A 230,686-nucleotide genomic window follows, 5' to 3' on the forward strand; every position below is an offset into this window, starting at 1 on the left:
ACCTCCACTGCTTTTAATGTGAGCAGCTCTGGATCTCCCGGCCCTACACCAACACCGTAAAAAATTCCTGCCATAATGGCCTCCTTAACTATAAATTGTGGTACAACATATACAAGTACATATAACGATAACTGAGTAAAACGAGAATTTGCACTCTTAATTTTACCATTATCCAATAATCTTGACCAGCACTGGTGAAAAATTAGAAAATTGGCATGAAAGGCCAATTCAACTACAATCCTACTGGATAATCATCGTTACTAGCGCAAAAAATCTTCCGTCACACAAAACGGAAGATTTCAATAAATACAATTATAGTAGCCTGCCATCATATAAACACATCACTATCATGTGTAATATACCACAGTATAACTGTACGAATCTCCTCCCCATCTCTCGCAGGTTTTAACGGTGATTGCTGTATAGGCAGTTCTCCTGACTTTGAATCATTGCTTCCCCAAGCCTTCCCAAGTTTCATCTCAGTGACATAATTATGGGGTTACTCCTCATTACAGTGGCGGGACCGCGCCGGAATTTAACCGGACTTCCCTATTAAGCCCAAAAGGGCACCTATACCATCCATATTAAATTTTGCTGTCCACTCTTAATTAGAGTATAATAAATACTTTTCCTTGTCAAGGACATACTGGGTAATCTTCTATGCCCTTCGTTTTATTTTAGCCCTCTATATGATATCAATACCAATTTAACACGCAGTTAAACCGCCATCCACCGTCCACACTGCGCCGTTAACGAAGGATGCATGATCCGATGCCAGAAAGCAGATTACATGAGCTACCTCATGAACTTTGGCAATTCGCCCTATTGGATACATCGATGCCATGTCCCGTAAATATTCCTCCGGATTGTCTGCCTCTGCTAACTGCTGTGTAAGCATAGGCGTATCCACATCACCAGGGCATATGCAGTTAGCACGAACACCATAGTGAATACTTTCTAAAGACAATGCCTTTGTAAAAGTCGTTACCGCTCCCTTTGAGGCGCAATAGGCAGTACATAAACAATTACCATTAATCCCTGCATCAGAGGACACGTTAATAATAGCTCCACCACCCCTCTGCCGCAAATAAGGCAAAGCAGATTTACAAATAAAATAGGTACCTTTTATATTGATATTCATGATGTGATCAAACTCATCTTCCGTAACTTCACCAATGATTTTTTCCATGTATATACCAGCAGCATTGATAACAATATCCAGACCGCCGAACTGGGCTGCAGTTTTTTCTACTACTTCCTGGCATTGATTCACAGAACTGACATCCCCTTGTATAAAACATACATGATCAGCATAGGATGCTAATTCAAGTAAGGCCATTTGCCCCTTTTCCTTTTGACGTCCAATTAAGGCCGTCTTAGCCCCTTGGGCCAGCAACTGGCGAGCAGCCTCCAAACCAATACCAGAAGTACCGCCAGTAATCATCGCTACTTTTCCCGCAAATTGGTAATTCATGATTCAACTCCTACTACATTATCCTAAACTAGCTTCTTACTTATAATACTATATCACAAATCGAATGATTGAGTACCCCGCTTTTCTACTGATTTCTACCTACTTAAAACGAAAAGTGACTGGCATGTTTGTATAGCACATAATACTGGCGCCGCTCTCTGGGTCCTTAGCTGGTACAAATCTCCATTTTCGAACTGCTGCTACCACTGCAGCATCTAATATATCATGTCCTGATGTCGCACTAATGGTTACATCGCCAGGTAATCCATTCACCAAAATTTGAATTTTTACCACTACGGTACCCGTCAAACCAGCTGTCCTCGCTCCTTCAGGATAATCAGGATCTACCTTAGATAATATCTGCGGCCGAACAATCTTACCTTTTCGTCCGCCATTTCCCCCACTGTTAGAGCCAGTATTAGTGCCACTGCTGCCGCTCCCATTATTCCCAACTGCGTCATTGCCAGAAGAAAGATTTCCAGTCGACTCATTACTACTTGCAGACTGGGATGAAGCTACTGCTTCAACTGCTTCCATCGCCAGCTCATTGGCCACAGCCACTACCTGAGGGGTAACAGGTGAAACAGCTGTCTTCTCCCGGACTTGCATCGTCTGGACAGGAGCAGCACTAGATGCACTCTGTGAATTTGGCAATGGTTCATCTAATCCTGAATCCTCTATAGACGCATCGGTAAGTAATTCTAATTCAATGTAAGGTTCTGCTTCTATGGATGTAACAGCCTTACCAGCCAGCCAACCGATAACACCCAAAAATAATATATGAAAAATTATAGAAATGCCAATGGCCTTACGCCAACGTGGTCGGTATGTCATGCGCTCTATCTTCCTTTCCGGTCGGTAGCCACAGCCACCCTATGTGCCCCTGACATTTTGAGTTCATCCAATACTGCCACTACCTGACCATACTCTGCTTGTTTATCTGCCCGTACAACAAATATATTTTCTGAGTGTTTTGCCAGCTCGATACTAATTCGTTTTTCCAACAGGTAAAAAGGAATTTCCTCTTGATCAAACATGATATTACCATTTTGTAAAATCGTAATATTAATATTCTGGGACAGTTCCTTCTGTACTGCTGCGGCTTGCGGCAAATTGATAGGAATAGTATGCTGCTCTACCATATATAAGGTACTCATCATAAAAAATATTAATAAAAAAAAGATAATATCAATCATGGGAATAATCATTAATTCTGGCTGCTTCTCAATGCGCAAGCTACGCAATTTCATGATTTTCCCTCCGAGTTTTTTTATTGCCCGTCAGTCGAGTTATGATGAGAGTATAGACTTGTTCCATATCCGTAACCAATTGATCTAATCGATGAGTAAAATAGGTGTGGACAACCAACGCCATAATCGCTACCATTAAACCAGTAGCGGTTGCCACTAAGGCTTCGCCAATTCCGCCAGTGATAGCCATAGGCTGACCATTTTTCACATTGAAAACGCTAAAGGAATTAATCATACCGATTACGGTTCCTAATAATCCTAACAAAGGGGATAAGGTAACAATGGAACTTAGATAATTCAAGTATTCTCTTAATCTGGCTGCTAATAAAGCGGCTGCTCCTTCCATAATTACTTCTAAGTTACTCTCCTTTTGGTAAGCCTCTAACCCTTCTGCTGCTAAACGCCCGATTACCGCTGGCGTATGTTCACATAATTGCTGCGCCTCAGCAATTTTCTTTCTTTCTAATAAAGGCTGCAGCTTATTAATAAACAGCTGGGCATCTGTAGACATCTGCCGGAAATAAATAAACCGCTCCACTGCAATTGCCACAACAGCCAAAGAACACCCTGCAATCACATACATGACCGGGCCGCCCTGATGGAATAAATTAATGCATTGTGATAAAAATTCCATTCTTTATCAATCCTTTCTTCATTTCATACCATTTACAATGTGAATAATATTTTCAGCTGACAAGTCATCCAGCTTGTAATACGAACCACCTAATGCATGAGCAATAGTAAAAGCAATCCCCAGCTTAATAAAATCTTGTTCAGTGTCAATCACTAAACTGTTGACTCCGGTCTCACCAATTAGGCGAGCTGCCTGCAAAGCCTCACTGACAGCATCTTGTCCTGCTCTTCCCCCGGCATTGGCGCGGCCATCTGTCACTAGTACCATGACAGGCTCTATACCCTTTTCTAGTCGGCACATGGTGCTAAGCATCCCAAGAGCTGTATACAATCCTTCTGCCAAAGGCGTTTTGCCCCCTGTAGGCAAATGCTGCAAAGACTTTTCTGCCAACTCTACACTGCGGGTAACAGGCAAAAGAATTTCAGCGGTCTGCCTGCGAAAAGCAATCATACCGACTTTGTCTCGTTTCTGATACGCATCTTGGAGCATGGATAAGATAGCTCCCTTAACCGCTTTCATGCGTTGTCTGGCTCCCATAGAACCACTGGCATCCACTACAAATAAGAAAGTACTGCCAATTCGCTTCTCACGTACCTTTTGCCGCAAATCTCCCCGGCAAATATTGATACAACACATACTTTTAGCTCGCGTCAACTGATAGGGTGCAGCCGCACGCAAGGTAGCATCAAATGCAAGATCTGTTACTGGTTTGGTGGGTATACAAGAGCGCACATACCGCCCCTGCCTCGTATTGGTCTTAGCCAAAGTACGTTTGCCGCTGCTCTGCCTCACTTGGCGTTTCTGTAAATCCAGCGCCATATTCCCTATGGGCAGCAGATCAGCCATGGTTGTATCTTCCTGCCTTTTCCCCTTCTCCAGTTCCCCTTCACTCTTCACTTCTGGCGCTTCATCCCTATCCTGGGATGGTTCGTTAGCATTAGACTGCTCTTCATCAGGCAACTGGGATTGCTCTTTATTGAAGGAATCCTGCGCTGGCTGATCATGCTGTTGCTTTTTTTGAGAATGCTGTTCTCTTGACTCTTCAGGCGGCTGGCGCATGCGATGAGGCAGCACAAAGGCTGCAGCTTCTTGCATATCCATGGGCAAGAGATCATGACGTCCCGCTAGTGAAGCAATGGCTTTTGCTGTTTCCAGCAAGAAAATTTCTGCCCGATGACCGGCACAATTTCCTTGGGAAGAAATCTGTGCTGCTAATTGCATCATCGCATCTGAGATCAGTATCTGCTTTACTTTCTTGCGGGCTGCTGCGATCTGTTGACAGATATCTTCTCCCGCTCTTTTATATTTCTGATAAAAAGCTATGGGATTCTGTTCGTAAGCTAAAATACGTCGTAATATCTCGACGCGGTCTTTTATATTTTTTTCACCTGCTACGGTTACATATAAGCCAAAACGATCTAAGAACTGGGGCGGCAAATCGCCCTCTTCCGGATTCATCGTACCTATCATGGTAAACTGCGCTTCATATGAATTGGAAACTCCCTCTCGCTCTACTACATGAATACCAGAAACCGCAACATCCAAAATAGCATTACTTAGCTCTCGCTGGAGCAAGTTTACTTCGTCAATATATAATATGTGATTATGAGCCTTCGCTAAAATTCCGTGAGAAAACTGTCTCTTGCCGGTAATGATAGCCTGCTCCATATCCATACTGCCAAAGACCATATCTTCCGTAGCATTTAACGGCAGTTCGATCAACTTCCTATTAGGAATGACCTGGGAAAGTCCTCGTACTAAAGTGGATTTAGCAGAACCTTTTTCTCCGGCAATCAAAACACCACCCACCTTAGGGTTGACCACAGCAATCAATAGTGCCTTTTTAATTTGATCTTGTCCCACCACAGCAGCAAAGGGAAATACTGTTTTAGCTGTCACTCGTTATACCTCCTGCACTGCTTATTGATCACCAAATAATGCCTCTACTTTTTTCCAATCTAATATTCCCTCTTCAAAAGGACGGCGTCTCATACGATGAGGCAGCGCGAACCGAGCTGCTTCTTGAATATCACTAGAAGTAACCGTAATACGTCCAGCAAAGGCGGCTAGGGTTAAGGCCGTTTTAATTACAGCTATGTCGGCACGATGACCATCCACCTCTAAGGCAATTGCGATTTTTGCTACCAATGTAAGCAATTCATCTTCAATCGATACAGTCGGAAATAGCTGACGTGCCTGAATGATTTGCTGGGCTAACGTTTCCTGTTCTTCCTGATACAGCTGCAGGAATTTGTCCGGATTTGCTTCATAGGCCAAACGGCGTTTAATTACTTCTACCCTCTTATCTGGATCATGTTCACCAGACACGATCACGGATAATCCAAAACGATCTAATAATTGAGGCCTGATATCTCCTTCTTCCGGATTCATCGTTCCCACCAAAACAAATCTGGCAGGATGAACGTAGGAAACGCCTTCCCGCTCTACCCGATTCACTCCCATAGCAGCTGCATCCAACAGCACATCTACTACATGATCGTCCAGTAGATTGATTTCATCTACATATAAAATATTGCGGTTTGCCTGAGCTAAAATGCCAGGCTCAAACTTCTTTTCGCCATGTTTAATTGCATATTCAATATCTAATGTCCCTACTACTCGATCTTCTGTAGCACTCACAGGCAATTCCACAACTCGCATTTTAGCAGCCTGCACCACTAACTGCTTATGAGATGCAAGGCTCTCCTGGCAAATTCCACATAATTGATTATTATCTTGAGGATCACAATGAAATTTACAATCTTTCACTGTTTCCATCGCTGGCAGTAAATCGGCTAATGCTCTTACAGCCGTTGACTTTGCCGTACCTTTCTCCCCTTTGATTAGTACCCCACCCAAAGATGGATTAATCACATTTAAAATCAATGCCAACTTCATATCCTCTTGTCCCACAATAGCGGTAAAGGGATAAATAGCAGAATGTCTCAATTTTCTTCCTCTCTTTCTACAGCGAATCATGTCATCTATGAACTGCTGGCAACTGTATTTTCCCGCTAATTTTCAATTTTTCTCCAGTGATGTAATAAACTGTGGAAATGTCATCACCGTAACTTGGGGCATTTCTACTAATTTTGCATATAATTCAATGGCTTGCCCCTCAAGGAAATCCCGTTTTTCAATTGGTGTATCCTCAATCACAATTAATTTTTTAGCCATAAAAGCAGCTTGTAAATTATCAATATTTTGTTCCCCATAGGTTAAATCTGACAATACCACCCAATCCGCCGCACTGATTTTTTTGCGATTTTCTTGTGCTGACAGTTCATCAATGCTTGAAAAAGGCTGCCCCAGCAGGCAAGGCAGATGAAAGGCTTCTGCTGCATTAGCATCCGCATCACCTGGCTGTATTACACCAAGGGTCAGACGATAGCCCCTTTCATAAAGCAAACGAATAATTTTTTCCCCTGATCCCCCACCGCAAATAATATGAACATTCGTATCTTTATTGGGATTATAATCAGCAGCAGCATAGGTGTGGATATCTAAATTACCAGTTATTTTATTCATAAATACAGCAGCATGCAAACCATAAGCAGCTTGTAAATTTTCTTTGGTAATCACCTTCTCTGGAGGGCCGTCCGCAATCATTGTGTTCTCTGCCAATAGCAGCAGCCGGGAGCAGAATTTAGCTGCTAATTTTAAATCATGCGCTACTATCAATACCGTTTTCCCTTGCTTTGAGATCAATTGACAATAACGAAATATTTCTTCCTGGTAGACCAAATCCAGACTAGCCGTTGGCTCATCTAAAAAAATAAGCGGCGTTTCTTGTGCCAGAACTTTGGCCAATAAAACACGCTGTTTCTCACCGCCTGACATCAAATGGACCGGTTTATCCGCTAATGCTTCTACTCCTGTAAACTCCATATATCGATGGGCTATTGCTTTATCCTCAGCCTGCTCATGCTGCCACCATTTTAGATATGGATAACGCCCAGTTAAAACCACTTCTAAGGCCGTAAAACCAAAACCTACATTTACTTCCTGCTGCATATAGGCAACATGACGAGCCAGTTCCTTATCAGACAAGGTTGTAATGGGGCGGCCTGCTAACTGTACCTCACCTGCAGCTAAAGGCACAAAACCACGCAGAGCAAGGAGCAAGGTACTTTTGCCTGCTCCATTGGGACCAATAATCCCCACAAATTCTCCAGCACTTATACTGCAGGTAATATTCTCCAAAATTGTCTTTCCACCAAGCACAATACTAGTATTACGGGCGGTTATGATTTCCTGTGTCATGAGATTCCTCCAGACTGCTGGGTTTTACGCAGCAGATATAAGAAGTAAGGGGCTCCCAGCAACGCTGTCATAATACCTACACGAATTTCATTAGGAGGAAAAATCATTCGTCCTAAGGTATCACAGAACACTAAGAACAAAGCACCTGCTAAAGCACTGCTTGGCAGCAGCCAGCGATGCTCCGGTCCCACTATAATTCGCATAATATGAGGTACAATTAAACCGACAAAGCCAATGGTACCGCTCACACATACGGCCATCGCCGTCGTAGCAGCAGCCACAAATAATAAAAGCAGGCGTAATGCAACTACAGGCACTCCTACGGATCGAGCTTCTTGCTCGCCTAGTACAAGAACATTCAAATGCCGTGCCAGCAAGCATAAAACAATCAGGCCGATAAGAATTGGACCGACTGCCAGATAAACATGTTCCCAGCGTCGATAGTCCAAGCCCCCTACCACCCAAAACAAATATTCTCGTACCCGATATTCATTCATTAAAGTCAAAATTCCGGATGTTAAAGCCCCCATTAACATACTGACGGCTACTCCTGACAACAATAAGGTCATCACAGGAATTTTTCCCCGTGACATGGATAAAAAAACCGTTGCGCTCACTGCTGCAAGGGCTCCCACTAACGCAAACATCGGCATAATAAATATACTAAAAGACGTAAGACCAAGAGCAATGGCTGAAACAGCTCCAAAAGATGCTCCACTGGAAACACCAATAATTCCCGGATCAGCCAGAGGGTTACCAAATACCCCCTGCATAACAGCTCCCGATACACCTAATGCGGCTCCCACTAACACCCCTACGAGTACCCGGGGCAAACGGATATTCCACACGACAGCCTGAAATTCAGCATTAACCGAGGGGAAATATCCGCTAATCACGGGTACATGCTGTCCAATAATTGCTAGTGTATCTTCCCATGGCACCGTTATGGTCCCCCAAGATATAGAAAACACGATCATACCAAGTAATACGATACTAAGTACCACCATAATCTTCCATGCCTTTTTAGCCCGATTCCCTTGTGTCTTCTTTAGTATTGTTTCTCTCATGGGTTATATTGAGGATAAGCTGCCTTAGCAACGTCCACTACTCCTTGTACAATATATTGTGATGAAGAGCTTAAATGACGATCGGGAACCATAAATAGCTGCTCTTCTTTGATTGCTCTCAGACTTTGAAATGCGGGATCATCTCGTACCCCCGCTTTAAAGTCCTCTACGTTGGTTTTACCATTATAATTCCAAGTTGGCATAATAAAAACATCGGGATTGGCAGCTATAATTTGTTCTTTAGACATCATTTCATTCTTACCAACGCCTACTTTACTTGCCCCATTCACGACACCTGCATATCGGCAGATATCATCAAATAAGCTGCCTTGTCCTCCGATTCCTCCCATTAAGGAGAAAAGGACTACCGTTTTCCGCTCCTCAGAACTGACTTTCTCCAATGATTTTTGGATCGTTCCTAATTGATTCTCCATTTGGGTTACCATTTGCTGTCCCATCTCTTCTTCTCCAACAACATGGGCAATTTCTCCAATCACATGTTTTACGTCCTCAATTGTGCTCGGTGTTCTATATACATAGACAGGAACTCCTGCGTCACGAATGGTTTGAATCAATTCTATAGGCTGCCAGTCAGCAATAAATAATACGTCTGGCTGTAATGCGATAATGGTCTCCGGATTGGCCTTCACCTTTTTTGATACCAATTTAGCCTGTTCACTTACATTGGATATTTCCGGGTCATCTGCCAAATAGGTTAAAGCTAAAATGCGCTCCAAAGGAACCAAGTCCACCAGTATCTCATCTGTCCCCAAAGACAAGGACACAATTCGGCTGGGTTTATGAGGAAGTTTTATTACATGACCTTGAAAATCCTGTACTTCATAGCCTCCTGTTTTAGGTGCATCCTGCTGTTGGTTAGAACTGCAGCCAACAACTAGCAGAAGGCAGCAACTTAAGAGTAAAGCAATAAACGATAATTTTTTCATCCATTAACGCTCCTTATATTGCAAGGCCTGCTGCTGAATCCTGATTTTTTCAGACCAATCATTGATCGATGTATACATAAACTCATGTACTACGTATGTAGGTTGCACACTATTTATAATCTTCTTCACGCAGGGAGAACTAAAGGGTAAATGCTCGTCGATGCGCAGCACATGACTCATGGCAGCTGCCAAAATATCCTCTTGGGGCATAGCTGTGCCTCTACTCTGTTTGATATAATTCCCAGACAAGGAATGATGCAAATGCACACCATGAATATAATGTTTATATTCTTCAAGGTTATCAACTATTTTCAGTACATAATCTACACCATCATCCTGATCCTTTAGTTCTGGATTCGTATTCATCAAATGACCGATATCCAGCATAATCCCTGCCTTGGGATGTTTTACACTATCAAGTAACAACGCTGTAAGTTCTTTATCCTTCAAAGTTAACCCTGGCCACCACAAATTTTCAAATAATAATTCCATATCCCCTGGTATGCTCTGGGCCAGCTCATTAATCACCTCAATCGTAGCTTCAATGATTTGTCGGTCAGAGAAGCTAAACTGCCAATGAAACAACTCTGGAATTCGTGTCTGGCTGACATGAAAGACGACATACTTGGCACCTGCCATTTTAGCAATACGAAGATTCTCACGATAGACATTTAGCCAGCCTTCACGGGTCAAAGCACCGTAACAAGCTTCAATTTGTGCATCACTGCCAAATTGTCTAAGCAGTTCCTCCCTGTCTCCTCGCCAGAAATCCAGCCAGTTCGGCCAAAAACGCAGATGCACCCCCTGTATCCACTGCTTCTTATGGACACGTGGATTCCAAGAATCACAAAACATCATTTCTAAACCATCTAAATGATGATGATTCAAAAAAGCTTCTAAGCATACAGGGTTATTATGAATGAGTTCCAGATCAGATGCATAATTGGATAAATTCACAAGTTGTAACATAGTATAAGTCCTTTACTAAAAGTATAATCATTTTACGAAGGAATTGCTTCTCTTTACTCCCTAACTACAATATAACTATTTTATGTGTAAATGTTTAAAGAGATTATACACTTTTTACACCTTTGCCCCTTGCCCCAAACTGCTAAAATATCGTTTTTAAACCAATCATATAATTTCGTCCGCCACAAGGCTTACCAGCAGCTGTATCATAGTACTTATCAAGTATATTATTTACCGTTAAAAAAGCAGTATTACTCTTATCTAATTTATAATTAAGATTTGCATCCCATAGCCAATAGCTTTTTTCAATAAATTCACTATTGGTTCGTCCCATAACAGCCGTGCCCCTTATATCGGCATTTATTTTCTTAGAGCTATAAGACATACCAATGTTCCATGTTTCATCTGCTATATTTTTATCTCTTACAAAATCACTATCATATTGGGTTTTGTTCCTAACATGTAAATAATTATAACCAATAGAGGTTTTTATTTTAGAGGTAAGTTGCTTAGTTAACTGTAGTTCAAAGCCATCAGCCTTCTGCTTATCAACATTAGAAGGCGTCCAATACTCTATTGCAGGATTTGTACTAACGTTTTTCCAGGCAATTGCATCATTTAGCCTACGAGTAAAAGCTGAAAAATTTCCTTCTAGTGTATTATCAAACTTGTGATTCACACCAATCTCAGCACTCCATCCAGTTTCCGGTTTTAAAGCAGGATTCCCATCATAATGGGTCTCTGGTGATCCTGGATAGTAAGAGTCTGCAGGATCAACTGATGACGGCCAGTATAAATCATCAAAGCGTGGTGTTTGAAAGACCTTGCCCCATGATGCATAATAAGTAGTACGATCACTTTGTTTATAATTTGCTCCTAACTGTGGCGTTGTTTTATTTCCGTATGTATCGCTATTATCATAACGAAGTCCTGGAAGAATACTAAATTTATTTGTTATATTCCATCGATCCTGTAAATAAATCGCTTTTACGGTACTATCTTTACTCTTATAATCACTACTTTCAATCTCATCTTTTCGCCAGTCAATTCCTGCTGTCAACATATTTTGCTCATCAATCTTAGAGTTCAATTGATAATTAAATCCCTTGGTTCTGACATCATGGTCATATCTCTCCCAAGTATTATCCCCTAATCCAACACGATGGTTGGCATTTTGATAAAATTTAATTTGATAATCAGTTTTAGTAGAAAGATTTTCTGTATAAGTGAAATCCCAATTGTGCTGGTTCGTATTTTCATATTTATTCTTTACTTTAGCTTCATTTTGATGATCAAAATTTTCATAAGTAAAACTTAGATTACCATTATTGATCTTCTGATCCAACCGCAGCGTATAAGCTTCTTGGTCACTACCTGTGTACCTATATAATTTATTATTTCCATCTGAATAATCACCCATTTGTCTTTTATCTGCAGTAAAAAACCAACTTAAATTACCTTCTTTGCCCTCATTAATTAATGTATAATTATCACCATTCCAATTCCCGCCTGCTATTTTTACCGTTGTTTGGTTCTTCTCTCCTTTTTTAGTAATAATATTGATTACACCACCAACAGCATCGGCACCATATAAGGCTGATCGGCCGCTTTTTACTATTTCAATACGTTCAATATTTTCGATGCCGATTAAACCTGTTAAATTAGAAGTAGCCATACCAAATCCGCCTATACCATTCGGTAGGTTCATACGTCTACCATCAATCATAACAACCACTTGTTCACTTCCATTAATAAACGCGGCACTAATACTCCCAGGAGTACCGTTAGATCCTATCTGTACTCCCGGGATATGCTGTAGAACTTCTCCTACATTATGATAATTCCCTTTTTCAATCTGCCCTTTTGTGATTACCGTTACATTAGCTGCGACTTCAGATAGTTTTGTAGGTACCCGATTAGCTGTTACCACCAGTTGATCAAAGGAATAACTTTCTGTTTCTTCACTCTCAGTCGCATACGCTCCTGATACTGGCAGCGAGATAAAACCACTTACTATACAGGCATATATCATAGCCTTTTTTTTAATTCCTATGTGTTTATCCACTACTTTCCTCCTACTTATTTTTGTTCTGTCGTTACGTTGCCACTACTTTTTTACATATTTCTATCTTTTTCTGTCCTTGTATATACTGGTTCCATAAGCTCGCAACCATATGACTGGTTCCTTGCAACCCCATAAATGGCCGATTTTTAAGGATCATTTCGTCGTATACAGGTGAAGAGATATGCTGATATGCCACATCTTTCACTGCTTTTTGATGCAGAATCGCTTTTTCTCTACTGCTTGCCATCAGCAATCCGCCTCGTAAGCCGGCCAAGTGTTGTTCTATTTTCTGCTGATCCTTATATGCATCCAACACAATACCAATATATTCAGGATAACTCTGCTTAAAGGGAACGCCATTTTGCAATACGGTTATGATTTTCTTTGCATTCATCCACTCCCCTCGTACTGCCTGAGATATAGAAAAGGCTACGGAGGCAGGGGCAGCAATGAAAATGCTGTCGAACCAGATATTCCCCCAAATCTCTTGCTGCTCTTTATTCATAATGTCATGTTTTTGTTCTAGACCATTCGCTTCTTGTTGAAGAGCTTTTAGTCCAGTACTTTCCCCCGACAGATAATAATCAATCGCTTTTAGCCAGCTCAAGGAACCTTGTATGCCATAAGGGGGCAATAAGGAGACATAGGGCATATCATACTGCTCTTCCAGCAGCTCTGCCAGCTCACGTCCTAGTTCATCATGAACTACAATATTCAGCTGCGCCTGAGTCATATTGGTAATTTCCTGCATCGTACTTCCTGCCCCCGGGCAAGCAATTACCTCATAACCAGCTAAGGTCAGCATACGCCGCAGCTCCTGCAGGTCATGGGCTGCATTATAATAACCAACACTGCATCCTAAAAGATTAACCGTCCTCGGCTTTATAGCAGTACGCAACTGCAGGGGCACCTCACGAAAATAGGCTTTGGCAGCTGCCTGATATCCGGCCCAAAATCCCTCTTCCAAATCATGACGATCCAGGCAAATCACAGGACAATTCAGATCTGCCTGCTTGGCAATCTGCAAAAGATTCTCATTCCGAGTACTGTCAGTACAGCTGTTCGCCAGCAGCACTACAGATGGCTGAGCCGTCTGTTTTATTGATTGTAAAATATGCAGCAAATACTGCTCTGTACCAGAAAATATAGCATCTTTATTCCTTTGGGAACAAAAGAAGCGCATTCTTGCTGTTGGACATTGTTTTTCGATATACTCATGAGCTGAAAAATAACACCACAAGGAACTGTTAAGCACCATTACAGCATCTGGAATACCTGCAAAAAAGGTTGATGCACCTGTCAATCCACAACTATTGCCCTCTTTGCACATATAGGTTGAAAGACTCGTAACCATACACAGTACCTCCCTTTTTTTGCAGTTCTCCAACAATACCCATAAAAAAATCTCTTAACCCAAAAAGGCCAAGAGATTTTACAATAGCATAAAGCAAATAGTAATCCCGACGTATATATACGTCGGGGAAAAATAAGCACAATAAAAAAACTATCGTACAAATCCCCTCCCCATCTCTCGCAGGTTCTAACGGTGATTGCTATATAGGCAGTTCTCCTGACTTAGAATCATTGCTTCCCCATACCTTCCCAAGACCGTTGTCTCAGTGGCATAATCATGGGTTCACTCCTCATTACAGTGGCGGGACCGTGCCGGAATGAAACCGGACTTCCCTATTAAGCCCCAAAGGGCACCTATACCATCCATATGAATTTTTATACGTTATAAGATTCACTTTATAATATCTTTAAAGAATTGTCAAGCAATTCACTGGTAACAAATTCTTTTAAAATTCTATCCCTTTTTGAGCCTTTATGCCCTTTTTATAAGGATGTTTAATCTCTTTCATTTCTGTTACTAAATCCGCTTTATCAATAATCTCAGGGCGGACATCCCGCCCTGTCAGCACAAGATGCAAAGCAGAGGGCTTGTCCTCCAATAATTTTAATACTGCTTCTAGAGATATAACGTCAAACTTAATCGCATAGTTAATTTCATCTAAAATAATCATATCCCACTGGTTTGATACAATTTCTTTTCGAGCCATCGCCAAAGCTTCTTCAGCTGCATGACGATGATCAGCCATAGCATCTTCATTCGCATTGCGAACAAAACCTTCCCCCATCTGACGCATTACAAAATTAGGTCCCAAAGCCTCTGCCGTTTTTAATTCCCCATACTTCCAGCTGCCTTTAATAAACTGTATGATCAGCACTTTGAACCCCTGTCCCCAAGCCCTTAGTCCAAGACCTAAAGCTGCTGTTGTTTTCCCTTTGCCATTTCCTGTATTAACAAGAATTAAGCCATGTCTGTTTTCCATATAAATCCCCCCTCTTTTCTTACTATATCATGTTATTAGCAGTCAATATATACCTTTTTCACTTCAACTGTCGTGAGTTCCGATTAATGCGTTTGTTATTCTTATTTCCATAATGTTAAGTAATAATTTTTGCCACGCACTAAAGCATCCTTCCAGGTCTGGTTGAGTGCAATAAAAACGATTCCCCGCACTTGGACATGCTCTTTCTCTAAATCAACGGCTAAAGTGTCAATCCCCACATGTGACTTTACTCTTCCTCCCCAATAAAACGCAAAGGGAGGAAGCAGGTACCTGCTGAATTGTGCGCCACAGCATTCCACACGCCAGACATACTGCAGCTGTAGCTTCTTTTCATTGTAATGACATTCTTTTTACTGATTGCCATAAGTAAACACCAACTCCTCTAAATCACCTGCACATCCTTTCTTTATTCTTATCAAATACAGATAAAATTTATAGAATAGCTAGATATTTACAAGAAACATCTAGCTATTACTGTTATTTATCTATGCAATTATCTTATTTATTAATGCTTGCACATACCATGTCCGGCTTTTTGACTCATAGCGTCCTTAAGATGCTGCACATACAGATCTTGAATCTTCGTATTTTCTCCTAAGCCATGGAGATAGACATCCACTGTGAAACCTGCCTTTACTAGCTGAGATTTCGCAGAATCTTCCTCATCGCCAGCCATGTCATTATTGACATGATCACCGGCAACCAGCATAAATGGCATCAATGTTACTTTCTTGATATTCCGTTTTTTTAACTTTGCAATCACACTTTCCAGCGGAGGGAACCCTTCTACGGTATATACAAATACATGATTCAGCCCGGCTTCTTCCATCTTCATTTGTAATGCAGCATAAGCTGTATTAGCAGGATGTACGCCTCCATGTCCCATAAACACAATGGCTTCTTGACTTTCCACATTAGGCAATTGTGCCGTCAAAGCCTCAATTGCTTCAACATAATCATCTGGTCTGTCTTCCTGTCCGGTATAATACAGCAAAGGACGGCCGATTACAAGCTTGTCAAATGCTTTTTGGTGCCCATGAATGTACTGTATGACGATTTTTTTGATCTTGTCGAATTCTTCGCCGCCAACCACATGTAAGGGCTGAACATATACTTCTTTGTATCCTTCATCCTCCAGCCTTTGGATTGCTTCTGTTTCTGTATCAATGTGAATACCGTCTCTGGCTGCTAACCTTTTGATAACGATTCGGGATGTAAAGGCTCTGCGTACTTCATATTCGGGAAAATTCGCTTTGATCTTATTCTCCACGCTTTCAATATTGAGTCGTAACCCTTCCTGATAGGTTGTACCAAAACTCACAACTACAATAGCCTTTTTCATCATTAGCCACTCCTTATTTCTTCTTCTCTGCTAGTGAATACATATAAAAAATCTCCTAACCAATTGGTTAAGAGATTGAAGCTTATCATTAAGTAATCTGACTCATTCTATAAAAATTCCAGCCTATGTGCCAGAAAAAATACAACTAACATCTGTACTTAATCCCCTCCCCATCACTCGCAGGTCAATTGGTGATTGTTATATAGGCAGTTCTCCTGACTTAGAATCATCGCTTCCTCAAACCTTCCCAAGATTTTATCTCAGTGGTAAAACTAGGGGAAGCTCCTCATTACAGTGGCGGGACCGCGTCGGCATGTAACCGAACTTCCCTATTAAGCCCTAACGGGCACCTATACCATCCATATGTACTTTTTATCATACCGCTTGTATCGTATAACAAGCGGTATGATTTGTCAATGCAAGAGATTCATTACTGAAATAGCTGTGGATAAAAAGCTTTGGCTAACCATTGAACCGTTTTACCGCTTCTAATTCCTCCATTCATATCATTGAAAGAAAAAATAACAAATCGTCGCTTCTTGATTGCTTCTACCTCCGATAATGCCGGATTCTTTACAAGCATTTGTATTGTCTCTTGGGCTGATGATGCAGCATGTTCATTAATCACAATCACCTCTGGATTGCGTCTTATGATCTCCTGCCAGTCTGTTTTTCCCCAGCTTTTTTCTAAATTTCCAAAAACATTATCACCGCCCGCCAAACGTATTAAATCACTTTCCAGCGATCTTCCTGCAATTAAAACTTGATTCCCTGCCGCTGCATCAATTACCATAAATTTGACCCGTTTATCGATAATATCAGTTTTTTCTTTAACTAGCTGAATCTCATTTTTTATATTTTTAATGAGATCCTGTGCTTTTGCTTCAACATGAAAAATTTTTCCGATATTGTTAATATCATTATACACTTCCTGAACCGTTGCATGCTCCTTAAGTCCCCCTTGGGTGATATAGGACTTAATATTTTGCTTTTCCAGAACATCCACAGTACCAATCCACTTATCCTCAAAGGCATCATTATAGCCATAAATAAAATCCGGTTTTACTGCTAATAAGGTATCCTTTGAAGGATACCTATCCGATAGGACTTGAATTTTGTTATATTGTTCCTTGTATTCAGCCTGAATTTCACCGTCCATATGGGCTGCTCCTACTATTTTGTCCGAAAGACCCAGAGCCAGCATAATCTCAGTGGCATGCTGGTTCAAAGTAACTACTCGCTGAGGAACAGTTACAAATTCAATCACACGTTTATGATTGTTTATCATAACCCTCCCTTGTTGTTCTTTAGAACCATCATTCGTAACTTGTTTATTTATGCAGCCGATTAATAAAAATGATACCAGCACTAGCATCGCCAAAAACAGATACTGTTTTTTTGTTATACTCATCATTTCCTCCTAAAACAAATTTAATTTGGTATTCATAACTCCACTTTTAAATATAAAGGCTTACTGTCCTTAAATGAAAATCCTCCAGCAACAAGAGCCGGAGGATTCACCAAACATTTCCTCACAATCTTTAGCCCAGGCTAGTACTATATGCTTACTTTTAAGACAAAACAGCCATGTCCCAGAACCATTGTGTCTTTGTAATATCCTTCGTTCGTATTTCCTTTTTAGTCTTTTGATTGTCTTGTTTAATTGCAAAACCTTTCTTATATTGCTGCTGTATCCCCATAAGTTCTCTTGCCATTTCACTTGTTAATTCCATTTTATATACCTCCAAAGGATTTATGATTTTTTCATTTTTTCAATGTAAAAATGGATCTCTCTTATAATCATCTTTAGCCATAAAGAGATGATTATAAGAGAAATCCATTATGCTTAACTATTTTAAGTAAAAGACAACCCAAAATAGCCTATAAAGTAGACGCCTCAAATAATCCCCTTCCTATTTCCTCGTAGGTCAAACGGTGATTGTCAAATAGGCAGTTCTCCTGGCTCTGGATCATCGCGCACTCAAACCTTCCCAGGAAATTCATCCCAGTGGCATATCTTGAGGTTGCTCACCAATACAGTGGCGGGACCGCGCCGGCTTTTAACCGGACTTCCCTATTAAGCCCTTGCGGGCACCTATCTCTTTCTATTCTTTTTTTAGTAGAAACCACTGGAGTAAAATTTAATTTGACTCTAAAAGAAGCAAATCCCTATATTACACCACCTTTTAAGAATCGTAATTTCTTCAGTTCGACTTTTGACAAAATAAAAAATAGATTTCTCAACTAGTCAAACCTAACTCTTCCCTGGAAGAATTGACTATTTGAGAAACCTATTTTTTTCACTGGTTTCAGTTGAATGACAACCTGAAACGAACCTATCAAATAGATGCCTCGAATAATCTCCTCCCTGTTTCCTCGCAGGTCAAACGGCGATTGTCAAATAGGCAGTTCTCCTGGCTCTGGATCATCGCTCCTTCAAACCTTCCCAGGATTTCCATCCCAGTGGCATAAACTTGAAGTCACTCACCAATACAGTGGCGGGACCGCGCCGGCATTCAACCGAACTTCCCTATTAAGCCCTTGCGGGCACCTATCTCTTCTTATTAGATTGTACCTTTTGTAACTTACCTGTTTAAAATACCATACTCAAGTCCTACTGTCAACTTATAATGAAAGAACGCCTCATCATATTCTACTAACTGCCTTCATATATTTATCATGTCTATATATAATAAACTACGATGGAATTATCTGGCAAGGAGGACAATCGTGCAACAAGGAAAACCCAGTCTGCATACTACTTCCTGGCAGTTAATCACCTCTTATTGGTTTTCAAGAAAAGCGCTGCTGGCCTGGGGATTGCTCCTTATAACTATAACACTAAACATAGGTATTGTTCTGATTAATTTATATTTAAATCACTGGCAGGGAAACTTCTATCATCAACTCCAGTATTACAATTATGCCGGTTTTATTAGTGCTTTACTTGATTTTAGCCTTATAGGCAGTGTTTATATTATTATTTCCGGGTTTCAGGTTTTTTTTCAGATGATGCTGCAAATGCACTGGCGGCAATGGATGACTCATCATTATCTGCAGCGCTGGCTTCATGACAAAACTTATTATTATATGAATCATTTACTCCATAATGCAGATAATCCTGATCAGCGTATTAGTGAAGATGTTCATTTACTTGCCACTAACACACTCAGCCTTTTTTTAGGATTATTAAAACAAATTGCTACCCTCATTACCTTCATTACCGTTCTGTGGCAGTTATCGGGAAATCTTAGCCTTACCGTTAACCAAACTCCCATAACCATCTATGGCTATCTAGTCTGGGCGGCATTAGGATATTCCATCATAGGCACCTGCCTGATCACCCGGATAGGCCGCCCCTTGGTAAGGCTAAATGTCTTGCAACAGGGCTATGAAGCTGATTTTCGCTACGCTCTTGTCCGTTTCCGGGAAAATGACGAAAGTATCGCATTATATAATGGAGAAACAGCCGAAAAAAATAAATTCATGCGTATTTTTCACAATATTTATGCCAACTATGGAAAAATTACAATCACCAGTAAAAATATAACTTGGCTTACTGTAATTTATTCTCAAGTATCCATTATTTTTGCTTTTCTCATGGCCTCCCCCCGTTATTTCAACAATGAAATACAACTGGGTCAACTCTTTGAAATATCAGGAGCCTATTGGTATGTCCACTCAGCTCTTTCTTACATCATTGATAGTTTTAGCAAAATTGCGGAATGGCAATCCATCCTGATTCGCCTTACGCAATTTACTCAAAATATGCGCAAAGCCCAACTATTACTAAAAGCAACACAAGATCTTACGATACATCCTCCTGTAAACGATTCCTTTATCGCAAAAGACCTTTCTATACAATGTCCCCGCAAAGAGTTCTTATTAAAAAACTTGTCTCTGCGGGTAACTGCCAAAGATAATATCCTCATTACAGGTCCATCTGGCTGTGGAAAAAGCACGCTGCTAAAGACCTTAACCGGTATTTGGCCTTTCTCCCAAGGAACGCTTGCACATCCACCTAAGGAAAAATTAATTCTAGTGCCGCAGAAATCTTATATTCCCATCCACACATTGTACAATGTACTCCTCTATCCTAACCTTCACACCCCCATCACCAGACTCGCTATGCAGGAAACGTTAAAACTGTGCCAGCTATCCTTCCTAACAGAACAATTAGATCAAGAAAATAATTGGGGGGAAATTTTATCCTTAGGTGAACAACAAAAATTAGCAATTGCCAGGGCCATACTGCATCAGCCGGACTGGCTGCTGCTTGACGAAGCAACATCTTCCCTTGATACAGAAACGGAGCTATATATGTATGCTCTCTTAAAAAGAATGCTGCCTAAAACCGTACTTATCAGTGTCGGACATCAAGACGCTTTAAAGAAATTTCATACATTAAAACTGGAACTAGACGGACTGGGAAGCTGGCAATTATCAAAGCTGCCAGCAACATGATTATCTTGTATTTTCTCTTTCTTGATAATTTTATTCATTACAGCAGGAATAAAAAATAAGACCAGCTAACCAAATTAGCTGGTCCTAGCTTTTATAAGTTATACCCTTAAAAGGCTAAAATACGAGCCGGATTTTCTATCATTATCTTTTTGATATCATTGTCAGACACACCGCATTTTTTCAATGATGGTACAACAAAATCTGCGAGACGCGTATAACCTTCACCCCCACCCCGACGTGTAGCCAGTTTAGTAAATACATCATTCCCGATAACGATTTGTCCTGCATAGCCCTCTCGGATCAACGACACTAACCCCGATAAAATATACCAGTCAGGATAATGAGCAATCCCCAAAGGCTCATCATCGGCCTCAAAACCAAAAGGAGTGAAAGAAAGTATAAAGCCCATATCAAGCAACTCTCTGTGCAGGCTGATATCAAAAGGTACATGCCCAGGATTATTCACAAGTTGTTCAATAGAAAGAACGCCCATCAGCAGCTGGACATGACACAAGATTGTCCTTTCAGGAATACACCCACCTCGAGATAGGGGCTGCAGTACATTCTGCCTCACCTCGTCCTTTGTGAGATCAGGTCCTAGGTGAACCTGCAGCGACAAGCCTGTTTCGCCGGAGACGAAGGCTGCCGCGCGCAAATAGTCTTCTAATTGTTTAGTGTACACCTCATAAGCCGCCTTGATATGGCCGGGAAAAATACCAGTTTTGCCAACGCCTTGATCAATTTCGCGGCGCAAGAATGAGCAAAACTGTTTAAATGACATATCACGGTAATAAGCTGGCCATGTGTATTCTGCATATAAACCTGTAGAAGCCACAATATGAACACCTGTACGTTCGGCTATCTGCCGAATGGCAAGAAGGTCATTGGGCGAACTGCGAATGCCAGGTGCGCTAACTTCAACAATTGAATTACCACCACGATCTTTAAATTCGCCTACTTCGGCAGTCATCATCTGTTTGTCATCTAACCTCATATTGTCCAAAGATAAAACTATGTTATGACGCAGGGCTGAACGATTCTCCAGCACTAGCTTATCTTCCAGCTTCAGGTTGCGATGACTCGGGATAAAGCAGGATTTGCGAATTCGGCTGCGAAACATGGAGCAGTCCGAAAGGACATGTTCATGCATAGAGGTGAAACCAAGCTGTTCTGGTGCGATCGGACCGCAAACCGTCATAATCTTTTGCGACATACTATCATCCTTTCCTTTGCATTAGCGTGTCTTCAAGAACGCTTGATAGAGTCGCGCCGAGAATTAAAAATTATTTTAACTGAAATGTTGTATGTTCTGGCAGACACGACTATCCGTAATATCATATGCCCATGCAAATGCCAGAGGAACATTTTTTTACGATAATCCCTTGATCCTGATACTGACTTATATTCCACTGTTGCTTTTTCTCTTGATTTCTTGCCACAACTTTCACCTTTTAATCTATTTTTATCACCTCTTATTTCCTGAAACAACATCCCTGTCCCCTTGTTTTTTTTACTTAAAAGGATTTTAAGCAATGCATCCAGAAAGAATAAAAGAACCACCCTAAAATATTCTATTTACAACATTCAGGAGGAATTAACATGATTTCACAAAATATTTACAATAAGATTAATAAATCTTCGTGGATACGTGCTATGTTTGAGGAAGGAGCAAAACTTCGAAAAATTCATGGTGCAGAAAATGTATACGATTTTAGTTTGGGTAATCCTGACTATGAACCACCAGTAGAAGTAAAAAATGCCATTAAGAAATATACATCAGACGACAGTGCTGGTCTTCATCGTTATATGAGCAACGCTGGACACCCAGAAGTCCGGGAGAAAATCGCAAAAAAAACTTCTGAGGAAAGCGGATTGCCTGTAACACAAAATCATATCATCATGACCTGTGGAGCTGCTGGTGGACTGAATGTTGTCTTAAAAAGCATCTTAAATCCCGAAGATGAAGTAATCGTTTTTTCTCCGTATTTTGTTGAATATCTATTTTATATTGAAAACTGTAATGGGAAACCTGTAGTTGTCCCGGCAGATACCAAGACCTTTGAACCTTCTCTAGATCTTCTCGCCAGAAGTATCACATCTAAATGTAAAGCAATCATCATCAATTCACCCAATAATCCGACAGGCGTAGTATACAGCGAAGAAACATTAAAAAAGATTGCTGCTCTATTAGTAACTAAAGAAACAGAGTTCAACTCCAAAATACTTGTAATATCTGATGAACCTTACAGCAAAATAGTCTATGATCAAGTGGAAGTACCCAGCATTCTGAAGATATTCAAGCATTCTGCCATTGTAAACTCCTACAGTAAATCTTTAGCCATCCCAGGCGAACGCGTTGGCTATATTGCAGTAAATCCAAGTATTGCTGATGTGGATTTATTAATCAACGGCATGATTTTTTGCAATCGAACACTAGGTTTCGTAAATGCCCCATCCCTTTTCCAAAAAGTAATCGCCGATTCGTTAGACACGGTTGTAAATACTGATGAATATAAAAGAAGACGTGATTTCTTATACAATAATCTGATTGAGTTAGGATATTCCTGCGTAAAACCCCAGGGAGCATTTTATCTTTTTCCTCAATCCCTTATTCCCGACGACATCGAATTTGCAAAACGCGCACTGAAATACAATCTCCTCATTGTACCTGGCAGCGGATTTGGTTGCCCTGGATACTTTAGATTGGCTTATTGCGTTGATTTCAATAGTATTAAGAATTCTATTCCTGCTTTTAAAGCACTGGCAGAAGAATTTAAAGGGCAAAAATAACGATACCAAAAAGAGACAGTCATTTCATGATGATACCGATAAATCGGCAAGCATCATGAAATGACTGTTTTTTGATCCTTAAAACAAAAGGACAGGGATCTGTTATTGAATCAACTGCGCCGCTGATTCTTCTTTACACACATTTTCCGCTCCTTCCAACCAAGGATATTGCTCTAACTAAACTTATACATCCCCTTGTCCCAATGGATCATAGGTTCTGAAATCATATGGATACCCTTCATACAAATCCACATGTTTTAATTGGCGTTTATCTTTATTAAGGATTTCCAGATAATTTATCTGTTTTGTTGTCGGCGTAAATGTAGGTGTGATGGTGACCTCTTTTTCAATACCATCTTTGTTACGTAAAGTAAACACAACTGGATTTCCAGCATACTCTGTTTCCATCAAGGTTTGATAAAAATACATCGCATCAGTTGCTTTCCCATTTATTGCAACAAGCTGATCGCCTGCAGATATATCACGCAATTCTTTAAAATCATCCCCATCAACAGATGTAATAAAGTAAGGAGCTGTACTCCAATTATCCCGTCTTTCTTGCTCCGTTGAATTTTTTTTAGGAATCATATCCCATTTTAATCCGTAAGAATACATTCCATATAAATCGGTATATATATTTCTTAAATAATACGCCCACATATTTAGTTCATATTGACCCTGACTATGTAATTTATCCGAAGGTTTCATCAATTCATAATTTATAGAACTGAGTCTTGTGAAACTTACACCAGTAAACTTATCCGTTACTTTACTATAATGGTATATCTTTTTAAACAAATTCAAACTTACACGCGTACCATCTTTTTCTTCTTTTAATTCAGACCATATATACGGAAACATATAGGTCTCATAGATATAATCTGTATCTTCAAACGATCCCGTTGTCCAATCATTTGAAAACTTTGCTTGATAATAATCGCTATTGTTGAATTTTCCTAAAGGGTAATAATTTGCTTGATAAATTAAAGCTGGTGCAATATCTGCCGGCTTTTTATTCGGTATAAAAATTCTAAATTCTGTCGCCTTATCGATACTTTTTACATATGCCTTGGCATCATCTATTGTATGTACAGAAGCAATAAATTTTAATGACTGTAATGCAGTACGCTTAATATCTTTGTTATCGCTTTTTCCATTGCTCAAATGCATACGAACAGATATAGTTTGCACCTTTTGCAACTGTTCTTCCAATTCGTTTGACACCTTGTACCATTTTTGCTGCAACTTCGGAGGTAATGGATCTTTTCTCGCATCCTCCATGATTGATAATGGATAACTGATTCCATCCAAAATTAAATCTACATTCATATTTTCACTATTTGCTCGGCTGGTAGCTATGCGCAGAGCACTATATTGCTCCCCATCTGCTTTAAAAATCCGATTGAATTCAACTGCAGGATCTTCGCTAACTTTCCCCGCATAAAGAATAACAGTCCCATCATTTTGCACATACTCAAAGACCTCAGGTAAATATTCCTTGGCAAACCCAATTTGTAAAATTGAGCATAAAGTTAAACATAAGACCAAACGCACACATTTTTTTAGCATAACACACCCCTTTCCATATTTTATTATATTTCTCTATAAAAAATAAAAAACCTACCCTATAAATACATTTTTTGCTAAGTTTTGATGAAAAAGGCATAACTAGCAGATACACAATATTAGTTATGCTTCTTCTAGCATATCGAAGATCGAGTAGCCAAACATACCCACATACAATATAGCTAGCAATTTTCTTTATAAGATTGTAAATATCCTATAAACCTTTCTCGAACTTCATCATCCTCAAATATGACTGTTTATTGATCTCTTATAATAATGTGATAGATACCACTTTCGCTCCTTTGAAGCGCTTTTATGGACATTTTTACCACTTCATTGACATTCTATCACTTTTTTAAAACTCACAGGAACCGTCCCCTTGAGTTTGTTTTTCAGTTTGAATTGCTTTCTCCACTGCATTGTTCTCCCTGTCCCCTTGTTTTCACCAGCAACACGAGAAAGAGGATACACACCGATTAAGGTAGTATCCTCTTTTATCGATTTCATCACAATCTATCTATAATCACCAAAGATTTGCCCTTATAAACCACACCTTTACCCTAACTACTTGGTTTCACTCGTAAATTGTTTTTGTTTATCTTTGCCATACTCCACGATTTGATTGGCTTCTACCCACTTAACCGCCACTGGATAGTTATCTTGTATTTTCTCTTTCTTGATAATTTTGTCCATTACGTCAATAATGGTTTTACCGATGGCGTAGGAATCTTGGTCTACTATACCTGTAATTAATCCTTCTTTAATTCCATTTTCCCAAGTAGGGGTATAATCAAAGCCAAAGTGATATATTTTCCCAGCCTTGCCTTGTGATTTAATAGCTTCCATAACCCCGGTATCAGGCCCCTCGGAACCTAGAGAAAATACTGCAATTAAATCTGGATTAGAGGTTATCTGCCCTTCTAACTGTCTTTTAGATTCAGAAGCTTGATCATTATCCTGGATGGGTTCTAACCAGGAAAAACTTTGCGCATCCGCCCCCATTACACTCTCAAACCCTTTTCTTATTCCGTCTTGCCGATATGTCATAGTTGTTTGCGTAAGATTTACTGCTGCCAAAGCAATCTTACCCTTTTTAATTCCTTTTCCTTTTAAATATTCTGCAGCTTTTTTCCCCAACTCTTCACCAGCCAACTTGTTATCGGTTCCCACATAAGCCGCTCGGTTGTCCTTTGTTTTGACATCTGCATCAAAAGTAACGATGGATACTCCTGCATCCCTTGCTTCTTTCACCTTCCGATCAAACATATCCGGGTCCATGGGCGCAATCGCAATTCCTACAGCGTTACTCGTTATAGCTTCCTGGAGAAATCCAATATGTTTTTCATTTTTTTGTGATTCACTAGGAGGTGAAGTCTTAAATACCAAATGATAGCCAAGTTCCTTAGCCCGCTCTTCAGCCGCTTTTTTCATCGGTGACCAGTATGCTCCTGTATCTACAATCGGGATGAAGTATAACGTCTTTTTATCTGAGCCGGACACATTACTAGTAGCTTTAGAATCGGAGCCCGAGCAGCCGGTCAATACTCCCATCATGATTCCAATGAGCAGTAATGCCAGTATCTTCTTTTTCATTTACATCTCCCCCAACATATTACTTATTGATACTCCTGCCGCTAGCAGCTATCATGCTGCTTTAAAAGGATCTGCCAAATTACACCTCCTAATAATGTTTGATTGTGTTTTATGTATTACCTTTATCTATTGCGGCGATAGTAATCTACAACTACGGCAATAACGATAATACCACCCGTAACAGCCTGTTGTATAAAAGAATTTAAACCCAAAATAGCCAGTCCATTACGAAATATTTCTAAAGTAAAAATACCAACAACTGCTCCGGGGATATTCCCGACACCACCACTGAAAGCTGCACCTCCAATGATTGCAGCAGCCATAGCAAATAAGCCGACGCCAGCGGCTTCGCTTGGCGCTCCGACATTTAGATTGGACATTAAAAGTACACCCGCCAGTGCCGCTAAAGCTCCTTCCAGCATATATACTTTTACGATGTGTTTTTGAATATTAATTCCTGATAATCTGGCAGCTTCCTGATTAGAACCTACCGCATAACAATAGCGGCCAAAACGAGTATGGTTCATCACATAGGTCAAAGCGATTACCACTGCTGCAAAAACAAGGGTATTTGTGAAAATAAAATTTACACCCACTTTCGTATTGGATAACAAATAAAACCAATCGGGAACACCTTTCACATAGATACCATTGGTTATAAACAGAATAATACCCCGAATCATATAGTCAGTACCTAACGTCAAGATAAAGGAATCTAACTTAAATCTTACAATAAAGAAACCATTGACAAATCCCCAAAACATTCCTATCACAATTGCTGCTAAAATGACCACAGGAGGTGAAAAACCTTTTACAGCCAGAAAAACAGCAGCTGTTCCTGCAAAAGCTGCGATACTTCCTGCTGACAGATCGACTCTTCCGGTTATTAACAACATTGTTATCCCAACAGTAGCGATTCCAACCGTTGGAACTTGCCGAAAGAAATTGCCAATATTGGCCTGGCTTAGGAACAACGGACTAATCAATGAAAAAGCAATTATTAACACAACCAAGACGATATACACGGAATACTTCAGAAATAAATCCTTACTATCTATTTTCCTAAATATAGATGAACCGTCATTAAGCTTTGGGTTCAACATGATGCCCCCCTACGGTAGCAAACGCCATAATCTTCCCTTGCGTTGCATCCTGTTTCAATATTTCTCCCGTTAATTTTCCCTCACACATGACATAAATTCGGTCTGCCATGCCCAAAAGTTCGGGAAGTTCAGAAGATATCATAATTACAGTCTTGTTTTCTTTCACTAATTGATTCATAATTTGATATATTTCAGCCTTAGCCCCCACATCAATTCCTTTCGTGGGCTCATCGAAAATAAATACTTCTGAGGCAGTATTCAGCCATTTTGCCAAAACGACCTTTTGCTGATTTCCGCCTGATAAATTACCGACCGCAGTATCTACGGATGCCGTTTTAATTCGCAGACTTACTCTGAATTTTTCAGCAATTGCCTTAAGCTTGCTATGCTTTAAAATAGCATCTTGCATATTGGGCATATTGATGTTTTCCGCTACCGACATAATCAATGATAATCCTTGGCCTTTTCTATCTTCGGTAAGCAAACAAATCCCTTGATTTATCGCATCTTTAGGCGTATTTATCGTGACTTTTTGTCCCCTGACTTTAATAGTTCCTTGGGATATGGGATCTGCGCCAAACAGCATTCTTACGATTTCCGTTCTGCCTGATCCTACCAGACCTGCAAAGCCAACAATTTCACCTCTCTTAGCATAAAACGAGACACTTTTGACCCTGCCTGCATAGTCCGATAATTCCTGTATTTCCAAGATAATTTCCCCGATATGACCATATTCTTTAGGAAATAACTCTGTAATATCTCGACCAACCATCATCGTAATTAAGGCATTCTGGGACACACTTTTCACATCAACCGTCCCTATATACTGACCATCCCGCAATACGGTGGCATGGTCACAGATCTCGAAGACTTCTTTTAATCGATGTGATATATAGATGATGGCGACCCCATCTTGTTTCAATGTAGTAATGATGTTAAACAATGCGGCTACATCATCATTACCTAATGAAGTCGTTGGTTCATCAAATATAACGATTTTTGCATCCAAGCTAATCGCTCTACCAATCTCTAACAGCTGTTTTTGCGCTGTAGGGAGCGTTCCTACTATATCAGTAGGCTTTACTTTAGAACCAAGTTTTTTTAGAATGGCTTGCGTATTCCTATACAATTCCTGATAATCAATAATTCCTAACAGTTTATTTTTATAGGGCATTCTTCCCATGAAAATGTTTTCCGCCACATTTAAGGCTTCTGCAAGATTCAGTTCTTGATGAACAAAACCGACTCCCAATGCTTGTGCTCTTTCTGGTGTCATAAGGGTACAATCAACATCATTAATGAATATCTCCCCTTTATCCTGAGGATAAATTCCGCCTAGAATCTTCATAAGTGTTGACTTTCCTGCACCATTTTCACCTAAGAGTCCATGTACCTCTCCCGCGTTAACTTCAAGATTTACACCCCTTAGAGCATATACACCCGGAAAACGTTTTTCAATTCCTGCCATTCTCAGTCTCTTTTGCATCAAACGTTATCCCCCTTATATCCTCAATAGCAAAACCTATTAATACTCTAATTCTATAGCTTCTCCGACAACTTCTAATAGGATTTTTTCCATCACCTTGCCAGTCAGCAGCTGAAGACTCCTGGCATCTGGCTGACAGCCGCCTACATATATTTCAAATATACCAGGCTCCAATATGCAATTACCTTTTTCATTAATCAGTGCTAATTGTCTTGAAGTTAAGGTAAAGGATATTTCTTGTTCAGCGCCAGGCAGCAAATGGATTTTTTGTATGCCTTGTAATGCCCAAATAGGAACTTCTACACTCGCTTTCACATCTTTTATATACAACTGTACTGTTTCATCAGATGCAAAATTCCCAGTATTCTTAACCAATATAGAGCATTGAACGTTTTCCCCAGCACAAATTTTTGTACGATTCAGCTGCAGCTGCCGATATGCAAAAGTAGTATAACCAAGTCCGTAGCCAAAAGGATATAAGGCTTCCTTTGTCATGTATCTGTAAGTTCGATTTTTCATGGAGTAATCTGTAAACTCAGGAAGTTCTTCTGTGGTACGATAAAAGGTAATTGGCAGTTTACCTACAGGACTATATTCACCAAAAATCGCCGAAGCCAACGCTTTTCCCCCTTCTGCTCCTGGATACCAAGCCTGGATAATTGCAGGCACCTTCTCAGCAGCCCAGGTAACAGCCAAAGCACTTCCAGCAAGAAGCACCAAAATGATCGGTTTCCCTGTTTTATAAATCACTTCCAACAGTTCTTGCTGCAATCCAGGCAAATTTAGCCCCAATTTGTCCCCACTGGCATATTCGTTGGAAACATCGCCTTCTTCCCCTTCAATACTCGCATCCAGTCCCATGCACATGACGACAAGATCCGCTCGCTCTGCAGTAGAAACAGCTTCAGCAAATCGATCCCGCTCTTCTCCCAAGTTCTCTGCCTTATCTCTATACAAATGGCAGCCTTGGGCGTAAGAAACCATCGTATCTTTTCCTACTGCTTCACGAATTCCTTCCAATACGGTAATATAATTCGAAGCTGTACCGAAATAATTACCAGTAAGCGCCTCTCTGCTATTAGCGTTAGGTCCAATAACCGCAATGGATGATATTGTATTGCGGTCTAAGGGCAGTAAATGGTTTTCATTTTTTAATAGTACTAAGGTTTTTTTTGATACTTCTAAGGCAAACTCTCGATGCTCTTGACAATCATTTTGGTGAAAGCCAATATTGGTATATGGAACATTCTCAGCAGCATCAAACAAGCCTAGCTTCATTCTGGTAAGCATCAATCTTGTTACTGCCGTGTTTATGGCTTCCTCGGTAACTAACCCCTCCTGATATGCAATCAATAAATTAAGATACATATTGCCACAGTTTAAATCACAGCCGTTATTTAAAGCCAGTGCTACTGACTCCGGAGCGCTGCTGGTTACTCTATGGTTTTCATGAAAATCTTTTATCGCCCAACAGTCAGAAACCACATGTCCAGTAAAGCCCCATTCTTGTCTTAATGTTTCTTTTAAAAGTATGTTACTGCCACAGCAAGGTTCACCATTCACCCTGTTATATGCCCCCATTACCGCTTCCACATTTGCTTCTTTCACACATTCTTTAAAAGCAGGCAGATATGTTTCTCGCAAATCTTTCGGTGAAACCACAGCATCAAAACGATGCCGCTCGCTTTCCGGGCCACTATGGACGGCAAAATGTTTCGCACAGGCGGCCGCCCTTAAATATTTTTTATCCTGACCTTGTAGTCCTTTTATAAAGGACACGCCTAATCGTCCTGTCAAATAGGGATCTTCCCCAAAAGTCTCCTGCCCGCGTCCCCATCGGGGATCTCGAAAAATATTGACATTCGGAGACCAAAATGTTAACCCCTTGTATATACCATGATCTCCTTTTCTCTGAAATTCGTGAAATTTAGCTCTGGCTTCAATTGATATTATTTCGGCCACATCATAAATCAGCTTCTCATCAAAAGTAGCTGCCAACCCTATTGCTTGTGGAAATACGGTAGCAACACCTGCTCGCGCAACACCATGCAGTGCTTCACTCCACCAATTGTAAGCAGGAATGCCTAACCTAGAAATAGCTGGTGAACTGTATACCATTTGGGTTACTTTTTCTTCTATTGTCATCCTTGAAACTAAATCTTTTGCACGTTGTTCAAAACTCAATGTCTCATCTTGATAATCAAATATTTCCATTCTCTCATCCCCCTTGTAAGCCATTCCTTAAACCATTGCGATTTGCTTCATATTCATCAAAAAATATACGATCTCTGTTCTAAATAATGCAACACTAACAGAAACTTTTAGTTTATAATCTATAGTATAATACTTTTAATTTTTTAAATATTCTCATTTTTTGCTGCAATATCATCACTTCTTGCTTGATGTTATTTACATAGGATACCATTACATCTTCTAATGAAATTAAGCTATATTTTTGATAATCCATTTTTACTCTTATAATTCATCTTGGATAAAATTAATTATAAGTTAGGAGTGCATTTATGATCATAGAAGGCTTACAAGAAAAAGATATATATACCGAAACCTATCCCTTTCGTATTGAATTAAATACGTTTGATAACTTTGATTGGCCTTTGCATTGGCATCATGCTGCTGAATTGGTATACCCAGTCGAAAACGATTATGTGGCTACGGTAAATGGTCAAGAATATACAATGTGTGAAAAAGATATTCTATTTATTGCTGGTGGGGATATTCATAGTTTTCATACCCGTAATAACAAAGGAAATCGTTTTTTTATTCAATTTGAAATCTCCACACTGGATGTGTTTGGCCAATCACATCAGCTTACTCCTTTCTTATCTATGACAAAATTCATCTCTGCCAAAGAAGACCCCTTATTGCACACCGAATTAGAAAAAAACATTATTGCCCTGATTAATGAATACCAGCATCGAGCATTGGGATATACCTTATATCTAAATGCCCGAATATTTGACATTCTGGTGTTATTATCCCGCAGTGTTTGTAACAATATCAATGCTGAAATATCAAGCAGCAGCAATAAAAAATTTCATATTTTAGAGAAATTAAATTTAGCATTTCAATATATTGAAGAACAATATCAAAATGACATCTCCCTTAAAGATGTTTCTTCTGCCGCAGGCTTTAGCGAATACCATTTTTCAAGAATTTTTAAGGAAATGACCGGTAATCATTTTTTGAGCTATTTAAATGAACGCCGTATAAAAAAAGCAATTAGATTATTAATTGCTCATAACATGTCCATTACCGAAATTGCCCTTTCCTCTGGCTTTAACAGCATTGCTACCTTTAACAGAACTTTTAAGAAACTAAAAGGCTGTACACCCGTAGAGTACAAAAAAATGCAGTTTTAGAACTCTGCCTAAAACCGTGCTCATCAGTGTCAGACATTAAGATGCTTTAAAGAAATTTCATACATTAAAACTGGAACTAGACAGACTGGGAAGCTGGCAATTATCAAAATTGTCAGCAACGTGATAGCAATACTCCTCCTATGGTAATTACCTATTTTTACCTGAATAATGTAGTATTTTTTGCTCAATACTACACATGTATTATATCTATAGAAGGGGGTGTTATCTTTGGCCCAATTAAATCAAATGGAACTACAGCATTTACGTCACATGATTGGTGGTCATGAAACTGTAGCCAACAAACTTGAAGCGTATGGTCAGCAGTGCAATGATGCACAACTAAAGCAAATGTTTATTCAAGATGCATCGGCTGCTAGAAGCTCCAAACAGAAACTCATATCATTTTTACAATAGGAGGAAGTTAATATGAATGATAAAGATATGTTAAATGATTATCTATCAATGATAAAAGGCAGTTTAGCTACATACGCCAATGTAATCGCTGAAACAAATGACTCTCAATTACGCTCAACCTTTCAGCAAATGAGAAATCAGGATGAGCAGAGGCAATATCAAATTGCGCAAACAGCTATGCAAAAAGGATATTACAAGCCAGCTGCCCCTGCTCAGCAAAACGAAATACAGCAAGTAAAAACCGATTTGACTAATCCAACAATGTAAGGAAAATAAATCACAAAAGTAAAATCCCATGACTTTTTACCTAGTCATGGGACTTTACTTTTGCTTTAAAAAGACTCAATGTCCTTCAAAGATCTCGATTAAGCTTTTCACTGCCATGGTGGCGGAAATGCGCCCTTCTATCACATCTTGTTCGATTATCGGCTTTTTCTGAATTACTTCGGGATGATTCATAAATAAGGTTTGTAAATATTCTTGCACCATTGATTGTACCCAGCTTAACATTTGCGTCCGACGTCGTCTTTCAAAGATTCCAGATGCTGCAGTTACTTCTTGGAACTTTTCAATCATCCGCCAAACATCTTCCACTCCCTCACCAGTATACGCGGAACAAGTATGCCCTTTGGTAACCCATCCCTCTGTAGCGGGACGCAAAAAATGCAAGATGCGGTCATAGTCTACTTTCGCCATCAAAGCCTTTTGCTTGTTATCACCATCTGCCTTATTGATTACAATGGCATCCGCTAATTCAATGACTCCTTTTTTCATACCTTGCAGTTCATCTCCTGCTCCAGTGATCATCAGCAAGAGGAAAAAATCAACCATAGAGCGAACTGTTACTTCGCTTTGCCCTACACCGACGGTTTCAATTAACAGTACATCATAGCCGCCAGCTTCGCATAGCAGAATCGTTTCCCGGCTTTTACGAGTTACCCCTCCCAATGTTCCGCTGGAAGGAGAAGGTCTGATAAAAGCTCTCGGGTCACGAGAGAGCTGCTCCATGCGAGTCTTATCTCCTAAAATACTGCCCTTCGTTACCGTACTGCTAGGATCAACTGCCAGCACTGCTACTTTATGCCCTTTATTACACAATTGGCACCCCAGAGCCTCAATAAAAGTACTTTTCCCGGCTCCCGGGACACCAGTAATTCCTACGCGGACGGATTTACCTGTATGAGGCAGCAATTGTTTTAATATTTCCTGGGTCAGCTCCATGTGAGCTGGCAAATTACTTTCAATGAGTGTGATCGCTCTGGACAGCATAACCCGATTGCCACTCAATACACCTTGAACATATTCATCTACGGAAGGCTGGCGACGAACGGCTCGGGGCTGAAAAGACATATCTGTTTTTTCCTGGTTCTGCATACCATCATGCCGACTCTGAATTCCGCCCATAACTTCTGTAGTAAACGCCTCTCCTGCATTGGCTGGAATCCATTCCGGCTTCCACCGATCCTTCTTCTCTTCATGGTTCATATCATTTCACTTCCTGTGAATAACGTCCTAACTCTTTTAATATTTTCTCTGCTGCTACCGGAATAATGGTTCCAGGCCCAAAAATGGCTGCGGCTCCATTTTCTCGCAAGAACTCATAATCTTGGGCCGGAATAACCCCACCGATGACAACCATAATATCCTCTCGTCCAAGCTTCTTAAGTTCTTCAATTAGCTGTGGCAGCAGCGTTTTATGTCCAGCTGCCAATGAACTCATACCTACTACGTGAACATCATTATCAACCGCTTGCTGTGCGGTTTCTTCTGCGGTTTGGAACAAAGGTCCGATATCTACGTCAAATCCCATATCGGCAAAGGCGGTTGATATTACTTTTGCTCCTCGATCATGACCATCCTGCCCCATTTTGGCAATCATAATTCTTGGGCGGCGGCCTTCTGTTTTTTCAAACTCATCAGCCATGGCCCTTACTTTATTGATCGTTTCTTCTTCGGCAAACTCACTGCTATACACCCCGGAAATCGAACGGATAATCGCCTTATGCCGTCCGGCGACGTGCTCAATGGCATCGGAAATTTCACCTAAACTCGCTCTGGCTCTTGTTGCTTCAATGGCCAGTGCCAATACATTTCCTTCTCCAGTTTCCATGGATTTTGTAATGGCCTCCAAGGAACGTCTAACCCTATCATTATCCCGGTTGCTGCGCAGTTTTTCCAACCGCTGAATTTGAGACAGACGAACGGCAGTATTATCTACGGACAAAATATCAAGAGGATCTTCTTTTTCCAGCCGGTACCGATTGACTCCTACAATCGTTTCCCTGCCTGAGTCAATATGTGCCTGGCGTCTTGCTGCTGCTTCCTCAATTCTCATTTTAGGAAGTCCTGTGTCAATCGCCTTGGACATGCCTCCTAATCGTTCTACTTCCTGAATATGACTCCATGCTCTTTTAACCAACTCATTTGTCAAGGCTTCTACATAATAAGAGCCGCCCCATGGATCGAGAACTTTACAAACCATGGTCTCATCTTGAATATAAAGCTGCGTATTACGAGCGATTCGGGCAGAGAAGTCTGTAGGCAAAGCAATGGCCTCATCCAGTGCATTAGTATGCAATGATTGTGTATGACCAAGGGCAGCTCCCATAGCTTCCATGCAAGTGCGTCCTACATTGTTAAAAGGATCTTGCTCAGTCAGGCTCCAGCCTGAAGTTTGGGAGTGAGTTCTAAGGGCCATGGATTTTGGGTTTTTAGGATTAAATTGTTTAATAATCTTAGCCCATAGCAAACGTCCTGCCCGCATTTTGGCTACTTCCATAAAATAATTCTTACCAATCGCCCAGAAAAAGGATAGCCGCGGAGCAAAGGCATCCACATCCATGCCTGCCTTAATTCCTGTTTTAATATACTCCAAACCATCGGCCAAGGTATAACCAAGTTCAATATCCGCAGTAGCTCCTGCTTCTTGCATATGGTAACCGGAAATACTAATACTATTAAACTTCGGCATAAATTGTGAGGTATAAGAGAATATATCTGCAATGATGCGCATGGATGGCTCAGGTGGGTAGATATAGGTATTACGCACCATAAATTCTTTCAAGATATCATTCTGAATGGTACCTGTTAGTAACTCCTGTTTTACCCCCTGCTCTTCTGCTGCCACAATATAGAAAGCCAATATGGGCAGCACAGCACCATTCATTGTCATAGATACTGACATCTTATCCAAAGGGATACCTGAGAATAAAATTTCCATATCCAAGATGGAATCAACAGCAACACCAGCTTTTCCTACATCCCCCACAACACGGGGATGATCAGAATCATAACCTCTATGGGTCGCCAAATCAAAAGCAATGGACAGACCTTTTTGCCCGGCAGCCAAGTTCCGCCGATAAAAGGCATTACTTTCCTCAGCAGTGGAAAACCCTGCATATTGACGCACTGTCCATGGCCTCAGCACATACATATTAGCATAAGGTCCCCGCAAGAAAGGCGCGATTCCAGCTACATAAGGCAAATGATCAATTCCCTCAAGATCAGCTTTGGTATATAAAGGTTTCAGATTGATTTGTTCCATCGTCTTAAATTCCAGTTCATCGAGCAACTTACCACTATTACGTTCCACTTCTTTCTGCCAGGCAGATACATCGGAAGATTCAAAGTCTTTTCGGCAAGAGATTTTAGTAAAATCCGGTTTTATTAACATTACACAATACCTCTATCTTTCTGAAGTTTGGCAAGCATTTTATAACAATTAGCTCTAACATGGATAAAATCGTCGACCCCAGCTTCTTTGTACACCAGCTGCAAATCGTCCGGCGGTAAACCTGCTAAAAATAAGGTAATATTAGGATTGCCTTCCTTAATCAGTTTAGCCAAAGGTGATACTAATTCCGGATAGGTGGCATCTGTTGAGCAAATAACAGCAATTGTTGCCCCTGATTCCAAAGCAGCCTTAGCCGCTTCTTCTACCGTAGCAAAACCATTGTTTTTCAGCATGGTAAAAGCGCCTACCTCTAAAAATCCGCTGACAAAATCGGCTCGTGCCTTATGCTGAGGAATTTCTCCCATATTAACAAGGAATACCTCTACATTCTTGCCTGTTCTTTCAATATAGGATTCAGTACGCTGACGTAGCTGCCTATATTGTTCGTCAGCTGAATGAATATTCAAGGGGTTAAATGATGTTACATTCTGATTTTTACGAATCACATGTGTAATATCCCCCAATGTAGCTCCGCTAAGAACAGCAGTAATAGCTGCCTCTAAAAGAGATTTTTCTGCAGTCCCCTTCAAAGATGACTGCTCCACTTCTTCTAATCTGCTTTTACATTCTACATCGTCAATATCCAGGCGATAGTCATTAATTTGGTTCTTACGCTGCTCTTTGAAGATACGAGCATCAAAGACAGGAACTTCTAATGGTTTTTCCAGCAGATTGGGATACATATTGGTACCTAAAATGACATCTTTACGCTTGGCCAGACCATCTGCCTTACTTTTTGCTGTAATTCCTACCTGTTCTTGAGGCAAGTTTTGTTGCAAGGCTTCCACAATACCTCCGGCCGCTTCTACCTCTTGAAACAAACTCCAAGTCTTTTCGGCTACCTCACTGGTTAATTTTTCGATATACCAAGATCCGCCTGCCGGATCAACTGGCTGCGTCAAATTACATTCCTGCTGCAGCATGATTTGTGTATTGCGGGCAATGCGATGAGAAAAATCATCCGCTGGCCGCACGGCTTCATCAAAATAACCTACATGCAAACTATCTACACCGCCTACAATAGCAGAAAAGGCTTCTGTGGTTGTCCTAAGCATATTTACATAAGGATCATAGACACTTTTTGTAAAAGCAGAAGTTCGTGCATGAATGTACATCTTTTGCGCTTCTTGGGTTCCGCCGAAGGCCTCTACAATCTGCGCCCACAACATACGCCCAGCTCTGAGTTTAGCAATTTCCATAAAGAAATTAGTACCTACCGAGAAGGAAAAAACGATCTGTTTAGCAGCGACATCGATAGCGGCGCCCCGCTGCTGCATCTTCTGCAAATATTCCACACCAGTGGCTAATACAAAAGCTAATTCCTGTACTGCATTTGCACCACTATTATGATAAGGATGCCCCTGTACCAGTATCGTTCTTAATTGTTTTGTATTATCGTGAGCCCAATTAGCCGTTGCTGCCATTTCATCATAGTAGGTATCTAAAGAATATGCTAATTCACCTACTGTAGCCAAATATCCAATTGGATCTACACCAATGCAGCCTTTTAACTGATGATAATCGCTGCCGTTGGCTTTCATTAAAGCTGCAAATAAACTGAGCAGCTGCATACCAGAAGTACCCGCAAAAATCAATAAAGGAGTTTTTTCTAAATCAAAACTATGAAAGGTCTGCTGCACATCATCTAAGGTTGACAAAGATATGCCTTTGCCTAGATAAGCATCATCGGCTTTGTCACCATCTATGCCATTCAAGGTCGCTTTATCGGCAACTACATGGATGGTCGTTCCACCTTTATTTAACTCATTCTGCAGAACTTCATGCATTTTCACAGCAAAAGGTTCGGCGCACTCTTGACTGATCTCCCATGGTTTGTCTAAGTATCCCATAGCATTGGACCCTCGTACAAAAGGAAAGCTGCCAGGCAAGGATTCACAATGAGTTAATCCTTCCAAATCTTCTATCCGATACATTGGCTGCAAATTAATACCTTCATAGGTTTTGGTGATTAGCTTTTTCTCCCAATTCGCTCCTTTTAGTGCTTTTTCTGACTCAGCCCGCCATTCTTCATAGGTGGGATAGGGAAACTCAGCAAAGAACCGTGCTGGCGGCTCTTCATGACCTGTTTCTTTATTCTCTACATTCTGATTTGACATACTTTCACCATCCATTTCATTGTCATTCTCTAGCTTTTCATTCAATGGTCCATTAAGGCTGACTGATAATTTGTACTCGATCCACACCAAAGCTGGAACGAATCAGCGGCACGAACCGGCTCTCGATTATAGATCGATACATTTCCTTCTTCGTAATAAGCAGTAACATGCCATTGCCTTTCCTTATACGAATCAAGGAATTAATATATTTTTCAAATTCTGCAGGCAGCATCTGTTCTTTTAATACATGCAATCCTGCCAATAGCTCCGGAGATTCTTGTTCCATTCGTTCTACCAAAGGCGTAAATGGTTCCCATTTCAGCATATCCACTGATGACCTCTACTTTCTTTTCCAGATTTTACAGCTAAAATCTCACTGATAGCAATGTATTTTATCACCCCTTTTCGAAATAAAAAAACTCCCAGCATAGGCCGAGAGCTTAAACGCAAGTATAGAAATAGTATTAATAAAGCCTGGCTATCATAAAACAGCCAGGACGAAAAAAACGCGAATCTTGCGCGTAAATCCCCTCCCCATCTCTCGCAGGTCAATCGGTGATTGCTATATAGGCAGTTCTCCTGACTTTGAATCATTGCTTACCCATACCTTCCCAGAATATTACTCCAGTGGCATAAAAATGGGTTTGCTCCTCATTACAGTGGCGGGACCGCGCCGGAATTGAACCGGACTTCCCTATTAAGCCCCAAAGGGCACCTATACCATCCATATGAAATTTTTGATACGTTATAATATTCACTTTATAATATCTTTAATAAATTGTCAAGTTTTATGTGCTATGATCGGATTGCATACGAGTCTTAAATCTGTTAAATAAAAAAATGGATGGAACCAGCTATGAGCGAAGATGTTCCAATCCCCATCGCCAAAAACACAGCTATGTAAATTGCGATAATAGCATTTGTGATGCCAACGGCCGACACTTCGTGCAAACCAATTTTAGATACAAAAAGAGTGTCAACAAACCCTACGATCGTAATTAAAAAGTTCTCAATTACAGTCGGTACCGCAAGTGTTAATACAACTTTTACTTTTTTCTTTATATTTGGATTCAGAACATTATTAAGCATATTTAGACTCCTGCATGAGACGAATAGTAGAAAAGTCACATTATATTGGGCTTAATCCTGCCTGCTATTAAAGAAAGAATTGATTTTCTTTAATAGCTTAAGAACTGGATTGATTAGAAACGGTATAAAGGCCAACGCAATCGGAACATAGTTTGCTAAAGTTCTAACCAAGGTGCCAGAATGGGCATATGCGATTGCCGGTATAACAAGCATTACTATCATCAGTCGAATTACTCTCATCTTTCTACCTCCTTCTAGCTATGAAAATCAATATGAAAACTGCCTAATGTACCTTTTCTCAAAGCATATCTTTCAATAAAATAGTTAATTTTGGTAGGATCTCTTTTATTTATCTTATCCCCCCAGGGGGATATTGCAAGATTTTTATTTTTTTGTGCACTCCTTTGTGTGCCGCGACAGCGGCATTGTGCCTTTGTGGTTCATAATTTCTTATATTTTTCATTTACTAAAACTTATAAATTCTAGCGCATAAACGTTAAAAAGGTCTGCAAAACTTCTCGTTTGTGCAGACCTTTTTAACGTTTATACACTATTTACTTAGATACAACTGATTTTTCCATATGCACAATTTGAGCATCGCCCTCTTCTTCCACTACAATGCGAAAACCCTGCTTCTCCCAGAAATGAAATCCGCCTGGCAAGAATCGGTGTGTGTGCAGATATATGATTTCATACTCTTTTTCATAACAAAAGGCTTCGACTTCTTTTAGCAGTCTCGATCCAATCCCTTGTCTTCTCAGTGTTTTTTCAATATAACAGCGTCCAATTTCCGCAGTAGTCTTTCCGGGATAGCGTCCTTTCAGAACGGCAATCCGGTCATTATACTCACAAATCGCAATTGTCCCGATAACAGCGCCTTCAAGAGAGAAGGCAGCCCACATTTGATTGCGGTCAGGCTCAATATATAACTTCGCCAGTCCCCAGACATCATCGGTAATAGCACTTTGTCCAGCCTGGGAAAAGAGGTCCTGCAGCTGTCCTAACAAGAAATTTTGCACACTGGCAATATCATTATTGTCAATCTTGCGAATCACTATATTTGGGGCGTCCATCGTAACCTTCCTTTCATGTCCTGCTAAATGTCGTTTTTCCCTGATTACAGCTTTAATAAATGGCAGGCGGCACTGTGCCCTGGCCAAAGCTCCTCGAGCACCGGCTTTTCTCTTCCGCATCTTTCTATGCTCTCCGGACACCTGCTCTGAAACGGGCACCCTGGCGGCAAGTCAAGAGGGCTTGGTATCTCTCCCTCCAGCGACCGGACCACTGTGCCCTCTTTTTTCTTTACAGGAAAAACCGCCTGCAGCAACGCCTTCGTATAAGGATGCTTCGCTTCATTCAGTACGTCGCCCGCAAGCACCTCTACGATATTACCGAGATACATTACGGCAATACGATGGCTTATCTGAGATACCAATGCCAAATCATGACAGATAAAAATCATGGATAGATTCTTTTCCCGCTGTATTCTGACCAGAAGCTCTATAATCTTTTTCTGCACCGATACATCCAGTGCACTGGTCGCCTCATCACAAACCAGGATCTCTGGTTCAAGCGCCAGCGCTCGGGCAATCCCGACACGCTGACGCTGCCCACCACTCATGTTGCCGGGATAGCGGTCGGCAAACTCTTCCGGCAGTTCAACCATACGCAAAAGTTCTTCAGCCTTTTTTTCCGCCTCACGGTCTTTTATCAGCTTAAAGTTGCGCAGCGGCTCACAAAGGATATCTTTTATTTTCATCTTTGGATTAAAGGCCTGCGAGGGATCCTGAAACACCATCTGGATATGCCGACGACTTTGCCGCATACGCTCTCCCGTAAGCCGGGTCAGATCCTCGCCCCGGTGGCAGATAGCCCCACTTGTCGTTGTATGGAGCTGCATGATCAGTTTTACCAGCGTGCTTTTACCGCAGCCGCTTTCGCCAACAACGCCGAGGGTTTCTCCCTGATAAAGGGATAGCGAAACATCATCACAGGCTGTCAGTATGCACCCATCAGCTATTGGAAAACGCTTTATGACATGCTCAATTGTTAAAATCGTCTCCTTGTCAGCTGACATAGCTTTTCCCTCCAACCTGCGGTACCGCATCTAACAGTTCTTTTGTATAGATCGACTGTGGCCGGGCGATAATCTCATCCGTTCTACCGGATTCTACGATCTCGCCTGCTTGCATAACGATCAGCTTATCCGACATATAAGCTGCTACACCGATATTATGCGTAACAATAATGATTGCCGTTTTATCTTGTTGGCAAATCTCCATCATTTCTTTTACTACCTGCGCCTGGGTTGTCACATCCAGAGCCGAGGTCGGCTCATCCGCCAGCAGAAGCCGCGGTTTAAAAACCATCGCCATTGCCACGCCAACACGCTGACGCATACCGCCGCTCAGTTCAAACGGATAGCTGTTCATAATATTTTCCGTATTAGGCAAGTGCATTTTTCTGAGCATATCTTCTGCTGCCCTGGCTGCTTCCTTTTTTGTCAACGGCGAGTGTTCACGTATATACTCTATGAATTGGCTGCCGATACGGGCGATAGGGTCCAGTATGCTGCCGCTGTCTTGAAAAACCATAGTTGCCTTTGTTCCACAGAGGCGACACCACTCAGCAGTGGTATTCTCCAATAGATTTTTTCCTTCAAAGAGAATTTTCCCGCCGCTTACACGCCCCTCATGCGGCAGGCAGCCAAGAATCGCGCGGATAACCGTTGTTTTGCCACTACCGCTTTCGCCTACAATTGCAAGGACCTCGCCCTCATCAAGCGATACATTAACATTCCGGACAATTTCACGTTCCCCATAGGATACTGAAAGGTCCGATACTTCTAGCAACATTTCAGTTCTCCTTTATGTGATATTATTTTTTAGCGGGTTTAATCTTATTGGTCAGCCAATAATAATCGGACGGATACATCTGGGCACCTTCAATCAAGGTTGAACTAATAATGTTTGTTTCCGGATAGCCCAGAAACAAAGCGGCCCCGTCGTTCATAATGATCTGCTGACAATCGATAATTAGCTGGCGGCGCTGTTGACGGTCAAACGTTGTGGAAAGTTCAGCAAACTTCGCATCCAGTGCAGGATTGCTGTAACCGGAGCCGTTCTGCGGATTATCGCCGTTTGTATTTGTTTTCCAGTACCAATTTAAGAAGATCTCCGGATCGCCGGTATTGGCAGTCGTAATGTTTGAAATTAAAAGGCCATATTCGCCGTTAATCCCCATTTTATCGATTAAGTTATAGTCCACCGTCTTGATTTTTACATCGAAACCAACCTTCTTCGCATCAGACTGCACAGCCTCAGCATAAATGGGCAGTTCAGCGCGGCTGTTGTATACTACAAAATCCACCGTAAGCTTCTTACCATCTTTTTCCAATACACCATCACCGTCAGCATCTTTCCAGCCCGCTTCGGCCAACAACTGCTTGGCACGTTCGATATTATAGCTGTTCGGATCCTTGAGCTGATCAAAACCGTAATCCATTGACGGCGGGACTGGCGCCTTGCCTTCAATAAAGGTTCCCTTCAGAATAACCTCATTGTACACTTTTCTATCACAGGCACTGATAAATGCCGCACGAACCTTCGGATCGCCCAAAACGCCTTGTTGATTAATCCGAGCTAATACGGTGCGCAGCGAGGCAATTCTGTCAACATGGAACTTCGCCGCATCATTAAAAAGACCAATGTCACCTGCTGCAATATTGACCGCCATGTCCACCTCGCCAGACTGCAAAGCCATTGCCCGTGTATTCGGATCATCTATGGATGGAATTTCAACCGTCTCATAAGGCACTACGCCGTCCCAGTAATAAGGGTTTTTCACCATAACTGCTTTATCCTTGACAAAAGTCTTGCACATATACGGACCGGTACCAATGGGTCCTTCCTTTGCAAAATTACGTGCCGGTTCAGCCGATACATCCACAATTAAAAAGAGCGGGTCAGCTAAAAATCCCGGCATATTAGGTTCCGGTTTTTCCGTAAAGATGGTAAGCGTTTGGCCCTCAGCCTTCATTTCTTTATACTTAAAAAACGTTACTGCCCGTTTATTCTTGGCAAAAGCTCTTTCTAGCGATGCCTTAACAGCAGCCGCATCCAACGGTTTACCGTTCGAGAATTTCACACCATCCCTAATTTTAAATGTCCAGGTCATGTGGTCGCCACTGATCTGCCAGCTTTCAGCCAGCCACGGCTGTACATTCATCTTTTCATCAAATTTCGCCAGGCTTTCCCCGATGCCATAGCGCATGACAACCCAGCCAAAATAATTTTCTGTCGGCTCCAGTGAATCGGCAAAGTTGGTTACACCAATTTTCAGAGTCTTTGTGTCGGCTTCCTTTTTACCGCTGCCGCCGCACCCCGCTATAAAGACCGCCGCCAAACACACTATCATAAGTACCCAGGTTAACTTTCCTAATCTTTTCAAGAAATCTCATCCTTTCTCATCTGTATTTATTCAATTTGCCCGCTGCGGGTCCATGATATCGCGCAGGCTGTCTCCCCATAGATTAAAAATTGTTACTACCATCAGAATTGCTGCCCCCGGATAAAGCATCAGCCAAGGAGCTGTTTGGATATGCTGTCTTCCCTCATTGAGCATAAGACCCCATTCCGGCGTCGGCGGCTGCGCGCCAAAACCCAAAAAGGACAACCCGGACAATTCCATGATCATTGTACCGATGTCCATCGCGGCCGTCACAACAATTGTCGGCAGGATATTGGGTAAAATATGGCGCCATAGAATATGGAGCGGTCTTGACCCGCTTGTTACAGCCGCGGCAATAAAGTCACGCTGACGCAGCTTTAGCGTAAGGCTGCGCCCCAAACGAGCGTACTTAGTCCAGCTGACCGCCGCCAACGCCAAAATTGCATTGATGATATTGCCGCCCAGCATGCCGGCAATAGCAATAGCCAGCACGATTCCTGGAAAAGCCAGCATCATATCGACAATGCGCATAAGTACGGTATCTACCTTTCCCCCCATGTAGCCCGCCAACACGCCAATAAAAGTTCCCACCACCGTTATCACGGCGACCAGCGACAGCGTCATCATCAGCGAAGTGCGTGCCCCATAAATAATACGTGACAAACAATCCCGCCCTAGCTTGTCCGTCCCAAACAAGTGCTCATCAGAGGGTGCCTGCAGGGAATGCCGCATCACCGCATCATACGGATCGTAAGGAGCCAACCATGGCGCAAAAATTGCAAAGCCGAGAATCAAAAGGACAAAAAATGTATAAAGCCAGAACAAGAACTTATCCTTTGTCAAATTTCCCATTCAGCATCCCCCTTTCTTCAGCCGCGGGTCAAGATACGTATAGGAAATATCGACCAACAAATTGATCCCCATATACAAAACTGCAATCCAGAGAACAAACCCCTGTACCAAAGGATAGTCACGCATCTCAATGGCATGTACTGCCATTTTGCCAAGTCCGGGCCAGGAAAAGACCATCTCAATGACAGCCACGCCGCCCAGAAGCCAGCCAATTTGCAGGCCTAAAAGCGTAATAAGCGGCAAGCATGCATTTGGCAGCACATGGCGCCAGAGAATTTTGTGCATAGGAAATCCTCGTATCCGTGCTCCGGTGATATATTCCTGTCCCAGTTCCTCTAAAACCGCTGTACGCACCTGCCGCGTATATTTAGCTGCCATCGCAATGGCCAGCGTCAACGTGGGAAGAATCATCCTGTCGAATGATACCTCTCCGCCCGCTATCGGAAACAATCTCAGCTTCAGCCCCAAAACATACAACAAAATGAGTCCTACCCAAAAGCTCGGCATGGATACGCCCAAAAACGAAGTGCCGCGAATAAGATAATCCAGCGGGCGGTTTCGATATACAGCCGATAGTATCCCGCACGGAACCGAGATCAGAAGCATTGTCACCGTCGCCGAGGCAGCAAGCACCATAGTTCCCGGCAGGCTTTGCCAGAGTCGGTCAGCTACGGGCATTTTTGCCGAATACGACATGCCCATGTCTCCCTGTAAGACACCTGCGAGCCAGCGGAAATACTGTACATGAAATGGTTTGTCCAATCCAAGCTGTGCCCGCGTCTCGGCAATTGTATCCTCTGAAACAATTGTGTCAGCTACCTCCAACAGCATCTCTACCGGATCACCCGGTGACAGATACATCAGAGAAAATGTCAGCAGACTCACACCGAAAAGAGTAATAAGCATCTGCATTAAACGATGTACGAGTTCTTTTCCCTTCAAATCACCCTCTCCTCTCTATAAAATAAAAAAACTCTCGGCATAAACCGAGAGTAAAACGCAAGCAGAAAACAATACGACAATTCGCATAAATCCCATCCCCATCTCTCGCAGGTCATATCGGTGATTTGTTATATAGGCAGTTCTCCTGACTCTGGATCATCACTCCCCCAAACCTTCCCAAGATATCATCTCAGTGGCACAACATGGGTTTGCTCCTCATTACAGTGGCGGGACCGTGTCGGCATTGAACCAAACTTCCCTATTAAGCCCCGAAGGGCACCTATACCAGCAATATATAATTGTAATAGCCATTCTCATCGATACTTTACAATAGAATCCGCTCTTTGTCAACTGTTGGAGTTTTTTGCAATAAATAGATAAACGGAGGAAATCCCCTTTAAAATCTCATGTTATTAAGCAAGATGTCATTCCATCCGACATGAATTAAATGGCTAATTTCCCTTTTTCATCTTCAATAATCAATTCTCCGCCATGCTTTAGCATCTTTTCACGCACATATTGAAAAACATGGATACCATCATGATCAAGATGTCCGATATTATTAATATTAACCACAATACGCCGATACCCATACTGCAAATGCTTCAGCATATTTTGCTCCAGAAAATTAAGATGCTCTACAAATACATCACCGCTTACATTCATATATACTTGTCGGTTATCAGTTGTTACCCATACAGACATCCATCTTCCTCCTTTTAAACCTTAAATAAACAAATTCACTTCATGTTTATATGTTTTATGAGCATAACCATCTTATTTTTCTTTTAATTATTGATAATCATTATCATTTTAACAATAATTAAAACATCTGTCAAATATTTATATTATTAATCAAGTGAATGCAAGTAACCAAATCTTTTGCTGTTCATATACTAAATTAGATTCCCTTACTTATATGTTAGCCGCGGCTAACCATATTTTTTCCTATAAATGTTAGCCATGGCTAATATGAAACCATTTTGCCAAAGGAGGATTTATAATGAATACTGCATTAACAACAATTCCATTATCAACACTGGGCATAGGATCTGTATGCCAGATCGTATCCCTTAATTTACAAGGCTTACTGCGCCGCCGCATTCTAGACTTAGGTATGGTACCAGGAACGCCTGTCCAATGCATTCGCAAAAGCCCAGCAGGTGACCCTGTAGCCTATATGGTACGTGATACTCTCATTGCTTTGCGCAGTGAAGACGCCAGTCAAATTCATGTGAATCCGATGTAATCCTGGTTATAACTGTAGCCAACAAATTTAGGAGGAGAATGAGAATGAGCAATTCTACGATTGAAGAACATCAGAAATTTCTGAGTGAGCATTTTGGAATTTCAACGACTCCTGGGCAATTTACGGTAGCTTTAGCTGGTAATCCTAACGTAGGAAAAAGCACTGTTTTTAATGCGCTAACCGGCTTACATCAGCACACAGGAAATTGGCCTGGAAAAACCGTTGATAATGCTCAAGGAAGTTTTACGTATCTCGATCGCTCTTTTTTAATGATCGACTTACCTGGCACTTATTCGATCTTAGCCCATACAGTAGAAGAGCAAGTTGCCAGAGACTTTATTTGTTTTGGCAAACCGGATGCAACACTAGTAGTATTAGATGCTACCTGCCTTGAACGCAATCTTAATTTGGCATTGCAAGTCATGGAAATCACACCGAAGATTATTGTTTGCGTCAATCTGATTGATGAAGCAGAAAAGAAAAATATTAAGATCGATATCTCTGCTTTACAAAAAGATTTAGGTGTACCAGTTGTTGCCACTGCTGCCCGTAATGGAAAAGGTCTCGACACCCTGCGTCAAAAGTTATATGAAATGTCTACAGGGCTTTGCACCCCAGCTCCCAGACAGATTAACTATTCTTCTGAAGTGGAAAATGCTATTCAACAACTTCTGCCAAAAGTATCAAGATTAATCGGCTCGAATCTCAACCCTCGCTGGGTAGCGCTGCGATTATTAGATGGAGATAAAGCTTTTATCAACAGCATCAGTCAATATCTTGATTTTGATCTGCATTCAACACGCTTACAGGAGGTTGCTGTATGAGCGCTGCAATAAAACCTATGATCACCCTGGAGGAAATATGCACTGAGGCGGAAAAAATCCGCCTCAGTAATCCCGACTTAGGTGATAAAATTGTATCTGATATTTATCAAAACGCTGAAATGATAGCAGGGCCAGCCGTAAGTAAAAATTCCACTGATTCACGCAGTTGGGATCATAAGCTAGACGACGTTTTAACCTCCCGATTATTTGGTTATCCTATCATGTTTGCTTTACTTAGCGTCATCTTCTGGATTACGATTGCAGGGGCAAATGTTCCCTCTCAAATGATTGCTGACACGCTTTTTGCATTTCAGGATCAGCTTTTAATCTGGTTTGAATTAGCAGGAGCTCCCTCCTGGTTAACTGGTATATTAGTCTTAGGTATGTTTCGCGGCCTCGCCTGGGTTATCGCGGTTATGCTGCCGCCTATGGCAATCTTCTTTCCCTTGTTCACACTGCTGGAAGATTTAGGATACTTACCAAGAGTAGCCTTTAATCTCGATAATATGTTTAAGAAATGCCGTGCTTGCGGCAAGCAAATACTCACCATGTGCATGGGGTTTGGCTGTAATGCTGCTGGCGTCGTTTCCTGCCGTATCATTGATTCTCCTCGTGAACGATTAATTGCTGTGCTGACTAACAACTTTGTACCATGCAATGGACGATTTCCTACCTTGATTGCGATCGCCACTATTTTTATGGGCGGTATGGTGGTATCAGAATTACAAATTGCAGTAGCCTCACTAGTAGTAACGAGCTTAGTTGTGTTAGGAATTTTTGTAACCTTTGCTGTATCTTGGGCTTTATCACACACACTGCTAAAGGGAGAAGCTTCTTCGATGGTCTTAGAGCTGCCTCCTTACCGCAAACCCCAATTAGGCGCTATTTTTTATCGTTCTCTCATTGACCGCACAATCTTCGTCCTAAAACGGGCCATTATCATGGCAGCACCAGCAGGTGCCATTACGTGGATGCTTGCCAATATCTACATAGAAGAGATAAGTATCATTGGTTATTTAGCAGCTTGGCTGCAGCCCTTTGCTTACGCCATTGGCCTGGACGGTTTTATTCTTTTAGCCTTTATCCTAGGTCTTCCTGCTAATGAAATCGTTATGCCAATTCTTCTCATGTGCTATTTATCAACTGGTCAAATGATGGAGTTTGGTACTTTAGAAGAACTGCGGGATATTCTCATCAATAATAACTGGACTTGGTTAACCGCTGTCTGCACAATGCTCTTTTGCCTGCTTCACTGGCCTTGCACCACAGCCTTGCTATCCGCTTATAAAGAAACAGGCAGCAAGAAATGGACCTTTTTGACATTTCTGATTCCTACTGTCATTGCGTTCATAGTATGCTTTATAGTAGCCCAGTCAGCACGATTACTCAATTTAGTATAGACGGATGATGATTATTGATAAGAAAAGCTCTACGCATCCTTAAAAACATATAAAACAATCGAACCACAAAGAAGTGCAGATGAATGCTTTTTTGGTGTATCATAAAAATAAGTGGCTTAATGATTCCATGAAAGCGTTTATGACTCTTGTCCGCAAAGAAAAAAATGATCTATGCGAACTTGAAATAAGAGAATGGGGTTGTCATAAAAAAATATCCCTATTCTCAAATTTGCTAAGAATAGGGATATTGTACATCATTTTTCTTCCTTCTTTTCTTGATTCATTACGTGCTCTAAAAAAATATTATAATATTCCGTATGATCTTGCATAAATTTTACGAGCAATTGAATTGATTTGATCGTTTCTTTGGAAAGATAATGCTCCATAGCTTCTGCCTCTGCTGCTATATCACAATCAGCACAAATCAAAGTGAGAAATTCCTGCAATATCTTATTTCTCTCGACTAAGAAATTTCCGGTCTTTTTCCCTTTATCAGTTAGATCAATAATGCCGTAGCGTTGATAATTTATATATTGTCCAGCTTTTAATTTACGTAACGCTTTACTTACAGAGGGTAGCGATACATTCAATTTTCGGCTTATATCTGTAACCCGAACAATATCATTATATAAAGAAAAGCGATATAATTCTTCTAAATAATCTTCCAAACTGGGTGATAGCATAACAGCCGCCTCCCGTACGTTAGAAACCCACTATTTACTTCTATGATGATATCGTAAAAAATATACCAATCTCTACATAAAACCCTTAGCAATAAATTATTTTTTATTTTTCTTCAAAATATGACATAATTCGCCCTTTTTATATGGTATCATTTTGTTTTAATACTACAATTATTTTTATTTTCTTAAATTATATATTGGCAAACTTACTGAAAGGTAAGGACGCAAAGCTATAGGGTCTAAGGATTTATAATCTATGATCGCCACGCTGCATATGATGAAAAGCTTAACTGCCTCATATCTGCGGTTAAGTTTTTTTGTGTGATTTCTCTTCATCGTATATACTAACAGGCATGTATTGCTGATTTTTTTGAAAATAAAGGAGCTCTCATTTTGCGACAGATTAGGTTAACGGAAGTACACCCAGGTATGATATTAGCACGAAACCTTTACAGCAGAAAAGGACATATCCTGCTTGCTTCAGGAGTCAGGCTAACGGAAGTCTACCTTCACAAGTTACGAAGGTTGAAAGTAAAAACTCTCTTTATTCACGACGAAAGATATGAAGATATAGCGATTCCAGAATATTTATCTGTAGAAACTCAGCAACGGGCCTTCTCTATATTAAGTTCCACTATGGAAAAAATTCATAATAAAGAAGCCTTTGCCATAGACGATATCAGTTCTATTGCCTCTGATATCGTTGAAGAATTAATTATTCAACCCGCCATAAGCATCCAATTAACTGGAATTGCAACTCATGATGACTACACCTTAGATCACTCCTTAAATTGTGCTATTTATGCTGCTCTATTGGCTCATTCTTGTAGTTTTTCCATTCCCCAAATCAAAGAAATCACCTGTGGTGCCCTGCTTCACGATGTCGGTAAAATGAACGTCGATAAAAAAATTATCAATAAACCGGATCGCTTAACAGAAAAAGAATTTGGCATCATTAAGCAGCATCCACAATCTGGATTTAATTTATTGGTGAAAAAACGCTGGGAGCTGTCAAGCCTTGTTGCTCACATGGCATGGCAGCATCACGAAAAAATAGATGGCACAGGATACCCGCGAGGACTCCAGGGTGAAGAAATTCTAAATTATGCTCGTTTATTGGCAATTACCGACGTATATGAAGCGATTACAGGGTGCCGCCCATACCGTAAAGCTATGAATTTGGAAGAGGCATATGATATTATTCGCTCTGGTTTAGGAACTGCTTTTGACGAGCATTTCGGCAAAATATTCTTATCTAAAATGGCCTTATATTTTCCAGGAATGGAGGTCCTGCTAAATACAGGAGAAAAGGCTATTGTCGTCTCCTTATTGGAGCATACCCCTCGTCAGCCGATAATCCGTCTTATTGCCTACCCTGATGGAACCGCCTATTCCCCGCCTATCGAAATTAACCTGGCAGAAAATTCTCATCTTTCCATTGTAAGCACATCGATATAAAAAATAGAGGAAATCCTTGTATACATCAAGGATTTCCTCTATTTTTCTATCATTCTTTCCCATTCTACCCTAATGGCTTGACTAAACAAGCCAAGGCAATGGAATTCATCTTTCCCTCTGGTGTCTCAGATCGTGAAGTCATGACTATGGGGTGTGTTGCCCCTAGGACAATACCTGCCATTTTACTTTTAGCAAAATAAATCAGAGACTTTCCTAAGGCATTGCCAGTCTCAATATTAGGTACCATGATTAGATCAACATTACCTGCTATTTTGCTGTCAATCCCTTTGTGCTGCGCTGCTTTTTGACTAACTGCCACATCAAGGGCAATCGGTCCTTCTATCAGACTAGCAGGTAAATCCCCATTGCTTCTCATCTCTACTAAAATCTTAGCATCTAAAGTGGCGGGCATTTTTTCATTAACTATTTCATTGGCCGTAAGCAATGCTACATTAGGAATCATGATTCCCATTCCATGCAGTGCCAATATTGCATTCACCAAGATCTGCTTCTTTTCAAATAAGGTAGGAGCAATATTCATACCTCCATCAGTAATAAATAAAAGTTTTTTCTGACCTGGAATCTCAAAAGCACCTAAATGACTTAATAGCCTTCCAGTACGCAGCCCTTCCCCTTTATGCAATACTGCTCGTAAAAAATCACTACTATTTACTAATCCCTTCATCAGCACTTGAGCTTGACCGTTCTTTACTAAGGAAACAGCCTGCACTACTGCCTTCCCACTGTTTGCTTCATGCAAAATTGGCGTATCAGCAGATAAGCCAACCTCTTCCATTAAAGGCTTAATAAGAGCAGTATCTCCTACTAAAACAGCCTCAGCAATCCCTTCCTCTTGAGCTAGTTTGACAGCCGCCAAGACTCCTTTATCCTGTGCTACAGCAACACTAATCCTGATTAAAGAACGATTTTTAATTTCAGCTATGATTTCATGATAATTAGAATACAAACGACAACCTCCTAAAAGATCTGCCAATATCAGAACTGTTTATTCATTTTATACTGAATACATCTGCGCTTCTTCTTCGCCTCGAATTACTCTTAAAGTTCCAAATGCCAATGCTTCTAGCTCTTCTTCTCCTGGTATTACAATTACAGGAGCAATAAACTGCACTCGGCTTTTAATAGCGTTAACAATAGGTTCTGAATGAGCAATTCCCCCAGTTAGAATAATACACTCCACTTGACCTGACAATACAGCAGCCATTCCCCCAATTTCTTTTGCTACTTGGTAGGAAAGAGCTTCCAATACCAAGCTAGCCTCCTCATTTCCATGAGCGGCCATAGAAAAAGCTTTCCGAATATCGGCAGTACCAAGATAAGCATACATTCCACCTTTATGATTGAGTATCTCTTTTAATTCATCAAAGGTGTAAGTACCAGAAAAAGCAAGTCTTAAAAACTGTCCTACCGGCAGCCCCCCACAACGATCAGGAGAAAGAGGTCCCTCCTCTTTCGGATTATTGACGTCAATCATTCTTCCCAGCTTGTGAGGTGTTACAGAAATTCCTGTCCCTAAATGAGCCACAATCAGATTCATCTCTTCATATTTTTTCCCAAGCTGCTTTGCTACTTTACGAGCTACAGCCTTCGTATTTAATGCATGGGACAAGCTAATCCTTGGCAAATCAGGCAGACCGGATATCCTTGCCACAGGTTCCATCTCATCCACGGAAACAGGATCTACAATATAGGAAGGAATTTTTAAAAATTCGGCTAACCCATAAGCCATGACAGCCCCTAAATTAGAAGCATGTTCACCTCTTTTAGCTTCTCTTAAATCATTCACCATCTCTTGAGTAATTTCATAGGTTCCGCCTTTAAGAGGCTTTAATATCCCCCCACGGGCTGCAACTGCATTAAATGTAGAAAGGTCAATCTTTTCTACTGCTAATTGTTCTAAAATAATTCGTAAACGATACTCATACTGATCTAACAATTTCACAAATGGGCTGGTGTCGGCAGCAAAATGTTCCACAGTCCTTTTGATAAGCAGCGTTTCTCCATCATATACAGCAAATTTTGTAGAAGTTGCTCCAGGGTTAATCACTAAGATTCTCTCTTTTAACAGGCAATTATCAACCATAATCCCCCTCCAGATACTAGTACCTTGTCAGCCATTATCCTACTGTTTTAAAGCTGACAAGGTATTAGGTAACATTCACAATAAATATCTCAACATTCAGACTTCTTTCTCACTATTTATTTCCTTATTCTTTCAGAATATCCTGCTTACTAACTATATTCTCTCTATATACTTTTTAGAAAACAGAAAAACGCTGCTCGCCCTTTAAAAATAAGACCTTTTGAACCGCGAAGACGCGAAGAATAGGAAGAACACGAAGTTAGTGTATGCTAAAATAAAGAGCAGACAGGTATACCTGTCTGCTCTAAACATCATTCTTTATTTTTTAGTTGCCGCAGCCAAATTCATTTCACATTTTTCAAAATCCAAAGTCGTAAAGTAATCTTCAATTGTTTCTGCACGACGAATCATCTTAACTGCTCCATCAGCTGTTAACAGCAATTCAGCAGAACGTAATTTACCATTATAATTAAAACCCATTGCATGTCCATGAGCACCTGCGTCATGCATCACAACAATGTCACCAATGTCAATACGCGGCAAGTTGCGGTCAATGGCAAATTTATCATTATTCTCACATAAAGAACCTGTCACATCATACACATGATCAAGGGGCAGGGCTTCTTTTCCTGCAACCGTAATATGATGATAGGAGCCATACAAGCCAGGACGCATCAAATTTGCCATACATGCATCAAGACCTACATAATTTTTATAAATCTCTTTTTTATGAAGCACAGTAGAAACCAAATATCCATAAGGACCTGTAATCATTCTGCCACATTCCATGGTGATTTTTAATGGATGCAGTCCATTAGCCACAATCTTTTCTTCATAGGCTTTACGTACACCTTGACTGACAGCATCCAGATCTACAGCCTGCTGTTCAGGACGATAAGGAATGCCAATACCGCCACCCAAATCAATCATCTCAATGCGAATCCCTAGTTTTTGATACACTTCAACGACCAAATCAAACATCATTGCTGCTGTAGCCACAAAACTGTCAGGATTTAACTCGTTGGAAATTACCATGGTATGCAAAGCAAAGCGTTTTACTCCTTTACTTTGGATGATCTTATATGCCTCAAAAATTTGTTTTCTGGTTAAGCCATATTTGGCTTCTTCCGGATAACCGATAATATCGTTGCCGCCTTCCAGCAAAGGACCTGGATTATAGCGAAAGGAAATTAATTCAGGTAAGCCTACATGTTTTTCTAAATATTCAATATGGCTAATATCATCAAGATTAATAATAGCTCCTAAGTCTTTGGCTGCCTGATACTCTTCGGCAGGAGTATCATTAGACGAAAAAATAATGTCTTCTCCCACAATTCCAGATTGTTTGGATAAAATGAGTTCGGGTAAAGAACTGCAATCAGCACCAACGCCTTCTTCCTGCAGTATTTTTAAGATATGTGGATTAGGAGTAGCCTTTACAGCAAAATACTCTTTAAATCCTGGTGCCCAGGAAAAAGCCGCTAATAATTTGCGGACATTATTCCGAATCGCCTGCTCATCATAAATATGAAAAGGAGTCGGATAATGCGCAATAATTTCCTCAAGCTCAAGCTTAGTAAATGGTAATGTTTTTTCTGCCATAGTAATGTTGTACCTCCTGAATTGTTATTATAGATTCTAAAACTTCTCCTCATTCGTTATGAAGCAAGCCTCTAGTAAAAAAGTAAAAGCGGTCTGCGGAAAACTATTCCGCAAACCGCCATAAGAATTCAAATGATCTCACAACCAGCAATGCAGATAGCACTCCATCCAACTTGGATGACAGTCTTGCACTTATTCAATACAAAACCAATAAACGGGTCTTGCCAAACCCTTCTACTTCGGCGGATATTCCTTTTTGCATCTTTCATCGCTGGCAACTCCAGATACATATTCTTAATATACCGCGCCTCTATCTTATCTTTATTTATTTTGTTATTTTTATAAGTATAGACTAATCTAGTTTGTCATGTCAACTCTTATTCTATTCTTTTATTCATTTTCTACCTTGGTTTGACTAAAATAGCTGGATTCATATATAAATCATATTGTTCTGCACTGACTTCTCCAGTAGCCAAAGCAGATTCTTTCAGTGTAATACCTTCTTTTGCAGCTCTTTTTGCAATCTGTGCTGCTTTATCATAGCCAACAAGGGGTACTAAACCAGTGATGAGAATTAATGATTGGTGTAAATAAAAATCAATCACATCCTCCCTTGGCTGTATGCCTATCGCACAATTTTCATTAAAGGAATGTATGCCATCAGCTAATAAGTTAATGGATTGCAGTAAATTATACACAAGTACAGGCATAAATACATTCAATTGAAAATTCCCCTGACTTGCAGCAAACGAAATCGTTGTATCATTGCCAAACACTTGCGCTACAACCATGGTCAAAGCCTCTGATTGAGTAGGATTTACTTTTGCCGGCATGATAGAGCTGCCCGGTTCATTCTCAGGTATTTTAATCTCACCTATACCGCAGCGTGGGCCACTTGCCAGCCAGCGAACATCATTGGCAATTTTCATCAAGTCTGCCGCTAAGGCTTTGATGATGCCATGAACTGCCACGACTTCATCCTTACTCGTCAAAGCATGAAATTTATTTGGTGCAGTATGAAACTGCTTTTCTGTTAGCTTAGTGATTTCTGCAGCAATTAATTCACCAAACCCAACTGGAGAATTAATACCTGTACCGACAGCAGTCCCTCCCATTGCCAAATCGCGCATGAAATTAATACCGATAGTCAGCATTTCTTCATTTCTTTCGAGCATCCGTACCCAGCCGCTTATCTCTTGCCCAAAAGTAAGGGGAGTCGCATCCATCAGATGGGTTCGGCCAATTTTAATGATATGATTATATTCCTCTGACTTTTGCTGTAAGGTTTGTTTCAATGCTGCAATCGCCGGCAGCAATTTATCAATCACTAAACTAACACCAGCAACATGAATGGCGGCAGGGAAAATATCATTAGAACTTTGGGATTTATTTACGTGATCATTGGGATGAACAACCACTGTTTTCCCATTTTCCGTTAATAATTGATTTGCCCGATGAGCAATGACTTCATTCATATTCATATTAAACTGTGTACCACTGCCTGTCTGCCATACAGACAAAGGGAAATTTCCATCCAATTTTCCTGCCAGCACTTCATCGCACGCCGCTACAATAGCATGAGTTCGCTCCTCATCCAATATATTCAGCCTATGATTTACTATAGCAGCTGCTTTCTTCAAAGTAGCAAATACACCAACTAATTCATAAGGAATCTTTTCTATGCCGATACGAAAATTTTCAAAGCTACGTTGGGTTTGTGCTCCCCACAACTTATCCTTTGGTACACGTATTTCCCCCATTGAATCCTTCTCAATACGATATTCCATACAAAAACCCTCCTCATTCAATTGAATCTGCTTTTACTGTAGTTCAGACTAATACGTAAGAGATAATAAACCATTACTCTATCTCTTCCCCATTAGCAGCAACAATCCTGCTGCTATACTAGCTTTTAAAAAGAAAACATTTTGAACCGCGAAGATACTAAGAATATAAAAACACGAAGATTTTTTTAACCGCAGAGGCGCAGAGACACAGAGAAATAAAACTCTCTCTGTGTCTCTGCGCCTCTGCGGTTACATTATTTTTTCGTATCAAATACTTTCGATTGGTACTGTGTTGGCTCCATGAGCCATGACGGTGATCGTGTATTCTGTCTTATTTATTATTTTTTCAGCCATGGTGATCGCCTCATCCAAGCTACTAGCAGTCAGCATTCCTGCTTTTTCAAAAAACTCTTTATTCTGAGGCAATGAAACAACAATATGAGGAACTTCTTTTGCCATATATCCCAGTTTTAATGCAATGAAGCCTGGAACGGTAAAACCTTTTCGCAAAGCCAATTCTCGCTCATACAGAGAATCGTAGTTAAACCAGCCGCTAAAATCAGGCGGCTCCATGATATCACGGCATTCCAGCAGTAAAATCACTACACCTGTGGATTTTACCGCCATGAAGGAATTTCCAATGGTTTTGGAGCCTTGATACAGATTGATGTCTTTCGGGAATCCTCCAGCAGAAGCAATGACCAAATCAGTTTTTCCGCTTATGGGAACACCAAATATCTCATTAGCTGTTTTGCATCCTTGGAGCCAAGCTTCATGCCAGTGACCGGCAACAAAAGAGGCAAACTGACCTTCTGGTGTAAACACTGCATTTAATAAAAAGGCTGGTTTCAGTAATTCTGCCATTTCCAGCATATCCGCATGCATAGGGTTATTTTCCAATTTACCAACAGTACATTCTGGACTTACCCCCTGTCCAACTACTGTATGAAGACATAGACTATGATTTTCCTGAATCGTGCTATAAGAGGAGATCCCTGGCATGATGGCTTTACGTCCGCCACCAAAGCCAGCCATTAGATGATGAACAATTCCGCCCGTTAAAATGACTTTATCGGCATTAACTACATGCTTATTCATATGGACATCTTTTCCCCGTGAAGTTTGACCCACATAAACAAATTCATCCGTTTCTGGCGCATGACTTTGTAGGATCGCTATGCGTTCCACAATTTCCTGACCAAAAGTCAGTACATTTTCCTCATGAGTATGATGGCGATGGGCGCCCAGTGCAACAATAAGGGAAATATCTTCATCAGGTATACCAGCTTTATTCAGTTCATTCAGCAAAGTAGGTAAAAACAAATCATGACGCACCCATTGACGAGTTATATCACTAGCAACGATGACCACTTTATCACCTTGCTGTATTACATTCTTTAGAGGTGGAGTACCAATTGGATTGTTCAGTACCTCACGAACAGCAGCTTCTACATCTGAAACTGCTTTCGCTGGTTTACCTTCCACAACATTTACAACGCGTTCTTCCGGCAAAGCTACTTTAATTTCACTATCACCAAAACCAAATGAAAATTCTTTTAACATCTAGCATCTCTCCTACGCAATCTTTTCAAGATTATTATTTTCCTTTAGTACTAAAGGCTTATCGGGCTTGACAGCCAACCATGCAACAATGCCAATCACGGCTGAAGCTGCAGTTGTCAGAATAGCTGCCTGCCAGCCATAATTCGTTGCAACCCATGCTGTAGCAACCGGAGCAGCAATGCCGCCCATATTCCCCCAGAAATTCATCCAGCCAGTTATCGATCCAGCAAATTTACCTCCAATATCAAGACAGGCGGCCCATGAAGCATTAAAAGTAAATCCAAGAGATCCCAAGGATATCGTTAGCCATAATACATTCAGCCAAGGTACAGTTGCCACTGCTCCCAGGTAAAGAGTTATACAACAGATAATTAGTCCTAGAATGCCAAATAAAGTGCGGGATTTATGCCTTGACACACCGGAAGCGACTAATTTATCACTGATATAGCCGCATGTAGCCGTTACTATACACAATGCCGCCCAAGGAAAAGAAGCAGCAATCCCCATTTTCTGCAAAGAAAAATTTTGAGCCTCTATTAAGTATAATGGCAACCAAGCTAAAAATACATACATAATATAATCCGTTATAAAATATTGAATCCCAATAGCCCAAAACTGAGAAGATCCCAAAAAAGCACGCCAAGGTGCCAGTTCTTTTTTATCACTATCTACCATTAGACCTTCTTCTATGTAACTTGCTTCTGCAGCATTGGTAAATTTACTATCCTGAGGAGTATCCTTGGCTAAATAATACCAAAGTCCTGCCAATAGTAAACCTACTCCACCAAAAATAACAAATACGGAACGCCAGCCAAAATTCATCATCAATACGATCGTAAGTGTTGGACCAACAACCGGTCCAAAAAATACACCGCTTAACATAAATGAAGAAGCACGCCCCTTTTCATTATTATTAAACCAACGGTAAATAAATCTTCCAAAGGCAGGTGCCATAGGACCTTCTCCGATGCCAAACAGACTTCTCGCCAGAATAAATGAGGTAAAGTTACTGCATGCTCCTGTTAATACTGTAAAGGCTGACCACCAAGTAGCTGCTAGTGCCAGAACCCTCCGATGTCCCCAAAATTCAGACATGATTCCACCTGGTATTTGCATAAAAGCATAGCCAACAAAAAAAGCCGTCTGAATAAATCCCATATCCATTTTGCTAAAGCCTAATTCTTGCATAATAGTGGGAGTGGCTACTGATAAATTGACTCGATCCATGTAAGAAATAAAACTAATAAAAAACATAAGTCCTGCTAATTTCCATCGAAAACTTGTTTTTGTCTGCCCCATACGATAATCCTCCTCAATTATGAATATAAGTATTTTTGCAATGGACTTTTATTCATATTATCATATTATACTTTTGTTAAGTTTACATGTCAATTGACGAGAGATACGATTTTCTCAATTCTCCTTGACACCAGGTAGGAACTCATGCTACTATTACTTTCATCAACTACATACATTCATCAAGAGTTAGCCGAGGGGATTGGCCCGATGAAGCTACGGCAACCACCGCGCAATGCGAACGGTGCCAATTCCAACAGGAATTTCCTGGGAGATGAGGATCATTTTGGAAAAATAAAATCTTCTTCATCTTATGAAGAAGATTTTTTTATTATCAATCAAAGGAGTCAATATGATGAATCAAAATGCACAAGCTCAAACTCTGCGTAACTATGCCTCGGAAAAAGCTGGTCGTTTTACAGAATCCGTAATTAGAGAAATGTCTCGTATTGCTGCCGCTCATAAAGCCATTAATCTTGCACAAGGCTTTCCTGATTTTCCGGCATCGGATGAAATAAAAGAGGCCGCAGTTAAGGCAATTTTAGAAGATCACAATCAATATGCAATTACCTGGGGGACGAAGTCACTTAGAGATGCCATTGCTTTGAAAAACAAAAGAGACTATAACATTGATATTGACCCGGAAACGCAAATCACCGTATGCTGCGGTTCAACAGAAGGCATGGTAGCAACCCTCTTAGCCACTATTAATCCTGGGGATGAAGTCATTATATTTCAGCCTTTTTATGAAAACTATGGTCCTGATGCCGTATTATGTGGTGCTACCCCCAAATACGTCCAACTGCATCCACCAGAATTCAGCTTTATCAAGGAAGAATTAACGGCGGCATTTTCAGAACGTACCAGGGCCATTATTATTAATACTCCAAATAACCCTACTGGTAAAGTTTTTAACCGCGAAGAGCTGGATCTCATTGCCAAACTATGTATTCAATATGATGTCTTGGCAATTACAGACGAAATCTATGAACACATCATCTATGATGAAATAAAACACATTCCTCTGGCTACCTTGCCCGGCATGGCAGAACGAACCATAACTATCAATAGTATTTCAAAAACCTACAGCGTAACAGGCTGGCGCATTGGTTATGTGATTGCTTCCGGCGAAATCAGCCGTTCCATACGTAAAATGCATGACTTCTTGACGGTAGGAGCAGCCGCTCCCCTGCAAGTAGCCGCCGCCCAGGCCCTAAATTTTCCTACCACTTATTATGAAAAATTAGGGGATTTTTACAGTAAGCGTCGCGACTTTATGTTAAAGGAATTGACTGCCATCGGCTTTACTTGCATTCGCCCGGCCGGCGCCTATTATATTATGGCAGACATAGCGCCTTTTGGCTGGAAGAATGATGTAGACTTTGCCCGTCACTTAGCTGAAAAAGTAGGGGTTGCAGTCGTACCGGGATCTAGTTTTTATCAGGACGATGCCAATGACAAACATCGTTTTATCCGTTTTTGTTTCTGCAAACAATTTGCAACATTAGAAGCAGCAATCGAAAGACTGCAAAAATTGAAATAAAACATTATATTTTTTAGGAGGCATATTTAAATGAAAAAATCACTAAAATCCATTTCCCTTTTCCTATCTCTTGTCTTTATTCTAGGTTTAGCAACTGGCTGCGGTCAGCAAAGTACTGCAAAAGTAGAACAGAAAACATTAAAAGTTGGTGTTACAGCTGGTCCTCACGCTGAAGTAATGGATGTAGTCAAGAAAATTGCCGAAAAGGATGGCTTAAAAATCGAAGTCGTTGAATTTAATGATTATATTCAACCTAATGTAGCATTAAACCAAGGTGATATTGACGTCAATAGTTTTCAACATAAACCTTACCTTGACAATATTATTAAAGACCGCAATTATGATATCGTCTCAGTGGGCAACACAGTCATTTTTCCAATGGGCATTTATTCAAGCAAGCTGAAAAATATAGCCGATTTACAAGCAGGAGCCATCGTTGCCATTCCTAATGATCCAACTAACGGAGGACGAGCTCTATTATTGCTAGAGAAAATTGGTCTTATTAAATTAAAACCGGAAATCGGACTAAAAGCCGCTGTTACTGATATTATTGAGAATCCTAAAAAAATTGTTATCAAAGAATTAGATGCAGCACAAATCCCCCGTTCCCTAGCTGACATGGACGTTGCTGCCATTAACACCAATTATGCAATTACCGCTGGATTAGTACCGACTAAAGATGCAATTGCTATTGAAGATATCAACTCCCCTTATGCTAATATTATTGCTGTCCGTTCTAAAGATAAAGAAAATCCAGCTGTACAAAAATTCATTAAAGCCTATCACTCTGATGAAGTAAAATCCTTCATTAATGAACACTTTAAAGGTTCTGTTGCAGCAGCCTGGTAAAACTGGCACATAAAAAATAAAACATTTTGAAACGCGAAGGCGCGAAGGCTATGAAGCACACGAAGAGACCTGTAATCTCCTTCGTGTGCTTCGTATTTCTTCGCGTCTTCGCGTTTCGATTCATTTTTTTACAGAAGCAGAACACTATACATTTTGTATATCCCCATATTTACGCTGCACTCTCATGAGTCTTGCCGATAAACAAGTTGCACCAAAGGCTAGACCTACAATCAAACCGATCCAATAACCAAAGGCTCCTAACCCGGAATGATGAGATAACACATACCCTAGGGGCAATCCAAGAACCCAGTAAGAAATCATTGCCAAAATAAATGTAACCCGAACATCTTTATAGCCCCGCAAACAGCCTTGGACCGGTGTTGCGATAGCATCTGATAATTGGAAGAAAATCGCATATAACAAGAATTGCTCCGCAAGATGCCTAATATCCATATCTGCTGTATATAAACTGGATATCTGCTCGTTGCCAAAATATAATACGATGGCAGCCATTACAGCCATAAGCAATGCAATTCCAATACCCAGATAGCCATATTGTTTAGCATCTTGATACCGCTTAGCCCCTGCTTCAAAGCCTACCACTATTGTTAAAGCCATAGAAATACTAAGTGGCATCATATAAATCAGGGCTGCCACATTAATAGCTACTTGATAGGCTGCAATTGTAACTTCACTAAACTCACTCATTAGCAAAGTAATCACTGCAAATATACTCGTTTCACAAAAAATCGCTATACCAATGGGTATACCGATCTTTAACTGCTCTTTCCAGGCTGCGAAAGAAAAGCGATACCAGAAGCTAAATATCTGATGGGATTTAAAAGGTTCTCTGCTTTGAATAACGCATACACTAATAATGGCAATACACCAATAGGTAATCGCAGAGGCCCATCCTGCTCCCACACCACCCAACTGGGGAAAACCGAAATTACCAAAAACCAATACATAATTAAGCAGTATATTGATCGGTAATGCTACCATAGAAATTAGCATCGTTACCCGTGTATAACCTAAGGTATCAATAAAACAGCGAAGAACTGTGGAAATAAACAATGGAATAATCCCAAAAGAAATTGCTGCTAGAAAATCATGAGCAATTTGATAGGATAAAGCATTGAGTTCCATTTTATCCAATATCGGATGTATCACATAAAAGCCGCAAATTATAACTACAATGGATATTGCTATGGCTAAATATACGGCTTGAATGACCGCAAAGGGCACCTTTTCTTTTTTTTGCGCTCCCAAAAAGTGGGCAACAATAGGAACTATAGCAAAAAGAATCCCATTTAGCCCCGTAAAAACAGGCATCCATATACTAGATCCAATGGCAACACCAACTAGATCATTGGGACTGACACGTCCCGACATCATCGTATCAAAAAAAGTCATAGCACACATACATACTTGTGTTACTAAAATCGGTAGTAAAATAATTAAAAATTGATTTACTTTTTCCCGTAAGGAATATGTTTGTTCCATATCTCACACCTATTTATCTAGAATCTTAAACCTAAACTTTCGACTCTACTCTATTTTCCCCTAATCAAAGTACACCACTTCATTGAGTTACTAAAGATGAATAAGTGAGGCGGGAGTTTCTTTCTCCTGCCTCACTTATTTTAGTAATCTTACAAATAAACTACTTTGTACAGGACGGGATAAACGCCAATGATTCCATTCGGACCAGGAAAGCATTGCGAAAAGAATACTCATCCCAAAAATCACGATATATTCCATTACAATAAAAATTGTATTAACTGCCACTAAAGAAAAAGCATTCTCCATCATAATTTGATGCCCCTTCCACCAGGCTGCTGCTGTAATAAAAGGCTGCAATACATATAATAAGAAAGCCCAGGCTGCAATGTATAATATTGATTTCACACCATCAAATACTGCTTTCCTGCCAATTGCCAATTGCTTGTTTTTACGGTCTCTTCTTGACTGAGTAACCGCTATATCCGTCATGCTTTCCCCCTTCCTTGGCACTTGATACAAACTACTGAATCACTTCCTGAACTCTGCCTACTATGCCATTTACCAAACGAACTTTTATACCCCGATGATGAATCGCACTATTGGTGAGCAGATCTTTTACCACACCTTCCGTCAGCTGTCCGGTGCCTTGATGCTGCTTTTGTACAATTTTCACCCTGCTGCCTGCTTTAATATTTTTACGCTCTGTCCCACTCAACATAGCTTCCTCCTATCCTTTGAACCCTGCCCATAAAGAAATGAGCAGGGTTCATTTTAATACCACTCACAGAATTCTTCTTGATCCAAGTAAATCCAATCATGGCCAACTTTTTGAAACACTTTTAAACAACGATCATTATCTGAAATCATAATCGTGATCCCGTCAGTCGCCAATGGATTTTTCTCGACATTTTTTTCCACTTGTACTAAAAGCTTTTTTAATTGATCACGATATAAGGTAAAGGATCTTGTCATTTTATATTCTTCCTCTCTGCAATTCTTGGCTTGCTTATATTAATTCCACATTCTCCTAGCTAATTCCTGTATGTTACTCTGCATTCTTCATATTTTTTCCATATTTAATGCGCCACCAAGACATGGCTCTTCTCGCATCAATATCTTTTTGTATAAAATTCACGTCTAAAGCAGAGGTCATTTTTATTCCCTCCATATTTTCTTTACTATCGCTGCCAATTTTCCCGATAGAATCATGAGTAACCCAAAAACCGTAATTAAAACCAATCCCATTCCCCCGTGTCATACTTTCACCTAGTGAATAATAAACAAATCCTGGAGGAGACAGTAATTCTAGGATGGTAGGAGACACATTAATATGACTGCCTGCCACTTCTTTAGAAAACACATTCTTATCGATTCCCTTTCCATAGACAATGAAGGGAATCCCATAGCGTTCATATAAGCTAGGATTCAATTGGATATTGAGTCGGTCTGCATGATCACCAACAATAATGAATAGACTGTCGGGGTACTGCTGGCGCATATCCTTAATGAACTCAGCCATAACCTTATCAGCATACCAAAAATGCCCTAGTTTTTTTATAAGCTCCTGATCTTCTTTTACATTATCAGGTAATCCACTAATTACACTATCCCTATCAAATCCCTCTTCTTCTAAATCCACTGTATAAGGAGCATGATTCGAGATATTCATAATCACATCAAAAGTCGGCGTAGGATGATCTACACCAGAAGCAACTGCCTGGAATAAATATTTATCGTCACAGCCCCAAACATTGCCAGACTGGCTTGCTATATCCCCCATGCCATAAAATTCCTCAAATCCTTGAGCCAAGGTAAAGTCCTTTACTCGCTCCCAAGATGTGGGTCCCGCATACCAGAATCGAGGCTTATAGCCAAGTTTTTTCATTTGAGGAGCAAGAGATGTAGAATAAGGTTCCTTGTAAGACTCTGGTAAATACGTAAGATACAGATTCGCCTCTGCCAGACCTGTTACAATGCCCATGATGCCTGAAATGGTGCTCATGCCATTGGGCAGAAAAGCAGGAACATAGGCTGCATCCTCTTGCGCTATAATATTTCGCATGCCATTAGCAATGTTCAGATCTTTATACTGAGGCAGCAACGGCCAATTGGCATAGCTTTCCCCAATGATCAAAAATACATGCTGCGGTTTCTGAATCGTTCCTCCCTGGGCTTCTTTTTTCAAGAAATCGTCTACCTTTTGGGAGTCTACTGGATGACCAGCCACATATGTCCCATACTCTATCATCCTCTGTGGGTCCAAATCTAGCCCTGTTGATGCCATTACCCGCTCATGAAGTGTATAAGCCCGATATAAGGCTTGAACATCATCTAAGATAGCTTCATTTAAAAATTCATCTTTAGTGACACCTGAATTTTCCCAGTCAATATTATAGGCATAGGTCATGCTGCCGCCAAAGCGAATAAAGATAACAAGATAATATGCAATGATTAGCAGCGAAGTACGAAAAGCAATATTGCCATACCACTTGGAAAAACGAGGCAGATGGTATGTCTTCGTTCTCAGCCATGCTTTCAATAAACGGCATAATGCCAGTGCTGTCACTCCAGTCATTAACAAACGTACAGGCAATTTATATTGCTCTACCAAGGTATAAAATAGTGCATGAACATCATCATTAAACGTATTAAACAACAATTGATTAAACCCCATATGAAATTGTTCATAGTAAGGAATCCTAGCGTAAAATAATAAGCTAAGAAGGCTAATATACATACAACCCAGAATATAACGCAGATTAATTATTATTGCGTCTTTCATAAAGGCCTTGAGTAAGGTACACAGTATAAAAGAAGCTGCAACCACCAAACCTGTACTCTTTAAACTAATCCGTATTCCATAATAAAGCGCCATAGCAATATCCTGAAAGGTTGCAGCCTCGCTAATATAAGAATTTAATACAATAATAAACCCAATACGAAATAAGCAAAATACTCCCAGGACAAACACAAATAGTTTTATATCCTGCTGAATATTGTTAAATAATTCTTCCCACCTTGACACGCAGAAAAACATCCTCTCATATGTATATTTCTTTTGTATTTCTACTTTTTTCATCATTTTCCTGCATTTTTCTACTTTTTCATCCTTTATAGAGTATCTATAGACATTAAAGTTTGCTTGATTTTAGAACTTTCTCTCGCCAATTCTTATATTTTGTTATATGATTTTATATAGAATTAGTTTCACTCTAGAAAAAAGAACTACAGAGCAGACACTCTTACTGATTTTTTAACTTAGGAGGATATATAAATATGTTAAAAGTCAAAATAAATGAACTTAAAAAGGGAGATGTCATCGCCGAACATATCTTAAATTCCGAAGGACAGGTCTTACTAGCAGCTGGCACCAGCCTTACTGATAAAACCATCGGTTTATTAAAACTATGGGAGATACATGAAATCAGAGTACGAGAAGAAAAAGATACAGATGATGATATTCGTCTATCCTTACAATTCGATGAAATCGTCTCCAAAAATTCTCAGCTTTTTGATAAAATTAAAAAAATAGCTGACAGTGATTCTCCTCCTGTGGAAGAGCTGCCTACCATCTTTAATAAAAAATCCACTCAGCAGTATCATGATATTTCTGATAAATTCTCAAAAATACTCTTTGATCTGCCCCAAACAAAAAATATTATGCCTCTTACCGTAATGGCGAATATCATTTGCCATTATGCAGCAACGACTGTCGGAGTACTTGCTTATACGCTCAAAAGAGAAATCACCCCTTCCATGCAGGAAAATTTGGCAAATCACAGTATATCGGTGGCCATTATTTCTGCAAAAATAGCTAAATTATTAGGACATCCTGAGGAAGTAATACATACTATTGCTTTAGGGGCATTACTCCATGACATCGGAAAAATAAAACTGCCAGAAACCATCTTTCATAAGAGTGACTGTCAGTCAGCAGAAGAAGAATTACAATATCAAAGTCATGTACAAGCTGGCTATGATATCATTAAAAGTTTAGGACTGCCTAGAGAAGCCAATCTGATTTTACTGCAGCACCACGAATATCAAGACAGCAGCGGTTTTCCTCTGCATTTACCAGCTGCCAAGATTCATCCATACGCCCAAATTGTTGCATTTGCCAACTTTTTTGATTCTTTGCTTCATGAAAAGGATACCCCGCCTAATTTCTTTGCAATTCGCAAAAAATTAACCCAAGAAGGTGCCACTAAGTTTGACACTGCTATTATTGATGCTTTTGATCATTATTTAGAAAGCTTTGTATTCAATGTAAATGTAGAACTAAATGATGGGCGTACAGCAGAAGTCGTTTATAATCATCCTTTTTATATGTCTCTTGTTGTACGTACTGCGAATGGCGAATTTATTGACCTCAGCAAAAATAAAGATCTCTTTATAGCAAAATTGGTGGTATAAGAAAAAAAAAGGGGACATTATTGTTAAGATCTAACAATAATGTCCCCTTTTTTTGACTATATGTTTATCGCTCTGGCATAATCTCCAGCCAGTAGCCGTCTGGATCTTGAATGAAATAAAGATTCATCGCCTTATTTTCATAACAGATACAATTCATTTCTTTATGTAAAGCATGTGCCTTTTCCATATCATCTGTGATAAAGGCCAGATGAAACTCATTTTCACCTAAATCATAAGCAGTTTTGCGATCTTTCATCCATGTTAATTCCAGTTTATGAGGAGTCTGTCTATCCCCCAGGTAAACCAAGGTAAATCCATCCATATCCTTCCTGGATGTCTCCACCAACCCAAGAGCCTTACTGTAAAAATTTATGCTCCGCTCTAGATCCAAAACATTAATATTATTATGTGCTAATTTAAAATTCACAATTCTACCTCCTTTATTGTTATCTACATTATATAAGAAAAGAGTGCATAATTGTCAAGGTATTATACAATTACCACTCTTTTCGATTGCCTTTATCTATTTTTTCTTTTTTCTCTTCCTGGCTGAGCCTGCTGTTCACCTTTTTCATTTTCTTTTGGCTTGCGGCGGCTTCTTGAATTTGCTCCGCTGTGGTTTCCCGTTTTTTTCTTATCGGTTTTCCCAAAAACAAAGGCTCTTTTTTTCTCTTTCTTTTCTACTGCTGTTTTTCCCTCTTCAACTTTTGCCTTGAATAGTCTTCTTTTATCGGTACTAACTACTTTCTGATCATTGACTTTATGCTTTTCGATTGCTGCGCGAATACCTTGCTCGATTAATCTTACATAAGGCTGCTCATGAGGATCAATCAATGTAATGGCCATACCGGCTTGCCCTGCACGCCCCGTACGTCCGATACGATGAATGTAGCTGTCTACATCATGAGGTATATCGTAGTTAAATATATGAGTAACACCTTCTACATCCAGACCCCTGGCAGCAATATCAGTAGCCACTAAAATTTGTATTTTAGCTTCACGAAAACGCTTCATGACCTGTTCCCGTTTTGGTTGGGACAATTCTCCATGAAGTTCATCCGTTTCATAACCCTTTTGACTAAGAGCCATATTTACAGCTATTGCACGCTTTTTGGTGTGACAAAAAACAATTGCTAAATAGGGTCGATATTCATCAATCATACTACTTAGCTTTACAATTTTTTCAGACTCAGGTACTTCTACCATAATCTGTTTGATTTCATCTAGTGTAATATTTTTTGTTTGTATGCGTATATCCAATGGTTTTCGCATATAGCGGTCAGCTAATCCGCGAATTTTAGAAGGCATAGTTGCTGAAAACAGCATCGTTTGGCGTTTATTCGAAGTTTGTCGAACTAACTCCTCCACATCCTCCAAAAAACCCATATGCAGCATTTGATCTGCTTCATCCAGCACAAGTTTCGTAACATTTTCAAGTTGGATGGTTCCTCGACGCAGATGATCCATTAATCGTCCAGGAGTACCAATGACGATTTGAGCTCCTCCTTTTAACTTCTTAATTTGTCGATCTACATCTTGCCCACCATATACAGATAACACCTGTATTCCTAATTGATCAGCTAACTTTGCCACTTCTCGGGTAATCTGAAGGGCTAATTCCCGGGTTGGAGTAATAATTAAAGCTTGTACGATGGGTTTGCTGATTTCAATTTTCTCTAAAATCGGCAGTATAAAGGCTAATGTTTTGCCTGTTCCTGTCTGAGACTGCCCGACAACATCCTTGCCGGACATGATGGCAGGAATAGCCTGAGCTTGTATTTCGGTGGGCTTTGTAATACCATTCTCAGCTAGAATTGCACCTATTTCCCGTCGAATACCTAGGGCTGTAAAATCCTTATGCATATAAACACCTCTTTTTATCCGTATAAACGTTATGTTTCACTAAACAGCAAATCCGATTCCAAATATATACGATACAATGTATTTTAAAAATGAATATTGATGGTTCACAAAAAATCTTCGCTATATTTCCTGGAAATATTACAATACCCTTTTAGAAAAAGAGTGTTAGTCCATGGCCTAACACTCCTTTTCCTAATGGCTAAAAAAGCCCAACTGTATAAAGAACAATATGGCGAATATATATAAGATCGGGTGAACGGTTCTGCCTTTACCTCTTAGCACTTTTAAAATAGGATATACAATAAAGCCAACACCAATCCCTGTAGCAATACTATATGTCAAAGGCATAGCAATTACAATTAAAAATGCGGGAAAAGCTTCCTCCAGATCGTTCCAATCAATACTGCGCAAACCGCTCATCATAAAGAAACCGACAATAATCAAAGCGGGTGCCGTAACTGCAGGAATGCTAGCCAGCATTTTGGCAATAGGAGCAAAAAACAAAGTAATTAATAACAGTATGGCAGTGACTACAGCCGTCAGACCGGTTCGTCCGCCCACAGCAACTCCTGAACTTGACTCAACATATGCGGAAGTAGGACTCGTACCAAGAGCAGCACCAACGGTAGTACCAACAGCATCTGCCAGCAGTGCTCCCCGCACGCGAGGAAACTTGCCATCCTTTAACAATCCTGCTTGCTCTGCCACACCAAGCATCGTTCCTGTAGTATCAAACAAAGTAATTAGTAAAAAGGTAAATACGACTGCATAGAGTCCTTGTTCAAAAACTCCAGATACATTCATTTGCCAGGCAGTTTTCTCTAAGCCATGGGGCAGCATAAATAAACTTTCTGGCAATACCAACATTCCTTTATAATAAGCAATAACAGAAGTAATCAGCATACCGGCAAATAAGGCCCCCTGCACACGATAGACCATTAATACCAAAGAGATCACAAGACCGATAATTGTCATTAAGGTAATCGGTTCTGCCAAATTTCCCAGAGTAACTAGTGTCGCGGGCGATGCAATAACGATCTTTGCATTTTGTAATCCAATGAAAGATATAAATAAGCCAATACCTGCGGTAATCGCATGTTTTAAACTTGTCGGAATCGAATCAATCAAAATATAACGAAATTTGGTTAAGGAAAGAAGCAAAAAAATACTTCCGGTTAGAAATACTGCTCCTAATGCGACCTGCCATGAATGTCCCCCTGCTAATACAACACTATAAGAAAAATATGCATTCATTCCCATTCCTGGTGCTATAGCAATCGGATAGTTGGCGAATACTCCCATAATCAGAGTAGCCAATGCACTTGCTAAGATGGTAGCCATAAAAACACCATCAAAATCCATACCAGCAATATGTAAAACTGCAGGATTGACAATAACGATATATACCATTGTCAAAAAAGTCGTAATACCTGCCATTATCTCTGTAGATACCTTTGTCCCTCGCTCTTCTAATTTAAACCATGAATCCACGTATGAAACACCTCTATTCTATCTTCTTGCTTTCATTATCTTCTCCAAAAGACCAAAATTTATTTTATCACATTGACGTACCCTTGTATACAAAGAATTTTTGTGAAAGCCAGAAAAACGTTACGCATCCTAAAAAAATAAGACCTTTTGAACCGCGAAGACACGAAGAATAGGAAGAACACGAAGAAAACATACTTTCTCCACTATTTACCACTATTTAAAAAAGGTAACCATTTAGATAATTGTATCTAAGTGATTACCTTACAAACAAACGGATCTGATAGCGATAGACAAGATATCTAATTTTTATTTTTTCTCTTTATGTACAATACCGCCTGTTGCCTGATGGGTAGGAGTGACGGTTACTTCGCATATTTGAACATGAGCTGGCGCGCTGGCTGCATAAACAACAATATCAGCAATATCTTCTGCTACTAGTGGCTCAATACCATCATATACATTATCTGCCTGCTGCTGGTTGCCATGGAAGCGAATTACACTAAAATTAGTTTCTACCATACCTGGCTGAATATTAGTTACTCGTATTGGAGTATCTACGACATCCATTCTAAGTCCATCGCTAATGAACTTAACGGCTGCTTTCGTAGCACAATATACCGTTCCCCCAGGATAAGCCATAATCCCTGCAGTAGAACCAATATTAATAACATGACCATTTAAATTGTGTTCTAACATCTGAGGAACAATTTTTCTGGTAAGATACAATAATCCTTTTACATTTGTATCAATCATAGCTTCCCAATCTTCTGGATCTCCTTCGTGAAGTTTGTCCAATCCTCGGGCTAAGCCGGCATTATTGACGAGTATATCAATTTTTTGCCAATCCAAAGGCAATGTATCGATGAGTTCATTGACAGCCTTCTTATCTTGCACATCCAATTGCAGCGCCAATACTTCTGTTTGATATTTCTCTTTTATTTCATTAGCTACTTCTTGGACCTTTTCCACAGTTCTTGCAGATATAATTAGTTTTGCCCCTGCTTTTGCAAACAACTCAGCGCAAGCTTTGCCGATACCACCGCTGGCACCACTAATAAAGACAATTTTATTTTTCAATGTTTTCATTCGACAAATCTCCTTCTACTTATATATCATTACATCTATCTTGTTGGTTATCTTTCTACATAATTGCATAATTTCCTGCTATACCCAGAAAGTGAAATAAAGATCAAACGCGATACAAATCGATTTTTAAAAATAAACTTTTTACTATGAATCATTCACGCTATAATATAAGTAAAAAGATTAAATAATTGAGGTATGACTATGGATACATGCACAACTTCTCAAGAACATATCTGCGCGAGTATTGTTCCTATCTTCAAGATGCTGCATCTTACGGAGTTACAAAAAATTAATACCTTGATCAAAAAGAAAAGCTATGAAAAGGGCAAAATTCTTTTTACAAAGGGAGATCTAGCTAAGCATCTTTATATTGTGCGCTTTGGTCGGGTAAAAGTCTATGAAATGTCAGAGGATGGGCGACAGCAAATCGTGCGTCTACTAGAACCTGGAGATTTTTTTGGTGAACTCGCTTTATTTATGGATGAACAACACTATTTTTTAAATGCAGAAACATTAGATGAGGCTGGAATTTGTCTTCTGTCTCGCGATGATTTGAAAATGCTTATGCACCAAAATCCAGAGATTTCAACCCGTATTATGCAGGCCTTGACCGAAAGACTCGCTTATGCAGAGAAATTCATCAGCAATCTTACCTTACAAACTATCGAGCAGCGCCTGATTACCTGGCTGCTCATGATGGGAGAAAAAGAAGGAGTTGTCACGCCTCAAGGTATCCGACTCACCATTAACTTGCCAAGACATGAACTGGCTAACTTATTTGGTACTACAAGAGAAACATTAAGCCGTAAGTTTTCCAAACTACAAACAGAAGGTTTCATAACAATTACCAGCCCCAAACAACTGCTAATTCTCGATAAACTAAAGCATCATTCTACACTAGGTAATTAATATATATTATGTGATCTTTACATTCTTTAAAACATGTAAAACAGCAAGAAACCACAAAGATGCAAAGAATATAGAGAAAAGATGGAAAAGAAACAATAATGCTTTCTAAAACATAGCCGTTTGAACCACAAAGACGCAAAGGACACAAAGGGGTTATTTATATTTTTTGTGTACTCCTTTGTGTGCTGCAACAGCGGCATTGTGCCTTTGTGGTTCATAAAATCTCATCTTTCTCCTAATCTTATAAAAAAACAGCCAAGCTATCAATAATGCATCAGAGATAGCTTGGCTATTTTTCAATGATTTAAAAGTCCAATTTGTATAAAGAACAGTACCATGAATAAATATAAAATGGGATGAACCTCACGTCCCTTACCTCTCATTAATTTCAGCAAAGGATATACAATAAACCCGATACCAATACCGGTGGCAATACTATAGGTTAATGGCATGGATGCCACAACAAGAAAAGCTGGAAAAGCCTCTTCAATGTTTTGCCAATCGATATCACGTAAGCCATTCATCATGAAGAAACCAACAATAATAAGAGCTGGCGCCGTAACAGCTGGAACGCTCGACAACATTTTAGCAACAGGCGAGAAAAATAATGTTACTAAGAATAAACCCGCAACAACAACAGCGGTCAATCCACTGCGTCCTCCTACTGCTACACCTGCGCTCGACTCAATACAGGTAGCAGTGGGACTTGTCCCTAGCACAGCACCAGCAACTGTCCCTGCAGCATCAGCCAAAAAGGCCCCTCTCGCATTTGGAAACTTTCCATTTACAAGAAGCCCAGCTTGCTCCGCCATCCCCAGCAGCGTACCCGTTGTATCAAATAAAGTAATTAAAAAGAAGGTGAAAATTACAGAATAAAGACCAGAATCTAAGACTCCCTGTACATCCAATTTCAGTAATGTATGCTCTAGACCGCTAGGCATTACCACAAACTGAGACGGTAAGGACATAAAGCCCATGGAATAAGCAGCCGCTGCCGTTACTAACATACCAATAAATAACGCTGCCTTTATACGATAAGTAAGTAATACTAAAGATACAGCTAAGCCAATAATTGTCAATAAAGCAATAGGCTCAGACAAATTGCCAAGAGTGACTAACGTGGCAGGAGAATCAACAACTATTTTTGCACTCTGCAAACCAATAAAACAGACAAAAAAACCAATACCTGCAGTAATAGCGTGCTTTAAACTTGCGGGAATGGCATCAATCAAAATGGAGCGAAATTTTGTCAGAGATACTAATAAAAACATGATTCCCGATATAAACACAGCCCCAAGTGCCACTTCCCAGGAATATCCTCCACCCTTTACTACACTAAAAGCAAAATAAGCATTCAGCCCAAGTCCAGGTCCAATCACAATCGGATAATTAGCAAATAACCCCATAATCAACGTACCAATTACACTACTTAAAATAACTGCCATAAAAACTCCATTAAAGTCCATGCCAGTCAAACTTAAAACAGAAGGAATAACAATAACCGAATATGCTAATGTTAAAAAAGTTGTTATTCCTGCCAAAACTTCCGTGGATATGCTTGTCCCTCGTTCTCGCAGTTTAAATAATGATTCCATTTACAACACCTCTAAATTATATACGTAAGGCGACATTATAACATAGATTAGCGTATTATGTATACATCGAAATCAGCATTTTATTCTCCTCATTTTTAAGTATTCTCATGAATTCTACCAATAGCAGTCTCTTTACAAAAACAAAGACGCTATTTTATGATGATAGCCTTTATCAGCAGGACATTTATTGAAGAATAAAAAAATAACAGATTAACGTTGCTTTTATTTTTTTATAAATTCTATAAAAAAAGATCTCCATTCATCTAGTTACTAGAAGAGTGGAGATCTTTTACAATGCTATATAGAAGAATTTTTCTCTAAACTTAAGAATAACTTGTCAGCAGGTTTTATTCCCTTTTTAATAAAACACTGCGATTATGACTATATTGAAATTCCAGGTTCATAATCATAGCAGAAATACGTTCCATTTCTGTTGATAGAGCTGGGTCACTTGTTCTTGCGTTATTAATTTGTCTCCACATACTATCCAAAAGCTGAATCCCTGATTGTAGGCCATATAGATAAAATGGCTTTTTAAAGACAAAATTCATAAAGAAATTTTCGATTAAGATGTCAGGTGTACAATGATTGACTTCTTCCATAACATCGTCTTTTTGATCTAAAGAATCATAATTAGCATAAATAATTTTATTCAAATTCTGGCTAAAAGTATCATCTTGCGGCAAATGAATAATTTTCTCAATTGTTTCCTTTAAGAGTTGAATACGTTCATCAATTGTTATCTTTCTATACTGCAGTAAATCGATAAAGTGATGCTCCATCTCAAAATAATAGCGCAAAGGATGATAAGAAGATCGCTGCTCTGGATATACATGAACGACTTCCTGATTTGCATGCAAAATGATGGGTTCTGTCTTAGAGCGAAGGATTTCTAAAGGTCTAACACGACTGGCTAACTTGACTACTGCAGGACAGCTAAAGCTTAAAGTCAGCTCTCTCCCGCGAGAAGTATTCATCGGATAACGGGGAAAAGTCTGGCAGACTGTATCCAAATGGCTATGCCCAGCCTCTTCTTGTAATCGGCAAAGATGATTGTCCTCTAAAAACCAGCATCCGCCCTTGGCTTTTTTACGAATGTAAGCATATTCACCTAATTCCTGCTTCCCTGCAATCGGAATAAAAATCTTTGAAAATTCCTCTTCCTTCCCATTTTTCAAAAATAGCTGATAATTCCGAGTATAACTTTCTTCATCCATGGTTACCTGCCAATCATTCTGACAGCATTGCCCACACATTTCACAAGAAAACTCATTTATAATATCCATATAGATATACATCCTGCAGCTCCATCCTACGATTATGATTATGAGTGTATTCTTCTTGATGCTCCAATAAATTCCTGCTATGTCTGCTGAAATAAATAGTATAGTAATCATAAGAAAAATATCTCGCATTCTTTTAAAACATAAAAAAAATCGAACCACAAAGACGCAAAGGGCACAAAGGGGTTTATTGTGCCTTTGTGGTTCATAACATCCTATATTCTTCCACCTGCAAAACTTATAACTTCTATAGAAAAGGGCCGCCAGCTGCAGCAAGCCAAGCGCTGTAACTGATGACCCTTAGTAATAAATATATGGAATTACTTATTTAAAAATCCCAAAAGGTTTACCTGTAGGTAAAAAAGCTCTGCCAAAGTGATGATTCAATACGACTGCAGCGGAACCATAGAAAGAAACCAAGGATATCGCAAGCTCCGTATAACCAGCCACAGCATGCGCCCAATGAGCAGCGCCAAAGGCATCTAATGCTAACATTGCTAATAAAACATCAATTAATACAAAGATAATAAATAGTACTTTATTGGTTTCCATAGAACCAATCGTCATAAACAGGGAAAAAATTAAATAACCAATAAATCCAAAACCAAGCTGTCCCATATCAATGCCATTCATGAGAGCTTGTCCGAAAACGCCTAGCTTTATTAACCAGCACGCTGCAACGGAAAACCAGAAGAAAGCATACCCAGCAAAAGCAGTTGCACCAAAAATGTTATTGTGCTTAAAATCCAGAGAAGCTGCCATTAATTGTGCAAAAGCCCCCAGAAATATAGCCCATGGAATCACAAAAGATAAACCGGTTGTAATTCCAAGTTTCTGGGTTGACGCGACAAAAGTCACCATTGCCAAACCAAATAATCCCAAACTAGACGGGTCTGCCACTACGATTTTTACATGTTGCGTGTTATTCATAAAAACCTCCTTCAATTCATACTATGCTAAGGTACCACATAACCAAAATTCGTGTCAATATGCTAAATTATTACATAATTTTCAAACAATTTATAACTAGCCAGTTCTATTGCAAAAATGACAAAAAAAGTTAGGGAATGCGCTGCATTCCCTAACTTCCTATTGCTTTATATGATTTCTTTATCTCCTACTAATTCCAGCACTTTATCAACTTTAAAATATACTAGATAATAGTCTTCTTTTGCCGCACATTCTTCATGTTTGCAATGGCTAAGAAGAGAGAAGAGTAACTCACTATTCTTTTCTTCCTTGACCCTAGTAAGATAGACTCGCTTACCTTCCAGCTTACCAGTTTCAATAAACAGGTAGCATGCACTAGGATTTACAACGATATTTTCATGTGTCTTACGTGCTTTCATAATAAATCCAAACAAATCGTTTTCTAAAGGATAAGGAGTAGCATAGATCGCAGAATTGACTACCCCTTTATCATCAGCAGTAGATAAAACTCCGCTCCCCTTTACAGATCCAAAATACTCTTTTAAAGCCATGATGAAACCCTCCCCCATTTATGTATTACTTTAGATTATATTCATATTCTTTCTCCCTTTCTTAAATTCCTTCTTACTTAAGAAAAGTTATCTCTTATTTATTGATTATTTTTTGTTGTTTTTAATATATAATAAGGAAAGAAAAATCGAATTGGCAAAATAAGTACTTTATGCTACTATAAAGTATGTCCTTCTTAAAAAGTTATTTGTGTCTTTAGGAAGAATAGTATATTATATTAACAGTATTAAGTGCAGTGGGGAGGATGAAAATGGCTCTAATTGTAAAAAAGTTCGGTGGAAGCTCTGTTGCTACCCCTGAAAAAATTATGGCAGTAGCCCAAAGAGTTCTACGTGAAAAAGGTTCTGAAGATAAAATGGTTGTAGTAGTGTCGGCAATGGGAGATACTACAGATAATTTAATTACCCTAGCCAATACCTTAGTTGGACAACCATATACATACGCGCGCGAGATGGATATGTTATTATCAACTGGCGAGCAGGTAACCATTGCTTTACTGGCAATGACCTTCAATAAATTGGGACATCCAGCCATATCATTGACAGGTCCTCAAGCCGGGATTAAAACAAATAGTGCTTATACAAAAGGTAAAATTAACAATGTCAATCCAGTAAGGGTATTAGAGCAATTAGATAAAGGGAATATTGTTGTTGTCGCCGGTTTTCAAGGATCGAATGGCGACGGCGATATTCTGACCTTAGGACGAGGTGGCTCTGATACGTCTGCTGTTGCTTTAGCAGGAGCGCTAAAGGCTGATGTTTGTGAAATCTTCACTGATGTTGACGGTATCTATTCTGCTGATCCAAGGGTTGTACAAGATGCTCGTCGTATGAAAGAAATAACCTGTGACGAGATGCTGGAAATGGCTAGACTAGGAGCAGGAGTCATGCAGCCCCGCTCTGTAGAAATGGGTAAACATTATAGTATCCCGATTCATGTACGCTCAACTTTCACCCAAGATTTGGGTACTTTTATCAGGGAGGTATGTACAATGGAAGAAAAAGAATTTATCATTAAAGGGGTCGCTCATGACACCAATGTAGCCAAAATTGGAATATTGGGTGTACCAAATCGTCCTGGCATTGCTTTCAAAATCTTTTCAACCTTAGCAAAAGCGAATATTGATGTGGATATGATTGTGCAAAGTATACGTAATACGGACAAAGATATTATCGATATGATCTTCACCATTGCACAACCTGATTTGCCACAAACAAAGAAAATAGTTGAAGAGTTAGGCAAAGAAATGCAGGTTCTTGGAATTCTCATTGATGATAAGGTCGCCAAGGTATCAATCGTGGGCGCAGGAATGCTCGGCAGCCCCGGCATCGCTGCCAATATGTTCGGCGCTTTATCTGATGCTGAAGTAAATATCGAGGTTATTAGCACCTCAGAAATCAGCATCTCCTGCATCATTCAAGCTGATCGCGTAAAAGAAGCCGTAAACGCAATTCATGCCCGTTTCTTTCCTAAGAATCCTGAATAATACAAGAAAAATGCTAACGTGGTAAAATAAATTAACCGCAGAGGCGCAGAGAACACAGAGAAGGTAAGATTGAAAAATCCCTCTCAGTGTTCTCTGCGCCTCTGCGGTTCCGTCACTCTTTTCTTTCCAAGCTATACTTTAAACTGCATCACCAGATTTTCTAGTTTGTATGACATCTCCTGCAATTTTTCTGTAGAAGATGTAATATCTTGAGCAGAAGCTGCCTGCTGCTCACATACTGCGGCAATTTCCTGAGCACCACTAGTATTATGAGCAGCCAAGTTACTAATATTAGCAACAGCCTGCATTGCCTCCCGACATAGATCAACCTGATTCTCTGTTTCTATAATAATGGTATTCGCCTGTTTTTGTACATGCTCAATCCCTGCAACAATTTTTTCAAATGCATCACCGCTTGTTTTTGCAATTTCAACTCCCTGCTCTACATTGGTAAAACTTTGCTGCATCGCCGTAAAAGCACCACTACTTTCTAACTGAATTCGATTAATAATTGCTGAAATATTTTTGGTGGCTTTTGCAGACTGCTCGGCTAACTTACGTACCTCGTCTGCCACTACTGCAAAGCCTCGACCTGCTTCTCCCGCCCGAGCAGCTTCAATCGCCGCATTCAAGGCCAGTAAGTTTGTCTGTTTTGCGATTTCGGTAATTACACCGGTAATTGTGCCAATTTCTTTCGTACTTTCTCTCAGCACCTCAACTGTTTTAGCCGTATCGGCAACAAGGCTTTTGATATTTTGCATCTTCACTACGGTCTCATTGATGACCTGCTGCCCTTGAGCAGACACTGTTGAGCATTCATTAGCAGAAGCTGCCGTCTGCTGAATACTTTCTGAGACATTCACACTAATATTCACTAATTTTTGCAGCAGTTCTTCGGTGGTTTTCGTATCTTTGCCCTGATGCCCAATTTTTTCAGCAATATCCGCAACGGACTGTGACACCTGGACGCTTCCCACACGAGATTGCTCCGTGGTAGCGGCAACTGTATTGGTAGACTCTAATACAAGTGTAGAAGATTGTTTTACAGATTGCACAATATTTCGCAAACTGAGAGTCATACTATTAAAAGCCATTGCAACGTGCCCTAATTCATCATGTCTATAATGCCCCATAGTATGGGTTAAATCACCTTGGGCTACCATATCAGCCCCTTCCGCTAATTCTTGCAAGGGAGCAAGGGATTTGCGAATCACAAACAAACCGCTCATAAGTAAAATGATAATCATAAGAAAGATAATTTTGGTACTATTTTCTACCATAGTAAAGGCCGACTGCAATGCCTCTTTCTTAGGATAGGTAGAAACAGCAATCCAATCCGTATTCGCAATGGGGCGATAAGAAATAAAATATTCTTGATTCCGAAATATTCCCATGGTATTACCGGATTCTTTCTCCACAGCTTCTTTATAATATTCTTCATCTAATTGTTTAGATTCGGTAACTGCTGATGAATCACTTTGATAAAATATTGGTACTCGATTTTTATTCAGAATGGTAATGGAATAGCCTGGATTTTGTGATAATATCTGCTCCACCAGATTATTTACATTCTGCATAGATAAATTAGCTCCCAGTATCCCCTGCACTTTATTATCTGCACCTACAATAGGAACTGACGCAATGATCGTCATTTCATTGGTTACCTTGCTATGTACTGGATCTGAAAAATTTACAGTTCCTTGCAATGCCTTCTGAAAATAATCCCGATCAACAATATTTACTAATGCTTTATTATCTGTACGAAGAATTTGATTTCCATCTGTACCAGCCACAAAAAGAGCCTCATTACCACCATAATAAGGCTTAACTTGTGTAAGATAATTTTCCAATCCGTCTTTTTGCATTCCGCGAATGCTGCTCGTGGAACTGGTTATCATCAAAAAATTCTTTTTGGATTGAATATTCGCACCAATATCACTGGCAATCCGGTCAACAACTTTATTATTTTTATCAATAGCAGCCTGAGTTAGACTTTCCATTGTCTGATTCGTAAAGTACCAGCCAATGATACTCAAAGGCATAATGCAGATAAGAGCCATGGTAATGGTTGCCTGGGTTGCAAGAGATGACCAAGATATTTTGAAGGTAAGATTACGTAAAAAATCCAGCTTGAAAAACCTTAAAAAATGTATCCTATAATTACTCTTTCCGGAAAATTTAGGTAAATTATTTCTGTATTGCTTCAATTCTCTTAAGCATATCATCGGATTACTTTTGAATTTAGGCATAAACCTAACTTTTATATTCTTTATAAAACTTATCAGTTTTTTTAGCATGCTTCTTTCCCCCAAGCATTATTACTATGCATGTAATAAATGTTATGCTCATACAATAACTTCTTATCAATTAAACAGAAAAGGTCATGATATGTACATGACCTTTTCTGTTTATTCATATTTATCCGCTAGATTATTTTTTTAATTTTGTAACAGGTACAAATCCATTTTTCTCAGCATATGTTTCTTGGAACTCTTTGCTAGTCACATAATCAATAAAGGCTTTTACTGCACCAGTAGGTTCCCCTTTTGTAAACATACGACCAAAGGTATATACTGGGTAGCTGCCGTTAACAACGTTCTCAATGGAATATTTCGCACCATTATAAGACAAGCCTTTTACACTTTGATCCACATAAGCAGCATCTACATAACCAATGGAACCAGGAGTGCTTGCAATCGCAGATCTTACAGCACCATTTGAATCTTGAATAACAGCATTATCAGTGAAATCAGCATTTTTAAGTACTACTTGGGCAATCGTTGCACGGGAGCCAGATGACTTTGCACGATGAACTAACGTAATTTTTTGATCTTTACCGCCTACATCTTTCCAGTTGGTAATTTTACCAGTCATAATGTCCACATATTGTTGTTGAGATAAATTGTCTACGGTTACGTCACTATTCACAATGAATACAAATGGAATTCCAACCAGTTGATGCTCAACAAGCCCTTTATCTTTCAAGCTGTCTTGTAAGGCAACATCAGAATTACCAATATTAACTGATCCTGCAGCAACTTGATTCTGTCCGGTAAAAGAGCCGCCGCCTGCGATATTCACCGTTACTTTGTCATATTTCTTTTGGAATTCTTCCTGTCCAGGTTTTAATAAAGGAAGCAACGCTGTCGAACCAGATGCAGTTACTGTTCCTTGTACATCCGCAGCCGCCTTAGGAGCTGCTTCTTTTGTACCGCCACAGCCAGCCAGCAAACTAACACCCAGCATTAAAGACATCGCCGCTACAAGTATTTTAGACTTTTTTACTAATTTCATTATTTAATGACCCCCTGTAAAATTTACTATAGTTAAATTGTAAGGCAATATGAATGGAAATGTGTTAAGACATTGTTACGTTTATGTTAAATCGCTTATGTACTTAATCAATGCAGTAGCAACTCCGCCAAACTAATTTACACTTTTTTTTCACTGCACCAGCGGCTTCACCTAAATCAGCCGGCGTTTTGAATTTACATCCACAGCTTGTCACAACTGCGATGGATAAGGAAACAATAGGGTATTTTTCTTCTATCCCATGGCGGTTCTTAGCAACGATATATTCTATCTTTTGGTCCTTCTCGGTATAAAAGCCTCTAATCCGAACATCAAAGTAATCAATAATTGTCTGGCATAATGGCGCAACATTAACGCCATGTACAATGGCAATGAAGTCATCACCACCAATATGCCCTACAAAGAATTCTGCAATAGCAGCACTTTTTAATTGCAATTGAATTAGCTGGGCTGTCATACATAAGATTTTATCACCGTTATCAAAACCATACGTATCATTGTATGCCTTAAAATTATCCAAATCAAAGTATAATACGGAATAAGGTTCTTTTGATTCAATAATCTGCTGCAGTTTTTCTTCGATCAAAACATTCCCGGGCAAACCACTTAAGGGATTGCTATGTTTAGCCCGATTGATTTCTAACTGCGTCGTTTTCTCCAATAGCTGCCGCACTGTAGTGATGCCATAATATTTTCCATATTGAGTCACCACGATATAGTCATACAGACTATCTTCATATCTGGCAACTGCCAATTTTGATACCTGCTCTAAAGGCATATCATAGTCCACAATTAATGCCTGATTATCCATCAGAGAGCCTACGGATCGCTTCATATAGACAGCGACTCCATATTGAGTTGCCAAATGCACTAGAAATTTATTCTTCATTAACAATCCTACTGGCACCTCTCCTTGAAGCAAGGTAATGCCCATAAGGTGAGGATTTTCATTAAAATATTCCAGGGCCTGACTACCAGTAATTCCTTCTGGAAAGCCTGGATCACGCCTGCTAATCTCTCCAATAGGCATAGTCAAAGGAGAGTGAAAAGCCTCTTGTTTCTTCTGCTTGTTTTTTAAAATGATATTTTCTTTCACCAAAGAATGAATCGTTAAGAACTCCGCAGCCGGTCTTTGCAGCAAATACCCTTGACCATAGGGTATACCAATCTGAATTAAAGTATTCAATTCATCAATGGTTTCAATACCTTCTGCAATAATTTTCATATTCATTACAACGGAAAATTCATAAAACGCCTTTATTAATGCCTGTTTTAAAGTATCTTTATCAATATCCCGCACCAAATCCATATCAATTTTTATAAACTGCGGTCTTGTCTCTGCTAGAAGCCGTAAGCCTGAATACCCTGCTCCAGTATCATCAATCGCAATTTTATACCCTTGGCTGGTATAATGATCTAGAACCTTGCGAAAGTTTTTGTAGTCAGCGATAGAATTTTTTTCTGTAATTTCAAAAATAATATTACTCAGGTCAAAATCCTGAGCTGCTACCATTTCCAGCGTGGCCCCTTTTTGAAAACGCTCATCGTTTATAATATTAGGATCAACATTAATAAATAGCATCATATCTCTGGGTAATTCTTTAACCCTGGCCAACGCTTTACTTCTGCAAAGAAACTCTAACTCCCACAATTTATTAAACTTCTCTGCAGCTGCAAATAAATCATCTGGCCGCTCTAAAGCTGAACCTTGTGGTCCACGACTCAAAGCCTCGTAACCAATAACATTCCCATCCAGCAGAGAAACAATTGGCTGAAAAACAGCCTTAATGTCTTTGTTATTTAGAATTTTTTCCAATTCACTGCAGCCACTCTCTCCCCATTGTGTGTATTGGTGTTCTTGAACTAGCTGATTATATAGCACAGCTGGCATAACAGTGTTCCTCCATATTCAAATGATCTTATTTCCACCTTATTTATATAGTAAAGAACTGGAGCTTTATTTATGTTATGCAATGGTTATTTTTATGTTAAACTTGGGCCTTTCTTATTTTTTTTTCATAGTCAATCTATCTCTTTTATTGTATGATTTTTCTAGAATACATTTGTCAGGAGGCAACTATGTTTAAATGGGGTATAAAACTACGATTGACCATTAGCTACCTCTTATTAATCTTATTTACCATGCCAGCATTAAGCGGCTATCTTCTTTGGTATTTCTATCAGCATAATCTAGAAATTTTAACCTCCAGCTTATTAACCCATGCTCATGTTACCGAACATTTTTTAGAAAACTATATGGCAGGTCCCAATGAAAAATTCCAGATTGACCAACGCATCAAAGAATTGGCTACAAAAACAGATTTGCGTGTTACTGTCATTAATCATACTGGCGATGTACTTGCTGATTCTTGGGAAAATCCAGCTACTATGGAAAATCATCTGGAACGGCCAGAAATAGCTTCTTCACTCACTGGACAGGAAGGATCATCCATTCGTTATAGCAGCACCTTAGGGCAAAACATGTTATACGTTGCCATTCCCATACGAAATGGCAACGAGATTGTAGGTGCCGTCCGCATCTCCAGTACTCTGGCAGCCATTGACGCTGGATTTAATCAGATTAAGTCCACACTTCTTATCGCCATCTTATTAACTTCTTTATTAGCCATTCTGCTCAGTATTTGGTTAGCCAGAAAATATACTGCACCTTTGGAAGAAATCACCGCTGCTGCCTGTGATATTGCAAATGGCAATTTAGATCGCCGCCTCCATGTACGAACCGGCGATGAGTTAGAACTGCTGGCTCACACTCTTAATAATCTAACCTCAAATTTAGATGATAAAATCAACGAAACCATTGCTGAAACAAAAAAACTGGATCTCATCTTACAACATATGGACAATGCTGTTATTCTCCTTGACCGCTATGGAAAAATAACCACAGCCAATAAAATGGCCAGAGATATTTTTGACATTAAAGATGCTATGCTCAATCAGCATAATATGCAGGTTCTTGGTTACAGCCAACTTGACCGCGGGGTACAGCAAACTGCTAAACAAGGAAAAAGTATGCTGATCTATCTCAAAACCAATATTCATAGCAGCATAAGGGTCTTTCAAATATTTATTGCCCCCATTACTACTACAGAAAATGAAATTACTAGTATATTAAGTGTGTTCCACGATATTACCGCTCTGCAGGATATGCATGACCGTCAATCTGATTTTGTTGCTAATGCTTCTCATGAGCTGGCAACACCACTTACAACGATCAAAGGATTTGCAGAAACATTATTAGATGGCGCCTTAGAAGATAGCAAGCTGAGCTTTAAATTTCTTACAATTATCCATACAGAAGCGGAAAGAATGCAGCGCTTGGTGAACGAACTCTTACAATTGGCAAAACTGAACTCTCATGAATACCGGCAGCAAGTCAAGCTAAAAGCGACCCATGTAACGCCTCTTCTCTACACAGTAAAAGATGATCTTAGAACCAATGCAGAAGAGAAAAAAATCACTGTAGATATTCAGGCGGATGCTGATCCTATTGTTATGGCCAACCCTGACTGGCTAAAGCAGATCTTAATTAATCTTTTGGATAACAGCATCAAATATACACCACCTCTAGGCAAAGTACTGCTAACGTGTCTTCAGGAAGACCATGAAGCGATACTTATCGTTGAAGATACGGGTATCGGTATTCCAGCTACTGATGTACCGTTAATCTTTGATCGCTTTTATCGCGTTGACCGGGCACGATCTCGTAATGCAGGCGGCACAGGCCTAGGACTGGCGATAGTAAAATTTATTGTTGAAATGCATGGCGGTAAGATTGAAGTAAAAAGTTCCGTCAACATCGGCACAACCTTTACCATTCGCCTACCACTAGCCTAAGACAATTACACCTACTTTTGATCAAATGGGAATAAAATAGCGAAACGCGAAGACGCGAAGAAATACAAAGAGCACGAAGAACATCATGTTTATTCTTCGTGTTCTTTGTATCTTCGCGTTTCAAATATTTTTTTTACAAACAGATTAGCAATTTCTGCTTAGCAAAAATTTAATCTATTCTTAATATATTCCTAACGTAGTGTTATTTTGTAAACTTTATAATGAGAGAGAGAATACTTTTCTCAATAAAGGGGGATTACGTTGAAGAAATATTATGTCTTAGACACTAATGTTCTATTACACTCTCCAAATGCCCTGTACGCTTTTAATGAGCATACGATTGTAATTCCTGAAGTCGTGATTGAAGAACTGGATAAGTTTAAAAAGGAATCAACAGAACGTGGCACCAACAGTCGCAGTGTCAGTCGCATTATCGATAGTCTGCGCACACAAGGCAATTTACTAAAAGGAGTCCCCATCAATAACAGTGGTGGAATTCTCATCTTAGAATCCAATCATACTGCCACTGCCATGCCGCTTCACTGGGAAGGCGATAAAGCCGATAATCGTATTTTGCAAGTTTGCAAAGGACTGGCAGAAAGCGGTCACCAAACTATTTTAGTGAGCCGCGATACGAATATGCGTGTTAAATCTTCCATTTTAAACATTCAAGCCGAAGACTTTCGCAATGATAAAGTTTCAAATATAGACCAGCAATACACGGGACGTATAGTTGCCTATACCTCTAGTGAAGTAATCAATCGCTTCCACGAAAGTACAAATCATTCTATTGACCCTGATTCTCTTTATGTTTTTGACGATCTGGCAGGTATCTTAATTCCTGCAGCCCTGGTTACTAATCAATTCCTGCTAATACGGTCAACGGACAATGATCGTCATACCGCATTAGGCCGTTTTGATGGAAAGAAAGTCATTCACTTGCAATATCAAAATCGCAATCCCTTTGGAGTCACCCCTCGAAATGTCGGCCAGATTTTCATGCAAGAATGCCTTATGATGAGTGCTGAAGAAGCACCTTTAGTCATATTAAAAGGTATGTCTGGAACTGCTAAAACCTTTTATGCCTTAGCAGTCGGACTTTACAACTATATGGAGTGCCGCCCGAGGGAATATCACCACATTCTGATATGTCGCCCAAATTCAATGCTGGATGAGGGAATTGGCTTTCTCCCTGGAACAGAAGCCGAAAAAATCGAACCCTATATGCGGGCTATAAAGGACAATTTATTTACATTAATGTCAGGTAACGCATCAATGGAAGATAAAGATGTACTGCAAACGGAAGATACGGTGAATATGCTATTTGAAAAGCGTGTTATTCAAACAGAAGCATTGGCGTATCAAAGAGGCCGGTCACTGCAAAAATACTGGGTTATTTTTGATGAAATGCAAAATGCTACCCCACGTCAAGCAAAGGCTGTATTAACCCGCCCTGGCCTGGGTACTAAAATCATACTCATTGGTGATCCAGCCCAAATTGATAATCCACTGCTGGACAGCCAGTCAAACGGCTTAAGCTATGCCAGCGAAAAAATGATTGGATCGGAACTATGCTTTCAGGTAACCATGCTGCCTGAAGAATGCGAGAGATCTCCTTTGGCAGCAGAAGCGGCTATGAGACTGTAATCTTTAACTGGATTATATAAAAATAGGCTCGTACATTTTTCGTACGAGCCTATTTTTTATTTCATACAAAGTACTCGATGGCTGCATGAGGAAAATACGTATGTATTCCTTTATGCATATCCTCTTTCATTTCATCCATCGTTTCTTTTTGATATAGATACTTTCCATAACCAAACTGCCCATACTTAAATTTACGTTCCTCTTCTTCCATAGGTAATTTTGTTTCCGGAAATATTGCAAGAATGTTATTTTTAGCTCTTTTAGTGAAGCGATGAGCAATTAACTCAAAAGTTATATCATTACGATTCTTTTTCGGAAGCTGTTTATCTAATTCCTGCAGTAACTTTAAATACTCCTCTTCCCAGCCAGGATAATAAAAAACGGGAGCAATAATAAAACCAACGGGATATCCCTTCTCTGCTACTTTAGCAGCCGCCTCTACCCTTTGGATTAAAGTCGGTGTTTTATGCTCATACTGGTCAATAATTGATGCCGCATTGATGCTAAAACGAAACCGGGTATGTCCATTATGTTTAGCTGTTAATAAAGAGTCCACCCGATCATGCTTGGTAACAAAGCGAAATCTGCCGAATGGCTGTCTGCCAAAAAATTCAATCGTGTTATATAAAAGCCCTGTCAAATATTCTGTAGGAATTGGATCTGAAGTAGCGGCCCCTTCAAACCAGGTGATTTCTGGTGCTCTCGCCCTGATGTAACGACTAGCCTGTTCCAATATTTCATTCACATTCACATACACCCTTAAATAGGGCTTCTTCCCTAAGGTAGTAGCGAGATAACAATATTCACACATACTCGAACAGCTAGTGGTCAACGGCAGCTGGTAGTGAGCCGACGGCTTGCATCCTGCAAAGTCTAAACTCTTTCGAATGCCTACCACTAAGGTGTTTTTGGCTTCTTGATAGGCCTCTTGCGGAGTATCTCCCGGTATACCTGTAATTCGATTATGAGACCCTGTTAAGGTTATCGGTACTTTCATTTCTTGTAACTGCTCATACACCTTTTGTCCAATGGGATATTCTAGAGCTTTCGGCTCAAAAAAAGCTCTTTTAGGAATAAATTGATGACTCATCATACTCCCCCTATTCATGTATTCTTTCGCCAAAAGAACCATCTATAGCGTTATGCTCATCCTTTGCCGTCCTAAATAAAACTTCTTGAGAGACTACTTTATGATTTATCCTTTCTTAGTGTGAGCATAATAAGACAAATTCTATGCAAATCTTAAGTAAAATAAAATAAAAGCCTCTGTTAGGTTGCTTTTTTAAGTATTTTGTTGTAAATTATTCAATAGATTGAGAAAGGTAGTTGATAAGAATATGAATGCTAAAGTGATCGATCATCCGCTAATTCAACACAAATTATCCCTAATACGCAATATACATACAGGAACCAAAGAATTTCGTGAATTATTAGAAGAGATCTCCATGTTAATGGCTTTTGAAATCACTCGTGATCTCCCTTTAGAAGATGTAGAAATCGAGACTCCTGTTGCAAAATGTACTTGCAAAATGCTGTCAGGTAAAAAATTAGGCATTGTTCCCATTTTGCGGGCTGGTTTAGGTATGACCAATGGTGTTGTCAAACTCATTCCTGCTGTTAAAGTGGGCCATATCGGCTTATACCGTGATCCTAAAACCTTAATGCCAGTAGAGTACTACTGTAAATTACCAAGCGATGTAGCAGAAAGAGACTTTATTCTAATTGATCCTATGCTTGCAACAGGCAACTCTTTAGCTGCTTCCATTGACATCCTCAAAAGAAAAGGTGCTAAAAATATTAAGTGCATGTGTCTGGTTGCCTCACCAGAAGGCATACAATTAATTAATAATTTCCATCCTGACGTAGATATTTTCGTAGCTGCCATTGATGAAAAATTAAATGATCACGGCTACATTGTCCCAGGTTTGGGAGATGCCGGCGATCGAATCTTTGGTACCAAGTAATCTTAACAGCAATTTCAGGTGTGCAGTTTTTGTCTAAATGGACAAGGCTGTATACCTTTTTTTTATTATTATCGTCCCATCAAGAAAAACAAACTGTACTATTAATAAAAATTACCAATAAATTTTTCATTAAATTTACATATAAATAACACATTTTTTTTGAAAATGGTGTATAATGTACTTAAAAAATAATGAAACCGAAAGGCTGGGATACAGTATGGCGATTTGGCAAGTTGAATTAGACAGTAGAGATGTGAGTCAATATCGCAAGAAGTTGAAAAATCGCGGTTTTATCTCGGCGAGCTATTTTTCTTATAATGGCTTTGATCTCGATAAAATGAGAAAATTGGCCAAAGAAGGAAAAATTGATGCTATGCGCTGCATTATTGGAAAATCTATACGATGGTATTACTTAGAGCAACAAGCAGAAAATGCTCGGCTCAAGGGTGAGCTATACTAAAATCGAATATAGTCCTTCATATAGGAGAAATAGAGTCAGTGTTTCCTTGAAACAAAAGGAAGCACTGACTCTATTTCTCTTTTTTGTAGAACTAAAATTTATAAGTTTAAGGGAATGTTGAACGCAGAGGACGCAGAGGACACAGAGTTCGCAGAGAACACAGAGGGTTTTAACCCTAATTATCTTTTCTCAGCGTTCTCTGCGCCTCTGCGGTTCCGTTTACTTTATATGTTTTAAAAAACGCCCAGCGTTTTTCTTATTATTTTGTCGCTTTTCTAAAGGGTTTCGCCTAACTTTCGCGAAGTCATTGTCATATAAAGGCAAATAATACTCTGGAGGATAATATGACGAAAAAACGATATTATACTTGTCTCTTTGCTGGTGAGGCTGGCTACGGTGTTATGAGTGCCGGTTCTATCATTGCCAAGGGAGCCAATCGTAATGGTTTATGGTCTTTCTTAGTAAATGAATACCCTTCCCTGATTCAGGGTGGGCTGAATTCTTGTCTGGTACGTCTGGCAGATCAACCTCTTTCCTCTTATGAAGAAACTCTTGATTTCTTAGGGCTCTTCTCCCAACAAGGCTTTGATTATTATGCTGATAAGCTGAATCCAGGTGCGATTGTACTATATGACCCTGCGACTACTCAAGTGGATGAAAGTAAAGTCCCTGAAGGTACTTTACTGTATCCTGTGTCTTTAGCAAGTTTCGTTCCTAAGGGTGGAGCTAAGATCATGATCAACAGTGCCATGTTAGGAAGTTTTTGTGCTCTTACAGGCTATCCTAAGAGTGTGGTCATTGATGTAATTAAAAATGAATTCCATAATGCTAAAATACAGCAGGAAAATATTAAGATTTTAGAAGAAGTATATGAACACGTAGTATCATCTTTACCTTCCCAGAACGTTTTTCCCTTCACGTTTCATAAACATGCGGAACCCAAAATTCTCATTAACGGCAATGAGGCCATTTCCATTGCAGCGATTCAAGCAGGCTGCAAATTTTCTGCTGGTTACCCCATGACACCAGGCTCAAGTGTTTTAAGCTATTTAGCTGATCATGGCAGAGACTATGGTCTAGTTTTTAAGCAGGCCGAAGATGAAATTGCCGCTATTAATATGCTCATTGGCGCTTCCTTCACGGGGATACGTTCTATTGGTTCTACCAGCGGCGGCGGCTTTGCCTTAATGGTTGAAGCCTTAGGTTTTGCTGCAATAGCCGAAGTGCCCTTGGTTATAGTCAATGCCCAAAGAGGAGGTCCTAGTACTGGACTGCCAACACGAACTGCACAGGCTGACTTAAATTTTGTCGTCTATGCCTCTCAGGGAGAGTTCCCAAGGATTGTGATGGCTCCCGGCGATATCGAAGAATGTTTTTATGAAACATTTCGGGTTTTTAATCTCGCAGATAAATACCAAGTGCCATGCATTATTTTAACTGATAAATATTTGGCTGATTCCTCTGTTTCTCATCCCCTCTTTGCTACTGATCATTTAACAATTGATCGCGGCAAACGGTTTGAAAAAAACGCCGATCGCCAAGAACCTTATTTGCGTTATCAAAATACCCCTGATGGCATTTCAACAAGGGCCTTTCCGGGGCAAATCGGCGGCCGCCATATTGCTACCAGTTACACTCATGGCGAAGACGGTTTTTATAGCTCGGGAAATAAGGAATACGCCCTTAACGAACCAACTGTAACAAAAGAGAGCATGGATAAATTATATAATAAATTACCCGCTATGGAAAAAGAGATCCCTGCTATTAAATTCTATGGTCCATCGGAAGCTGATGTAACGATTATTGCCTGGGGCTCAACGAAAGGAGCCATCTTAGAAGCCATGGAGCAAGCAGCGAGCCAAGGAATTTGCGTAAACTTTTTGCAGGTTCTCTATATTTCTCCATTTCCAGCCACCGCTGTTGAACCACTTTTGCAAAAAGCCAAGAAAACTCTCCTCATTGAAGGCAATAAGACAGGGCAGCTTGGCGGCATTATTGCTGCTCATACGGGGTACAAAGCGAACCATTCCTTCTTCAAATATAACTCTCGTGCTTTTGTGCCTTCAGAAATTCTTGCAAAGATCAAGGAGGTGCTTGTCTAATGAGTGCTCATGATATTAATTTATCCTATGTTCCCACCTGGTGTGCTGGCTGTGGCAATTATGGCATCATTAATTCACTAAAAAAAGCCCTGACCTCCCTTAACTTGGATTTAGAACAAACGGTACTAGCTACAGGGATTGGCTGCGCCAGTAAAATCAGCCAATATGTGAATACCTATCGCATTGAAACCTTGCACGGCCGTTCTCTGCCTGTAGCCACAGGAATCAAATTAGCGAATCACAATCTGACTGTAATTGCCGAAGGCGGCGATGGAGATGGAATGGGGCTCGGAATGGGGCATTTCATCCATACGGCAAGACGCAATTTGGATATTACTTATTTTATTCATAATAACCAGATTTACGGTTTAACCAAAGGACAAACCTCACCGACTAGCGATTTAGGAGCTGTCACAAAGTTTACCCCTGCCCCCCTTGGCAATGTGGAACAGCCTATTAATATAGTAAAAATGGCATTAAATGCAGGAGCTACCTTTGTAGCACGAGGCTTTGTCGGCAATAGCGCTCAGTTGGTTTCTCTCATGGCTGAGGCTATTAAGCATCCCGGATTTGCCGTAGTTGATATTCTCCAGCCTTGTGTTACTTTTAACCATGTGAATACATACCCATGGTATCAGCAGCGTGTTAAAGTCATTGAAAATATGGAAGGCTATGACCCCACCAGCCTAGACAAGGCTCTGTCTTTTGCTGGCTTATGGGGGGAACAAATCCCTATAGGCTTATATTATCGTACAATACGTCCTACCTTTCATGAATCTCTGCCCCAGCTTTCTGAGCAATCTCTGATGCAGCAGAAGATCGATAATGTGGATATAACAGGACTGATGAAGGAGCTCTATTAATAACCTAGACGAACACACGTAGCACATCCCATTGGCAAAAGCATATTTCTTTAACGATAAAAGCACGCCGGAAGGCGTGCTTTTCCTTTATTCTTATACGTTATCCCATTATCTGACTAAATCATAAGTTACGCAGACAGGACGACCTGTCCTTGGTTCCTTAACGATCTGTGCATCAATTTGAAAGACTTCTTTTAATACATGAGGTACCATGACCTCATCAGGCGTCCCATGGCAGATGATGTTCCCGCCCTTGATTGCAATCATATAATCGGCAAAGCGAGCCGCTAAATTTAAATCATGTAGGACCATCACAATGGTATAACCCTGCTTTTTGTTAAGATCACTTAAAAGCTCCAGTACCTCCAACTGATGAGATAAATCAAGGTAAGTAGTAGGCTCATCAAGCAGAATAAGATCTGTCTGCTGCGCCAGTGCCATAGCAATCCACACACGCTGACGCTGTCCGCCGGAAAGGGTATCCACAGAACGATGTTCCAATTCTGAAAGCTTTGTCACTTCCAGGGACCAGGCGATAATCTTTCTGTCATTCAAGGCGAGCTTGCCGAAGCCCCGCTGATAAGGGAAGCGTCCATATGCTACTAATTCTCCCACGGTCACCCCATGAGGAGCGGTAGGACTTTGTGGCAGAATCGCCATTTTTTTAGCAATTTCCTTAGTCGCGAGGGTTGTAATATCCTCTTCATTTAAATAGACCGCTCCCGCTTTAAAGCGCAGAATACGCCCCACTGCCTTAAGAACACTCGATTTTCCACAACCATTAGGACCGATGATGGTGGTAATTTTCCCATAGGGGATTTTCATATTTAAAGCTTCTACAACGGTACTTTCATCATAGGCGATTGCTAAATTTTTTGTTGTGATACTATTCATGGATTACACCTGCTTTTTTAAATGAATGTCGACACTCTATCTTCCACTTTTCGCTAGCAGATATAGAAAATAAGGTGCGCCCACAACTGCAACAACAATACCTGTCGGTATCTCCGAGGGCTGCACAAGAGTTCGGGCCAGTATATCCGATATGGACACCAGCAAGGCACCTGTCAATGCACAACACGGCAATAAAATCTGATGCCCTAGTCCCACGAGGCGGCGTGCTAAATGGGGAGCTATCAGTCCGACAAAACTGATATTACCGCTAACGGCGACACAAGATGCCGCCAATGCCACTGCAGCCGCCAATAACATCCTTCGCTCCCGTTCTACAGATACACCCAGACCCCATGCAATTTCCTCACCAACACCTAGTACATCAAGAACCCGTGCCTTGAAAAAAACATAAGGAACCAGTACTAGCAACCATGGCAGCAGTGCTATGACAAACTTCCAACTAGCGCCCCAAATGCGCCCTGCCTGCCATACTGTAACAAAATTAAACTGACTCTCGTCCAGAAGAATAACCAAAACAATCATAGCAGCACTGATTCCTACCTGCATACCTACTCCCGTTAAAATCAGGCGCAAAGGCGATAATCCCTCTAGATTTTTGTAAGCTAATAGGTAAATCAGCACTGCCGCAACACCGGCGCCAATCAGTGCCAGAAAGGGCAGCGTGAATACAGAAAGGGCCGTTTTGGTCGGAAAAAGCAGGACAAATAGTACAACCATCAATCCAGCACCAGCGTTAATTCCTAACAGTCCAGGGTCAGCCAGCGCATTTCTGGCTATTCCCTGAATGATGCATCCTGAGAGGGCAAGTCCCGCACCGACCAGCATAGCAATGATGATACGAGGCATTCTAAAAGTAAACAAGACCAGATTCTCTTTGTCACTGCCACCTCCAAGGAGGATGCGTAGAAGATCATGAAACGTTAAGTGGGTATAGCCGGATTTCATGCTGAAGATGATTGAAAGAACTAGTAAAATCCCTAGTACAAGCAGCACAGCAATAAATTTTGAGCTTTTTTTCTTCTTTTGCTGGCCCGTAGAACCCATCTATGCCTCCCTCCTTTGTTTACGTGCTAAGTACAGGAAAAAGGGGACACCGATGAGGGCAATGATAGCACCGATTGGTGTTTCATGCAGAGGATTAAGCATCCGTGCACCCAGATCTGCCAACACCAGCAGCAAGCTCCCCAGCACTGCCGAGGAAGGAATGATCCATCTGTAGTCTACCCCTACCAAATAACGAGCAATATGGGGAATAATAAGACCGACTAAGCCCACAGGCCCTACCACTGATACGGAGGCTCCTGCCAGTACTAAGACAACAAGAGCAGCGGCGAACTTTACACTGTTCACCCTCAGTCCCAGCCCCTGAGCGATTTCCTCTCCTAAGCTGAGCAGCGAAATGGAGCGGGAAAGCAGGATCGCTGCAAATAATGTCACTACTATACACGGAAACAGGATGCGAAGCTGCTGCCACGTCGTACCCGCAACACCACCTGCCGTCCAAAAGGCTATATCCTGTGCGACACCAAAATAAATAGCAATGCCATGGCCGATTGCTGCCAGCAGCGCACTAACAGCAATTCCTGCCAACACCAGCCTCATAGGAGTAGCTCCTCCCCGCTGCAGGGAGCTAATTCCATACACCATTCCGGCACTAATCGAAGCACCGAGAAAAGAATATAAAATGATGTAGCTGTAAGATAGACCGGGCACAAAGGCAAAACAGAGAGACAGCATAAAACTTGCTCCTGCATTAAGACCCATTAGGCCGGAATCCGCCATGGGGTTCTGCGTGATTCCCTGCATCACTGCACCTGCCACAGCTAAAGCAGCCCCTACTAACGCACTTGCCAACACACGAGGCAGACGTAAATCCTGTATAATTAAATGCTGCATTGAACCGGGAGTAAAATGCATTAGTGCGTCCCATGCAGCAGACAGAGGCATCTGCACCACGCCCTGTGTAAGGGAGAATGCCATGGATATCACCAGCACACAAAGTCCAACTACAATTACTAACAGTGCTCTCCAAGAACGATCTGTTTTTTTTACAAAGAGATCTGAACGAACAGCGTCATTTGTTGAAACTTTCATCTATACCATCACCTCCTACCGTTTATTCAGCGCTTAGTAATCCTTATTAAGTACTGAATTGAGCGTGATGAAGACGGCTGTATATTCCTTTTTCAGCTAGCAGTTTTTGATGGCTGCCTTGCTCTGCAATACCTTCTGCTGTAACTACGATGATACGATCCGCATTCTTAATTGTCGCCAGCCGATGAGCAATAACGAGAGTTGTCCGTCCTTTGGACAGCTCTGCCAGCGCTTTTTGAATTGCCGTTTCTGTTTCCGTATCCAAAGCAGAGGTGGCCTCATCCAGTATAAGAATCGCAGGATTCTTGAGAAACATGCGGGCAATAGAAAGCCTCTGTTTCTGTCCACCGGAAAGTTTCACGCCACGCTCGCCGATAACGGCATCCAGACCGTCCGTTTGAGCACGGATAAATTCATCCATTTGAGACCGTACTACCGCTTCCCATATTTCGTCCTCTGTTGCATCCATTTTACCGTACAGGATATTTTCCCGAATGGTTCCAGCAAATAGAAATACATCCTGCTGCACAATACCAATTTGCTGTCGGAGAGATTGGAGTTTAATTTTATTAATATCGATTCCATCAATGGTGATACTTCCGGATAATACCTCATAAAAGCGAGGCAGCAGGCTGCACAGAGTAGTCTTTCCTCCGCCGGAGGGTCCTACAAAAGCCACCGTTTCGCCTGAAGGTATGAAAAGGTCTACATTCTCCAGCACAGGGCATTCTTCCTCATAGGCAAAGCTCACGTTGTTGTAGCGAATATTTCCTTGCAGATGCGGTGCATCAACAGCGTCGGGTGCATCAACAATATCTGGATGGATATCCATAATTTCTACAAAATTTTTAAATCCGGCAACGCCTTTGGGGATTCTCTCAACCAGAGTGCTAATCATTTGAATAGGGCGGATGATGACATTGATGAGTAGAATAAAACTGAACATTTGCCCACTAGTCAACTCTCCTTGTAAATAGAACCAGCTTCCTCCTGCTAACGCGAATAAAGATAGAAATCGCATAAGCAGGTAGCTAATCGCTGTGCTGGTGGTGAAGATCTTAAATCCTTCCATCTTGACCTTGTGGAACCATTGATTATCTGAAATGAACAGCTTTTTTTGATGCTCCTCATTCGTGAAAGCCTGCACCACACGGATGCCTCCCAGAGCGTCCTGCAGCCGGGCATAAAAACACCCTACGCTAGCAAACATCTGCCTAAAAGCACGGGTCATCTTTTTAGCAAAAACAAAGATAACCACCATTAAAAGCAGCAATAACAACAGCGTTATCAGTGACAGCTTCCAGCTGATGGTAAACATCACTCCTAATGCACCAATCAGTGTGATGATGATGATAAACACATGTTCTGGTCCATTATGAGCCATGCTCCCCACATCCATTAGATCATTGGAGATACGTGACATCAACTGACCAGTCCTATGGGTGTCAAAAAAACGGAAAGATAATTTCTGCATATGACTAAACAGCTCATTGCGCATGTCGGTCTCTATATTGAGTCCTAGCATATTCCCCCAGTAATTGATTACAATATTAAGTCCCGTATTGATGACATAGACGCTTAACAGACCTATGCATGCTAAAAGTACCCAGTGCCAGTTGCCGCTAGGCAACAATTTGTCCACTACTTGCGCGACCGCCAAGGGAAAAACCAATTCCAAAGCAGACATGATTACCGTACAGGAAAAATCTAATAAGAATAGCCCCTTGTAGGGACGATAATAACTAAAAAACCGACGAACCATTAAAATATTCTCGCTCCTTTTTCAAAAATAGCGCAACCATTATAATGTGATTTGTCGTCAGATCTATAAGGTTGCTAATGACTTACTTTGTCAGAGTTTTGACAACGCTTTTAACTCCATACTCTGTCGCAACGATTCCCACTGTAAAGCCCGATCGATCTACAAAATAGACATGCCCCCCTTTCACTGCCTGCAAGGCACTCCATATGGAGTTGCCCTTCAAATCCTCAAGTTTTTTTTCAATACCCGGAACTTTCATTAAAAAGATGTGATCAGGATTCAGTTCTGCCAGTCTTTCCAGGGAAATCCTCCCTGTCCTTTCAGGATAGCCATTCGGGGCGTGCAATCCCAAACCACTTTGATCATCAAAATACGCGGGATAATTCTGCTTGCCAAAAACACCAAACGAACCTTTATCAGCCAATGCTAAGAATGCAAATGTTTCCTCTTGGTAGGGTAAAAGTTTATCTCGTGATTGAACAATCAGCCACTCAAGCTGCGCGATACGCGCCTCTGCATCCTGTTCTTTGCCAATCACTTTTGCAATTTCCCGGGGCACACTTCTCCAATCAAGGGAAAGCGGCTGTGTATCTAACAAGACAACAGGAGCAATCTTGGATAATTCATCATATATCTCTTCGTTATATCTTGTACCAATGATTAACTCAGGTTCAACATCAAGCAATTTTTCAAGATTAATACTGGTTTGGCTTCCCAAGTCAATTAGAGAATTCGCTGCCAGATACGGTTTTAGTGAATCCCATTGTGACATAACAGTAACTTGAGGTGCTGCAACAGGTGGTGCATTCAGTGCAAACATCGTTTCTACAAGCGGGAAAGCCACCATGGCAATTCGCTGGGGCTGCTTTTCAATACTAATTTTATTACCTTTTGAATCTATGTAAGTCCGAGGGAAAGCTGCTTCTTTTCCCGGCATTTCACTACTGTCAGATGATGGTTTGGAGGCAATATTTGTTTTCGGCTGGTAGCTGCATCCTACTAATCCTCCCGTAACTATCCCTAATGACAGAAGTATTACAACTATTCTTTTCATATGCCTCCTCCGTTTATTTGCCGTCACATTTCTAGCATTGATAATGAAATTCGACATCACTACAGTACTATACCAAGTTAAAAAAAAAGTAGGAATAGACATATTCCTAAATTACCCCGTATTTTTTTCTAAAAAGTTTCGCAACGTACTAGGTGAGGTACCTGTACGCTTTTTAAAAAGCTTGCTAAAATAATAAGAATCAGAATAACCGACATAATCAGAGATTTCTGATACGGAGCAAGTTGTAGTGCATAGTAATTCTTTGGCGCGTTTCATCCGCTGTGATATTAAATATTCATTTGGACTCATCTTCACGTGTTTTTGGAACAAATAAGCAAATTGCTTACTGCTCAAACCATACTGCCCAGCTAATTTTGGAATGGTCAGCTGTTCCATGTAGTGATTGTCCATATATTCAATTGACTGCTCGACTAGCGACCGTCCACTTTCCTTTCCCCGATTTGTCGAACATGTCAAAACTTCATCCATGACACTTAAGAATAATGATTTCGCCCGCAGAGCCTGCAGGTTACTCGGCATTCTGCAGGTGTGGCAAAGTCTTTGCAGCATATCATTAATCCGCGGACTGTAGCCCGAGTCTAGTTCATAATGGGATAATGCGTAAGGAAATGTGTACTTTTCACTGTCAGGAATTTTATAGTGTATCAGCACAAATTCCCACGTTGACTCCCCAAGAACCTCTTTGTCCAACGTCATTCTAGGTCCTGCATGAAAAAATCTGCCGGGTTCCATTTCATAAGTCACACCCTCGAAAGTCATTCTTGCCTTTCCTCGCAAGGGAAAAATAATTCCTGAGGCTGCTGCAGTATAGGTTGCAAAACTTTTTCTGCCTGGTTCTATCACAAATCTACCCGCGTCGACAATATTAAATGATATCCGGGAAAAACCGTCTGCCATATCATCAATGTTAACCTTCATTGTACATGCTCCTCTTCATTAGAAATAAAATAATTACAGAATTATTTTTTATTGTTATCTATAAGAAACGAATTAACTCTATGCTTACAATGTTCGAAATATAATTATGACAATGAATATCATTATCATAATTGAATAAGCCCCAATTTGTCAATCAATCTCCCTTAAGAATACTGGGTTCAATGTTCATTTTTTAATATAAAATAGTATTCTCAATTAAAAACCACTGGAAAAAACACATGCTAACTTTGAAATATCTCCATTTACTTCAACTTTTTTACTTGGTATGATGGTAAATACATTGATTAATTTTCGATATTATGAAAGCATATCGCAGAAAGAAGGTTTGTTATTGAAAAAAATTGCTATCTATGGGAAAGGCGGTATTGGGAAATCCACGACAGTGTCCAATGTAGCAGCGGCTATGGCCTGTATGGGGCTCCGTGTGATGCAAATCGGCTGCGACCCTAAGGCTGACTCTACCCGCAACTTAACAGGTGGACAGTCCATTCCAACAGTGCTGGATGTTTTGCGACAAAAAGGTGACGCCATGTTGAGCGATTTCTTAGTAGAAGGAGCTTGCGGCGTTTTTTGTGTGGAAGCCGGTGGACCAGTTCCGGGGGTAGGCTGCGCGGGGCGCGGTATTATCACTGCCTTTGAAAAACTAGCGGAATTAAACGCATTTGAACACTATAAGCCAGATATTGTACTTTATGATGTACTAGGAGATGTTGTTTGCGGTGGTTTCGCCATGCCGATCCGCGGGGGCTATGCCGATGAAGTCTGCATCGTCACCTCCGGAGAAATGATGTCGCTGTATGCTGCTGCCAATATCACTCAAGCGGTCAAAAGCTTTGGAAAACGTGGATATGCCACACTCCGCGGGCTAATCCTCAATGCTAAAAACATTGACAACGAAGAATCTTTAGTCGCACAGGCTGCAAGTGAAATGGATACGCAAATTCTGTATCATCTCCCACGCGACCCACTGGTCCAGCAGGCAGAAGCACAGGGTAAAACTGTGACGGAGGCTTTTTCATCTAGCCCTATGGCCGTGCATTATCAAACCCTAGCGGCTCTTTTATTGGAGGATTAGCTAATTAATTTCAGTCCGATTTGAAAGGAGCAAGAATTGTGCCCGTTTTACATGACAACAGGTTGACCCACCTAAAAAAATTATCTACCGTCCAGTCAAATAAGGGCGTTCATTTTCTAACCCCCGCTGCTTTTCCGGGCAGCCACTGTCCAATGAACGCTGCAGCTCGTTTAGCTGGCTCAATACAAGGGCTGTCCTCCCTAGTAATAGGCACACAAGAATGTGCCTATTACAGTCGATTGGTTCTTCGAGACTCCTATGGCAAAGCTGGCGAGCTGCATTGGATGTATGTTCTCGATGCCAATGAAGTGGTATTCGGCTGCCGAGAAGGTCTGAGCCAGGCACTGGCTGAGATGGATCAAGCAGGTGCAAAAGCCCTATTGCTGATCGTCACTTGCCTGCCAGACTTAATCGGCGAGGACATGGAAGCGATGATCCATGAGCTCCAGCCTAAACTAGCAGCGCGCCTTATTTCTATATCTGCGCCTCATTTTGCCTGTAACGGTCACCCTTCTGGTGTTTGGCGCACCTTAGAAGCGATGGCTGGCATTATGCAGCAATGCACTATGATTCCCCATAGTGCGAACCTCCTGGGTTTACACGCCGCATCTGCGTCAGAAATACCTCTGCTAAATTCCTTGTCTACTGCCGGCGTGAAGCTGCGAGGCTTAGGTCCAGACAGCATGCTGGATGAGTTTCTCAGTGCACCGGATGCAGCTATGAATATTGTTCTGTCCCCTTATATGGCTCCCTTAGCAAGGCGTATGGCCAATGACTTTAATACCCCTTTTGTTTCTTTGCACGATACGTACGGCATAAAAGACATTGATACAGCCTATACGCGCATTGGGGAACTTTTAGGTTTGGACTTGGGCGATGCTTTCACTAAGGGGCGAAACGCATTGAAGAAAGCAGAGGAAAGAGCTGATGCCAAGCTCAGAGGGCTAAGCTTTTTTGCAACTGATATATCCCTTGACCCCATTCCATTATCTGCTTACCTGTCCACCCAAGGCATGAAACCTTTGCTGCTGCATATTGAAGAATTTTATCAGGAAGACAGGCAGTGGGCACAAGCCATGCAAACCCAGGGACACGACCCCTTAGTGTGCCACCGAGTCAATAATTTAGCTGAAATATCCGCTTTTAAAATACTAAAACCTGCTTTTAACCTAGGACCTGTACCGCCCTCACTGAAACAGATGATACCTCATGTTGGCCAGCTGCACAAAATGAACGGCACCTTTGGCTATGAACGCACCACATGGCTGCTGGATAAAATACTACAAGCTCTAAACACACCTGCATCAGATGTATTGAAGGAGATGATTTAATAAATGGGATTGCACCGTTTTCATCCTACGCCATCTGGACGCATGGGTACCTTGTGGACGCTTTCTACTATACGCAATGCAGCACTAGTAGAGTTTGGCTCTATGGGGCATATGCTTTATGGACGGGCAACATTAAAAAGAATGGGGAAAAATCCAGATTGCAAGCTGTATTCTACCCATATTAATGAAAGTGATATTGCTATGGGTGAAACCAAGCGGCTGACCCAAGCAATTGCTGATATTGTTCTCAGAGATCAGCCCCGGGTAATTTTTGTACTCCCCTCCACTATACCGGAAATGATTGGTACTGATTTATCTGCCCTGTGCAGGGAACTACAAACCAGTTATCCCCATGTACGGCTGCTGCCCTTTGGTGCCGGTGGTTTCAATGTCGAACTGCATCGTGGTGTGCAGGAGACTTTGCTTTTGCTGGCAACAACACTTCCCCAGGCTGTACCGCCCACGCCAAATCCCACTTTTAACCTTATCGGGTCCTGCACTGACCTATTCCAGTTTAACGCAGACGCCCAGGAAATTGTAAGAATAATGGAGGGGGCTTTCGGAATAAAGCCTTTATGTATAATGACTTCGGACACATCCGTTGAAGATATAGAGCACATGGGCGGTGCCCATATCAATCTGGTAATTCGCCGGGAAGGCCTGTCCGCTGCCTGCCATTTACAACAGAAGTTTGGTACCCCTTTAGTAGAGGGCCGCCCTTATGGCATGCAGGGTACATACTCCTGGCTAGAGCAAATCGCTCAACTACTGGATAAGCCCATCAATCAAAGTTTTATTTTGCAAGAACAAGCTGAAGCACAACCCATTATGGAAATCGCCCCTGGCTTTTTCTCTCATCAAAAAAAACCAGTGGAATTGTCCATCGGCGGCCATGCCGATGTAGTTACAGGAATCCTTACTTATGCCTGCAGCGAACTCGGACTTACCCCAGGTCTGTGCTGGTGTGATAGTCCTGCCATGGCGACAGAAGATCTGCCCTATTGGCAGGAAGCACAATGGTCACAAGCAGTAACTGACACACATCAGGGTCTGCTCATGGCCAGCGGAGAAGTACTGACCTGGGCCGGGCGCAACAATTTGGCGATGCAAATTGCCAATCCTAGCCGTGGATGGCAAATGTACCCCTATTCTCCACCGTATGTGGGATTTCGCGGTGCAATGAATTTGGCGACCATGTGGATGAATGAAGTCGTACGAATGCTCTAAATTCAATAACACCCCTTTACCACATTGGTAAAGGGGTGTTATTGTTTACTTCTTATTAGCGCTAAGCAGCGAACTTGCGCCCTGATCTAAAAACCAAAATAGTTCACCGTTTTCGGGTGCAATCATTTGAGATGGCAATCTCAAATGATCCTGAGGCCCCTCTAGCACTTCACGCACAATTTGAGCTTTACTATCCCCTGTCACTAAAAATGCAATCGTCCTGGCCTGATTAATAAGGGGGGCTGTCAAGGTCACACGATGACTGTCAAGTTCTGGTAAATACACATGACCAGTCCAATGTTTTTTTTCTCGCAATACAGAAGTGTTAGGAAATAAAGACGCTGTATGCCCATCAGATCCTAAACCAAGAAAAATAAAATCAAACTGAGGCTCCGCTTCTGCAAAGGTCGATGCAATTACTTCTTCGTATTCCTTGGCTGCTTGCTCAGGAGTTGAATTGCACACAATGGGATAAATTTGTTCTTGAGGGATTGGCACATGATCTAAAAATGCCTTTCTGGCCATAAGCTGATTGCTGCGAATATCATCTGCAGGCACATATCGTTCATCCCCCCAATAGATATGTATCCCTTCCCAAGGTATCTGATGGGAGTAAGGAGGCTTTGCTAACATTTCATATATTCTTTGCGGTGTTTGCCCGCCGGCTAAGGATACAGTAAACCGACCTCTTTCTGCTACTGCCAAACATGCCTTTTCTAAGAATAATTCAGCAACTGCGCTCCCCAGAGCATCTACATTCTCATATATTGTAATCATGTTTTTCTTCCTTCTTTTCTATCGAATTCCAAGCAGGCAGGAACCAACCATGTTCTTCCATCCTGGGTAATCAACTCTTCAGCAGATTTAGGCCCCCACTCACCAGGTGCATAATTGGGGAAATCTGCAGGAGAAGTCTCTTCCCAATGTTCTAATACGGACTCTAATACAGACCAAGCTGTTTCTACCTGATCATTTCTCATAAACAGTCCAGGATCGCCACGCACGACGTCTAACAGCAATGTTTCATACGCCTCGGGAGAAGAGGACTGAAATACTTCCTGATAGGTATAATGCATTTCCACAGGTTTAATCTTCATTCCCGGTCCCGGCTCTTTTGCCTGTGTTCGCAGCATAATACCTTCCTTAGGCTCAATTTGAATCGCCAGACGATTGGACTGCATAACCTTATCAGTAAAAGGATGATGTGGTACCGGTCTAAACTGCAGGGAGATCTCAGAAACACGACCCGGTAAATGCTTACCTGTACGCAAATAAAAAGGCACTCCCTGCCAACGCCAATTATCAATAAATAACTTCATTGCTACAAAGGTTTCTTTGCCTGAATCAGCAGCTACATTTTCTTCTTCTCGATAAGCAGGTACTGAAAGACCGTCTACCACGCCCTTGCTATATTGACCCCGAACAGCAAACTTTTCTACTTCATCTTTGCCTATCGGACGAATCGCATTGAGTACATCCACTCTCTTGTTACGAACTTCATCAGCCTGAAAGGAAGTAGGAGGCTCCATCGCCACCAGGCACATGACCTGTAATAGATGGTTCTGCAGCATATCACGTAAAGCTCCAGCTCCCTCATAATAGCCCCCGCGCTTGCCGACACCGACTTTTTCTGCCACTGTAATCTGAACATGGTCAATAAAGCTGCGGTTCCAAATCGGTTCCCACATGGCATTAGCAAAACGAAATGCCAAAATATTTTGTACGGTTTCTTTCCCTAAATAATGGTCAATGCGATAGATCTGCCCTTCATCAAAGACCCCTGTTAATACCTGGTTCACCATTCGGGCAGATTCCAAGTCTCTGCCAAAAGGTTTTTCTATGACAATGCGATAGCTTGTTTTTCCGCGAAAAACCTCCTGCTGTCCTAACTGCTCCACAATTTCTGTAAATAAAGTAGGAGGAGTCGCAAGGTACAATACCTTATTAGCAGACTTATACCAGCCTTTATTTAACTCTTCCAAAAGAGATTTATAGGTTTTTTCATCATGATAATCAGCTGCCGTATAGGATATATTAGCTGCAAATTTTGACCAATCTTCTTCCTTGCTTTTACCCCTGCGAGAAAATGCATCCACACCTTTACGCAATTGCTGACGAAACATTTCATCGTCGGACGCAGTACGTGCAATGCCAATAATGCAGAAAGGATCAGGCAATAATCCATCAATAAATAAGTTGTAGATAGCAGGTATAATCTTACGCTGCGTTAAATCCCCGGATGCACCAAAAATAACAATTACAGTTGGTTCAATTTTCATATCACGCATCATCTATTTCATTCCTCCATTCCTTTATACAGATTATGAAGTTATCCTTCATCTAACCTATTCATTACAGCATTTTTTTTCGAATACTCTTCCAATACTATAACAATTCTTTATATTATTATTAAACTCCTTGTTCTTCAGTATCTTACCCAATTTATTTTAATACCAGCCTTTAGTCCCTGTTTGAAAAAGCAAATGCATTTCAAAGGATTATCCGCTAAAATAATACATATCTATATATTTCTCGATAAATTTTTTATCCATTAAAATAAGGAGCTTTTATGAAACTATTGCTGATTGAAGACGAACAACGGCTTGTTGAAGCCCTCTCTTATTTATTGAAAAAAAATGGCTATGTCACAGATATCGCTATGGATGGAGAAAGTGGCGTAGAAATGGCGCTAACCGGCATTTATGATGTCATAATCTTAGATCGAATGCTCCCCAAGCTAGATGGTATTTCCATTCTACAAGAATTTCGTCACCGGGGCTTTGATACTCCAGTCTTATTCCTGACTGCCAAAGATTCCCTTAAAGACCGAATTGAGGGATTAGACGCAGGTGCTGATGATTATCTGGTTAAGCCTTTCTCATCCGAAGAACTGTTAGCACGGCTAAGAGCTTTAGCTAGAAGAAAGACGAAAGAGCTTATCAATCAAACTATCACCGCCTCAGGAATGACCTTTGATCCGTTGCGGGGTGAAGTTACCAAGGGTTCCCAAATTATTCAACTTAGTGTGAAGGAGTCCCTGCTGCTCGAACTGCTTATGTATAATCAAGGGCAGGTCATTACAAAAGAACGCATTTTCGAAAAGATTTGGGGCTATTATTCAGGAACTGATATCGCAAATGTAGATCTTTATATTCACTATTTGAGAAAAAAACTAAGTACATCCGCCATTAAAACAGTACGTGGCGTTGGTTATTTATTCGAGGAGAACTAACATGTTTCACAAACTACGTTTACAGCTTGCGATTATTAACTTAATTATCATTGCTGCACTTTTTTTAATTTTAACAGTAGGTACCTATCTTTTTGCTGAAAACCAAATGAGAAATCGTGCCTTCGGCATGGGAATCAATTTTATATCCGACATACAAGCGGGCTTAATTAACGACATGCCGGATCGCGACCCTCGGGATCAAGGCAGACATCCTCCTCATGACGAATCTCCTCAATCACCAAGGCAGCCACTAGGCCAACCACCAGAACATCCTCTTGTTTTTTTCGTCAAAACAGGCGCTGACAATCAGATTTTTTTTACCTCCTCTACCCAACCCCTGGATTCTGCTTCTTTATCCACTCTTGTGCAAGAAAGCCTACGCCAAAAAGAAACAACTGGAACGATTTCTTTACAGGAAAGCTATTATTATTATGTAAAAACGCCTTTGCAAGACCAGTCAGGAATGATTGTCCTCTTTCGGAATTTTGATCATGAAAAGAACTTGCTTCACAGTCTCATCACGGCTTTAATCATCGTTGGCATCCTTTGCTTACTCTTATCCCTTGTCGCAAGCCTTTACATGGCGAATCGTGCTATGATTCCCATTTCCAATGCCTGGGAGCAGCAAAAAGATTTTCTAGCAGACGTCTCCCATGAATTACGTACCCCATTAACCGTCATGCAGACGAATTTAGAAATCGTCCTCGATAATCCAGATGGAACCATCGCCAACCAAAGTAAATGGCTGCATAACATTAAAGAAGAAACCGACTCTATGGCTAAATTAATAACCTCCTTACTCTTTTTAGCACGTGCGGATTCGCAGCAGCCATTACTAGAAAAAAAGCTTTTTTCCCTAAATCAAACGATTCTTCGTTCAACAGAGGCACTCGCTCCTTTAGCTGCTGCCAAAGGGATTACTCTTGAGCTTTCCATTGCCCCAGAAATCCAGTTTCATGGTGATGAAGGCTCTATGAAACAGCTTGTCAGTATCTTCTTTGATAATTCAATTCGCCATACCCCTTCTGGTGGGAAGATCTTTATATCCCTATCTCAATCAAAAAAAGAAATCCTCTTCACTTTTACTGATACGGGAGAAGGAATTGAAAATATCCATTTAGAGAAAATATTTGATCGATTTTATCAAGTAGACAAATCCCGCTTTAAAGGAGGTACAGGATTGGGACTTTCCATCGCCAAGCTAATCGTGGAAACTCATGGAGGTTCGATTAAAGTTTCCAGCCAGCTTACATTAGGAACAAAATTCTGCATAAAATTCCCCATATAAAGCAATCGTTTACTTTGTTCTTTTAACCATAGATTACAGCAAAAAAACAGTACCCAAGCGGCACTGTTTTTTATTTTTTATGCAAATAGAATTTCTGGCAGCTAAAACACCATTTTTTACCTCGAATAACAATGTCCGTATCGCAAAAACTACAACCGAAAAGTATAGGTAGCGATATGGAAGGATGACAATCGTTCTGATGGATCTTAGTATCATAATTCCTACTTTTAATGAAAGAAATAACGTTAAGATCATTGCTGAGAAAATAACTACTCTATTACAAGGAAGTAATTCTTCCTTCGAAATCATTTTTGTCGATGATAGCCTTGATGACACACCTGTCCTTTTAGAAGAACTCTGTCAGCAATATAAGGAAGTAAAATATATTCACCGCCGCAATGAAAAAGGCTTAGCATCTGCAGTTGTTAAGGGGTTCTTACATTCTCAAGGCAATCAGATCATCGTTATGGACGCTGATCTTCAGCATCCTCCTGAATTACTCCCTTTGATGATCAAACGACTGGCACGCTATGATGTTGTCATTCCTAGCCGCTTTGTTGCTGGTGGCTCAGATGGCGGCTTAAATATAGTACGCAAATTAATCTCAGGGGTTGCCAGGGGAATTGGCTATATTTTTATCAAAAAGCTGCGCTGTATCTCTGATTCTACCAGCGGTTATTTTGGTTTTAAGCGAAGTGTCATTGAACAAGTGCAGTTAAATCCCATAGGCTGGAAAATACTTATTGAAATTCTGGTAAAGGGAAGATATCAAACTGTACATGAAATACCTTATTCTTTTGTGGCGCGGACAGCAGGAACATCAAAAATGAATTTAAATGAGCAATTCAATTATCTAAAACACATCGGACAACTTATGATGTATCACCCTGAACACCGTAAATTTTATTATTTTTGCATGATTGGAACCTTGGGAGTCTTTGTCAACTTATCATGTTTACATTTTTTTCTGCATTTCTTGGGAATGGAAGAATTAACAGCTTCAGTTTATGCATCCTCCATTGCCATGCTTCATAACTTTATGTGGAATCACAAAGTAACCTGGAAAGAATGTAAACAACAAACTTTATGGAAGCAAATGATGCAATTTCCCCAGTTTGTATTAATCTGTAGTCTGGGGATCGCCATTACCACCTTATTTACCCAAGCATTTCTCTTTCTAGGGTGGAATATCTATGCCGGTCAGCTAACAGGTATTGCCGTATCTATCCTCTGGAATTTTTCTGCTAACAGCAAATGGACATGGTCTGCTACGTATTCACAAATCAATGCTGATAAAGAAAAATTAATTGTAACCCAGGAATTGCCTAGTAAAGAAAACTGTATGCAAGTAGAATTTTAAAACAGAAAGGGTTCCATTACATGAAGTTTCCGTCAAAAACCGTATGGTTTGCTTTTTTGATCCACACACTCATCATTTTTATCTCCTACCGATTAGCTGATTACTTACCTTCTCACCCTCCAATAGGATTTGTAGATCAATCCTTATATCCTATGCCTCCCTTTATCGAAAAATTGATCCGCTGGGATGCCCATTGGTATACCTATGCCGCTGGACATGGATATGATGCAAAATCGATAGTCTTTTTCCCTATGCTCATTATATTGATAAAAGGCTTGTCTTACTTAGGTTTACCCATCCCCTTTGCTGGTTTATTACTTTGCAATGTATTTGCATTCATCAGTTTCTGGATTATGGATATAACCTTCCGTTTAGATTTTTCTCCAGAACAAGTTCACTATTCTCTCTTATCTTATGCTCTAATGCCGACTTCTTTTTTTCTAAATAGTATCTATACAGAATCTCTATTTATCACCTTTTCCCTTTTTTGCATCTATTTTTCTAGAAAAGGTCTGTGGTGGTATTCGGGAGTAGCGGGTGCACTAGCCACTTTAACCAGAAATTTGGGGATCTTTCTTTTTATTTTTTTACTTTATGAGTTCTTTAAAAAGAAGTCTCTTCCTACTAACTCATTACCTGCTATGATTCCACTTTTCCTGCCGCCAATTGCTCTATCCTGTTTTATGCTGTACAACTTCTATCTATTGGATAATCCGATTGCTTTTATAACTACCCAACAAGACTGGGGAAGACATTTTGAACTGCCCTGGCACAATATTGCAGCTAATATCCCTATGACTTTTTTCAATGATCCTTATAGTCAGCCTGGACTTGCTTTAGATACATTCCTCACGGTCAGCAGCCTCATTGGTCTATGTTTGCTCACATTTCTGCCACAGTTTAAAATTCCTACCTCCTACCTCTTAATCGGCTGGCTATGGTTTCTCATCCCTCTCTGCTCTACTGCTCCCAGTCTCCCTCTATACAGTGTCTCCCGTTTTATACTCCCGATATTTCCTCTCTATCTTTTCTTTGGACAGATTTCCCGCAAATCCTATTATTGCTATCTTGCTATCAGCGCTTCTGTTTTATTAGTATGTACTTCTTTATTTATGAATTGGTATTGGATTGGATAATTGGTTTATATTGCTATTTTATGTTAAATTTCAATCACATAATCATGTTATAAGTGGGGGAAAATATATTTGGACTCAAGAATCAATAATAAAATTTAAAGGGGGCATACAACATGGCTACAAATGATAAAAACAACAAACAATCTAACTCTTCAGCAAACAAATCCAATGCAAACCAAAGCAACTCTCAATCTACACAAAATCAAAATGCACAGAATAAGCAAGCGCAAAGCAAAAGCCAATATGGTACGTTAACTGCTACTGCTGATGCCAATAATGATTATTCAAATTCTGCACAAAGTCAGCAATATGGCAGCCAAGCTGGAGCATCTTCTGCCTATACTGGCAACAGCTACGCAAGCTCAACTCAAAATCAAGCAGCAAATAAAACACAACAAAGCAAAAACCAATATGGTACGTTAACTGCTACTGCTGATGCTAATAATGAATATTCAAGTTCTGCACAAAGTCAGCAATATGGCAGCCAAGCTGGAGCATCTTCTGCCTATACTGGCAACAGCTACGCAAGCTCAACTCAAAATCAAGCAGCTAATAAAACACAACAAAGCAAAAATCAATATGGCACCCTTACTGCCAAAGCAGATGCTAATAACGACTATACAGAATAAGATTCATACAAACTGTTTTTGAAACGCGAAGATGCGAAGACGCGAGGAAAAAAGGACACGAAGAAATATTATTTCTTCGTGTCCTTCCTAAATTCTTCGCATCCTCGCGTTTAACCGTTTTTCTGTTTCCATGCCTAAGAAGGATCCTTTACCACTAACAAAACCCCACCAATAATGAGTGCTGTTCCTATCCAAAAGCCGATTCCCACTTGCTCCCCAAGAAAAAAATAACCAAGCAGGGTTCCGACCAGCGGCTGGAAAAAGAAATATACTCCTGCACGGGTAGCATCAACAAGCTGTAAACCTTTATTCCAGAAAAAGAATGCTCCTGCTGTCGATACGATGCCTAAATATAATATGCCGCCCCACACCAAAGGCTCCAGCAGCACATGCTGGATTTGCACCAGGTTGATATTTGTAATTACAAGAGGCGTCATTGCCAGGGTTGCTGCCAATATTGCATAGGTTGTAATTACAAGCTGTGAATAACCACTAGGCACTTTTTTTACCAAAACAGACATAAAGGCCCAAGTTAAAGCTGCTCCTCCTAGAATCATGCCGCCAAGTTTTGAGGAAATGCCGACATCACCGACTCCAATAATACATAACACACCGATCGTCGCTAAGCAAACCGATATTCCCTTTCGCAAAGTTATCGTCTCTTTTAAGAGTATCTTTGCAAAGATAACCATGAAGGCTGGAGTTGCAGAAGTAATAATGGCTCCCATTTGAGCAGAAGACAGCTGCGTCCCTGCAAATTGGGCCCAAATGGAAAGAAAGTAGCCAACTAGACCAATCAAAAGGATAAGGGGTATATCTTTTTTATGAATTTTCCAGGATTGCCCTGTTGCTGCACCAAAGGCAACAAGAGTGAGTAAAGCCACGATATAGCGAAACCATACTAATTCTAGAGGAGCAATCATTGTAAGTACCATCTTACTTACTACATACATGCCACCCCAAATACTGGCGGCCAACGTCAAGTATATCGGACCAAGATATTGATTTATCATGTGTGTTCCCTCCGTCTTTTACGATTAAAAAAGTTACGCTAAACGGAAGGAATACGCTGCGCAATCCATCCGCTTAAGAAAGGAGTGCACTGGGAACATCATTTTCAAATAAAGGTTTAAAATACATGAATAGTCCTCCTATCAATTTTTTTTATAATTATAACATTATACTTTTAAAGTTTAAACTCTATATGCAAAAATAAATATTCTATAAGGCAATATCAGCAAACTTACCCCTATGCTTTCACTATTTTTTCCTCCCGAATTGGCAGATTAACAAGGGCAGCTGCAAAAGACAGCAGGATATCAGCATACCACATCCACATATAGCTTCCATCTTGTTCCATAGAAATCCCGCCAAGCCAAGCACCTAAAAATCCTCCCACTTGATGGGTCAGAATGGTTAATCCAAATAGAGTAGCAAGATAGCGAGTACCAAAAAGTTTTCCAACCAATCCAACGGTAGGCGGTACTGTAGCAAGCCAGGTGAAACCTAATGCAGCTGCAAAAATATAAAAAGTTAATTCAGTTTTTGGAGCAATCAGATATAAACCAATCATGACAGCCCGGCTTCCATACATAAAAGCCAGTATGTATTTCATCCGATAGTGATTTCCTAACACGCCAGCCAAAAGGCTTCCAGCAATATTAAATAAACCAATCATTCCAATGGCTGCAGCGGATACAGCTGCAGAATGACCACATAAAGCCACTTCTCCCGGTAAATGAGTAACCAGAAAGGCAACATGAAAACCACAAGTAAAGAAACCTGCATGCAGGCATAGGTAACTCCGATCCTTCATCGCCTGAGCAACTTGCTGCCCCATACTCTGAGAAGGCTGGGAATCAGCATTTAACCGGGGTGCCTTCTTTTCACGAAGAGTCCAGGCTAAAGGAATCGTTAATAAAGACGCTGCTGCGAGAGCAAACATCGCTGTAATCCAGCCATAAGCTGCTAAAATCATCTGTGTTAACGGCGCAAAAACAAATTGCCCAAACGATCCTCCAGCGTTAATAAATCCTCCGGCAAAAGAACGCTGGCTAGGCAGCAGCCTTTGTGCCGTTGCCCCAATCAAAATTGCGAAACTCCCTGCTCCAGCTCCCGCTGCACTAATTACCCCCATAGTTAAAGTCAACATCCACTCCGATGTCGCATATGGGGTCATAGCCATTCCTAATGCCATTAAAAACGAACCGAAAACAAGTACGGGAAAGCTTCCCCACTTATCAGCAATAGCGCCAAATATGGGTTGAATTACGCCCCAAAAAAGTTGTCCTACGGCAAGGGCAAAACTAATAGAAGCAATACTTAAACCCGTTGATGCAACCAGAGGAGAAACAAAAAGTCCGCTGGATTGTCTCGCTCCTGTAGTAATCATCATAATGGCAGCAGCACTTATGATAAGCAGCCAATGTGATCGACCATAATTTGATTTTGTTTGCATTTGTCTCTCCATATGTGTATGTACACTTTTTGTTTATTAGTATAGCGTCCTTATACTGACCTGTCAATAACCTCTTTATTTGATAAACTAACCTCACTAAAACTCCATGGCAAATCAAGTCTTCTTGCTGATTTTGAAACGAAAATACCTTATCTTAATAAAAAAAGCCCTCTGTTATCAGAGAGCCTGGACGCTACGAACCACAAAGGACGCAAAGGACACAAAGGGTTTATTTATCTTTTTTGTGCACTCCTTTGTGTGCCGCATCAGCGGCATTGCGCCTTTGTGGTTGGCAAAATTTTAAATACTTGCAGAGTTGATTTGAGATTTCACTTTCTTATAGGTTTCTAGAATCAAGGCAAATAAAGGACTTGCACTCGAAATTCCAGTGTATTTTTGAATTGCCGCTTCAATACCATTTTCTTTTATGTGGCTTTGTATTTCCGCAGCTTCGGGATCATCCTTAGAATCAAAAAGTAAGGCAGCAGCAATGACCAATGATAAGGCGGAAGGTGTAATACCATACTCTAATGCTTGCAGCGCAGGCCCTACCAAACGATCCTTTGCTGATAATTTTCGAATAGGAGAACGCCCCACTCGGGTAACTTCGTCCGATATATAGGGATTTTTAAAGCGTTTGATAATTTTATGAATATACTCTTCATGCTGCTTACTATCAAAATGATGCTTTGCAATTAACAACGCACCCGTTTCGTGGAGCACCTTTTCTGTCATATCCAGCACATAAGAATTTTGAATTGCTTGATCAATGCTGCCTAATTTAAGCAAATAGCCAAGATAGGCTACAGCTGCATGACCGGTATTGACGGTAAACAGTTTTCTTTCGATAAATGGTCCTAAATCACTTACATAGGTGATTCCTTCTACCTGGGGCACAGCACCTAGCACCTGTGACTGATTAACAACCCACTCATAAAAAGGCTCTACGGTGACCCATAGCTTATCGTCATGCTTCTGCAGGGGAACAATACGATCTACAGCAGCATCAGGAAAGCCAATAACCAGCGTCGCCTGCTTTTGTTCTTCCTCATTAAGAGATTCATAAACAAACGATTTTAAAGCTGAACTTCCGCCAATCATGTTTTCACAAGCAATCACATTTAGAGCTTTGCCTTCTGCCTTGATTCGTTTTTGAATCCCTTTTGCAATGACAGGAGCGATAAACTTTAAAATATTCGGTCCAACAGCTGTTGTTACCAGATCAGCAGAAGCAATGGCTTCTGCGACAGCCTCTTCATCTTTACTAAGTAAGGCAGTTACATTATGAATTGTAAATGTAGTTTTTTCCTCACTGGCAAGAGACACCGTATATTCCTGGCGCCGATTGATTTCTGCAACCAATTCATCACTTACATCAACAAAGCATATTTTATAACCTGCTTGATGCAATAATTGTCCAATGAAGCCTCTGCCAATATTACCCGCACCAAAATGTACTGCAAGCATATGCTCAGCCCCTTTCAAATATTTCAATAATAGCTTCTTTGGTCGTAGCATTAACAAGAGTTTTTACATTTTCTTCTTCTGAACAGACAATTGCAATATTGGAGAGTATTTCCAAATGCTCATCACCAATTCCTGCAATGCCAATAATCAAGTACGCAATATTTCCATTGCCAAAGTCTACACCATTAGGTACTTGTATAATGGATATCCCGGAAGATTTTATAAATTCTTTTGACTCATTTGTGCCATGAGGAATTGCTACGCCATTACCAATATAAGTCGTCATCAATTCTTCACGCTCAAACATCTTCCTGATGTAATCGTCGGTCACATGCTCTCCTTGAACAAGGAGCTGCCCAGCTAGAGTGATTGCTTCTTGCTTATTTGAAATCTTAGCATCCATTACAATTTTATCGGCAGAAAAAATAACGTTTTTCATATTACATATCTCTCCCTTTTATTTTTTTAATAATATATGCGTATAAATTTTTTAAAAAGAATGAACGTATGCCTTCCGCCTCTTTTGCGGCTAATACTGCTATAATCTCTTCTTCGACTAATAGGGAGCTGATTTCACTTAATATTTCCAGGCCCTCTCTGGAAATATTGGCAGGCGCCAGAAGCAATAATAGCTTATCAACATTGGTGAATTTATTATCCATAGATTTAATAATAATTGGTTTTTCCAGAAAGTACAGTATTAAAGCCGGTTTTAAAACGTCTTTATTTCTACTGTGAAATAGTGCTAGCTGTATATTGGAAATCCCCAGACCGCCTAATTTTTCTCTTTCTAATAAATTCTTTATCAGTTCCTGTTTATTACTGATGATATGATTTCTCTCAAATTTTTCACAAATCAAACCCAATATGTCTTCAATATTCATATTATGATTATTTATGCTATGACAAGCAAAATTCTCGATAATTTCAATACTATGGCTGATATAAGATTGATACATTCTTAAAGTTCCTAAAAAATCATCTTCTTGCAGAGAGGAATTGGATTTGGCATTTTGCTTACAATCGCCTAAACTTTCTAGATAGAGAGTGATGTGCTTAACATCATCTCTTGTTAACAAGGGGCTAACCAAAATATATTCTTGAGAGGGAATGGATAAATGAACGGTTGAAATGATAATATCATACTCGCTTTTAGGGGTTTTCTCCACATCAAACATAGAGATGTTTTTTGTGGAGCCAATATCGGGGAATTCTTTTTTGATTCTGCTTGCCAATATTTTTGATGATCCGATACCACTTGCACATACAACCAGCGCATGATACTGCTTACGGCATTCACTCCGGCTTCTCTCAAGAGAAGCACCAATGTGCATCACTAAATAGCCAATTTCTTCATCCGGAACAGACAATTCTGTAAAAATAGCATCGACTGCTGCTTTCACAATCTGAAACAAATGATTGTACCGACTTTTAATTTCATCCAGTAAGGGGTTGCGAATCTTCATATTCTTTTGAATGCGGAAAATTGCTGGCTCAATATGGGCCAATAAACCTTGAATTAACGTTGGATCTTCATTCAGTACAACATCAAGTTTGTCTTCACAAAAACTGATGAGCTTATTCACTTGTAAAGCAAGTTCCACGTTTTTAAATTCAAAATAGTCGTCGTGAGCACTTCGCAATTTTGCGCCTCGCAAATGCATCGTAATATAACCAATTTCGGCAACAGGTATGTCTAATTGAAAGCGATTTCGAAGGGTCTGCACAATTTTTTCTGAAATTTGAAATTCCGGAGTACGTTCTAATTCCTTTAAATATGCTTCATCAAAACCGATCTTTTCACCTTTTTCAATACGTTCGATGGCCAGAGCCAAATGGATTGCCAAACCAATAAATGAACTATCCGCTAAGGGGTAAGGAAGATCGTTTTTTAAATCCCGCAGGGAATTTTCAATGATAATCAGTTTTTCTTTTTCAATGAGTCCTAGCAAACGCTCGGATACGGTACTAATATGCCTGGAAGGTTTTTCATAAATGTTGTCTCTTAATATTCCCAACAAATCGAATTCATCCAAGTTTTCCGAAATCAGCGTACTCATCGCTTTTCGAATGGCATTTTCTGTACCATATAATTCAACACCATAACCTCTTTTGCGAATCAATGTTAAATCATAGGTTCGAATCCAAGCCTCTAACTCATCTAAATCATTGCTTATCGTTGATATGGTAGCTTTAAAATCATGAGCCATTGCTATCAATTTGATCGGTTCTTTGGCTTCCAGCAACTGACATAAAATCAACAATTTTCGTTCCTTCGCTGAATATTCTGCCACTCTTTGGCTATATAACAACGACCTGACTACTTCTTTTTGTTTACTATCACCTTCAATAAAAATACCAATACCTGCTTTTTTAACTAACTGCAATTGATGGGCTGCTAAAAGATCTTCCAGATCATTTAGCTCTCGATGAATGGTACGTGTACTTACCTCAATTCGCTCTGCAATTTCATTAACAGTTATTCCTTGGGACTCAGTTAATAAAATAGTTAATATCATACGCTGTCTTGAGGTAATATTCATAACCAATAACCCCTCTTTAAGAAAGAGTTCACGCCAGCTCTACAACCAGCGTGACTATTGTTCTATGTTCCTATCATATATCACATATTTGACCTTTTCAATAAAATGAAAATTGAATTTCGTCATAGGACTTGTTGACATTTCTATATGTTTTCCATTCGCAAACCGTTGTTTATGCTCTTACTTTTTTCAGGATTTCATACACTTTCTGAACCACCATTTCAGGGGATATCCTTTCCATACATATTCCCCCTCCTTTAGAACATCGCTTTTTATGGCAGTAGGAACAGGAAAGTGTCGAGGAAAGAACCTCATGCTGCTCTCCTTGAGGACCATAGGTGGCAGGATCAGTCGGTCCAAACATACCAACTGTTGGAACCCCCAGGGCCCCAGCTATGTGCAGAGGCCCTGTGTCTCCAGAGACTACTACAGAAGCCTGCTCTATGATACCTGCCATTTCCAGCAGACTGGTTTGTCCAATGGTATTGATGACAGGAACCCCTGCCTTTGTCTCGACTTCCTTACCTAATTGAACTTCTGCTTTTCCGCCGCATAAAATGATCCGAAAATCCTTACCAAGAAGCTTGGCTGTCTCTGTAAAAAAAGCAATAGGCCAATTTTTGGTAATCCAAGTCGTCCCCAAGATGAGCACTACAATTTTCTCGTCTGGTAAAACGGCATATTGCTGCAATACCTTTTTGGCAAAGTTTCTAGCCCCTTCAGGTACAACAAGACTCATTTTATGATTTACAGCTTCAATTCCTAAACAAGAAAGAACTGCAAGATATTTGTCGGTAATATGTTTACTGCGGGCTTCCCCAGTTTCCGTCATAAAAAGAGAATTGAGTTCTTTTGTTCCCTTCATACCAATACGCTTTTTGGTATTTACCTGCTTGGCAATCATTCCTGTAAGAAAAAGGCCGTGAATATCAAGGACCGCATCAAACCGCCGGCCCTTTAGCTGATTTTTTAGATCACGCCACATTCCCAAAGCTTCTCTAAATTTTAAATTTCTAAGATAGTCTTCAAATTTTTCCCTTGACCATATCATAATTTCATCTATATAAGGATTGCCTTGTAAGAGGTCTGCTGAGACCCCACCAACCATCCATGTTATTTTGCAATCGGGCCAGGCAGCCTTCAAAGAACTGGCTACTGGCGTACAATGGATCACATCACCAATTGAACTAAGTCTGATAATCAATATTTCCTTAGACACGAAAATACCTGCCTTTATAGATTTGAACTGCTGCTCATGTTACCTATAACGTTTATAGGTATTGTACCTCATTTAGTAAAAAAAATCCTGTAATGATCATCCTATTGAAATCACAGTGAAGACTCACCTGAATCAAGTCCTATTTATGTTATTTGTAATAGTCGAAGATTACCTCGTAATGTGAAATTTTTCAAACATGCCGGAATGAGTACCGTATCTCCAGGTTTTAGGCTTTCCCCCTTATCCTGATAAACAACCTCACCCGATCCTTCGATTACACAATATATGATAAAGATCTCTTTTGTTTCCCCATGCAAATCCCCAGTAACAGACAACTTTTCTACAGAAAAATACTGGCTTGAAATACTATGATCCGTAAATACACAACTGGGCTGTTTAGTGAACGTTATGACATCAAGAGCCTTATCGATATGCAGCTCTCGAAGCTTTCCATCTTTTGTCACTCGATCATAATCGTAGATTCGATAGGTTGTATCTGAATTTTGTTGTATTTCATATACCATCACGCCTTCGAGCAAAGCATGAACGGTACCTGACGGAACATAGATCATGTCTCCTGCTTTCACAGGCACTTTTTTTATGACATCACTAATATGATGCATTTCTACCGCTTTAATAAAGGCTTCCTTGGTAATATGATCTTTAAGGCCATATATGATATGCGCATCATCCTTTGCATGTATGACATACCAAGCTTCCGTTTTACCGGCTTCTCCTTCCACCCTATGGGCATATTCATCATCAGGATGTACTTGAATGGATAAATTATCATTGGCATCAAGAATTTTAACGAGTATAGGAAAGGATTCGTTCTCTGCAAATTTCTTTCCCATTAATTTTTCCCGGTACTCTATTATCAATTGATTTAAGCTTTTACCAGCTAAATAACCGTTTTCCACGATACTCACGCCATTGCTATGGCCAGATAGATCCCAGCTCTCTCCGATATGGTCACTGGTAATGTCTCTGCCAAATATTTTTTTCAGATTTGTACCACCCCAAAGACGTTCCTGATAAACAGGTGCAAATTTTAACGGATACATTTTTCTACCTCCTTAATACCATATTGGGAAACAAACTTTCTATGTTGGCTAGTAATCAGTACATACCAGCGCAGTTTCTCATAAATTAATTCAACCAATACAATGATTTATGTTCTCATCACCTATTCTATTATATACTATTTTACAATTGGTGTTCTACCTTTATCCGATGAGCAGATTCTTTTAAAAATAAAAACTGACACCGTAAATAAACAGTGCCAGCTTTTAGCTTTTCTATTCTTTTATAGCCGCCAATGTCTGATAGTTTCGAAGTCGTTCTTTTGCATCTAATTCTGTCTTTTCAAATAAGGCCGCTGCCGCCTCTGGGAACTGTTTTATCAAGGATGCATAACGCACTTCACCCATCAAAAATTCTTGAAAGTTCATGCTTGGTTCTTTGGAATCTAAAATGAATGGTGTTTTTCCACTTTCCTTTAATTGTGGATTATACCGATACATTGCCCAGTAGCCGCTGTCTACCGCACGCTGAGTCTCCAGTTGACTAAATCCCATACCAAGCTGTATACCATGATTAATGCAAGGTGCATAAGCAATTATCAGTGATGGTCCCGGATAAGCCTCTGCCTCTCGAATCGCCTTAAGGGTTTGATTCTTATCGGCTCCCATAGCAATTTGCGCTACATACACATACCCATAGCTCATGGCAATCATCCCCAAGTCTTTTTTCTTGGTTTTCTTGCCACTTGCTGCAAATTTAGCAATTGCCGCAGTAGGAGTAGCTTTCGAAGACTGTCCGCCAGTATTTGAGTATACCTCTGTATCAAAAACCAAAATATTGACATCTTCGCCGCTAGCCAATACGTGGTCAAGTCCGCCAAAACCAATATCATAGGCCCAGCCGTCGCCGCCAAAAATCCATTGGGATCTCTTTACGAGAAAATCTCGATTTGTATAAATGGTATCTAACAACGCATCCTGACCTTTTACCTTTTCCAAAGCGGCAATCAGTTTATCGGCTCTAGCCCTTGTACCTTCTTTATTCTCCTTATGGATCAGCCAATCTTCACAAGCCTGCCTAAGCTCATCACCAAAAGGCAGTTTAACAGCTTTTTCAATATGAAGTGCTAATTGATTTCTCAATTGCTTTACTGCCAAATGCATACCTAATCCAAATTCAGCATTGTCCTCAAACAGTGAGTTTGCCCACGCAGGGCCATGACCGCGATGATTCTTCGTATAGGGTATGGAAGGTGCACTCCCAGCCCATACGGAAGAACAGCCTGTAGCATTAGCTACCATCATTCTCTCACCATAAAGCTGAAACCAGTTTGGCATAAGGCGTCTCGCCACAGCCGGCACAAGCCCCGGAAAACTCTAAAAGCGGCTGTTCAAACTGACTGCCTTTAACAGTAAAGACATTGATCGGAGTGACTTTCGGGGAAATCATCATGGCATATTCCCACAGGGAGGCCTGCCCAAGCTGAGTTGCCAGAGGCTTCATCTGCAAAGCCTTTTTCTTCGCGGGGCAAATTTGAGCACAATTGCCGCAGCCCGTGCAATCATAAGGAGAAACCGCTAACCGAAAATGCAGGTCCTTCAAGCCGACAGCCGCTTTAGTGCAAAATCCTTCCGGTGCTGCAGAAAATTCTTCTTCATTTAGTAATAGAGGACGAATAACTGCATGGGGGCATACATAGGAGCATTGATTGCATTGAATACAGTTATCCGCCACCCATTCAGGCACATGGATGGCAATACCGCGTTTTTCATACGCCGAAGTGCCTAAAGGAAACGTCCCATTTTCCATGTCAAGAAAGGCGCTTACCGGAAGTTGATCCCCCTCCTGACGGTTCATCGGCACCAGTACCTGCTTAATAAAATCGGGAATTTCTTTTCTTTGGACTGCTTCATCAAGGGCGTCTTTCCAGTCAGCTGGGACATGAATTTTGACAATGGAATGTATTCCTTTGTCAATGGCAGCATGATTCATAGCCACCACTTTTTCCCCTTTGTTTCCGTAAGATTTCGCCACTGCCTCTTTTAGAAATCTCATCGCGTCATGCAAAGGTATAATATCCGCAATTTTAAAGAAAGCAGACTGCATAATCATGTTAATCCGTCCGCCAAGTCCAATCTCCTCAGCAATGCCAACCGCATCAATCGTATAAAATTCAATATCATTTTCCTTGATATAGCGCTTCATAGCTGCAGGCAGCTTACTTGCGATTTCCGCCTGACTCCAGCTGCAGTTCAGAAGAAAACTGCCGCCTTTTTTAAGTCCATCCAATACAGGATAGTTATAAATGTAAGATTGATTATGACAGGCAATAAAATCCGCCTTATTGATAAGATAGGGGGACTTTATCGGCTGCTTGCCAAAGCGCAAGTGAGAAATCGTAACGCCGCCGGATTTTTTAGAATCATAGGCAAAATAGGCTTGGGCATACATATCCGTGTGATCACCGATAATTTTTATCGCACTTTTATTGGCACCAACCGTTCCATCTGAACCAAGCCCCCAAAATTTGCATGCTGTGGTACCGGGTACAGTCGTATCAATGTCTTGACCAAGAGGCAGTGAAATATGGTTTACATCATCAATAATCCCCACAGTGAAATGATCTTTAGGACTGGCAGCTTTTAGATTTTCAAAAACTCCTTGGATATGACTGGGAATAACATCTTTACCGCCAACTCCGCAGCGGCCTCCTACAATCTGTGGTACCCATTCCTTTCCATAAAAAGCCGCTTTCACATCAAGATAAAGAGGTTCAGCAAATGCACCCATTTCTTTCGTCCGATCTAATACAGCAATTTTTTCTACAGTTCTTGGAATGTATTTCATAAAATGTTCGATGGAAAAAGGACGATATAAGTGGACTGTCAGCAACCCAACCTTTTCCCCTTTTGCATTCAAATAATCAACTACCTCTTCAATCGCCTCACACATGGAACCCATGGCAATAATCATCCTGTCCGCATCCGGTGCCCCATAATAATTGAACAGATGATATTCCCGGCCAGTAAGTTTAGTGATTTGTGCCATATAGCCTTCAACAATTTCCGGTAAATTCTGATAATAACGATTGGATACTTCCCGCTGCTGAAAGTGAATATCAGAATTTTGCACGGTTCCTCTTAAGGTTGGGTGATCAGGATTAAGAGAAGATCGGCGGAACTCATCTAGAGCCTGCCAGTCCAAAAGTTCAGCCAATTCCTCATATTCGAGAACTTCGATTTTTTGAATTTCATGGGAAGTTCTAAACCCGTCAAAAAAGTTTAAAAAGGGAACCTTTCCTTTGATGGCTGATAAATGTGCCACTGCTGCCAAATCCATGACTTGCTGGACGCTGCTTTCGGCCAGTAAAGCAAAGCCCGTTTGCCGAGTCGCCATAACATCTGAATGATCGCCAAAAATACTAATGGCGTTAGCACCAACCACCCTGGCGCTCACATGAAATACTCCCGGCAGCAGTTCCCCGGCAATTTTATACATATTGGGAATCATTAATAGCAAACCTTGAGATGCAGTATAGGTAGTCGTTAAAGCCCCCGCCTGCAATGAGCCATGCACAGCTCCCGCTGCGCCTCCTTCTGACTGCATTTCAACAATCTCTACCCTTTGTCCAAAGATGTTCTTTCGACCTTGCGCTGCCCACTCATCTGCAAGCTCTGCCATGTTGGATGACGGCGTAATAGGAAAGATCGCAGCTACATCAGTAAAAGCGTAAGAGACATGGGCTGCTGCTGTATTTCCATCCATTGTTTTCATTTTTCTTGCCATAAATAACTCCCTTCTTTCTGTATTCATTCCTATTAGCTCACTTTATTATGAGTATCATCTAATCCTTTCGCAGATTGATTTTTCCCTAAACCAAAAACATAATAACTTATTACGACAATCGTGCAGAATATACCTCCTACGATTAATGATATGCGAGTATCATCATTGAACCACATTCCAATCAACACCAATAGCAGAAAAATAACCGTTACATAATTGCTGATGGGAAAAAACGGGGACTTGAAAGGATGAGCTTCCATTTCCTCTTTCCATTTCTTTCTGAATGCAATCTGACTAAATGCCAGCACAAACCAAGGGATCATACCTGGAAGAATACTAGCACTGTAAATGTATAGAAATAATTTGGAATCTGGAGCAATGTAGTTTAAAAACACACCTAATAATAAGCAGGAAATTGTAACCATAATGCTATTGCCGGGCATCCCGTTATTTGATACCCTGCCAAAGAATCGAGGAGCCTGACCGTTCTTGGATAAGGTGTAAAGCATTCTCCCCGCACTATAAATTCCACTGTTGCACCCTGACATCGCGGCCGTCAAAACAACAAAATTGATAATTCCGGCAGCAGCAACAATTCCAATTTTGGCAAAGGTCATAACAAAGGGGCTGCCGATTGTACCGACTTGATTCCATGGATAAATGGCCAGTATAACAAATATGGCTCCAATATAGAAAATTAAAATACGCCAAATAATATTTTTGGTAGCGCGCCGTAAGGTGTTTTTAGGATCTTGTGCTTCACCAGCGGTAATGCCAACCATTTCAACGCCTTGATAAGACGCCGTTACCAAGCAAAGAGCAAATAAAAAACCTTCTAAACCACCAGCAAAAAATCCGCCATGAATATATAGATTTTCGATACCAACAGGCTGACCTCCATTGCCGAAGCCAAAAAGAATCATACCAAGCCCAATCACAATCATAGCAACGATCGCCGCTACTTTAATGAGTGCAAACCAAAATTCAAATTCGCCATAGTACTTAACAGCAACTAAATTTGCCGATGCCACAATCGCTACCCCTGCCAACGCTGGCAGCCATTGGGGAATGAGGGGAAACCAGTACTTAACATAAATTCCAATGGCCGTTACTTCCGCCATTCCAACTGTAACCCATAAAAACCAATAGCACCAGGCAGTCAGATAACCCGCCAAAGGGCTGACATATTTGTGGGCATAGGTTGCAAAAGAACCTGTCATTGGCTCTAAGTAAAGCATTTCCCCCATAATGCGCATAACAAAAAACATAATAATACCTGCTAATGCATAAGCAAGCAATACGGAAGGACCTGCCCACTTGATCGTACTCGCTGACCCCATAAAAAGACCAACACCAATGGTTCCCCCCAAAGCAATCAATTCAATATGCCGCGACTTCAGCCCTCTGGTTAGTTCTTTTTCTTCCATAATAATGCTCTTTCTCCTTTCAATCTTATCGAATATTTACACAGTACTGTTTTTCTTCCATTGCAGCTTGTGAATACGCACCAATTGCTTCTGGAGCTTTCGACGTTTTGATTATTTCTTTCATATGTATTCCTCCTATCTTTTTCTTTGTACCTTATCATCGACAGGTCTCTCATAAAGAAATCCTGACAGGTATCAAAATACTCATCCTGCAGCAATATCTATTTCATTGCCATATATCGATAAATTGTACTTTCAGATGTTTTTAAAATGGCAGCAGCTTTTGTTATGGCACCTTTGATCTTAAAAATTCCATTTTCACGCAGTTCCTGTACTATAGCACTCTTTTCCTCAGGCGACATTCTGTCCACTGCAATATTGTATTTTGCAATCAGCTTATGAATCCCATTGTCTACCACATGATCTAAGGAAGTACTTAATGATTCTGTTATTTCTTCATTGTCATTCAGTTGAACTGCATTGCCAAACAATGTCTTTAAAGGATATTCACCTAGAATTCTATGCCCCTGGTTATCAGAGGCACTTAAGATATTAACACAAAGCATACCTATCAAACTTCCTGCTTCATCTTTAATATAATAGGTGGATGAAATTAAATTGTCTCCCCTGTCATTGCGGCTTCGATAATTGACAAAAGCATGATGCTGTAAATACGTTTTATTCTCCAGCAGCTTGAAACCTAAATCCGTTAAAGGACATCCTAAGGAACGGCCGCTTATATATCCATTTCGAATTGCAATCACAGAGTTTTCAACATCAACGATATCATGTAAAAGTACTTCACAATTCGGTCCAATAATATCGGCAATAAAATCAACTAAGGGTATATATAATTCCAGCAGCTTTTTGTATTTCATATACTCTCCTTCTTTTCTGAATGATCTATATTTTTAAAGTTCGTCATTTGGTAATAATTTCCTTCTATGGTAATAATTTTTTATCACCTATTTTTTTACAAAAATCGAGTATCACTATCTTCAGGCAGAGAAAAACGACCAGCTAAAAATAACTAGTCGCTTCTCGTATCTCTATGGTGTATTTGTCGTGGGGACTATGCCAATCTCATTCCATTTTGACCATTTGTAATATTGATCAATCCATACACTTAACTTCTTTAACCTTAGCTCTTTCATCGTTTTTGACCCATAGCAACTTCGCCTTGCTTAACTGCTGTCTCCACCTCCATGGGATGCAAGACATTCTGGTAACCAACAGTCAGATCCAGGAAACCGTTGCCTTCTTTGATTTTTTTGTATCCTAACGTACTGGTCCGTTTGCAAAGCTGGGCATAAATCTCCGCTTCCGTGAGGGTGCGTTCAAAATCTTTTTCGCACTGATTGATGATCAGAGCCGCGGCCCCAGCAACATGGGGTGTGGCCATAGAGGTTCCGGAAAGAACGGCATAACGGCTGCCAGGATAGGTTGAAACAATCTCCACCCCCGGAGCAACCACATCAATCTCTTTATTCATCGTACTAAAAGGAGCCAGCTTTTTGCTCAAATCCACAGCTCCCACACCGACTACCTCGTTATACCCGCCGGGGAACTGTCGTTCAACCTGTCCCGTATTGCCAGCAGCGCAAACCACCAGCACCCCGCTGCCTGTCGCCCGGACAATGGCGTCATGTAAGGCCGAATCATCCGTTTCTCCCCCCAATGACATAGAGAGAATACGCACTTTCTCCCCTTCTGCACCCTGCCACTGGAGAGCATAGTCGATAGCACGGATCAGATTTTGGTAACCCCCGTTTCCGCTGCTGTCAAGCACCTTAAGAATCAGCAAATCTACCTGAGGAGCGATACCGACAACCCCCTGGCTGTTCTCGGCTGCAGCAATGGTTCCCGCCACATGGGTACCATGCCCATTATTGTCGCCAAACTGATCCGGGTCTCCATTATCATCAGTTGTAAAGTTGCGCCCGCCAATAATACGGTCTTTCAAATCAGGATGATCCACCTGGCAGCCCGTATCCAGGATGGCAACGACCACCCCTTTGCCCCGCTTACTTGGCTCCCAAACCTCCTGTGCTTTCATTAATTGAATACCATCGGGTATTTTTTCCGCATTGTCCAAGATTTCTTTCACCTCAAAAGGTAGAAGCTTCATTTCATGCATGTTGATTCCTCCTTAAGTTCGCCTTAATTTAGATTCATGATCAATAAGGATCCTCTTGGCATAATAAAGCATCCTGATAAGCTGGAAAAGAATCCTATTTAGTTTCATTATACGCGATCACTTCTGGTAATAATAGGGAATTTCTTCACACTCTACTGCTGTTGATTCCAAAGCTAGCTTTTTAATTGCTTCGCTTATAGTCTTGAGCGATATTGTACATAGAATCGGCAAAAGTCTTTGGTTGGACAGATGTAAATCTGACAAGCTGCTTACGATCTTCCAAAACCAATCCTCGTGCGCTGAATACCCGAGTCTCAGTCACCGCATACATTTTCCTTTTGAGTTGAAAGACCATCTGCATTTCACTGCAGGCAACCTCATCCCCCTCGTTCAGTTTTTCTTTGTAGACCTCATTCAGCTTGTCAATGACTTTTGGATCGGTAAAGATGGTTTTCGTTAGAACATTCACCTGTGTTTTATCTGTTTCATCAATGCTCAATGACTGATGGTCAAACACATAAATACCAATGTCATTGGTAAATACATACGACCAGCGCTCCTGCTCAATTTCTGCCATGCTCAGTTTGGGTCGAACACTAATCTCCCAGTCCAGCGGCGATATTCTATCTGACTCTTCCGCCTGTACGATAATACCGGGAAGCAGCAGCCAGCACAGCACCAATAGCAGCATTATCTTTTTCATTGTTAACAAAGCTCCCTTTCAACTTTTACGATGGATGGAATGTAACTAAACCCCTAAGCGCAGCCTTCCAGCAAGTGAAAGACTGCGCCAAAGAGTTTGCTTAGAATATAAATTACAGAGTAGGCTGCATATCTTATGGATTTTTCTTTTTGAGTTCGTCGGCAAGCGCTTTTGCCTGACGAGCCAGTCTGGCTTGGCCGACAAAGCCTTTAGCAGAAGCAGCAGCTGTGCCTGCTGCCATTTTGGCTGCTGGCGCATCAGGAGCAATAAAGCAAGCTGAGTTGATTTCGGTGTAACCGGCATCATTCAGTGCAGCTGCATTAAAGGAAGTGGGTGTGCCGCCAGTTGTCGTAGGCAGGGAAGAATAGGCATCGATTTGGTTGCCTCTGACAAACCAGAAACGGCTAGGAGTGCTTTCTGCCTGTATGCCCCAGAAATAACCACTGGAATTAACATTGTTCACGACCGTCCAGTTGGTTGTGCTGGGGTTTGCCAGATTAGCAACGGTCGAGCGGTAAATTTTTCCTTCCATGGCGGAAAAACTGGAATTATAATGCCCAACAAACACATAGGCATTGTTGGCATTGGCAATGCTGATATCGCGGAAGTCCCCCGCCCAGCCGGACGGCAAAGCAACATTGTTAACACTCATTTCATTATCTTCATCGATTGTAACAATGCTCAGGCGGGTCAAAACATTTCCGGAACCGGCATTTTGCATGCCGCCCAGTGCACATATGTATAATTGATTCCCCCAAGGCTCTAGGGTAAAGCCGTTTCTACCCACTCTTACACTAGTTATAAAGTTTAGCGTACCATTAGTATTAATTTCATATTGCAGCACATAACTGTCGGCGTAGACCTCATAACCGCTCTCGGGATTGCTGCTGAACAGAGCATAGAGATAATTGCCGATAACAGCCAGACCTTCGCCATGCACATCGCCGGTCACCGTCAACGGAAAATCATAACTCGTCGCTGCCTGGGTATAGGCATTACTGGTCATATTCACTACCGCAATTTTTCCTAGGTCATAGCCAGTAGCGTACAACCAGTTGCCCTTAGTGGCAACGGCGTGCAGGTTGCGGACGGCAGCCCAAGTTTGGCTGGCAAGGGGCACTGCCCAGTTTCCCTGAGGTTGGATGATCCGATTGTTAATCAAATCCTCGGGATTGGCAACATTATACTGACGCAGCACCAGACGACTGCTGCTATGATCAAAAAAATTAAAAAAGGCGGCATCACCGTTCAAACCGGTTATTTTGGCCTTAGCGGCGGCGGTGTCAACACTTGACGTACGGCGGGAACCAGTAATGGCCCCGGCTTGACTATTCACATAATTGCTAATGGCATACGCAAACAAATTTTCAGACATTGAACACACACTCCTTTTATTTTCGTTTTTTCTTTTTTCTAAAAGCTGTTTATACTGTTATTGATGGCTTTACATTGAAATCACCTCCTTAACTCAACACCATAAATAGGTCAGAACGTATAGCTCATGGTTGCATAATAGGTGCGCCCCTGGATGGGAAATGCAACATTGTACCCTTCACTCTGAAGGTTATTATAGGCTTTTAGCTTGGGTCCCTTATTAAAGACATCATTGACGCCCACTATCACTTCCAAGCCTTGGTAGAATTTATATTTGGCACCTAAGCCAATGGTGGTCAGCGCATCCTGGCCGTACCACTGGTTAGAACTATTGACCTTGGTGCTCTCGGTGAACATTTCTCCCAAATATTTAACCTCACTAAACAGCAGCGTCCGATTGTCAGGGCGGTAGCCCAGCCGCAGCGATCCTTCCCATTCGGGAGCATACGCCTGCTTGGCGTTCCTGTAGGTATTGGTACCAGTAGGGGAGTCATTTTTGATTCTGGCCTTGGTGTCAGTATAGGTGGCGGCAAGATCCAAATCCCATTTGTCCCATTTGAGGTTGGCCTGCATTTCCACACCCCGCGCCCGGCCTTCTGCGCTATTGCTGTAGGACCAATAGTCATAACCGTAACGCCACAACTGCAGGAGGTTTTTCGCATTACGGCCAAAATAGGTCAGCTGCAGCTTGCTGTCGGCGCCCAGCGTGCGGCCATCCCAAAGGGCGCTGACATCCCACTGTTTGCCTTCTTCCGGCAGCGGAAACAGGGAAATCAGGTTGCCATTGAGGTCACTGCGCGGCGCCGGCAGTATACCGGCACCGTCGCCGGCAATCTCATACAGATTGAGCAGCCGGAAATAGGTCCCGCCCGTGGCCCGCAGGGCGAAGTTGTCGTTCACTTGTTTTTTCAGGGCCAGCTGCCAGGTTGTCTTGCTCTGGGTTTCTTCGGCTTGCTGATTCCATTTGTGCTGGTAGTCACCTTCCAGCGGACTGGAGCCGAAGGTGGTAGACGAATTATAGCGAATACTGGGAGTCAGCCATAAATCCCCCCCTTTCCCTAACGCAATGGTATCCTGCACCTGGGCATTAAACATTTTCTGCTTATAAAAAGTGCGGTAACGGACAGTATCGGGATTGGTGCCGTCAGTGACCATGGAACCGGCGATATGCATTTTTTCATCCGAGTAGTTGACCATGAACTCAATCAGATGATTGTCCCCCGCCTTATAAGTGCCGTCAAGCATGCCGCCCCAGCGGTCGGAGTCGTACCGGCTCCATTCGCGGAATGGAATCTTCCAGTAGTAGGAGAGATCCTTGAACCATCTGCTGTTATTGCGGTAGCTTTTATTCGAGTCCAAATAATTGGCCGACCAGCCCCATTCCAAATTGCCAACATTATCACGCCGGCCGACTTGCAGCTCTTTAGTCGTAATTTTTTGTTTTTTATCCATATTCACAGATCGGCCTGTTTCACCATGTGCATCGGCATCCCTGCCAGAACTAATACCAGCAAATTCCATTCCGGGAGTATCCCACAACTGCTGCGGCAAATGCCGGTCGATCTCCTTCCAGGCGCCTTTGACTGTCCAATGGTCATCCTGCCATTTGACAATGGCATCGGTATTTTTATAGTCGTTATACCGGCGCCAGCGGGTGCCATCCCCCAGCTCAGCTTTGAGTTTTTCATATTTCTCGATGTCGGCCATAAGCGACTGCATCATCGTTCCGTCGGGCTGCCAGAATTCAGTATTTATTTTGGCAACATAATTCGCATAAACATCAAGATATTTGGCGGGATCGGCAGCTATCTCAGCATAACTGATGTTAATACTCATATCATTGTATAATTCCCTATAATAGGTTTGGGCATAGCCCTTTACGTCGCTTATGATCCCATTTGGGTTAGCGCTTGAGTCACCGGTGTAGATTTTGGACGTTATCAGTCTTTGATAGCCGTAATCATACAAAGCTTGATACTCTGCTTCATAAAGGGCGGTCTGGCCGCCGGGCAGCGCTTCAGTTGCAAACTTCACCCACTCTTCCGGGTTGTTTCGATAGTATTCGGCCTGAGCATCGGATAAGGTCTGTTTCGTGGCTACAGTCTCATAACCCGACCGGGTATCCACGTTGTTAAAAGTTGCTATCCCTTGATCGGCAACTGTTGTCAGAGAATTTTTCCGTTGTTCAATCTGACTAGCATAGGCCGCTACCTGCTCATCACTAGCATAATTCTTGTACTTGAAATCTCCTTCGCTCTGCTCCCGATTGATACCTACCATCAGGCTGCCGCTGCCCAGAGGTGCATCCACCTGTAAGCTGCCAATATAGCCGCCGTATGAGCGCTGCCCGATGCTGGCAGTGATATTTTCCTTGGTTGGACGCTTGGTCACAATATTGATTACACCGCCCATAAAGGTGCCGCCAAAGCGCGCCGGGATATATCCCCGGTATACCTCAATACGCTCAACGTTTTTAATCGGAATAGTGGAGATATCCGCCGCCGCGTCGCCGCCAAGATTGAACAGCACTCCATCCACAAACAGCCCTACCTGTGCCGCCGTCGATCCGCGCACACTGACAGTGGTATATTGGCCTTTACCATTCACTTCGCGCACATGGACGCCAGGCACGTCTTTTAACAAATCAGGCAGGCTTTTTTGCTCGCCCTTATAGTCCTCCGGCCGAATAATGGTCACGGTGCCGGGCGAGAGCTTGGACTCCCACTCCGGGCGCTTGGCTTCTACCGTGAGTGCCGGTAAATCATAGTCTGTCTGCTGCTCCTCGCCTTCAGATTCAGCGGCATAGGCCAGGCTGCCCAATGGCATGACACCGACCACCAGCACACACCCCAGCCCCAGAGTCATTCGTTGCAGACTGCGGCATTTGCGTCTTTTTGTTTTGCCCGTACTTTTCGTCAATTCAGATACGACCTGCCAACAGGAACGGGCGCGATTCCAGATGATTCTATATACATGGTTCAAAAAATATCATTCCTTTGTTACTTTCTTTACTTCTTGCCATAGTTGCTGGATGTTCTTACCGCATCTAAATAATCCAGCTGCTTATATAAAATAATAGCAATAAAAAAAACTCCCATTTTGGGAGTGCTTACGTTGGACCGCCAGAAAAATTTACGGCAGCTTTACGTAATCTCCTCCCTGTCACTCGCAGGTTAAGTGGTGATTGTTAGATAGGCAGTTCTCCTGACTTCGGATCATTGCTTTCCCACGCCTTCCCAAAGCCTAAGCTCCAGTGGCATTTATGCGAGATTGCTCCCCGTTACAGTGGCGGGACCGTGCCGGCATTACACCGGTCTTCCCTATTAAGCCCCGAAGGGCACCTATCCCAATATTCTCTTGTATTTCATCTTATGCATCATTTCATAACAATATTACATTGTCGCAATAGTATGACTTTTTCCCTATCCTCCCATCGCTCAATCTTGGATTTGACTTCTTTCAACTTGTCCATCAAAACACCAGTATTTTTCCTGATCATTCTCCTTTCATTTGCTAACCATTATCTCTGTGATGATAAAATTCGCAGAGATTATGCTTCTTTTATGTACTCAAACTTATAGCATAAAAGCTGCAGCCTAATCTTCTTCCTGTCTTTCGCAGGTCAAACGAAGATTGTCCGTACAGGTAGTTCTCCTGGCTCCAGTTCATCGTCAACCCATCCTTCCCGGAATGTCTACCTCATCCCAGTGGCTTATTAGAGTCGACTCCGTGTTACAGTGGCGACCGCACCGGCTTTTAACCGGACTTCCCTATTAAGCTCTTTGCAAGGCACCTGTACCCGTATTGCTATATAACATTGCGTTAACGAAAATAAAAGAAGCCACCTGTGACACCGTCTCAAGAGGCTTCTTATTCCATGCAGACAAATATTGTCTGCACAAAAAAATGCAAAAATTTGCATCCAAATCCCCTCCCCATCTCTCGCAGGTAAAACGGTGATCGTTGTACAGGCAGTTCTCCTGGCTTAGGATCATTGCGCCTCCAAACCTTCCCAGAACGATTCGTTCCAGTGGCATATCTTGGATTTGCTCCCCATTACAGTGGCGGGACCGCGCCGGTCTTCAACCGGCTTTTCTATGAAGCCCTTACGGGCACCTGTACCTATATTTAGTTTTTTCAAAGGATTTTCAAATAATTCTATTTATTTCATTATAATCCTACGGGTAAAAATATACAACTATCTTTATGGGATAAAGAATTCACTCAGACATTTTTTGTAAAGAAATGTTTCATCTATTTTTCTACACTTTCATAATAAAGTCCGAGGGAAATTCTCAATTTTGCTTAAGAATCTCCCTCGGATCGGAAATCATGAATCCGTTTTCAAAGTATAATCATATGTCATCTTCGAGCTTGCCAAAAAGGATTTTGACGTAAACAGGGTTAATCCGCAGTTTCACCGGCTACACTCCCAATTTTTTTCTGCTTCCTCGATAGACAGCCATTCATCACCATTTTTGACCGCCGCTTCCGCTTCAGCCAGCTTAGACAGCAATTTGATGGTTGCCTGTGTCTTCTCATATTCTACCATATCAACAAGCGCATTATCACTTGTATTTTCAAGAATCATGAACTGTCCCTCGACTCATATAAATAGAAGCTAATCTTTTGTCGCTATGCTTACATAATGGTGTCACAATGTTATCACCATTTACATATAATAATAATAATCCAATATTTTATTAAAGGAGGTCAATCTTATTATGTCCTTTGACGATACCTCAATGACTAGATTCTCACCTACAACTCCTAAGTTCCCACTGTGCACATCTCCAGCAAATTGCTGTTGTATCGATACTACTAAGCCTACTGGAGCTACTGGCATAACTGGAGCTACTGGCGCTACGGGCGCAACGGGAGCTACGGGTGCAACCGGAGCTACAGGTGCTGCGGGTGCCGCTAGTGCTACGGGTGCTACTGGTGCTACCGGAGCTACTGGTGCAACGGGTGCTACAGGTGCTGCGGGTGCCGCTAGTGCTACGGGCGCAACAGGTGCTACCGGAGCTACGGGAGCAACGGGTGCTACAGGTGCTGCGGGTGCCGCTAGTGCTACGGGCGCAACAGGTGCTACCGGAGCTACGGGAGCTACTGGCGATGCTGGTGCTACCGGTGCTACGGGAGCTACGGGAGCTACTGGCGATGCTGGCGCTACCGGTGCTACGGGTGTTACTGGTGCTACCGGCACTACGGGAGATACGGGTGCAACCGGAGCTACGGGTGTTGCTGGAGCAACCGGCACTACGGGAGATACGGGTGCAACCGGAGCTACGGGTGTTGCTGGCGCTACCGGCGCTACGGGTGTTGCTGGCGCTACCGGCACTACAGGAGATACGGGTGCTACCGGCGCTACGGGTGTTGCTGGCGCTACTGGCACTACAGGAGATACGGGTGCTACCGGCGCTACGGGTGTTGCTGGCGCTACTGGCACTACAGGAGATACGGGTGCTACCGGCGCTACGGGTGTTGCTGGCGCTACTGGCGTTACGGGAGATACGGGTGCTACCGGAGCTACTGGAGCCACTGGTACCACTGGTGCTACCGGTGCTGTCGGAGCTACTGGAGCTACCGGCGATGCTGGCGCTACCGGCGCTACGGGCGCCACTGGTGCTGGAGCTATCATCCCCTTTGCCTCAGGCGGTCCTGTTACACTGACAACGATAGCTGGTGGCTTAGTTGGCACGACAAGTCTTGTTGGCTTTGGCTCTTCCGCGACTGGCATCAGCCTTCTTGGTGGAGTAATTGATCTCACAGGTACTGCTTTAGGACCAATTATTGACTTCTCATTCTCGGTTCCCCGCGATGGAGTCATTACGTCAATAGCAGCCTATTTTAGTAATACATTGGCATTGGCTCTTGTAGGCTCAACAATCACAATTACAGCAGAATTATATGAATCCACCACACCCGACAATACCTTCACTGCAATTCCAGGAGCCATCGTAACATTAGCACCAGCACTAACAGGTGTCGTTGCCCTTGGAGCGATTAGCAATGGCATTATTACTGGCTTAAATATACCAGTAACTCCGGAAACTCGTCTGCTATTGGTATTCTCTGCAACAGCAGCAGGGCTTACTTTAATCAATACTGTTACGGGTTATGCAAGTGCAGGCCTTAATATCGTTTAAAATAGTTTAGTAGTATAATCAATACAACTATCTAGATAATATGCAACTGATTATCACGAGAAATCAGGTTCCTGACTCCGGTCGGGGGCCTATTTTTCAGTGCGCCCGGCATGGGGGATAACTCGACGGTGAAAGTCCGTTACACGCTTCGTCGCAATATCGGAAATGCTTTCATTGATTTTAAAGCATTGGTCTTTCTTTGACCAATATCTTATTTCTCGCATTTTATCAGTTATTTTCTGTATGCTTCTTCTTAATCTGCTCTTTTCTGTCTTTCTACCTACCATGAAATTTCCTTCCCAGACGGTATTCTCACCCGCTATACTCTGTGCGCTTCTTGGCGCACGGGACGGTTCGTTTAGGGTTCAAATTGCGGTGAATTTGTCTATGGATTTCAATCTGCCGCGCTCTGCCTTTTTAAGAAAAAAATGGCGCAATCGGCTAACCTTTTTGTGGATTTTAGACATTTTCATCAGGATAGCTGCTAATGTTTGCTTTACCATAGTATACTTTCCCCCTCCCCATCTCCCGCGGGTCAAGTGGTGACTGTCAAACAGGCAGTTCTCCTGGCTCTAGTTCATCACTTACCCAAACCTTCCCAAGATTGTTCATCCCAGTGGCTATTTTTTGGGTTCACTCCCTATTACAGTGGCGGGACCGCGCCGGCATTACACCGTTCTTCCCTATTAAGCCCTTGCGGGCACCATTTCAAAACTATTTAATTATATGATTAGACAATTTATTCTATAATTCGCGTAAATCATAACATTTTAGTTATAGCTATGTCAATTAGCTAGTAAGTGTATTTCGTTTCACCTATTTTCCACACTTTCAGATAGCAATATCTTAGCTTGCCGCGTGGCCCATTTGATTTCATTGGCCGTTACTGCGACTTCAAGCAGCCCATGCAGATAGTAACTGCCTGTAAGCCTTGGCTGCCACTGTTCAATTGCCTTCGTAAGGCTTTCCCAGTACTCTTCACTGATTTCTTCTGGAGTGGTTATGCCTCCATCTACAATGACAGAGCGAACCTTTCCATTTACTCGAACGACGATTGTACAGCCGCTTTCTAATATATCTAAAATAGCTTTGAATTCATCGCTGACAGGCGGAGCCTCTGACTTCATCCTTCGTTCTAATCGGATAGGCAATAGATCAAAAATGCGATTCCCCTTTTTTATGATCGACTCATTGTAATCAATTAGTTTCTCTGCCAAAGAAATCCACTCCCTTGGCTCTGATGATTCCGTGACCACTTTTCGCTCACTTCTCAGCAAGTCCAGCAGCTGTCTCGCTTCCTTATTCAGTTTATAAACTCGCTTTTTTTGTTCCAGATGGACATGAAGTTCTTTGCTGTCATCGAGACCTACATAATCCTGCACGGCACGGCAGAAATAGAGAACTGCAGCTTCATTGCTCTGACTAAGCTTTTCTTTTAGTAGTTTGGTGTATCTCGGCGGCCATAGCAACACATTTACAAGCATGGCCGAGCCTAAACCAACAAATATAACTCCTGATCTGGCAAGAGCATGTATCATAAATTCTTCCGTACTGGAGCTTAAGACAAAGAGTGCAGCAACAATCCCCATGGTTATGCCGCTATGCAATTTTAATTTTATGTATATTGGTATCAGTAAAATAACGATGAAGCCTGCTGAAAACGGATTGACACCAAGAAAATAGCCAAAAAGAAAGCCAGCTACAACGCCAATAATATGGACAAATATTTGATCCCGTGCTGCCCTTAATGTTAAAAAAATGGATGGCTGTATATTTATCACCGCAGAAACAGCACCAAAGAAGGCGGGTTCCAAACCAAGCAGCTTACAGATATACATTGTTATGGCAACGGCTATACCCGTTTTAATTACTCGTGCTCCAATTCTCATCTTTTCATCTCCCTGTCTTTCATTCTATGTTGCATCGTAAAGTAGAAATTGGACTCCTATCGTCTTTTCCAAATATAACATTCTCATGGGAAATATTGTATCAATTCGGCATCCAAAGTGCAACCATTCTTATTGCTGCAGCAAAAGCTGCATTAGCATACGAAAAGGACAGTCAGGATTTTTTATCCCGACTGCCCTTTTTACTAAGGCAAACACTTTCTATATTCTATTTGCATAACTCTTTCCAATTGTAAGCAAAGAACTTCAAATTTTCCCTCACCATACCAGTCACAGCATTCTTAGATGCTTGCGACATTTCTGCTAGATCCCAAGCGTCAATGTTTTTCTCATGGGTTTTCTGTGCGGCCTCCACAAAAGTTCGTCTAACCTCTGTACCAATGTTAATCTTTTTAATACCCAGCTTCACGCCCAAAGCAAACTGTTCTTGCGTCAAACCAGTGCCTCCATGAAGGACAAGGGGTACTGTCGCAATCTCATTGATTCTTTGCAAAAGATCAAAATCCAGCTTTGGTTCTCCTTTATATAGGCCATGAGCATTGCCGATGGATACGGCCAACGCTTCTACTTTAGCCCCCGACAAAAACTGTGCTACATCTTCGGTACTGGCCATTTTAGCGATTTTAACTTCTTCACCATCTTCCAACCCTGCCAAAGCGCCAACTTCTGCTTCTACTGATACACCAAGACTATGTGCTACTTCTGCGACTTTATTAGTGATCTCAATGTTCTTTTCTATACTAAGGTGAGAACCATCAATCATGACGGCACTAAATCCTAGTTTCATAGCCTTTAAGCAAGTCCCGTAATCTTTGGCATGGTCCAAAAACACACATACGTTAGCGCTCGAGCGTTTAGCCAAGGATACCATGATCTCGCCAATATATTCATTCCCCGGTTTGTTAAGTATCGGAGCACCGATCATAGCAATTACGGGCAAATTAGTCTCCTCAGCTGCACTGATAATTCCTTGTGCGGTAAAAAGATCGTAGGTACTAAAGGCGCCAACGGCACCATCATGAACTTTCATAATTTCTTCCAGTGTTACTAAAGACATTTTTTCCTCCTTGTTGGCTGCTTATCAGCAGCCATTCTGATAACGAAAAATTTCATCTGTTCAGCTTATACTATATTCCCAGAATCTGCTTTACTCTAAGTATCCCTGACTTCGGACTGGTAAGAAGAGGTTTTTGAATATGCTTCAATTGGGGCAGTAAGACAATCATGCTGCCTTGGGCAAGGACAATCACGTCACTTTCTGCTTCCACCTTTTCAATTTCAGCTAGTACCAGACGATTATGCTTTTCCTTATCATTTTCCTTAATTAACACATCTAAAGCCCCATCCACTAAACATCTTTTAATGGTGATCTGCTTATTCAGCTTTTCAGCAGCCCTTTCGATCAATCTCACACTGGGACCCATTGTGGACGCAACGGTAGCAATAACTGAAATCTTTCCCCCAATTTGGACTGCTTCTACTGCCATCGCTTCATCGACTTTAATATAGGGTATATTGATCATATTTCTGGCAACATCAACAGCTTCCCCAACGGAAGAACACTGATTTAAGATTGCATCTGCACCAAGAGCCTCTGCCTGTATGGCATATGTGCAAACTCTCCTTACAATTCCCGGGGTAATGGCTCCATTAGCCATCACTTCAGAAAGTAAGCTGTCGTCTACAATATTTACGATTTGGACTTGCGGCATAATTTCCTTACATAAGTCTTTCAATGCCTCAACAGATACAAAACTGGTATGAATCACTGCTACTTTCTTTGACATAACCATCTCTCCTTATGCATCCTTCTTATCTAACATTTCTACAACTTCTCTTAAGGTCGTACTCTTCCCCACATTTCCAGGAAAAATAATATAAGGCATTCCCGGAAATCTGCTTTCTTTCCCCGTAATCCAGACAGGGACACCAGGCTTAATTTGTCCTGCAACTAATGCCTTCTTGACCTTAAGCCCCTTTACTCCGACATCGCTTGAGGTAATTCCCCCCTTAGCGATAATATAATTTGGTCTTACAGTCAGTTGCCGGGCTATACTAGTAATCCCATCTGAAATCTTTACTGCAATCTTTAATTCTTCCTCTTTGTTGTCATTGCCCACATCCAGCCGTTCTCTTCTGGTATAAACGACTACCGTTTGTCCTGCACGAATGCACTTTTCACAGAGGAGCACCACTCTTTTAACTTCTATAGCCAGCTCAGAGGGATGTAATACAAGATGCTGATTGAATTCCACGAATTCGATGCCGTGACTGTTTTTTAATTCTGCCAGCTGTTCTGTGGTCTTCTTGACATGAGAGCCAACAATCACAAGACCTCCATGCTGGCTCTCCTTTTGCATTACATCCTTTCGCAGAAGAAGTTCTTTATCTGCTATATTACCAATGACTTTAGGGAAAGCAGCAGCTGTGCGGAATATAAAATACCTGCCAGATTGCAGAGCTTTCAGCAATGCAATCGTAAAAATTTTAACGTCAACATTGTCTATTGCATCTACAATAACCTTGTGAAAGCCGTTTACTTTTAGCAGCTGCTGAACAATACTATCCATCTTGATTTCCCCGATAGCCTGGATAGGTATGTATTCCATGTCTGCTGCCTTGTATTCCCCATTGCATTTCTCCTCAACCCATTTTCCAAGATGAGATTGGGCATATCCAAAGGTCTTGTCTTTAGCAAATTCAGTTTCACCAACAGGTATCAGATAATCATCTTCTTGTATATAATGCATACCGTCAAGGGTAAATCGTCCTCCTTCCTGAAAAAAAGGAAGTATGATTTCTCCGTGAAAACGGATATCGGAGTTGGACTCGATTGTTTCTTTTATGATTTGGGTTTCTAAAGGATAATGTCCACGCAAGGTAGAGTCACTGCGACTGATGATAATAAACTCTTTTTTACATTTTTTTGCTGCCATCATAATCTGCAGTGCAATTTCGCGATGAATCTGTGCTGTCTCTTTCCGTGTTAGTCCTCTGGAATTAGTGAGTATGAAAAACATAGAGCTTTCTTCCTGAAAACCCTCTTCGATACTCGCTGCTGACCAATCTGTATAAACAGAGACACCATGAACGGTCTGTACACCTGTCGGATCATCGTCCAGCACAACTATTTTTCCATGAAAGTGCTGTAAAGCACTCTGAAGTTTCGTATCTATATCACTTCTATTTACCTGATTAGCGGCACCCAGGACTTCCTTTATGTGTATCTTGCCTTCACGCATCTTACTAAATCTCCTTGTCCAATAATCGATTTAGAATTAGGAGACTACATAAGAGAATCCATGATCTAACCGTAAATCCGCCTTTATGAATCTCTCTATTAGCCAATCTTAATTTCCAAATCGTCTAAATTCACATTTTCTTCCGTATTACTTTCTTCGTCCCCTTCAACCCTGGTAGGCTTTAACAGTGTCAGTATCGTAGCTGTCACAACTGTACCAATCCCCAATGCCAGCAGGAACATGAGTGGGTTGTCCATTAATGGAACTACGAAGATTCCTCCATGAGGCACTGGTGAAGCTGTTCCCCACATCAATGCCAAACCGCCTGCAACAGCAGAACCAATGGAACATGCAGGTATCACTCTAAGCGGGTCGCTTGCCGCAAAGGGAAGAACGCCTTCTGTAATATAGCATAACCCTAGTGGAAAAGTAGCTTTGGCAGCTTCCACTTCTGCCTTGCTGTATTTTTTCTTTGATAATAAAACCGACAATGAGACCCCTAGAGGAGGTACCATCCCTCCAATAATCATGGCTGATGCAGGACCAAAGATCTTATCAACCATTAAACCCTTTGCGAACAAACCAGCCGTTTTATTAACAGGCCCTCCCATATCAAAACCCATCATGGCTCCAATAATCGCACCTAACAAAAACTTTGATCCCCCTTGCATAGACTTCATCCATACCAGAATTCCATTCTGAAAAGCTGCGATTGGCTCTCCCAATAAACCAATCATGATTAATCCCATAATGACTGAAGATAACAGCGGTAAAACCATGATTGGCATAAGGCCTTTTAAGCTATTAGGCACTTTTAAATAATTCTTTAAGAAAAGAACTAAATACCCAACCAGTAAAGCCCCCACAACACCGCCGATAAATCCGGCCTTAATGTTATTCGCGATGAACCCCATAATTAATCCGGGAACAATTCCTGGGCGATCAGCGATTGAATATGCAATCCCAGCAGCAAGCACAGGTACAACAAAGACCATTGCAGCCTTTCCGATTTCATTAATCATCCATGGGATTGTATTGGTTTGGTCTCCGACTAAAGCACCTCCAAAGACTTTTGCTATCGCCATACACAGCCCACCAACTACTACAATAGGAATCATATAAGACACGCCTGTCATCAAATGCTGTTTAATAGAGAATCCTTTAAACATCTAGATCCCTCCATAATTTAATTTTTTAAAAAAGAATGATTAGCTCTTCAATTTTTCTTCGATTTTTTGGATGAGAGTTTTTGGTGATTTAATAGCTGTCTGCATCGGTACATCAATTACCTTTTTCCCTTTAAATCTCTCTTTCCCCCCTATATTAATATCGGCTGCAATAATGACAATATCGGCTTTTTCAATATCCTCTTTCGTCAGTTCATCTTCAGTACCAATCGTTCCCTGGGTCTCGATTTTCACATTGTGCCCCAGTTCTTTTGCTGCATTGACCAATTTTTCTTTCGCAATATACGTATGAGCAATTCCCGCAGTACATGCCGTAATTCCAATAATATTCATCATTACACACTCCTTATTGTGATTGTATTAATTTTGTTTAAAAATAGAGAGTACATCCTTTGCCTCTTCTGCCTCTAGCAATGCTTCACATATCTTTTTATTGGCTAATGCTCCTGCTACTTTTGCCATTAATTTTACATGCTGATTGTTCTTGCTTTTATTGTCCACTGCAAATAAAATAATCAGCTTTACGGGCTTGTCATCTATGGTTTCCCAGGCAATACCTTTATCAACCCTTCCAACTGCTATGCAGGTTTTTACAACACTATCGGATTTACCATGAGGAATTGCAATAAAATCACCAATTCCAGTCATCCCTTGGGCTTCCCGCAGATAAACATCGTTAATAAATTCCTCCTTAGAGCGTATTGATCCATCTTTAAATAAAAGTTCTGACAGCACTTCAATAGCACCCTTTTTGTCATCCACTTGCAAATATAAATCTATCGCATTTAGATTTATGACATCAGTAACATCCATAATCAAAATCCACCTTATCTATCTATTTTGTTTCCCTGTTTCATCACACACATTCTTCCATTAGAAGCAGCTGCAAAGAGTTCATTGCTTCAGACTCATCTTCACCATCAATGATAATTGTTATCTTCTCACCTTGCACAGCGCCCATACTTAAGACGGAAATCATGCTTTTTGCACTATACGTCTTGTTGTCTTTTATTACATCAATTTTTGCTTTGAATTTTGACGCTTGATTAACAAATTTCATTGCCGGCCTGGCGTGCAAACCTTCCGCACTTTGAATGATCATATCGACTTGTTTCATATATTCCTCCTAAACGCAATTCCTTAAGATGTCATAAATTTGCCCCGCAGTCTGGCTTCCCCTGATTTTATCTTTTACGATAACGTCGTCTAACAATAAAGCAAATTTCGCATAAAAGTTCTTGATCATTTTTTTATTGATTTCATCCTTCTTTAAATCAAAAGCTAGTAAGAATACGATATCTACCTGTTCATTGTGCTTCCATTTAATTGGCTTTTTCAATTTGGCTACTGCTATCGTTGAATCTAAAATATACTGCTGACTACCATGAGGGATTGCAATCCCCTGGCCTACTACCGTTGAAGTAGCATCTTCTCTTTCCAGTACAGATTGTATAAATTCCTTACTAACCTTTTCTTTTGCCACTAACCTTTCAGCTAAATATTCAATGACCTCTTTTTTGCCTCCAACATCGAGATTCACAAAAATTAGATCTTCATCGTATAAAAAATGACTTACTTCACCCTTTTGCAGTGCCGTATCACGTATTTTTATTTTCTTATATTGCAATATTTGCTCTTTTATTTTATGAATGTCCTCAGGCTTAAGTATGGAATTAATATATATTACAGGTTTTTCTTCTTCGGACAGCGGAATGGTGGATAGAGCAAAATCATAATTTGACTTGTTCATCGATTTGTAATCATATAGTGATAATGCATCATCAACCTCTAACCCTGGAATTGCCCTTCTAATCTGCTGTGATAGCAGCTGGGATATTCCAACTCCATGATTACAAACGACTACTGTCCGCATTTTATGATTGATTCGTTCTAAAGCAGTCTCCACATAGATGGCTAAAAAAGCAATCTCATCCTCCCCTACCCTCACATTGAAATATTTTTCAAACAAAATGCTCGATGCCCAGGCTGCTCCAAAAACGCGGGGATAATTTTCTTTGATCTGTTGTAGGAAGGGATTTTCTGTATGGATGTTAAATTTCAGCCTGTATAGTGCAGGGCGCAGATACAGTATCAGACTATTAACAAATCCTTCATCAGAACGCAAGTCCACATTCAATATTGTACCGATCAATTGAATTAACTCATTTATAAATGGACGAATGATGTCTATATCTTTAGCCATTTCTTCTTGTTTTTTTTCATTAGCAATATAACTAATCTCTGTTATCAATAGATAGGCTGCAAAATATAAAATATCATTTTCTGCGAAACTCACTTGAAATTCTTGTCCAATAGCCTTTGCCAAGGTTTCAGCCAACTTATATTCCCGTAATCCTAAAATCTCATTTGCCTGCTCCGTTGGTATCACAACAGACTTATTTTTTCGTTTCCTCATGGTACCTAACGATACATGCAGCAGTAACCTTAGATAGGAATCATATGCAAAAACAATCTGCTCTGCTGTTTCCAAACTGCTCAATATCTTCTCTATTTTTTCAACATCAAAACTTTCTAAGATTTGCTTCATTATAAAGAGATCTGACGAATCGACTCTGTTTTTTAATTGACTTTTTTTATCTGCAGCTTCATTGATATCCCCTATATCGGCACACAGCATTCGATAAAAACCATCAACAGCTCTTCTCCAATCCATCTCTGAATAGCAAATCTCAATACCAGAATGCTGTCTTCTAGCAATTGTGATGCCAAACTGCTTGAACCATTCCTCTATCTCCTTTAATAAATTAATAACCGAAGAACGACTGGTGTATAATCCATCTGCAATCTCCTGCATGGTAATATATTTCTGATTGGCAAAGAGTAATTTTTTAATGATAAATACCTTTCTGTTTTTTATGCTGACGTCCTCACTGATCAAAGATTGTTTGTTGTTTATGAGCAGTTCGTCTAATTTTTTAATGTTATTGGAATCAAATTTCAAATAGACTCCAAAGCGGGGCTTCTTAATAATTTCACCCAAATCCATTTTCTGCAGAACATTGTTAATGTTAATAATATGGTTTCGAATGGTTTTATCAGAAACATTCAATTTTTTAGCAATCGTATCCACTGTTATAAATTTGCTGGTAGCAAGTAACTCTTTTACAATTTCTTTATCCCTGGAATTCAAATGCATAATTTCACCTGCTAACTATTTAATATCAAACCTTGATCATAGTATGATAATAGCATATTATCATCACATAAAAGTACAAATATCGACAGATTAATCTGGAAATTATCTCATTATTCACTTTAATACAAATTTTCTATATTCTTAAATAGGACTACCCCCAATCGTAGAATCAAGAAACTACGACTGGGGGTAATTGGGTTCGTAATGCAATTTTATTTATTAATCCATACACTGCATAATAATATCTTCTCCTGCTGTTACTTCCTCAGCGGGAGTTATGTGTATCTCTTTTCCTCCAGTAATGTTAATCCTTACAATACTCTCTGCATGCTCCCTAGGATTACTTAGGGATAGAATCTTCTGTCCAACAGTAATCTCTTGTCCCTCACTGACCAAAAACTGCAATGCAGCGCTTAAAGCGGGAGATTCTAATTCCACCTGAATCATCAATTGATAATGTGGCTCAACCCTCATCAGTAATGATGCTGGATTTGAACATACTTGTGTCACTCTGCCGGCAGCAGGGGCAAGACAACTATCATCCCTTGTGGCAATTGCTACCGTATAATCCGGGATTCGACCTCCTTCTTGAATCAGTCTGCCACTTACCGGCGCATTAATTCGTACATCCTGTATAGGAGTCGGAACATATGCCTCTGTCAGTTGCTCCTCAACAAAATCCTTCCCAATCATCTTGGAAATTTCTTCTTTTAAACCGTCGGACTGCGTCCCAAAGATAAATTGAAAATTAGTCCCCATTTCCATGATTCCGACTGCACCTAAAGCTGGAAAATCCTGTTTTCTTACTGACTCTCGTTGTTTTACAGAAACTCGCAGCCGTGAAATACATGCATCCAAAGCCTTAATATTCTCTGCTCCACCCAATGCTTTCACTATGTTATATGCCCTACGGAAAGTATCTGGCTCATGATCAGGGAGAGATTCATCTTCCCGGCCTGGTGTTTTTAATTGAAAATGATTGATAGCTAGATGAAAAACAATAAAATAGAGTGCACCGATACTGATTCCAACCGGCCATATCCACAGCTGATTGTGCCCATATTTATACGACAATAAATAATCAATGAAGGATGCCGAAAAGGTAAATCCCAAATGGATATCTAACCAGCTGGTCATAAGCCCGGAGACACCAGCCATTAGTACATGAAATATGAATAAAGACGGCGCAACAAAAATAAAAGCAAATTCGATGGGTTCGGTAATCCCTGTCAGAAAGGAAGTTAAAGCACCGCTAATCATCAATCCAGCAACAACTTTTCGCCGTTCTGGTCTGGCGTTGTAGTATATTGCAAAGGCTGCTGCCGGCAGACCAAACATCATAATCGGAAATTCACTAGCCATAAATATGCCTGCCGTTGGATCACCGGCAAAATAGCGGTTAAAATCTCCGCGTATTAAGGTGCCGTCAGGAGTAATAAAATGCCCAAATTCATACAAGAAGGCAGGATAGTACACATGATGCAAACCGATGGGTATCAGTAAACGTTTTCCGGCAGCAAACAGTGCCGGACCGACACTAGAATTCACTGCTAAGTGACCAATGCCATCAATGCCTAATTGGATTACAGGCCAGACAATCTGCAGCAGCAGCGCCATCACCACACCTGCAACAGCTGTGGCAATCGGTACAAAGCGCTTTCCGGCAAAAAATCCTAACACATGAGGCAGCTTCATTTGATGAAACTGCCGATATAGAACAGCTGCAATAAGGCCCATTACAATACCAGAAAAAACGCCCATATCAATACTCGGATTTACAGACTTTAAGACTGCCAAAAAAATTAGATGACCAATTACAGCCGCTAAAGCGGCAACTGCTTGCCCTTGAGAAAAACCAATCGCCACCCCTACTGCAAACAACAACGGCAAATTAGCAAATACTGCCATGCCAGCATCCCGTACTGCAGGCATATTCAATAAATCCTTTTCTCCAAACCGGAATAAAAGTCCGGCTGCCGGTAAAACAGATACAGGCAGCATCAAAGATTGTCCGATTTGCTGCAGGTAGCGGAATATATCTTTCACCTGACTCCTTCCTCCTTTTATGTAGTCAGTCTCTCGAAAAAACAATCCTATCCCCTCTAATGTAAAGGCACCAGAACATCTGGTGCCTTTACACATAAACGATACATTACGGTACTTATTGTACTTTAATATTCATACGTTCTCCACGTTTTACCATTTTTCCTTCCTCTACGATAATCAACCTGCCTGCCAAATTAGTAAACACTATCGGAGTAATAACAGATGGTACTTTCCCTTTTATTGATTCCAAATCTGCTTTAAAGATCCTTTGGCCTGCTTTCACTCGATCCCCTTGATTGACAAACAAAGTAAATCCTTCACCTTTTAGATGCACCGTATCAATCCCAAAATGTACAATCAATTCTAAACCGCTGTCAGCAGTAATTCCCACAGCATGCTTGCTTTCCAGCACACTGGTTATCGTGCCGTCAACAGGGGATATAACTTCGCCATTACTAGGTTCAATAGCAAAACCGTCACCCACTATTTTTTGTGAAAACACTTGATCAGGAACCTGGGTAATAGCAAGTACCTTTCCATCTAATGGAGAAATAAACGCATGGATGGAATCGATTATTGTACTAGCCGCAGTTTCTGCTGCTTGTTGTATTTCAGCAGGAGTTACAACTCCTTGGGGTATCTCTTTTCCTGCCATAATATCTTGCATTTGCGTTTTTAGTATATCCGATTTTGGTCCAAAGATAATTTGCAGGTTATCACCGATTACCATAACGCCGGATGCACCCAGTTTTTTGAGTCGATCTTGATTGACCTCACTCTTATTTTTTACACTGACACGTAAGCGAGTAATACAAGCATCCAGATGTGTCAGATTATTTTTACCGCCTAACGCCTGTAAAACATCTGCTGCTAAACTAGAAGCTGGAGCATTGTATACTTCTTCTGTTCCTGTATCCTCTTCCCGCCCTGGAGTTTTTAAATTCCAAGTTCGAATCGCAAAACGGAATCCGAAATAATAGATGACTGAAAAAACCAAACCTACGGGAATTACTAACCACCAATCCGTACGATTGGGAATAACGCCAAACAATAAATAATCAATTACACCCCCAGAAAAGGTCATACCGATTTTAACATTCAAAATCTGCATCAGCATAAAGGATAAACCAGCAAAAATAGTATGAATACCAAATAGTACTGGCGCAACGAACAAGAAGGAAAATTCAATGGGTTCAGTAATGCCTGTTAAAAAAGATGTGAGTGCCGCCGAAAGCATAATACCGCCAATTGCCGCTTTCTTCTCGGGTTTTGCCTCATGATAGATGGCAAGAGCTGCAGCTGGCAGGCCAAACATCATGAATGGGAACTTTCCCGTCATGAATGTACCAGCGGTAAAGGCTACGCCATCTTTGAGCTGAGCAAAGAAGATGCTTTGATCACCGTTAACAATTTGTCCGCTTTTACTTACATACTCACCAAACTGATACCAAAAAGGATTATAGAAAATATGATGAAGACCAAAAGGAATCAGTGCGCGTTCAATAATACCAAAGATAAAAGCAGCCAATATCTTATTCGAATCAATCATATTTCGTGAAAACAAGGTTAATCCCAATTGAATCGGCGGCCAGACAAAGGTCATGGCAACACCTAAAACAAGGGCCGCAGCTGCTGTTACGATCGGCACAAAACGTTTCCCTGCAAAAAAGCCAAGATACGAAGGCAGCTCAATATTGTAAAACCGTTTATATACTTGTGCTGCTAATATACCCACAATGATACCACCAAATACACCCGTTTGCAGTGTAGGAATCCCCAGTACACTGCTGTAGGCGGGATTGCCAGCAATCATGTCCGGAGTAATCCCTGTGACGATCCCCATAGTGACATTCATAATCAGAAAACCAACAATTGCTGCAAGCCCGGCAACACCTTCGCCGCCAGATAAACCTACTGCTACACCTACTGCAAACAGCAAGGACAGATTGCCAAAAATAATGCCGCCGGCCTGTTCCATAATTTGAGCCAGAGCATGGATCACGTGATTATCAAGCAGAGGCATAATACTAATTGCCGCTGGATTTTGTAATGCATTACCAAAAGCTAATAAAAGACCTGCTGCTGGCAATAAAGCGACTGGCAGCATTAGCGCTCTGCCTACCTGTTGTAAAATACCAAAGGATTTCTTTATCATGATAATTCCCCTCTCCTTTATCAATCTATTATAAAATCTAAGCCTCCCCAGTTTTCCTTTCGGATCACCTCCTTATATACATAATAAAAAAGCATGAGCCATTATGAGGATTGGTAATCCTCACTAACAACTCATGCCTGCTTTACCAGTAACACGTATTTTAAAATTGATCGATATCATTGATGATGCTTACTGCGGATACGCTCCAAATGGATTGTTAAATATCCGATTTCTGCATCCGGTACCACGACTTCCAATTCTTTTTCTATAATATCACCCACTTGGCGAGCAAGCTTGTAGGATGTGGAAAAATCTTTTTTTAAGTGCTCCATAAATGGGTTCTCAATCGCAGTATTCGTTATCACCCGGTGAATACTGCTCTGTAAATGTGTAAGTAACCTTGTGTAATTAAGACCGCTATTCTCCTGCAAAGGTCCTATTTGCATTTCAATATGCTGAATAACCTTATTAATGATTTGAGAATGCTTTAAACTCTCACCTACTGACCGATTGTGTCTGGCCGCATGCAGATGCAGGGCAATAAAACCAATTTCCTCTCGCGGGATAGTTACACCCAGCTTTTCAGCAATCATCTTAGATCCCTGTGTCGCCACATAAAACTCGTCTGGATACATGACTTCAATTTCAGAGATAAAGGGATTTTTGATCTCCATGCCTTGGGAAAGACGAATTAATGTAAAATTAATATGATCTGTCAGTGCCACATAGACGCGAGGATGCAGTGCCTGCCCAAGCTGCATCTTGGCTAATTCAATAATATCTTCTGCAACTTGTATCACTGCCGGTTCGACCTGCTCGATCAAACTTAAGGCCTGCTGCTCTGCCACACCTTCGGGAACGACATAAATTTTTTCATATTTCGGACTTTTTAACAGATCGCCTGCTTTCCGTCCAAATCCCATTCCCTTACCGAGTAAAATAACATCCTGCCCAATCACGGTATTTGCTATCACTGCATTATTGCTTAAAATTCGTTGAACAGTAAATGGGCCCTCTATCGTTGCCAATTGCAACTCCCCCTGTCTTTTTAAAAGGGAATAGCCAGCAAGAAAATGATATTGGTATTCCAATTTCACTTTCTTACTGGCTAATGCCGTTACCGTAACACGCCACTCTTTGTAGAAATTATATCACACCATATCTGATCATGACAAGTAGAAATCAAAGGGAATGCTTAATTGAGTTAAGCTTTAGCAATTACGCTTTGATTTATTCCGTCAGCTATACTCTTTGCTGCGTTGCTATACTAGCTAATGCGAATCTGAATCACCTCCTTTATATTTTATCACATTTATTTATTTGGCTCAAAAGAACCATTTCTTAGCTTCTTCAGAATGATAGAAAAATTTAACATTGGCAGTTGAATTCTAAACCTGCGTAAGAATGTAATAAGTATATCATCATCATTAATTAAAGGAGGAATTTAAAATGGATTCTGTAATGCAAACGAAGGAAATGGTAATGAAATCAAATGTCAACTCTTACCCGATAGTGCTAGTACATGGATTTATGGGCTGGGGTAGAAACGAGGTACTGGGACTAAAATATTGGGGAGGGATAACTGACTATGAGCAAGAACTTTCCTCATATGGTTACACGGCTTATACTGCAACGGTAGGCCCTGTATCCAGCAATTGGGACAGAGCTTGTGAGTTGTATGCCTATATCAAGGGAGGAACGGTAGACTACGGTCACGCACATTCTACACAGAAAGGGCATAGCAGGTATGGAAGGACATACCCCGGTCTTTATCCTGAATGGGGCAATCTAACGACGGAAGGTAAAGTAAATAAAATTCATCTTGTGGCTCACAGCATGGGGGGGCAGACAGTACGCACCCTTGTACAATTACTGAAGGAAGGCAGTGAAGAGGAACGAAATACAACGCCATCCCAACTAAGTTCTCTCTTTGCAGGGGGTAAATCGTGGGTTCACAGTATTACTACGATTGCTTCTCCTCATGATGGTACCACACTTGCCGACGGAATCAATATTTTTGGAGATTTTGCTAAGAATCTAGTAGCCTCTCTAGCGTCTTTTACCGGTGCAGGTGAAAAGCTTATCTATGATTTCAAACTTGATCAGTGGGGTTTGAATCGAAAGTCAGGGGAAAGCCTTACAGACTATACAAACAGGGTGTTTAACAGCGCTATCTGGAATAGTACGAATGACCTTGCCAACTGGGATTTAAGTACTGACGGAGCCCGCGTTCTTAATCAATGGGTTAAGGCGCAATCTGATATATACTATTTTTCTTATTCTACCTGCGCAACTGTCCCTAGTATTCTGACGAGTAACGAACTTCCCCATGTAATTTATATGACCCCGCTGTTATATCCCTTTGGAAGATTCATAGGGAGTTATACACGTAATGAACAAGGGCGGGTTATTATTGATAATAGCTGGAAGCCCAATGATGGCGTGGTCAATACCATTTCGCAAAATGGTCCAAAAATCTGGTCTTCTGATAAAATAGTCAACTATAATGGAGTGCCGCAAATAGGCAAGTGGAATTCCATGCCCTTGTTAGATACGATTGATCATATGGATGCATGTGGTATTGGAACAAATGCATTAACTTTATCATGGTATAAGGGTCTTGCTGAAAAACTAAGTCAGCTAACAATAAGTAATTAATATAAACTTGAGGTAAGTACAGGCTGTTGAGAAATAACTTTCTCAACAGCCTGAAGGTCGCCTTCAATAAGGTCATCCTTTACTCTATCTGTAAATACTCTTTTAGTATCCTACAGCCTTTGTTTTGACATTTCTGGCTTCTTCTTTATGCAGCATTTTACCAAGATATTGTGCCAGATCAACAACACGGCAGGAGTATCCCCATTCATTGTCATACCATGCAAGAATTTTTGCTTTTCGCTTTTCAATAACCAATGTCGATAACGAATCTACAATGGCCGAGTGCCTGTTGCCCAAAAAGTCAACGGAAACGAGAGGTTGATCACAGTATTCCATAATACCTGTCATAGAATTTTCAGCGGCAGTACGCAAAGCATCATTGATCTTCTCAATGGTAACGTCCTGCTCCAGCTCAACAACTAAATCCACCAAGGATACATTTGGTACTGGAACACGTAGGGAAACTCCGTTTAACTTTCCCTTCAGCTCAGGAATTACAAGGCCAATTGCTTTTGCAGCTCCTGTTGATGTTGGAACTATCGATTGCATACAACCTCTTGATCGGCGCGGATCTTTATGACTATTGTCCAAGCTTCGCTGGTCGGTGGTAAATGCATGAACGGTTGACATTAATCCATTGGTAATTCCAAAATTATCATGAATGACTTTGATAATAGGAGCCAAACAGTTTGTCGTACAAGATGCGTTAGAAACTATATGATGGACCTTAGGCAGATAAATATTTTCGTTAACTCCCAGAACAATGGTCGGTGTGGAGTCACTAGCCGGTGCTGATATGATAACTTTTTTAGCACCATTTCTCAAATGAACTTCACAATCCTTACTAGAATTAAATTTCCCTGTAGATTCAATAACAATATCGACTCCAAGTTTTCCCCAAGGAAGATTAGCAGGGTTGCGATCGGAAATAATTTTTATAGGATGTCCATCAATTATGATTTCATTTTCCGTTGCTTTAATCTCTTTATTCAGTCTGCCATGTACTGAATCATATTCTAAAAGGCGTGCTGATGCAATGCTATCAGACGTACTATTAATAGCGACAACTTCTATATCCTCATTTTGTAACGCCGCTCTTAGACACATTCTCCCAATGCGTCCAAAACCGTTAATTCCTATTTTTATTGTCAATGTTCTTCCTCCCTAAAATAATATACCCTTAAGCCGCAAGTCTCTTCCATTTATTGCCCCTTAGGACCTGACTGAGCAATTCCCTCAGGAATATCTTCTAGAAACCTAGTAAAATTTTCAATAAATAAAGCTGCCAATTCTCTAGCTTGACGATCATAGGATGTAACATCGCTCCAAGTATTGCGAGGCTTAAGTATGGTATCTGGTACTCCAGGGCATGTATCAGGTACATAAACATTAAAAATCGGATCTAGATCATAGGAAACATGATCCATGTGCCCTGCAATAGCTGCTGTCACCATCGCTCTAGTATAAGTTAAATTCATTCTTTTCCCTATGCCATAAGGTCCCCCTGACCACCCAGTATTAATCAAGAAAACCTTGGTATTCTGTTGTTCTAACTTTTCTCCCAGCATTTTTGCATAAACCAAAGGAGATAACGGGAGAAAAGGAGCACCAAAACAAGCAGAAAAAGTGGCTTCTGGTTTGGTAATACCTCTCTCTGTTCCCGCAAGCTTACTTGTATATCCTGACAGGAAATGGTACATAGCCTGTTCGTTATTTAACTTAGCAATCGGCGGTAATACTCCAAAAGCATCTGCCGTTAGAAATATTATGGTGCTAGGGTGCCCTCCCACGCCTGGAACTACAACATTATCAATATAATGAACAGGGTAAGCAGCACGAGTATTTTCGGTAAAATCTGCACTATCGTAATTTGCCGCACGACTTTCTTCATCCACAACTACATTCTCTAACACTGTGCCAAAACGAATAGCGTCCCAAATCTGTGGCTCATTTTCCTGGCTCAGTTTAATGCACTTAGCATAACACCCGCCCTCAATATTAAAAATCCCCTGGTTACTCCAGCCATGCTCATCATCCCCGATCAGACGACGATTATGATCAGCCGACAACGTAGTCTTACCAGTTCCGCTCAGACCAAAAAACAGTGCAGTATCTCCTGTTTCCCCCATATTAGCGGAGCAATGCATCGAAAGAATACCTTGCTTAGGCAGCAAATAATTCATGACCGTAAAAATAGCTTTTTTCATTTCACCAGCATAATGGGTTCCCCCAATTAATAGTATCCTCTGCTCAAGGTTCAAAACAATAAAAGCTTCGGAATTTGTACCATCGATTTCCGGTACCGCTGTAAAGTTAGGTAGGCAAATCACCATGAAATCAGGATTTCCCGCTTCCTGCAATGGCTCAGGACGAATAAAGAGTTGATGAACAAAAAGATTTTGCCAAGCAAATTCATTAATAAATTGTACCTTTACCTGATGTTCTTCATCAGCTCCTGCATATCCACTAAATGTAAAGATTTCTCGATGTTGTAAGTATCCCATCATTCGGTTATATAGCTGGAAAAACTGTTGACCGCTAAAAGCTTTATTGTTGTACCAGGCAATATCATTATGCACGGTAGGCGAATCCACAATAAATTTATCATTAGGCGAACGTCCAGTATATTTGCCAGTAGTAACTCGCAACGCTCCTGCAGAAGTAAGCTGCCCCTCATTCCGGCTAATTGCTTTTTCTATCAGCTGCGCCGGCGACAGATTGTGATATACTTTACTGGCTACCTCTGTAATATCGAGGTATTTATTTTCTCTTATTTTCTCCATAAGTACCTCCCTATGCATTTGTTTTGTATACATTGCACATTATACCATATGATGGGACAAAAAACATCCCACTATTATATTTATTTGCTCTAAAATTGTTTAAATAATGTAAAGCGGCAGTCATTATCACAGATGTATATAATGACTGCCGCTTTATTGCTTCTATCGTTTATGCTTTACAGTATGAAGCAACATTCCTATCCCATGTTTTTATTCATAGTGCATTCTTGGTTATCTTGCCATCCTTCTCACCTGTTAATCTGAACTCGCAGGGAACTCGCAGTCGAGTAGAGGCAGACCTCACGATCTAGCCCCCCTCACGCAACTCGCAGGGACGGTTCTATCGAGTTACGCTTTGGAAATTACAGTTTGACTCATACCTGTCACTCTTGCTATTTGCCGCGTTGACACACCGTCTACTTCCTTCATTCTTCTTATTATCGCATCGCGTTTTATTCTTTCCATGTTTTGCAATTCGGTAGGCATCTTAACATTTGCATACTTTTGTATCATTTTCTTGGTGTCTTCATCTGTTATTCTTTTTACTTCCTTCATTTCAATACAATTATCATCAGCTTGTTCATTCATATACTTTTTAAAACTGCTGATAGATTTTTCACGCTCTTCAGCGAAAATATCTAATATGAAACCAGTCTCAATGATTTTATTCTGACCTATGTATTCAGCATAACTGCTCCACTTATAATCAACTACACTTTTCTCTTTTCCAGCTTTTATTGGATTTTGATGAATATATCGCAATACTGTCAGTAAATATTCATCCGTTTCCACAACTTCACTTTTAAATCGATCTTGAAATAAGTGACCAACTCGATCATATTTACGATTGTACCACCCTACATAGCTTACACCGATTCTCTTCATAGTGTGTCCGATTGGCTCTTTACCTTCCTTGATCAGCAAGTGGATATGATTATCCATTAAACAATATCCATATACAATATAGCTGGCAACTTTTTTATAATATTGTAAATATCCTATAAACTTTTCTCGATCTTCATCATCCTCAAATATGACTTGTTTATTGATTCCCCTTATAATAATGTGATAGATTCCACTTTCGCTCCTTTGTCGCGCTTGTCTGGACATTTTTATCACCTCATTGATATTCTATCACTTCTTTCTTTTAAACTCAATAGAACCGTCCCTTTGAGTTTATGGTGCAGCTAAAGCATTGCAGTTTATCCCTATGGCACTGCAAAGAAATATTACTTTACAAACATTTTGTAATTTCATCATAAACACCCTCGCATCTCTTATCAAAAATAACTATAGTAATGTAGTACAGGGCCTGCATCACCCAATGTTTTGTTTCCAATCGCAACTGTTAAGCTTTTTTTGCATTTATCATCTTTGTTGAATACCATATCAAAATCAATTATTAATTGAATGTAAATTATCATTTTTAAAAACCATTATGACTTGTTTCTTTAAATTTTTGACACTAATGAATTACATTCTATTTTTTATAAATTCCAATATTATTATAATATAACATTTTAAGGAAATTTGCCTATACCAAAAGATATAGATTTCAAAGAAATTTCAAAGTTTTTTTATGTATGAACCTTGTATTATAAGGCTTCTTGTAGAATTTTGTTATAAAAGTAAGATCCCATGACTATTTGCCTAGTCATGGGATCTTACTTTTGTTTTATCTTTATGATAATTCTTAAAGATAAAAGTTTGGAATAAAGCCGAAGGATTCTATCGACAGTGAAGTAGTTTTATGAACGCTTCCATAATTTTTAATTTATACCGCTAGTCTCCTTATTTCTTTATATAAAAATTTATCGTTTAACTGCTACCGGGACATTCTCACCTGTTCCTTTGTATTTCAGAGAGTCACCGAACCGTCCCCTGACTCTTTCACACCTGTCCCCCTGTCCCTTTGGGGGTAGTTGTCCGTTTTGTGGAGGGAATGAGTCGAGGCCATTCTGATTCACGAGATTTGATTTTCATGGATTATCAATAGGTAATATTATCCAGATTAATTTTGATCACGAGATGACACTTGAGATGAAAAGAGCGGTCAGCGGATTTTTTACGTCCACTAACCTCTCTTTTTTTAATCTTCAAACTTTAGATTTCCCTTTTCCCACTCGGACAAAGTCATTTCTGCATTAAATGCAATTGTTCCTCTGCCAGCCGCCAGTTCCTGCAAAACCTCTTTCGCTTGTTCTGGCAATATTGGAATTAAAGTAAATGCTGTAGTCAATCTTACATTTGCACTTGGATGTTCTAGAAAAGGGCTTAATTTTTCAAGCCCATAATTAGGATTCTCCTTCAAATCACGTCTAATCCCCTGAATTATTCGATATTGTTTATTTCCTGTTTTAGAGTCTCCTCGTTTTATAGAGTCTTCTTGCTTCAAGCATGCCCCTATAAACTCTTCCAGAATCTTCTCTAATACTCTCATAATTCGTCCTCCTAAATTATTCAAACGATTTAAAAATCCACCTACCATTTTCATTAACTACATTTCCAAATTTTCTTAAATAATTCATCCCAAACTCAAATTGCTCTTGAAAACTCTTATTTGCAAGCCAATCTCTTACTGTCAATCCTTTTGTGAAATCAGGCTTACTTGAATAAAATGCGCTAATTTCACTATGATAACTTCCTTTACCAGATTGCAATGCAATGATGTTTTCCACAGAATTTATTTCTTCCGCCGCAAAACCTGCTCTTTTTGCATTCTGCTGAGCTTGTTCTACTATGTGGTGCCATTGATTTCCTGCCCCAGGAGATCCAAGAAAAGCTTTCAACTCCTTAAATGTTTTAAAACTTCCTCCACCAATGGAACTTGCAATACTCTCTTGAATTTCTTTGTTCAATCCCAATTGTTTTTCTACTTCAGCTGCTAATAACTGTGCATTGCTAGGATCATTGGGGTCAATTCCTTGTGCTTGTAAAGAACGTTCTGCCCAAAATAATGAATTCTCAGTTTCTGTTTTTACTAGCCATGCTGTATATGGATTATTGATGTTCACTACTTCCGTTGATAAATCAGGAAATAAGGAAGTCTTACTACCATCCATGTTATATCCAAGATCTTCTCCCATTTTGACCCATTTATCAATTTGTTCGTCAGATATCTTATTCCATTTTTCTTTTATGGCAGCAGTCTCTTCATCATTTTTGCTATTGCTTAACTCGATAAGCATTTGCTGATACTGCTGTTTTTCTAGCGCTATCTGCACAGAACCAAAGTCTATTATTACTGCTTCTATGTGATTATCTGCTAGCCACTGTTTATTTTGTTCTTTATCTTTGTCTGCCCAATAATTCGTTACTTCATTTACAGTCGCGTTATATTCTTCCTGAGTGATGCTCCCATCTTCTAGTTTTTCTTTTAGTTCTTTCAATTGTGCCTGATATTCCGCATATTGCTCATGACTCAAGAAGTTATTCTTCGTCTCACTAATTGCTACACTGATTCCCGTTCCTACATTACCACCTACTACTTTAGCAGCGGCTGCACCTACAACCGCACTAGCCCATTGTAGTAATGCTGGATTTTTTATATTGGCTAATTCCTTCATCACAAGTTGTGTTATACCACCACTGGCAGCGCCTGACAAGAAGTCTCCGCCACCTAGTTTAGCCATTAACCCACCCACGAAGAAGTCGATTGCAGCTTTTTCAGAGCTACCTTCTTTTAATTTAAGATCGCCAACGGCTTTAAATACTTCTTGACCAAATACGTTAGCTAGTTCTTGCTGTTCTTGAACAGTCTTTTTGTCAAAGATCTTACCTAACACATTCAAAGAATTATTCGTATCACGACTGAGGTTAGATAAATCCTGATTAGGATTACTACGGATTTCAATCGTACCTGGAGAAATAGCTGATTTTGTTGTGCTATCGGCATCACCTGATGCTGTTCCACCAATATTTGGCGTTAAGCCAGCATCCTTTTTCTCAGCGTCTTTTCTAGTATTAAGATTGACTCCAACGCTGCTTGCGCTGTACTCTGCCTTATTTTGGATATCCGAATAAGTAAGAGTATAGGTAGAGAGCTTATTCTTATCTGATGGCGCCTCAATGACCGCACCTTTCAGGTCGGTGTTCTTACCAACGTGGATATCGAAACCGCCTTCACCAGCATGGATACCTGCTTGTTCGGTAACGCTGGCATAGGTGGAATCTGTTTTGCCCTTGCTTACTGAGCCTGTTATACCGCCTTTAGGGCCAGTGGTAAAGCCGAATCCACTGCTGTGATTCTTCGAGGTATAGTCGTCTGTATCCTGCTTGCTGACGAGGTTTAGATTCCCATCAATATCAGCTACTACTTTATCACCACTTACTTGTGAACCAATGATATTGGTATCTTTACCTGATTTAATCGTTAAGGTTTCATTGGCATCAATGATGCTTGCCGTATTGGTGGTAGCATTTTCATTTTCTTTGCCACTTCCTTTGCTCACATTGCCAAAGAAGCCGCTTCCTATAGCACCGCCTACAGACCAAGAAGATGAACTCGTATTCGTGGTTGTCTGCTGTTTGTTTTCTGCCGCACCAATGTTAACATTTTCTGCTGCATCTAATGTGATATTCTCTCCATTGATATTCGTTCCTTTAAGGTTCACATCACCTTCTGTAGCTTTTATGGTGACATCTCCACCGGCATTCACATTAGAAGTATTAACGGTTTCTGTATGTACCGTTTCCTCTGAAGTCATTTTGCTGCTGCCAATACTGACACTGACAGACACACCTTTTTTTAGGTTTTCCTTTGACATACCATTATCAAGTTGATCATTAATTTTATCTAGATCTTTGAAAGCCTTATAGTCATAAAGAGCTTTTAGTCGTTCATCTTCTACTTGTCCTGAGCGCTTGATATTGTTATAAGCACTTGTAGCAGTATTAACAATACCTCCGCCCAATGACACACTAAGACCAGTTTGTTTAAATTCATACTTGGTTTTACTATCATAGGTATCAATTGTGTTGTCAATGGTAACCTCTTTCCCAGTGATACTTAAGTCTTTACCGCTGACAAAGGTCGTCCCTTCGCTATTTACTTTTTCTCCTGCTTTAACGGAAATATTACCATCAATGGATCCGATGGTACTGCCAACTTGACCTAAGATTTGTTCATTGGTAGTAGTCTTCGTACTTTGACTGCCAATAGTGAGGCCAAGGCCGCCGCCACTAAAGAGGCCGGATTTTTTTGTATAGGAATAGTGTTCTGAAGTGCCTGTTTCTGCTGCACTTAGAATATTTACATCTTCTTTTGCCGATAAGGATACATCCTCTGTACCTACTACGCTGCTTGCTTGTACTGTTAAATCACTATTCTTGGAGTTAATTGACACGCTATTGCCAGAAATAGTACTGCCACTAACTTCATTCACAATGGTATGATCCCGCTTTTCGGTGACCTTTTTCGAAAAGGTACTTTTCTTTACTTTACGTGATTCTGTTAACGTTTCATGACGTTCTGTATCTTCTTGTATTACAATCTCATTATCAGCAGTAATATCTACTTTACCATTCTTACTAATTACACTGCTGCCTTCAATAAGAATATTACCTTTACTGCTGTCATTGTTCACCATTGCATTTGAATCTGCAGTGCTAGGTCCAGCCTTGATGATTATATCATTGTTCGCATTCAATTGACTCCCAACAATGGTTTCATCGTCTGTTCGAGTCCGATTATAATTACGGTTATTCCCCTTGGAATAATAGGACTCTATTTCGTCCTTAACTGCCGTTACACTGATGTTACCACCAGCAGTTAGATTTGCATCATTTCCCGCATCTACTTGTATACCTTTTACTACAACATCATTCTGGGCTGATAGATCTACATTTTTTCCTGCTTTTATGTCAGTCGTATGATTCTTAGTCGCCTGTTTGGAATAGTCTATCGTCGGTGAGTAATAATTTACATTGTTATCCTGAAAAGCCATTTCAGTATTTGAAAGTCCTGCGGTTTCTAATGCTAATGTTCTATTGAAAATAGAAGAACCATGTGCTTGAATGTTAGAAGTATCCTGTGTGGAAGTCACAGTAAGATCGTGTTTGGCATCAATATCAATATTTTGAGCAGCGCTAATCTGTGCTCCACGTATATTAATATCGTTGCCTTTAAGTGTCATATCACTTCCAGAATCAATATGGCTTGCTATGTTTGTTATTTTATCATAAGCAATATTTTCACTTTGGTAATACCTAGATCCTGCCATTACAGCAGATCCACTTTCTTTATTTTCTACACTGCTGATCTCTAAGGTATCACCTGCGGATATATCTACAGCTTTTCCTGCCTTGATCTGAGCACCTTGCAGGGTAACATCCTGTTGTGCAGTAATCGTCAGATTGTCGCCTGCTTTTATGGAGCTTGTGATATTGGTTATCTTCTCAGAAGAAACGTTAAGACCATCTAACATTGTCTGTAGCCCCTGTTGATGCTCTACGCTTGTGACCTTTACATCCCTTCCAGCCTCTAACTCAATCCCTTTGCCTGAAGATACTTGTGCTCCAGTAATCAAAAGATCTCGATCCGCTTTTACAACAAGACCATCTGTAGCGGCAATTGTTCCGGTCTGGTTTACCATGGTAGTGTTTATCGGTCCAGCATTTACAGCAGAAACAAGGGTTTCATTGATAATGTCCCGTTTCGCAGTAAGATTCAGTTGACCGCCGGTAATTGTACCGCTTTGATTGATAATATCTTGAGCAGCGGTGAGTTTCGTAGTATTGCCACCATCAATTACTCCACCACGGTTTATGATATTTTCAGCAGTGATATCGCTTTTCGTAGTACCATGAACAACACCACTATTGGTAAAATCGTCCGTAGCAGTAATATTGACTGTCTCTCCTATAATCAATGCACCTGAAGGCTGCAAGTTCGTTTGGTTAACTTGAGAGAGATAAACGACGGGAACTAATACCTTTTGTCCCTCTACTTCTTTTTCTACTAGCCATACCATATCAGAAGTTAATTGTCTCACCTGTTCGGAAGTCAGAGCAACACCAACCTGAAGATTAAACTGTTGTGCAAAAGCTACCCCATTTGTCATGAGGGTCTTATATTCTTCTTCTGCCGAAGTATTGGCATTTAAACTGCTAAGTCCCGTAAGGTTAGCAATTTGTTCTCGAACCAATTTTTGTTCATAAAAGCCATCCCCCAGCCGTTTTTGAGTTTCCTCTGGCTTGAGCCCAAGACTATTTAGCATATAATCACTGGAAATAAAGCTAGTATAACTGGTAAAGCGAGAATTGGTTTCGATTAATGGTTTGTTTCCAGGTTCTTTATGTATGGTATAAAGAGCATTGGACGGCAGACTAAGAGAAGGATTGCCGATGCCGCTATTCAAAGCAAGTTGCTCATTGCTTTGTCCTGGAGTTAAAGGTGTTGCAGTGGTATTTCCAACTGCGATATTTGCCTGTGGTGCTAGACCTGGGTTAACACTAGGGGCTAAATCAGTATTCTTATTTGCTTCGAGGGTCGTAGTCGCCATATCACCGATAGGAGCACCGTCTGGTTGGATAGTCTGGTTGTTAATGGTTTTTGCTTGGATCGTTACTCCTTGGCTACCACCATATAAAGAAATGAAACCTGGTAATTGTTCGGTCGTTTCAGTGTGCGTTGGAATTGTCTCATTGGTGTAACGGTCCACACCAACTGTACCTGGATATTCATTCTCCATTCCACTTGACCCCGAAGACTCCTTCCTATAGAAGTGCTTTCGATATACTATTTTTCCATCATAGTAAGTTACTCGAGTACTTCCTACCGCAGTATTATTAACAGTACCAGCTACAGTATCTAACACCCCCTTGGCTAAGATCCAGCTCATCTCATTATTCACGGTACTTGCTCGCAACGTCATATTGCGCCCCGATAGAATTTTTCCAACTGGAGAATCTTTCGTTACCAACGTTTCCATTACGGTTTCTGTACCTACCTGGTCTTTACTAACATATGTCACCCTTATAGGGGCCTCATCACTATAATCATAATACGCAGGAAGAAGACTATCCTCCATGTGATTTTTACTATAACCGCCATTATTCGGAATGGACGCTGTTTCATGAGTTGTATTCGTATAAACTACGACTTGCTCGGTAACAAATTCTCGTTTCTTATTTGTAATTTCATCCGCATTAATACTGATGTCCTTTTCCGCTTCAATATTGGCCGATTGGTTCAGAACTGTGCCCGTGCGATTATCATACTCACCAATTCCATTTTCATCTTTACTACCTGCAATTACAATGTCACCCATACTGTAAATACTGGCATCATCTTTATTCTCTAATGCAGTGCCTGCATAAAGATTCATATTTCCCGTAGTTGCCAGCAAAGCAGACGCACCTTCGTTAGAGATATGATCTGCTGTTATAGTCAGATTATGACCAATGATAGCTTCCGTATTTCGAACTGTCTGCCCATCAATAGCCACTGTATCGCCTTCTATTGTTCCGTGGTTTACAAGGCTGCCTGTAGCAGTAAGGTTCTCACCGCTGCTCAATGTGCTTTCTGAATCATTCTGAATACTGCTTCCAGATACAGTTAGATTCTTCACTGCCCCAATTGTTCCTTGGTTAGTAATCATCCCAACTGCGTTTACTGTTAGGTTCCGATTAGCTTTCAGCTCACTTCCATTAAACAGATCACCACTAGCGTTCATCGTTAAATCATTACCAGCAATCACTTCACCATTACCGTTTATTTCTTGTAGGTTCAAGTTCATATCCTGCTCTGAGGCAATTTTACCACTGCTATTGTTGATAGCTGCGATTTGCAGCATCATATCGGTGCCTGCGCCGATATTTCCACGGGTATTATTTAACTCAGCAGAGTTTTGAGTGAGAGTCAGATTTTTTTTAGCAACAATTTTACCATCTGTATTATCTAGTTCATTGGTCAATGCAATCGATAAATTGTCATTCGCCAATACTTGCCCACCTATATTGTTAAGCTTCTCTGCTTCTATTGTTACTTGCCCATTACCTCCTAGAATCCCATTTTGATTGTTAATTTCATTAGTAACAGCAACGTTTATATTACTCGTATCCATATTAATCACTTTTCCGCTTTCATTTTGCAGGGATCGGGCTGTAAGAAATAGTCCCTTATTTGCCTCAATGCTTCCTTGCTGGTTGGTAACTGAACCCTGAGAAGTGATTGTAACAGCATCATCTAGGCTAGTAATGAGTCCTTGGTGATTATTCAGTGCGGAGGTTGCTGTGATGTCTATATCTTTTTGCGCTGCAATTGTACCCTTAAGATTCTCAATACTCTTTGCTTTTAGTAGTATTTGATTTTGGCTTGTCAATTTTCCACTATCATTCTTTAAAGAATCCTTCGTTTCAATTGATAGGATTCCTGTGCCTGCATGTCCTATTTTCCCCAGATTATTATCAAGTGAATTGCTATCGATGTATAGTGATGAACCATTGGTCGTTATTTCACCATTAGTATTATCAATATCAGCACTTGCATTAATCATCGTATCAGCAGATCCAAACTGGGTTAACTTCCCCCCTTTATTACTGATGGAATTAGCCACTAGTGTAAGCCGCTGTGCTCCTATGTTCGCTACTACACCATTATCGCCTTTGTCATTGCGAATCGTGCCTTTTGCTGTTGCAATTAATGCTCCATCCGTTTCTAAGGAAGAGGCTGTATTATCAATATCTCCATCTACAGCAGTTAACGTAACGCTACTCCCTGCATAGGTTATACTTCCAGATAGATTAATACCAGCACCGTTAATGACTAAATTGCCAGCTATTATATTGTTGCCGCTAGCAGTAACGGTTTCATCGGCATTCATAGTTAAATCACCAGAGGTTCCAAGGCTTCCATCACTTTGTACGCCTGTACTTATAGTACCTTTAGAATCTATATCTTGAGCTGACAAAATGGTATTCTTACCTGTTACTAAGGTCCCGGTGTTTTTAAGGGTACCTTGAGTAGTAAGATTGGTATCTTTTTGAGAATACAGTGTGCCTTGATTTTCTATGGCTCCTTTTGCATCCAAAGAAATATTTCCTTTTACCGATGTATTGCCCAATAAAACGACCTTGCCTTCACTGGTAACATTCAAGTCACCGCCACTGATAATACTGCTGTCATGTTGTACGTCTTCCCTTGCTTCATAATCAATCCCTTGTACAGCATGAATTGCGAGATTCCCTTGAGAAATAATATTTCCACTTTCATTTATAAGACGATTCCCTTTGATTTGTAAATTGCCATTGCTGCCAATAATTCCTGAAGTATTGTCAATTTTGTCAGCAACAGCAATCTGTATACCGCTTGTATCCAGGCCTGTCACTTTTCCGCTTTGATTATTCAGTGCCAGAGCTGTAAGGTTGATCCCCTTATTCGCTTCAATAACTCCTTGCTGATTGTCGACTTCTCCTCCTGCCTGAATTTCGATCGCATCACCTGAAATCATGATGCCTTCTTCATTAATAAGTGCAGACTGAGAAATCAGATTGATATTCTTTTGCGCTGCAATGGTACCTTTTGAAGTATTTATTTCATTGCCAGCAAGGTATAGCTGCCCATTTGTAGCAATCTTTCCCTTATCATTCTTGATATTGTTTGCAGCTTGTACAGACAAACCACCAGTACCAGCATGCTGAATTTGTCCCTGACTGTTAATTAAAGAATCAGCTTGGATGGTAAGAGAATCACCATTTGTATTCATTGTACCAGACGTGTTATCTATACTGTTTACAGCTGAAATGGAGGTCGCCTCTTGTCCTAGCTGTGACAAGATACCGCTGCGATTGCTAATGGCCTCCCCACTGAGGGTCAGCTGTTCTGCGTTGATGGTTCCATTGTCGTTGCGGATCACGCCTTGAGCGTTCAGGTTTAAATCTCCGGCAATTTGCATGGTTCCATTGCTATGGTCGATATCTCCCATGGTTGTCGTTATGCTGGCATTACCGCCAACATAGTTCTTACTATTTACCAGATCAATGGCAGCTCCGTTAATCGTTAGATTACCAGCTGCCATGTTTTGTCCTTGAGCCTGCATGACTCCGCTTGCATTGAGTGTGAGATCACCAGCGTTACCTAGCGTACCGTCAGTTTTAACTCCTGCCCCTAAGGTGCCTGTCGAGGTTATGCTTTGTGCATGTAAAGTAGTATGTTGTCCAGCGGCCAAGGTTCCGCTGTTTTCCAAAGCACCTTGGGTGGTAATGCTGGTATTTCCCTGAGCATAGAGGGTGTTCTGATTGCTCACATCCTCTTGAGCTGTTACTTGAATGTTGCCTGCAGCTGAGGTATTACCTGCCAGCAGGACTTTTCCAGCACTGTTTATGGTTATATCCCCTGCTTGGGCCGCTATGGTTCCTTTGCTGTTTACCCCTACTCCTTTTTCTGTGCCTACGAGGTAAATCTTTTGTGCATACATTCCACCTAGCTGGCCTACATCAACGGCAACTTGGGGTATATTCACATCCCCTGCGATGGTTTCTGTATGTAGAGTATTGTGATCAACTTGGTTGCTGCCGGCAATGACATTGAGATTTTTTGCCCAGACTCCCGCATTGACATCCACTGAACGGCTGATAATATCCACCTGATCTACATCAGATGCATTCATGCCTGCACCTTGTATGGAAATCTGTCCGCCTGTAACGCGAAAGGCATCCAGACTGCCGCTGCCGCCAAACACAGGAGTTCCTGTCGTGAGTACAGCACGGCTGGTATTGATAAAACCAAATCCGTCACCGTAGATGCCATTAGGATTGGCAATGATGACTTCCGCTTTTTGTCCTGCCACTTCCGTATATCCACGCAGGTAACTGGGATTGCTGCTGGTGACTTCGTTCAAGATAATACGGGCTGATCCATTGGCGAGATTCGGATTGCCTGTAATGTAGCCCGCTAACTGGGTTTGGGTAACAACACGAGAATTATTTAAAATAAGTCCGCTTGGATCGACATTAAATTTTTGATAAAGATTATGGGATACCCCTCCTGCAGTCGGTGCCGCAATTTGCACAATAGGTAAGCCATTGGCAGCCGGCTGCACGATGGGTGTAGTATTAGGCGGTGCTTTCGGATCAGCAATGACTTCTGCAGAAGCTACGATCGGCTGAGTCAAATAGAAAAACAGCATACTCCAGGCTACTACCTTTCTGCGCCAAGTAACTGTCGTGTAAAATGCAAAAGATTTTGCTTTCGATGACGATGCCATACTATATCCTCCTTGAGATTTAAAATTAAATTCAATATCTTTCACTTTATTATTTATAGCTGATAACTAAGCTGAAATCCTAGAGAGTATGGACTGGTTTGGTACCCTTCTGGTTTATAAAGAGGCCAACTGGTGAAAATATCATAATATATACCTCCTTCATTGCCACGGATACCAAGAGCTGCACCAGCCAGTTTCTTGCCTAAAAGCCACTGGGTTCCAGGACCGCTTACTTGTCCATAGTCAAGTCCTACATAGGCTTCCTTTCCTTGGGCCACGGGCATGCTCCATTCATTGCGTATGTAAAATCCTTTTTCGGCGAGTAAGGTTTGTTCTCCATCAAAGCCCCGGACGGTATAACGGTTACCAATACTGAAGTAATCGGTTGCATATAATAAATCTTTGGTATACTGTCCGCTAAACGTAAAGGAGTATTTACCTTCTACATTCCCCATCTTCACAGGTTTGCTAAGGGTTGTACTAAAAGTCCAAAGCTTGTAGCGAGTCGTCGGCGTATCTGGATCCATATTGTCTGTATCCTCTTGGGCGTTAAACCAAGGCACGCCCCAGCGATGATTAAGCTGTACATCCAGTACGGTTTTGCCATAGTATTGCCGATGACTAATACCAATTTCATCAGCAGTGACGTTCTTACGCTGTATTTCCGTGTCGATAATAAAGCTCTTACTATGTTTTTTGATGATGCCAAACTGCAGATGGGTCTTACTTTGTTGGTCACGATGGATAAGCCGCTGCACACGAAATTCTGTATTGTCACTTTTTCCGGAAGTAAGAAAGGTCTGGTTGACCCCTTCTATGGTTTGATGGTAGTTGTAGGAGCTGCCGGATAGGGTAAAGGTCCAGTACCCATAGGGAACTGAAAATTGATAGCTGTTTCCCCGTGTACCATATTGATCCCCTTCTTGCTGAGCATCTTTATTGAAGGAGACATAGAACAGATCATTAAGTCCAAATAAGTTATCAAAAGATAAGGATGTGGATGCCTGGATTTTTCCCGTGGCTTTGGTACCAGAATCATCTAATGAAAAAGTCATCCGAAAAGGATTACTGGATTTCATGGTAATATTAACATCACTTTCTCCGGGGTTTTCTCCTGGAGAGATTTGCATATCCGCATCTTGGGAGGGTACTCGTTTGATTTGTTCTAATCCTTGTTCTAGATCACGGAGATTGAGAATGTTTCCTGGACGGGTGGGAAAGGCTGTGTACCAATTGGCACGGGTATCAGGATTGGTAAAGTGAATATTTCTGATAATGCCAGGAACCAACATCAGTTTTAAGGTACCGCTTGAGAGGTCTTGCTCGGGTATGCCAATGCGTGTTGTCGTATAGCCACGGGCAATTAAAGCATTGGTTAGGCGCTTGACGATGAGGTTGATTCCTTCTTTACCAATTTTCTGTCCTTGATAGGGAAGCAGCATCTCTTCTAGCCATGAAAACTTTTCAACTCTATCCCCTTCTAATTTTAGGGTATGAATCAAAAAACTAAGCTCTTCCACTGGCAGCGTTGTTTCATGTGTCGGCTTTACTTCGGATTGCAGAAAGGTATCTTTGGACTGTTCCCGATTCCGTCGCTCTTGTGCTTCTTGCTGCGTACGGCGACGAAGTTCTTCTTGCTGCGCGCGGTTGCTTGCCTCTTGCTCTGCAGGGGTGATGGCCTGTACATTATTTAGTCCATAAAATGTTAGAATAAAAGTTACAATAATAGCATTTAGCAGATTCCACCTGCCACCAGTTGATAATCTCTTCGTAAAGAACTGTAAATCTTGCATGAGTATTCCTCCTGTTGTGACTGAAAGGATTTGCGTAGATTTAGAATGATTGCAAATTCCATTACAATAAATAACGATTAAATATGGATAATTGTCCTAGAAATTAGGTCTTATTATAGATCATTTCAACTTTTACCGCCTATATCAAAAGGTATAGATTTCAAAGAAATTTCAAAGTTTTTTTAGGCATGAATGTTGAATTTAAAAGGTTTTTGTAGAAGTTTGTCGTAAAATAAAAATCCCATGACTTTTTACCTAGTCATGGGATTTTTATTGATTTTAGATTTATAACAAATCTTGAGCAAAAACATTAGCCAGAATCAAAAAAATACTTCAAGCTCAGGCATTTCATTCTCGTTATATCTGAAAATCATATACAGGCTTATTGCATCTTACCGCTTTACCTGCTTTTGTATCCACCAGTTCTCCTTTGGCAAGAGCTAATTTGCCATTGAGAAAGACGTAATCAATTCCTTCAGGATGGGCATTCGGCTGTCCAAAGACCGCTTTATCGTTAATGTTCTTGATATCAAATACTACGATGTCTGCGTCCATGCCTTTTCTTAAACGGCCTTTTGAAGTAAAGCCGAGGGTTTCAGCTGGCAGCAAGGTGGCTTTACGAACGGCTTCCATAATATTTAATTCATACCGCTCTGTAACCATCTTTTTAAAATAGCGTGGAAAGCTGCCCGCTATTTGGGGATGCCCCTCTCCAGGCAGATAGGTACCCGTATCGGTTGAGGGCATGCCATAAGGATGGTTTAGTGCCATATAGATTTCTTCTTCAATTCCGGTAAAAACAACGACTGCCGTATGGGGATGATGTGTCCGAAGCTCATGATAGATATCCATCGTTAAGCGCTGACCATTATATTTTCCCGTTATGACTAAGATATCATCGAGCTTCCATCCATTGGTTTCCATATATTCTTCATTAAAGAGCACCGCGCCAATATGGGTCGCCCACTGGGTATACATGCCGCTGTCAAACCGTATGTCTAATCCTTCGAATCTTGCTCTGTTAATTACAGAAAGGGCCTCTTCCATAACTCCCGTTCCATATTGGTATACAAAATGAGATACTTGGATACGAGCGCCCGTTTGGCGGGCTATGGCGATGACTTCCACTAAGGAATACATATCAATGCCGGTAATCATCCGCGTATCTACGGCTACAATCCTGCCGTATCTGGCAGCAATCTTGCTCAGATTCATAATCTCATCATTAGAGCTGCCGGGTGCATAAGCCAGCCCCAAGGATAGGCCGCATGCCCCTTCTTCAAAAGCCTTCTCTACCAAATATTCCATTTGCCTTAATTGTTCAGGCGTAGCAGGTTTCAATGGATCTGTAGCTCCAACTTCTTCCCGCAGACTAATGGAATGACCAATTAATTCTGCTTGATTGACGATAAAGCCTTGCTTTTCTTGAGCGGCAAAAAAAGAGTTTATGTCTAGCGGACTCAAGCCGCAATTTCCGCCGACAGTGGTGGTGATTCCCTGTCTTAAGGAAAGCTCTCCGCAATAATCATCCCAATCTACATGTCCATGTATGTCAATGAAGCCAGGGCATACCATTTTGCCCTCCACATCAAACTCCTGAAGTCCTTGGATATTCTCTTTTGTAATGATCTCTATTTTTCCATTTACGATTCCGATATTCCCTTGGAACCGAGTAAGGGTTTCTGGATCAATTAAAATCCCATTTGTAATTACTATGTCAAAAATAGTTCTTCAACCGCCTCTCATGTGGATCTGTTCAACGTATAGCAAGTTATGCTCTAATCTTAGAATATCTCGATTATATAGAAATAGCAATAAGGTTACAAATTAAAATTTGCAACCTTATTGCACCGTGAGGAAAAAGGAATTCAATATTCACTATTGTTTTTCCTTAATTATATGGCTTAAACCGTTTTAGCCTGAGTGCATTCATGACTACGGATACAGAGCTAAATGCCATAGCTGCCCCAGCTACTACAGGTGATAAATAGCCTGCAACTGCCACTGGGATACCTAATGAGTTATAGATGAGCGCCCAGAAGAGATTTTGTTTAATATTGGTCATTGTCGCCTTACTCAGCTTAATAGCAGCAACAATTCCACTCAAATCTCCCCGCATCAGTGTAATGTCCGCTGCCTCGATTGCTACGTCAGTACCTGTTCCAATGGCAAACCCAACATCAGCAATCGCTAAAGCCGGAGCATCATTAATGCCGTCACCTACCATGGCTACTACCTTGCCTTCTTTTCTTAAGGATTCTACTTTTTGCGCTTTATGTTCCGGCAGAACTTCAAACATCACATGTTCAATGCCGACTTGCGCAGCAATGGTGCGAGCCGTACGTTCATTATCACCAGTGATCATCCACACTTCCAGCCCTAATGCCTTAAGCTCAGACACTGCTTTTGCAGAATGTTCCTTTACGGTATCCGCTACAGCTAGCAGTCCTAGCATTTCTTTGTCTGAAGACATCAGCATAACTGTTTTTCCCTGCTCTTCCAGTCCCTCAATCTGGGGGATGAGAGCATCGATAGCAATATCATTTTCCCGCATTAATTTTCGCGTACCCACCAAGATTCTTTTTCCTTCAATCGCGGCTTCTACCCCATATCCAGGAATGGCAGTGAAGGAATCCGGATCAGTAACAGCGCTTCCCCGAATCTGACCAAATTTAACAATGGCCTGGGCCAAGGGATGTTCTGATTTTTTTTCTGCTCGCACCGCCAAGGCTAACAGTTCTTTTTCTGCTAGATCTGATAGGGGAATAATATCCGTTACATCGGGCTCGCCCTTAGTAATCGTACCGGTTTTATCTAACACAATGGAAGTCAGCTTATGGGCATTTTCCAAGTGCTCAGCGCCTTTAATCAGAATGCCATTCTCAGCGCCTTTACCCGTTCCTACCATGATCGAGGTAGGCGTAGCCAATCCCAATGCACATGGGCAAGCAATGACCAATACAGCAGTACAATTAATCAGAGCACGAGAAAAATTACCTGGGTCCATGACAAAATACCATCCTAAGAAGGTCAGTACGGCAATACCGATGATCGTAGGCACAAAAAAACCTGAAACCACATCGGCAAAACGTTGAATCGGCGCTTTTGATCCTTGTGCCTCTTCCACAATCCGTACAATTTGGGCAAGGGCTGTATCTTTTCCCACCTTAGTGGCCTTAAAGGTAAAGGTACCAAATTTATTAATGGTTGCACCAACGACTGTATCATCGACTTTTTTATCAACAGGAAGGCTTTCACCAGTCAGCATGGATTCATCAACTGCGGAATTTCCCTCCATAATAATGCCATCTACAGGAATTTTTTCACCAGGTCGCACGACGATAAGGTCGCCGACTACTACGGCTTCGATCATAACATCCATTTCTTCGCCATTTCGGATGACACGAGCCGTTTTCGCTTGCAGGCCCATAAGTGCTTTTATGGCTTCCGAAGTGTGTCCTTTAGCTCTTGCTTCCAGCAGCTTTCCTAAGATGATGAGGGTAATCAAAATAGCAGAGGTTTCAAAATACAATTCGGGTATACCGCGCACGATATTAGCGATACTATAAAAATATGCAGCGGACGTTCCTAGAGCTACCAATACATCCATATTCGAACTGCCATTGCGCAAAGCAGAATAAGCACCTCGATAGAACTGAAGCCCAGCCACAAACTGTACGGGTGTGGCTAAAACCAATTGCAAATATGGATTGTGCAATAAATCGGTAAGACCTCCCATAATACCCAGAACATGCAGCGTCATGCCTAGTAATAAAGGAAATGACAGCACTGCGGATAGTATCAGCCGTTTTTTTTGATGATTAAATTCGGTCTCTTTGGCTGTATCCTCCTGATTTGGATTATGATCCGTTATATCATGTGCTTTAAATCCTAATGCATCCACTTTGGCTTTCATCTGTTCGATGGTTATTTCCCTGGGATCATACTCTACCGTCGCTTTTTCAGCAGCCAGGTTAACAACCGCACCGTAGATGCCCGGCAATTTATTCAGCCCTTTTTCAATACGATTGGCACAAGTAGCGCAACTCATACCTGTAATTTTAAAATTTACTTTATCTTTAATCACTTGGTAGCCAAGTTTTTCGATCTTTTCTCCAATCTCTTTCACACTCACCTGTGCCGGATCATAAGACACAGTGGCTTTCTCAGCAGCGAAATTCACCACCGCTTTATTTACACCAGCTAGTTTTGTTAACCCTTTTTCGATCCGGCTTGCGCAGACAGCACAAGTCATACCGCCAATCTTAAAGGTACCTGATTGTAAATCAGCACTTGCCTGATTTTCTTTCAAAACCGTCATGATTTTTCCACATCCTTTTACAGCAACTCGCTCTTGTCTCATGTATATCTACGACATACTATACCCCTCTAGGGTATATGTACATTATAAAACTATATTTTGTTCTGGTCAATATTATTAGCCAATTTCATTTCTTTCATGTGTAATGCTTACTCTCTTCTTCTAGCTCTATTGGCAGTAGTATTTCAAATACACTTCCTTCTCCTAATTGACTGCTTACTGCTACCTTGCCACCATGAATCTCTACCAGCTGCTTAACAACGGCCAGCCCGAGACCTGATCCACCACTTTTTCGATCCCGGGATTTGTCCCCCCGGTAAAAATGGTCAAAGAGGTATGGTATATCTTCCTGATCAATCCCCGGACCTTTGTCTGCCACAGATATTTTAATCCATGACCGCCCCGCTGCTTCACTCTTCTCGGTTATGATTTTTACAGAGCCCTTAATAGGAGAATAGCGAATGGCATTCACAAAAATATTATAAAAAACTTGACTGATCCGATCTGCATCTGCTTCGATTTCGGGAAGGTCTTGTGCAAGTAAGCAGGAAACAGAGATCTCTTTTTCGTCAGATAACGGCTTTAGCATATACACGGAGCGACTAATAATCTGATTAATATCAATTCTGCTTTTTTCCATCGCTAATTGGCGGACTTCAGCCAGGGACAAATCCCGCAGATCTGTAATCAGGCGATTTAGGCGAATCGCCTCTTCATGCAAAGAAGCAAGCTGTTCCTTGCTGGGATCAATCACTCCATCCACCATCCCCTCCAAGTGTCCCTGAATAATAGACAGTGGAGTGCGAAGCTCATGAGCAATATTGGCCAAAAACTGCCTACGAAGATTCGTATTGATTGTCAGCGTCTCAGCCATCCGGTTAAAAATAGCGGCCAAATGTCCGACTTCATCTTTGGTTTCAATGGGTACTTTCTGATTAAAATTACCTTGTTCAATTTGCTCAGCAGCACTGCTCAAATTGCGCAAAGGCACAGTAATACTGCGAGCCAAAGCATAGCTCGCCGCCAGACCCGCGACTAAAACGGCCATCCCAACCCAAATAAGAGACTGGTGAACAGAGGCCAAAAACGTTTCTTCCAAAGACCCCATGACCATCATCATTGGATTTGGCGTATGCTTCATCATACCGTGCTGACCAGCTTCCATCTGCTGAACAATTAGATATTCTGTAAATTGCTCAGTCATCTGTACATTCATCAGATAGATCAGCAAGAACACGGTTAACGCCACTGCCAGAAACATGAGTCCTGTAATGCGATAGGTAATGCTATTCATTGGTTTCACTGGCAAATTTATAGCCAATCCCGTATATTGTCTGTATATACTGAGGTTCCTTCGGATTGATTTCAACTTTCCGCCGCAAGTTCTTAATATGGGCATCAATCGTGCGCTCATACCCCTCAAAAGTATGCCCCTGGGTTTGTTCAACAATTTGCAACCGACTATAAACCCTGCCAGCATTAGCAGCTAGTAATTCCAAAATTTTAAACTCCGTTGGCGTCAGCTCCAAGGCTAAGCCAGCCTTCGTAACCTGATGACGCTCTAAATCAATCATCAGCTTTCCCGCTATAATGAGCCCGCTGCGCACAACTTCCTTATTGGTACGGCGTAAGATCGCTTTTGCCCGCGCTACCACCTCTTTGGGACTAAATGGCTTCGTCACATAATCATCCGCACCAATTTCAAGCCCCACTAAGCGATCCTGCTCTTCATCACGAGCAGTAAGCATGAGAATTGGAATATCATTATCTTTGCGAATTCTCCGGCAAACGTCCAAACCATCAAGACCAGGCAGCATCAAATCTAATATCATAATGTCCGGCTTTTGCTCTCGTACTACCTGCAAGGCATCCAACCCATTCGCTGCAGAGTAAACAAGACAGCCCTCTTTTTCAAAGTAAGTTTGCAGCAGCTTTACTAGCTTTACGTCATCATCTACAATTAATACTGCATATTGAATCACAATATCTCTCCTTTCATACACTCTTGTGCGAATAATGGACACAGACTCCCATTGCAGAAGACTGTGTCCATTATTCATTCCTATCAAAATTCCATCATATGAGCAATAGCCATAAAGGAGGTTGCCCATGCTCCCCACCTTAGAAAGGTTAATATACTTTTTTGCCAAGGCGTATATTCAGATGATTCTTTTTCTATATCTTCTGGAGATCGTTTCTCTTGCATATATTTTCCCTCCGTTCCGTTCATAAATTCCGTATTAACATTAATTGTACCATATTTTTGTGAATAACTTATGAAGATCCTTGAAAATATTCCTTTTTTCGATCTTCTTATTCCATTCTCATTATTTAGTAAATTGTTTCAAAAGCTGCATTAGTTCTTCAATACTTTGTTCGGCACGGTCTTCTTTGATCGCTGTAACCATACAGCTTTTTGCATGACTTTCCATAATAATGAGTGATACCTTATTTAAAGCAGCACGAGCTGCCAATATTTGCTGAACCACATCGACACAGTACCGTCCGTCATCCAACATTTTATCGATACCATTGATCTGCCCTGCAATTTTTTTCAGCCGTAATTTTAATTCACTTTTTTCTTTATCCGTTAACACAACATTCACTCCCTCTACTACTATACCCCCCTACCGCATTTAATTATAGAACGGTATGCTTAACCTCGTCAATATTATAGACTCATTACAGTAACAACTATTTTACTAGTGTACCTTTAAAAGTAAAAAATATGAGAGTAAGAAAGTACGCTTGACGTTCTATCATTATCAAGAAAAGCCCTTTAAAAAGGGTATAGAAAATGCGTGGAGAAAAATAATCGAACCGCAGAGACGCAGAGAACACAGAGAAAAAATAGATAGGGTTAAAATCTCCTCAGCGTCCTCTGCGTCTCTGCGGTTAAATCGTTCTATTTGCTCTGTTCGTCATTATCAAAAAAGCCCCTTAAAAAAAGCATCTGATATCTTTTCTGACACTCCTGTGATTTATTTCATGGCCGTTGCGAGCGGAGCGCGGCAATGACAATCGCGTCAAGTGAACATTTTGGTATTGAACCGGAATAAACTTATACATTCTATAAAATAAATTTCACAGAACAATGATATTGAATATCATTATCATTAATGTTATACTATAAAGGTCAAGTTTTAAGAACGTATTCAGGAAAGACTAAAATTCGATAGAACAGGAGCATGTTAAATGGCAACAAGAAGAGAACCAAGGTTTAAATTATGCAGAAGACTAGGTGTTAATATTTTTGGTCATCCTAAAGCAATGAATAAAGCAACGAGAGACAATAGCCGATCCGGCAGAAAGTTATCAAATTACGGGATTCAGCTTTTGGAAAAGCAAAAAATTAAAGCCTATTATGGACTTTTTGAAAAACAGTTTGTACGTTATGTTGATAAAGCGATGAAAAGCAAGGAAATCACAGGTACTGCCTTATTGAAAGCATTGGAATGCCGATTAGACAATCTCGTATATCGAATTGGTTTTGCCAGTTCCATTCGGCAGGCCCGGCAGCTAGTCAGTCATGGTCATATCCTCGTTAATGGACTGAGGGTAAATATCCCATCCTATGGAGTACCAGTTGATAGTGTTATCTCTTTAAGCGAAAAACAGCGGACAAATGAAATGATCGTTTCTAACTTCCTGGAACTTCAAAGTTTTGCATCACCTTATATTGAAAAGAACCTGGAAGATTTCAGCGGAAAATTGATACGGCTGCCAAATAGAGAAGAAATTCCTATTGAAGTAAATGAAATTTACGCAATTGAATTCTATTCCAAATAAGAAAAGATCAACACTAAATTGTGTGCTTGACAGTGATTATTTGTTAATAAGGGGTCAAAATAAATGTGTAAATACAATAATCATAATTATTGGGAAGGTGCTTTATTAAAGAAGAAAGACCTTTGGACGAACTATTTTACTGATTTGGATTGTGCACAAGATGCTATTTTTATTAATACAGCGGTGATTGATTACTCCCGAGATACCGTAGATAATAATTGGGCATGTTACCCCGATGCAAAATCACTATTAGGATTTATCCAATATATCTATCTTCCAGTAGCCTTTTTTTATACGATCCACAAGGATAACCAAGATTTATTCATCCCCATATGTTCCAGCCACGCATTGATTGAGTCCATTACAGAATCAGATTCCGCTTATGTGGATATCATGAAAAATGCGATAGAAGAATTAAACACGTACTGGGATTTAGAAAATTCATTATGTATGAAAAAGATCAAAGAATTTTGTGCTAACTTTAATGCTTTCTGGAATAAAGACAGCTATATTTTACATATCGGAGTCTTTGAAAGCACATTTGAAATTGCAGAGTACTTAGTAAGTACAAGAGAATTCACCGAAGTATTAGAGGAAGATATCGGCTTGACGATTCAGCAGCTTTATAATATGTGTGCGATTTTTTATACAGATACGTTTATTCAAAAAACCTTTGTAAAAATCTTGAACAATAAAATAGGATGTATCGTATGAAAAGGACTGTTTAGCGCTTGCAGGAAGCCAAATGCTAAACAGTCCTTTTATCTTAAGGATCTTTACGCCTCAAATAATTTACGAATCTCCTCTTCACTCATTTTAGCCAAGAAGTTTTCTCCTGGCTGAATTAGCGCATCAATCATCTCACGTTTTTTTTGCTGCAATTCATAAATTTTTTCTTCAATCGTATTTTTCGTGATTAATTTACATACCTGTACTGAATTCTTCTGCCCGATGCGATACGCTCGATCAGTAGCTTGTTCTTCCACGGCAGGGTTCCACCAGGGATCATAATGAATGACCATATCCGCACCAGTCAGATTCAATCCTGTACCGCCGGCTTTTAGTGATATGAGAAAGACATCCTTCTCACCCCCATTGAAAGAGTTGACGAGTTTGATACGTTCCTCTGCTTTAGTAGACCCATCCAGATAATAATATCCAATATTTCTGGATTCCAGCTCCTGTTTTATAATGGCTAACATTCCCGTAAATTGAGAGAACAGCAAAATCCGATGTCCGCCGCTTACTGCATCCTCCAGCAGTTCTGTCAGCATCTCCAATTTACCACTGCCGCCATGATAGTTTGCGATAAAAAGAGACGGGTGACAGCATAATTGCCGCAGCCTGGTCAATAGGGACAGTATCTTGATCTGGCTTTTGGCAAAACCATGATTCTGCACCTCATTTTCAAATTCTGTTTTCACTTGCAGGATCCAGGCAGCATATAATTTGGCCTGCTCCTCAGTCATTTCATTAACCATTCTACTTTCAATCTTTTCGGGAAGTTCTTTTAAAACTGCTTTTTTCATTCTTCTAAGAATAAAAGGCTTGATGCAGCGTCCAAGCTCCGTAAGAGCCTCTCCTTCCCGATTCTTGCTAATGGGTATCTCAAATTGATTCGAAAAGAATTTATGGGTTTTTAGATAGCCAGGCATTATAAAATCAAAAATTGACCATAATTCTGTTAATGTATTTTCAATCGGTGTTCCCGTCAGAGCAAAATATCCTTTTGCTCTAATTTTTTTTACCGACTTTGCATTTAGTGTATTTGGATTTTTAATATGCTGGGCTTCATCAATAAAGCAATACTTGAAGATTCGGCTCTCATAGAATTCAATATCACGTTTCATCAGCGCATAGGAGGTCACAGCCAAGTCCACTTCGTCAATATGATTCAATTGTTCCTGCCGTTCCTCTTGATTCCCGGAAATGATCATGACCTTTAAGGCAGGCGCGAACCGCTCTACTTCCTGCTGCCAATTGTAAACAAGAGAAGTAGGAGCAACGACTAAAGAAGGTATATTTTCACTTTCTTTCTCAGACATCAGGAAGGTAATGACTTGCAGGGTCTTCCCCAGGCCCATATCATCAGCCAATATACCGCCAAAGCCATAACTGGCAAGAGACTTCAGCCATTTGAAACCGACTTTTTGATAGTCTCTGAGCTTCCCTTGAATCCCCTCTGGAATCGGATATTCTACATCCTGGGGCTCCAAAATGTCCTGCACCATTTTCTTGAAAGAGTGATCCCGTCCCAAGTGAAAATCACTGGACTCTCTAGCCAGGCTGTCAATATACATGGCACGATATTTAGGCAATTCAATAACTTTATTTTCTATATCGGCAGGATTTAAATCAAGCTGTTCCAGCAGCGTATTCACGATCTGTAAGTCAGTCGAATCAAGAGGAATAAATGCGCCATTTTCCAATCGATGATAGCGTTTCTTTAGTTTATAGGACGCCAATAAGGCAAATAATTCACTGGGCTGCATATCTTCATAATGCAGAGAAAACTCCAGCATATCCGTTTTGGTATTCAGCTTCACTCCCGCGGAAACTCTACCCGTATAGGTAATTCTACTATTCTTAAAATCATCAGAATAAAAGACCTCTGCAAGATTTTGCAGCTGATGCAGTCCCTCCTGTAAGAAATCGTAGGTTTTCTCTTCATCTGCCTGCACAAGTTGCCCTTCCATTATCACAAAGCCATAGCGTTGAAAAAGGGTAAGTATTCGGTTTTCTTCTTTTTTCAAACGCAACAGCATTTTCCCAGAGATCGTATGCAAAGTTCCTTCAGATGGAGCTAAAGGATCAATGGTTAGATCACCATACTTAAAGCCAACCCTTGCACGAATGCCATCTGTAAACCGATCAAAATATATTTCTATTTCCAGTGGCTCCTTATGAAATTTTTTAAGAAGTGTGCTGCTAATATGAACCGTTCCAATGTTCTCTAAGGCAGGTACTACAGAGGAAAAGAAATTGGCTGCCTCCTCCTCTGGGATATACACTTCCGATTTCTTATTTTCATAAAAGCACTTCATCAACGGCCTGATACAACTGGCAAATAAGGGATCTACCTTATAGATCGTCTTCTGATGATAAATATATTGAAAATCGGTATCCAATCCATAGAATACATCATTCCCTGTCTCCATCCTAAGCTTCAGGCCCCCTACAACCGCCTTCACCGATAAATTGACGGCTGGCCGTTCCTTAACAATCTGGACACCAGAAACTTTCTCATGATTGATCTCCACGCAAAACGGAACCTCTTCCATGATCGTAAAAAACTTCAGCATATTCGAATTAGTCATTTTCAAACGCCGCGCATCACCAAAGGCAGATACAGTAGAAGCATAGGGATTCCAGTCTGCAAGTTGTTTATCATCAGCATAAGCAGACTGCAATAAATGGAGTAACGACTTGGCTTGCTCATCAAACAGGGCTTCCCGTGGCTTTAATATAAAGTTTTTACCATAAATAATCTCCTCCTGGGTATCTAGAGCATCCAGAAGTTGAGGAATATTCTTCATAACATACAGTTTCTCGTTTCCAAGGGAAAACTCCAGCCAACTCCGTTTCCCTCTTGATTCTAAAGAAAAACCATAGGTAGGTATCATTCTAATGGGTACTGACTGATACGAGCTAGGTTCTAGCATGTCATGATTAAAAAAATCTAATAGTTCCTGGGCTGCATGAGTCAGAATGGTTGTCTTGCCTTTACCAAAATAAATTTCCCAATGGGCCTGCATTACCTTTAAGACAGCGACAATATGTTTGCACATTCCATGGTAATAACTAGAAAATGCCGGGCAATCACATTCATATCCGTCCACTTCGTGATAATTATTGAAATTAACCCTTACTGTATATACTTCACTTCCTACTACCTGGGCTTTATACGCCTGTTCGTGCTGCGAATATTTTATATCCTTCACATTCCCGTTTCGATAATATTGGCAGCCCTTTACATAGGAACTGCTGGTTGCAGCTCTTTCTTGAATTTTTGCATCTGTTAGCACCAAACTGCCCCTCCTTTCCTTATGGGGCCTATACTATAAATCATTTCTTCAACAACCCAACGTAAAACATCCATTAATTTTTATTCTTTCATCCTTACAAATTTACCTTTTTCTTATTTAATTTTTTATATACGAAATTCAGAAAAAATTTTTGCGCTCGTTCTTTTAAAAATATTTTTTCGTGTCTTCGCGTTTCAACGTTTTTTACATAACGTTATGCATTCTTCTAGCTAGAAATAAAGATCAAGCAGCTTTTTTCCTTCGAAAATCAGCCGCTTGATCTTTATTTTATAAGTATGAACAAGTCTTACTTCACTTTTCCGCCTTCTACTACAACGGTTTCTGGATCAATGGATTCACCATAAGCAGGTTTTAGAGTTGCATCATATGCTTTGTGAATGAAGTTCTCTTTACCCAACGTTTCTAATTCTGTATTCACCCAGTTAAGAAGTTCTGTATCACCTTTTTTAACTGCAGGAGCAATGGTATCAAGACTGCCCAATGAAGCTACACCAACGGAATAACCTGTGTTTTCTCTTGCCCAGGCAAATAACAATGTATTATCATGAGCCAAAGCAACACCGCGTTTATCTTTTAATGCTTCAAAAGCTTCTGTATTTTGATCATATTTTAACAATTCGATATCTGGATAGTTCTTGGTGAAAAAGGTTTCAGCTGTTGTGCCTTTGTTGACAATCAATTTTTTACCTTTCAATTGGTCCACAGAAGTAATCGGTTCACCATTTGGAGACACTACGCCAAGAGCAACCTTCATGTATGGATTTGCAAAATCAACTTTTTGCTTGCGTTCATCTGTAACAGTGAAGTTAGCCAAAATCAGGTCAACTTTATTTGCTTGCAGAAATTCAACTCTGCTTGCTGCTTCCACTAAAACAAACTCTACTTTTGATTCATCGCCCAACAGATCTTTAGCAAATCGTTTAGCAATGAACACATCAAAACCTTGATTCTTGCCATTGGCATCTACAAAGCCAAATGGAGGTTTGTCACTAAATACCCCAATTTTGATTTTCCCACGCTGTTTGATTTCCTCGATGCTGCTTTTTGCTGCTTGATCTTTCTTAGGCTCTGGTGTTGCTTTTGAGCCGCAGCCTGCTAAGATTCCTACTAATATAACGGCACTAAAGAAAACGGCTAGGATTTTTTTGATATTCTTCATGATACAACTTCCCTTCTTTTTTTGTTTTAAAATTGAAATATATTTAAAAATTGCTGAGCACGCTCTGTCTTGGGATTCGTAAAAAATTCTTTAGGTTCAGACATTTCACATACTTTCCCTTCATCAATAAACAAAATTCGATCGGCTACGGCCTGAGCAAATCCCATTTCATGAGTTACAATCATCATGGTCATGCCCTGCTTTGCCAGCCCCAGTATAACATCTAACACTTCTCTTACCATTTCAGGATCAAGTGCTGCTGTAACCTCATCAAAAAGCATAATTTCCGGATTCATACACAAGGCTCTTACGATGGCAATTCTTTGTTTTTGTCCCCCTGACAACTGACGGGGATAGGAATCTTTGCGATCAGATAATCCTACTCTTTCCAGCAGCTGGGTTGCCTGCTCCATCACCTCTTTCTTCTCTCTGTTTTGTACCTTGATTGGACCTAAAAGAATATTTTCAATGACTGTCATATGCGGAAAAAGTTCATAATTTTGAAAAACCATACCAATTTTTTGACGAGTTTTTTGCCAGTTCACATTGGGACCGACAAGACTTTCACCATCAAACTGGATATCGCCGCCTTGAATGCTTTCCAGCCCGTTTAAGCATCGCAATAATGTACTTTTCCCACAGCCTGACGGACCTAGTACCACGATCACTTCACCCTTATGCACCTGCAGATGAATGCCGTCCAATACGGTCCTTGTGTCATATTCTTTATGCAAATCTTTAATTTCAAGCAAGACTTGATGATTTTCTTTATTCATTGCAACCCCTTCTTTAATTTTCCCATTTTTCTTCCAGTTTCTTTGACAGCCTGGACAACGGATAACAGATAATGAAGTACAGGATAAAAATCAGTCCATAAACCCAAAAAGATGCAGTCGGCACTTTTATGACAGATCTTTCTATAATCTGCTGGCCTACCTTTATTACATCAATAACACCAATCATAACAACCAGAGATGTTGTTTTCACCATTCTTGTTGATAGATTAATCGCTCCAGGCAGCATGCGTCTTACAGCCTGGGGGATCAGCACATACCTGTAAAGTCCCCAAAAGCTAAGCCCAATAGCCTTTCCAGATTCAATTTGATGTTTAGGCAAGGATTCTAATGCTCCTCTGACAATGTCCCCCATTTCTGCTGCGCCCCACAGGCTGAATACAATCACGGCAACAATTTCACCATCTAGATGAATATCCAATGCATTTGTTACACCGAAATAAACAATAAACAGCCATACTAGAATTGGTATGATTCTAAAGACTTCAAGATAAAAACGACAGATAAACTGTACGATTCTTGACTTGGATGTTCTCAGCAGCCCCATTCCTATACCTAAAAGAGATCCGATAATAATGGAGATAAACGCGATTCCCGCTGTCATCATCAATCCTTCGAATAAACGCTGCAGTGTCGTTCCTTCAAATAGAACATTAATTCCCAAATTCTGCATAACGCACCTTCCTTTCTAACCAGGTTAGCAGGAATGATAAGGGCAGAATAATAATCAGATAGGCAACCACCAGCATAAACAGTGATTCAAATGTTTGATAATACATACCAATGACATCTTGTGTTACGTGCATAAGCTCTGCAATGGCAATGGCTCCTACTATAGACGTTTCCTTAAATAAAAAGATGCAATTTGCTGCTAAGGATGGCATGGTTACCGCAAATGCTTGAGGAAGAATTACATAGCGAATCAACTGCATTTGAGAAAGACCAATGCTCAAACCGGATTCAATTTGCGTCTTACTCACGGCTTCAATTCCACTGCGAAAGGCCTCTGACATGTAACTTCCGCCCAAAAACGCCAAACCGATAATGGCACAAGTGGTCTCACTCATGGTTATGCCTATTTTCGTCAGTCCAAAATATAAGAAAAATAGCTGTATTAATAAAGGAGTATTACGGGAAAGTTCAACATATATTCCAACAAGCTCTTTTAAAACCTTTATCCTAAAATATAATATAATACTGCACACCAGACCAATGACTAAGGACAGCAGCGTACCCCAGAAACCAAGCTTTATCGTAATCCACGCTGCCTTTTGATATAAAGGCAGCGTGCTTATTATAAACTGCCAATTAATATCCATACATTCACCACCATCTACTTTCTTTACCCTTCTGGGGGAAAATATGAAAAATAAAAAAACCAAAAGAATGTAGTTAAAAACCACAGTTCTTTTGGCCTTTAGTTTTCTAATCAGCCATTATTTATGTTTTCATAAGAGACAAACCTATGTAGTATGTTAAAAAAACAATACAAATCTCTGTAAGAAGAATTATAGTATTCTCCCTTGCATTTGTCAATACATGAACGAGAATAATCCTTCACCATTATTTCCCATGATCTGGCATAAAATAATAAGCACACAAATGATTTCAAAAAATACTAACATAATATGAACAAGCTTATCATATTTATAATTGAACCTGTTTATTCTTCATCTTGCTAATTTAGGGAGGAATCTTTGTGGAAGATGCATTAGCAACGATCGCTGCTGCTGTATGGACTGATAATTGGAATCATTTGATTAATTTTAAAGTTATCTTACTCAGTATTGTTATTGAGTCTTTTCCTTTTTTACTGATGAGTGTAATCGTATCAGCATTACTCAATAATTTTGTTTCGGAAAATACGATACGCAATATGATACCCAAAAGTAATATTCTAAGCATCTTCATGGCCTGTTTTCTGGGTATTCTTTTTCCCGTATGCGACTGCGGTATGGTACCGATTGTGCGGCGTTTGATTTTGAAAGGAGTCCCCTTGCCCGCGGCTATTGCTTTCATGCTGGCTGCTCCAATTGTAAATCCCGTTGTAAGCGCAGCAACAGCCTTTGCCTTTCAAAATAATATGTATATCGTTTTATTGCGCCTTGGAACAGCATTTGGAGTAGCCCTGTGTACTGGATTATTACTTAACGGCTTTACTAGGGGCAGGCAGCTAAAATCACCAAGTCAAATCCATTCCCACGGATACTGTCAGCATACACTAAATAGCCACCATCCTGGACATTCTCACCTCCATAGATGGATCAATACTCTTCGAGATGCTTCCCATGAGTTTTTTGAAATGGGAAAATATTTGGTAATAGGCGCTATGCTGGGATCATTATCACAGATCGCTATTCCTCGGGAAATATTGTTATCTCTGGGGCAAGATTCATCTCTATCCATTGGAGTTATGATGGTTTTCGCCTTTTTTATCTCGGTATGCTCAGCTGCTGATGCATTTATCGCTGCTTCCTTTTCCAGTAGCTTTACATTAGGTTCTCTTGTAGCCTTTATGGTTTTTGGGCCTATGATTGACCTTAAAAATATTCTTATGCTGTTACATACGTTCCGCACCAAATTTGTATGTTGCCTCACATTGATCATTATCATGCTGTGCTCCAGTGCGGCCTATCTGATCAATCACTTGTAAAAGGAGGTAGAGTTTATTGCAACCTAGAAAAAGAAATCTGCGGTCTTTCAACACCGGAGCTTGCATACAATCCATCATTCTTCTTGGTTTTATCATTTTACTCCTATGGCTTGATATTACAAAACAATTATCCCTATATATCAATCCAAAGTTTATAATACTCACTCAGCTATCCTATCTTTTATTAGTTCCTATGCTTGTCATACAAATCATAGATACGTTGCTGCCCACTTCTTATGAGCAGTATTGCCATAAACATTCTGGCATCGGAAAATATACCCCTTTCTTTTTGATCCTCTTTTTAGCCTTTGCGGTACCCGAAAATACACTCAATGCAAATTTGGTCAGCAGTAAGGGACTCAATAGCCAATCCAGCGCTATTACTCATTCGATAAAAGATTTGCCGCGGCCTTTAGCACCAGTATTCAGTCAAATGGATACCATTAAGGTTACAAATCTCAACTATACGGAAGCGATGTGCGAAATAAATAATTTCCCTAATGAATATGCAGGAAAAAAGATTACCATGACGGGATTTGTATTCCAAATTCCAGGGGCAACCAATAATCAAACTTCCTTGGTGCGTTATGTCGTTATGTGCTGTACTGCCGATTCTTTACCTTATGGAGTCATGTGTGAAGGGATTGAAACCCAAAAGTATCCTGATGGAACCTGGCTGTCTATTGAAGGTATCATTCAAATGGTTACATACGACGGCAAAGATGCTGCATCAATTAAAATTACCTCTCTGCAAAAAATTGAAGCACCAAAAGACCCTTACGTATATCCTTATAATTAGCATGTCTATTTTCCTTTTGACACAAAGGGATTGTCTTTAATAATAAATCTCCAAGGGTAATCTCTTGCCTCTTTAGCATAATCAATATTAATACGAGGAGTAGTTACTATATCTTCAGGCATAATCCTTTCACCATGTAATAAGAACATGCTTTCCCCACATAAATCCATCTCATTTTGCAGTTTTGTGATTCCCATTGCCTGACACAGCTTTCCTGGCCCGCTGCATAAATTTAAAATGGCCTCGGCTTTCCGGCGCTTTTTCATGATCTCCAATCCTTCAATGGGTTCTAATGCTCTAATTAATACAGCTTCTGGATATGATTCTTGATTGGTTACGATATTCATACAATAGTGCATACCATAAATTAAGTACACATACGCATGTCCACCTTTGCCAAACATAATTTTGGTTCGATTTGTGTATTTATTTTTATAAGCATGACATGCAGCATCAATGGAACCCACATACGCCTCAACCTCTACAATTTTGCCAACTGTCCTGCCATCATGGGCCTCATGAACCATGTATTTTCCTAATAAGTCTTTTGCAACTTCTAAAGTAGCCCGCTCATAGAAACTTCTCTCTAACTTTTTCAAAATAACACCTTCTTCCCAGGGATTTGATTTCGTATCATTCTTCTATAGTATCTTTTATCTTCATCTCTGTGATTCCTGCTGATACATTAAAACTGGAAAAACAATTGAAAACGCGAAGGAACGAATTCTTCGCGTTTTCAATTGTTTTATTTTTTTGCTAATTTTAAGTATAACAAAACTAACAATCAGTAAAAATACAAGGTAACGATTTATATCCCAGGAGGTTGATCCTTTGACAGCATTTAATAAAAAAGACTTTATCGTTATGGCTTTAGGCAATATTATCGGGTCAGGCATCTTTTTGGCCAGCAGCCTTGTAATCGGCGTTGCAGGTATATGGGCACCTTTTGCCTACCTATTTGGCGGACTCGTTATGATGATGGAAGTATCTTTTATCATTGAGATGACAATCGCAAACCCTGTTTCAGGTTCTTTTAAGGCACATGCCCAAGAAGTCTTTGGCGAGTGGTGGGGTTTTATGATTGGTTGGATGTTTTGGGTCAGCGGTGTATTAGGAATGGCTGGTGAGGTTACGGCTTGCGCTATCTTTCTTCGCTTATGGCTGCCTTCGGTTCCGTTATGGGTCTGCAGCCTACTATTTGCCTTAGGAATTACGCTGTTAAATTTCAATGATGTGAAAGGCTTAAGTAAAATTGAATTAGGGCTTGCTATTACAAAAGTAGCTACCCTCGTGATATTTGTTATTATGGGCTTTACGGTTATAGCAGGTATTTCCATCGGAGATGCCAACACAGAATTTATGCCCTTCCAATCCCTCCTTCAAGCTCCCTTAGAAGGATTCTCAGGTATGCTGGGTGCTATGCTCCTTATTTTATTTGCTTATACAGGAACAGGTATTATTGGAATCGCTGCGGTAGAAACAGAAAAGCCGGAAAAAACCGTCCCTCCAGCAGCTAAATTTATCACTATTTCAGTAACGCTGCTCTATACTCTATCGGCTTTTCTGATTATTTCCTTGCTGCCTTTAGATTTATTGGATGAAACCATCAGTCCCTTTGTACAGCTATTTACGATTTTTAAAATTCCCTATGCAGGGGATCTTGTAAACTTCATTCTTTTAACCGCTGGGGTTTCTGCTCTTAATTCTCAGGTTTATTCCTCCTCCCGTATGCTGTTCTCTTTAGCCAAAGAAAACCAAGCACCCCAGATCGCCAAATATCAAAATAGTAAGGGGGTTCCCATCGCAGCGGTTACGATTAGTGGCGTTGTGCTGTTATGCGGAGCCATACTCTCTTATTATCTGCCTGATAAAATATTTATTTATACCGTCAGTGCCAGCGGATTCCTGGCACTTATCAATTGGATGAGCGTATCCGCTACCCATTATTATTATCGCAAGAAAATCCTTGCCAAAAGTCCAGAGAAATTAAAATATAAGGCTCCCTTTTATCCCTATCTCTCTTGGATTTGTTTTTTTATTATCTTCGTTTCGATCCTTTCCACTCCTTTGTATCCAGATCAGCTGCCAGGTCTGTACTCAGGTTTACTGCTCATGTTACTCATTAGTATTGCCTATTTGATCCGCAATCTGTGGATCAATAAAAAAGATCGTTAATTATTGCATATTCTCTATAATAAAAAGATAAACTCAATTATAATATAACTATATTAACAGAAAATTACGTCATATTTTCAATCCGAAACAACCTACAGATCTAATGAGTAAAACACATAATAATGAGGTGATGGTATTAAAGCGATAGCAGAAACGTTCTATGTTCGTGATATGTACTGTATAACCTGCGAGAACCGAATTGAAAAAGCTGTAACTAAAGTTGCCGGCGTAATTAAGGTGAAAGCCAGTTATGAAGAAAATAAGGTATATGTCGAATATGATTCCCTCCTTACCAGCCAGGCAGTCATCAATGAAGCAATTCTATCTGCAGGTTACTTCGTTGGAAAAAAACAGGCATCAAATCCTATAAAGCCGATACTGGGTATCTCCCTTATCTTCTTAGCGATTCTTCTCTTAGGGCAGAATGTCAGTGAATTTGACATGAGTTCTAAGTTAAAGGGTGAAGTTACATATTTCGTTTTATTTATCATTGGTATTTTTACCTCTTTTCATTGTATCGGTATGTGCGGCGGGATTATGTTATCACAAATTCTATCAAGCAGTACAAACCATAAAGCCCAATCCTTTCTCCCTTCCTTACATTATAATATGGGGCGAGTACTTGGCTATACGGCACTTGGCGGAATAGTCGGCGCACTTGGATCGGTCCTTTCTTTATCGATAGGGTTTATGGCTGGTATTTCTATCTTCGCCGGTATTTTTATGATGATTATGGGTCTTAACATGGCGGGATTAAATCTATTTCGCAGCTACCTAAGAATACCACTGCCTGCCTTTTCTATTATGCCAAAGGCCAAAACCCCTTTTGCAGTGGGAATCCTAAATGGCCTCATGCCTTGCGGTCCTTTGCAAACGATGCAGCTTTATGCCTTAGGCACAGGCAGCGCAATACTCGGAGCCTCCTCGATGCTGGTTTTTTCCTTAGGTACTGTACCATTGATGCTGTCTTTTGGCAGTATCTCCGGTTTTTTCAGTAAGAACTCGACGAAGCGGATTCTAAAATTAAGCGGTGTGTTGGTCATTGTTTTAGGAATGATCATGACCAATCGCGGCTTAGCAATCGCAGGTTTCAATCTTCCACTTTTTAATTTACCTGCCCAAAGCAGGAGCGGAACTTCGATGGCAGCAAAAGCACAACTTGAAAATGGCATTCAAACGTTACGCATGTCTGCAAGCAATCAGGGCTATGCCCCTAATGTTCTCTATGTACAAAAAGGCGTACCTGTAAAATGGATTATTACCGGAGAGCAAATTAATTCATGTAATAATGAAGTCATTGTGCCTTCCTTGCAAATTAAGAAAAAACTACTTCCCGGGGAAAATATCATTGAATTCACTCCTCAGGATCAGGACCTGCCATTCAGCTGCTGGATGGGCATGATTCGAGGGCTGATTAAAGTTGTCGATGATGTAAATGCAGTGGACGTGGCTAAGGATACAACAGCTATTCCTGCTGGAAGTGGCTGCTGCAGCACAAATGGATCTTCCTCATGCTGCAGTAAACCACCTCAAGATAGTATCTATGGTGATGATCTCAGCAAAGTACCAACGGAAAAAATAATTCATAGAGCCACTCTACAAAATAAACTGCAAACCATAAATATAAAGGGAATCGGCTACGAATTTGATCCCTTAATTATGGTTTTAGCAGCGGAAACCACAGCAAAAATGACCATTGATCTAACGAAGTTTGATGACCCTGAAGGTACTTGGGATATCGTTGATTATCAGGAAAAGAAAATCATTGCATCATTCGAAGGGAAAAAGGGAATTGTGGAAGTAACATTCAATCCTCCATCACTTGGCACCTTCGGCGTCTACAAAAATCGACAAGCAACTAGTATTATTGAAGTAGTCGAAGAACTTGAAAAGACAAATATTGAGAAAATTAGAGCAAAATTCCTATAGAAAACTAGACAGGATAAAAGAATCTGATACGAAATCGAACCACAAAGACGCAAAGGACACAACAGGGTTTGTGTGTTGCATTGCGAGCAGAGTTAAGCAATCCTCTTAGTCAGTAGGATTGCTTCGCTCTGCTCGCAATGACGGATCTATGCTAAAATAAAGGAGCAGTTTTGCTAGGATTCCTTTGGAACCTCAGCAAAACTGCTCCTTTATTTTGCTTTAAACTATTATACATAACGAAAAAGGATTTTGCCATTTATTGGCGAAGTAAAATTACTAATCAAGAAAATTTGTACATTTCTAGAAAAACGTGGAAATAATTGTAGAAATTTGTAGAATTATCTTCATGTATTGAAAATGTGCATTAGAGGTGCCAAAACAGTGAAAAAAATAAACCTAACAACAAAGCTTAATTTTAAAATCATTTGTGTTGTTTTGTTGCTCATGATCACTGTTACCGTTCATAATCTTTGGCTGTCTTTGCAAGAAGAAAATGAGAAAAATGCCCTGTGGCTTGTATCTATTACTGATTTTCTTATTCAAAAAAAACCTGAAGGTTCTTTTAGTGATATTGCCGCTAACCATGGTGCCCTTCAATCAACTCAGCAAGAAATTATGACCATAAATCATGAACTTCAACCTGTCTTACAATCTGTACTCGTACCATCCAATATCATAAAATTCGGTTTTTATTCTCTGAAACACGAAAGTATTGTAGCCATTGGTCCCCATTCTGATGTTTCCATATTATTGGGAATCGATGGGAAACCCTTTAAGAAGGTTTTTTACACTGATACAGAAAAATTCATAGAACGAAAAAATTCACTAGTATGGCATGGTGCCAACACGCTCATTCATGTTAGACCAGTCACAGATCGTAATGGCAACATTATCGGTCATGCTTTCGCTGCAATCAATCAAGATGCTGTAAATGCAGCCATGTGTAAGCGAACGGTAAATACTCTAGGGGCAGCCGTTTTTATGCTATTGGTATGTATTGTAATTTTTCGTGAACTCTTCAATAAGTTGAAAAAGGATATGCAGCTATTTGCTGAAGGAATTCTGCATGGATGCACTAGTGACTTTAATAGTGAATTAGCCGAATTTACTCCTATATTAAAATATATCAGTGAGCAAACAGAGAAGATGACTCGTCTCGATCGCTTGAATATTATTGGCGAAATGGCGGCAGGTATTGCTCATGAAGTACGAAACCCCATGACGACAGTAAGAGGTTTACTACAGTTTATGGGAAATAAGCAAGAGTTCGCTAACCAGAAGGAAAAGTTTAGTCTAATGATCGATGAAATTGATCGCGCAAATAAGATTATTACAGAATTCCTAGCCCTGGCCAAAAATAGAGCCATGAATTTCTCGGAAAATAACTTAAATGATATTATTTGCGATATTTATCCTTTAATACAGGCAGATGCTTTACGCAATAATAGTGATATTAAAATTTCTCTAGGTGACATTCCACTTCTGTTTTTAGATCAGGACAGTATCCACCAGTTGATTTTCAACATGGTTCGGAATGGATTAGATGCCATGCCTGCCGGTGGTTTAATCCACATCAGCACCAAACAGAATGAGCAGCAAAACGTAGTCTTATCCATAAAAGATCATGGTCTTGGTATACCAAAAGAAGATATAGATAAACTGGGAACACCCTTTTTTACTACAAAAGATCATGGAACGGGCTTAGGACTAGCCGTTTGCTACCGTATCGTACATCGCCATGCAGCAACCCTTTCCATTACTAGCGAACTGGAAGAAGGTACTACCTTTACAATTGAATTTCAATCCATTTTATAAAATACTGTATCTTCTAAAATAATACCAGTATAAGCATTATCAAAATAAAGGTGGTAAGCATGATTGAGAAAATAATTTCTCTGCTATTTTTGATTAGCAGCTTAACGTATTTGTACTGGGCACAAGAATTCACTTTCGGGACTCTTAGCTCGCCTAAATCTGGATTCTTGCCAAATCTAGCGGGAGTCACTGCTTTGCTATTATCTTTGCTTCTCATTTTTCGCCAATTTCAATCAAAAAAGACTACCAATAAAGAAGCCGTAAACTGGATAAAATTTTTATTTATCCTTATTGGTTTGATGTTTTATCTGATGATCTTAACTATTGTCGGCTATTTCGTTGCAACCTTTCTATTCCTATTTTATTTATTTAAGTTAGCTGACACATCAGGCTGGAGGGTTCCCTTAGCGATTTCCTTTTGTGCCTCTTCTGCATTTCATCTATTATTCACCTATTATTTAAGAGTCGCATTACCATAGAATTGGAGGTAAGGAATTGGATATCTTGAACCTGCTGCTCCAAGGAGTTTCCGTAAGTATTCTTCCAGCAAATTTATTATCTTGTATCATTGGAGTTTTAATTGGCACATTAGTAGGTGTATTGCCAGGAATTGATACTGTTAGTGCCATTGCCTTACTACTCCCTTTTAGCTACGGTATGGACAGCACTGCCGCACTCATTATGTTTGCAGGGATCTATTATGGCTCTAAATACGGAGGCTCTACCACTTCTATCTTAATCAACGTACCTGGAGAGGCAGCTTCCGTGGTTACTTGCTTAGACGGCTATCCTATGGGGCAAAAGGGACGGGCTGGAGCAGCGTTAGCCATTTCTGCTATTGGTTCTTTTATCGCTGGCACCATCGGTCTTATCGGACTCACCTTGCTAGCTCCGCCGTTAGCTCAGGCTGCCCTGGCCTTTGGACCACCTGAATATTTTTCCCTTGCCCTAGTCGGCTTAATCCTATTATCCAAACTAACTGGAACTTCTACACTTAAATCTGCTCTCATGGCTGTCATCGGTATCATGCTAAGTACCATCGGACTAGACAGCTTGTCTGGCATCAGCCGTTTTACCTTTGGCATTGATGAATTAGACCGAGGTTTCGACTTATCCATTATAGCCATGGGACTCTTTGGTATTGGAGAAATTCTAACGGCTATGACTCATGCTGATGCGAAACCAGATATCCCTTCCGTAAAATTTCGCGATTTATATCCTACGAAAGAAGAATGGCAGCGTTCTATAACTCCTATGTTTCGCGGAGGGATTGTCGGTTTTCTGGTAGGTTTATTACCGGGTCCTGCAGCAACCATATCGAGTTTCATATCTTATGGGCTGGAAAAGCGCTACAGTAAACATCCTGAGGAGTTTGGCCACGGTGCTATCGAGGGAGTCGCAGGTCCAGAAGCGGCCAATAACTCAGCTATTTCGGCTACAATGATACCCTTACTCTCTTTAGGGCTGCCCTTTTGCGGAGCAACTGCAATTTTACTCAGTGGCTTTATGATTCATGGCATTACTCCCGGTCCATCATTAATAACCGAACGACCTGAGCTTTTTTGGGGACTTATTGCCAGTATGTATATAGGCAACGTCCTTTTATTAATCATTAATTTACCTCTTATCGGAGTTTTCGTTCAATTGCTTAAAACTCCGCTCAATATCCTTATGCCTTTAGTGGCAGTAGTCACCCTCACCGGTGCCTACTCCATTAATAACAGCATGTTTGATTTGCTATGGGTCATTTTTTTCGGCATTATGGGATTCTTGCTGCAACGTTCAGGTTTTGAACCAAGTCCTTTGATCATCGGCTTAGTGTTAGGACCAGAATTAGAACGAGGATTGACCCAAGGGTTAATCATTTGCAATGGCAGTATATGGGCATTGATTACCCGCCCACTTGCAGCCGCCATTCTATCTCTAGGAGCGATTGTTATTTTGTATAACTTCGTTACATGGTTTACCAGACGCAATCACAAGAGAAAGGAGTTAGATGTTAACTAATACATAAAGGAGAGGATGTCGTGAGAAGAAAAACATTGATTTCTTTGCTTACATGTCTATTGGTTTTTTCAATCATAATAGGAGGTTGTACGAGTATGGAAAACAAAGTGGTTCCTGCAGCTACCAAATACCCAGAAAAACCCATCACCCTGATTGTTCCCTTTGGAGTTGGGGGTGGAATAGATCTCGTCGCTCGTACAGTAGAAAAATCAGCCTCTACGCATTTAGGACAACCCTTGGTAGTAGTTAACAAGCCAGGAGGAACTGGCACAATTGGATGGAATGAGGTAGCTGGTGCTCCTCCAGATGGTTATACTCTTGCAATGACAGGAATTGAAATCATATTGCAGCCATTGTATGGTACAACCAAGTATCATTATCCAAGTGCGTTGGAGCCAATTGCGCAGATTACTGAATTATCCTTAATTATGGCAGTCCAATCCAATCAACCTTGGAATAGTCTTGAAGATTTAATTGCTTATGCAAAAAATCACCCGGGAGAAATAAAATTTGGTCACCCTGGTATAGGTGGCATAAACCATGTACTTGGAGAAACATTTGCAAAAGCCGCCAATATTCAATTAGAGCAAGTACCTTTCCAGAGTGGTGCAGAAGCAATGTCAAGCTTATTAGGCGGTCATATCCAGGTTGTTTTCCTCAACCCAGCAGCAGTGAAAGAACAATTAAGAAGCGGAAAGGTAAAAGCACTAGCATTGGGAGGCGAAAAGCGGCTAACTGACCCAGTCTTTACAAATATACCTACCTTTAGGGAACAAGGCTTAGATGTAGTTTGTAATAGCTGGAATGGAATCGCCGCACCTAAGGGACTACCTGATGACGTAAAAAAGAAATTGAGCGAAGGAATAAAAAAAGTAATTGACGATCCAGAATTTCAAAAGAATATGGAGAATTTAGGATTACAAATTACTTATCTTGGGCCAGAGGAATCCGGGAAAAAATGGCTGATAGATAGTCAAAGGTTAACTAAAACGGTACAAGAAACCGGTATTGCTGAAAAGATTAAAACACAGAAAAAATAATTTGAGTCATTCCTCTTTTAAACTTTGTATAACATGATAACAACAATAGGAGGTCATGAAGTGCCAAAAAAATCTTTCATATTATTTGTATCTTGCCTATTAAGTATTTTAATATTAGGAGGTTGTACGAGTATGGAAAACAAAACGGCAACTACAGCAAAGATATATCCTGATAAACCTATTACTTTGATTGTTCCCTTCGGTGTCGGTGGTGGCATGGATTTAGTAGCCCGTTTACTGGAAAAAAGCGCACCCGTTAATTTAGGACAACCCTTAATTATTATTAATAAACCAGGAGGAGCAGGTACGATTGGATGGAATGAATTGGCAAGTGCAAGTCCCGACGGCTATACTCTTGGTATGACAGGTGTAGAAGTAATATTACAGCCTCTATATGGAACAACCAAATATAATTATCCTACTGCTTTAGATCCCCTTGTACATATTGCAGATTTATCAATGGTAATGGTGGTTAAAGCTGAAGGACCTTTACAAAACATCATTGATCTAATTTCTTATGCGAAGCAGCACCCAGGAGAAATCAAATTTGGACATGGCGGTATGGGCACAATAGGTCATGTCACTGGGGAAACCTTTGCTAAAGCTGCTAATATTCAAATTGAACAAGTCCCTTATCAAAGTGCAGCCGAAGCAATGGCAAGTTTGCTAGGTGGACACATTCAAGTTGCCTTTCTTAACCCGGCATCTGTTAAAGAACAGCTGAAAAATGGAATGGTCAAAGTCTTGGCTGTGGCAAGTGAGCAACGACTAGATGAACCAGATTTTATAAATGTTCCTACGTTTAAAGAACAGAATTTAGACGTTGTATGTACTAACTGGTATGGGATAGCCGCCCCTAAAGATTTACCAGATGAAGCCAAGATAAAATTAACTCAAGGATTGAAAGCAATGATTAATGATCCTGAGTTTGTAAAAAACATGAAAAATCTTGGTTTAAAGGTAACTTATTTAGGTCCTAAAGAATCACAAGAGAAATGGTTAACAGAACGACAAAAATTATCTAAAACGGTACAAGAAACCGGTATTGCTGAAAAGATCAAAGCACAAAAGAAATAGCGTCAACTTATTAACAAGTCACGATTTACTTAAGAAAGGTGATGGCTCTTTTACCATCACCTTTTTTCTATAACTCTATTCTCCTACTTTTCTGGAATTTTTCTCAGTTTCAAACCAACCGAATGTGATTTTTCCAAAGCATGACCAATGCGATAGTACATTCTTTCCGGCGCACTAAAGATAAACGGATTTACTTTTTCTAACGTTGGTACTCCTTTTTCATCAAGCACATGTTCTTCTGCCTTTACATCTACAATTTCTCCGATAAACTGTGTGTGCATGCCAAGTTCGATTGCTTGTAATAACTTACATTCTAATATTAAAGGAAATTCCTGCACATAAGGAGCATCCACAAGATCACTTTTAACAACGGTTAACTTTGCAACTGAAAATTTATCTGAATTTTTTCCGCTGGCTATCCCTACATAATCCGTTTCAACTAAATGAATGCTGGAGGGTATACTGATGGTAAATGCTTGGTGATTTAAAATGTTTTGATATGTAGCCCGCGGTTTCTGTAAGGATACTGCCACACACGGCGGAGCGGAGCAACAAATACCGCCCCAAGCAGCTGTCATGATATTAGGCTCACCACCTTCGCCATAAGAACCCACTACCCACACGGGAGATGGCATAGCGAACGTATTTGCACCTAATGACTTTTTCATATTGTTACCTCCTTCTTTTTAGACCCAAAATAGCAATATTATTTTTCCTATACCGAAAATATTTTTCATGATATAATATTAGACAATAAAAGTGGCTAAAACAAGTACGCACTTATTCGCAAGGTAGTATCTTTTTTTATACTGTTATGTCATTAGGAGTGAAATAATATGATTCAATTCAAAAATATTCAATACCAATGTTCTATGGAATTAACCTTAGATCTCATTGGTGGGAAATGGAAATCCTTGATTCTTTGGCATTTAGGTGAAAATACACTGCGCTTTAGTGAACTGAAAAGAACCTTACCGCAAATCACCCAAAAAATGTTGACACAGCAATTAAGAGACTTAGAAGCGGATGGACTTGTACATCGTTACATTTATACACAGATCCCCCCTAAAGTAGAATACTCCCTTACAGAAGCCGGAAAAAGTCTTTTGCCTATATTAGCTACTTTATGCCAATGGGGACTTAACTATGCAAACGATGTTGAAGTCGCTGCGAAAGATTTGACCTGTGAGCAGTCCGCGCCTTCCTCTCTGTCGCAATAACTTTTTTACTTATAAACAAGGTCTGGATTTCACTATGAAATCCAGACCTTGTTTATATCTCTTCTTCAATATCTCCTTCGACCTGGAGAAAGGCTTGTCGTAATGTTTTCATTTCTTCATCAGTTGGTTTCCAATATCCTCTTTTGTTGCATTCCATCAGTCTTTCCAGCATGCTGAAATAAGCCCAACGATTATTGTTTACCATCTTTTGGCGCATGATCGGATCAGCAACATAGGTTTTATACATGTCGCTAAAAATCCAATTCTCAACCTGATTGGTAGTCGCAGCTAATCCCAGTATATTTTCAAATCGGTCATTTATTTTTTGCGCTCCATGATAAGAATGTTCCAGCATTCCATTAATCCATTTTGGATTTAGGAGCCTGGTGCGTACACCACGGGCGATGGACTTATCTACTGTTTCGGTCTGAACCTTTTCTCCTGTGGTATCCGTAATGTATACTTTTACTTTTTCTCCTTTAGCTGTCTCAACGGATTTAGACAGTCCTCCAAAGTACTCGTAATAATGATCAAGATCAGTAACCTCATATTCATGATTGCTGCGAACCTGAGATACAATGTCGACCGCCGCTAGATGGCTGTTGAAGAGGCCTTCAATGGTCTTGCCCCGATAATTTTTGCTGTATACATGCTGCAAATTTTTCGTATAGGTTTGACCTAGTTCTTTTTCATCTTCCCATGTTTTTAGCTCAATCATTTTAGATACTTTACTCCCATATTCCGCTTCTGCAGGCCCAAATATGCGAGCGCAGGACAGTTCTTTTGCTTCCTGAGAAGAATATCCTTCTCCCAGTAAATTTTTATAAAGAGAATATGAAGCCGCTTTGAGATAATTGTTTTCATTTTTCTCATCTAACTCCGCTACTGCTTGGAATACATCGTGCAATTCTCCAATCAGCATAGGAAACATATCACGAAAAAATCCGCAAATATTGATCACTACATTGATGCGCGGATGCTCCAATTCCTCTTGAGGAATAATGATAAAGGAAGGAGAAAATTGATTTTTCCTGCGCTCCACACTCACGCCTAAATAATAAAGAATCTGCCCTAAGGTTTCTCCCTGAGTACGAGATGTCTCCAGTCCCCATAAAATTATAGCTGTACTTTTAGGATAACAGCCATGTTCTTTCCAGTATTGCTCTAACGTATTCTTCGCAATTCTGGCACCTCGTTCTATGGCAATCGCGCTGGGAACCAAACGAGGATCGAATTGGTACAAGTTATATCCAGTGGGCAGAATATCAGGATTCCTGACCATGTCTCCTGCCAGGCGAGCGGGTAAGTAACGGCCCGCCAGCACTTTGAGCAAGCCGCCTTCTTCTTGGCACTCTCTACTATTTTTAAAGACAGCCATTCCAAATTCCAATATTGCTTCACAGCTTTTTCTTACTCTTTGATCTTGTAATAACCCTTTAGATATGGAACGCTTCTCGATATAGCCATTTATGATCATCCTGGACTTCTGATCCAGTGAAGCAAGGATCAGCACCTGATCTTGCTCCTGTAATTGATCATAGTCCAGCCCCTCATCCTGAGCTATAATGCGCTGCAACGCTGGCAGCTCCCCGCGATCATAACGCAAAATAAAGTTCACAAAATCCTTGGCCTCATCGAGGCTGAATCCTTGTCCAAAAACATGTAATCCTCGTGGAATCAGGGAGCGTCTCATGCGATAGAGTTCGTGCTCTAATTCTTCTATATTGCATGGAAGATTTTGCTCCTTTGCTTTGCTGCAAATCAGCTTTTCAAGAGCGGGTAATCGACTAGGATCAAGGAGCTCTGCTTCTTGCCGCTGGTGAATGAATCCTTCTAATTCAGCCAAATCACCATATAGCTCACTTTCCGTAAAAGGAGGCGACTGATAACTTACCAATACGGCATGAGACCGACGTTTGGCAGTCATGGCTTCTGCGGGATTGCCAGCATAGTATAAATAAACATGAGGCAGATCCTGTAAAAGATAATCCGGCAGACAATCACCTGACATCCCACACTCTTTACCTTGCAGAAATTCTAATGTACCGTGAGTACCTACATGTATAATCACATCGGCTTTGAATTCGTCCTTTAGCCATTGATAAAATGCAATGTATTGATGATGAGGCAGTAAAGCCTTATCATGATAAAATTGTTCAGGCTGCTCATGTATCCCCCGGGAGGGCTGCAGTCCAACAAAAATATGATCAAATATTTTTCCTGGGATTAATAAATTTTCGGCTTCACTCATAATTTCCCCTGGATCTTGCCCCCATTGCCTGACTAGTTCATCACTCCACTTGGTGCTGCCTAATCGCTGGCGATAGGTTCTACTGGGGTAACGAATAAAAGGCACATCAGCAGTTTCTTCTCCCCAACGTCCAGAATTCACTAATTTGCCTGCTGTAAAGGTTTCACGCAATGCAGCTTCTGTAACCGGTTCCACTTGGTATCCTTCTCTATGTAACATTCCCAGTATTTTTTCTACAGAAACAAAGGTATCCAAAAAGGCTCCACCAAAGAGATTATCCTCACCAGGAGGATAGTTATAGCAAATGATTGCTACCTTTTTTTCTTTATTTGGCTTATGGCGAAGAGCCAGCCATTTTTGAATACGGCTTACTACTTTATTGGCTCGCTCTTCAATTAAGGTAAGTTCTTGAATCCTGATTTCCAAATCAGCGTCATAAACAGCAGAAGCCAGCGCTCCTATGGGTATTGTCTCTATGCAGCCATCCAGTTCCGGAAGCATCATTTGAATCAGAAATTCTGTAGAGTTGATTCCCTGGGGAGATTGTTCCCATTCTGCCATTTCTCTGCGTGACATAAAAAAAGGATGCATAAAGGGAACATCTAATTCTTCCAGCAGTTGTACAGCAGACTCGGCATCTCCCCCCATGGGGCCTGCCCCTAATCGAAAAGCCAGAAAACTTACTACAAGATCTATTTTTTTCTCTGTCTGCACAGATAAAATATCTCTTAATTTCGCTATATCGCGACTGGTTGTACGAGCGAAGGCAATGGGTAATAGATTTGCAAAAGATTTGCATTTCTCCATAAAAGCAGCCACACAGCCTCTTGTTCGGTTTGGATAGTTATGTCCGTAAAATAACAGAGCAATTGTTGGTTTTTGTTCATCAAAATTACTGCTGCACCGATATTCTGCTACGCTGGAAAAATATTGAGATGCCGTTGGATCAAAAATCCCAGTATCTTCTGCTCCTACAGGATCTTTTGGCTTAGGAAAGTCTCGATTTTTACCATAATCTCTTCCAATCAAATACAACATATTTCGAATGTTTTCTTCTTCTGCATTTTTCCAATATTTAATGATTTGTATATAGTTCTTTATATCTTTCAATTTCCCCACAGGAAGCATTTTTCCCAGCTTTTCTGCCATATTGGACATGCGCACCATGGAATCAAGAGATGCACGAGCACTTGGCTGCATACCATTTTGCATATCTTTACCAGAAAAGCTGCCTAACCTGAGAAGTCTGCGAATTTCTTCCTTATCACCGCCAATGGGAAGAATCTGACAAGTCTTTTCTTGGCAGGCTTCAATAACAAGCTCTTCGTATTCACGAGAGGCTCCCATCAAATCCAGGAGAATAAAATCCGCATGTTGAATTCCTTGACAAATTCGCTCTGCTTCTCCTTTATGGAAATGCTTGGCTGCATAAAATAAACTCAGCTGTAAAGCATCCGGAAATTCCTTATTTATATCTCGCAGCACATGTACGATATCTGCTAAGGCCGCATTGGAAACGGTTAATATAACTATTTTCATGGTATCCTCCTCATCCTCATGTTCTCAGCCAGTCTATTGAATAATACCATATGTCTCAGGGTACACAATCTTTGCCATATACGCAACTGCTTCATCATAACGTATTCCTGGGTTTAGTAAAAATAATTCCATGGAAAGATAAAAAACTTGCTTATTTTGCACCGCTCGAAGACCATTCCAGGCAGGATTGCTTTCCACCTCCAGCTTTAGCCGTTTCTCAATATCAGCTTTTTCACCCATGAAGGTAATCAAAATAATATCAGGATCTTTTTCTACTAATTTCTCTATGCTGTAAGGCGTGGATTCTGGATTTCCATCTAAAGGTATACTATCCGCTGCTACATTTTTCAGTTTAATGATCTTAGCCACATCCCCGGCAATACTATTTTCCAGCTGTACTGTTACACTGTTGCCAGTGGCATGGAGAATCACTGCACTCTTGGAAGTTGAAGGAAGCTGATCCACTACTTTTTTTATTCGCTGGTTCATTTGGTCTGCAACGATTCGAGCTTGCTCTCTCCTGCCTGCAATACCTCCAAAAAGATTAATATTCTTGATAACATCATCATAGGTTTTTATTTTTACTATTATGAAGGGGATATTACTGCTTTCCATAATCGGAATGTTTTTTTCATGCAGTCCCTGATATCCAATTACTAAATCGGGCTGCAGGGACATTACCTTCTCGGTATTTATATTAGCAACATGGCCTACTTCAGGCAGGATTTGCATATCTTTAGGTAAAGTTCCTGTCCGCGAGCTGGGCCTGCCTGCTGCGCTCCCGCCAACAGCATAAAGCAGATCTACCAAGCTTTGAGAAAGAGGTACAATTCGCTCTGGTTTTTTCGGTAATATCACTTGGCGTCCAGCATCATCTTGAATACTAAGATAATTGGAACTGCCAGTTGCTGGCACTCCCCCATTCTGCTTCTGAGCGCATCCCATAATGCCAAAAATAAAAAAAACGGTAAGAAAAATTAATAGCATTTTATACTTCACGATAATCCCTCATTATTTAAATGATTTATCATGTTTTTTATGATTATTATAATCTCATAAAAAGATTTAATTCTTTTATGAAAAGAAAACCACCTGAAGACAACACAACATTCAGGTGATTTCTATTTTTTAGATCAATTTGTTAGTTGTTACACTCTAACCTTATCCTCTAGAATGAATGTTTTACACCAAACTCAACAGTTCGCGGCGCTGCATAATAGTAACTGCTACTATTTGTCGTTACATCATTACGATTTAACACGTTTCTTATGGTAGCAAATACAGCAGTTTCAGGTTTTAACTGGTAATTGACCATCAGACTGACTGGCAGAGCATTTAGTGCCTTATTGGATCGATCAGCAGTATAGTTAGCCGCTAAATTAGCTGTCAGCTTGTCCAAGGTATAGCGAAGTGTGAGATTTCCCTGAATGCGGCTATATGCTCGAATCCACTCACCTGTTGCATCCTTTTCTCGTGGATTACCATAAACACCGCCAACAGTATAACTATATTTATCTGATAACCTTTGTTGCCAGCTGACTTCGATTCCTTCATTTTTAAATTTGCTAAAGTTTTGAAACATCTTTGAAGAATCAGTATCAATATGGTTGTCAATATTCATCATAAAGATAGTTGTTTTTAGCGTGCCAATTTGACTTTCTTTTTTCCAACCAGTCTCATACGTCCATCCACTTTCTGGCTTTAAATTAGAATTAGATGTAAAGTTACTGGTTGTACCTGTATGCAATTCAGTAAGAGTCGGTAATCGAAAAGCTTTTCCGACATTGACAAACCAGGAACTATCCTGCCTCAACTTTTGATTGTATTGTATTTGTGGTAAAAATTGATTGTACTCATCACCGCTCTCTGTTCTGGCATGTTGTCCCCTAAGACCTAAAATCAGTTTTTTATTTTCATTAAAATCCTTAGTTCCTTGGGTATAAAGAGACGTAACTGTTCGTTCATAAGTTCCCTTTGAATTTTCTGGTTTTACAAAATCTATTGTTTTATATTTTTCCTGCTCTAGTGTAATACCTGCCAAATAGTGTATTTGCTGATCATCCCATGATTTATTGGCATCCAGTCCATATTTTGATGATTTTAAATTGATATTGGAAGCATAGGCTCCTGTGCTGACGGTTTTAGTAGTGTAATCGAGATCGCGGAATGAACCATAAAGCATAGCTTTCCAATCCTTATCGTTATACTGAAAATTAATTCGATCCAGATTTTCCTGATCATTATATAAACTAGTCACCTTCTTTGTCATTAGGCTTCTTCTTTCTTTGTTCAATTCATCTTCGGTATGGGTATAATATAATGTCATTTTATCATTAAATTGATAAGTAGCATTAAAACTCTGCTTTTCACCTCCAAGAAAATTGTCATATGTTGATTTAGCAGGGTTAGAATCCACGGTTTTAGTAAGATTATTCACTTCTCCTGTATCAACAAATGAACTGCTAAATGCTAATTTTCCTGATTGGAAATTAAGATTATAATTTTGCTGCCCTTTATTACCTGTGGAAACGGTAATGGAATTATTCACTTGTTTCTTAGTCATAATATTAATAACGCCGCCAAAAGCATCACTGCCATACATAACGGATCCTGGTCCTCTAACAACCTCTATTTTTTCTACATTCTCCAGCAGAATATTATCAAGCTGGAACATACCATTCATATTAATTGGGGCACCATCTACCATGATCAGCGTACCTTTTTTTATGCCTCTCATAACAAGCTCGCTGCTCATTCTCCCTGCGGACTGTCCGTATGGATTTTGGGAGTAAATATTAATACCTTCCACAAATTGCAATGCATCAATGACAGTCTTTGCTCCAGTGGCTCGCAGTTCATCTCCGGATTTTACCGTTACATTTGCAGGGGTATCCAGCTCTTTGCTTTCTCCTCGCAAGGCCGTTACAATCATTGGATCAAACTCAAAACTCTTATCCTCTTCAGCTTGTACACAGGGCATGACCATAAATCCTAAGGCTAACGCCGCAATCATCTTTTTAGTTACATTTCTCTTCAAAATACTTTCACTCCTCATGCTGCTATTTATATATAAGTATAATTTCGGGTTGCATGGGGAGGGCAGACTAAAAGAGCAATCTAAATAAAAAGATGCCTATAAATCCCCTCCCCATCGCTCGTGGGTAAAACGGTGACTGTTAGATAGGCAGTTCTTCTGGCTTTGGGTCATTGCTTGCCAAACCTTCCCAAGAATTGATTCTCAGTGGTATAACTTGGCTCACTCTCCATCACAGTGGCGGGACCGCGTCGGCATCATACCGACTTCCCTATTAAGCCCCGTAGGGCACCTATCTCCATATATGTACTTGTTAATTCTGCTGAAAACACCTCCTTGATTATGCTTTGCCGAACAAAAAAATGCCTCCCACATAAGCAGGAGACAGACATAAGTACTATCTTTTATATCCATAACAATCCCAGCACGCTGCGCCGGGAAGAAATAGGTTACAATGTTAGATACTTAATCGCCTCCCCATCGCTCGTGGGTGTAACGGTGATTGTCAAATAGGCAGTTCTCCTGGCTCTAGTTCATTGCTCTGCCAGCCTTCCCAGGATCTTACCCCAGTGGCACCTATGGCTTTGCTCCCTATTACAGTGGCGGGACCGCGTCGGCATTGCACCGAACTTCCCTATTAAGCCCCGTAGGGCACCTATTTCATTATTATTTAATTGTTTGTAAAAGCATAATATTCTGTAATTCTTAATCATGATATCATCTTCTTCGACAACATGTCAAAGGATTTTCAAATCAAATACAAAGAAAAAAACTTGAAGCTAATATTCTATCTCAGCTTCGTTGATAACCTTTACTCCAGAATTTTCTTTTAGCTTTTCCATTAAGGAAAATAGTGCCAAATCCTTTTCTTTTGCTTCTATCATAACATCAAAATCACGGCTGCACTTCTTCGCTATGTTTAAAAATCTCAAAAATTCATCCACAGCAATATGATCCGCATGTGCTCTTTTATTTGCGCTTTCTCTTGCGCTGGAAAAATGAATTTTAGGTATCTGACTTCCCCAAGTTGCAAATATTTCTGGCAGAATATCTTCAAGATGTATTCCTTCATTGCAGCAATGATCATGATGTACATCTAATACCATAGGTGCTTTTATCTCCTGGCAAAGAGTGAGTACATCCTTGGCAGTATAAGATTTATCATCATTTTCAATAATAATCCGTTCCCGAATAGTATCAGGAAGCTGCTGAAATATTACTTTAAAACGTTCGATTGACTGCACTTTGTCTTTATATAATCCCCCTACATGCAGCACTAATTTAGATTCGGCTCCCAATTCCATAGCCTCAAAAAGATTCACATGATACCGCAAATCTGCAAGGGCCGCTTCTACTACATGTTCAAGTGGACTATTCAAAATCGTAAAATGATCGGGATGAGCGCTAACCCGTAATCCATGCCTTTTTACAATATCACCAATGGCAAGCAATTCTGAGCGAAAATCCTCACAATAATCCCACCCAAAGGCAACGGGATGAGTCGCTAGAGGGATTAGCTGCGAAGTAATCCGAAATACTTGAATGTGATGAGCTGCATTATAACGCATCACACGCAGCTGCGTAGCTAAATTTTCTTCTGCCAAGCGTCTGAGTTTACTAAGCTGATCCTTTTTGTCCTTAATTTTAGTTAAATTAAGGACAGTAGTTGTTTTATTGGGAGATCCTTGAGAAATGCCTAAAGCTATGGCTACATACCCCAAGCGGATGCGCATAAACTAACCCCTTTCACACCAAAAATCATCAATTTTAGTCTGTCCAAAAGTACCTAACTTTACAATTCCTATTCCTAATAGTATGCCTCAATCCTAAAATTTTAAGATATTTCTGCAACGATATTATATTTTTAGCATAATTTAACATGATTTACTACGAATAAGATTGACTATTTCCTATTTATGTTATTATAATAGTTATAGTACAATTTAATACAAAACATTTTGTCGCAATGCTGCGACAGCAAAGTACATGCTTATTAAAGCTGGCTCAACTGCCAGCTTTTTTTATATATAAATGTCTTTTTCTAAACTTAATATGTAACTTTTTATTTTTTTAAAAAAGGAGGCGCTCTCATTATGACAATCAGAATAAAAATTTTAAGTGGATTTATGGTGGTCATCGCTTTAGTATTTATTATGAGTGCATTTACTTATTTTCAAGTGGGTGAATTAAATTCAACTTCAAAAGAAATCATGAGAGATAGTCTCTATCAGCTTGAGCTGGTTGAGGAACTTGCCATAGACGTATCAAATGAGGCTGTGGCTATGCGTCGTTTTAATTTCACAGGTGATTTGGCTGACGTAGCTACCTTTGATAACTATCGCAAATATGGCGATGATAAGATCAACAAACTCCAAGCTGCATTGTCCTTTCAAAATTCCCAGGCGGTCTTAGAAACGTTAAAGAAAGAAAAGCTGGCCTTTGATACCATTGCAGCAAAATCCATTGAAGCAAAACGTGCCAACAATATTGAACAGGTTGGTATTTACATGCAGCAGGCAGGCAAACCGTCTGAGAATTCCATAGCAGCAACCAAAGAGCTTATATTATTAGTAAAAGGATATGTAAGAGAGCAAGAAGAACATAGTACGCAAAAAGCTAGTGAAGTACAACTGCTGCTAGTTCTCGTTAGCCTTTTCGTTGCAGCGATTGCCATTGGCATTAGCATCTATATCAGCCGGGGAATCTCCATACCTGCAAAACTGGTTGCACAGGCTGCCTCAGAAATTACACTCGGCAACCTTGCAGTAGATGATATTAAAACACGATCTTCCGACGAACTGGGCCAGCTGGCGGCTTCCTTTAATCAAATGAAAAGTAATCTGCGTCTTGTAATTGAAAAAGTTGCCCATGCAGCTGATCAAGTCATGACCTCTTCCCAGCAGCTCACAGCAAGTGCCTCTCATTCCACGCAAGCTGCTGGCCAAATAGCGGCTTCCATTTCCGATATGGCCCAGGGCGCTGAAATGCAGCTAACAACTTTTACTGAAACAACGGTTGCCGTACAACAAATGTCTGTCGGCATTCAACAAATTGCCAACAATGCTACGATTGTAGCGGGGAAATCCTCTCAAGCCTCTGAGACCGCGATCAAAGGCGGCGAATCAATAGAAAAGGCCATTAACCAAATGGCGCAAATCGAAAAAACAGTAAATACCTCAGCCCAAGTTATCACAAAATTGGGAGAACAATCTAAAGAAATTGGACAAATCGTCAGTACCATATCCGGTATTGCAGGACAGACAAACCTACTAGCGTTAAATGCTGCTATAGAGGCGGCCAGGGCCGGTGAACAAGGCAGAGGATTTGCTGTAGTTGCCGAAGAAGTAAGAAAACTAGCTGAACAGTCGCAAGAAGCCGCGAAGAAAATAGCTCAACTGATTGGAGAAATTCAAGGTGATACTACAGAAGCTGTGATTGCCATGACCAAGGGCACTACTGAAGTAAAAATAGGAGCCGAGGTTGTAGATGTGGCAGGAAAGTCATTCCAGGAAATTGCTCAACTCATACTTGAAGTATCAACACAGATCAAAGATATTTCATCAGCCATACAGCAGATCGCCGATGGCAGCCAAGTCATCGTACTATCGGTAAAAGAAATTGATGCTTTAAGTAAAAAGACTTCTGAAGAAACACAAACGGTCTCAGCAGCCACCCAGGAACAATCAGCATCCATGGAAGAAATCGCTTCCTCCAGCCAGATTTTGGGCGAAATGGCGCAGAACCTGCAGGAAGTCGTAAATAAATTCCGTTTTTAACAGGTTTTTTCATTGACAGATACCTGTATTATCTGTTACAATACGTTAAAATGCATATTCATTATCGATGAACAGGAAGAGTACACAATACACAAAGGGTTACAGCGAGCCAATGACAGTGGAAGTTTGGCACTACTCGGTATGTGGAATGGGCCTGGGAGATACAGTCTGATCCGTATGTACGGGGTAGGCGCTGTCGGGATTCTTCCGCCGTTATCAGGAAGCAGGTATCGGATTGAATTTTATCCTGTATCTTGTAAAGCTGAGCTTTTTTCAAAAGCTAATCAGGGTGGCACCGCGAGTTAACTCCTCGTCCCTATATATGCACATGCATGTATAGAGACGAGGTTTTTTATTTTAAAATGAAGGAGCACGATTACGATGGAATTAGAAAAAAATGAATCAGAATTAACCATCCATGATAAAAATAAAGGCGGTCGCTATCGCTGGGTTACGATTACAACCTTACTTTTGGCTATTGGTGCCATTTTGCATTTAGTCAGTCCAAATATTGGCGGCGTAACTCCCAACTGGACCATTGCCATGTATTGTATTGCTATTAATTTAACCAAACCTACCCTTAAACAATCGTTCGGTATCGGTCTGGTTGCTGCAGCCATTAATATCCCAACTTCGAAGTCTGCTTTTCCTTATGGTAACCTATTGAGTGAGCCCGTCGGTGCTATTATATGTACATTGCTCGTCTGCCACACTTTTAATATGACATTAGGCAAGCTCAACATTAAGCCTGCCGTAACAGGATTTATCAGCACCATAGCTAGCGGTATGACCTTCATCACCATACTCAAAGTCGTACTTTCCCTACCTTTGTCTGTATATCTATACGCTATGATACCTGTCGTATTTACAGTAGCTGCTGCCAATGCCGCCATCACGCAAATCCTGTATTTCCCCGCAAAAAAATTATTTGACTTGAAAGGTGATCAATAATGCCAGCCATTGCCCTGCAAAAATTCAGCTACGCCTACAATCATCCCAAAAAGGTCCTTGACAACATAACGATTTCCATTGAAAAAGGATCCTTTTCTGTTATATTAGGTCCAAGCGGGGCAGGAAAAACAACACTTTGTCTAGCAGTAGCAGGAGCCGTTCCCCACTACTTTGGCGGCAGTTCTGCTGGAAAAGTCTACGTCACTGGAATTCATACACAAGAATCGTCTATGCAGCAATTGGCACTTACAGTCGGTACTGTTTTACAAGACTATGAAACTCAATTAGTGACCATGACTGTAGAAGAAGAAGTTGCTTTCAGTCTTGAAAACTTAGGGATTGCTCCCGAAGAAATTACGCAAAGAGTCGAAGAGGTACTCGCCAAAGTTGGTTTGACAGGTTATGAAAAACAAGCCGTTACTGATTTATCCGGAGGGCAGAAACAACGTCTGGTCCTTGCCAGCGTTCTGGCAACCAATCCAAAAATACTCGTTCTGGACGAACCAACTTCCGCTCTGGACCCTGAAGGAACTCACTCATTATATAAGCTCCTCAGTGACTTAAATCAAGAGCATGGTATCACAATACTGGTAGTCGAACATGATATTGCCACCGTTCTTCCCTATGCAGATCAATTTATTCTGTTAGAAAACGGTCAATTGATTTTGAATGATACTCCTGAAAATGTACTCAGCTTCATGGCAAAAAAACAAATTTTTGCAGAAGCGATACCGCCCCTATGGCAGTTAAAGCTTATGATAGAAGAGCTTGCGACAAGGCAATTCCCTCCCTGGCATACAGAGGAAGAAGCCATCACACAGTTGGGCAAAGCGCTAGAGGAGGAGGCTCGGAAAAATGCTTGAACTAAAAAATGTTTACTTCTCCTATAAAGCACAATCTCACGACATTCATGATGTTTCTTTAAGGGTAAATCCAGGAGAATTCTTGGCCATCGTTGGACGCAACGGCAGCGGCAAAACCACTCTGACCCGTCTGATGATGACATTAAAAAAACCATCGAAAGGTGAGCTTTTCTTTCAAGGAAATAGTTTAGCAACCGCAACTCCCGCTAGAATGGCACATCACATTGGTTATGTTTTTCAAAATCCTGACCGTCAGATCTTTCATGATACAGTAGCAGAAGAAGTAGCCTACGGTCCCAAGCAAATAGGCTGTAGTCCAGAACAAATCCAGACTTTCGTTACCCAGGCGCTAGAAGTCACTGGACTCTCTCATTTAGCTGCTGCGTATCCTCTCTCCCTATCCAAAGGACAAAAGCAACGCCTTACCATTGCCTCTGCTTTGGCTATGCAGCCTAAAATACTGATCCTGGATGAACCTACGAGCGGTCAGGATGCTAGGGAACGTGAGCAATTATTGCAATTGTTATTAAAACTGCATCAACAAGGTACTACTATCTTGTTAGTCACTCATGATATGGAATTCTTGTCTTCCTGTGCCCAAAGGGCTGTCGTTATGAAAAAAGGGCAAAAAGTATTCGATGGTACTGTAGCTGAATTGTTCCATGACACGAACCAACTAACAGACTGGGGACTAATCGAACCCGCTGCTCTAAAAATTTCCCGCCAGCTTGCTTCTTTCCAAATATCACAGACGAATTCTATCACACAGCTAGGCAATCAAATTGCAACTCTTTTAAGGAGGAATGATGACCATGCAGAAAATAGCCCCCATCACTAAATTAGCATTGACAATCTTTGTCACCATATGGTCCATTGTATTACAATCTCTTCCTGCCTTAACAGCACTGATTGTTTGCCAATTAATTCTTCTGGCTATTGCAAAAGTTGGCTCAAGTGTTTATAAGGGGATTGCCAGCTTATTTGTCTTTGCTGCCATTTTAGCTGGTATGCAGTACGCCATCAATAATGATATACTGCTTGCCGCCATTACTGCCAGCAAGATGATTGCTATGACTCTCGTCTTCTTCATTTTATTGGCGACCACAAGAATGCAGGACTTGTCAGCAGCTTTGGTTTTGCAATGCCATATTCCTTATGAATATGCATTTATGCTAACCGCAGCACTGCGGTTCATTCCCGATTTTTTAGCAGAGAGCAAAGCAATCCAAGAAGCCCAAGCTTGCCGGGGTTATTCCCCCCAAGGCAATGTACTGCAGCGTTTCTTCTCCTATATGGCGGTTATCAAACCTCTTGTTCTTAAGGCCGTTACCAAATCAGAGACAATGGCACTCAGCTTAGAATTGCGCGGTTTTGGCAGCCGAAAAACACGAAGTTTTAAGAACAATGTCACCCTCGCCCTGCAAGACTACGCAATGCTGCTTTCGATGATCCTATTCACCTCTTACCTTGTGATACAAATCTACTAAAAAGCAGTACTGCTATAAAATAAAACCTGTTGAAACGCGAAGATGCGAAGATATACGAAGAACACGAAGGTAGTAGGTGTATTACTTATCCTTCATAGTCTTCAAATCTTCGCATCTTCGCGTTTCACGTTTTTTACATCAATGACTTATTTCCTCTAAGATAGTCTTTAATCGAGCTCTTTGTTCTTCTCGATCCAGGGGCATTCCATACTGATAGCAGTCAAATACATCTGCGTCTTTGACGATTTCTTCAATAGGGCTCCCTACTTCTTTTTTGCTGCTATGTTTTTTTGCAGCTGTTGCTAGTAATTCAACCTCATCTGGGGTAAAACAGCCGCTCTCTTCAAGAAATAGTTTGAGAGGTTCATACCCTGCCATAGCATGATCCCGCTGCTTTCCTGTGATGATACGACCATAATCATGTACTGAACAGGCTATGGCACTCAATTCAGGATCAGCGCCGCGCTTCAATGCAAGAATTCGTCCCACTGCTGCGCAGCTTGCCAAATGTATTCTCTCCCAGCTTAACGTTATATCTCTTTGTATATCTGCACTTTCAAATTCCGCAATTTTATCCAGAATTTTTTCTTGAATCTCAAATACTCGATTCATAAAAAGAACCTCCAAATCTACTTCACTTTTCTATTTGCCAAAGAAAAATCCACTAACTAGAATTATAAAAACTACTGCTGATATACCAACGTACAACCAATCTTTTTCCTTCAGAAATACTAATGCGGAAATTCCCACACGCATAATGGGCGTGCAAATCAATAAAACTAAGCCTGCTAAGATAATTCCGAAAGGTTTCATATCAAAAGCGCCTGCAAAAATATCTCTAAGCCGTGTCGGATAAGAGTCTCCCGGATAGCCACCTTCCCCACTGCTTAAAAAGAGGACTAGACCTATCAAAATAACCGCACCACTTAACAGCACGCCAAAACGCAAAGACTTACTAACAAAAATTTCAACTTCATTAGGCTCTTTAGAAGGCCCCTGCGTATCTTTATTCATCATTTCACTCACAATTTAACCCCCAATCCCTGTGCCATCATTTGTATGGCTACATACATGAGAACCGGAATAAATAGTTTACGAATGGTTTTACTTTTCAAACGCTGCATAATCTTTGCTCCAATGGTAGCTCCTATCAATACGCCAATTGCCACTGGTGCCGATATAATGGGACTTATATCGCCCCTATACAAATAAATTCCCGCACTGGCAGCTCCGGTAACACCCATCATGAAATTGCTTGTTGCACTGGAGACTTTTAAAGGAAGCTTCATAAAAACATCCATTGCCATTACTTTAAAGCTCCCGCTTCCGATACCCAGCAGTCCAGATATAATGCCAGCTCCATACATCACGCCGAAACCGCTATAAACATTATCCACATTATAGGAAACATTTTTCTTTAGCGCTTTATCATAATACTCCCCTTGCAGCTTTAACGTCTTTGCTACATTATGTAGAGGCACTTCTTCAGGCAATTCTTCTTTGCTTTTCTTAAGCATAGCCAGAGCAGAATACAACAATAACAGACCAAAAATGATATACAAAAGATTTGGCGAAATTAAGCCTGCAACTAAAGCTCCTGTAATAGCACCTACTGTTGTCGCTATTTCTAAAAACATGCCCACTCGAATGTTTGTTATTCCATCCTTGATGTATGCAACTGCTGCACCGCTGGAGGTAGCAATAACAGAGATAAGACTTGCTCCAATGGCATGTTGAATATCCACTCCAAATAATAATGTCAAAGCAGGTGTCACAATAATCCCGCCGCCAAGACCTAAGATAGAGCCAAGTGCACCTGCCGAAATAGAAACAAGCAGTATCTTAATAGCTACAATCGTCACATTTCTCACCCCAATAATTAAAATACCTAGAATAGCCACTACTCTAGATTTCTCCATGTAATTCTACTCATTATATTAAGTAGAATTAAAATAAAGTTTCTTTTAACCTCTAACACAAGTATAATATAATACATACATTCGATCAATATTTATATGTTTTTTTTTACGTTGTAATAAAAAAATTAGTGTTTGAAAGGAAGATGCACTATGCAATTCAAGAACCTAGATGAAGTGGATAGAAAAATCCTTAAATTTTTATCAGAAAATGGACGTCTGAGCAACGCAGAACTCGGTCGTCTTTTGAATTTAACGCGTGCGGCTGTCAGAGAACGTATTAACCAATTAATCGATCATGGAATTATTGATCGTTTTACCATTGTAGTCAACCCTCTTAAAGCTGGAAAGATGGTCTCCATGTACTTTAACATCAATGTCGAATGGTCTAAGATCGACTCCATCGCCGAAAAACTCTTTGCTGACCAGGAAATAACAAATGTATATCAGATGAGTGGTCACCCCCACTTACATGTACATGCCCTCTTTGATAACCAAGAACAAGGAAATCACTATATGCGCAAGCTGCAATCCATTGATGGAATTCAAAGCGTAGATTCTGAATTTTTAATCACCCGTTATAAAGAACGAGGTGCTTTACTCCTCTAAATCTCGACATTCATCTGGTAGCAAGTATACCCTTTAGACGATGAAAAATACAAAAAATCACAGGTGTATAACATTTTTTTTCGCAAACACTATATCATAATAACCTCATTAAAGGAGGATACTATGATGAATCATAAAAACAAGCGTCATCGCACAATTTCGCGTTTTCAGAAAAAATTCAAGAATATAGCGGCAGCCGCTGTAGCTGGCGCCGCTATATTGTCTGGAGCTATGCTGCCAGGACTTGCAGCACCTGTTGCACATGCTTCAGCAGATCCATCCAATGCAGATCCGCCAGCTGTTACCGAACAAGCTAAAGATACTAATACTTCCAAGCATATGGAGAAATCAACTCCAAATCAAGGTGATCAGCAAAAATCTAAAGACAGCAAGTCCAAAGACACATCCTCCAAAACACCCAGTAAGTATGAAGACGTCTTGCATATCACTGCCACTGCTTATGCGCCAGGAGCTCATGACAATGATCAATGGGGTGATAAAACCTATTTGGGCACACAGATACGTCCTGGTGTAGTTGCCGTTGACCCGGATGTAATTCCACTAGGATCGCGCCTCTACATTCAGTATCCTGATGGACATGGTGAATACGCCGTAGCAGAGGATACTGGTGGAGCGATTAAGGGCAATCGTATCGATATTGCCAAAACATCCGTAGACAAAGCCCAGGATTTTGGCATGAAAGACGTAAAAGTATTTGTTGTCGAAAAAGGCGATGCATAAATTTGACACCCCTATCCTCCAATATTTGAAGAATAGGGGTGCTTTATCTAAATAGCAATACCGTCTTTTGGTAAAATCAGTCTCGCACCTGTTGAAGACAATACTTCTTCTACAGTAGTACCTTCACCAATTTCCAGCAGATGCAGGCCATCTGACTGAACTGCAATGACTGCCATGTCGGTTACGATTAAATCGACTTCTCCCTTTGCTGTTAAAGGCATTGTACATTCCTTGACAATTTTGGGCGAGCCATCTTTATTTACATGTTCCATGGCAATTATTACTTTTTTTGCACCTGTAACTAAATCCATGGCTCCCCCCATACCAGTAACCTTTTTGCCTGGTACCATCCAATTTGCTAAGTTTCCTTTTTCATCTACTTCCAATGCACCAAGTACGGTTACATCCACATGCCCCCCACGTATAATCGCAAAGGACATGGCACTGTCAAAGCAACTGCCATTGGGTAAGATACTAACGGATTTTCCCCCGGCATTGACCAAATCTTTATCTTCTTTTCCACACTCTGGTTCTGCGCCAATACCTAGAAAACCATTCTCTGAGTGAAGAATAATAGCAATTCCCTGAGGCAGATAATTGGCAACTAAAGTAGGCAAACCAATACCTAAGTTGACCACTTCACCATTCTTAAGTTCTTGAGCAACTCGCTGAGCCACCCGAATACGCTTATCCATTCCTGCCATACTCGATGTCCCCTTTGACTATAAAATCCACAAAAATACCGGGTGTTATCACCTGATCAGGGTCGATGGCTCCTACAGGAACAATTTCTTCGACTTCTGCAATCACAATCTTGGCCGCTGTCGCCATAATGGGATTAAAATTTCTGGCACAACGGCGGTAGACTAAATTCCCGCTGGTATCAGCCTGATGTGCTTTAATGAATGCCACATCAGCGGACAAGGCAAGTTCCATAAGATACGTCTTATCATGAATAACCACTTCCTGCTTTCCTTGAGCAGCTATCGTTCCCACACCTGTAGGGGTTAATACTCCCCCTAAACCTGCTCCAGCCGCACGGATTTGCTCTGCCAGCGTTCCCTGGGGTACTAGAACAACTTCAACTTCGCCTGAGTCCATACACTGACCATATGCCGGATGTCCTCCTACATAAGAAGTATAAACTTTGGCAACTTGTTTATGATCTTGCAATTTTCCAATCCCTTTACCTGCAAACCCTGTATCATTGGAAATAATCGTTAAATTCTTAACACCTTTTTCAACTAAAGCCTGTATCAAATTCTCTGGCGCACCTACATTGAGAAAACCGCCAATCATAATTGACATCCCTTCTGAAATACTTTCTACCGCCTCTTTCGCTGTGCAGATTTTTACCATACTTTCCCCCACTTCATTATTGTCATATCCTATGGACTTCTTATTGCCCACAGTATATCATCTAATTACAATCATTAAAAATCATTGGTTTATATCATTTTGATCACTTTTAAATATAGAATAAAAGAGGAACAATACGAAAAAGGTATTACAGATTTTCAATTTTACAAAAACTGGTGTACAACCGGGTTATGGATACCAGGCTAAACAATTTAAGATTTAAAGCTTATTTCATTTATCTTTCTGGTCTAATAAAATTCCTGAATTACTTTTTTTCTATATTCGTCAACTTCTTGAGTTAAATTATAGTTATTATTTTTCACGAGTACTGTATACTCTACCATAATCTTAGAAAAGCTGCCGCTGCCGCTGCCACTCCATGTAGAGTGTGAATATATTTCTTTAGCTTCGGGCGACATTTGCTTATCCTCATATTGAAATAAAGGTGTATTATTCGTTCCATATAGGGCAAAAACAAGGTAATTTTTAAGTAGTTTCTTTACATCAGCTGCTTTAGGAGAATTGTGATACTCTTGTATAAACTTTTCCTGACTTATGCCGCGTTTAATAATTTCTTCCCAGCCAATCATAAGTGCGGCATCTTTGACAGGAGTGATATCCGATTCAATAGCCATGATGTCGATATAAGCAGCAATATCTGGCGTTACATTCGAGTGATACTGCTTATATAGGGAATAATCAAGAACAGGAAAATAGAAACCTTCTGCTGTCTCCACTTTAAAGCCATTGCTTTTCGTCTTCAGCAATAATTCTTTTGTTTCCCGATCTTGTATTCCCTGTAAAGAACTGTCTGTAAGATCTCCTTTAAACTCTTTTACCAGTTTTTGTTGTATTGCATCAGCCTCGTAAGTGTCTTTCATTTTAATCAATGCAGCTTGTTGCTTATTTTCAAGGGCATTGAGCATAATTGATGCACTTTGCGGTGTAACAGCAGCTATCTTTTTATTAACAAATTCGAATACGTCTTTTACTTCACTATTATCTTTTTGCAGCAATGCATTAAATTCATCCATAATAATCTTATCTTCTTTGACACGACTTTCCTCTATTGTTTGATTACTGACTCCCTTTTGCTTTTCAGAGCCAGTACAGCCGCTTAAGACCGCCAACAGCACCAGCATGATCATACTAAAAACGATTTTTATATGAAAAGAGTTTTTCAATCGTTATCACCTTTGCCTTTCAACTTATTAACATAAATTTTATCGTTTGCCTACCAAAAAAGCAACTGACATATATATTCAATTTTTATAAGACAACACCAGCACAGGTCGCCCCCTCCATTTCACAATTCATTTATTTTATAGTGAGCTTACTTTTTAGTAAGCACCCTACCAAAAAGTGCGTTCTTGTCATTTGTGTTGAATTACTATAGACTAAACCAAATAAATACTGGTCGCCTGGCTTCAAGTACAAAGGCGATACAAGAAGGAGGAACTAATGAAAGTCATCGCTATTAATGGAAGTCCAAACAGCAAGGGTAATACATATCATTCATTAGAACAAGTAGGGGAAGCATTACTAGCTGAGGGAATTGAGTTTGAAATCATCCATATTGGCAATAAAATCATCAGAGGCTGCTTAGCCTGTGGAGGCTGTGCTAAGAACCTGAATGAACGCTGTGTCATTCCAAATGATGAAGTCAATGAATCTATCCAGAAAATCAAAGAAGCCGATGGTATTTTGCTGGGATCTCCTGTACATTTTTCAGGCATTGCCGGCACTATGAAATCCTTTTTAGATCGTGTATTTTATGTAACAAGTGTAAATGGAGGATTACTCCGCCACAAAGTCGGAGCAACCCTTGCGGCAGTCCGCCGTTCCGGCGGTGTAGCAACTTTCGATGCTCTAAACCATTATATTAACTATGCTGAAATGATTATGCCAGCCTCTAACTACTGGAATGTAATCCATGGTACAGCACCCGCAGAAGTCAAAGATGATCATGAAGGTCAGCAAATTCTTAGAGTTCTAGGCAAAAATATGGCTTGGCTTATGAAAACACTAGCTGCTGGGAAAACGCAAATACCACCTCTTCCTCAAGAAGAAAAGGTATTTACAAATTTCATACGATAAAGCTGGCTATATGCAGATGAAGTTTCACTTCATCTGCATCCTTTGTCATTATCAAGAAAAGCCCTTTAAAAAGGGTATAGAAAATGCGTGGAAAAATAATCGAACCGCAGAGACGCAGAGAACACAGAGAAAAGATAGGGTTAAAAATCTCCTCAGCGTCCTCTGCGTCTCTGCGGTTAAATCGTTCTATTTGCTCTGTTCGTCATTATCAAAAAAGTCCCTTAAAAAAAGCATCGGATGTCTTTTCTGACACTCCTGTGATTTATTTCATGGCCGTTGCGAGCGGAGCGCGGCAATGACAATAGCGTCAAGTGGACATTTGGTGTTGAGCCATAAAAAATAAGCAGAAAAACATATACATGTTTTTCTGCTTATTTTTATGTTCAAACAGAGCAATTTGCTCTGTGAATCATTTATGTAAATTATAGTGTTTTCTCACCGGGCTGCCAATCGATTGGGCATAATCCGCCAGTTTGGAAAGCTTTTAATACCCGCAATATTTCATCCACACTGCGTCCTACATTTAAATCGCTAACGATTTGATAACGAATTATACCTTCTGGATCAATGATAAACAAACCTCGCAGAGACACACCTTGTTCTTCAATTAAAACATCATAATCTCTGGATACTTGTTTTGTAATATCAGATGCAAGTGGATAGCTAAGTTCACCTAATCCGCCTTCTTCTCTTGAAGCTCTAATCCAAGCACGATGTGAATATACACTGTCAGTACTAACACCAAGGATTTCTGCATTAATCTTCTTGAATTCATCTAACTTAGAATTAAATCCTTTGATTTCTGTTGGGCAAACGAATGTAAAATCTAAGGGATAAAAGAAAAGAACCAGCCATTTTCCTTGATAATCTTCAAGCTTTACAACATGCTCCAATGTTTCTATATTCTCTGTAGTAGACATAGTGAAATGCGGGGCTTTTTGACCAACTTTAGCTGACATGTAACCACTCCTTCTATCGATAATAATTATTGTTATTAAATAAATTCTATATTTTGTCAATAGCTTTTGTAATCTTTTTCTTTTAATTAACTTTATTTGATAAAGGATTTTTCATAATCAGTAATTTAAATATAATGAAATTGAATTCTATAGATGATAATATGAATAATTTTATATCCTTTATTTAAAAGCTATTAAGATTACATTATTTTTTCTTGCCGAAATCAGTCGTGGCGTATCCTCTAGTTGGGAAAGCACAATTTTCTGGAGCAATATTGCTATCTTCTGTCCGAGCAAATCCCTTACCTGCCGTACTGCAATCTTTTATATTATTATCTTCTTGTACAGGTTCGTCCTGCTTGCCAAAATCAGTATTACCATAGCCTCTAGGTGGTAATCCGCAGCTCTCTGAAGCGATATTACTATCTTCCGTCCGAGCAAACCCCTTACCTGCTGTGCTGCAATCTAGTTTACTATCATCCTCTTTCAGAGCTTCATTCTTTTTGCCAAAATCAGTATTACCATAACCTCTAGGTGGTAATCCACAACTCTCTGAAGCAATATTACTATCTTCCGTTCGAGCAAATCCCTTACCTGCGGTACTGCAATCTGGCATATTACCCTCATTTTTTTTGGTTGTCATTGAATATACTCCTCCTTTTTTTTAGTAACTTATTTCGAAAGGCAACATTAATATATTTAATTAGATCTATGTTTTCCTTTCTCTATTAAAACTATTCAACATTATTTTGTTTATTCCTTCTTAATTTTAAAATTTTATTAATTTTTTTTTGTCTTTAATAATAATTATCCATAAAGTTAGACAATGAGGATTTAATACAAAACAGACCGCCGGTAAAGAATTCCTCACCAGCAGTCTATGCTTTATTGCTCCTTATGCTTCTTTATCAAAATGGATCATCAAATCAATAATTTCTGGACAATTACCAATTCGTATCGGAGGGCCCCATGTACCAAAACCGCAAGAGACAATTACCTGATAACGATCTTTTTTCAAATAACCCCAGTCAATTTCAAACATGCGCTTGGTTATATACTGATTAGGGAAAAACTGTCCATGATGGGTATGCCCGGATAACTGCAGATCAACACCATTAAGCTGTCCTTCAGTCAATTTGAAGGGTTGATGATCAAGTAAAATAATAGGCAGATTTGTATCAATACCTTGCATTACCGCAGACAGATCCAGCCGCTGCTGTCCCCTTACCTTAACTGATGTAGGATCATCCCGTCCAACGATATAAAACTGATTATTCACCAACTGGTATTCATCACGCAGTACGCAGACACCAGACTGTTTTAATTGCTCTATTGCAATCTGGCTGTCACTTCCGAGATATTCATGATTTCCAAGCACTGCAAATACACCATATTGGGAATTCAATTTTTTTAAGCCTTCTGACATTTTCATCTTGATGAAACGCTGTACATCTTCATCAATGGTATCTCCTACCAGAAATACAATATCAGGATTTAGTTCGTTAATTGTATTGACCATTTTTTCAAGACGAGTATTGTCAACAATCGTACCAAGATGCACATCTGACACCATAACTGCATGAATACTTGATAAATTACTCACATCCTTTGGAATCACCACATCATAACGCTGAACACGAGGATTACAAGCATTCCATCTCCCGTAAATCAAAAGCAATCCAACTAACATCAGCATAATCAAACCTAACGATGGCCCTTGGATGATCGGCCTATGAAACAATACATCACTTAGAAAATTTCCAAAGTCGATTATAATCCAGAATAGAAAAAAGTAATACGCTGCCGCAAGCCAGTAATCCCCAATAATAATAATGATATCATTCGCAAAGCCCGGAAATTTTCTTCTCCCGATTCTTCCCACCAATTTAGAAATTGCTAAAAAAGCATATCCGCTCCAATAAAACACCGTATAAGGTTCTATTATGCTGCGGAAAGATTGAAAAAAGCGTAAACCAATATAATAATTACCTGCAGCATAAACCAATAACAATACACCCAATATCAGAATATAAGAATTCATCTATGACTCCTATTCCTTTCTGTCCATCGAAATAAGTTTACAAATAGAAGCACGCAATTGACTGGCAAATTTAATAGGATTTAGAATTCTTAGGATAACAACTTTTTAGTTTTTTTATTCAAATTTAGCAAATCGAGATTTCTTTGCTTCATTCAATCCCATTAACTCATCCAAACTATATCTGCCTGGTCCAATAAAGAATGCTGCAAAGAAACTTCCTCCATTTTCAAAGGATTGAGAAGCCTTCATTAATCCTTTGTCACTCAACATCTGAGTAGAAAAAGCAACAAGCATATTGCTCGCTAACAATAAAGACATGGGACGATATAAAAATCCAATGGCAAAAAACAATCCTCCAAAGAATTCTGCAAATGCAGACATAAAGCCCCAAAAAGCTGGAGCAAATGCAATGCCAAATACCTCCATCGATTTCCCCAGAGCAGCCCATTTTTCAACTCCGCCAGCAATCTTAGGATATCCATGCCACATAAACATACCACCTAGTACCAAACGAAATACTAACAATCCAAGATCAATATAAGAAACGCTCCATTGATTAAGCCAAATCAAAAGTTTTTTCATATCCATTATCCCCTCTTTTCTATGTATTCTAATCTAAATCATTAACTATAAAGACTATATTTCTTTTTATTTTACATTATAATGCAAAATCCTGCTGGAGGTCTATCCCTAACGATTATTTCTCACCATAAGGACACGCTGCTTTTATAGACATTATTTTACTAGGTCTATGGAAAATCTAAACAAATCACAATTATGTCTTGACTATGAACTAGATAAAGACTTATAATATCTATATATTAACTAGATATTTTAAAGAGGTGTCTATAACATGAACAACATTCCAGAATTATTTTGGCATGCAACGCAAAATGAAATCAAACAAGGGTATTTGTACAATGAAGATGCCGATGAATTTACATGCCTCATCTGCGGCGAAAATATCCAAAATGGCATCATCTATCCTGAGAATAATATTCTATATGAAGCAAAAAAATATATTGAAATTCATATTGCCAAATACCATCATTCATCTTTTCACTTTTTGCTTAATCTAGATAAAAAATTAACCGGATTGACTGATCATCAAAAGCTAATTCTTGAGCTTTTCTATGAGGGAAATAGTGATAATGATGTAGCAAAAGTATTGGAGACAGGCAGTACATCAACCATCCGCAATCATCGTTTTTCCTTACGGGAAAAGCAGAAACAAGCCAAAATCTTTTTAGCAATTATGGAGCTGCTAGGAGAACAAACACCAAAGAAACAAAGTTTTATTGACATTCCGCGTAATGCAAAGCAAGTGGATGAGCGCTTTGCAATTACAGAGCAGGAGAACGAAAGTATTTTAAACAGTTATTTTAAACAAGGGCTTAACGGTCCTTTAGATTCCTTTCCTCTCAAAGAAAAAAAACGAGTAGCTATCCTGCGGCATATTCTTAAGAAATTTACTGCCAATCAGCGTTATACTGAAAAAGAAGTAAACGCCATACTAAAACCTTTATATGAAGATTATGTGCTTTTGCGCCGTCTTCTTATCGATTATGGATTTATGGCACGAACTCAGGATGGCAGTTCCTACTGGCTTACATTGTAATTAAACAACCAAAGACTTAATTGGAGCTGGAGTATTTCCACCTGATAAGTTAATTCAATGTTTAGGATATCCGCTTTTTAATTTTTGAACCGCGAAGCTGGGAAGATTACGAAGAACGGAATGTAACTATATTACTTTTCGTGCGCTACGTAGTTCTTCGCGCCTTCGCGGTTTATCTTTTTTACACAATACTTTCTTTCTGCTCTCATAAATAAGATTAGATTTATATTTCTGCTAAAATGGTAAATACTATATAATAAAGACATGCATTAGATCAATCAAATAAGGAGTGATACTATGGCTTATTGGCTTGCAAAAACAGAACCGGAAAGTTTCAGTTATGGTGATCTTGAGAAGTTGGGGCAGGACCGCTGGAATGGTGTAAAAAACTTTGCAGCATTAAAGCATATGAAGCAAATGAAATTAGGCGACCTTGTCTTTATTTATCATACTGGAAAAGAAAAAGCAATTATCGGAGTGGCTGAAGTCATCTCAACTTTTTATCCTGATCCAAATGAGACTGATGAACGGTTCATCGTAGTCGATGTTAAACCACGTTATCCCTTAAACAGGCCAGTAACATTAAAAAAAATTAAAAGTAATGCTCTCTTTCAAGAATGGGAACTCGTGCGTCAATCACGTCTTTCCGTTATGCCTGTAAGTGAAGAACACTGGAACTACATACTAGAGCTAAGCAAGCTGCACTATGAGGAAAAAAACATTTTGAAACGCGAAGAGGCGAAGGTTATGAAGAATAAGGAATAAATTCCATCGTGTTCTTTGTACATCTTCGTGTCTTCGCGTTTCATCATTTTTTCCATACTTACCAAAAGCATAAAGCAAAAGCTAACGGAATAAATCCGCTAGCCTTAAAAAGAGCCCGTAATGATCTACGCTACAGCCAATACCGATCATTACATACCTATACGCAATCTTTCGACTACCCACAAGCATTACACAACCGATACTGACCTTTGCTCGACTGCCACAGATACCTACCGAACCGGTCGCAATCTCCCGACAACGGCCGACCCTTATCATTTCAGAACCCATGGCAGTCTTAGCTCGACCGCTATACATCCCTTTCGACCACACGACAACAGTTGGGCTGCCGTACAGCCTTACAAGACATATAACGATCTGCCCGCCGACTACTGCCGAACCTCTCGACCCGACAATACTCTTTGGCCGACCAATACCGAACCGATTAAGATCCGATACCAGTCTTGGCTCAACCATTACGAACCCTTTACACTACATATTATGAGCGCAATGAAAAAAACTAATACCTGGAAGTTTCTGGTGATTTTAAAATGGTAATTTATCAGTTAAAGAGCATACTATGAAATAAATCCACAATGATAATATACAGTATTACAAAGTATTGATTTGGGGAGACTATAGCATCATTATCTTTGAAGAGGTGTAAACATGAACCAGCAAAGCTTCCCACCACAACATCAGGATCAGCAGCCGGGAATTGAATCACAAATGAATCCCCGCCCCATTTCCATTAGTGATAACTACCGATCCAGCAGTAAGCTGGAAAATAAAGTAGCTTTAATCAGCGGCGGAGACAGCGGCATCGGTCGCGCTGTAGCATTAGCCTTTGCCAAAGAGGGCGCCAATGTGGTTATCTCCTATCTTAATGAGCATGCTGACGCAGGCGAGACAAAAAACTTGGTGGAGGAAACAGGAAAACGCTGTTTAATAATTGCCGGCGACATTGGCAATGAAACCTTCTGCCAGCAAGTCGTCGCAGAAACAGTAAAAGAATTTGGCCAATTAGACATACTCGTCAATAATGCAGCTGAACAGCATGTACAGACAAGCCTTCAGAATATTTCCGCCTTACAGCTGGAAAGAACCTTTCGGACCAATATTTTTTCTTATTTCTACCTTAGTAAAGCTGCACTGCCACATTTAAAATATGGCAGTGCCATTATTAATACTGCTTCGGTCACTGCCTATGAAGGAAATGAACAATTAATTGACTACTCTGCAACAAAAGGTGCTATTGTTTCTTTTACCCGTTCCTTATCTCAATCTTTAATAGGACAAGGCATCCGTGTCAATGGCGTAGCCCCTGGTCCCATTTGGACACCTTTGATACCTGCTTCCTTTAACGATCAGCATGTAGCACAGTTCGGGCAAAATACCCCAATGAAACGTGCAGGTCAGCCAGCGGAAGTAGCCCCTTGCTATGTATTTCTCGCTTCCGCTGACTCAAGCTATATGTCAGGACAAATCCTTCACGTCAATGGCGGTACCATTGTAAATGGCTAATCCGCTAACCATACCTACAACTTGCTACATTTTACTCACAAAATTGTAAGAATAACGATAGCGCATCTTTTTTAACCGCAGAGGCGCAGAGAACACTGTTTCCCTCAGCGCACTCTGCGCCTCTGCGGTTACACCATTCTTTCCTCTCTTTTCCACTAGAAACTATACTTAAAAACGATCTTCGTGGTTCGCACATTTCCCCAATTATAATACTAATTGCCTTATTCCATCCCTATGTCATAGCCAAGTGACATCTAAGGGGTTGCGATCTACCAGTCTTTGGTACTTATATTGTGGATAGCCAACCATCACGGTGCCGGTTATTTCTTTTCCTTCTGGTATATTCAGCAATTCCAGTAAAGGTTTATAACCTGAAAACGCACATATTTCAAACAGTCCAGCCCAGCAAGATCCGAGGCCCAAGGTCGTTGCATACAATTCCAGGTATGTTAAAGCGAAAACAGTATTCTCACGCCCGCGGGAAAAATCTTTATTGGCAGTTGCCAAAATGATGTGGGGAGCCCCTCGAAAGATTGTGTCTTTCTTATCTTCTCTATATGCTTTCACATGAAGAAGAAAACTCCAGTGTACAGAAATTTGGCTCTCCATCCATTCAATTACTACTTCTATTAACTTCTCAATTAACTCTTTATTCTCTATAATTATATAAGATACACCCTGCCCATTGCTGGCAGTCGGCGCAAAACGAGCGATTTCAATTAACTGTAATAATTGCTCGCGGGGCACAGATCTTTCTTTGTATTTACGAATGGATCGTCGGGATCTAAGAAATAATTGAGCCTTTTGTGCAGGCAACGCTGGAAATTCCGCTAACGCAATCTGCTTATTGAGAGGTGCTTTCTTATTATCTAGCGCTTGATGTGGACATACAGCTACACAATGTCCGCAGGCAATACAGACCTCAGGAGCAATTGCTTCCGGACCATTTTCACTCATAGCTAACACCCGCGTAGGACATACGTCAGTACAAATTCCACATCGGGTACAGCGTTCTTGGTTAACTTCAATTAACCCCATCGGACTTGCCTCCTGCAAAACGGACCCCCATATCAAATGCCTTACTGCAATCTATGGGAAATACTTCTTCCTTTCGTTTCGCTTTTTCCACTGGATTAAATGAAGTTACCACATACTTGGAATAATCACTAAATTGGTAGGTATCCGTAACTAACAATGATTCTGAGCTCCCAAAGGTTCTGGCTAATGCCATTTGGGTATTGCCAAAATGCTGTTCGTATCCCATATCCTTCAGCCGTTTTTCATCCACATTCATTGTATAAATGAAACCTGTCGGTATCTTCTTGGGAAAAAGGCTGGAGTAATTCAGATCATAGACTAGAAAAGGAAAAACGAATCGCTCTAGAAAGGATCTCATCTCACCAGTAGCTGCTCCTAGATAGACAGGTGAACCAAGAATAATTGCATCGGCTTCGGCTGCTTTTTCTAAAACCGGCGTCAACTCATCTTGATAAGCACACTTTCCATAACTTTTACCGCCTTTTAATTTACAGGCGAAACAGCTTATACAGCCTTTAAAGTTTAGGTCATACAGATGGATAAGCTCTGTGTCTGCACCTTGAGATGCAGCCCCCTCCAGAGCATGCTTTAGCAGGATTTCTGTATTCCATCCCTTTCTTGGACTTCCATTCAACGCCAATACTTTCATAAAACTACCTCCATTTTGTATTCTATTACCTATACTTCTCCATTTCATTGTATCTTATTTCCTTAAAAAAGATAGTATGCACTTTTAAGTCAGATACTACCCAAAAGGATACCTCGAAACAAATCCTGCTAGTAGGTAACGTTCTTTAAGAACATAGAAAAAGCAATGACCGCGAAAAGATGAAGATGATTCCAACCTTCTCTTCGTGGTTCATTGTTTTTTTAATGTTATAGTAATCCTGCTTTTTTCAATGCCTGTTTTAAATCGTTAATAATATCATCAGCCTCTTCCAGGCCGACGCTAAAGCGAAGATGTCCATTCTTAAATTCTTCTGGATAGAAATGATTTCTTTCATCTGTCGGCCCTGTATAAACAATAAGGCTTTCGTCATGACCAATGGATACAGCCGGAACAATCAAGTTAAGGGAGTTCACAAATTTATTATGAATATTTACATCACCTTTAAGGCCAAATGATATCACGCCGGAAAACATCGTCATTTGTTTTTTTGCAATTTCATGCTGAGGATGGCTTGCAAGACCAGGATAAGCAACAAATGCGATTGCGGGATGTTCCTCCAGAAAATGGGCAATTTTTAAGGCACTTTCACTATGCTGTTTCATACGTAATGGCAATGTTACAACACCACGCATAATCAGCCATGCATTAAAAGGGCTGATCGCTCCTCCCAAATTCACCATAGCTTGGCGTTTTATTTTATCAATCAGTTCCTTTCCTCCAATGACGGCTCCACCCATAGCATCACCGTGACCATTGATATACTTGGTTAAACTATGTATAACAAGATCAGCTCCCAATTCAAGAGGACGCTGCAAGAAAGGAGAGGCAAAAGTGCTATCTACCGTAAGTAAAGCACCGACAGCTTTAGCGATCTTTGCGATTTCAGCAATATCGCTGACTCTTGTCGTAGGATTGCCAGGGGTTTCAATATGAATAATCTTTGTATTTGGGCGTACTGCTTTTTTGATTTCATCCAAATTCGCAGTATCGAGCAGCGTCACTTCCACTCCATATTTATCTGGAAAATACTCATGCAAAAGTCGATACACAGCTACATAGGAAACATTCGAACAAATAATATGTGCATTTTGATCTAAGAATGTAAAAAAGACTCCTGCTAGTGCCGCAACACCAGTTCCCAGTACTACGCAATCTTCTCCGCCTTCCAAAGCAGCTAATTTTTCCTGCAAATAAATCTGATTTGCAGAAGTATTTCTCGTATAAACAAGCTGATTGGGGTCACTCCAATTCAAAGTGGATGCATCTTCTGGAAGTCTGTAACTGTTTGCCATGGTAATAGGACGTCTGATACTTCCCGTTTCCTTATCAATACCATTTCCTGTGTGAACACATTTTGTCCGAAAAGCAATTTTTTCCTGATCCATTTTTTAGCACCTTCCTTTATATTTTTTGTTTCTAGTAAAAGGACTTGCAACTTCCGACGCAAAAAAAGACCTCACCAATTCTTTTTCAAAAAGTGGCGAAGCCTTTGGTTTTCCAATCAGCTTATTTAACTTATTATTTCTGTTATCGTACATCAATTCATATTTTGTGTCAACTGCCAACTTCACTATGCACCAGATATCATTCATAATAGAAAGACTTGCTGTAGACCGATTAGTCATCGATGATACTCCGTTGATTGAGGTTCTTTACGCTTACATTGGGAGCATGATACCTACGAAAATAGCGAGTATGAGTAAGCTTGCTAAAGATTATGCAGAAAAAGCGCCAGCCTAGAGCAGCATGCAGCAGCAAATATGCTAGAAAAACAGAACTTAGAACATAAATATATTGTATGATTCCATCCCAATTGATCGGCAGCCAAGAAAAAGGCAGGGTAACAAAATGGTTCAGTATATAGGTTGAAATCGGTATTGTACCTATAAAATAGAATATAATTCCGATAATTGGACTTACCTCTACAGCTTCATAAGGGCAATAATTCATGCAAGCCATGCAACTGTCGCAGGAGTAAGTCCAGTAAGGACGCTTTCTTTTTGCTCCAACCATTAAAATTGCCTGTTTAGGGCAAAGGTCAGCACATTGCTGGCAGCCTATACACTTGTCTGAGGCAAAGAACAATTTACTAAGTATTAACTGTCCCAGAATCAAATACATTACAGAAATAGGAGCTAGCCATAACCCTAACGCTAAAGGAACAATCCCATGAAAAGATTTTTGTCCATTTAAAATCACTTTAGCAAAATGCTTCACTTTTGGCTCTGCTGCTGAAATAATAAACTCTTTATTTTCTTTGTTTAATCCCCAATGGACTGCAGTCCAGTTGCTAGGCATATCTACACCGATAACGCCTTTTACCCTATACCCTTTCAAAAATAATAGACAAGCCGTTAGATAACCAGCTGTTCCTTCCATTCCCGGAAGTGAAATTCCTTTGATCCTAGTGCCAGCTCGCGAAGGAAGAACCACAGCAGCCGTCCCCTTGCCCCTAGGAAGATATAAAATCTGTTTTAATAATAACCAAGGGGCTGTAAATCCATGAGTAGGAAATGTAAATACACACAGCGTTCTACGATTAGGTTCAATAGAAAGTTTTGTCACTTTAATTTGCTGCACTTGCGTTTCTATACCGAGTGCAGCTGCTTCCTCTACAAACCATGCAGCTACCTGATATGAATTTCCGGTACCTGTCATAAAAAATACAACTATTTTATCAAACACGCACTTCACCTCGTGTAATGATTTTAGATTATATTTTTTCATACTTTTCTGGAGTAATCCCAGTATGGCTTTTAAAAACTTTATGGAAATGACTTTGATCATAAAATCCTGCTTCTAATGCTACCTCAGTGATTTGCCTTTGCTTGCGAAGCTGTCTTTTTGCATAATTGATTCGTAACAAGGTTTGATACATATGGGGAGGTATGCCAAATTCCTCTTTGAAGAGACGAATCAGATGAAATTTATTAATCCCTGAAACCAGCTCTAAGTCATCCAATGTAATTCTTTCACAAAAATTACTATGCAAATATTCTTTAATGACTTTCAATTTAGGAAGTTCCTGTTTGATCTTTATATTCTTCCTCTGGTCTGCGTGGACGGCCATCTTGTCAAAAAGAGCAATGATGCTGCCTTCTTTTTCTAAAG

Annotated in this window: 190 protein-coding genes, 1 pseudogene, 16 riboswitches and 1 other annotated feature (2 of these 208 running past the window's edge); of the genes and pseudogenes, 53 read left to right on the top strand and 138 right to left on the bottom strand. The window is 40.5% G+C overall.

Annotated features, from left to right (window positions below):
• The 19 genes from cobI to FR7_RS23945 all read right to left on the bottom strand — a co-directional run.
• On the bottom strand, positions 1-74 hold the beginning of the coding sequence (gene cobI, locus FR7_RS17185) for a precorrin-2 C(20)-methyltransferase (protein WP_017531173.1). 634 nt of this gene lie to the left of the window's left edge; 74 of the gene's 708 nt are visible here — the first part of the coding sequence; the start codon lies at positions 72-74; the stop codon falls past the left edge of the window.
• Between the two features lie 334 nt (positions 75-408).
• Positions 409-589, bottom strand: a riboswitch (cobalamin riboswitch).
• A 117-nt stretch (positions 590-706) separates the two neighbouring features.
• A complete protein-coding gene (locus tag FR7_RS17190; protein WP_007933702.1) occupies positions 707-1,474 on the bottom strand; it encodes an SDR family NAD(P)-dependent oxidoreductase in 768 nt (255 codons plus the stop codon).
• A 99-nt stretch (positions 1,475-1,573) separates the two neighbouring features.
• Positions 1,574-2,308: an energy transducer TonB gene (locus tag FR7_RS17195; RefSeq protein ID WP_007933704.1), complete on the bottom strand. Its 735-nt coding sequence runs from the start codon at positions 2,306-2,308 to the stop codon at positions 1,574-1,576.
• Positions 2,309-2,313: 5 nt separating this feature from the next.
• Complete coding sequence (locus FR7_RS17200) at positions 2,314-2,724, bottom strand: ExbD/TolR family protein (RefSeq protein ID WP_007933705.1); 411 nt, start codon at positions 2,722-2,724, stop codon at positions 2,314-2,316.
• The gene (locus FR7_RS17205; RefSeq protein ID WP_007933706.1) at positions 2,711-3,358 is read right to left on the bottom strand and encodes a MotA/TolQ/ExbB proton channel family protein; all 648 of its coding nucleotides are present in this window, start codon (positions 3,356-3,358) and stop codon (positions 2,711-2,713) included. Before FR7_RS17205 ends, FR7_RS17200 begins: the two co-directional genes overlap by 14 nt.
• Before the next feature lie 18 nt (positions 3,359-3,376).
• Positions 3,377-5,257: a magnesium chelatase subunit D family protein gene (locus FR7_RS17210; RefSeq protein ID WP_007933707.1), complete on the bottom strand. Its 1,881-nt coding sequence runs from the start codon at positions 5,255-5,257 to the stop codon at positions 3,377-3,379.
• A 21-nt stretch (positions 5,258-5,278) separates the two neighbouring features.
• Complete coding sequence (locus tag FR7_RS17215; protein WP_007933708.1) at positions 5,279-6,307, bottom strand: magnesium chelatase ATPase subunit I; 1,029 nt, start codon at positions 6,305-6,307, stop codon at positions 5,279-5,281.
• A gap of 72 nt (positions 6,308-6,379) precedes the next feature.
• Positions 6,380-7,621, bottom strand: a complete 1,242-nt coding sequence (locus FR7_RS17220; RefSeq protein ID WP_007933709.1) for an ABC transporter ATP-binding protein — start codon at positions 7,619-7,621, stop codon at positions 6,380-6,382.
• On the bottom strand, positions 7,618-8,688 hold the full coding sequence (locus FR7_RS17225; protein ID WP_007933710.1) for a FecCD family ABC transporter permease: 1,071 nt from the start codon (positions 8,686-8,688) through the stop codon (positions 7,618-7,620). Before FR7_RS17225 ends, FR7_RS17220 begins: the two co-directional genes overlap by 4 nt.
• Positions 8,685-9,635: an ABC transporter substrate-binding protein gene (locus FR7_RS17230; protein WP_007933711.1), complete on the bottom strand. Its 951-nt coding sequence runs from the start codon at positions 9,633-9,635 to the stop codon at positions 8,685-8,687. The genes FR7_RS17225 and FR7_RS17230 overlap by 4 nt, the downstream gene beginning before the upstream one ends.
• A gap of 3 nt (positions 9,636-9,638) precedes the next feature.
• On the bottom strand, positions 9,639-10,604 hold the full coding sequence (locus tag FR7_RS17235; RefSeq protein ID WP_007933712.1) for a sugar phosphate isomerase/epimerase family protein: 966 nt from the start codon (positions 10,602-10,604) through the stop codon (positions 9,639-9,641).
• A gap of 142 nt (positions 10,605-10,746) precedes the next feature.
• The gene (locus FR7_RS17240; RefSeq protein ID WP_007933714.1) at positions 10,747-12,669 is read right to left on the bottom strand and encodes a TonB-dependent receptor plug domain-containing protein; all 1,923 of its coding nucleotides are present in this window, start codon (positions 12,667-12,669) and stop codon (positions 10,747-10,749) included.
• 31 nt (positions 12,670-12,700) lie between these two features.
• Positions 12,701-14,023 carry a nitrogenase component 1 gene (locus FR7_RS17245; RefSeq protein WP_007933715.1) on the bottom strand — a complete coding sequence of 441 codons (1,323 nt, stop codon included), beginning with the start codon at positions 14,021-14,023 and terminating at the stop codon, positions 12,701-12,703.
• 189 nt (positions 14,024-14,212) lie between these two features.
• A riboswitch (cobalamin riboswitch) is annotated at positions 14,213-14,395 on the bottom strand.
• A gap of 73 nt (positions 14,396-14,468) precedes the next feature.
• Positions 14,469-15,002: a cob(I)yrinic acid a,c-diamide adenosyltransferase gene (cobO, locus tag FR7_RS17250; protein ID WP_007933716.1), complete on the bottom strand. Its 534-nt coding sequence runs from the start codon at positions 15,000-15,002 to the stop codon at positions 14,469-14,471.
• A gap of 101 nt (positions 15,003-15,103) precedes the next feature.
• A complete protein-coding gene (locus tag FR7_RS23560) occupies positions 15,104-15,241 on the bottom strand; it encodes a hypothetical protein (RefSeq protein WP_017531177.1) in 138 nt (45 codons plus the stop codon).
• Between the two features lie 8 nt (positions 15,242-15,249).
• On the bottom strand, positions 15,250-15,387 hold the full coding sequence (locus FR7_RS23565; RefSeq protein WP_017531178.1) for a hypothetical protein: 138 nt from the start codon (positions 15,385-15,387) through the stop codon (positions 15,250-15,252).
• A 141-nt stretch (positions 15,388-15,528) separates the two neighbouring features.
• Positions 15,529-16,365, bottom strand: coding sequence for a sirohydrochlorin cobaltochelatase (locus FR7_RS17255; protein ID WP_017531179.1), 837 nt, complete (start codon positions 16,363-16,365; stop codon positions 15,529-15,531).
• 188 nt (positions 16,366-16,553) lie between these two features.
• Positions 16,554-16,734: riboswitch (cobalamin riboswitch) on the bottom strand.
• Positions 16,735-16,795: 61 nt separating this feature from the next.
• Positions 16,796-17,776, bottom strand: coding sequence for an ABC transporter substrate-binding protein (locus FR7_RS17260; protein WP_007933718.1), 981 nt, complete (start codon positions 17,774-17,776; stop codon positions 16,796-16,798).
• 160 nt (positions 17,777-17,936) lie between these two features.
• A complete protein-coding gene (locus FR7_RS23945; protein ID WP_007933719.1) occupies positions 17,937-18,098 on the bottom strand; it encodes a hypothetical protein in 162 nt (53 codons plus the stop codon).
• Positions 18,099-18,297: 199 nt separating this feature from the next.
• Positions 18,298-18,479, bottom strand: a riboswitch (cobalamin riboswitch).
• A 273-nt stretch (positions 18,480-18,752) separates the two neighbouring features.
• A riboswitch (cobalamin riboswitch) is annotated at positions 18,753-18,935 on the bottom strand.
• A 160-nt stretch (positions 18,936-19,095) separates the two neighbouring features.
• On the opposite strand from FR7_RS23945, the gene FR7_RS17265 reads away from it, so the two are divergent.
• Entirely contained in the window at positions 19,096-20,829 is a 1,734-nt protein-coding gene (locus tag FR7_RS17265) for an ABC transporter ATP-binding protein/permease (protein WP_007933720.1), read from the top strand.
• 106 nt (positions 20,830-20,935) lie between these two features.
• Here FR7_RS17265 and FR7_RS17270 read toward each other — a convergent pair whose 3' ends face one another.
• Positions 20,936-22,042 carry a phosphotriesterase family protein gene (locus FR7_RS17270; RefSeq protein WP_007933721.1) on the bottom strand — a complete coding sequence of 369 codons (1,107 nt, stop codon included), beginning with the start codon at positions 22,040-22,042 and terminating at the stop codon, positions 20,936-20,938.
• A gap of 386 nt (positions 22,043-22,428) precedes the next feature.
• On the opposite strand from FR7_RS17270, the gene FR7_RS17280 reads away from it, so the two are divergent.
• Positions 22,429-23,619, top strand: a complete 1,191-nt coding sequence (locus FR7_RS17280; protein ID WP_007933729.1) for a pyridoxal phosphate-dependent aminotransferase — start codon at positions 22,429-22,431, stop codon at positions 23,617-23,619.
• A 183-nt stretch (positions 23,620-23,802) separates the two neighbouring features.
• Here the strand turns inward: FR7_RS17280 and FR7_RS17285 are convergent, their stop codons facing one another.
• From FR7_RS17285 to FR7_RS17305, 6 genes are all read right to left on the bottom strand, one after another.
• The gene (locus tag FR7_RS17285; RefSeq protein ID WP_007951448.1) at positions 23,803-25,188 is read right to left on the bottom strand and encodes a hypothetical protein; all 1,386 of its coding nucleotides are present in this window, start codon (positions 25,186-25,188) and stop codon (positions 23,803-23,805) included.
• Between the two features lie 330 nt (positions 25,189-25,518).
• Positions 25,519-25,692, bottom strand: coding sequence for a hypothetical protein (locus FR7_RS24270; protein ID WP_237769549.1), 174 nt, complete (start codon positions 25,690-25,692; stop codon positions 25,519-25,521).
• A 57-nt stretch (positions 25,693-25,749) separates the two neighbouring features.
• Positions 25,750-26,778, bottom strand: coding sequence for a sugar ABC transporter substrate-binding protein (locus FR7_RS17290; RefSeq protein ID WP_007951447.1), 1,029 nt, complete (start codon positions 26,776-26,778; stop codon positions 25,750-25,752).
• 122 nt (positions 26,779-26,900) lie between these two features.
• Complete coding sequence (locus FR7_RS17295; protein ID WP_007951444.1) at positions 26,901-27,881, bottom strand: ABC transporter permease; 981 nt, start codon at positions 27,879-27,881, stop codon at positions 26,901-26,903.
• Entirely contained in the window at positions 27,862-29,367 is a 1,506-nt protein-coding gene (locus FR7_RS17300; protein ID WP_007951442.1) for a sugar ABC transporter ATP-binding protein, read from the bottom strand. Before FR7_RS17300 ends, FR7_RS17295 begins: the two co-directional genes overlap by 20 nt.
• 39 nt (positions 29,368-29,406) lie before the next feature.
• Entirely contained in the window at positions 29,407-31,581 is a 2,175-nt protein-coding gene (locus FR7_RS17305; protein ID WP_007951440.1) for a glycoside hydrolase family 3 C-terminal domain-containing protein, read from the bottom strand.
• 308 nt (positions 31,582-31,889) lie between these two features.
• Here FR7_RS17305 and FR7_RS17310 point away from each other — a divergent pair, with 308 nt between their 5' ends.
• The 3 genes from FR7_RS17310 (at position 31,890) to FR7_RS17320 (ending at position 33,428) form a co-directional block, all read left to right on the top strand.
• On the top strand, positions 31,890-32,747 hold the full coding sequence (locus tag FR7_RS17310) for a helix-turn-helix transcriptional regulator (RefSeq protein ID WP_007951437.1): 858 nt from the start codon (positions 31,890-31,892) through the stop codon (positions 32,745-32,747).
• Positions 32,748-32,966: 219 nt separating this feature from the next.
• Positions 32,967-33,161: a hypothetical protein gene (locus tag FR7_RS17315; protein ID WP_237769550.1), complete on the top strand. Its 195-nt coding sequence runs from the start codon at positions 32,967-32,969 to the stop codon at positions 33,159-33,161.
• A gap of 12 nt (positions 33,162-33,173) precedes the next feature.
• Positions 33,174-33,428, top strand: a complete 255-nt coding sequence (locus tag FR7_RS17320; protein ID WP_007951434.1) for a spore coat protein — start codon at positions 33,174-33,176, stop codon at positions 33,426-33,428.
• 75 nt (positions 33,429-33,503) lie between these two features.
• Here the strand turns inward: FR7_RS17320 and meaB are convergent, their stop codons facing one another.
• The 13 genes from meaB to FR7_RS17385 form a co-directional block, all read right to left on the bottom strand.
• Positions 33,504-34,646: a methylmalonyl Co-A mutase-associated GTPase MeaB gene (gene meaB / locus FR7_RS17325; protein WP_007951433.1), complete on the bottom strand. Its 1,143-nt coding sequence runs from the start codon at positions 34,644-34,646 to the stop codon at positions 33,504-33,506.
• A 1-nt stretch (position 34,647) separates the two neighbouring features.
• Positions 34,648-36,834: a methylmalonyl-CoA mutase gene (gene scpA / locus FR7_RS17330; protein WP_007951432.1), complete on the bottom strand. Its 2,187-nt coding sequence runs from the start codon at positions 36,832-36,834 to the stop codon at positions 34,648-34,650.
• Positions 36,834-39,098 (bottom strand): methylmalonyl-CoA mutase family protein, encoded by a 2,265-nt coding sequence (locus FR7_RS17335; RefSeq protein WP_237769551.1) that lies wholly within the window; start codon positions 39,096-39,098, stop codon positions 36,834-36,836. Before FR7_RS17335 ends, scpA begins: the two co-directional genes overlap by 1 nt.
• Positions 39,064-39,336 carry a hypothetical protein gene (locus FR7_RS17340; RefSeq protein ID WP_237769582.1) on the bottom strand — a complete coding sequence of 91 codons (273 nt, stop codon included), beginning with the start codon at positions 39,334-39,336 and terminating at the stop codon, positions 39,064-39,066. The genes FR7_RS17335 and FR7_RS17340 overlap by 35 nt, the downstream gene beginning before the upstream one ends.
• A 227-nt stretch (positions 39,337-39,563) precedes the next feature.
• Positions 39,564-39,745: riboswitch (cobalamin riboswitch) on the bottom strand.
• A 94-nt stretch (positions 39,746-39,839) separates the two neighbouring features.
• The gene (locus FR7_RS17345; RefSeq protein WP_007951429.1) at positions 39,840-40,100 is read right to left on the bottom strand and encodes an MATE family efflux transporter; all 261 of its coding nucleotides are present in this window, start codon (positions 40,098-40,100) and stop codon (positions 39,840-39,842) included.
• Positions 40,101-40,151: 51 nt separating this feature from the next.
• A complete protein-coding gene (locus FR7_RS17350) occupies positions 40,152-40,340 on the bottom strand; it encodes a hypothetical protein (protein WP_007951428.1) in 189 nt (62 codons plus the stop codon).
• Between the two features lie 314 nt (positions 40,341-40,654).
• A complete protein-coding gene (locus tag FR7_RS17355; RefSeq protein WP_237769552.1) occupies positions 40,655-41,260 on the bottom strand; it encodes a GNAT family N-acetyltransferase in 606 nt (201 codons plus the stop codon).
• A complete protein-coding gene (locus tag FR7_RS17360) occupies positions 41,218-42,177 on the bottom strand; it encodes an ABC transporter ATP-binding protein (protein WP_007951425.1) in 960 nt (319 codons plus the stop codon). Before FR7_RS17360 ends, FR7_RS17355 begins: the two co-directional genes overlap by 43 nt.
• Positions 42,167-42,955, bottom strand: coding sequence for an ABC transporter ATP-binding protein (locus FR7_RS17365; RefSeq protein WP_007951423.1), 789 nt, complete (start codon positions 42,953-42,955; stop codon positions 42,167-42,169). The genes FR7_RS17360 and FR7_RS17365 overlap by 11 nt, the downstream gene beginning before the upstream one ends.
• A gap of 22 nt (positions 42,956-42,977) precedes the next feature.
• Positions 42,978-44,516, bottom strand: a complete 1,539-nt coding sequence (locus FR7_RS17370) for an ABC transporter substrate-binding protein (protein ID WP_162830831.1) — start codon at positions 44,514-44,516, stop codon at positions 42,978-42,980.
• 63 nt (positions 44,517-44,579) lie between these two features.
• The gene (gene nikC, locus FR7_RS17375; protein WP_007936947.1) at positions 44,580-45,401 is read right to left on the bottom strand and encodes a nickel transporter permease; all 822 of its coding nucleotides are present in this window, start codon (positions 45,399-45,401) and stop codon (positions 44,580-44,582) included.
• Positions 45,402-46,343: a nickel ABC transporter permease gene (gene nikB, locus FR7_RS17380; RefSeq protein ID WP_007936950.1), complete on the bottom strand. Its 942-nt coding sequence runs from the start codon at positions 46,341-46,343 to the stop codon at positions 45,402-45,404.
• A 118-nt stretch (positions 46,344-46,461) separates the two neighbouring features.
• Positions 46,462-46,642: riboswitch (cobalamin riboswitch) on the bottom strand.
• A 145-nt stretch (positions 46,643-46,787) separates the two neighbouring features.
• A complete protein-coding gene (locus tag FR7_RS17385) occupies positions 46,788-47,048 on the bottom strand; it encodes an STAS domain-containing protein (protein ID WP_007936964.1) in 261 nt (86 codons plus the stop codon).
• Positions 47,049-47,346: 298 nt separating this feature from the next.
• Here FR7_RS17385 and FR7_RS17390 point away from each other — a divergent pair, with 298 nt between their 5' ends.
• From FR7_RS17390 to FR7_RS17400, 3 genes are read left to right on the top strand one after another with little or no spacing between them, the layout of a single operon-like run.
• Entirely contained in the window at positions 47,347-47,592 is a 246-nt protein-coding gene (locus FR7_RS17390) for a FeoA family protein (protein WP_007936965.1), read from the top strand.
• A gap of 44 nt (positions 47,593-47,636) precedes the next feature.
• Entirely contained in the window at positions 47,637-48,416 is a 780-nt protein-coding gene (locus FR7_RS17395) for a FeoB small GTPase domain-containing protein (protein ID WP_007936966.1), read from the top strand.
• Positions 48,413-49,816, top strand: a complete 1,404-nt coding sequence (locus tag FR7_RS17400) for a nucleoside recognition domain-containing protein (protein ID WP_007936967.1) — start codon at positions 48,413-48,415, stop codon at positions 49,814-49,816. The genes FR7_RS17395 and FR7_RS17400 overlap by 4 nt, the downstream gene beginning before the upstream one ends.
• Before the next feature lie 254 nt (positions 49,817-50,070).
• Here FR7_RS17400 and FR7_RS17405 read toward each other — a convergent pair whose 3' ends face one another.
• Complete coding sequence (locus FR7_RS17405) at positions 50,071-50,499, bottom strand: metal-dependent transcriptional regulator (protein WP_007936968.1); 429 nt, start codon at positions 50,497-50,499, stop codon at positions 50,071-50,073.
• Positions 50,500-50,688: 189 nt separating this feature from the next.
• A riboswitch (cyclic di-GMP riboswitch) is annotated at positions 50,689-50,775 on the top strand.
• 117 nt (positions 50,776-50,892) lie between these two features.
• Between FR7_RS17405 and FR7_RS17410 the strand changes: the two genes are divergently transcribed.
• On the top strand, positions 50,893-51,957 hold the full coding sequence (locus tag FR7_RS17410) for an HD-GYP domain-containing protein (protein ID WP_007936969.1): 1,065 nt from the start codon (positions 50,893-50,895) through the stop codon (positions 51,955-51,957).
• Between the two features lie 64 nt (positions 51,958-52,021).
• Here the strand turns inward: FR7_RS17410 and FR7_RS17415 are convergent, their stop codons facing one another.
• From FR7_RS17415 to FR7_RS17440, 6 genes are all read right to left on the bottom strand, one after another.
• Positions 52,022-52,924 carry a phosphate acyltransferase gene (locus FR7_RS17415; RefSeq protein ID WP_007936970.1) on the bottom strand — a complete coding sequence of 301 codons (903 nt, stop codon included), beginning with the start codon at positions 52,922-52,924 and terminating at the stop codon, positions 52,022-52,024.
• 48 nt (positions 52,925-52,972) lie between these two features.
• Positions 52,973-54,061, bottom strand: a complete 1,089-nt coding sequence (gene buk / locus FR7_RS17420) for a butyrate kinase (RefSeq protein WP_007936979.1) — start codon at positions 54,059-54,061, stop codon at positions 52,973-52,975.
• A 318-nt stretch (positions 54,062-54,379) separates the two neighbouring features.
• Positions 54,380-55,663 (bottom strand): diaminopimelate decarboxylase family protein, encoded by a 1,284-nt coding sequence (locus tag FR7_RS17425; protein WP_007936981.1) that lies wholly within the window; start codon positions 55,661-55,663, stop codon positions 54,380-54,382.
• Positions 55,664-55,812: 149 nt separating this feature from the next.
• A riboswitch (Lysine riboswitch) is annotated at positions 55,813-55,984 on the bottom strand.
• Positions 55,985-56,064: 80 nt separating this feature from the next.
• Positions 56,065-57,450 (bottom strand): class II fumarate hydratase, encoded by a 1,386-nt coding sequence (fumC, locus tag FR7_RS17430; RefSeq protein WP_007936983.1) that lies wholly within the window; start codon positions 57,448-57,450, stop codon positions 56,065-56,067.
• Positions 57,451-57,717: 267 nt separating this feature from the next.
• Positions 57,718-59,013, bottom strand: a complete 1,296-nt coding sequence (gene larAH10, locus FR7_RS17435) for an NPN-dependent 2-hydroxyacid racemase, LarAH10 family (protein WP_007951420.1) — start codon at positions 59,011-59,013, stop codon at positions 57,718-57,720.
• Positions 59,014-59,025: 12 nt separating this feature from the next.
• The gene (locus FR7_RS17440; RefSeq protein WP_007951419.1) at positions 59,026-60,312 is read right to left on the bottom strand and encodes an MFS transporter; all 1,287 of its coding nucleotides are present in this window, start codon (positions 60,310-60,312) and stop codon (positions 59,026-59,028) included.
• Positions 60,313-60,485: 173 nt separating this feature from the next.
• A riboswitch (SAM riboswitch) is annotated at positions 60,486-60,590 on the top strand.
• A 74-nt stretch (positions 60,591-60,664) separates the two neighbouring features.
• On the opposite strand from FR7_RS17440, the gene FR7_RS17445 reads away from it, so the two are divergent.
• A complete protein-coding gene (locus FR7_RS17445) occupies positions 60,665-61,852 on the top strand; it encodes a pyridoxal phosphate-dependent aminotransferase (RefSeq protein WP_017531336.1) in 1,188 nt (395 codons plus the stop codon).
• Between the two features lie 30 nt (positions 61,853-61,882).
• Positions 61,883-62,701 (top strand): MetQ/NlpA family ABC transporter substrate-binding protein, encoded by an 819-nt coding sequence (locus tag FR7_RS17450; RefSeq protein ID WP_007941932.1) that lies wholly within the window; start codon positions 61,883-61,885, stop codon positions 62,699-62,701.
• 144 nt (positions 62,702-62,845) lie between these two features.
• On the opposite strand, the gene FR7_RS17455 is transcribed toward FR7_RS17450, so the two are convergent.
• The 5 genes from FR7_RS17455 to FR7_RS17475 form a co-directional block, all read right to left on the bottom strand.
• Entirely contained in the window at positions 62,846-64,204 is a 1,359-nt protein-coding gene (locus FR7_RS17455) for an MATE family efflux transporter (RefSeq protein ID WP_007941934.1), read from the bottom strand.
• A gap of 135 nt (positions 64,205-64,339) precedes the next feature.
• On the bottom strand, positions 64,340-64,693 hold the full coding sequence (locus tag FR7_RS17460) for a hypothetical protein (protein WP_007941937.1): 354 nt from the start codon (positions 64,691-64,693) through the stop codon (positions 64,340-64,342).
• A gap of 31 nt (positions 64,694-64,724) precedes the next feature.
• Positions 64,725-64,922 (bottom strand): YwbE family protein, encoded by a 198-nt coding sequence (locus tag FR7_RS17465; RefSeq protein ID WP_007937031.1) that lies wholly within the window; start codon positions 64,920-64,922, stop codon positions 64,725-64,727.
• A gap of 53 nt (positions 64,923-64,975) precedes the next feature.
• A complete protein-coding gene (locus FR7_RS17470) occupies positions 64,976-65,176 on the bottom strand; it encodes a hypothetical protein (protein ID WP_007941939.1) in 201 nt (66 codons plus the stop codon).
• 73 nt (positions 65,177-65,249) lie between these two features.
• Positions 65,250-67,283 (bottom strand): LTA synthase family protein, encoded by a 2,034-nt coding sequence (locus tag FR7_RS17475; protein WP_007941941.1) that lies wholly within the window; start codon positions 67,281-67,283, stop codon positions 65,250-65,252.
• Positions 67,284-67,480: 197 nt separating this feature from the next.
• On the opposite strand from FR7_RS17475, the gene FR7_RS17480 reads away from it, so the two are divergent.
• Positions 67,481-68,617: an HD-GYP domain-containing protein gene (locus tag FR7_RS17480; protein WP_007937086.1), complete on the top strand. Its 1,137-nt coding sequence runs from the start codon at positions 67,481-67,483 to the stop codon at positions 68,615-68,617.
• Positions 68,618-68,681: 64 nt separating this feature from the next.
• On the opposite strand, the gene FR7_RS17485 is transcribed toward FR7_RS17480, so the two are convergent.
• The 4 genes from FR7_RS17485 to FR7_RS17500 all read right to left on the bottom strand — a co-directional run bounded on the left by FR7_RS17485 (position 68,682) and on the right by FR7_RS17500 (position 73,057).
• Positions 68,682-69,044 carry a VOC family protein gene (locus FR7_RS17485; RefSeq protein ID WP_007937087.1) on the bottom strand — a complete coding sequence of 121 codons (363 nt, stop codon included), beginning with the start codon at positions 69,042-69,044 and terminating at the stop codon, positions 68,682-68,684.
• A gap of 92 nt (positions 69,045-69,136) precedes the next feature.
• Complete coding sequence (locus FR7_RS17490) at positions 69,137-70,480, bottom strand: DEAD/DEAH box helicase (protein WP_007937088.1); 1,344 nt, start codon at positions 70,478-70,480, stop codon at positions 69,137-69,139.
• A gap of 192 nt (positions 70,481-70,672) precedes the next feature.
• On the bottom strand, positions 70,673-71,971 hold the full coding sequence (locus tag FR7_RS17495) for an NCS2 family permease (protein ID WP_007937089.1): 1,299 nt from the start codon (positions 71,969-71,971) through the stop codon (positions 70,673-70,675).
• 306 nt (positions 71,972-72,277) lie between these two features.
• On the bottom strand, positions 72,278-73,057 hold the full coding sequence (locus FR7_RS17500; protein WP_007937090.1) for an SDR family oxidoreductase: 780 nt from the start codon (positions 73,055-73,057) through the stop codon (positions 72,278-72,280).
• A 201-nt stretch (positions 73,058-73,258) separates the two neighbouring features.
• Between FR7_RS17500 and FR7_RS17505 the strand changes: the two genes are divergently transcribed.
• Positions 73,259-73,966 carry a Crp/Fnr family transcriptional regulator gene (locus FR7_RS17505; RefSeq protein WP_007937091.1) on the top strand — a complete coding sequence of 236 codons (708 nt, stop codon included), beginning with the start codon at positions 73,259-73,261 and terminating at the stop codon, positions 73,964-73,966.
• Between the two features lie 296 nt (positions 73,967-74,262).
• Here FR7_RS17505 and FR7_RS17510 read toward each other — a convergent pair whose 3' ends face one another.
• From FR7_RS17510 to FR7_RS17525, 4 genes are all read right to left on the bottom strand, one after another.
• Positions 74,263-75,561 carry an NCS2 family permease gene (locus tag FR7_RS17510; RefSeq protein WP_007937092.1) on the bottom strand — a complete coding sequence of 433 codons (1,299 nt, stop codon included), beginning with the start codon at positions 75,559-75,561 and terminating at the stop codon, positions 74,263-74,265.
• A gap of 347 nt (positions 75,562-75,908) precedes the next feature.
• On the bottom strand, positions 75,909-76,847 hold the full coding sequence (gene fliB, locus FR7_RS17515) for a flagellin lysine-N-methylase (RefSeq protein ID WP_237714898.1): 939 nt from the start codon (positions 76,845-76,847) through the stop codon (positions 75,909-75,911).
• A 321-nt stretch (positions 76,848-77,168) separates the two neighbouring features.
• On the bottom strand, positions 77,169-77,774 hold the full coding sequence (locus FR7_RS17520) for an acetate uptake transporter (protein ID WP_007937094.1): 606 nt from the start codon (positions 77,772-77,774) through the stop codon (positions 77,169-77,171).
• A gap of 167 nt (positions 77,775-77,941) precedes the next feature.
• On the bottom strand, positions 77,942-78,325 hold the full coding sequence (locus FR7_RS17525; protein ID WP_007937095.1) for a hypothetical protein: 384 nt from the start codon (positions 78,323-78,325) through the stop codon (positions 77,942-77,944).
• A gap of 269 nt (positions 78,326-78,594) precedes the next feature.
• On the opposite strand from FR7_RS17525, the gene FR7_RS17530 reads away from it, so the two are divergent.
• Positions 78,595-79,830, top strand: coding sequence for an aspartate kinase (locus tag FR7_RS17530; RefSeq protein ID WP_007937097.1), 1,236 nt, complete (start codon positions 78,595-78,597; stop codon positions 79,828-79,830).
• Between the two features lie 131 nt (positions 79,831-79,961).
• Here FR7_RS17530 and FR7_RS17535 read toward each other — a convergent pair whose 3' ends face one another.
• The 3 genes from FR7_RS17535 to FR7_RS17545 all read right to left on the bottom strand — a co-directional run bounded on the left by FR7_RS17535 (position 79,962) and on the right by FR7_RS17545 (position 85,033).
• On the bottom strand, positions 79,962-82,079 hold the full coding sequence (locus FR7_RS17535) for a methyl-accepting chemotaxis protein (protein WP_237769553.1): 2,118 nt from the start codon (positions 82,077-82,079) through the stop codon (positions 79,962-79,964).
• A 181-nt stretch (positions 82,080-82,260) separates the two neighbouring features.
• Complete coding sequence (locus tag FR7_RS17540) at positions 82,261-83,124, bottom strand: phosphate ABC transporter substrate-binding protein (RefSeq protein WP_007937099.1); 864 nt, start codon at positions 83,122-83,124, stop codon at positions 82,261-82,263.
• Between the two features lie 103 nt (positions 83,125-83,227).
• A complete protein-coding gene (locus FR7_RS17545) occupies positions 83,228-85,033 on the bottom strand; it encodes a GGDEF domain-containing protein (protein ID WP_007937100.1) in 1,806 nt (601 codons plus the stop codon).
• 188 nt (positions 85,034-85,221) lie between these two features.
• Between FR7_RS17545 and FR7_RS17550 the strand changes: the two genes are divergently transcribed.
• Entirely contained in the window at positions 85,222-86,997 is a 1,776-nt protein-coding gene (locus FR7_RS17550) for an ATP-binding protein (protein WP_007937101.1), read from the top strand.
• Positions 86,998-87,258: 261 nt separating this feature from the next.
• Positions 87,259-88,644, top strand: a complete 1,386-nt coding sequence (locus FR7_RS17555; RefSeq protein ID WP_007937102.1) for a PhoH family protein — start codon at positions 87,259-87,261, stop codon at positions 88,642-88,644.
• Positions 88,645-88,705: 61 nt separating this feature from the next.
• On the opposite strand, the gene splB is transcribed toward FR7_RS17555, so the two are convergent.
• Positions 88,706-89,734, bottom strand: a complete 1,029-nt coding sequence (gene splB, locus FR7_RS17560) for a spore photoproduct lyase (protein ID WP_007937103.1) — start codon at positions 89,732-89,734, stop codon at positions 88,706-88,708.
• 247 nt (positions 89,735-89,981) lie between these two features.
• On the opposite strand from splB, the gene upp reads away from it, so the two are divergent.
• The 4 genes from upp (at position 89,982) to FR7_RS17580 (ending at position 94,033) form a co-directional block, all read left to right on the top strand.
• A complete protein-coding gene (upp, locus tag FR7_RS17565) occupies positions 89,982-90,608 on the top strand; it encodes a uracil phosphoribosyltransferase (RefSeq protein ID WP_007937104.1) in 627 nt (208 codons plus the stop codon).
• A 217-nt stretch (positions 90,609-90,825) separates the two neighbouring features.
• Entirely contained in the window at positions 90,826-91,068 is a 243-nt protein-coding gene (locus FR7_RS17570) for a hypothetical protein (protein ID WP_007937106.1), read from the top strand.
• A 344-nt stretch (positions 91,069-91,412) separates the two neighbouring features.
• Positions 91,413-93,170 (top strand): 2-oxoacid:acceptor oxidoreductase subunit alpha, encoded by a 1,758-nt coding sequence (locus tag FR7_RS17575; protein ID WP_007937107.1) that lies wholly within the window; start codon positions 91,413-91,415, stop codon positions 93,168-93,170.
• A complete protein-coding gene (locus tag FR7_RS17580; protein WP_007937108.1) occupies positions 93,170-94,033 on the top strand; it encodes a 2-oxoacid:ferredoxin oxidoreductase subunit beta in 864 nt (287 codons plus the stop codon). Before FR7_RS17575 ends, FR7_RS17580 begins: the two co-directional genes overlap by 1 nt.
• A gap of 108 nt (positions 94,034-94,141) precedes the next feature.
• Here FR7_RS17580 and FR7_RS17585 read toward each other — a convergent pair whose 3' ends face one another.
• The 6 genes from FR7_RS17585 to FR7_RS17610 form a co-directional block, all read right to left on the bottom strand.
• A complete protein-coding gene (locus FR7_RS17585; RefSeq protein ID WP_007937109.1) occupies positions 94,142-94,927 on the bottom strand; it encodes an ABC transporter ATP-binding protein in 786 nt (261 codons plus the stop codon).
• Positions 94,928-94,963: 36 nt separating this feature from the next.
• Entirely contained in the window at positions 94,964-95,992 is a 1,029-nt protein-coding gene (locus FR7_RS17590) for a FecCD family ABC transporter permease (protein ID WP_007937110.1), read from the bottom strand.
• Positions 95,993-97,042: a FecCD family ABC transporter permease gene (locus FR7_RS17595; protein WP_007937111.1), complete on the bottom strand. Its 1,050-nt coding sequence runs from the start codon at positions 97,040-97,042 to the stop codon at positions 95,993-95,995.
• 46 nt (positions 97,043-97,088) lie between these two features.
• On the bottom strand, positions 97,089-98,804 hold the full coding sequence (locus FR7_RS17600; protein ID WP_007937112.1) for an ABC transporter ATP-binding protein: 1,716 nt from the start codon (positions 98,802-98,804) through the stop codon (positions 97,089-97,091).
• 82 nt (positions 98,805-98,886) lie between these two features.
• Positions 98,887-99,858 carry an iron-siderophore ABC transporter substrate-binding protein gene (locus FR7_RS17605; RefSeq protein ID WP_007937113.1) on the bottom strand — a complete coding sequence of 324 codons (972 nt, stop codon included), beginning with the start codon at positions 99,856-99,858 and terminating at the stop codon, positions 98,887-98,889.
• 111 nt (positions 99,859-99,969) lie between these two features.
• Complete coding sequence (locus FR7_RS17610) at positions 99,970-100,797, bottom strand: helix-turn-helix domain-containing protein (RefSeq protein WP_007937114.1); 828 nt, start codon at positions 100,795-100,797, stop codon at positions 99,970-99,972.
• A gap of 352 nt (positions 100,798-101,149) precedes the next feature.
• On the opposite strand from FR7_RS17610, the gene FR7_RS17615 reads away from it, so the two are divergent.
• The 3 genes from FR7_RS17615 to FR7_RS17625 are packed head-to-tail and all read left to right on the top strand — an operon-like array spanning position 101,150 to position 104,451.
• On the top strand, positions 101,150-101,893 hold the full coding sequence (locus FR7_RS17615) for a nucleotide-binding protein (RefSeq protein ID WP_007937116.1): 744 nt from the start codon (positions 101,150-101,152) through the stop codon (positions 101,891-101,893).
• Positions 101,894-101,931: 38 nt separating this feature from the next.
• Positions 101,932-103,224 (top strand): nitrogenase component 1, encoded by a 1,293-nt coding sequence (locus FR7_RS17620; RefSeq protein ID WP_007937117.1) that lies wholly within the window; start codon positions 101,932-101,934, stop codon positions 103,222-103,224.
• Between the two features lie 3 nt (positions 103,225-103,227).
• Positions 103,228-104,451: a nitrogenase component 1 gene (locus FR7_RS17625; protein WP_007937118.1), complete on the top strand. Its 1,224-nt coding sequence runs from the start codon at positions 103,228-103,230 to the stop codon at positions 104,449-104,451.
• A gap of 45 nt (positions 104,452-104,496) precedes the next feature.
• On the opposite strand, the gene pgl is transcribed toward FR7_RS17625, so the two are convergent.
• Together pgl and zwf are read right to left on the bottom strand one after the other, a co-directional pair.
• The gene (gene pgl / locus FR7_RS17630; RefSeq protein ID WP_007937119.1) at positions 104,497-105,228 is read right to left on the bottom strand and encodes a 6-phosphogluconolactonase; all 732 of its coding nucleotides are present in this window, start codon (positions 105,226-105,228) and stop codon (positions 104,497-104,499) included.
• Entirely contained in the window at positions 105,225-106,742 is a 1,518-nt protein-coding gene (zwf, locus tag FR7_RS17635) for a glucose-6-phosphate dehydrogenase (RefSeq protein ID WP_007937120.1), read from the bottom strand. The genes pgl and zwf overlap by 4 nt, the downstream gene beginning before the upstream one ends.
• A gap of 278 nt (positions 106,743-107,020) precedes the next feature.
• Between zwf and FR7_RS17640 the strand changes: the two genes are divergently transcribed.
• The 5 genes from FR7_RS17640 to FR7_RS17660 all read left to right on the top strand — a co-directional run bounded on the left by FR7_RS17640 (position 107,021) and on the right by FR7_RS17660 (position 112,096).
• Positions 107,021-107,683, top strand: coding sequence for a response regulator transcription factor (locus tag FR7_RS17640; RefSeq protein WP_007937121.1), 663 nt, complete (start codon positions 107,021-107,023; stop codon positions 107,681-107,683).
• Between the two features lies 1 nt (position 107,684).
• Positions 107,685-108,971: a sensor histidine kinase gene (locus tag FR7_RS17645; protein WP_007937122.1), complete on the top strand. Its 1,287-nt coding sequence runs from the start codon at positions 107,685-107,687 to the stop codon at positions 108,969-108,971.
• A gap of 184 nt (positions 108,972-109,155) precedes the next feature.
• On the top strand, positions 109,156-110,331 hold the full coding sequence (locus FR7_RS17650; RefSeq protein ID WP_237715593.1) for a glycosyltransferase: 1,176 nt from the start codon (positions 109,156-109,158) through the stop codon (positions 110,329-110,331).
• Between the two features lie 20 nt (positions 110,332-110,351).
• Complete coding sequence (locus FR7_RS17655) at positions 110,352-111,467, top strand: hypothetical protein (RefSeq protein WP_007937124.1); 1,116 nt, start codon at positions 110,352-110,354, stop codon at positions 111,465-111,467.
• A gap of 113 nt (positions 111,468-111,580) precedes the next feature.
• Positions 111,581-112,096 carry a hypothetical protein gene (locus tag FR7_RS17660; protein WP_007950239.1) on the top strand — a complete coding sequence of 172 codons (516 nt, stop codon included), beginning with the start codon at positions 111,581-111,583 and terminating at the stop codon, positions 112,094-112,096.
• Positions 112,097-112,230: 134 nt separating this feature from the next.
• On the opposite strand, the gene FR7_RS17665 is transcribed toward FR7_RS17660, so the two are convergent.
• The 15 genes and pseudogenes from FR7_RS17665 to FR7_RS23950 all read right to left on the bottom strand — a co-directional run bounded on the left by FR7_RS17665 (position 112,231) and on the right by FR7_RS23950 (position 134,824).
• Positions 112,231-113,109, bottom strand: coding sequence for a DMT family transporter (locus FR7_RS17665; protein ID WP_007937127.1), 879 nt, complete (start codon positions 113,107-113,109; stop codon positions 112,231-112,233).
• Positions 113,110-113,345: 236 nt separating this feature from the next.
• Entirely contained in the window at positions 113,346-114,554 is a 1,209-nt protein-coding gene (locus FR7_RS17670; protein WP_007937129.1) for an MFS transporter, read from the bottom strand.
• A gap of 300 nt (positions 114,555-114,854) precedes the next feature.
• Positions 114,855-116,021, bottom strand: coding sequence for a mannitol-1-phosphate 5-dehydrogenase (locus FR7_RS17675; RefSeq protein ID WP_007937131.1), 1,167 nt, complete (start codon positions 116,019-116,021; stop codon positions 114,855-114,857).
• A 4-nt stretch (positions 116,022-116,025) separates the two neighbouring features.
• A complete protein-coding gene (locus tag FR7_RS17680; RefSeq protein ID WP_007937132.1) occupies positions 116,026-116,460 on the bottom strand; it encodes a PTS mannitol transporter subunit IIA in 435 nt (144 codons plus the stop codon).
• Between the two features lies 1 nt (position 116,461).
• Entirely contained in the window at positions 116,462-118,564 is a 2,103-nt protein-coding gene (locus tag FR7_RS17685; RefSeq protein WP_007937133.1) for a BglG family transcription antiterminator, read from the bottom strand.
• Positions 118,565-118,736: 172 nt separating this feature from the next.
• Entirely contained in the window at positions 118,737-119,783 is a 1,047-nt protein-coding gene (locus FR7_RS17690) for a glycosyltransferase family 9 protein (RefSeq protein WP_007937135.1), read from the bottom strand.
• Between the two features lie 143 nt (positions 119,784-119,926).
• Positions 119,927-120,847 (bottom strand): type I phosphomannose isomerase catalytic subunit, encoded by a 921-nt coding sequence (locus FR7_RS17695; RefSeq protein WP_007937137.1) that lies wholly within the window; start codon positions 120,845-120,847, stop codon positions 119,927-119,929.
• Positions 120,848-121,081: 234 nt separating this feature from the next.
• A pseudogene (gene nifJ / locus FR7_RS17700) lies at positions 121,082-124,592 on the bottom strand (pyruvate:ferredoxin (flavodoxin) oxidoreductase).
• Between the two features lie 32 nt (positions 124,593-124,624).
• A complete protein-coding gene (locus FR7_RS17705) occupies positions 124,625-126,019 on the bottom strand; it encodes an amino acid permease (RefSeq protein ID WP_007937142.1) in 1,395 nt (464 codons plus the stop codon).
• Positions 126,020-126,240: 221 nt separating this feature from the next.
• The gene (locus tag FR7_RS17710) at positions 126,241-126,897 is read right to left on the bottom strand and encodes a helix-turn-helix transcriptional regulator (protein ID WP_007937145.1); all 657 of its coding nucleotides are present in this window, start codon (positions 126,895-126,897) and stop codon (positions 126,241-126,243) included.
• A gap of 272 nt (positions 126,898-127,169) precedes the next feature.
• On the bottom strand, positions 127,170-128,156 hold the full coding sequence (locus FR7_RS17715; RefSeq protein ID WP_007937151.1) for a S8 family peptidase: 987 nt from the start codon (positions 128,154-128,156) through the stop codon (positions 127,170-127,172).
• 181 nt (positions 128,157-128,337) lie between these two features.
• Positions 128,338-128,859, bottom strand: coding sequence for a hypothetical protein (locus FR7_RS17720; RefSeq protein WP_007937153.1), 522 nt, complete (start codon positions 128,857-128,859; stop codon positions 128,338-128,340).
• A gap of 133 nt (positions 128,860-128,992) precedes the next feature.
• Positions 128,993-130,234 (bottom strand): hypothetical protein, encoded by a 1,242-nt coding sequence (locus FR7_RS17725; protein WP_007937155.1) that lies wholly within the window; start codon positions 130,232-130,234, stop codon positions 128,993-128,995.
• 110 nt (positions 130,235-130,344) lie between these two features.
• Positions 130,345-133,215: a TonB-dependent receptor domain-containing protein gene (locus FR7_RS17730; RefSeq protein ID WP_007937157.1), complete on the bottom strand. Its 2,871-nt coding sequence runs from the start codon at positions 133,213-133,215 to the stop codon at positions 130,345-130,347.
• A 195-nt stretch (positions 133,216-133,410) separates the two neighbouring features.
• Positions 133,411-133,593, bottom strand: a riboswitch (cobalamin riboswitch).
• Between the two features lie 267 nt (positions 133,594-133,860).
• Positions 133,861-134,045: riboswitch (cobalamin riboswitch) on the bottom strand.
• A 141-nt stretch (positions 134,046-134,186) separates the two neighbouring features.
• Positions 134,187-134,368: riboswitch (cobalamin riboswitch) on the bottom strand.
• Positions 134,369-134,650: 282 nt separating this feature from the next.
• Positions 134,651-134,824: a hypothetical protein gene (locus FR7_RS23950; RefSeq protein WP_007937158.1), complete on the bottom strand. Its 174-nt coding sequence runs from the start codon at positions 134,822-134,824 to the stop codon at positions 134,651-134,653.
• A gap of 154 nt (positions 134,825-134,978) precedes the next feature.
• Here FR7_RS23950 and FR7_RS17735 point away from each other — a divergent pair, with 154 nt between their 5' ends.
• Positions 134,979-136,382, top strand: a complete 1,404-nt coding sequence (locus FR7_RS17735; RefSeq protein WP_276526085.1) for an exosporium glycoprotein BclB-related protein — start codon at positions 134,979-134,981, stop codon at positions 136,380-136,382.
• A gap of 365 nt (positions 136,383-136,747) precedes the next feature.
• Here the strand turns inward: FR7_RS17735 and FR7_RS23575 are convergent, their stop codons facing one another.
• The 13 genes from FR7_RS23575 to FR7_RS17800 all read right to left on the bottom strand — a co-directional run bounded on the left by FR7_RS23575 (position 136,748) and on the right by FR7_RS17800 (position 151,104).
• Entirely contained in the window at positions 136,748-136,885 is a 138-nt protein-coding gene (locus FR7_RS23575) for a hypothetical protein (RefSeq protein WP_017531351.1), read from the bottom strand.
• A gap of 36 nt (positions 136,886-136,921) precedes the next feature.
• Positions 136,922-137,105, bottom strand: a riboswitch (cobalamin riboswitch).
• Positions 137,106-137,194: 89 nt separating this feature from the next.
• Entirely contained in the window at positions 137,195-138,271 is a 1,077-nt protein-coding gene (locus FR7_RS17745; protein WP_007937162.1) for an FUSC family protein, read from the bottom strand.
• Positions 138,272-138,497: 226 nt separating this feature from the next.
• On the bottom strand, positions 138,498-139,346 hold the full coding sequence (locus FR7_RS17750) for a class II fructose-bisphosphate aldolase (RefSeq protein WP_007937163.1): 849 nt from the start codon (positions 139,344-139,346) through the stop codon (positions 138,498-138,500).
• A gap of 70 nt (positions 139,347-139,416) precedes the next feature.
• Positions 139,417-140,076 (bottom strand): aspartate/glutamate racemase family protein, encoded by a 660-nt coding sequence (locus tag FR7_RS17755; protein ID WP_007937172.1) that lies wholly within the window; start codon positions 140,074-140,076, stop codon positions 139,417-139,419.
• A 12-nt stretch (positions 140,077-140,088) separates the two neighbouring features.
• Positions 140,089-141,531, bottom strand: a complete 1,443-nt coding sequence (locus FR7_RS17760; RefSeq protein WP_007937174.1) for a four-carbon acid sugar kinase family protein — start codon at positions 141,529-141,531, stop codon at positions 140,089-140,091.
• Between the two features lie 98 nt (positions 141,532-141,629).
• The gene (locus FR7_RS17765) at positions 141,630-142,700 is read right to left on the bottom strand and encodes a PTS fructose transporter subunit IIC (RefSeq protein WP_007937176.1); all 1,071 of its coding nucleotides are present in this window, start codon (positions 142,698-142,700) and stop codon (positions 141,630-141,632) included.
• 39 nt (positions 142,701-142,739) lie between these two features.
• A complete protein-coding gene (locus tag FR7_RS17770; protein WP_017531352.1) occupies positions 142,740-143,051 on the bottom strand; it encodes a PTS fructose transporter subunit IIB in 312 nt (103 codons plus the stop codon).
• Between the two features lie 27 nt (positions 143,052-143,078).
• On the bottom strand, positions 143,079-143,531 hold the full coding sequence (locus FR7_RS17775) for a PTS sugar transporter subunit IIA (RefSeq protein ID WP_007937179.1): 453 nt from the start codon (positions 143,529-143,531) through the stop codon (positions 143,079-143,081).
• A gap of 43 nt (positions 143,532-143,574) precedes the next feature.
• On the bottom strand, positions 143,575-143,835 hold the full coding sequence (locus FR7_RS17780) for an HPr family phosphocarrier protein (protein ID WP_007937180.1): 261 nt from the start codon (positions 143,833-143,835) through the stop codon (positions 143,575-143,577).
• A 9-nt stretch (positions 143,836-143,844) separates the two neighbouring features.
• Positions 143,845-145,875 (bottom strand): BglG family transcription antiterminator, encoded by a 2,031-nt coding sequence (locus FR7_RS17785; RefSeq protein ID WP_007937181.1) that lies wholly within the window; start codon positions 145,873-145,875, stop codon positions 143,845-143,847.
• A gap of 219 nt (positions 145,876-146,094) precedes the next feature.
• Positions 146,095-147,921: a PTS transporter subunit EIIC gene (locus FR7_RS17790; RefSeq protein WP_007937182.1), complete on the bottom strand. Its 1,827-nt coding sequence runs from the start codon at positions 147,919-147,921 to the stop codon at positions 146,095-146,097.
• Positions 147,922-148,036: 115 nt separating this feature from the next.
• Positions 148,037-150,076, bottom strand: a complete 2,040-nt coding sequence (gene ptsG / locus FR7_RS17795; protein ID WP_007937183.1) for a glucose-specific PTS transporter subunit IIBC — start codon at positions 150,074-150,076, stop codon at positions 148,037-148,039.
• 176 nt (positions 150,077-150,252) lie between these two features.
• Positions 150,253-151,104, bottom strand: a complete 852-nt coding sequence (locus FR7_RS17800) for a PRD domain-containing protein (protein ID WP_007937184.1) — start codon at positions 151,102-151,104, stop codon at positions 150,253-150,255.
• Between the two features lie 421 nt (positions 151,105-151,525).
• Between FR7_RS17800 and FR7_RS17805 the strand changes: the two genes are divergently transcribed.
• Positions 151,526-152,734, top strand: coding sequence for an esterase/lipase family protein (locus tag FR7_RS17805; protein WP_007937185.1), 1,209 nt, complete (start codon positions 151,526-151,528; stop codon positions 152,732-152,734).
• Positions 152,735-152,836: 102 nt separating this feature from the next.
• On the opposite strand, the gene gap is transcribed toward FR7_RS17805, so the two are convergent.
• From gap to FR7_RS17860, 12 genes are all read right to left on the bottom strand, one after another.
• The gene (gene gap, locus FR7_RS17810; RefSeq protein ID WP_007937186.1) at positions 152,837-153,886 is read right to left on the bottom strand and encodes a type I glyceraldehyde-3-phosphate dehydrogenase; all 1,050 of its coding nucleotides are present in this window, start codon (positions 153,884-153,886) and stop codon (positions 152,837-152,839) included.
• A gap of 50 nt (positions 153,887-153,936) precedes the next feature.
• Complete coding sequence (gene pckA, locus FR7_RS17815) at positions 153,937-155,517, bottom strand: phosphoenolpyruvate carboxykinase (ATP) (protein ID WP_007937187.1); 1,581 nt, start codon at positions 155,515-155,517, stop codon at positions 153,937-153,939.
• 348 nt (positions 155,518-155,865) lie between these two features.
• Positions 155,866-156,627, bottom strand: coding sequence for a transposase (locus FR7_RS17820; RefSeq protein WP_007937189.1), 762 nt, complete (start codon positions 156,625-156,627; stop codon positions 155,866-155,868).
• 979 nt (positions 156,628-157,606) lie between these two features.
• Positions 157,607-157,957: a DUF2019 domain-containing protein gene (locus FR7_RS17825; protein WP_017531353.1), complete on the bottom strand. Its 351-nt coding sequence runs from the start codon at positions 157,955-157,957 to the stop codon at positions 157,607-157,609.
• Between the two features lie 16 nt (positions 157,958-157,973).
• Positions 157,974-167,723 carry a hemagglutinin repeat-containing protein gene (locus FR7_RS17830; RefSeq protein ID WP_007937192.1) on the bottom strand — a complete coding sequence of 3,250 codons (9,750 nt, stop codon included), beginning with the start codon at positions 167,721-167,723 and terminating at the stop codon, positions 157,974-157,976.
• 53 nt (positions 167,724-167,776) lie between these two features.
• Complete coding sequence (locus FR7_RS17835; protein WP_007937194.1) at positions 167,777-169,516, bottom strand: ShlB/FhaC/HecB family hemolysin secretion/activation protein; 1,740 nt, start codon at positions 169,514-169,516, stop codon at positions 167,777-167,779.
• 357 nt (positions 169,517-169,873) lie between these two features.
• Complete coding sequence (locus FR7_RS17840) at positions 169,874-171,103, bottom strand: amidohydrolase family protein (RefSeq protein WP_237714900.1); 1,230 nt, start codon at positions 171,101-171,103, stop codon at positions 169,874-169,876.
• A 304-nt stretch (positions 171,104-171,407) separates the two neighbouring features.
• On the bottom strand, positions 171,408-173,879 hold the full coding sequence (locus FR7_RS17845) for a heavy metal translocating P-type ATPase (RefSeq protein ID WP_017531354.1): 2,472 nt from the start codon (positions 173,877-173,879) through the stop codon (positions 171,408-171,410).
• 94 nt (positions 173,880-173,973) lie between these two features.
• Positions 173,974-175,131 carry a sensor histidine kinase gene (locus tag FR7_RS17850; protein WP_007942254.1) on the bottom strand — a complete coding sequence of 386 codons (1,158 nt, stop codon included), beginning with the start codon at positions 175,129-175,131 and terminating at the stop codon, positions 173,974-173,976.
• A complete protein-coding gene (locus FR7_RS17855) occupies positions 175,124-175,819 on the bottom strand; it encodes a response regulator transcription factor (RefSeq protein WP_017531355.1) in 696 nt (231 codons plus the stop codon). The genes FR7_RS17850 and FR7_RS17855 overlap by 8 nt, the downstream gene beginning before the upstream one ends.
• Before the next feature lie 83 nt (positions 175,820-175,902).
• Complete coding sequence (locus tag FR7_RS23955; RefSeq protein ID WP_007937205.1) at positions 175,903-176,043, bottom strand: hypothetical protein; 141 nt, start codon at positions 176,041-176,043, stop codon at positions 175,903-175,905.
• 121 nt (positions 176,044-176,164) lie between these two features.
• On the bottom strand, positions 176,165-176,434 hold the full coding sequence (locus FR7_RS17860) for a metal-sensitive transcriptional regulator (protein WP_007937208.1): 270 nt from the start codon (positions 176,432-176,434) through the stop codon (positions 176,165-176,167).
• A 598-nt stretch (positions 176,435-177,032) separates the two neighbouring features.
• Here FR7_RS17860 and rpsD point away from each other — a divergent pair.
• Both rpsD and FR7_RS17870 read left to right on the top strand, forming a co-directional pair.
• The gene (gene rpsD, locus FR7_RS17865; protein ID WP_007937210.1) at positions 177,033-177,626 is read left to right on the top strand and encodes a 30S ribosomal protein S4; all 594 of its coding nucleotides are present in this window, start codon (positions 177,033-177,035) and stop codon (positions 177,624-177,626) included.
• 63 nt (positions 177,627-177,689) lie between these two features.
• Complete coding sequence (locus FR7_RS17870; RefSeq protein WP_007937212.1) at positions 177,690-178,340, top strand: hypothetical protein; 651 nt, start codon at positions 177,690-177,692, stop codon at positions 178,338-178,340.
• 62 nt (positions 178,341-178,402) lie between these two features.
• On the opposite strand, the gene FR7_RS17875 is transcribed toward FR7_RS17870, so the two are convergent.
• The 5 genes from FR7_RS17875 to FR7_RS17895 all read right to left on the bottom strand — a co-directional run bounded on the left by FR7_RS17875 (position 178,403) and on the right by FR7_RS17895 (position 184,944).
• On the bottom strand, positions 178,403-181,651 hold the full coding sequence (locus FR7_RS17875) for a DEAD/DEAH box helicase (RefSeq protein WP_007937214.1): 3,249 nt from the start codon (positions 181,649-181,651) through the stop codon (positions 178,403-178,405).
• Between the two features lie 307 nt (positions 181,652-181,958).
• Positions 181,959-182,831 carry a cysteine ABC transporter substrate-binding protein gene (locus tag FR7_RS17880; protein ID WP_007937216.1) on the bottom strand — a complete coding sequence of 291 codons (873 nt, stop codon included), beginning with the start codon at positions 182,829-182,831 and terminating at the stop codon, positions 181,959-181,961.
• Positions 182,832-182,857: 26 nt separating this feature from the next.
• Entirely contained in the window at positions 182,858-183,607 is a 750-nt protein-coding gene (locus tag FR7_RS17885) for an amino acid ABC transporter ATP-binding protein (protein WP_007937218.1), read from the bottom strand.
• A 13-nt stretch (positions 183,608-183,620) separates the two neighbouring features.
• A complete protein-coding gene (locus FR7_RS17890) occupies positions 183,621-184,298 on the bottom strand; it encodes an amino acid ABC transporter permease (protein WP_007937220.1) in 678 nt (225 codons plus the stop codon).
• Positions 184,279-184,944 (bottom strand): amino acid ABC transporter permease, encoded by a 666-nt coding sequence (locus FR7_RS17895; RefSeq protein WP_007937223.1) that lies wholly within the window; start codon positions 184,942-184,944, stop codon positions 184,279-184,281. The genes FR7_RS17890 and FR7_RS17895 overlap by 20 nt, the downstream gene beginning before the upstream one ends.
• 380 nt (positions 184,945-185,324) lie before the next feature.
• Here FR7_RS17895 and FR7_RS17900 point away from each other — a divergent pair, with 380 nt between their 5' ends.
• Both FR7_RS17900 and FR7_RS17905 read left to right on the top strand, forming a co-directional pair.
• Complete coding sequence (locus FR7_RS17900; RefSeq protein ID WP_007937224.1) at positions 185,325-186,278, top strand: permease; 954 nt, start codon at positions 185,325-185,327, stop codon at positions 186,276-186,278.
• A 16-nt stretch (positions 186,279-186,294) separates the two neighbouring features.
• On the top strand, positions 186,295-187,077 hold the full coding sequence (locus FR7_RS17905) for a TIGR03943 family putative permease subunit (protein ID WP_007937226.1): 783 nt from the start codon (positions 186,295-186,297) through the stop codon (positions 187,075-187,077).
• 5 nt (positions 187,078-187,082) lie between these two features.
• On the opposite strand, the gene FR7_RS17910 is transcribed toward FR7_RS17905, so the two are convergent.
• Positions 187,083-187,676: a DNA-3-methyladenine glycosylase gene (locus FR7_RS17910; protein WP_007937234.1), complete on the bottom strand. Its 594-nt coding sequence runs from the start codon at positions 187,674-187,676 to the stop codon at positions 187,083-187,085.
• A gap of 232 nt (positions 187,677-187,908) precedes the next feature.
• On the opposite strand from FR7_RS17910, the gene FR7_RS17915 reads away from it, so the two are divergent.
• The 7 genes from FR7_RS17915 to FR7_RS17945 all read left to right on the top strand — a co-directional run bounded on the left by FR7_RS17915 (position 187,909) and on the right by FR7_RS17945 (position 197,120).
• Positions 187,909-189,252 carry an amino acid permease gene (locus FR7_RS17915; protein WP_007937235.1) on the top strand — a complete coding sequence of 448 codons (1,344 nt, stop codon included), beginning with the start codon at positions 187,909-187,911 and terminating at the stop codon, positions 189,250-189,252.
• A gap of 144 nt (positions 189,253-189,396) precedes the next feature.
• Positions 189,397-191,181, top strand: coding sequence for an urease accessory protein UreH domain-containing protein (locus FR7_RS17920; protein WP_255348798.1), 1,785 nt, complete (start codon positions 189,397-189,399; stop codon positions 191,179-191,181).
• A 381-nt stretch (positions 191,182-191,562) separates the two neighbouring features.
• A complete protein-coding gene (locus tag FR7_RS17925; RefSeq protein WP_007937239.1) occupies positions 191,563-192,996 on the top strand; it encodes an ATP-binding protein in 1,434 nt (477 codons plus the stop codon).
• A gap of 59 nt (positions 192,997-193,055) precedes the next feature.
• Entirely contained in the window at positions 193,056-193,475 is a 420-nt protein-coding gene (locus FR7_RS17930; protein WP_007937240.1) for a tripartite tricarboxylate transporter TctB family protein, read from the top strand.
• 16 nt (positions 193,476-193,491) lie between these two features.
• On the top strand, positions 193,492-195,003 hold the full coding sequence (locus tag FR7_RS17935) for a tripartite tricarboxylate transporter permease (RefSeq protein WP_007937241.1): 1,512 nt from the start codon (positions 193,492-193,494) through the stop codon (positions 195,001-195,003).
• A gap of 95 nt (positions 195,004-195,098) precedes the next feature.
• A complete protein-coding gene (locus tag FR7_RS17940; RefSeq protein ID WP_007937242.1) occupies positions 195,099-196,043 on the top strand; it encodes a Bug family tripartite tricarboxylate transporter substrate binding protein in 945 nt (314 codons plus the stop codon).
• 132 nt (positions 196,044-196,175) lie between these two features.
• On the top strand, positions 196,176-197,120 hold the full coding sequence (locus tag FR7_RS17945) for a tripartite tricarboxylate transporter substrate binding protein (protein ID WP_007937243.1): 945 nt from the start codon (positions 196,176-196,178) through the stop codon (positions 197,118-197,120).
• 83 nt (positions 197,121-197,203) lie between these two features.
• On the opposite strand, the gene FR7_RS17950 is transcribed toward FR7_RS17945, so the two are convergent.
• Entirely contained in the window at positions 197,204-197,788 is a 585-nt protein-coding gene (locus FR7_RS17950) for a flavin reductase family protein (protein WP_007937245.1), read from the bottom strand.
• A 168-nt stretch (positions 197,789-197,956) separates the two neighbouring features.
• On the opposite strand from FR7_RS17950, the gene FR7_RS17955 reads away from it, so the two are divergent.
• A complete protein-coding gene (locus FR7_RS17955; RefSeq protein ID WP_007937247.1) occupies positions 197,957-198,340 on the top strand; it encodes a winged helix-turn-helix transcriptional regulator in 384 nt (127 codons plus the stop codon).
• A 52-nt stretch (positions 198,341-198,392) separates the two neighbouring features.
• Here FR7_RS17955 and bchH read toward each other — a convergent pair whose 3' ends face one another.
• The 4 genes from bchH to uvsE form a co-directional block, all read right to left on the bottom strand.
• Complete coding sequence (bchH, locus tag FR7_RS17960) at positions 198,393-202,130, bottom strand: magnesium chelatase subunit H (RefSeq protein ID WP_007937249.1); 3,738 nt, start codon at positions 202,128-202,130, stop codon at positions 198,393-198,395.
• Positions 202,131-202,163: 33 nt separating this feature from the next.
• On the bottom strand, positions 202,164-203,129 hold the full coding sequence (locus FR7_RS17965; RefSeq protein WP_007937255.1) for an ABC transporter substrate-binding protein: 966 nt from the start codon (positions 203,127-203,129) through the stop codon (positions 202,164-202,166).
• Positions 203,130-203,298: 169 nt separating this feature from the next.
• Positions 203,299-205,167 (bottom strand): TonB-dependent receptor plug domain-containing protein, encoded by a 1,869-nt coding sequence (locus FR7_RS17970; protein WP_007937256.1) that lies wholly within the window; start codon positions 205,165-205,167, stop codon positions 203,299-203,301.
• Between the two features lie 129 nt (positions 205,168-205,296).
• Positions 205,297-205,475: riboswitch (cobalamin riboswitch) on the bottom strand.
• 184 nt (positions 205,476-205,659) lie between these two features.
• A riboswitch (cobalamin riboswitch) is annotated at positions 205,660-205,838 on the bottom strand.
• Positions 205,839-205,943: 105 nt separating this feature from the next.
• Positions 205,944-206,897, bottom strand: a complete 954-nt coding sequence (gene uvsE / locus FR7_RS17975) for a UV DNA damage repair endonuclease UvsE (RefSeq protein WP_007951406.1) — start codon at positions 206,895-206,897, stop codon at positions 205,944-205,946.
• Between the two features lie 360 nt (positions 206,898-207,257).
• Here uvsE and FR7_RS17980 point away from each other — a divergent pair, with 360 nt between their 5' ends.
• From FR7_RS17980 to FR7_RS18000, 5 genes are all read left to right on the top strand, one after another.
• A complete protein-coding gene (locus FR7_RS17980; protein ID WP_007937258.1) occupies positions 207,258-208,940 on the top strand; it encodes a methyl-accepting chemotaxis protein in 1,683 nt (560 codons plus the stop codon).
• 58 nt (positions 208,941-208,998) lie between these two features.
• Positions 208,999-209,261: a binding site (T-box leader), on the top strand.
• Positions 209,262-209,321: 60 nt separating this feature from the next.
• A complete protein-coding gene (locus tag FR7_RS17985; protein WP_007937259.1) occupies positions 209,322-209,891 on the top strand; it encodes a tryptophan transporter in 570 nt (189 codons plus the stop codon).
• Positions 209,891-210,754 (top strand): energy-coupling factor ABC transporter ATP-binding protein, encoded by an 864-nt coding sequence (locus FR7_RS17990; protein WP_007937260.1) that lies wholly within the window; start codon positions 209,891-209,893, stop codon positions 210,752-210,754. The genes FR7_RS17985 and FR7_RS17990 overlap by 1 nt, the downstream gene beginning before the upstream one ends.
• Complete coding sequence (locus FR7_RS17995) at positions 210,747-211,592, top strand: energy-coupling factor ABC transporter ATP-binding protein (RefSeq protein ID WP_007937261.1); 846 nt, start codon at positions 210,747-210,749, stop codon at positions 211,590-211,592. Before FR7_RS17990 ends, FR7_RS17995 begins: the two co-directional genes overlap by 8 nt.
• Positions 211,567-212,241, top strand: a complete 675-nt coding sequence (locus FR7_RS18000) for an energy-coupling factor transporter transmembrane component T family protein (protein WP_007937265.1) — start codon at positions 211,567-211,569, stop codon at positions 212,239-212,241. Before FR7_RS17995 ends, FR7_RS18000 begins: the two co-directional genes overlap by 26 nt.
• Before the next feature lie 138 nt (positions 212,242-212,379).
• Here the strand turns inward: FR7_RS18000 and FR7_RS18005 are convergent, their stop codons facing one another.
• From FR7_RS18005 to FR7_RS18015, 3 genes are read right to left on the bottom strand one after another with little or no spacing between them, the layout of a single operon-like run.
• Positions 212,380-212,853, bottom strand: a complete 474-nt coding sequence (locus tag FR7_RS18005) for an HD domain-containing protein (RefSeq protein WP_007937266.1) — start codon at positions 212,851-212,853, stop codon at positions 212,380-212,382.
• Between the two features lie 30 nt (positions 212,854-212,883).
• Positions 212,884-213,258 carry a DUF1634 domain-containing protein gene (locus tag FR7_RS18010; RefSeq protein ID WP_237714911.1) on the bottom strand — a complete coding sequence of 125 codons (375 nt, stop codon included), beginning with the start codon at positions 213,256-213,258 and terminating at the stop codon, positions 212,884-212,886.
• 5 nt (positions 213,259-213,263) lie between these two features.
• Positions 213,264-214,160, bottom strand: coding sequence for a sulfite exporter TauE/SafE family protein (locus FR7_RS18015; protein WP_007937268.1), 897 nt, complete (start codon positions 214,158-214,160; stop codon positions 213,264-213,266).
• A 150-nt stretch (positions 214,161-214,310) separates the two neighbouring features.
• Here FR7_RS18015 and FR7_RS18020 point away from each other — a divergent pair, with 150 nt between their 5' ends.
• On the top strand, positions 214,311-214,766 hold the full coding sequence (locus tag FR7_RS18020; RefSeq protein WP_007937273.1) for an Lrp/AsnC family transcriptional regulator: 456 nt from the start codon (positions 214,311-214,313) through the stop codon (positions 214,764-214,766).
• A gap of 123 nt (positions 214,767-214,889) precedes the next feature.
• Entirely contained in the window at positions 214,890-215,507 is a 618-nt protein-coding gene (locus FR7_RS18025; RefSeq protein ID WP_420191797.1) for a 3D domain-containing protein, read from the top strand.
• Between the two features lie 47 nt (positions 215,508-215,554).
• On the opposite strand, the gene FR7_RS18030 is transcribed toward FR7_RS18025, so the two are convergent.
• From FR7_RS18030 to FR7_RS18040, 3 genes are all read right to left on the bottom strand, one after another.
• Positions 215,555-216,211, bottom strand: a complete 657-nt coding sequence (locus tag FR7_RS18030; protein WP_007937277.1) for a 3-oxoacid CoA-transferase subunit B — start codon at positions 216,209-216,211, stop codon at positions 215,555-215,557.
• Positions 216,195-216,866 (bottom strand): CoA transferase subunit A, encoded by a 672-nt coding sequence (locus tag FR7_RS18035; protein WP_007937278.1) that lies wholly within the window; start codon positions 216,864-216,866, stop codon positions 216,195-216,197. The genes FR7_RS18030 and FR7_RS18035 overlap by 17 nt, the downstream gene beginning before the upstream one ends.
• A 248-nt stretch (positions 216,867-217,114) precedes the next feature.
• Positions 217,115-218,050, bottom strand: a complete 936-nt coding sequence (locus FR7_RS18040) for a hypothetical protein (RefSeq protein WP_007937280.1) — start codon at positions 218,048-218,050, stop codon at positions 217,115-217,117.
• A 277-nt stretch (positions 218,051-218,327) separates the two neighbouring features.
• Here FR7_RS18040 and FR7_RS18045 point away from each other — a divergent pair, with 277 nt between their 5' ends.
• Complete coding sequence (locus FR7_RS18045; protein ID WP_007937282.1) at positions 218,328-218,963, top strand: flavodoxin family protein; 636 nt, start codon at positions 218,328-218,330, stop codon at positions 218,961-218,963.
• Between the two features lie 422 nt (positions 218,964-219,385).
• Here FR7_RS18045 and FR7_RS18050 read toward each other — a convergent pair whose 3' ends face one another.
• The 4 genes from FR7_RS18050 to FR7_RS18065 form a co-directional block, all read right to left on the bottom strand.
• Complete coding sequence (locus tag FR7_RS18050; protein ID WP_007937292.1) at positions 219,386-219,922, bottom strand: peroxiredoxin; 537 nt, start codon at positions 219,920-219,922, stop codon at positions 219,386-219,388.
• 205 nt (positions 219,923-220,127) lie between these two features.
• Positions 220,128-220,565: a hypothetical protein gene (locus tag FR7_RS18055; protein WP_007937293.1), complete on the bottom strand. Its 438-nt coding sequence runs from the start codon at positions 220,563-220,565 to the stop codon at positions 220,128-220,130.
• A 252-nt stretch (positions 220,566-220,817) separates the two neighbouring features.
• Positions 220,818-221,963 carry a metallophosphoesterase gene (locus FR7_RS18060; protein WP_007937294.1) on the bottom strand — a complete coding sequence of 382 codons (1,146 nt, stop codon included), beginning with the start codon at positions 221,961-221,963 and terminating at the stop codon, positions 220,818-220,820.
• A gap of 114 nt (positions 221,964-222,077) precedes the next feature.
• Positions 222,078-222,545 carry a DoxX family protein gene (locus tag FR7_RS18065; protein ID WP_237714901.1) on the bottom strand — a complete coding sequence of 156 codons (468 nt, stop codon included), beginning with the start codon at positions 222,543-222,545 and terminating at the stop codon, positions 222,078-222,080.
• Between the two features lie 271 nt (positions 222,546-222,816).
• Between FR7_RS18065 and FR7_RS18070 the strand changes: the two genes are divergently transcribed.
• Together FR7_RS18070 and FR7_RS18075 are read left to right on the top strand one after the other, a co-directional pair.
• Positions 222,817-223,581: a DUF2087 domain-containing protein gene (locus FR7_RS18070; RefSeq protein WP_007937296.1), complete on the top strand. Its 765-nt coding sequence runs from the start codon at positions 222,817-222,819 to the stop codon at positions 223,579-223,581.
• A gap of 297 nt (positions 223,582-223,878) precedes the next feature.
• The gene (locus tag FR7_RS18075; RefSeq protein WP_007937297.1) at positions 223,879-224,346 is read left to right on the top strand and encodes an EVE domain-containing protein; all 468 of its coding nucleotides are present in this window, start codon (positions 223,879-223,881) and stop codon (positions 224,344-224,346) included.
• Positions 224,347-224,427: 81 nt separating this feature from the next.
• Here the strand turns inward: FR7_RS18075 and FR7_RS18080 are convergent, their stop codons facing one another.
• The gene (locus tag FR7_RS18080) at positions 224,428-224,820 is read right to left on the bottom strand and encodes a hypothetical protein (RefSeq protein WP_007937304.1); all 393 of its coding nucleotides are present in this window, start codon (positions 224,818-224,820) and stop codon (positions 224,428-224,430) included.
• Positions 224,821-225,012: 192 nt separating this feature from the next.
• On the opposite strand from FR7_RS18080, the gene FR7_RS18085 reads away from it, so the two are divergent.
• Positions 225,013-225,867 carry an SDR family oxidoreductase gene (locus tag FR7_RS18085; RefSeq protein ID WP_007937306.1) on the top strand — a complete coding sequence of 285 codons (855 nt, stop codon included), beginning with the start codon at positions 225,013-225,015 and terminating at the stop codon, positions 225,865-225,867.
• 237 nt (positions 225,868-226,104) lie between these two features.
• Here the strand turns inward: FR7_RS18085 and FR7_RS18090 are convergent, their stop codons facing one another.
• From FR7_RS18090 to FR7_RS18115, 5 genes are all read right to left on the bottom strand, one after another.
• Entirely contained in the window at positions 226,105-226,905 is an 801-nt protein-coding gene (locus FR7_RS18090; protein WP_007937308.1) for a nitroreductase family protein, read from the bottom strand.
• Complete coding sequence (locus FR7_RS18095) at positions 226,892-227,554, bottom strand: flavodoxin family protein (protein WP_007937310.1); 663 nt, start codon at positions 227,552-227,554, stop codon at positions 226,892-226,894. The genes FR7_RS18090 and FR7_RS18095 overlap by 14 nt, the downstream gene beginning before the upstream one ends.
• A gap of 227 nt (positions 227,555-227,781) precedes the next feature.
• Positions 227,782-228,960 carry a trans-sulfuration enzyme family protein gene (locus FR7_RS18100; RefSeq protein WP_007937312.1) on the bottom strand — a complete coding sequence of 393 codons (1,179 nt, stop codon included), beginning with the start codon at positions 228,958-228,960 and terminating at the stop codon, positions 227,782-227,784.
• A 232-nt stretch (positions 228,961-229,192) separates the two neighbouring features.
• A complete protein-coding gene (locus FR7_RS18110) occupies positions 229,193-230,260 on the bottom strand; it encodes an EFR1 family ferrodoxin (protein ID WP_007937316.1) in 1,068 nt (355 codons plus the stop codon).
• Between the two features lie 28 nt (positions 230,261-230,288).
• A protein-coding gene (locus FR7_RS18115; protein WP_007937318.1) for an AraC family transcriptional regulator crosses the window boundary here: on the bottom strand, positions 230,289-230,686 show its 3' end. The gene runs 403 nt beyond the window's last position; the window shows 398 of its 801 coding nt (coding positions 404-801); its start codon lies off the right edge, out of view; the stop codon is at positions 230,289-230,291.

The sequence above is a fragment of the Pelosinus fermentans DSM 17108 genome (genome assembly GCF_000271485.2).
Taxonomy (GTDB): domain Bacteria; phylum Bacillota; class Negativicutes; order DSM-13327; family DSM-13327; genus Pelosinus; species Pelosinus fermentans.

What these genes read in the sequence shown, in the direction of transcription:
- pckA (WP_007937187.1), bottom strand. Translation starts at nt 155,517, where the DNA reads ATGGAGAAAATAAGAGAAAATAAATACCTCGATATTACAGAGGTAGCC.
- FR7_RS17955 (WP_007937247.1), top strand. Translation starts at nt 197,957, where the DNA reads ATGATTCAATTCAAAAATATTCAATACCAATGTTCTATGGAATTAACC.
- FR7_RS18010 (WP_237714911.1), bottom strand. Translation starts at nt 213,258, where the DNA reads ATGATGAATAAAGATACGCAGGGGCCTTCTAAAGAGCCTAATGAAGTT.
- FR7_RS23575 (WP_017531351.1), bottom strand. Translation starts at nt 136,885, where the DNA reads ATGGTAAAGCAAACATTAGCAGCTATCCTGATGAAAATGTCTAAAATC.
- FR7_RS17535 (WP_237769553.1), bottom strand. Translation starts at nt 82,079, where the DNA reads ATGCCTAAATTCAAAAGTAATCCGATGATATGCTTAAGAGAATTGAAG.
- FR7_RS17775 (WP_007937179.1), bottom strand. Translation starts at nt 143,531, where the DNA reads ATGGATGTTACTGATGTCATAAATCTAAATGCGATAGATTTATATTTG.
- FR7_RS18005 (WP_007937266.1), bottom strand. Translation starts at nt 212,853, where the DNA reads ATGAATCGAGTATTTGAGATTCAAGAAAAAATTCTGGATAAAATTGCG.
- FR7_RS17760 (WP_007937174.1), bottom strand. Translation starts at nt 141,531, where the DNA reads ATGCGTGAAGGCAAGATACACATAAAGGAAGTCCTGGGTGCCGCTAAT.
- FR7_RS17260 (WP_007933718.1), bottom strand. Translation starts at nt 17,776, where the DNA reads ATGAGTATAACAAAAAAACAGTATCTGTTTTTGGCGATGCTAGTGCTG.
- FR7_RS17585 (WP_007937109.1), bottom strand. Translation starts at nt 94,927, where the DNA reads ATGAATAGTATCACAACAAAAAATTTAGCAATCGCCTATGATGAAAGT.
- FR7_RS17305 (WP_007951440.1), bottom strand. Translation starts at nt 31,581, where the DNA reads ATGGAAATATTTGATTATCAAGATGAGACATTGAGTTTTGAACAACGT.
- fumC (WP_007936983.1), bottom strand. Translation starts at nt 57,450, where the DNA reads ATGGAATATCGTATTGAGAAGGATTCAATGGGGGAAATACGTGTACCA.
- FR7_RS17590 (WP_007937110.1), bottom strand. Translation starts at nt 95,992, where the DNA reads ATGGGTTCTACGGGCCAGCAAAAGAAGAAAAAAAGCTCAAAATTTATT.
- FR7_RS17870 (WP_007937212.1), top strand. Translation starts at nt 177,690, where the DNA reads ATGTGTAAATACAATAATCATAATTATTGGGAAGGTGCTTTATTAAAG.
- FR7_RS17530 (WP_007937097.1), top strand. Translation starts at nt 78,595, where the DNA reads ATGGCTCTAATTGTAAAAAAGTTCGGTGGAAGCTCTGTTGCTACCCCT.
- FR7_RS17785 (WP_007937181.1), bottom strand. Translation starts at nt 145,875, where the DNA reads ATGCATTTGAATTCCAGGGATAAAGAAATTGTAAAAGAGTTACTTGCT.
- uvsE (WP_007951406.1), bottom strand. Translation starts at nt 206,897, where the DNA reads ATGCGCATCCGCTTGGGGTATGTAGCCATAGCTTTAGGCATTTCTCAA.
- FR7_RS17750 (WP_007937163.1), bottom strand. Translation starts at nt 139,346, where the DNA reads ATGTCTTTAGTAACACTGGAAGAAATTATGAAAGTTCATGATGGTGCC.
- FR7_RS18025 (WP_420191797.1), top strand. Translation starts at nt 214,890, where the DNA reads ATGATGAATCATAAAAACAAGCGTCATCGCACAATTTCGCGTTTTCAG.
- larAH10 (WP_007951420.1), bottom strand. Translation starts at nt 59,013, where the DNA reads ATGTTAAAAGAATTTTCATTTGGTTTTGGTGATAGTGAAATTAAAGTA.
- FR7_RS17285 (WP_007951448.1), bottom strand. Translation starts at nt 25,188, where the DNA reads ATGCTAAAAAAATGTGTGCGTTTGGTCTTATGTTTAACTTTATGCTCA.
- FR7_RS17290 (WP_007951447.1), bottom strand. Translation starts at nt 26,778, where the DNA reads ATGAAAAAGAAGATACTGGCATTACTGCTCATTGGAATCATGATGGGA.
- FR7_RS17850 (WP_007942254.1), bottom strand. Translation starts at nt 175,131, where the DNA reads ATGAATAGCATTACCTATCGCATTACAGGACTCATGTTTCTGGCAGTG.
- FR7_RS17270 (WP_007933721.1), bottom strand. Translation starts at nt 22,042, where the DNA reads ATGTCGCAAAAGATTATGACGGTTTGCGGTCCGATCGCACCAGAACAG.
- FR7_RS17190 (WP_007933702.1), bottom strand. Translation starts at nt 1,474, where the DNA reads ATGAATTACCAATTTGCGGGAAAAGTAGCGATGATTACTGGCGGTACT.
- FR7_RS17595 (WP_007937111.1), bottom strand. Translation starts at nt 97,042, where the DNA reads ATGAAAGTTTCAACAAATGACGCTGTTCGTTCAGATCTCTTTGTAAAA.
- FR7_RS17705 (WP_007937142.1), bottom strand. Translation starts at nt 126,019, where the DNA reads ATGGAAGAAAAAGAACTAACCAGAGGGCTGAAGTCGCGGCATATTGAA.
- FR7_RS17475 (WP_007941941.1), bottom strand. Translation starts at nt 67,283, where the DNA reads ATGAAAAAAGTAGAAATACAAAAGAAATATACATATGAGAGGATGTTT.
- FR7_RS17540 (WP_007937099.1), bottom strand. Translation starts at nt 83,124, where the DNA reads ATGAAATTAGTAAAAAAGTCTAAAATACTTGTAGCGGCGATGTCTTTA.
- FR7_RS17950 (WP_007937245.1), bottom strand. Translation starts at nt 197,788, where the DNA reads ATGAAAAAGTCATTAGGTGCAAATACGTTCGCTATGCCATCTCCCGTG.
- FR7_RS17255 (WP_017531179.1), bottom strand. Translation starts at nt 16,365, where the DNA reads ATGAAAAAGGCTATTGTAGTTGTGAGTTTTGGTACAACCTATCAGGAA.
- FR7_RS17685 (WP_007937133.1), bottom strand. Translation starts at nt 118,564, where the DNA reads ATGAATATTACCTCAAGACAGCGTATGATATTAACTATTTTATTAACT.
- FR7_RS17440 (WP_007951419.1), bottom strand. Translation starts at nt 60,312, where the DNA reads ATGGGGCAGACAAAAACAAGTTTTCGATGGAAATTAGCAGGACTTATG.
- FR7_RS17365 (WP_007951423.1), bottom strand. Translation starts at nt 42,955, where the DNA reads ATGTTGCTAGAAGTATCGGACCTTTCAGTATCCTATGGGGAACGTGAA.
- FR7_RS17770 (WP_017531352.1), bottom strand. Translation starts at nt 143,051, where the DNA reads ATGAATATTATTGGAATTACGGCATGTACTGCGGGAATTGCTCATACG.
- rpsD (WP_007937210.1), top strand. Translation starts at nt 177,033, where the DNA reads ATGGCAACAAGAAGAGAACCAAGGTTTAAATTATGCAGAAGACTAGGT.
- FR7_RS17940 (WP_007937242.1), top strand. Translation starts at nt 195,099, where the DNA reads ATGGAAAACAAAGTGGTTCCTGCAGCTACCAAATACCCAGAAAAACCC.
- FR7_RS17370 (WP_162830831.1), bottom strand. Translation starts at nt 44,516, where the DNA reads ATGATAGTGTGTTTGGCGGCGGTCTTTATAGCGGGGTGCGGCGGCAGC.
- FR7_RS17570 (WP_007937106.1), top strand. Translation starts at nt 90,826, where the DNA reads ATGGCGATTTGGCAAGTTGAATTAGACAGTAGAGATGTGAGTCAATAT.
- FR7_RS17710 (WP_007937145.1), bottom strand. Translation starts at nt 126,897, where the DNA reads ATGAAATACAAAAAGCTGCTGGAATTATATATACCCTTAGTTGATTTT.
- FR7_RS17985 (WP_007937259.1), top strand. Translation starts at nt 209,322, where the DNA reads ATGGAATTAGAAAAAAATGAATCAGAATTAACCATCCATGATAAAAAT.
- FR7_RS24270 (WP_237769549.1), bottom strand. Translation starts at nt 25,692, where the DNA reads ATGAAATCGATAAAAGAGGATACTACCTTAATCGGTGTGTATCCTCTT.
- FR7_RS17765 (WP_007937176.1), bottom strand. Translation starts at nt 142,700, where the DNA reads ATGTTTAAAGGATTCTCTATTAAACAGCATTTGATGACAGGCGTGTCT.
- FR7_RS17680 (WP_007937132.1), bottom strand. Translation starts at nt 116,460, where the DNA reads ATGAAAAACGTTATTTTTTCTGCCGATAAAATTGTAATGGATGCTAAG.
- FR7_RS17490 (WP_007937088.1), bottom strand. Translation starts at nt 70,480, where the DNA reads ATGCATAAGGATTTTACAGCCCTAGGTATTCGACGGGAAATAGGTGCA.
- FR7_RS17395 (WP_007936966.1), top strand. Translation starts at nt 47,637, where the DNA reads ATGAGCAATTCTACGATTGAAGAACATCAGAAATTTCTGAGTGAGCAT.
- FR7_RS17400 (WP_007936967.1), top strand. Translation starts at nt 48,413, where the DNA reads ATGAGCGCTGCAATAAAACCTATGATCACCCTGGAGGAAATATGCACT.
- scpA (WP_007951432.1), bottom strand. Translation starts at nt 36,834, where the DNA reads ATGTTAATAAAACCGGATTTTACTAAAATCTCTTGCCGAAAAGACTTT.
- ptsG (WP_007937183.1), bottom strand. Translation starts at nt 150,076, where the DNA reads ATGATAAAGAAATCCTTTGGTATTTTACAACAGGTAGGCAGAGCGCTA.
- upp (WP_007937104.1), top strand. Translation starts at nt 89,982, where the DNA reads ATGAATGCTAAAGTGATCGATCATCCGCTAATTCAACACAAATTATCC.
- FR7_RS18050 (WP_007937292.1), bottom strand. Translation starts at nt 219,922, where the DNA reads ATGTCAGCTAAAGTTGGTCAAAAAGCCCCGCATTTCACTATGTCTACT.
- FR7_RS17640 (WP_007937121.1), top strand. Translation starts at nt 107,021, where the DNA reads ATGAAACTATTGCTGATTGAAGACGAACAACGGCTTGTTGAAGCCCTC.
- fliB (WP_237714898.1), bottom strand. Translation starts at nt 76,847, where the DNA reads ATGGATATTATAAATGAGTTTTCTTGTGAAATGTGTGGGCAATGCTGT.
- FR7_RS17825 (WP_017531353.1), bottom strand. Translation starts at nt 157,957, where the DNA reads ATGAGAGTATTAGAGAAGATTCTGGAAGAGTTTATAGGGGCATGCTTG.
- FR7_RS17625 (WP_007937118.1), top strand. Translation starts at nt 103,228, where the DNA reads ATGGGATTGCACCGTTTTCATCCTACGCCATCTGGACGCATGGGTACC.
- FR7_RS17340 (WP_237769582.1), bottom strand. Translation starts at nt 39,336, where the DNA reads ATGCTGAAATGGGAACCATTTACGCCTTTGGTAGAACGAATGGAACAA.
- FR7_RS17995 (WP_007937261.1), top strand. Translation starts at nt 210,747, where the DNA reads ATGCTTGAACTAAAAAATGTTTACTTCTCCTATAAAGCACAATCTCAC.
- FR7_RS18070 (WP_007937296.1), top strand. Translation starts at nt 222,817, where the DNA reads ATGAACAACATTCCAGAATTATTTTGGCATGCAACGCAAAATGAAATC.
- FR7_RS17830 (WP_007937192.1), bottom strand. Translation starts at nt 167,723, where the DNA reads ATGGCATCGTCATCGAAAGCAAAATCTTTTGCATTTTACACGACAGTT.
- FR7_RS18080 (WP_007937304.1), bottom strand. Translation starts at nt 224,820, where the DNA reads ATGGTTGAGCCAAGACTGGTATCGGATCTTAATCGGTTCGGTATTGGT.
- splB (WP_007937103.1), bottom strand. Translation starts at nt 89,734, where the DNA reads ATGAGTCATCAATTTATTCCTAAAAGAGCTTTTTTTGAGCCGAAAGCT.
- nikC (WP_007936947.1), bottom strand. Translation starts at nt 45,401, where the DNA reads ATGGGAAATTTGACAAAGGATAAGTTCTTGTTCTGGCTTTATACATTT.
- FR7_RS18000 (WP_007937265.1), top strand. Translation starts at nt 211,567, where the DNA reads ATGCAGAAAATAGCCCCCATCACTAAATTAGCATTGACAATCTTTGTC.
- FR7_RS17230 (WP_007933711.1), bottom strand. Translation starts at nt 9,635, where the DNA reads ATGAAAAAATTATCGTTTATTGCTTTACTCTTAAGTTGCTGCCTTCTG.
- FR7_RS17445 (WP_017531336.1), top strand. Translation starts at nt 60,665, where the DNA reads ATGAATCAAAATGCACAAGCTCAAACTCTGCGTAACTATGCCTCGGAA.
- FR7_RS18085 (WP_007937306.1), top strand. Translation starts at nt 225,013, where the DNA reads ATGAACCAGCAAAGCTTCCCACCACAACATCAGGATCAGCAGCCGGGA.
- FR7_RS18065 (WP_237714901.1), bottom strand. Translation starts at nt 222,545, where the DNA reads ATGAAAAAACTTTTGATTTGGCTTAATCAATGGAGCGTTTCTTATATT.
- FR7_RS17200 (WP_007933705.1), bottom strand. Translation starts at nt 2,724, where the DNA reads ATGAAATTGCGTAGCTTGCGCATTGAGAAGCAGCCAGAATTAATGATT.
- FR7_RS17320 (WP_007951434.1), top strand. Translation starts at nt 33,174, where the DNA reads ATGAATGATAAAGATATGTTAAATGATTATCTATCAATGATAAAAGGC.
- FR7_RS18055 (WP_007937293.1), bottom strand. Translation starts at nt 220,565, where the DNA reads ATGACAACCAAAAAAAATGAGGGTAATATGCCAGATTGCAGTACCGCA.
- FR7_RS17650 (WP_237715593.1), top strand. Translation starts at nt 109,156, where the DNA reads ATGACAATCGTTCTGATGGATCTTAGTATCATAATTCCTACTTTTAAT.
- FR7_RS17235 (WP_007933712.1), bottom strand. Translation starts at nt 10,604, where the DNA reads ATGTTACAACTTGTGAATTTATCCAATTATGCATCTGATCTGGAACTC.
- buk (WP_007936979.1), bottom strand. Translation starts at nt 54,061, where the DNA reads ATGGTTGATAATTGCCTGTTAAAAGAGAGAATCTTAGTGATTAACCCT.
- FR7_RS18095 (WP_007937310.1), bottom strand. Translation starts at nt 227,554, where the DNA reads ATGAAAGTATTGGCGTTGAATGGAAGTCCAAGAAAGGGATGGAATACA.
- bchH (WP_007937249.1), bottom strand. Translation starts at nt 202,130, where the DNA reads ATGAAAATAGTTATATTAACCGTTTCCAATGCGGCCTTAGCAGATATC.
- FR7_RS17600 (WP_007937112.1), bottom strand. Translation starts at nt 98,804, where the DNA reads ATGGTTCGTCGGTTTTTTAGTTATTATCGTCCCTACAAGGGGCTATTC.
- FR7_RS18035 (WP_007937278.1), bottom strand. Translation starts at nt 216,866, where the DNA reads ATGGTAAAAATCTGCACAGCGAAAGAGGCGGTAGAAAGTATTTCAGAA.
- FR7_RS18060 (WP_007937294.1), bottom strand. Translation starts at nt 221,963, where the DNA reads ATGAATTCTTATATTCTGATATTGGGTGTATTGTTATTGGTTTATGCT.
- FR7_RS17835 (WP_007937194.1), bottom strand. Translation starts at nt 169,516, where the DNA reads ATGCAAGATTTACAGTTCTTTACGAAGAGATTATCAACTGGTGGCAGG.
- FR7_RS17390 (WP_007936965.1), top strand. Translation starts at nt 47,347, where the DNA reads ATGAATACTGCATTAACAACAATTCCATTATCAACACTGGGCATAGGA.
- FR7_RS17715 (WP_007937151.1), bottom strand. Translation starts at nt 128,156, where the DNA reads ATGCATGAAATGAAGCTTCTACCTTTTGAGGTGAAAGAAATCTTGGAC.
- FR7_RS17580 (WP_007937108.1), top strand. Translation starts at nt 93,170, where the DNA reads ATGAGTGCTCATGATATTAATTTATCCTATGTTCCCACCTGGTGTGCT.
- FR7_RS17550 (WP_007937101.1), top strand. Translation starts at nt 85,222, where the DNA reads ATGTTTAAATGGGGTATAAAACTACGATTGACCATTAGCTACCTCTTA.
- FR7_RS17220 (WP_007933709.1), bottom strand. Translation starts at nt 7,621, where the DNA reads ATGACACAGGAAATCATAACCGCCCGTAATACTAGTATTGTGCTTGGT.
- FR7_RS18045 (WP_007937282.1), top strand. Translation starts at nt 218,328, where the DNA reads ATGAAAGTCATCGCTATTAATGGAAGTCCAAACAGCAAGGGTAATACA.
- FR7_RS17195 (WP_007933704.1), bottom strand. Translation starts at nt 2,308, where the DNA reads ATGACATACCGACCACGTTGGCGTAAGGCCATTGGCATTTCTATAATT.
- FR7_RS17670 (WP_007937129.1), bottom strand. Translation starts at nt 114,554, where the DNA reads ATGCAAACAAAATCAAATTATGGTCGATCACATTGGCTGCTTATCATA.
- FR7_RS18020 (WP_007937273.1), top strand. Translation starts at nt 214,311, where the DNA reads ATGCAATTCAAGAACCTAGATGAAGTGGATAGAAAAATCCTTAAATTT.
- FR7_RS17845 (WP_017531354.1), bottom strand. Translation starts at nt 173,879, where the DNA reads ATGAGACAAGAGCGAGTTGCTGTAAAAGGATGTGGAAAAATCATGACG.
- FR7_RS17360 (WP_007951425.1), bottom strand. Translation starts at nt 42,177, where the DNA reads ATGTCAGCTGACAAGGAGACGATTTTAACAATTGAGCATGTCATAAAG.
- FR7_RS17205 (WP_007933706.1), bottom strand. Translation starts at nt 3,358, where the DNA reads ATGGAATTTTTATCACAATGCATTAATTTATTCCATCAGGGCGGCCCG.
- FR7_RS17720 (WP_007937153.1), bottom strand. Translation starts at nt 128,859, where the DNA reads ATGAAAAAGATAATGCTGCTATTGGTGCTGTGCTGGCTGCTGCTTCCC.
- FR7_RS17655 (WP_007937124.1), top strand. Translation starts at nt 110,352, where the DNA reads ATGAAGTTTCCGTCAAAAACCGTATGGTTTGCTTTTTTGATCCACACA.
- FR7_RS17450 (WP_007941932.1), top strand. Translation starts at nt 61,883, where the DNA reads ATGAAAAAATCACTAAAATCCATTTCCCTTTTCCTATCTCTTGTCTTT.
- FR7_RS17520 (WP_007937094.1), bottom strand. Translation starts at nt 77,774, where the DNA reads ATGAATAACACGCAACATGTAAAAATCGTAGTGGCAGACCCGTCTAGT.
- FR7_RS17480 (WP_007937086.1), top strand. Translation starts at nt 67,481, where the DNA reads ATGTTAAAAGTCAAAATAAATGAACTTAAAAAGGGAGATGTCATCGCC.
- FR7_RS17225 (WP_007933710.1), bottom strand. Translation starts at nt 8,688, where the DNA reads ATGAGAGAAACAATACTAAAGAAGACACAAGGGAATCGGGCTAAAAAG.
- FR7_RS17545 (WP_007937100.1), bottom strand. Translation starts at nt 85,033, where the DNA reads ATGCCAGCTGTGCTATATAATCAGCTAGTTCAAGAACACCAATACACA.
- FR7_RS17990 (WP_007937260.1), top strand. Translation starts at nt 209,891, where the DNA reads ATGCCAGCCATTGCCCTGCAAAAATTCAGCTACGCCTACAATCATCCC.
- zwf (WP_007937120.1), bottom strand. Translation starts at nt 106,742, where the DNA reads ATGATGCGTGATATGAAAATTGAACCAACTGTAATTGTTATTTTTGGT.
- FR7_RS17385 (WP_007936964.1), bottom strand. Translation starts at nt 47,048, where the DNA reads ATGTCTGTATGGGTAACAACTGATAACCGACAAGTATATATGAATGTA.
- FR7_RS17300 (WP_007951442.1), bottom strand. Translation starts at nt 29,367, where the DNA reads ATGCAAAAGAGACTGAGAATGGCAGGAATTGAAAAACGTTTTCCGGGT.
- FR7_RS23945 (WP_007933719.1), bottom strand. Translation starts at nt 18,098, where the DNA reads ATGGAATTAACAAGTGAAATGGCAAGAGAACTTATGGGGATACAGCAG.
- FR7_RS17780 (WP_007937180.1), bottom strand. Translation starts at nt 143,835, where the DNA reads ATGAAACAAGTCGATATGATCATTCAAAGTGCGGAAGGTTTGCACGCC.
- FR7_RS17575 (WP_007937107.1), top strand. Translation starts at nt 91,413, where the DNA reads ATGACGAAAAAACGATATTATACTTGTCTCTTTGCTGGTGAGGCTGGC.
- FR7_RS17645 (WP_007937122.1), top strand. Translation starts at nt 107,685, where the DNA reads ATGTTTCACAAACTACGTTTACAGCTTGCGATTATTAACTTAATTATC.
- FR7_RS17350 (WP_007951428.1), bottom strand. Translation starts at nt 40,340, where the DNA reads ATGAGAGTAATTCGACTGATGATAGTAATGCTTGTTATACCGGCAATC.
- meaB (WP_007951433.1), bottom strand. Translation starts at nt 34,646, where the DNA reads ATGAACCATGAAGAGAAGAAGGATCGGTGGAAGCCGGAATGGATTCCA.
- FR7_RS17745 (WP_007937162.1), bottom strand. Translation starts at nt 138,271, where the DNA reads ATGAGAATTGGAGCACGAGTAATTAAAACGGGTATAGCCGTTGCCATA.
- FR7_RS17460 (WP_007941937.1), bottom strand. Translation starts at nt 64,693, where the DNA reads ATGACGGATATAGCGGTTACTCAGTCAAGAAGAGACCGTAAAAACAAG.
- FR7_RS17735 (WP_276526085.1), top strand. Translation starts at nt 134,979, where the DNA reads ATGACTAGATTCTCACCTACAACTCCTAAGTTCCCACTGTGCACATCT.
- FR7_RS17345 (WP_007951429.1), bottom strand. Translation starts at nt 40,100, where the DNA reads ATGCTTAATAATGTTCTGAATCCAAATATAAAGAAAAAAGTAAAAGTT.
- FR7_RS17455 (WP_007941934.1), bottom strand. Translation starts at nt 64,204, where the DNA reads ATGGAACAAACATATTCCTTACGGGAAAAAGTAAATCAATTTTTAATT.
- FR7_RS17405 (WP_007936968.1), bottom strand. Translation starts at nt 50,499, where the DNA reads ATGCTATCACCCAGTTTGGAAGATTATTTAGAAGAATTATATCGCTTT.
- FR7_RS17310 (WP_007951437.1), top strand. Translation starts at nt 31,890, where the DNA reads ATGATCATAGAAGGCTTACAAGAAAAAGATATATATACCGAAACCTAT.
- FR7_RS17980 (WP_007937258.1), top strand. Translation starts at nt 207,258, where the DNA reads ATGACAATCAGAATAAAAATTTTAAGTGGATTTATGGTGGTCATCGCT.
- FR7_RS17755 (WP_007937172.1), bottom strand. Translation starts at nt 140,076, where the DNA reads ATGTCAAAGAAAGTAGCAGTGATTCATACCAGTTTTGTATCTGTTGAG.
- FR7_RS17675 (WP_007937131.1), bottom strand. Translation starts at nt 116,021, where the DNA reads ATGCTTGCAGTACATTTTGGTGCGGGTAATATTGGCAGAGGCTTCATT.
- FR7_RS18075 (WP_007937297.1), top strand. Translation starts at nt 223,879, where the DNA reads ATGGCTTATTGGCTTGCAAAAACAGAACCGGAAAGTTTCAGTTATGGT.
- FR7_RS17660 (WP_007950239.1), top strand. Translation starts at nt 111,581, where the DNA reads ATGGCTACAAATGATAAAAACAACAAACAATCTAACTCTTCAGCAAAC.
- FR7_RS18030 (WP_007937277.1), bottom strand. Translation starts at nt 216,211, where the DNA reads ATGGCAGGAATGGATAAGCGTATTCGGGTGGCTCAGCGAGTTGCTCAA.
- FR7_RS17665 (WP_007937127.1), bottom strand. Translation starts at nt 113,109, where the DNA reads ATGATAAATCAATATCTTGGTCCGATATACTTGACGTTGGCCGCCAGT.
- FR7_RS18100 (WP_007937312.1), bottom strand. Translation starts at nt 228,960, where the DNA reads ATGGATCAGGAAAAAATTGCTTTTCGGACAAAATGTGTTCACACAGGA.
- FR7_RS17525 (WP_007937095.1), bottom strand. Translation starts at nt 78,325, where the DNA reads ATGGCTTTAAAAGAGTATTTTGGATCTGTAAAGGGGAGCGGAGTTTTA.
- FR7_RS17500 (WP_007937090.1), bottom strand. Translation starts at nt 73,057, where the DNA reads ATGAAAACATTGAAAAATAAAATTGTCTTTATTAGTGGTGCCAGCGGT.
- FR7_RS17245 (WP_007933715.1), bottom strand. Translation starts at nt 14,023, where the DNA reads ATGGTTACGAGTCTTTCAACCTATATGTGCAAAGAGGGCAATAGTTGT.
- FR7_RS17465 (WP_007937031.1), bottom strand. Translation starts at nt 64,922, where the DNA reads ATGTTGAGTGGGACAGAGCGTAAAAATATTAAAGCAGGCAGCAGGGTG.
- FR7_RS17295 (WP_007951444.1), bottom strand. Translation starts at nt 27,881, where the DNA reads ATGTTGAACCCAAAGCTTAATGACGGTTCATCTATATTTAGGAAAATA.
- FR7_RS17695 (WP_007937137.1), bottom strand. Translation starts at nt 120,847, where the DNA reads ATGTATCCGTTAAAATTTGCACCTGTTTATCAGGAACGTCTTTGGGGT.
- FR7_RS17805 (WP_007937185.1), top strand. Translation starts at nt 151,526, where the DNA reads ATGGATTCTGTAATGCAAACGAAGGAAATGGTAATGAAATCAAATGTC.
- FR7_RS17890 (WP_007937220.1), bottom strand. Translation starts at nt 184,298, where the DNA reads ATGCAGAATTTGGGAATTAATGTTCTATTTGAAGGAACGACACTGCAG.
- FR7_RS17930 (WP_007937240.1), top strand. Translation starts at nt 193,056, where the DNA reads ATGATTGAGAAAATAATTTCTCTGCTATTTTTGATTAGCAGCTTAACG.
- FR7_RS17505 (WP_007937091.1), top strand. Translation starts at nt 73,259, where the DNA reads ATGGATACATGCACAACTTCTCAAGAACATATCTGCGCGAGTATTGTT.
- FR7_RS17880 (WP_007937216.1), bottom strand. Translation starts at nt 182,831, where the DNA reads ATGAAGAATATCAAAAAAATCCTAGCCGTTTTCTTTAGTGCCGTTATA.
- FR7_RS17820 (WP_007937189.1), bottom strand. Translation starts at nt 156,627, where the DNA reads ATGTCCAGACAAGCGCGACAAAGGAGCGAAAGTGGAATCTATCACATT.
- FR7_RS17470 (WP_007941939.1), bottom strand. Translation starts at nt 65,176, where the DNA reads ATGACAAGATCCTTTACCTTATATCGTGATCAATTAAAAAAGCTTTTA.
- FR7_RS17945 (WP_007937243.1), top strand. Translation starts at nt 196,176, where the DNA reads ATGGAAAACAAAACGGCAACTACAGCAAAGATATATCCTGATAAACCT.
- FR7_RS17895 (WP_007937223.1), bottom strand. Translation starts at nt 184,944, where the DNA reads ATGGATATTAATTGGCAGTTTATAATAAGCACGCTGCCTTTATATCAA.
- FR7_RS17425 (WP_007936981.1), bottom strand. Translation starts at nt 55,663, where the DNA reads ATGGCAGAAAAAACATTACCATTTACTAAGCTTGAGCTTGAGGAAATT.
- cobO (WP_007933716.1), bottom strand. Translation starts at nt 15,002, where the DNA reads ATGGAAAACAGACATGGCTTAATTCTTGTTAATACAGGAAATGGCAAA.
- FR7_RS17510 (WP_007937092.1), bottom strand. Translation starts at nt 75,561, where the DNA reads ATGGAATCATTATTTAAACTGCGAGAACGAGGGACAAGCATATCCACG.
- FR7_RS17725 (WP_007937155.1), bottom strand. Translation starts at nt 130,234, where the DNA reads ATGTCTGAAAATTTGTTTGCGTATGCCATTAGCAATTATGTGAATAGT.
- FR7_RS18015 (WP_007937268.1), bottom strand. Translation starts at nt 214,160, where the DNA reads ATGGAGAAATCTAGAGTAGTGGCTATTCTAGGTATTTTAATTATTGGG.
- FR7_RS23955 (WP_007937205.1), bottom strand. Translation starts at nt 176,043, where the DNA reads ATGCAAGAGAAACGATCTCCAGAAGATATAGAAAAAGAATCATCTGAA.
- FR7_RS17610 (WP_007937114.1), bottom strand. Translation starts at nt 100,797, where the DNA reads ATGAAGGTTAACATTGATGATATGGCAGACGGTTTTTCCCGGATATCA.
- FR7_RS17885 (WP_007937218.1), bottom strand. Translation starts at nt 183,607, where the DNA reads ATGAATAAAGAAAATCATCAAGTCTTGCTTGAAATTAAAGATTTGCAT.
- FR7_RS23950 (WP_007937158.1), bottom strand. Translation starts at nt 134,824, where the DNA reads ATGATTCTTGAAAATACAAGTGATAATGCGCTTGTTGATATGGTAGAA.
- FR7_RS17280 (WP_007933729.1), top strand. Translation starts at nt 22,429, where the DNA reads ATGATTTCACAAAATATTTACAATAAGATTAATAAATCTTCGTGGATA.
- FR7_RS18090 (WP_007937308.1), bottom strand. Translation starts at nt 226,905, where the DNA reads ATGGGGTTAATTGAAGTTAACCAAGAACGCTGTACCCGATGTGGAATT.
- FR7_RS23565 (WP_017531178.1), bottom strand. Translation starts at nt 15,387, where the DNA reads ATGGCAATCAGTAAAAAGAATGTCATTACAATGAAAAGAAGCTACAGC.
- FR7_RS17605 (WP_007937113.1), bottom strand. Translation starts at nt 99,858, where the DNA reads ATGAAAAGAATAGTTGTAATACTTCTGTCATTAGGGATAGTTACGGGA.
- pgl (WP_007937119.1), bottom strand. Translation starts at nt 105,228, where the DNA reads ATGATTACAATATATGAGAATGTAGATGCTCTGGGGAGCGCAGTTGCT.